Below are 167,984 nucleotides of genomic sequence, written 5' to 3' on the forward strand. Positions count from 1 at the left end.
ACCTGCGCGGCAAGCGCGTCGGCATCGCGCACGGATCGTGGCAGACCACACTTTTGTTGTTCGCCTTGGATCAGGCGGGGCTGACCTGGTCCGACATCGTCCCCGTCGACACCGACGTACGCGGTGGTGGAGCGGACCTCGTCGACGGCACCATCGATGCCTGGGTTGGCGCGTACCCGGGGCTGACGGACATCGAAGCGAACCACGAACTGCGCACGCTGATCGCCACCGACGGACTCTTCAGCCACCCCTCACTGTGGTTCACCCGGCGCGATTTCGCGGATACCAACCCGGAGGCCCTCCAGGCGATCATCGAGGCCCTGCAGGAATCCGACGCCTGGATCGAAGCCAACCCCCGCGAAGCCGCCCAGGTCTTCGTCGACGACGTCGAGAAGCGTGGCGGGTCCGCGAGCCTCGATGCCTGGGAAGCTGCACTGCGCGGACGTCCTTTCGGTGTCAACCCTGTCACCGACGAGTTCCTGGACGAGCAGCAGCGCGCGGCCGATCTCCTGCTGAGCAACGGACTACTGCCGAAAGCGGTCACCGTCCGCGAAGCAGTCGTGCCGTGGATCAGCGAGTTCGTCGGTTCGGATCGTTCGTCGATCTGAGGACCCACTCCTGACAGATCCGCTTCACACGTGACAGATACCGAACGGTCTGCCATTGTGAAGGAATGCGGCGGCGCGTGGGTGAGAGTTGGTCCACGCGACCAGTCTCAGGGGTAACCCCTGGGTCGGCCAGAAGAATTGGATACTGCGTCCACCGGCGTTCGGCACGCTCCGCGTGCTTGCCGCCGCACCGGACAAAGGATTTGGTCACCCCGCCCCGTCGCATCCCGGAGTCGGATCATGCGTGACTTCGAGCTCGATCCCGAGTTGGCGCGTCGTCTGGCCGTTGCGGCCGCTGACGCTCCGTGGACCCTCAGCGGCCTCGAGGAGGCATTCGGAACCGTCTTCGGCGTTTCCCCGACGCTCCTGGCCGTGCGCGTTCTCGACCTCATGCCCGCCCCACCGTTCGAACCGCAGACTCTGTACCGATTGCTTCGCGAACTACCTCGCCTGCGGCCTGTTCCCCTCTCACTGGACACCAATGAAACCTCGGTGTGGCGGTTCGACGTTCCCCGCTACAACACCAGTGTGGACCTGGCTCGTTCACTGGATCTGACGATCTCCGAACTCGAGTGGTTCGCCGACCGAGGGGAATGGCTCCGCACGAAACCCCGACCGCTACGCCACTACCGGCCGATGCAGATCAGCAAGAAGGCCGGCGCTCGCCTCCTCGAGGTACCGAAACCCCGATTGCGCGAAATTCAGCGGAAGATCCTGCGCCGCATCCTCGACCTGGTGCCCCCGCACGACGCGGCACACGGATTTGTCCGTGGTCGAAGCCCTCTGACTTTTGCAGCGCCGCACGCACAGTCGGAAATCGTGATCGGCGCGGACCTCGCGCAGTTCTTCCCTTCGATCAGCGGCAGCCGCGTTCATGCCGTCTTCGCCGCCCTCGGCTATCCACCCGCAGTGGCAGGCGTTCTCACCGGATTGTGCACTGTTGCAACGCCTGCCGATACCCTGCGCGGCCTACCGTATGCACAGGCATCACAGCTACGCACCGCGCATCTTCCGCAAGGCGCACCCACTTCTCCTGCACTGGCGAATCTCGTCGCACGCAAACTCGACATCCGCTTGAGTGGACTCGCACAAGCGAACTGGCTCACCTACACCCGATACGCCGACGACCTCGCGTTCTCCGGAATCGAAGTAGCCGACGTCGGCACCCTCCTCTGGACGGTCGAGCAGATCGCCGGGGACGAAGGGTTTGCCATCCATCCACGAAAGACCAAGGTGATGCGCCCTCATCGACGCCAACACCTCACCGGGTTGGTGATCAACGACCAACCCTCGTATCCGCGCGACGACTACGATCGCTTGCGTGCCCTGCTGCACAATGCCGCCAGTACTTCTGCGCAGGAACAGAATCGGGATGGCGTGGAGAACTTCCGCGCCCACATCTACGGCCGGATCGCGCACATCGGCGAAACCAGCACTACACGCCGACGCACATTGCTGCGCCTGGCTGAACGTGTGGATTGGGACGGTTAGTGCCCGCGAGCAGTCAGACCCGCGGGGTGTAGGCCATGCATTCGACTTCCATGTGCGCACCCAGCGCCAGTCCGTCTGTTCCGAACGCACTGCGGGCCGGCAGTCTCGACGCCGGGAAGTACTCGAGGTAGACCTTGTTGAACTCCTGCCAACGTGACATGTCGTCAAGCATGACAGTGCATTTGAAGATCGCTTCGACACCGGAACCGTAGGCGATCAGCGAAGCCACGATATTCTCCATCGTCTGGCGAGCCTGCGCTTCGAAGCCGTCTGCCAAGGTCCCGTCGGGAAGCATGCCGATCTGACCCGACAGATACAGAACGTCTCCGACGCGCACTCCGGTGGAGAACGGCGTATCGAAAGCGGGTGGGATGAACTCGACGGTCTGAGATGAATCCATTAGATCTCCTCGGAGTTGGAATATGCGTGACGAGTTGGCGTTTCAGCGCACTGGGCGCGCACGAACATCGGCCAGGAAGTGCGCCACCAACTCGTTCCACGCGTGTGGGTCCTCGAAGTAGGGGGAGTGGCCGCGGTCGGCAAGCTCGACCACTTCGGCGTGAGGCAGGAACTCGGCGGCGCCGCGAATCCGCTCGGGTGTCATCAAATCGTCCAGCTCACCTGCGATCAGGAGAACCGGCGCAGCCACCGCCGCGAGTTCGGCCACCGAATAGTTGTGGGCCTTGAGAATTCGGAAGAACTCGGTGTCAGGTGGGCGATGGCCGAAGGTGCCGAGAGCTTGGTACAGGTATGCCCTCGCCATGTCCAAGCTCGGCAACCGTCCACCCACAGCGGGATGCTCCCCCAGGGGCCGCGCGGTGACGGGTGCTGCGGTGAGGGGAGGTGCGCTGTCCGGACCGAATCCGACGGGAATGCCGCCGGTCGTGCAGGCCAGGACTACCGACTCCACCCGGTCCGGAACAGCGATCGCGGTCCCCAATGCGGCCCAACCGCCCATCGACTGGCCGACCACGTGCGCTCGATCAACCGCCAACAGGTCCATGATTTCGATCAGATCAGAGACTGCCGCTACCGGGCCGTGGTTGCCGTTCTCGTTGGTAGAGCGGCCGAATCCTCGCTGATCCCAGCTGATCACCCGATAGTGCTGAGCGAAGTAGGGCACCTGCTGGTACCAGACGGCCGCATTTCCGCCGAGACCGTGCGTGAGAATCAGATCCGGGCCCTCGCCGGCAGTCTCGTACCAGACCCGTTCGCCGTCTGCGACGGTGATGAAGCCCTCGGTCCGTGAAATCATCCTTGTTCTCCTGTGTCGGACGGGCGCTTGCCCGAAGTGTGGTCAGTGAGGAGTTGCTGCACTTCATCGGTGGCCCGCAGCAGGTGTTCTTCGACCATTCGCGTCGTCTTCGCATCGAAGTCGGTATCGAAACCGATCACCGTCAACGCACAGAGCGGAGACCCCTTGCGGGAAGACACTGCACGCGAGACCGAACCGATGATGTCCTGAGATCGTTTGTGGACAACGGCGAATCCGGTTTTCTGCGTATCGGCGATGTCGGCGAGAAAGCCGGTGGGTCCTTCCAGCGGATAGCCGCTCTTCTCCACCATCGCCAGGTAGGGCGCCCGGGTGTTGTCCTCGAGTGCCGCCACCAACGCGAGCGGACCCGCGAACCGGTGCGGCGGAAGCAGATCCCCGAGCATCCGAGTGATCATCTTGAGTCTCTCGGGACGCAGCGCCGCGATGATCCGCGTCCCGCCGCTCTCGAGAACCTGCAGATTCACCATCATGTCCGTGCTCTCGGACAGCACCCGCATGGTCGGATCGCACAAGGCCGCCAACGAATGCGCTGCCGCTTCGTGGGAAACCTGCAGTGCAGCCGGGCCGGGGAGATAGCGACCGTCGTAGCGGAAGACCCAACCACGGTTCGCGAGTTCTCCGAGCACTCGGTGCGCAGTCGGGCGGAGCATCCCGACTTCTTCTGCCAGTTCGCTGAGCTTCATCGGCGTGGTCGAGCGCGCGATGGCCTCGAGTAGATCCAACGCTTTGTCGACGGCGGACGCAGAACCCTTCGTCATCCGATCCCCTCCCGGTGCCGTGGATGTACCCGGCGATCCGAAATCTCGTGTTCTTGGAAAACCCTTGGCATTCGTCTTGGAAATTACTATAGTCACAACAATCGTTCCGGCGTACGGAATTCTTTGAGCTTCTTCACCTTCCCACCGGATTACCGGCAAGGAAGTCATATCTTTCCCAGCGAGAGGTTTTCGGACATGACGGTTGGACTTACCCTTCGGTCGACACCACGGTTCAGAGTTGTTGCCCTAGCCGCGGTCGCGACCGCGGCATTGGCACTGACAGGCTGTTCGAGCGACGCCACGGCCTCCGACGACGGGGGCACCCAGACCACCACGATTCGAATCGCACCTCAGCCGATCGCGGACTTCGCACCGATTTGGCTCGGCATGGAGCAGGGGTACTTCACCGATGAGGGACTCGACATCCAACTCGTGGAGGGCGGCGCTAGTTCCTCGGCTCAAATTCCGTTGTTGCTCAGCGGAAATGCAGATATGGCAGCCACGACTGCCGCTGCCGCAATTCAGGCACGGAGCCAGAACATGCCCGTCACCATTGTCGGCGGGCTCACGAATTTTGCCGCAAATGACAGCGTCGACCAGTCCGGTCTCGTGGTCGCCAAGAACAGTTCCATCAGCGGCTTCCGTGACCTCGAAGGCAAGACCGTCGCGATCAGCGGTTTGAAGTCCGTCAGCGAAGCAGTCATCTCTGCCGCGGTGGAGAAATCCGGCGGAGCAGCGAACAAGGTCTCGTTCATTCAGGCGCCCATGCCCAACCTCGGCGACCTGGTTTCCACCGGCGGGGCCGACGCGGCGTTCCTCATCGATCCGTTCCTGAGTAAAGCAACCGACTCGGGGCTGAAGATCCTCGGCCACCCCTTCCCCTTGGCCGCGCCCGGTGTGCCAGGGACCTCGCTGGTCGCTTCGGAATCGTTTGTCAATGCGAACCCTGACTCACTCGCGAAATTCCGTACCGCGCTTGCCAAATCAGTTGACTACGCCAATCAGAATCCGGGCGCGGTCAAGGCTGCACTCTCGACACAAGCCAAGATTCCGCTAGAAATGCTGGCCAACAGCAAGAATCCTCAGTTCGTCGCAGTAGTGGAACCGGGTGCTCTCGGCACGGAGATCGAACTGCTGGTCAAGTACGGGGTACTGACGGATTCGGTCGAGGCCGAATCCCTGCTGACCCCGGCCAACTGAGTTGTCCGCCTTGACAACCCTGCAGACTCGCCGCAGGCAGGTTCTGCTCGGTCGGCTGCTGACGCTCTTCGCGTTGGCAGCCGCCTGGCAGATCTTCGGAATGCTCGGCGACGAGGACGTCAAAGGTATTCCGAAGTTCAGCGACGTGGCAGTGGCCTTTGTGAACGAACTCGCCACGTCCTCGTTGTGGACATCACTGGGACAAACGGTGACCACCACGGCGATCGGATTGGCGCTGTGCCTGGTGATCGGAATCCCGGCAGGGCTGCTGCTCGCCGCGCACCCGTTCCTGACGGTCTCCTCCCGCTTCGTCATCGACTTCTGCCGAACCGTTCCGCCGCTCGCAATCATTCCGCTCTTTCTGCTGATCATGGGCCCGACGCAACGGATGGCGGTGGCACTGATCGTGGCAGTAAGTGTGTGGCCGATTCTGCTCCAGACGATTCACGGTGTGCGCAACGTCGACCCGGAACTGCTGGCCACCGCACGATCCTTCCGACTTCCACTGTGGCGCAGGCTCGCTCTCGTCGTCGCACCGGCATCGATGCCCTACATCTTCACCGGGATTCGCATCTCGGCAACACTGAGCTTGCTGCTGACCATCGGTGCAGAATTGATCGCCGGCGTGCCGGGACTCGGTAAGGAGATCCTGCTGAGCCAATCCGTCCCCGATCGAATGTTCGCACTGATCATCGTCGCCGGACTACTCGGAATGCTGCTCGCCTTCGCCGTGATGGCGATCGAGAATCGTTTACTTGCCTGGCATTACATCCCGAGGAGGATGACGACGTGAAGATGATGTCAGGACTTCGACTCCTCGCGTGGGAGTTGTGGCTGCCGATCTTGATCGTCGTCGTATGGTACTTCGGTTCGGAGTCGAGCAAGTCGCCTTACTTCCCGCCGCTGTCGCGTATCTGGAAAGCGTTTGTGGACAACTGGTTCGGTCCGGGATTCGCCCACGATGTCGTACCGAGCTTGACCAACCTTGCCTTCGGTCTCGCCGTGGCACTGGTGGTCGGCGTCGGCGCCGGTCTCCTGCTGGCACTGTTCCCGCTGGCTGCCGACATTGCCGATCCGTTTCTCCAGTTCTTCCGCGCTATTCCGGCGCTGGCCGTATTACCCGCTCTTTTCATCGTTTTCGGAACCGGTTCGACGGGTAACGTTGCCGCCATCGCCTTCGGCGCGGTCTGGCCGATACTCCTCAACACCCTCGACGGCATTCGCTCCATCGACCCGAGTATCCGATTGGTGGCGCGCAGCTACCGGATCCGTACACCCCTCCTGGTGACGCAGGTACTCCTCCCCGGAGCGATGCCGCAGATAACAGTCGGTATCCGCACCAGTCTCGCGATCGGTGTCGTCATCATGGTCGGAAGCGAAATGTACGTCTCCACTGCAGGAATCGGTCACTTCGTGATCGTCGCGCAACAGACCTTCGCGATCGCCGACATGTGGTCCGGAATTCTCCTGCTGGGAATCATCGGATACGTGCTCAACCTCGGATACGGCGTGATCGAACGATGGTTGCTCAGATGGCAGCCGCGGACCCACGACGCTCTCGCAGTGAAAGGAAACTGATGTCATCCACAGAATCTGCGGCATCGATACCCGCAGTCGAACTGAGCGGCCTCGGGGTGACCTACGGCGGTCCCACCGGCCGCGAAGTGCTCCGCGGCATCGATCTGTCCGTTGCACCCGGAGAAATCGTCTGCATCGTCGGCCATTCCGGCATCGGCAAGAGCACGCTGATTCGTTGCATCGCCGGTCTGCAGAAGCCGACCACCGGTGAGGTCCGCATCGCCGGGATCGCGATCGATGCACCGCCGGCCACGCTGGCTCTCGTGTCACAGGACTACGGACGCACACTGATGCCGTGGCTTCGAGTGGGCGAGAACGTTCGCCTGCCGCTACGGGGCAACGGTCTGGCGCGGAAGGTTCAGAACGAGAGGGTTAGCGATGCACTTGCCGTTGTCGGTCTAGGCGGTGCTGCGCGTTCCTACCCCTGGCAGTTGTCCGGCGGAATGCAGCAGAGAGTGGCGATAGCTCGCGCTCTCGCCTATCGGCCGCAGGTACTCCTCATGGACGAACCCTTCGCGTCGGTCGATGCGCAGACCCGCGCGGAACTCGAAGACCTGCTGCTGACGCTTCAGCGTGATCTTGGCATCACCGTCCTCCTCGTCACCCACGACGTCGACGAATCGGTGTACCTGTCCGATCGAGTGGTCGTCCTCGGCGGAACTCCGGCATTGACGCAGGACATCGTCGACGTCCCGTTGACCGGAGCTCGAGATCAACTGACCACCAAGGCAGACCCACTGTTCATCGAGTGCCGTACCAGGGTCCTGTCCGCGATCCAGCAGTCGAAGGTGGTGGCGCCCGTGTCGTAAGCGCCTCGCCTAGGCTGGCTCCGTGATCCTTCTCCTCATCGGCCTCGCGCTGCTCGGATTCTGCGGCTACCGGTTCAGGCAGGATCGACGGAGGCTGAGCAACGGCGTCTACCTACTTCTCGGACTGATCTTCACCGGTCTGTGGATGTTGCAGTCGGGTGCGCCGGGAACCGAGGTCCCGTCGTTCGTCATCGCGACGATCGCTCTGCTCTCGCCGTTGCTGGTGCTCATGCTTGCAGGATTCCTGATCGTCAACGGAGTCACGATGCTGCGGCGCGAGGGATTCAGCGTCGCGAATCTGCTCTCACTCGTCGCCGGACTCGGCCTGCTCGTTCCCTACGTGTTGCTCGCATCAGCGCTGCTGACGCAGAGATATTGGCTCGCAGTCGTTCTCGGTTCGTTCAGCCTGGTCGCGTCGTACCTGGGGTTTCTGTTCACGAGCTTTCTGCTCTACTCCTACGTCTACGGACGCCAGAAGTATCAGCCCGGAATGGACGCGATAGTGGTTCACGGCGCCGGGCTTTCGGGCGCCGACGTGACGCCCCTGCTTGCCAGCCGTCTGGACAAGGCGGCCGACGTCTTTCGCGCCGAGGTCCGCGAAGGACGTTCACCACTGTTGGTCGTGAGCGGCGGGAAGGGTTCGGACGAGGTGGTCAGCGAGGCGGAGGCAATGTGCGTCTACCTCGTCGATCACGGGATACCGCGCGAGAGCGTGATTCTCGAGGACCGCTCGACCACCACGCTCGAGAACCTCGAGTACACCAGGGACCTTCTCCGTGCCAACACCACGAAGCCTCGAATGGTGCTGGTCACCAGCAACTTCCACATCCTCCGAACCGCGACGTTTGCCCGAAGCCTCGATCTGGATGCGGAAGTCATCGGTTCCCACACCGCCCGGTACTACCTGCCGAGCGCCATTCTGCGCGAGTTCGCCGCCGTCACGGTGGAGCACAAGTGGCTCAACGGAACGGTCTGCCTGATCCTGGCCGCCCTGCCCCCACTGGTGGTCTGGGCGGTCGGAGGCATTTCGTAGCCGGATTCAGCGAATCAGGCTCTCGACGCCCATCGGTCGGCGACCCAGAAGCAGTTCGACGGCCGCGCTGCCGGCAAGAAAATCATGGTGGTTGTAGAACTCGAACATCGCCGCCAGACGCGAGCTGGCGTTGACGTCAAGGCTGCTGCCGATCTGTTCGCGCCATTGATCCACGCTGATCTGATCTATCGCGACGGTCCGTGACGTCTGCTTTTCCACCATCTGTGCCACCTCCACGACGCTCAGAGCTTGCGGGCCGCCCACCTCGTACGTCGCTCCGTGATGTTCACCCGAGCCCTCGCTCAGTACGACCGCGGCAACAGCCGCCACGTCCGCCAGACTCACGAACGAGAACTTCGTTTCCGCGCTGTACGGCAGGACGATGGTGTCAGACCGACCAGTGAGTACCGCCTCGAAATTCTGCGCGTACGCACACGGTTGCAGCACAGTCCATTTCAAGGGTGAACGATGCAGTTCGTCCTCACACCTGGCTTTGTCCAGGTGATGCGGCATGGACGGGCTGAACGGCCACGCGACGGAGTGATAGACAAAGTGCTCCACTCCCGCCGAAGCCGCTGCCGTCAGCGCATTGCGAAGCAGTGCGGGCTCGTCGGGATGGACGTTCGGGCCAATGAAGTACACGCCTCGGCACCCGGCGAGCGCCTTGCGCAGTCCGCTTCCGGTTTCCAGTTCTACCTCGAAGTCCCCGTCGACACGCGCCTTTCGCACCAGTCGCCGAGCTGTCACGCTCGGCGGCAGTGCGGCGACGACGGCCTCACCGGTCTTACCCGCGGCGCCGATCACCGCGATGTCGGCGCCGCGAGCAATTCCGTTCTCCATGAGAGTTTTCCGTCCTAGACGTAGTCGTAGACCGCTGAGGTGGCGCCACCCGAAAGCTGCGCGTAGCCCGGACCCCGATCGAAGAAGGGCTCGTTCTCACCGCGTTCCGAGCGCAACTGATCCCGCAACTCCGTGGTAGCAGCCTCGTCGACGGTCGGCTCGTCACCCTCGATCACGACGACAACGCCGTAGTCGTCGCGTGCACCCTCTACGGAAACCTTGCGCCACTGAATGTCTCGCAAGACCTCTTCGGTCGGGCGCTCCAGGGGATCTCCCCAACCACCACCACCGGTGGTGCGAATCCGTACGACCTCGCCGGCCTTGATCGGCTCGGCATCGGTCAGCGCGTCGAACTCACGCTCGTTCGGTCCACCCGGATCCAGGACGACGGAGAACGGCCGACCGGCCTTGCCACCCTTGACTCCCCAGCAGGCGAGAATCGAACGGTCCGCGATGGACATGAAGTGAGCATCCTTGAGCATGCGGATGTGCTTCTCGTATCCCAAGCCGCCGCGGTAACGTCCGGCTCCGCCCGAATCCATGGCCAGACCGAGCTTTTCGACGATGAACGGGAAACGGCTCTCGGTGAACTCGGTCGGCAGGTTCCGTGAATCGGGAACGACGTGAATCGTGTCCTCGCCGTCGGCGTAGTAGCGTCCGCCGGAACCTCCGCCGAGCACCTCACGCATGAGATACGAGTGACCCTCGAAGTCCTCACCGTACACACCGGTGTACCTGATGGTCTCCTGATCGGCGGGCATGTTGCCGTCCACAGCCTTGGCCACGACGCCGGCCAGCACTCCGAGCAGACGGAGGATGACAAACGTGCGAGCGTTGGTGGGGGCAGGGAAGATCGGGGTGATCAATGTTCCCTTCTCGGGGAACTTCATCTCGATCAGCGGTACGACGCCCTCGTTGACATCCAGTTCGGCCATGCGCTCCGGGGTGTCCGCGAGGTTACGCAGAATCGGGGCCAACCACTTGATGAGGAAGTTTCCGTCCGCGTAGTCACCACAGTGGTTGATCGGGCCCTTTGCCTGCGGTCCAGTTCCGTTGAAGTCCAGGATGAGTCGCTCGCCGCCCTCGTCCTCCGGCCGCGTCTTCGTGAGCGTGATCCGCTGGATGTGGAGCATCGGCTCGTCGACGCCGTCGTGCTCGGCGTAGTCCTCCCACGTGTACTCACCGACCGGGATCTTGCTGAGGATCTCGCGACGGTACGTCTCGGTGGTCGCGTCCATCATCGCGTCGAAGCACGACTCGACGGTGTCGACGCCGTAGCGCTCGAACAATTCGGTGAGTCGACGCGCACCCATCAGGCACGCCGAGCACTCGGCGTCGAGGTCAGCTGCCAACGCATCCGGCATACGGGAGTTACGCGTCATGATGCGCAGTGCCGCCTCGTTGGGAACTCCCTGGTCCCACAGTTTGATCGGCGGAACCATCAGTCCCTCTTCGTACACCGTGGTGGCGCCGGACGGCATGGAGCCGGGGCAGCAACCGCCGATGTCGTCGTGGTGACCGAACGCCTGAACGAACGCAACAACCTTCGGCTCGGCATCGGGAGTGACGCGGGCGAAGACAGGCACCGTGACGCACAGGTCGGGGAGATGACCGATGCCACCTTCGGACAGGTAGACGTCGTTGTGGAAGTACACGTCTCCCGGCTTCATCGTCTCGAGTGGGAAGTCCCGGGCGATCGGATGAACCAGGGCGGAATACGAACGGCCCGTGAGCTTGCGGAGGTTCCGGTCGTGAATACCGGCGCGGAAGTCGTGAGCGTCACGGATCATCGGTGAGCGCGAGGTGCGCGAAATGGAGGTCTCCACCTCCATTTCCACGCTGGCGAGGTAACCGGCGACGATCTCGACCAGAATCGGGTCAGGTGACGCGCCGTCGGTAGCGGTGAGTCGGTACGGCTTGGCCGCGGTGGCAGCAGCAGCATCGAGAATGGCGGTCATCACTTCACTCCGTTCGAGTCGGAAGACTTCGAGATACGAATGTTCCCGAAGGTGTCGATACGTGCCGAGAATCCGGGGTGGATCGGGACAGTCGAGCTGAACTCCTCGATCACGGCCGGTCCTTCGATGACGTCACCCGCACCGAGCAGTGTGCGATCGTAGGTGGCCGTTTCGACCCAGCTGTCGAAATACGATTGACGCGAACCGGTTCGAGCGGTGTCGGCGCCGGTGCCGGCCGGGATCTCCTTGAGCGTCGGACGCTTGATCGGGCCGATGCCACTCACGCGCAGGTTGACCCACTCGACGTGCTGCGACGGGTCTCCCCGGAAGTCGTAGCCGTACAGTTCGCGGTGCGCCTGGTGGAACGCCTCGGCCGCGTCGTCCATGATCTGCGCCGTGACGGTACCTTCCGCCACCGGGACGCGCACCTCGAATGCCTGACCGAGGTAGCGCAGATCCGCAGTACGAGAGTACTTGCGCTGCGTCTCGTCGAAACCCTCTTCGGCGAGCGCGATCTCGGCTTCGCCGGCCAGCGCGTCGAACTGGCTCTGCAGGTCTTCAGCCTTCAACCGGTCGTGACGACTGACATGCGTCTGGACGTAGTCGTTGCGGACATCGACCGTCAGCAGACCGAACGCGGAGACGTTACCCGGATTGAGCGGGACGAGAACGTCTTTCAGACCCAGGATGTCGACGAGACGGCAGGCGAGCAGGGAGCCGGAGCCGCCGAACGTCACGAGGGTGAAGTCGCGAACGTCGAGGCCACGCTTGACGGTGATCTGACGCAAGGCGTTGGCCTGGTTCCATGCCGAGACCTCGAGGACGCCGACCGCGCACTCCTCGAAGCCCAGACTGAGCTGTGTTGCAAGCTCTTCGAGGCCCTTGCGTGCCAATTCCGTGTCGAGAGGAATCTCGCCACCGAGTAGGTGGGGTGGGATGCGACCGAGCAGGACGTGCGCGTCGGTGATGGTCGGTTCGCTGCCGCCCTTGCCGTAGCACAACGGTCCGGGATCGGCGCCGGCCGACTGAGGGCCGACTCGGAGGGTGTGTTCCGGCGTCATCCACGCGATCGACCCACCACCGGCGCCGACGGTCACGACGTCGATCATCGGGATCTTCGACGGGTAGTTGCCCACTCGCCCTTCGGTGGTCAGCGCGGGCTCGCCGCGAACCACGACGGTGACATCCGTCGACGTTCCGCCGCCGTCACAGGTCAACACCTGCTCGACGCCGGCGGCGTCGGCGATCAGCGCAGCACCGAGGGCTCCGGCGGCCGGTCCCGACAGGACTGTCGTAATAGGCTGGTGAACAACCTCTTTGGCCGACAGGACACCGCCGTTGGACTTCATGACGTAGAACGGGATGTCGCGGGGTTCACCGTCGGTGGTCGAGAACTCACGCAGACGATTCGCGATGTTGTTCACGTAGTTGCGGATGTTCGGCTTGACCGCGGCGTCCACGAGTGTGGTGATGGACCGCTCGTATTCGCGGTACTCACGCAGCACCTGGCTCGAGATGCTCACCGTCGCATCGGGGAAAACTTCGAAGAGGATGTCGCGTACGCGCTCCTCGTGCGTCGGATCGGCGTACGAGTGCATGAGGCAGACGCCGATGGTCCGGATCCCGCGGTCCTTGAAGAACTGCGCTGCGCTGCGGACACTCTCTTCGTCGAGCGGACGAATCTCGCTGCCGTCGAAGGAAAGGCGTCCACCGACGGTGCGTACACGATCGGCGGGGACGATGCGTTCGGGCTTGACCCAGAAGTACGAGTTGCCGTAACCGTCCGGCACCGACTGACGAGCGATCTCGAGAACGTGCTCGTAGCCCTCAGTGGTGATGAAGCCGAGGTTCTCGACCTTGCCTTCGAGCAGCTTGTTCGTCGCTACGGTCGTGCCGTGGCTGACCGCACCGATGGAGTCGCCACTCTCACCGAGCTTGGCGAGTACCTTCTCGATACCGGCGAGAAAGCCCTCGGCGGGGTCCGCCGGGGTGGACGGGGTCTTGGTGGTGACGATGGCGCCGGTTTCGTCGTCCACTGCCACGATGTCGGTGAACGTTCCGCCGGTATCGATACCGACCCGAATCTTCCTGGGTTCCACGCTTCCTCCTGAGATCTTTGGCTCGTCTCGTCTGGTACCGATCGACGGTTGCGGCCTAGCCGGTAAGTGGCTCGTACCTGACGTGTAGAGCTATTCCACAGGTTCGGAAGAGCGGATTCTTTGTCACAATTCGCCGAATCGGGGGACCAAGGTTCGGCGCACGATCACGAGCGGATCTTCGCCGGCGCCCCAATGGGTTACGCGGACGTGAAAAACGCCCCGAACCTGGTCGGTTCGGGGCGTTTCCCTCATCGTGAATCAGCTGTTGACACCTACGCGAACTACTCGCGACAACCAGAACGCGCCAGGAATCCGCCTATAGCAACACCTGACAAAGCAATGGCTGCGCCGACGACGGCGCTGACCATCACCGTGCGAGCATCTGTGCCGCCCGCTGTCGGTGCAGCGGCCGGAAGAACCGCCGGTGCCGCGACAGCTCCGGAAACTACCGGCGCGCCTTCGACCGCCACTGCCGGTACCGCCGCCGCCACGGCGGCAGTGACCTTCTCGGGAATGCCGTTGGCAATGACGCCGTCGATGCTCTTGAAGAACACCCCGGCCATCTTCTTGGCTACACCGGTGATCATGCGCTGCCCGACGCCGCCGACCATCCCGCCGACCACGGCGTCGGCGTCATACGAAAGCAGCGTGCCACCCTCGTTCTCCGTCAAGGTGACCGTGACGTCCGCCTTCACCGTGCCGGGAGCACCCGCCCCCGAAGCCGTCATGACAAACGAATTGGGCCGATTCTGTTGCGACAGAACAACCTCGCCGTCGTAGACGCCCTTGATCGACGCAACTCCCGCCATGATGGAGAGCTTGTAGTGATTGTCCGTGAGCTGCTCGAGCGACTGCACACCGGGAATGGTCGCGGCCAGTACACGACCGTCCTGGAGCTTGTCGTAGACCTCTTCGCGAGGTGCCGTCAGCTGCGCGGTGCCGGCGATTCTCATGCATTCTCCTCTGATGACGAACCCGCGTGTGCGAGTCGAAGTTCGAACAGTTCGGACGGTGAAATGGGCATGGACGTGATCGAGATTCCTTCGGCGTCCTCGATGGCAGCCGCGATGACGGCGCTGGTGGGGATCACACCCGCCTCACCGGCACCCTTCATTCCGAGTGGGTTGAGTCCCGACGGCGTGACGGTGTGATCCATCTCGAGCGAATCCGGCATCTCGGTGACGAACGGCATCAAGAAGTCCATGTACGACGCGTTGAGCATCTGCCCGTGCTCGTCGTAGACGATCCGCTCGTAGAGTGCGCCGCCGATACCTTGCGCGACGGCGCCCATGACCTGACCTTCGACGATGCGGGGGTTGATCACGTTTCCGCAGTCGTGGATGACAACGTAACGACGGACCGTGATCTCGGCTGTCACGGGATCGGTTTCGACGATCGCCGCGTGCACTCCCGAAGCGAAGGTGGAACTGGGCGGCGAGTAGTAGCCGGTTGCTTCCAGACCGGGCTGCTCACCCTCGGGAATCGGCGGCTTCGACATGTCCGTGTCGGTCTTGGCGAAACCGGTGGCCAGCTTCGACTCACGGTCGAACGCATATCGTAGCGGGTTCGACAGCACGGCAACAACACTCAGCGGTACGGACGTACCCTCCACTCCGGCTTCGGTGCCGATCTTGCACACGTGGCCTTCCCGGAGTTCCAGTTCGGTTTCCGGCAGATCCAGGATTCCGGACGCGATCTTCTTCGCCTTCTCCGCGACCATCTGCGCTGCGACGTGGAAGGCCGAACCTGACATGACCGCACCACGCGAGGCGAAAGTGCCGACGGCATAACCGAACCGGCGGGTATCACCCGTGACGATCTCGACGTCGGAGACCTTGACTCCGAGGTCGTCCGCAACGATCTGGGCGAACGCGGTCTGGTGGCCCTGACCCTGCGTCGTCAGGCCTGTTGCGGCCTTGACCTTTCCGGACGTCTCGACCACGACGTGCGCACCCTCGTAGGGTCCGGGTCCGGTTCCCTCGACGTACGCACCGATACCGATTCCGACCGACCGACCTTCGGCGCGAGCCTTCCTCTGGTACTCGGGAAATCCGTCCCAGTCGATGAGCTTCTTGAGCTTTTCGATGCCTGCCTGATAGTCGCCCGTGTCGTAGATCAACGGGCGTCCGTCCTGGAACATCAGGCCGAAGTCGTACGGCATGTCCTCGGGGCGAATGAAGTTCGCCTCCCGCACCGCGATCTTGTCCTTGTTCAGGTACTTGGCGATGGCGTCCATGGATCGCTCCATCGCGAACACGGCCTGCGGACGTCCGGCGCCGCGGTACGGGGTCACGATCACGGTGTTGGTGTACAGCGAATAGGCGTTGACCCGGAACGACTTCGGCTTGTACGGCCCGAGAACCTGCGTCGCGGTGTTGATCATGACGATGATCCCGTACGGCAGGTAGGCACCGTTGTCGTGCCAGAACGTGAAGTCGAACGCCAACAGACGACCCTCGTCGTCGAATCCGATGTCGACCTTCTGGATCTGCCCGCGCTCGTGTGCGCTCGAGATGAAGTGCTCACGGCGATCCTCGACCCACTTCACCTCGCAGGAGATACCGGCCTGGCCGAGGCGTCGAGCGGCCCACGTGATCATGACTTCTTCGGGCCACGGGTGAACGATCTTGACGCCGAATCCGCCGCCGACGTCAGGAGCGATGCAGTGAACCTTGTTCAGCGCCATCCCCAATCGCGCGGCGATTGCGGCGCGGGCGGACGTGGACGTCTGGGTGGAGGTCCAGAACGTGAGGGTGTTCTCGTCACCGTCCCAACGTGCGTAGACGCCCTTGCCCTCCATCGGCATGGAAGCCGAACGCTCGATTTCGAGATCCAGCGTCAGTCGGTGCGGCGCGGCGGCCAGTTCGGCATCCAGATCTCCGAACCCGTGCTGCAGGTGAGCGGCGACGTTGTCCGGAACGTCTGCGTGGACGGCGTTCGCGGCGGTGCGAGCGACGTCGATCCCCACTACAGGCTTCAGCGCCTCGTAGGTGACGTCGATCTTCGCGCAAGCGTCCTCGGCGATGTACCGGTTGTCGGCGACCACCATGGCGATGGCTTCTCCGACATGCTTCACCTCGTCCTTCGCGAGGGGATACCCGTTGCGCGGAGCGATGATTCCCGGATGAGGAATGAGCAGTGGCAGGTTCTCCGCCATTTCCGGCGTGTCCGCGAGGAGATCTTCGTAGGTGTAGATGGCATGTACGCCAGGCACTTCCAGCGCCTGGTCGATGTCGATGTCGATGATTCGCGCATGGGCGTGCGGCGACCTGACGAATGCCGCGATCAGCGCGTTGTGGCCCAGATCGTCGAGGTATCGCCCCTGCCCGCTGAGCAGACGCGTATCTTCCTCGCGCGGAATCGGTTTACCGAAGAACTTGCCGTCGTCGGCAACCGAATGATCGGCCGTCGAATGATCGGAAGCGGGGTGCTTCGCCCCGTTGCGCTTTGCTGGTTTGACCGGAGTACTCATGCCTTACCCGCCCGTCCTCCGACAGGATTCGTTGTTCCCCGCACCTTGCGATCCAACGCCTCCCGAGTGGACGCGTCGTCGATTCCGAGCGGGAACTGCCCGGCCCGTTCACGCTTGATCTCGGCTGCGCGCAGAACCGACGCCCTGATGTTCTGGTACCCCGTACAACGGCAGAGGTTTCCCGCTATCGCGTCGGTAGCTTCCTCCCGCGTGGGGTTGGGGTTCTCCTCGAGAAATGCCGCGATGGTCGTCACGAATCCCGGAGTGCAGAATCCGCACTGCAGACCGTGACAATCCTTGAACGCCTGCTGAACCGGATGCAAAGTGCCGTCCGGCTCGACGAGGCCTTCGACGGTGGTGATCGATCGACCTTCGAGGCTGGCCGCGAGGACAAGGCAGGATCGAACAGGCTTTCCGTCGAGCAGCACGGTGCACGCACCACACACGCCGTGTTCACAACCCACGTGCGTGCCCGTCTTACGGAGGTGGTGACGAATGGCATCCGAAGCCAGAGTGCGGGAGGGAAGAACGACGGTGTTCGTCACCTCGTTGAGCGTGAACGTGACAGCTACATGGTGCTCACCGGTATCTGCTGCCAGCTCGGCAAGTTGATCATCGATGGAGCGATCGTTTTTGGACATTGTCACCACTTTCCTGCCAGTACTGCGTTCTCACTGAGAGCATCCGTTGCCGCCGCGAAGCCGACCCGCGCCGTGAGCGCGGACACCAACTGCGAGCGGTACGCCGCCGTCCCGTGAATGTCTGCCTCGGTATCTATCTGCGCGCGGGCGCATTCCCCGAGGGTGCGCCACCGCGGGTCCCGCTGATCCGTCGCGGACGCCCCCGCCAGTACGTCCGTGTAGTCCACGACCTGCCCCAGCTCTCCGGCGGACACGTACGTCATGTGCGCTTCGGTCACCAGACCGTCGACCACGCGAATCCGGGCGACGACGCCGACCAGTGCATAGTCACCGTGACGACGCGCGATCTCGTCGATGGCGGTTCCCACGCCGGGTTCGGCGGCGGGCACCGACACCGACACCGCGATCTCGTCTGATTCCAGGCTCGACTCGAGAGGGCCGGCGAAGAGATCCGTCGACGCGATCTCGCGGGTGCCACGCACCGACTGGACGGTCACGCTGCCCCCGAGCAGCGTCAGGACTGCCGGCATCTCCGCCGACGGATCGGCATGGACGATGGAGCCGACGCTCGTCCCGCGGTTACGGATCGTGGGGTGCGCTACCAACTGCAGAGCACGGTTCAGCAGAGGCTGGACTCGACGAGCACCTTCGTCGGCCGCCAGCACCGAGTGCGTGGCCAGGGCCTGGAACCGCACTCCTTCGTCTTCGGACGAGGTCACCGAGGCGAGGTTCGGGATCGATCCGATGTCGACGATGTGGGCGGGCGCGGCGAGGCGCATGGACAGCAGCGGCACAAGCGATTGCCCACCGGCGAGCACCTTCCCCTCGTGAGAGACCTCGGAGAGGATTCGGCACGCGTCCTCGACCGAGGACGGTCGGTGATAAGTCAGCGGCGACGGTTTCATTACTCAATCCTGCCTCTATGAGTCACTTCACGTTTTGTGCAGATGTGACAACGGTCACGGGTCATACCTGGCATACATTCAACTTGGCATCACGTGAGCTGCGCCACGGGCTCTTCGCGTTCGTCATCTGACGCATTCGCCCCCGGCGTTGCGCCCGGCCGCCTGCCGGACTTCGGCCTGTTCAGTTCAGGGTTCCAGGACCCTACGAGCCGGCAGAGGTGGTACATCACGATCAAGACGATGGTGCCGAGCGCGATACCTCCGAGCGAGAACGTGTCACTGAACTTCAGCGCCGTGTCGCCGATACCGATGATCAGACCGGCGGCAATCGGCATCAGATTCAGCGGGTTCCCGAAGTCGACGCCGTTCTCTTTCCAGATCTTGGCGCCGAGCAGACCGATCATGCCGAACAGAACCACAAGAATTCCGCCCAGGACGCCGCCGGGCGTCGCCGCCATGACTGCTCCGAACTTGGGCGAGAAGCCGAGCAGGATCGCGATGAAACCCGCAATCACGTACGCGGCGGTCGAGTACACCCGCGTGGCAGCCATGACACCGATGTTCTCGGCATGCGTCGTAGTGGGGGAGCCGCCTACTGCGCTGGCGATGGCGGTGGCAAAACCGTCACCGGCAATGGCGCGTCCGATGTACGGGTCGAGATCGTCGCCCGTGATTTCGGCGACTGCCTTGACGTGTCCGGCGTTTTCCGCGACCAGTGCGATGACACCGGGAAGCACCAGAACGATGAATGTGAGGCTGAACGAGGGAGCATGAATACCGACGATCCCGTTGGCTTCGTCCGAGAACGGCGGCAACCCGAACCAGGACGCCGAGTGCACCGAATCCCAGTTGACACGAAAGTGCTCGGTGGGTGCGCCACTACCACTGGCGGACGTGATCGGACCGGAGAGCCGGTCGAGGACCCACGAGAAGATGTAGCCGAAAACCAGGGCGACGAGAATGGCGATACGTCCCAGGAAGCCGCGTAGCGCAACGCTCATCACGATCAGTGCAACCATCACGATCAGTGCCACCCACTGATCCTGCGGCCAGTACAACCCCGCGACCACAGGCGCCAGGTTGAAGCCGATCAACATCACCACAGCGCCGGTGACCACCGGCGGTAGCGCTTTACTGATGACGCCACCGCCGAGAAAGTGGATGGCGATGCCGACGAATCCCAGAACCAACCCCGACACCAGAATCGCACCGGTCACTTCGGCCGTCGTTCCACCTTGGGCACGAATGGCGGCAACGCCACCGACAAAAGCTGCGGATGTTCCGAGGTAGCTGGGGACGTGCCCCTTGACCACCAGCAGGAAGAAGAGCGTACAAAAGCCTGACATCATCACGGCAAGTTGAGGATTGAGGCCCATGATGATCGGGAAGACGAACGTCGCGCCGAACATCGACACGACATGCTGGCCGCCCAACCCGATGGTTCTCGCCCAACTGAGTCGCTCGCCGGGAGCGACCACTTCGCCGGCTCCGATGTTCTTTCCGTCTCCGTGCAACGTCCAGATCGGCATGACGAGACCTTTCGCAAAGGAGGAAGGTGTTCGAAATGCTTTGTGCCCCAGCTCACAAACACCGTGTCTGGAGTGAAACGCTAATGCAGGACCGAGATTTGGACGTGATGACAATCTGCCAGAACCCACTCACCGAGATTGGCAACAATGGTGGCAGATGATGCGGGCAGGGGTCATCGTCAGTGTTGGAGGCAGTTTCGACCGAAATGAGGACCACGCCACGAAGGGCCCAAACATTTTCTTCGGCTTAATGATTCCGTAACACGATGTCTGTCAACGGAAAACGACAGTCCTAGCCGAGGGCTGCGAGGATTCCCGCTGCCATCTCCGCGACCTGATCATCGGTCATCACAAACGTCGGCGAAATCTGCATCGCACCCTGACCCGCCGCGCGACCCGAAATACCGTGCTCGCGAAGCGTCTTCACGAACGGCAACGCCTCCGCCGGATCAGCCAACTGCACAGCAGCAACCGCACCGAGCCCACTACGAACCTCCGCCACCCGCGGATGCTCCGCCAACGGCTGCAGATGCGTATGCAACGACGCCTCCAAACGCTTCGACTCCGCGAGCAGATTCTCACGCTCGAGAATGTCGAGGTTCGCCATCGCCGCCGCAGCAGCACCGGCATGCCCGCCGTAGGTGTACCCATGACGCCACCACGAACCCGCATAGAACGGCTCCGCCACCCGCGGCGCGATGAACACCGCACCCATCGGAACATAACCCGACGTCAAACCCTTTGCCGTGGTCATCATGTCCGGCTGCAAATCGAAACGAGTAGACGCGAACCACTCACCACCGATCCGGCCGAAACCGGTCACCACCTCGTCGACGACAAACAGAATGTCGTGCTCGCGGCAGATGTCACGCACCTCCGCCAGATACCCCTCCGGCGGCAGATACACCCCACCCGCACCGATGATCGGCTCCGCGAAGAACGCCGCGATCTTGTTCGCACCGATCTTCTCGATCAACTCGAGCAGGCTCTTCGCATCGTCCCAGCCGACGGTCGCCGCATCCGCCATCAGCTCGCCGTACCCCTCACGGTTCACCGGAATACCAGCGAGAGCCGTTCCGGCAACGTGCATTCCGTGATACGCCTTCTGGCGTCCGACGATAATCGCCTTCTCCGGCTGCCCCACCTCGTGCCAGTACCGGCGAGCGAGCTTCGCCGCAGTGTCCACCGAATCCGAACCACCCGAGGTGAAGAAGATCTTGCTCCCGGCAACCGGCGCGATCGTCGCCAACCGCTCCGCCAACACCTGCGTGGTCTCGGGAACAAAATCACCGAAGTTGGAGAAATGAGCGATCTTCGACAACTGAGCCGCCACCGCATCCGCGATCTCCGTGCGCCCGTGCCCGACATTGGTGAACCACAGGCCCGCCGTCGCATCCAGATACCGAGTGCCCTCGCGGTCCCAGATGTACGCGCCCTCACCGCGAGAGACGACAAACGCGCCGTTCTTCTCCACAGCGCCCATGTCCGCGAACCCGTGCCACAATGCCGAAGCCATCGTCGTTCTCTCCCAACTGGATACGTTCGAAATAGATCGGTCAGTTCACGCGGAGTGCGGGCGGAAGAACCCGCTCGACCCACTGGGTTGCCTGCTCGAATGCGTAGGCGAGTTGGAGTACGTCCAAGTCGGCGCCGTGCCGACCGATGATCTGGATACCCATGGGAAGCGAACGATCATCGAAGCCGACCGGCATCCCCGCAACCGGAACCCCGGCCATCGTCCAGGGAACAACCGTCTCCATCCACCGGTGATACGTGTCCATCGACCGGCCGTCGACGGTCTCGGGCCAGTGAGTGTTCTTGTCGAAAGGAAACACCTGGGCACTGGGCGCAAGAATGTAATCGTAGGTTTCGAACATCTTGGTAATGGCCGACAGCCAGCCGTTGCGGGCCTCCGCGGCCTTGGTCACGTCGAGAGCCGACAGTGTGACCGCGTGCTCGAGTTCCCACAACAGTTCGGGCTTCATCAACTCGCGCAAGCTCGGATCGTTGTACTGATCGATCAAGCCGAGCTGTGCCCACCAACGCCACCGCAAGAACAGTTGCCAGATGTCCTCGGGTTTGAAGTCGGGAAGCGCCGCCTCGACGCGGCACCCCAACTGTTCGAAGACCTCGAACGAGGATTCGCACAACTCGAGAACTCCAGGTTCGGTTGCCAGGTAACCGTTCCAGTCACCGACCCATGCGATCCGAGAGCCCTTCAGATCACGTGCGAGGCTTTCGGTGAATACCGCGGGATTCTCACGAATCCCCAACGGTGCATAAGCATCCGGCCCCGCCATCGTGGAAAGCAGGTGAGCCACGTCGGTGACGGTTCGGCCCATCGGGCCCACAACAGCGCCCTGAGCGATGAATCCCGTCTCCGGTATCCGACCCCAGGATGGTCGAAACCCAACAACGTTGTTGAATGCCGACGGGTTTCGGAGCGAACCCATGTAATCGCTTCCGTCAGCCACCGGCAGCATGCGGAGCGCCAACGACGCAGCGGCGCCTCCGCTGCTACCGCCGGCAGTGCGCGAATTGTCGTACGGCGACACCGTCGTACCCCACACCGGGTTGTACGTCTGGGATCCGAGCCCGAACTCCGGTGTGTTCGTCTTGCCGATCACAATGGCACCGGCAGACCTGATCCGCTTGACGAACAGTTCGTCATCTTCGGCGATTCGGTCCGCGAACATCGGCGACCCGGACGTGAACGGCAGACCCTTGGCCGCCGAAAGATCCTTCACCGCATGCGGAAACCCGTGCATCCAACCGAGATACTCCCCACTCGCCAACTGCGAATCACGCTCGCGCGCCTCCGCCGTCAACGCTTCCCGATCCCGCAATGCGACAATCGCGTTCACCGCCGGGTTATGTAATTCGATCTGATCGAGGAAGCTGTCCATCACCTCGACACACGACACTTCACGCCTGCGTATCAGACCACTGAGCGTGACCGCATCGGCCATGACGAGTTCGCGATTCTCGGGCGCACCGGAAACGCTCTCGTCGACAGGGTCAGCAGCATGAACCATCGTGAATCCTTTCAAGCAGTGAAGTGGGGTACGCCGCGGCGGACTCGCCGCCACCGGCAACTGATTCGAGGACGAATTGCCGGTGGCGGCGCGACTGTCGAGGTTTCCAGCGAGGTTCTTGCCTACTACTGACCGAGATCGACGATGGCAGCGACTGGGCCGCCGCCCTCGGGACCCTGGTGCGCTGCCGATACCGAGACGAACACTGCCGGATCGCCGGTGACAGCTGCCGTGACTCCGCCGACACACGACTTGATCTGGCGGTGCCAGTGCACGTCGGAGTCGTCGAGCATCGCATTACGACGGCCACGGACCGTTCCGTCCTGACTGGCCTCGCACTTCAAGAACACGTTGACGAGTTGACCGTCCAGGTCGCTCGAGTGCGGCCGCTCCGGAAGTTCGAGTCCGGCGTCACGGATCGCCGCCCAGATGCCGTCCTGGTCGAGCGGATCCTTCATCACGCTGTGGCCGATCCGGTAGCGTCCGCCGACGCCACGTGCGTTACCGACGACGACGATCTGCGCGCGGTCCAACTCGACGCCGGACGAGCAGGATGCGACAGAGGAGAAGAGTTCGCGGCTGTGCATGACATCCTCGTCGGTCGGCATGTCGATTTCGCCGAGCGCAACCGCGATCCCCAGAGCCGTTCCGCCGTTGGACAGGTCCATCGACTCATGAGTCTGTTCGGTCCACACAGTCTTGCCGCGGCTCTTGGCGTCACGGATGGTGTGAATTGTCAGCAACGGAGTCTTGGTCTGTACGTAGTGCACGTCGGCGGGATCGGTGATGCCGGCATTGGCCATCGCGTCTTTCACTGCCGCAGCAACTTTGGTGATCATGGCCGTACGGCCGATGTCCTCGGGCAGCAGTTGCTCACTCATGGCGACACCCACGGTCAGTCGCGGCTCGTCGGTCTTGGTGACCTTGTCTGCCGGCACGGTCGCGAAGATCGTCGCGTGCGGGCTGATCACGCCGTCCGTGCCGCCGGACCAGACGATCGGCACCTCCGCCACTTCTTCGGGGCTGCGATTACCCTTGGCGGAGAGAACCTCTCGGAACGCTCGGTCCGCGATGATGCGCGTGTAGTCGTTGACGCCGCCGTTACCCTCGGTTTTGCCGATGACTGCAATGACGCGGTCGGCCTCGAGGACACCGTCGTCGATCAGCTTGGCGAGCTCACTGGCGTCGGAGACGCTGTGTAGCGGAACCTTACGGACCTCGATTGCTTCGGGCATTGGCATCTCCTTGTATAGGGAATCGTGGAGGCAAAATTGGGCCTTGACAGCTCCGGGCGCCCAGTCCAGCCGAGCGGTTCGGAACTGCCGTGTCGACCACGCTATGACGACTCGAACCCTTCGGCATCGTCAATACTTGCCCAAACGAAAACCGTGATTGGTTATTTCGACTCCGATTCACCGGTTGTGCGCCGCCCCATCGGTTCTCACTTACGATTCGACCATGGACACCACTGTTGTCGACCATCCGCTGGCGGCATCTCTGCTCACGACCATGCGCGACGCTCGCAGCGACAACGCAACGTTCCGGTCCGCCTTGCGCAGACTGACCCATATGTTGGTCTACGAGGCCATGCGCGGCGCAGAACTGGAACAGTTCGACATCGAGACGCCAGTTGCTCCGACGCTGGGGGTGCGGCTGGCGAATCCACCGCTCCTGGTCCCGGTCTTGCGAGCGGGCCTCGGCATGGTCGAACAGGCGAGTGCCCTTATTCCGCAGGCAGGCGTCGGTTTCGTGGGAATGGCACGAGACGAGAAGACACACCAGCCGGTTCCGTATCTCGAGTCCCTGCCTGCTGATCTGTCGAGCACCCCCGTCTACGTCCTCGATCCGATGTTGGCGACCGGTGGATCCATCGTCCGCACAATCGATCTGCTCATTGCACGCGGAGCCACCGATGTGACTGCAATATGTGTAGTCGTGGCTCCGGAAGGGATCGAAGCACTGAAGAACTCCGGACATCCGGTCCGGCTCCTCACAGCGAGCATCGACGACGGCCTGAACGAAAATGCTTTCCTGATACCTGGACTCGGAGACGCGGGCGATCGCCAATTCGGGCCGCGGTAGTTGGCAGACATACGGAGAACCGCTCATTCCGAGAGGCTATTTTCGTCAACTGTTGACAATGTTCGTCGCGTGATCGAGCGTAGTCTCGCGACATGGATAGATCTGCCAAATATTCGAGCGAAGAGCTTCAACATTTGCCAGAAGGTGGCGACTACAGACTCACAGTTCGGGATGTCCTCGAGCTGCCCAGTCTGCGTGGAGCCGAAGTCCTTGCCGGGCACGGGGGCTTGCGCCACCTCGTTCAATCGGTGAACGTGATGGAAGTACCGGACATCCTCGCTTGGGTGAAGCCGAACGAGTTGTTGGTGACAACCGGGTTCCCGCTGCGCTACGGGCGAACCGGCGAGCTTCTCGACGACACAGATCTCAGTGACCTCGTCGACGGTCTTGCACGTCGAGGAGTCGCGGCACTTGCCGTGAAAACGGGCCGTTATCTCGACGAGCTGCCCGAGGCGATGCTGCACATGGCAGAGCAGCGAGGGCTTCCGCTGTTGGTTCTTCCCGTCACCGCGGGATTCGACGAGGTGATCTCGGAGGTCTTCACCAAGTTGGTGGCGAAGCAGTCCGCGGCACTCGACATTGCCGATCGACTTCACCGCTCGTTGACGTCGATCGTCTTGGAAGGTGGCGATCTACCTCAGATTGCCGCAGAATTCGCCGCGCTTTTCGACGTCAGCGTTCTCATCTGCTCGCCGGACGGAAGAGTGTTGACGGAGGCCGGAGATTCAGCCGCGCTGAACGCGCTTCCGTTGTTCGAAAGCACCGGTCGGTTCCTGACCGAACGGGTCGCTGTCGGTTTACAGAACGCGCCCAAAGGATTTCCTGGTCAGTTGGCGCTCACCCGGGTGGTGGCCGGCGGCACCGACCACGGCCGAATGGTGGCGTACGCCGGCACCCACGAACTCGGCGCAGTTGTCGTTCAAGCGCTGGAGCGAGCGGCCACCGTTGCCGCGCTGGCCGTCACCAAACAGCTGGCAGTTGCGGCAGTGGAATCCAAGTTCCGCGGCGACTTCCTCCGCGACGCACTGATAGGCGAAGCCGGCTCGCCAGCGGAAGTGAGCGCGCACTTCACCCAGTTGGGGTGGGATGTCACTCGTCCACTTACCGTTGTGGTTGCAGAACTCGACGTCGATCACCCGGAATCCCAGCACGCGAATTCCACTCGCACGGACCAAGATCGACTCAGCGACGGCTGGCAACAAGTGGTACGAACACACGAGCGGACAGCGCCGTCCGTCGGGTTTCGACACGAGGTGGTCACGCTTTTCCCGACCAGCACCGACCGTGCGGTTCGGGACATCGAAGGGTTGGTGCGCAAGGTTGCCGGCGATCGCACCAGCGGCCGCCGATCCTTCAGCACGGGAGTGAGCCGGGTGATCTACTCCCTGGCCGATCTACCCGCGGCCTACGACCAAGCCTGTACAGCCGTGGTCGTCGGCCGACGTATCAACGGGCCGGGGCAGATCGCACACTTCGACGAACTCGGTGTACACCGACTCCTCTCGCTCCAGACGGACAAGAGCGAACTGCGTTCGTTCACCGATGACGTTCTGAAGTCCTTGTCGGCGGACAACGCCGAAGCCGCTGACCTGCGTCTGACACTCCAGACCCTGCTCGACTGCAATTGCAATGTCGCCGAGGCCTCCCGGGCGCTGCACATGCACTACAACACTTTGCGTTACAGAATCGGAAAGCTGGAGAGCGTCGTCGGATCGTTCACCGACGACCCCGTCCTTCGATTGAACGTCTCACTCGCCCTGCAGGTCATGAAGATGCACGAAATGTCATGACTTCGCACGATATGAGCTGACAGAACGTCCCGATAACGGTTCGATACAACCGCAATCGCGCCGCCCGGTGAGCGTTCGTCACTTCTTACCCACCACTGACACCCGTCGTCGGCAAGGTTACCCATGTGCCGTTCATCGGTGCCCGCTTACGGTTCGAAAGACGGGCCGCACATACCTCCTTCAGTGGCCCTGGCCGGTTTCTCGGTCCAGCGGACCGGAGTCGACCGAACTACGGAGGCCTCAACCACCAACTGGCTCAGCCAATTACACCAGAACACGGCGGTGCGACATGAACTCGACTTCGAAGCCTCACAACACAAGTGCTCGTAGTGGTCCGTTACACGACGTGATAGTCGTCGACCTCACGCGCGCACTCGCGGGTCCTCACGCGGCAATGATGCTCGGCGATCTGGGTGCCGACGTGATCAAGGTCGAATCACCTCACGGCGGCGACGACACCCGTGGGTGGGGGCCGCCTTTTGTGGAGCCCACGTTGGAACCACCGAACACACAACGGGAATCGACGTATTTTCTGTCCACGAACCGGAACAAGAAGTCGATCACGCTCGATCTGAAATCCGACAGTGGGCGCGCGACCCTCGAAGATCTCGTCTGCCGCGCCGATGTTCTCATGGAGAACTTCCGCACCGGAGTTCTCGATCGACTCGGATTCTCGACCGAGCGGCTGGCCGAACTCAATCCTCGACTGATCGTTCTGTCCATCAGCGGTTTCGGCCACGACGGCCCGGAAGGCGGTCGCGCCGGCTACGACCAGATCGCCCAGGGGGAAGCCGGACTCATGTCGCTGACCGGCTCGAGTCCGGACGACGTTCAACGAGTCGGAGTTCCGATCGCCGATCTTCTCGCCGGAATGTACGGGGCGTTCGGTGTCGTCGCGGCTTTGAAGGAACGCGAGCAGACGGGGAGAGGCCGCGTTGTCCGAACGTCGCTCTTGGCCAGCGTGGTCGGTGTTCACGCGTTTCAAGGAACGAAGTGGACCGTCGCCGGCGAGGTAGGCACGGCGCAGGGCAACCACCATCCCTCCATCGCACCGTACGGACTCTTTCGTACCGGCGATGGCGCAGTGCAGATCTCGGTCGGCAGCGAAAGCCTGTGGAGAAGATTCTGCGAAGGATTCGACCTCGACCCTGACGCCCCGGGTATGGCAACAAACGCCGAACGCGTCGAAAATCATTTCCAGGTCGTCGAATTGATCGAACGTACCTTCAAGCCGTACTCGCGTGACGAGCTTCTGACCGAACTCGACCGCATCGGAGTACCGGCAGGACGGGTTCGGACAATCTCCGAAGTGTACGAATGGGAGCAGACCCGATCACAGGGATTGCTCGTCGACGTCGACCACAGCACGCTCGGAAACATCACACTGCCCGGTCCACCGCTACGATTTTTCGATCCGGACGGAACCGAGGTGACGGAGACCCGCCACACTGCACCTCCGGTTCTCGGTGAAGACACTGACGAAATCATGTCGTGGCTACAAGGATTCACCCGATGAACCGCCTGACGGCTCGCGACTTGCTCGACCTGGTAATCGATGCCGGCACCTGGGAGTCGTGGGATACCCCTCCGATTCCCGTCGCGACCGACTCCGATTACGCCGAAGCACTTCTGCGGGCCCAGGAGAAGACCGGACTCGACGAGTCCGTCCTGACCGGAAGCGCCTCCGTCCGAGGCCGCCGTGTGGCAATCATCGTCTGCGAGTTCGGTTTTCTCGGTGGTTCGATCGGCGTGGCGGCGGGAGAACGCCTCGTCGTCGCCATCCGTCGAGCCACCCAAGAGCAGCTGCCCCTTCTTGCGCTTCCCACGTCCGGGGGAACGCGTATGCAGGAGGGGACGACGGCGTTTTTGCAGATGGTCAAGATCACCGCGGCGCTCATCAAGCACAAAGAAGCGCACCTGCCCTACATCGTCTATCTCCGAAACCCCACCACCGGAGGCGTATTCGCGTCCTGGGGATCACTCGGTCACGTGACGATCGCGGAACCGGGGGCCCTCGTCGGATTCCTCGGCCCTCGAGTGTTCGAGGCCTTGTACAACTCACCTTTCCCCGCCGGTGTCCAGACAGCGGAGAACCTTCACGAGCACGGACTCATCGATGCAGTGAGGCCGCCAGACCAGCTCGCCGAAATCGTCGAACGCGCATTGCGCATCATCACCGGGGCGCATCGTGGGTACTTATTGCCCAGTGACCCGTGCTCGTACGATTGCCCACCCGATACGTCGGCGTGGGAATCCGTCGTCGCATCCCGACGCGAAGACCGACCGGGGATACGGGAAGTGTTGCTCAATTCCGCCTCGGACATGCTCCCGCTCAACGGAACCGGCCAAGGCGAGAACGATCCCGGCATCATGCTCGCGCTGGTTCGCTTCGGCGACATGCCCTGCGTCCTTCTCGGACAGGACCGGCGCGGACAGACTGCTCACTCCCCACTCGGCCCCGGCGCTCTGCGGGAGGCTCGGCGAGGTATGCGGCTGGCCGCAGAACTCGACCTGCCGCTGGTGACGATCATCGACACAGCGGGCGCGGCACTGTCGAAGGAGGCCGAAGAAGGTGGACTGGCGGGCGAGATCGCTCGGTGCATAGCCGACATGATTTCACTCGAGGTCCCCACCATTTCCCTCCTGCTCGGGCAGGGCACGGGCGGCGGCGCCCTGGCACTGATTCCGGCCGATCGAGTGCTGGCGGCCCGCCACGGTTGGCTCTCGCCCTTACCTCCCGAAGGTGCGAGCGCGATCATGTTCCACGACGTCACGCACGCGCCGGACATGGCAGCCAGTCAAGGGATCAGGTCCTTCGATCTGCTCGCGGGCGGCATCGTCGATCGGGTCATCCCCGAATTTCCCGATGCCGCGGACGAATCCGCCGCCTTCTGCACTCGAGTCGGAGCGGTACTGCACTACGAGCTGAGCGTGCTCAGTGCTACCGATGCGACTGAACGGCTCAACACCCGCACCGAACGCATCGACCGTATCGGCCTGGTCGAAGCCAGTACCTCCGTCTGATCGATCAGTACCCAGAACACCGGAAAGGCCGGACATCCTCCGCGGAGGATGTCCGGCCTTCGTCGATCGAGCACACTCAGCCAAGCGTCACGTGAGTTGCTTGGCGGGTTCCTCCCGCTCGCCGCCGGGAGTCTTCGAATCCGGCTTGTTCGGTTCCGGATTCTTCGCATTCAGTTCCGGGTTCTTCGAACCGATGAACTGGCACAGGTGGTACATCCCGATCACGACGATGGTGCCGAGCGCGATGCCGCTGAGCGAGAACGTGTCACTGAACTTCAGGGCCGTGTCGCCGATACCGATGATGAGGCCGGCCGCGATCGGCATGAGGTTGAGCGGATTGCCGAAGTCGACGCCGTTCTCCTTCCAGATCTTGGCGCCGAGCAGGCCGATCATGCCGTAGAGCACCACGGTGATTCCGCCGAGAACACCGCCGGGCGTCGCCGAGATGACGGCACCGAACTTGGGGGAGAAGCCGAGCATCATGGCGACGATGCCGGCAACCGCGTAGGCGGCGGTGGAGTACACACGGGTCGCTGCCATGACACCGATGTTCTCGGCGTACGTAGTGGTGGGCGAACCGCCGACGCTGCTGGCGATAGCGGTGGCGAAACCGTCACCGGCGAGCGCACGTCCCATGTACGGGTCGAGGTCGTCCCCGGTCATCTCGGCCACGGCCTTGACGTGGCCCGCGTTCTCCGCGATCAACGCGATGACACCCGGAAGGACCAGGATGATGAACGTGAGGCTGAACGACGGAGCGTGGATGCCGACGATTCCGTTGGCCTCGTCCGAGAACGGGGGAAGGCCGAACCACGACGCCGACTGCACCGAATCCCAGTTGACGCGGAAGTGCTCGGTGATCTGACCGGTGCCTGCGTCGTAGGAGGTGATCGTCCCCGAGACCCGGTCGAGGATCCAGGAGAGGACGTAGCCGAAGATCAGCGCCAGGAAGATGGCGATGCGCGCCATGAAGCCTCGTAGCGCGATACTCATGACGATCAGGGCCACCATGACGATCAGAGCCACCCACTGGTCCTGTGGCCAGTACAGCCCCGCGACGACGGGTGCCAGGTTGAATCCGATCAGCATCACCACTGCGCCGGTCACCACCGGGGGAAGAACCTTGAATACGACCCGGCCACCGAGGAAGTGGATCGCGATACCGATGGCTGCCAGGACCAGTCCGGACACCAGGATCGCGCCGGTCACCTCTGCGGACGTTCCGCCTTGGGCACGAATGGCGGCGATACCGCCGACAAAGGCCGCCGACGTACCGAGGTAGCTAGGAATGCGTCCCTTGACCACCAGCAGGAAGAAGAGCGTACAAAAGCCCGACATCATCACGGCAAGTTGAGGATTGAGCCCCATGATGATGGGGAAGACGAACGTCGCGCCGAACATCGACACCACGTGCTGGCTGCCCAGCCCGATGGTTCTTCCCCAGCTGAGCCGCTCGCCGGGAGCGACCACTTCACCCGGTCTGATGTTCTTTCCATCTCCGTGCAACGTCCAAATCGGCATGATGGGACCTTTCGTGCAGAGGAAGGTGTCCGAACGCTGAGTGTGCTCCAGCTCACAAAACACCGTGACTGGAGTGAAACGCTATTACAGCGCAGGGGTATCGACGTGATGACAATCTGCCAGAACCCACGGACTCGGATTGGCAATATTAGTGATTGATGCCGCGCATCGCGGTTATCTTCAGTGCTAGAGACAGATCCAGCCGGAGCTCGGGTTGCGCCGTGAAGGGTCCAAGCATTTTCTCCAGCTTAACGACCCTGTAACGCAGTGTGTTGTAATGGAAGTGGAGCTTGCGCGCTGTCTCGGCGATGTTGATGTTGGTCGCGAGCAAGACTTCCAATGTCTTGCGCATGTCCTGCGCTTCGGCAGTTTCCTCCGTCAGTTCCCGCAGTGTCTCCCGCGCGAACGTCTCCAGCTCGTTTTCGTCCTCGACCAGACTGAGCAGTCTGTACACACCGAGATCGTCGAACTGAGTCACCGTCCACGGACCGGAGATCCGGCGTCCGACGGTCAGTGCGGTGCGCGCCTGACTGTAGAGCGCGGGGACGGCGTCGATCGCCGCTGTCGGCCGGGACACCCCGACACTGAACGGCCTTCTCCCGCCGCCACCTTCACCGCGAACGACCGTGACGAGGTCCCGCACCAATGCCATCGTGTCGGTGCCGACGCCCATCACGATCACCGTCTCGCCCGTCAGCGCGGTCACCGCCGCACCGGGATCGCGGTGGGCGATCGCCCCGGAGAACGCCATCGCCTGGCGATCGACAACAGGCAGCCGAGCGGGCGCCGCAGAGGCCGGTTCGTCGATCGGGTCAGGCTCGATCGAGACGATCACCAGCGGGCGGTCGAAGTCCCAACCGAATGTCTTGGCATGGGAGACAACGTGATCGTGGTCCCCGGCCCGGCCGAGGAGCAGGTCGTGAACGAAGTTGGCGCGATGGCGTTCTTCCACCGACGCCACGGCTTGTTCGCGGGTGATGACCAACGCACACACCGACGCGGCCCGCTCGACCAGGTACTGGTCGTAACTCGTCATGACGCGCTCACCGGTGAACAACGCGAGACGCCCGTGGTCGATGTGATTGGCGGAAATCGCGGACACCGCGATGAATTGACCGTCGAACTCGTGCAGACCCAATCCGCCCTCGACGGTGTCGGTCCGCAGACGACCGGTGGAATCGACGGCGGGACAGGCAGACAGATGCTTGCGCTCCGCGGCGTCCCCGGCGCGGCAGATCTCGCGTCCGTCCGAGGTGGTGATCAGGGCGGCGCCCTTCATCTCCCGTGCGATGACTTCGGTCAATTGCGGGAGGCCGCCGCCGCCCATCACGACGTCGACCAGCAGCCGTCGCAAGCGCTCGGCCCCGAACATGGCGTCGATCTGGGCCGACTCCGTCTGCTCACGGTCTCTCGCCGCAGGGTGATCACACGCACCGTGAAAAACCAGGAGCGGGAAGCCGGCGCTTTCGGCCGCGTCGACCAGCTCCGGCGCGAGAGTGTCCCCGTCTGCGCCGAATTGGACGGCAAGTGCCGCAACACCTCGCGTCGACAACCGTCCGACAAATGCTTTGAAGGTTTCGGTGACCCTGGCGAGGGTTTCCGGCGTGGTGATCAGCAACTGTCCGTGCCGCAGCCACGGTCCGATGTCCGGAACCGCCATGAATCCCACCCGGGCTACCGTCGGGTCTTCGCAGCCGCCGGCGACCTTTCGAACACCAGGAAGGAGCTGGGTTCGAAAAAGTTCGGAGAGAACAGCATTCACCTCGGATGCCGGTACGGCCGGGTTTGCCACTTGGCAGGCACCTCGATTTCATTCGGATCACGGAAGATGGTTCACGAAAGAAACGATCCTATCCCCACCGAACACAAGATGTCCGAATTCAGCGCAGTCGACTCAGGCCGTTCGATGCAGGGCGGTCGGATCCTCCTGAGGTGGCGGGTGGATCGGCCCCTGCAGATCCCGCAGTTCCAAACCGGAGGCATTGCGCAGGGTCTTGGTCATCTCGGCGAGGATCGACACTGCAGTCTCCTCCGGTGTCCTCGCGCCGAGATCCAACCCGATCGGTGAGTGCAGACGCCCCAACTCGACGTCGGTGACGCCTCGCTCCTTCAACAGCGCCACCCGACGCTCATGCGTCGCACGACTTCCCATCGCGCCGACGTACGCAGCCGGCGAACGCAGCGCGATCTCGAGCAACGGGATGTCGAACTTCTCGTCGTGAGTGAGCACGGCCAGGACGGTTTTGTTGTCGATCGGTGCGGTTTCGAGGAACTTGTGTGGCCACATGACGACCAGATCGTGGGCGTCGGGAAAGCGCGCCCGTGTCGCGAAGACCGGCCGTGCGTCCACGACGGTCACTCGGTAACCCGCAAAGGCGCCCAACGTACACATCGAGGCGGCGAAGTCGATGGCCCCGAACACGTACATCCTCGGTAGTGGCGCGAAGATCTCGACCAACAGGTCGTGCTGCGAATCGATGAGGGTTCCCGCCGGCGCGACAAAGGCTACGGACTCACCGGTGTCCATCGTGCGCAGCAGGATGGAGACCTCGTCCTCCGTGGCATCCAGATCCCCGCTGCGTCGGCCGTGCTCGACGACGAGGTGCCGCGCCGGCGCTCCCGGACGCACTTCGGTGACCACGACGACGGGCGTATCGGCCTCGATCCGTTCACAGACCTGACCGAACTCGGCGAAATCGGCTCCGACAGCCTGGACAAACACTTCGATGGTTCCGCCGCAGGTCAGCCCCACCCCGATGGCGTCGTCGTCGGAGACACTGAAGACCTCGACGCGACTGGTGCCGTCGGCGAGAACCTCCTGGGCGATCTCGTACAGTGCACTCTCGATGCACCCGCCCGAGACGCTGCCGACCACCTCGCCGGAGCGTGAGACGGCCATCGAAGCACCGGGCATGCGCGGTGAGGATCGCCAGGTACGGACAACCGTCGCCAGTGCAAAATCCTCGCCGCGGGCGTGCCACTGCGCCAGCTGAGTGGAAATGTCGCGCATCGCCTCGCCTCCCGCTTGCATCGCCGTCCGTAGAGAGTTCACGGTATCGGCCCACCGCAATCCTGCCTGTCACACAATGCGCCTAAATCCGGGCCCTGCAGTTGTGCAATGTCGCCGTCGCATCACCTTGCGCTCTCGACCAGTGTTGTCACCGAGCCCAGCCGAAAGCAGGCCTGACCTTCATTCTTCCCCTCTCCGACGATCACTGCAGCGGCAATTCACGCAGATGGTGCGACGGATCGAGTGGGCGACGTTGCACACCACAGAACCGAGGTTTCTCCCATGGACCAATTGCTCAGCGGTATCAAAGTTCTCGACCTCACCCGCGCTCTCGCGGGGCCTCTGTGCACGTCGCTGCTCTCGGACTTCGGCGCCGACGTGGTCAAGGTCGAAACCCGTGGCTCCGGCGACAGTTCGCGTCAGTGGCCGCCGTTCGACGGCGATCGAAGCCTCTACTTCGCTTCCGTGAACCGCGGCAAACGGTCGATCGCCATCGACATGCGCAGTGACCGCGGGCGGAAACTGCTTCGCAGCCTGGCCCTCGACGCAGATGTGCTGGTCGAGAACTTCCGTCCGGGAGTACTGGCCGACATGGGGCTCGATCCCGACTCGCTCGAGCAGGAGAATCCAGGGCTCGTCGTGATGAGCATCAGTGGTTTCGGCCCGGTGGGCCCGGACCAGTTCGCGCCCGGACTCGATCAGGTGGCCCAGGGCATGTCCGGGCTGATGTCGGTCACCGGTGCCGGGGAACAGACCCCGATGCGGGTCGGTATCCCCATCATCGACACGGTCTCGGGCATCTACGCGGCACTGGGAATCACGGCGGCACTGGCTTCGCGCGGACGCGACGGTCGTGGGCACCGCGTGCAGACCTCGTTGCTGGAATCCGCGATCTCGATCATGACCTTCCAGGCGCAGGACTACCTGAGCACCGGGCGGGTTTCGACGCCGAACGGCAATACGCACCCGACGATCACGCCGTACGGCGCTTTCGACACTGCCGACTTCCCGATCAACATTGCCACCGGCTCGGACAAGCACTGGATCGCACTGTGCTCGGTACTCGGTGACCCCGAGCTCGCCTTCCGTACCGAATATGCCACGGGTAAAGAACGTTTGGCGCACCGAGACCAACTGACCAAAGAACTCGAGGACCTACTGACCACGAAGGGCGCGGCGCAATGGATCTCCGAGATCCGCGGTGCCGGAATCCCCTGCGGCCCGATCCATTCGATCGATCAGGTGTTCTCCGACCCGCAGGTCGAGGCATTGCAGATGGTCGAGCAGACCCAGAGCGCCGACGGAACGTCGATTCCCGTTGTCCGCGGACCGTTCTGGGTGGACGGCAAGACTCTTCCCGTCAGGAATGCGCCACCCATGACTCTCGGCGGTGACGCCGACGACGTACTCACCGACTTCGGCCTGCGCCCGGAGGAGATCGAGGATCTTCGCGCCAATTCGGTGATCTGACCGCACACTAGTAACAGAGCAGACGCTCTGTTACTGTGCGTTCATGCCTCGGCCACGCGTCCACGACCTCGACACCCTGCTCGACGCTGCCGAAAAACTTGCCGCCACTGCCGGACCGAGCGCTGTCACGGTCCGGGCAGTCTCCGACGCCACCGGTGTATCCAACGGGGCGATCTATCACGCATTCGGCTCTCGCAGTGGACTGGTCGGTAGCGCGTGGCTGCGTGCTGCGCGACGATTTCTCGCGCTTCAACAATCGAGAGTGGACGACGCTCTCGCGGACCCGTCGCCGACTTCGGCGGTTTCCGCCGTCGTCGCAGCCGCCGAAGTTCCGGCCGTCTTCGCGCTCGACTACCCACAATCCGCGTTGCTGCTGTTGACGATCCAGCGCGACGAACTGCTCGGCACCGACGTCCCTGCCGACATCGCCGAGCAACTCACACAACTCGACCGGTCTCTGGTCGAGTTGTTCATCCGGTTGTCGACCGCGCTCTGGGGCCGCAAGGACGGCAGAGCCGTCGAGGCAATCGAGGCCTGTGTTGTCGGCCTGCCTACCGGACTGCTCATCCATCCCGCCAAACGCGCCGACGGTTGGCGAGTCCCCGACGCCGCAGCACGCGCGCGGTTGGATGCCGCCGTTCGAGCGGTTCTGCATCTCGACCCACCACTGCCCAAGCCACGCAACAGGAAAGGCCAATCATGACCGCAACTCTGCGCTTCGAAGACAAGATCGCCGTTCTCGATCTCGGCGAGGACGAGAATCGATTCTCGCCGGAGTGGCTCGATTCCGTCGACAAGCTACTCGACCAGGCTTTGAGCGAAAGCGCACATGCCCTGGTCACCACGGCGACGGGCAAGTTCTACTCCAACGGACTCGACCTCGACTGGCTGGGCGCTAACGGCGACAAGGCGAAGTGGTATGTGCAGCAGGTGCAGTCGCTGTTCGCCCGGATGCTGACGTTCCCGATGCCCACCGTCGCGGCGATCAACGGCCACGCCTTCGGAGCCGGCGCCATGCTCGGCATCGCGCACGATTACCGCGTCATGCGCGATGATCGCGGCTACTACTGCTTCCCGGAGGTGGACATCAACATCCCCTTCACCGAAGGAATGGCAGCTCTCATCCAGGCCAAACTCAGCCCGGCGTCGGCAATCGTCGCCATGACCACGGGGCGGCGATACGGCGGAAGCGACGCATTCGCAGCCGGTTTGGTGGACTTCACCGCATCCGTCGACGCTTTGACCGCCAAGGCCATCGAAATGGTTGCACCGATCGGCCCGAAGAATGCGGGCACACTGGGGGCAATCAAGTCGACGATGTTCGCTTCAGTGGTCACCGCTCTGAACACCGACGGCTAGAAGCGACGGACTGTGTTCTCGCAGAGCCGCTTCCAGATCGTCGGCAACACTTTCGGGATCGCGGCCTTCGGTGCTCAGAACCACGTCGACTCCACTGAGCGTCGGCATCGAACCGGCCAGCAGTTGTGACGCCTCCACCAACTCGTCCAACCCGGCCCAGCCGGCCGGTTCACGTTCGATGATTCTGGTACGCAACGTATCCGGATCGGTCTCGAGGCGCGCCAGCAGGTGCCCCTCGGCGCCGGTCGCGGCCAGCAGGGCGCGCCCGTAGTCGTCGTCTTCGACGGTCGCCGTGAGAAACAGGAGTCCGTACCCCGCGTCCCGGTACGACGCACACAGCATCCCGACGTGTGAGATTGCCCGTTCGGCCCCCAGCGGCGGATAGCACCGCTCGAGTTCGTCCACCTCGATCATCGCGTTGCTCACCCCGGCCTCGCCGAGTCGATCGTGAAGCGCGGTCAGCACGGAACTCTTCCCCGCGCCCGGCGGGCCTGTCAGCAGCAGTACGAACACGTCCTCCACTATTGCAGAGCCGTAAGCACGTCCAGAACCTTGTGCAGGCGCGGGGCGGCGAGAAGGCTGGAGAAGACAGCTCGACATGTACAACAGCCCTGATCGGAGCACAGCGATGACCACCACGATCACCGAAATCGCGCCGGACATCTACCGACTGTCGACCTTCGTGGACGAAGCGAACCTCACGATGAACCAGTTTCTCGTCGACGGCGAGGAACCCTTGCTCTTCCACACCGGGCAGCGAGCGTTGTTCACCTCGGCTTCCGACGCACTCTCCACGCTGATCGACATCGACCGTCTGAAATGGATCACGTTCGGTCACGTCGAGGCCGACGAATGCGGGTCCATGAACTCCTGGCTTGCGGCGGCCCCCGAAGCGCAAGTTGCACACGGTGCGATGGGGTGCTTCGTCCAGGTCAACGATCTGGCCGATCGGGCGCCACTTCCCTTGCAGGACGGCGACGTACTCGAAACCGGCAGCCGCCGAGTCCGGCACATCGACACCCCACACGTCCCACACGGTTGGGACGCGGGTCTGATGTTCGAGGAGACGACGTCGACGCTGTTCTGCGGAGATCTCTTCACTGCGTTCGGGCACCACCCCGCGACCACCGAGCACGAAATCGTCGGTCCCGCTTTGGAAGCCGAGGACTTGGGCCACGCCACCTGCCTCACCCCGGATCTCGAACCCACGATCCGCGCCCTGGCCGACCTCGAGCCGCGGATTCTGGCTACCATGCATGCACCGACGTACTACGGCGATTGCGTCACCACTCTTCACGACCTTGCCGACTCGTACGCAACACGTTTCGCAGCCGAAACCGAAAAATGGAAGTCAGACTAGAGCTTGCGCCTTCGACGTGATTCGCGCCGCCACGGACAGCGCAACGTGCTCGCGGAACGGTCTCGCCACCACCTGCACCCCGATCGGTAAACCGTTGCGGGAGAGTCCTACCGGAACCACGACCGACGGAAGGCCGAGCACACTGATCGCCCGGCAACTCGCGAGCGCATCCATCCATGTGAGTTTGCGACCGTCCACCTCGAAGCTCTCCACACCGAGCGGCGGAGCGAGCACCGACGCAACCGGCAGGATCAGTGCGTCTCCCATCTCGCCGAGGAATTCGCTGATCAACACCGCGCGATCCGCCCACAGCGCTTCCACCTCGGCGGAACTGCGATCACGGCCTGCCGCAAGCATGGCGGTGATGTCCGCGTCGAAAGCGTGCGCTGAACCTGCTGCGAGAGAGTAGATGTCCGCGTGGGTCTCGACCGATCGCAACGCACCGAAAAGCGCGTTGGCCCGCGACAGGGCCAGACCGTCGTACTCGCTCGCGTCCAGGCTGATCGCCACCGTCCGAACCGCTGACCGGATTTCTTCGTCGACGGGAATCGTTCCCTCGCCGGTGGCCCAGCGGATGTCGAGGTCGTCGACGTCGACCGAATCAGGCTCGGTCCACGAGAAATGCGGCTTCGACAGGACGCGCAACGCAAGCGCCGCATCACCGAGGTTGCGGGCCAGTGGGCCGATGGTCTGGATCGTGCCGTGCATCGTCGCAGGGTTGGCGAGTACCCGTCCATCCGAAAGCACGCCTGGATACTGACCTTCCGGATCGACACGTCCGAGCGTCGGGCGAACCGAAGTGAGGCCGGTGCAGTGGGCGGGCCAACGCACCGAGCCACCAAAATCCGTACCGAGTCCGAGCACGCTCATCCCGGCAGCAACCGACGCGGACTCGCCGCCACTCGACCCGCCGGGGGACCGGACGACGCCGTCCGGTCGCACCGGACTGGCCGTGGTTCCGAACAGTTCGTTTCGAGTCAGGCCGCACGCGCCGAATTCCGGGGTGTTGGTCTTGCCGATCAGAATCGCACCGGCAGCCTTGAATGCCGCGACGGCCGGGGCGTCGACGGCCGGGACGTTGTCCGCCAGAGTGCGAGAACCGGCAGTGGTGCGCACGCCGGCAGTGGCGATCAGGTCCTTGACCGTGAACGGAACCCCGGCAAGGGGGCCGAGTGTCTCACCGAGAAGGCGTCGCTCGTCCAGGGCATCCGCGGCCGTGCGAGCCTCCTCGGCGCACACGGTGACCAGTGCGTTGAGTTCGTCATTGCATTCGTCGACCCGTGCGAGGTGGTCTTCGACGATGGTCCGCGCCGACGCCTGACCCGACCGCACGGCTTCGGCGATGGATCGGGCATCACGGCCCACCCAACTCTCACGACTCATCGCACGCCTCTCCTTGCCAGTACCCTCTGCCGAGCCTAAGGACAGCGAGTGAACCGAGAAACGACCACAATGCACATACCGACGGCTCCGGCGATGTGAGGTTTTGCCACAACGTTGGCGGCTCCCGAGGGATCGGTCAGGTGCTGGTACCTACAAACCCTGCCTGATGAATGCTGCAAGCTTCTCGATCTGTTGCTCGTTTCGTTTGTAGTGCCTCCACTGGCCGATTCGTGTGGTGGTCACCAAATCCGCGGCCTGGAGTGCGGCCATGTACTGAGACGCAGTCGATTGCGACACCTTCGCCCTCGCTTGAATGTGCTTGAGGCACACTCCGACCTCCTCGGCAGGCTCGAGTTGAGGGGGAAAGCTCCCGGGGTCTTTCAACCACTGCAGGATTTGCACACGCATCGGGTTGGCCAGCGCCTTGAACGCCGTTTCCCACTCGGTTGTTGCGTCTTCCATGTTCGAGATCATACCGCTAGATCGCGAAATGCCGATATGTGTGGTTCACTCCCTATATCGCAACATCGCGATATACCAATGGGAGGCTGAAATGGTGCAGCACGACAAAGTGGCACTCGTGGTCGGAGCCCGAGGCGTGATCGGTGGGAACTTGATCGATCACCTCGAGTCGACCGGAGAATGGAAGATCATCGGACTCTCGCGGCGAGGCGGTACGGACACCGACCGGGTCGAACACATCGCAGTCGACCTGCTCGATCCTTACCGGACTGCAGCGGCACTGAGCGGACTGGGCGACGTCACTCACGTCTTCTACGCCGCCTATCAAGACCGCCCGACATGGGCCGAGCTGGTTCCGCCCAACTTGGCGATGCTGGTCAACACTCTCGACGCCATCGAGCCCGTTGCGGGCGGACTCGAGCACGTCAGCCTGATGCAGGGCTACAAGGTTTACGGGGCACACCTCGGACCGTTCAAAACTCCGGCCCGCGAGAGCGATCCACCGCACATGCCACCCGAGTTCAACGTCGACCAACAGCAGTTCCTCGAACGTCGGCAGCTCGGCAAGTCGTGGACATGGTCGGCGATCAGACCCTCGGTCGTCTCCGGATTCGCACTGGGTAACCCGATGAACCTCGCGATGGTCATCGCCGTCTACGCGACCATCTCGAAGAAACTGGGTGTCCCACTCCGATTCCCCGGCAAACCCGGCGCGTACACCAGCTTGATCGAGATGACCGACGCCGGACTCCTGGCCGAAGCGACGGTCTGGGCCGCGACCAACCCCGAGTGCGCAAATCAGGCGTTCAACATCAACAACGGCGACCTGTTCCGCTGGCAGGAGATGTGGCCGAAGATCGCAGCCTTCTTCGACATGGACGTCGCACCTCCGCTCCCGATGTCCCTCGATGTCGCAATGGCGGACAAGGAGTCGGTGTGGGATGAACTCGTCGGGGAACACCACCTTGCTCGGACCCCGTATTCCGATGTCTCGTCCTGGGGGTTCGGTGACTTCGTATTCGGATGGGACTACGACTTTTTCGCTGACGGATCGAAAGCTCGGCGGTTCGGATTTCACCGCCACGTCGACACCGAAGCGATGTTCCTCGACATCTTCGCCAATCTGCAGGCTCGGAAGATAATCCCCTGACTGAAACACGGTCACTCGGATCCTACGAACACTGTCACTGTCGGACCCCACGACTAACGTCGTAGGCGGGGTTTGAAAAGCAGGGGTTTCGGCGAGTCGTCGGTAGGGCCCCATGCGCCCCCGGACCAGAGGAGCGACGATGTCGGACAATACTTTCGATCTGGAAATCCTGAGTGCCTGGACTACTTTCGAGACTCATCTCGCTCGCTACATCTCCGTGATGGAGGACGACGACACCCTCGTGGTGGAGTCGCATTACGACAGCATGGACGAACTGGCCGACGCGCCCGCGTGCATCCAGTTCTTCGCATGGAACCAGACCTCCGTGCGCTGTGAAGTTCCTTCCAACAGGTTTCTGCATCCACTGCGCATGCTCGAACCGGAAGACCATTCAGCGCTGCTCGACATGGGGTTCAACGCTCCCGATCTGTGCGAGCACGAACCCGAGGGCAATGGGTCCATGTCCTTCTACATCGACGTCGACCGCGCTCGTCCCGAGGAACTGGTGACAAAGGTGTTGCGCGTATTCCGCGAAATGTGGAGCATTGCGCACCCGTCGTTCCTGCGTGCCAGCACCAGTGGGCGCGAGTCGACGCCGGCGTTCGCCACGACGCCGTCTCACGCTCCCTCGGGTTCGGGCGACATGCTGCGGATCCTGGTCGACGGGGCCGTCGAGCGCCTTCTCGGTCATCCGCCCAAGCGTGACGACGACGGCGATATCCCGCTGGTCCGCGGTGAGCAGGTCACCTATGTTCGTGTCCTCGAGGACGACGAGTACGTGGAGGTGTTCTCGCGGGTCGTGCATTCGGTGGAGAACCTCGAGAACGCTGCTGTAATTCTTGCTCAGCTCAATCGGCAATGGCCGACCATCAAGCTCATTCTCGTCGAGCAGAGTGTGCTGGGCGTGGTCCGCGTGGACGGCGCACCCTTCGTCGCCGAGCACCTGCTGCGGGCTCTGCGCTCGTTCGCCGAACTGGCCGAAGCATCCGACGAACTCGCCGAAGAACTGGGCGGGCAACCCATTCGCGCTACCGGAGACACCGCCTTCAACGACGGGATGGCCTCCGAGCACGAAGATCCCGGTGCCGAATACGAGTCACACGAGTGCCACGAATTTCCTCCGGCTCTCATGGCGCTCCTCGAACTCGACGCAGACGGAACGGGCGAGCTCAGCGCCGAAGAGGTTGCCGTGATCTGTGAGCACGACCGCGACACCATTCTCGACTACCTGCGGATCAGCCAGGAGCAGGAGACTGCCTGGCACGAGGCGTTGACCGAGTCCATCCGGCGCAAGGACGACGACACCGACCTGTGTGCGGGCGAGAAGCGCGCGTGGACGCACGCGATCCGCAACCTCAGGCGCGGACTGCGCGTCGTCGTACTGCCCGCCAAGGATGCAGCGCCCACCCAACTCGGTCTCTTCGACGATCAGGCCTGAGAACCGGAAATCGGGCGCTGTTTGTCAGCCTGGTAGTGGGATGACGATGCCCGGCAGGATCTCGATCTGACGCGGCAACTGGGGGAGCGGCGGTACTTCGATCGGCGGTAGGCCGGGCACCTCGATGGGCGCCGGGGGAGCGACCGCGCCCGTCGTGGGCGTGCCCGTCCCGTCCCCCGAGGTCACGCCGGAGTTCGCGGGAACGCCGGCCTGCCCGCCGATGGGGTCCGGCCACGGGAAGCTCTCCCAGTCGGATCCCTTCAGCGCGCCGTCCATCGTGCTCTTCCAGATGTCCGCAGGCACTCCGGAGCCGTAGATCAAACCACCGTAGGAGTTGGTGATGGCCTGAGCGTCGGAAGTTCCGATCCACACCGCGGTGGACAGCGACGGCGTGTAACCGACCATCCACGCATCCTTGTTCTGGCCCGTGTCACCCAACTGCGCGGTACCGGTCTTGGCTGCAGACGGGCGTCCACCGGCAAGCGCGTGACCGTTCGAGTACGACGCGATCGGCAGCATTGCCTGCGTGACGTTGTCGGCAACGGCAGCATCGAGACGACGCTCACCGGGAGAGACCGGGCGATCGAGCAGGACTTCACCTTCGGCCGTCACGACCTTCTGGATGAAGTGCGGCTGCTGGTACACACCGGAATTGGCGAGCGTCGCGTAAGCGGACGCCATGTCGATTACGCGAGACTGGTACTGGCCGAGCACGATTCCGTTCTCCGGCGGGCCACCCTCCTGTGTGAGCGTCGGGTAGTCGAGTCCGGGAATGTGCTCGGGGATGCCGGCCAGGTGGGCGGCGTCGGCGATCTTCTGGGGACCGTTCTCCATCGAGAGCATCAACCGGTAGAAGCTGGTGTTCAGCGAACGCTTGAGTGCCTCGGCGATGGTGCATCGACCACAGGATTCGCCGCCGACGTTTCCGATGGTCACGCCGTTGATCGTGAGCGGTGAACTGTCGAACCGTGCGGAGAGCGGAATGTCTTCCATCAATGCTGCGACCAGACCGAAGACCTTGAACGCGGAACCGGTCTGCAGCGGCGCCTGGGCGTAGTCGAAGCCGGCTCCGTCGTCACCGCCGTAATAGGCGTCGACGCCACCGGTCTTGGGGTCGATGGACACTACTGCGGTCCGCAGGTCTTCCGGCTCGCCCTCGAGATTCCGCCTGACGGCGTTCAGCGCAGCTTCCTGCGCAACCGGGTCGATGGTCGTCGTGATCTGCAGGCCAGCGGTGTTCAGCGTCTGATCGCTGATACCGGCCTCGGCCAGTTCCTTGAGTACCTGGGTCTTGATGTGGCCTTCGGGTCCTGGCGCCTGGTTCAGATCGGTCGGCCGATTGGCGGGGGCGACGGCCGGGAACTGCATCGCGTCGCGATCCGTCTTGGTCAGGCTGCCCAGTTCCACCATGCCGTTGAGAACGTAGTCCCAGCGCGCTTGCAGCGCGGACAGATTGGTCTCGGGGTCCAGGAACGACGGGCTCTGGATGACGGACGCGAGAACTGCGCCTTCCTCGACGCTCAGCTCACTGACCGGCTTGTCGAAGTACGCGTTCGACGCGGCGGCGATGCCGTACGCACCGCGACCGAAGTAGATGGTGTTGAGATACGCGGCAAGAATGTCGTCCTTGGACCATTCGCGCGCCATCTTGGCGGAGATGACGAGCTCACGCAGCTTCCTGTCGATACTGCGCTTGTCACCGACCAAGACGTTCTTCACGTATTGCTGAGTGATCGTCGAACCACCGCCGGCGCTTTCCTTGCCCATCACGTTGTCGCGGGCAGCGCGAGCAAATCCGGAGATCGAGAATCCGGGGTTGGTGTAGAAGTTACGATCCTCCGCCGAGAGCACCGAATCGCGGACGTGAATCGGGATGGCCGACAACGCGACCTCGGTGCGGTTTCCCTCCGCCGGCACTACCTTGCCGAGCACGGTCGTGCCGTCGGCCATGTAGATGGTGGACACCTGATTGGTCTGCATGTCAGAGGGGCGCGGGACGTCGGTCCGGCTGTACGCGACAGCAAAAACCGACGCGGGCACGATGACCATCAGGAGCACGAGCACGTAGATGGTCCGCCGGACGTACCGCCACTTCGAGCGCTGCTTTTTCGCGGGCTTGGCCGACTTGTTCGACCGGGGCGAATTAGCCGACTTGCCCGATCGAGCCGACGACTGATCGCCACCCGTCGCACTCGATCTGTTAGATGGACTCACTCAACACTCCCGGTCGTGGATCCGGACTTACCGGCACCATTCCACCAGGGTGATATCTCGATCAGATAACTCCCGGCAACTGCGATACCGAAATGTCACCCTACCGGGCTGGCTACTCGCGACGTTCTGCTCGGACCGCGTTCCGATATCCGCGGAACGCCAGCCCGAGAGCGACGACGCAACCGAGCAGCACCAAAGACGGCATCACGCCGGGGTCGCCCTTGACGATCGCGACCACAGCGCCGATCAACGCCATGAGGGCGAAGACCGAGATGAAGCCGGCAATCAGCTCCATGCGCTGGGCGCGCGAAGCCCGCCTCATCGAAACCGTGCGCAAGCCCGCATCACGACTTGACGCCGCCTGCGGTCAGACCGGCGATGATGCGTCGCTGGAAGATGAGAACCATGATGACCAGCGGGACCATCACGAGGGTTCCGCCGGCCATGATCGAGGTGTACGGCGTGACGAATGGGTCCGTTCCGGAGAACTTGGCCATCGCCACGGTGACGGGTGCGGTCTTGTCACTCGAGAGTTGGAGCGAGAGCAGGTACTCGTTGACCGTTGCGATGAAGGCGAGGATCGCGGTGGTGAACAGTGCCGGCGCGGCGAGCGGAAGCATGATCAGACGGAAGGCCTGGCCACGGGTGGCGCCGTCGATACGCGCCGCCTCCTCGAGCTCCCACGGAAGCTCGGAGAAGAACGACGTCAGCGTGTAGACCGTCAGCGGCAGCACGAACGAGATGTTCGGGATGATCAGCGCTTTGTAGCTGCCGATCCAGCCGATGTCGGTGAACAACTGGAACAGCGGGGTCACGAGGGCGACAACCGGAAACATGGACGCGCCGAGGATGATTCCGGTGACGAAGTATTTGCCACGGAAATCGAAACGCGAGAGCGCGTACGCCGTGAACACGCCGATGACCAAGGCGATCAGCGTGGTCGCGCCCGCGATGATGAGGCTGTTCATCAGTGCACGGGTGAAGTTCACCTTGGCGTCGGGATCGAGCGCCGCGGTGAAGTTGGACAGCGTGAGATTGGTGGGCCACAGCGACGTCGAGAACGTGTCCGCCGGGTCGCGCAGCGCCGTCACGATCATCCAATAGCAGGGAGCGAGTCCCCACACGATGATCAGTACGACGCCGATGTAGGTGCCGATCTTGCCGCGTAGTGCCTTGTTCATACCGGCTCCCCCTTCCGCTGCTTTTCCTGCGTGCTGACCGCATTTGCTCCGAGGAATCGGACCAGGATGAAGGCCACAGCGAAGATGATGAGGAACGTGATGGTGGACAGTGCCGACGCCGAATTGGCGCCGACGCGCATCTGATCGACCACCAGAACCGAGATGGTCGAGGTGGCCGGGTTGGATCCCATCATGATCGCGGGCAGGTCGTACATCCGCAGCGCGTCCATCGTGCGGAAGAGCACCGCCACCATGAGTGCGGGCTTGACCAGCGGAAGCGTGATCATGCGGAACCGCTGCCACGCCGTCGCACCGTCGACCTTGGCGGCCTCGTAGACGTCGGCGGGAATCATCTGAAGACCCGCGAGGATCAGCAACGCCATGAACGGCGCGGTCTTCCAGACGTCGGCGACGACGATCGCGAATCGCGCCGGCCAGGGGTCCGCCGTCCACAGGATGTTGGTGCCGAGGATCTTGTTGGCAATGCCGTCGTTGGCGAAGATGAAGAACCAGAGCTTCGCGGTGACGGCGGTGGGGATGGCCCAGGGAATCAGCACGGAAGCGCGGAGCAAACCGCGTCCGCGGAACGTCTTGGCCATGATCAACGCCATCGACAGACCGATCACCGTCTCGAGCAGGACGGTGACGACGGTGAAGCCGAACGTATTTCCGATCGACTGCCAGAACTGCGATCCGAGTGTGCCGGGCGGGCAGGGAATCGAGCCGTTGGCGGTGTTGCAGGACTGGGTGATCCAGTTCTTGTAGTTGTCGAACCACGTGAACTGACCGGTGACGAACATGCCGGTCTCGGGATCGAGCTTCTTGCCGTCGCTGTGCATCGACATCCAGATCGCTCGTCCGAGCGGATACAGAATGATGACGGCGAGAACGATCAGCGACGGTGCGACGAACGCCCACACCGGAACTCGTCGACGCTTCTTCGGCTTGTCCGCCGACGCAGGCGGGGGCGAGGTCGGCGGGGGTGGAGTAGCTGCAAGGTCAGGCAGAACCTTGGTCAGGGATGTCCCTGCTGCCTCGGATGCCGACGGCTCTTCTAGCGGTTCCGGTGCACGGTGTCTCCCACCAACGCCCGAACGGTCGGGACCGGTTGAACCGGCCCCGACCGTGGGGTTGGTAGGCACAGCCGCGGAAGGATCCTGCGGTTCTGCCATTGCTTATTGCTCCTGGTAGATCAGTTACCGGCGGTTTCGATGCCGGCCTTGGTGTCCGCCAAGGCCTGCTCGACGGTCTTCTCGCCGCGAATAGCAGCGTAGGTGTTGTCGGAGATCGACTTCGACACCTGCGTGTAGTACGGCGTGACGGGGCGCGGCTGAGCGGTGGCGAGTGCTTCCTTCAGGGTCGCGAAGTACGGGAACTGAGCGAGCACTGCCGGATCGTCGTAGACAGCCGAGAGGACGGGTGCGCCGCCGACCTCGGTGAAGTACGTCTGCGACTTCTTGGTCTGCATGAACTCGAGGAAGTCACGAGCCGTGGCGGGTGCGTCCGAGTACGCGCTGATGCCGACGTTGTAGCCGCCGACGGTCGAAGCGCCCGGTCCGTCGACACCCGGAAGAACGGTGTAGCCGTACTTGCCGGCAACCGAGGTCTTCTCACCGTCGACCGAGAAGCCGGACCACGTGCGCATGAAGAGTGCCTTGCCGTCGCCGAACGCGGTCTGCGACTCGCCCTCGGAGTAGGTCAGCGCTTCCTGCGGGATCGTGTTGTCGGCGAAGTTGTCGACGATCGACTGAACGCCTGCCTTTGTCTTGTCGTCGATGGCAGGGGTGAGCCCGTCCGGGCCGACCCACGGTCCGTCGAAGGCGTTGGTGATCTCGGTGGTGTTGACCGTCAGGCCCTCGTAGTTCTTGAACTGACCGATGTAGCAGGAGATGCCGGCTTCGACAGCCTTCGGGCAGTTTTCCTTGAGCTCGGCCCACGTGGTGGGGGCCTTCTCGACGAGGTCCTTGCGGTAGTACAGGAACGCTGCGTTGGTGTTCTTCGGCGCTGCGTAGAGCTTGCCGTTGTAGGTGCCCGAAGCGACGGTCGACGGCAGGAGGCCGGACTCGTCGATCGCGAGGTCACCCTCGAGCGGCAGCAGCCAACCGTTTGCGGCGAACTGAGCGGTGTTGACGACGTCGACGCCAATGAGGTCGTACTCGTCGCTCTTGGCCTGCATGCGCTGGGTGATGTCGTCGACCTGCGCGTTGGCTTCCTTCGCCAGCGGCTTGAGCGTGACCTTCTCGTCCGGATGCTCGGCATTCCAGTCGGAGATGATGTTTTCGAGCGCCTCGTTCAGGGCATCCTGCCCCTCGACGATCGTGATGGGTCCGCGGCCTTCGCTCGAGGACGATCCCCCGGATGCGGCCGTGGTGCTGGTTCCGCTGTCCTTGTCCGAATCGGACGAACAGCCTGCCAGTACCAGCATGGACGCTGCCGTGGCTGCAATTGCAGCGCGGCGCATCGCCTTCGAGTTCAGAACCATGGATTCGCTCCCCGTATGTGTATGACAAATAGACGGTCACCGAGAGCCTGCTCACGGCATGCGCCATGAGTGCCGGCTCCCGGCATCGGCCCCTACTGTGGCACGAGACACCCGTACTTGTGGGTATTACGCCGAACCTGAATCGGTCATGTGTCGTTTGACAGGTCGACCTAACCCAGGCGACGCCCGTCGGTGGTGGCAAAAATGTGCACCTTCTCGGGGTCGACGCGCAGGTTGACGCGCTCGCCCTTCTGCGGCGGATTGCGCCAGTCACCACGCGAGACGATCTGCTGCAACCGTCCGCCGATCGTGGTCCGGCCGTAGACGTAGGCGTCCGAGCCCAGTTCCTCGACGACGTCGACCTCCATCGGCAGGCCTTCGGCGGCGATCTCGAGGTGCTCGGGGCGAATACCCAGAACAACCTCGGTTTCGACGACGCCGTTCATCGTCTCGCGCGGAACCGGAACGATCCCGTCACCGAATGCGACGCCGCCGTCGACGACGGGGAGGGTGAAGAGGTTCATCGCGGGTGAACCCATGAAGCCGGCGACGAAGACGTTCTTCGGCTTGTTGTACAGCTCGCGCGGCGAGGCGCACTGCTGCAGGATTCCCTTTTCGAGGACGGCGACGCGGTCACCCATCGTCATGGCCTCGACCTGGTCGTGGGTCACGTAAACCATCGTCGTCGCGAGGCGTCGTTGCAGCTGAGCGATCTGCGTACGTGTCTGCACACGGAGTTTCGCGTCGAGGTTCGAGAGCGGCTCGTCCATCAGGAAGACCTGCGGCTGGCGGACGATGGCGCGGCCCATCGCCACTCGCTGACGCTGGCCACCGGACAGCGCTTTGGGCTTGCGATCGAGGTACGGCTCGAGATCGAGCATCTTCGCGACCTCTTCGACGCGGGCGCGGATCTCCGTCTTGTTGGTTCCGGCGAGCTTGAGCGCAAAACCCATGTTCTCGGCCACCGACATGTGCGGGTACAGCGCGTAGTTCTGGAAGACCATCGCGATGTCGCGCTCTTTCGGCTCCTGACCGGTGACGTCGCGGTCGCCGATGAGGATGCGTCCACTGTGGACGTCTTCGAGCCCGGCGAGCATGCGCAGGGTGGTCGACTTTCCGCAGCCGGAGGGTCCGACGAGGACGAGGAACTCGCCGTCCTCGATCTCGAGGTCGAGCTTGTCCACTGCCGGAGTGTTCGATCCGGGGAACAGGCAGGTGGTGCTCTCGAAAGTCACTGAAGCCATGACGGGGTTGATCCCTTCTACCGGCAGGAACGTGCCGGACGATCCAAGTCGAGGGTGAGCGTGTGCGCTAGCAGCATAAACGTCCGTGTCGGCGCGCGAGCGTAGTCTTTCACGGTGAGTTCGGAGAAGATGCTGACCCGCATCGGTGCGCTGCTTCGCCAAGCGGAGTCCACCGACAATCCACACGAAGGTGAAGCCTTCATGGCTGCCGCTCAGCGGTTGGCCACCAGTTCCGCGATCGACCTGGCGGTCGCGCGTGCGCATACCGCGTCTTCGGAAAAGCGTGCGACGCCCACTCAACGGCTCATCACCATCGGCGAACCGGGCAAGCGCGGACTGCGAACGTACGCCCAGTTGTTCATCGCGATCGCCGCTGCCAACGACGTGCAATGCGACATCGCGCAGACGTCGGCCGTAATTTATGCCTACGGCTTCGCCGGCGACATCGACGTGTGCGAGGCCCTGTATTCGAGCCTGCTCTTCCAGATGGTGCGTGACTCCGATGCGTACGTGCGTTCCGGGGCGTACCGCGGCGAAACGTCCGTGCGGACCGTCGTCGAAACTCGTGGACGACGACGCGTCAGCACGCAGGTCCGCAAGCCGGTGGCCGGAGTGACGGCGCGCTTGAACTTCCAGATGGCGTACGCGTCCCGCATCGGCGCTCGGTTGGCCGAGACGAAGCAGGAGACGGAGAAGACCGCGATCGCAGAATCTGCCACGTCGTCTTCCGAAACCGCACTCGTGCTGCGTAACAAGGAAATCGAGCTGAAGGACTACTACTCGTCCAACTCCAAAGCGCGTGGGACGTGGCGGGGCGGCGGCCGCGCAAGCGCCGGGCATTCCTCGCATGCTCGACGAGCGGGTGATCGGGCTGCGCGCTCCGCACGTCTGGGGAACCTTCCGGAGATCGGCGGGGTGCGCGGGCAGCTGGACTCGTGAGGGATACGCAGCGGAGCGCCGTCTACGAGGCAGAGATGTTGGTGCGCACCATGTTCGATCGCGCCGACCAGCGTGGACTTCGGAGCGTCGAAGCCATGGGTTCCACCATCACCTTGCCGGTCGAGCGCAAATTCGGTTCCGTGGAGTCGATCCAGGCGTACTGCGATCAGCTACTCGGGCTGAATTGGGTACGGGAGACCTGGACTCGCGCAACCATTCCGGTGTCCGTACGGTCCCGCGGCGGCAATGCCGCCGCTCACTACTCGAACGACGTCATCGCCGTCCCGGACGACCGTGACGGCCGGTGGGCGCTACGCGAATTCGTTGTCTTGCACGAACTTGCGCACCACCTCGGCGACCCCGCCTCCGACGAGGCTTCCCACGGGCCCGAGTTCGTCGACCGCTACACGAGCCTTGTCGGCGAGATCATCGGACCCGAGGCGGCCTTCGTTCTTCGAGCGATGTTTCTTGCCGGTGGTGTTCGAACGGACTAGATGTCAGCCCTCGGCGAACCCGGTGGTGTCCGTACCGGTCGGCTGGAATACTCGGCCTATGGATGCGCCGCGCAGACTGGTCCTGGTCAAGGGTGAGTCGGAACTCCCCGATCCGGCTGTTGCCGTGCGCAAACCCCCACTGATTCGTGAAGCCTACGGACGAGTGCTGCGGGAGGTTCGACGCGATCAGGACCGAACTCTCGACGACGTAGCCGCAAAGGTCGGGATGTCGAAGCAATACCTCTCCGAGATCGAACGGGGCAAGAAGGAACCGTCGTCGGAAATTCTGCGCGCAATCTGCGAAGCGCTCGGGATGCCGCTCGAGCATCTGCTGTTCCGAGCGGGCAACCGGATCGTTGCGCTCAACTCCCTCACCTTCGGGCACTCTGCCGCACCGATCTCGGGTCCCGTCCTGATGGCGGCCTAGTCAGTTCCCTTCGATGAGGGTGTCGGCCAGCCCGTAGGAAATTGCGTCGTCGGCGGTGAAGATCCTGTCGCGATCGGTGTCCTTACGCAATCGCTCGACGCTCTGACCGGTGTGCTTACTCAGAATCGCCTCGGTCTGCTCCCGGATTCGCAGGATCTCGGCTGCTTGAAGCGCGAGGTCCGAGATGGTGCCACTACCTTGCGTCGACGGTTGGTGCAGCAGCACCCGCGAATGGGCAAGAACATGCCGATGGCCTGGAGTGCCGGCGGCCAGAAGCACTGCAGCAGCCGAAGCCGCTTGACCCATGCAGTACGTGGAAATCGTCGGTTTCAAGAACTGCATGGTGTCGTAGATCGCGAGCATCGCCGTGGTGGAACCGCCGGGAGAGTTGATGTACAAACCGATTTCACGATCCGGGTTGTCGGCTTGCAGATGCAGCATCTGAGCCATCACGACGTTGGCGACGCCGTCGTCGATCTCTGTGCCGAGAAAGACGATGCGTTCGTTGAGCAGCCTGCTGAAGATGTCGAAAGATCGCTCACCCGTTGGTGTTCGCTCGATGACGCTGGGAATCGTGTACTGGGACATGACGTCACAATCCGATCTTGGGGAAGGTGGCTTGCGGTGCTATCTCGGCGAAGGACGTCACGACGCGGTCGACGATTCCGTACTCGCGCGCCTGCTCGGCGGTGAACCAGCGATCCCGATCGCTGTCGGTCTCGATCTCTTCGACGGTCCGGCCCGTTTCGGCGGCGAGGATTTCCTGCGATTGACGCTTCATCAGCTCGAGACTCTCGGCCTGGATCGCAATGTCCACCGCAGTGCCACCGATACCTGCCGAAGGTTGGTGCATCATGATGCGGCTGTGCGCCAGGCTGATTCGCTTGCCGTGGGTGCCGGAGCAGAGGAGCACCTGGCCCATGCTGGCCGCGAAGCCCATCGCGACCGTCACGACGTCATTGGGGATGAGCTTCATAGTGTCGTAGATGGCCAGACCGGCAAACACCGATCCGCCAGGTGAATTGATGTAGAGCACGACGTCGCGCTTGGGGTCGGTGGTGGCGAGGAGCACAAGTTCCGAACACACACGTTCGGCCATGGCGTCGTTGACCTCGCCGGTGAGCAGAATGGTTCGCTGTCGGAAGAGCCTGTCTGTCAACAGGTCACGGTAGCCGGTATCGGTGGGCGCTTCAGTAGTCATGAATCCATTCCTACCGGCGCGGCAGTGCCGCGGCCCCGCTTGTCTGCTGTGGGCAGACCACCCCTATTGTTACCCGCCCCCCTGTTTTTACCCGCCCCCTTTGACTGCCACCCTGTTTGAGCGAACGGCACGTTCAGTCGATCTAAGGCGCCGAAAGTACCGTTCGCTCGAAAAGCGGTGGGTACAAGAGCGGGCAAACCCGTCACCGACGGCGGCGGTAGCGGTACCGCGCACACCCGGCCATGATGGGAGAAGACAACCATTCCTCTCGTCAGGAGCGTGGCATGACTCGTCCGGTACGCATCGGTGTTCAACTCCAACCCCAGCACGCACCCGATTACGGGTTGATACGCGACGCCGTCTTGCGGTCCGAGGACGCCGGGGTGGACATCGTCTTCAACTGGGACCACTTCTACCCGTTGACCGGCGATCCCGACGGCGCACACTTCGAATGCTGGACCATGCTCGGCGCCTGGGCCGAGCAGACCGAACGCGTCGAGATCGGCGCCCTGGTCACCGGTGGTGGCTACCGCAATCCGGATCTGCTGGCCGACATGGCGCGAACCGTCGACCACATCAGCGGTGGGCGCCTGATCCTCGGTATCGGTGCCGGCTGGTTCGAGAAGGACTACGACCAGTTCGGATACGACTTCGGCACTCCCGGTTCACGGCTGAAACTGCTTGGCGAATACCTCCCCCGCATCACGGGCCGCCTGGCGAAGGGCAACCCGCCGCCGACGCGCAACATCCCGGTCCTCATCGGCGGTGGCGGCGAGAAGAAGACCCTGCGCTTGGTCGCCGAGTACGCCGACGTCTGGCACAGCTTCGGCGACCGTGAGACACACCTGCGCAAGTCAGACATCCTCTCCGACCACTGCGCCGACGTGGGCCGGAACCCGCTGGAAGTAGAGCACTCGGTTCCGTGGCCTGGGCTCGAAAATGCAGCCGACCTGGTCGCCGACGGTGTCTCACTCTTCACCGTCGGCGTCAGCGGACCGGACTACGACCTCACGACGCTTGCCGAGGCCATCGGTTGGCGCGACGACAACACGCCGCCTGCGTTGAGCGGGCTGGCCTGAGCGGTACCAAGGACTTCGTCGTTGTCGGCGCCGAGAACGGGCGGCGCCGACGTCAGACGTGGCCTCTGGCCGGAGAAGTTGACCGGAAAGGCCACTTGCTTCAACGGTCCGAGCGTCGGATGGTCGACGGTTCCGACCATGCCGAGCGCGGCGGTGTGGGGATCGGAGTAGATCTCGTCGAGATGCCGGATCGGTGAGACCGGTACGGCGCGTTCGGCGAGAAGAGCGCACCAGTGTTCGACGGTCTCCGATGCGAAGGCGCTGGTGAGTTCTCGTTCCAGACTCTCGCGGTTCTCCACCCTGTCGCGGTTGTGGGCAAAACGCGGATCGGTGACCAGTTCACTCCTTCCGATGGCCTCGCACAGCGACGCCCACATCGCGTCGTTGCCGACAGCGACGACGAAGTACCCGTCGCTGGCAGGAAATGCTTGATACGGAGCAAGATTCGGATGACCGGAGCCCAACGCAGTCGGGCGCTCACCGGTGGCGAAGTAACTGGTCGCCCAGTTCACGTGCATCGCGAGTTGGCACTCGTACAGCGACGTGGTCACGTACTGTCCGCGCCCGGTCCGGCCTCGCTCGACCAATGCAGCCAGGACACCGACCAGTCCGAAAAGCGCTGCGCCCAAGTCTCCCAACGCAAACCCGGATTTCATCGGAGCACCACCCGGTTCACCGGTGAGCGACATGAGCCCACCCGCGGCCTGCGCGATCATGTCGTACCCCGGTTCGTCGCGCAGCGGTCCTTCTTCACCGAAGGCAGAGATGTGCAGGGTGATCAGATGCGGGTATCGCTCGGACAGTGCCTGGTAGTCGAAGATCTTCTGTAATCCGCTGCCCGGCTTGAAGTTCTCCACGACCACATCGGTCTCTTCGAGCATGCGGTGGATGATCTCCTGTCCTTCGGTGGACTTGAGGTCGATCGTGACCGACTTCTTGCCGCGGTTGATCGCGAGGTAGTAGGCGGCATCTACGCCGACGAAGGGAGGCCCCCACGAACGCGTGGGGTCGCCGCCTTCAGGGTGTTCGATCTTGGTGACGTCGGCTCCGAGATCGGCAAGCGACATGGTTGCGTACGGCCCGGCAAGGATCTTCGACAGATCGAGCACGCGGACACCAGCCAAGGGTGTGGGGCCTGTTGGAGAATTCACTGGTGAACCCTTGCTACGGAGAGGAACTCGGCTACGACGTCACGTGCGTCATCCAGTTCGACGTCACCGCCGTCGGTGATCACGTCGAGATTGCCGAGTGCAGCCGACGGCACCTTCCCCACAAGACCGGCCAGGTAGGAATTCGCCACCAGCAGTGACCGGTACCCATTACCGTGTCGGATGCCGTGGTCCGCAAGGTCGAAGAGCAGGGTCGCCATGACGGTACGAGCCAACTCGTCGGAGTACCTTGCACTCGCAGCCTGCGCGGCATCGTCAGATCCGGAGATCAGACGATCTCCTTCATCGACCAGTTCCTCCCAGCGCCGCAACAGAACTCCGGACCCGGCTTCGCAATCCGGTCCGACGGTGGACAGGATGTCCGTCATCGCTCCCGCGACGGTGCGGTGCGAGTTGAACTTACGTAGGCACCGAAGTACGTCCAGCGCAATGACATTGCTCGACCCTTCCCAGATCGATCCGAGGTGAGCGTCCCGGACGAGTCGCGCGTTGGCCCATTCCTCGATGTAGCCGTTTCCTCCGCGCACCTCCATGGCCTCGCCGGTGACCACCCGCGCGCGTTTGCAGACAAAGTGTTTGGCGATCGGTGTCAGTACTCTGATCAGTGCGCGCGCCTGTTCGTCGCCGCCGTCTGCTGCCTGAAGACACTGTGCGCTGTACGCGACCAGGGCCAGCGAAGCCTCGGCATCGAGTGCAAGGGGAAGAAGTGTCGCCCGCATCAGCGGCTGGTCGAAGAGCCTCTTACCGAACACGACTCGGCTCTTCGAATGTTCGACGGCTTCACGAACTGCTCGGCGCATGAGAGCGCTCGAACGCATCGCATTGGAGAGGCGAGACGTGTTGACCATTTCAGCCATCTGGCGGAACCCTCGATCGAGTTCACCGACCTGGAGTGCGTGCGCCCGGTTCAGCGTCACCTCGCCGCTCGGCATGGAACGCGTACCCAGCTTGTCCTTGAGACGATCGATCGTGAGGTTGTTGCGCTCGCCGGATCCCAAGGTCTTGGGCACCATGAACATTCCGACTCCACGCGTCGAACCATCCTGTCCGCCCGGGAATCTTGCGAGGGTGATGATCACATCGGCATCCGGGTTGGAGGCGAACCACTTCTTGCCCGTCAGAACCCATCCGTCGCCGTCGCGCTCGGCGCGTGTTTCGGTGCAGGCGATGTCGGTTCCTGCCTGAATCTCGGTCATGAACATCGCACCCGTCTTCGCCTGATCGGGGTCCGTCGACGTCAACGCTTCGATCCAGGGCGAGAACACGGCCGGATCACCGAACATACGCAGGGTCCGCGCAGCAGCATCTGTCATCGACACCGGGCAGGCCAGCCCGAACTCGGCCTGCACGAAGATGTACGACGCGAGGTACTTCGCGAGTGGCGGATGCACGGAGTCCCATCCGTGCAACCCTTTTCGGTGCGACATGGCGGACAGGCAGTACTCGTTGTACGCCGCCCGGCACAGTTCCAGGTAGGCCGGGTGATAGGAAATCCGGTCGACGCGGTCACCGGCCTTGTCGAATTGCTGCAGCACCGGCGGGTTCTTGTCTGCGATGTCGGCAAGCTCGGACAAACGGCCGGCGGCATCTCGGCCCAGTCGGTCGAGCAATCCGTTCAACGTCTCTCGGTCCGCCCCGGCGGTCCATCTGTCCACTACCGCTGTCAGAGCGGGGTCGGTGTGTGCAAAGTTCATCAGTGGTCAACGCCTTTCAGGGTGGAAGCATCAGTCATGTTCGAGGAGCTCGTCGACTCCAGCCCTTGCCCGTGCAGCGCACTCCTGCGCAACAAAGCAGTCATACAGACAAGGGAGAGAACGACATACACGAGTCCTAGAGCTACGACCGGCCAGATCGAGTTGGTTCGCGTCAGCAGATACTGGCTGACCATCGGGGCCGTTCCGGCAAATACGGCGGTCGACAATTGGTACGACAGAGAGATGCCGGTATACCGAACATTGGTGGGGAAAACCTGCGCCAGGATGCCGGCCAACGCGGCGTAATACATTGCGTGAGGCGCCGTCGCGAGGACCATCCCCAGAATCGCCAAGGGCACGGAGCCCGTCTGAACCAGCACGAACATCAGTGGTAGGAGCACGATCTCCGGAAGCAGCATCCAACGGACCGCTTTCGACGGATCGATCCGCGTGGCCAGCACAGCACCGAAAGGCTGTACGAGCGCCTGGGCTACCAGTGCCACGGTGATCACGAGGAGGAAGTCACTACGCTCGAAGCCGAGATCCGTTGTCGCCCAGGAGAGCGCAAAGGTTGTCTTGACGTACGTGATGGCAACACCGGCAACCACAGCGCCGACGCCGAGAGCAAGTTCGACGGGATGCGACCACAACACTTCGACCAGCGGCATCCGTGTACGCTCCTGTGCCGCAACAGCCTTCTTCATCTCGGGTGTCTCGGAGATGTGCAGACGGATGTAGAGAGCGACGATCACCAAAGCTGCGGATCCGAGGAACGGCAGACGCCAACCCCACGACTCGAACACGGAATCCGACATCAACGTCAGGCCGAGGAAGGCCAGCGTCGCGAGCAGGTTGCCGACCGGTGAACCCTGCTGCGCAAACGCGCCGTAGAGCACCTTCTTCTTCGGGGGAGCGAATTCGGTGGCGATCAACACGGCACCGCCCCATTCGCCGCCCATGGCAATGCCCTGGAGAACACGCAGTGCCACAAGCAGTATCGGTGCCCAGATCCCGATCTGGGAGTACGTAGGGAGGAGGCCGACACCGACAGTTCCCAACCCCATGAGCGCGAGGGTGATGATCACGGCGTTCTTGCGACCGAACTTGTCTCCGAAATGACCGAACACCACTCCGCCGACCGGACGAGCCACGAATCCCACGGCAAAAGTCGCGAAGGCTGCGAGTGTCCCCACCGCCGGCGACGCATCCGGGAAGAACAGCGGGCCGAGCACCAAGGCGGATGCGGTTCCGTAGATGTAGAAGTCGAACCATTCGATGGTCGTTCCGACGAACGCCGTGATTCCGGCCTTGCGTGCCTGTTTGGTGTTGTATTCAGGCGGATTGGTGTCTTGACCTGGGTTTTGATCCACGGTTCTCCCTGATTCTCGCGTCGGGCATCACCAAGGGATGCAATGTGAGGCGTGAATCACTATCGTCCGAAATCCATGTAGAGTCCAAGACTTAGTTCGACTCATTTATGTGGGAGAACCACATAAATGAAGACTGGGAGGAGCGACATGGAATTGCGTCAGCTGCGCGCGTTTCTCGCAGTAGCCGACGAACTTCATTTCGGCCGGGCCGCCGAGCGACTCCACATCGGGCAGTCCCCGCTCAGCCAGACCATTCGGGCGCTCGAGCGCGAACTCGGCACCGACCTGTTCGTCCGGACCACCAGATCAGTGCAACTGACCGCAGCCGGCGAAGCCTTGGTCACGCCCGCACGAATCATCGAAGCGCAGATCGCCGTGGTACGAGAAATCGCATCGGCCGCGTCGACTGGCGAGACGGGCCGTGTCACAGTGGGTTTCGGCGGAACAGGCGGCTACACCGTCCTGTCGGCCCTCACACGGTCCTTGGCCGACTCCCATCCGGGAATCGAACTGGAACTACGGCCGCAGATGTACTCGGGTGAGGTGCTCGACGCTCTCCGACGCGGCGCACTGGACATGGGCATAGTCGGCCTGCCCATTCCGCGCGGATTCGAGACTCACACTGTGCGGGAGGAAACCTTGATGGTCGCGGTTCCGGCCAGGCATCACCTCGGTACGCATGACTCGGTGTCACCGGAAGACCTGGCAACCGAGCGATTCGTGATGTATCCCGCCGAGCACGGCTCGGTGGTGCGCGATGCAACGTTGTCCGTTTGCGCCACAGCAGGTTTCACGCCCACCGTCGCACACGAAGCCCCCGATCCGTACAGCCTGTTGGCCATGGTCGGAGCGGGGGTCGGGATCGCCGTCGTCGTGGAGTCGACGGCGCATCTGTCCATGGACGGGGTCGTGTACCTGCCGATCGCCGGGGCCACGCCCACGCTGAAAATCGCGATGGCATGGCGACCCAACAATCCGACGCCGGCAGTACACACCGTCACCAGGGTACTGAGGGAGCAGCCTTAGGCTCTCGCGAGAATTCCGGCGAAATCTGTTCCCACAGGCAGAGTTCCGTACTCGTGACCACGGTCGGCGCCGAGGCGAGCGGCAATGAACGCATCGGACGAGGCGGCCGGGGAGTGGCGCACCATGAGCGAAGCCTGCAGTGCCAACGCCATAGCCTCGACGACGGTCCGAGCGCGGAGTTGAGCGTCGGCAGGTGCCATCGTGGCGAGCTCACCGAGTTGGCGTCGCACCCGATCGAGGTGCTGATCGAGGACCGGGTTGTTGCCGCGGGCGAGGTTGATCTCGTGGTCGAAGGCGGCAACGGAGTCGGGTTCACGGGTCATCGCGCGCAGGACGTCGAGCGCGATGACGTTGCCCGACCCCTCCCACACGGCCATGACGGGCTGCTCACGGTAGCGACGGGCAAGCGGGAAGTCCTCGGTGTAACCGTTGCCGCCCAGGCACTCGAGGGCTTCGTAGGAGTGGTGCGGGCCGCGCTTGCAGATCCAGTACTTCGCAACAGCCGTCGCGAGTCGGCGGAACGCCTTTTCCTGCTCATTCGCGTCCTCGTCCTGCGCACGAGCCAATCGCAGTGCGGTGATGGTCGCGGCTTCGGATTCGAGAGCCAGATCGGCAAGCACCGAGGTCATCGCCGGCTGATCTGCCAGGACGGCACCGAAAGCGCTGCGGTGCCGTGCGTGCCACACCGCTTCGGCGACCGACTGACGCATACCTGCCGTGCTGCCGAGGATGCAGTCGAGTCGCGTCTGGGACACCATTTCGATGATGGTCCGCACGCCACGTCCCGGTTCGCCGATCATGGTGCCGACGGTGCCGTCGAGCTCGATCTCGGACGACGCGTTGGACTTGTTGCCCAGCTTGTTCTTCAGACGCTGGATGCGGAAGACGTTGCGTGTGCCGTCGGGCAGGATGCGGGGGAGAAGGAAGCAGGAAAGTCCCTCGCCGGCAGCACCTTCGGCCTGAGCGAGAACCAGGAAGGCGTCGGACATCGGCGCGGAGCAGAACCACTTGTGTCCGGTGAGGAGGTAGTCCGCACCCGGGCCGCCACGTCCGGCCGGCTTGGCGATGGTCGTGTTGGCTCGCACGTCGGAGCCACCCTGCTTTTCCGTCATCGACATTCCGAAGATCGCGGATGCCTTTCCGGGAGCATCCAACTCGGGGGTGTAACTCCGAGAAAGGGCACGCGGCGTCCAGAGAGCGGCCACGTCCGGTTGCAGCTCGAGCGAGGGGATCACAGCGTGCGTCATGGAGATCGGGCACGCGTGGCCCGGTTCGACCTGGGAGAAGAGCATGAATGCCGCGGCCCGAGCCACGTTGGCACCCGGCTTGGGGTCAGCCCAGGCAGAGGTGTGAGCACCGTGCGCAACGGCAGCAGAGATGATCCGGTGATACGACGGATGGTATTCGACCTCGTCGATGCGGTTTCCCCAGCGATCGAAGGTCTTCAATTCGGGGATCACCGTGTTGGCCAGCTCGGCGTCGTGCTGGAACCCGGCACTGCCGACCAGTTCACCGATATCGGTGAGTTCACTGGTGGCCCAATCGGCGTCGTGACGCGCGACGCCTTCGGCCAGGACCGTATCGAGCAGGAACTCGTTGACGTCCGTGCGCGGTACCGACTGGTTGAGCACTGCATGGGTGCGATGCGGAGCCGGGTGGGTGACGGTCTTCTCGGAAATATCAGTCATGACAGGCCTTTCAGCTCGCTGCGCGGATGAGGTGCTTCTGGATCTTGCCGGTCGGTGTACGCGGAATAATCGTCGCGAACACCACTTCACGCGGAATCTTGTAGCGCGCCAACTTGTCCGAGAGGTAGTCCTTGATGTCGTCGGCGCTGATGACATCCGGTTCACGCCAGACGACGTGCGCGACGACGGTCTCGCCCCATTCTTCGTTGGGTTTTCCGACAACGGCGACGTCGACGACGTCCGGGTGGCCGGAGATCACGTCCTCGACCTCCTTGGAGTAGACGTTCTCACCGCCCGTGATGATCATGTCCTTCGCGCGGTCGACGATGAAGAGGTAGCCGTCCGCATCCTTGCGCGCCAGATCGCCGGTGCGATACCAACCGCCGTCGGCAAATGCAGCCTTCGTGGCAGCGGGGTCGTCGAGGTACCCCTGCATGACGGTGTCGGCGCGCAGCCAGATCTCACCGATCTGATCGGGCTCCGCGTCGGTGCCGTCATCGGCAACCAGGCGCAGGTCGACGCCGGCCAGCGCGACGCGGCCGATCGAGCCCGCCTTGCTCAACTGCTCTTCGGGGTACAGCACGGTGCCCACTGGCCCGGTCTCGGTCATGCCGTAGACCTGTCGGAATTCGGTGGTGCCGTACGACTCCACCAGTCGCCGAGCGACATCCGCGCCGATCGGTCCCCCGCCGTACAACCACGCACGAACGCTTCCGAGGTTGTAGTCGGCAAAGTTCGGCACGAGGTTGAGTGCAGTGGTGTAGATGACCGGCGGGCCGAAGCAGAGGGTAATGCGTTGTTCCTGAACTGTTTCCAGAAATTTGACGGGATGGTACTCGCGCAGCAGCACGACGGTTCCGCCCATGTAGAGCGTGGACATGAACCAGTTGTTGAGCGGGGAAGCGTGCCAGATCGGGACGGCCATGAGCAGTCGCTCGTCCCGAGTCGTCGACACGGCGAGGGCCGCGGTGACGGCAACACCGACGACGTTGCGGTGGCTGTGGACGCAGCCCTTGGGCGAGCCGGTAGTCCCCGAGGTGTAGAGGATTTCAGCCGGATCGTTCTCGTCGATGTCGATACCGTCAACGCCGTCCTGGCGGGTGATGGCGTCGTCGAAGAAGTCGAAACCGTCTGCGACAGAGTCCGTGCTGATCAGCTTGGCCGTTGTCTCCAGTCGACCGACAACCGGCGCCAACTCACCGTCGAAGACGCACACCGACACCTTCGCGTGTCCCAGCACGTAGGCAACTTCCGGAGTCTGCATCTTGTGGTTGATGGGGACCACGACGGCGCCCAAGCGCCAGGCACCGAGCATCGCGTACACGAATCCCGGAGTGTTGTAACACATCAGCGCGACGCGGTCGCCCGGCTGCACGCCCAGCGACTGCAAATAGCCTGCGGCGCGTCGACTTCCGTCCTGAACCTGGGAGTACGTGTGATCGTGACCGTCGAATATCAGGAAGGGTTTGTCCGGGGTCTTGGTGACGTTGCTGTCGAATACGCGAACGATATTCATCGAAGTCCTTGTCGGAGAATCACGCTCGAAGAGAGTTCATTCCATCGAGCTGTTGAGTACGGCGTCGGGTATCTGGAGGGTGGCGAAGATGACGGCAACCGCCTCCTCGAGGGAGTAGCCGAAGCTCTCGCCGGTGGCAGTCTTCTGGATGACGAGGCCGAAGATCGCAGACCAGAAGGCCTTGGACTCGACGTCGATGCCCGCGCGCAGCTGCCAGCCGGTGCGGATCAAGGTACGGAGGAGGGCGGTTTCGCCCGAGGAGTGCAGAGTGCGAAGCGTTTCGGAGATCAGGTCGCGGAGTTCACCACGACGACCCGTCATCATCATCGCTTCCACGAAGAGTTCGACGCTGGGAGCGCCCGAGCCCAGGAGGGATCCGACCAGCTTCTCGGTGTAATCGCCGACCGTGTCGGCGTCGGCGGCATCGACCTCGGCACGCTTGCCTGCGCGCAGAACGGCCGCGCACGCCACCTCGACGAAGAGCTTTTCTTTGGAGCCGTAGTAGTAGGTCACCTGGTTGGGATGGGCGCCGGCGGCCGTGCAGATCTGCGCGATGGAGACGCTGTCGCCGTGCTCGAGGAACAGCTCGGTTGCGGCGTTGAACAGCGCCATGCGCGTCTGCTTGCCCGACTCACGCGTCGCGCGCGCTGCGGGAACTGCCTCGGTGGCCATCACGAACTCCTACTTGTTTGTACGACAAACAATAACTCGGCGTTGTTTGTATGGCAAACAATTTCTTCCCGACGCTATGACATGTCGACTTCTATCGACATGTCTGATGTGCGGGATTACTCTCTGAACATCGAGCACCCGAGAACTTCGGCTTTTCTGCGAGGAGGCGCCCTGCAATGCTCGCGCGATCCGGCTTCTCCCTGCCCACACGCACGACTCTCACGGGCGACTGGGCAGATTTGTTGCGCGAGCATTTTGTCGCGCTCGACGTATCCGATATCGGAGACGGCGATCGATTCAGCGGGGCCGTCCACTCGGCCCAACTCGCACACGTTCGGGTATCCGCAGTTCAATCGATGGAACAACGAATAGTCCGTAGCAACAGCCTCATCAAAAGCGACGGCGCGGACTATCTGCAGATCGGGATGATCCGCCGCGGTAGCGCGGTCGTGCGCCAAGACGACCGCGAATGCGTCCTGCGACGTGGCGACTACGTCCTGTACGACACCACGCGCCCCTTCGATTGGCAGATCGAGGGACACGCACACGACGGCATCTGGGGACTCGAGGTGTTCACCTGGCCACGGTCGTACCTGTCGCTCAGCGACGCGGAGGTCACGAGCCTGACCGCCATCGCCTTCGACGGACACGCGGGCCTGAGTGGCCTGCTCGGTCGCTTTCTTCACGATCTTGCCTCCGTCCGCATGACGTCCGACGCAAGCGGAGACGAAGAGGAAGTCGTCAACGAGATCGGCAACCTGGTCAAGTCCGTTCTTCACACAACTGCGCGACCGATCACCTCGCGGCGAACCAGCCTCTACGAATCCGCCCTGTCGGTCATAGACGCCCGCATCGCAGACCCGGCCCTGTCTCCGGTGGACATCGCGGGATCGGTCAAAGTCTCCATTCGGCAGTTGCACCGAGCCTTCGCCGAACACGGCACGACGGTGTCACGGTCGATTCGCAGCCGTCGACTCGACGGTTGCCGTCGTGAGATCGTGCAACGACACGGAGTAGAGCGGTCGCTGACCCAGATTTCTCACCGCTGGGGATTCACCGACCTGGCCGCCTTCAGTCGAGCCTTCAAGGCGGAATTCGGGATCAGCCCGCGGCGGTACCGGTCGCAAGCAGCGGCCCCCACAAGTACTACCCGCTGATCTGTAACATCTTCGGACACTTACCCATTGAACATGGTGTTCAAAATTTTCTGTCGCCGAAGCGTATCCACAATTCTTGGCACGGTAGGCCAAGCATCGGGCGCTGACGGCCAAGTTTGCTCGGCTGAGCGGGCGTAGATTTTCGGCACGGCGTTGCCAAGTGCCAGGCACCCGATTCGACCACCTACATCACAGGGAGCACTCATGGAATCTGCAATCGGCGAACACCTTCAATGCCCGCGCACTCTGACCAGGCGGGTTCCGGATACCTATACGCCACCGTTTCCCATGTGGGTCGGGCGCGCAGACGACACATTGCACCAAGTCGTGATGGGCTATCTCGGCGTGCAGTTCCGCGGCGAGGATCAGCGCCCGGCAGCACTGCAGGCGATGCGGGATATCGTCGCCGGCTTCGACTTGCCGGACGGACCGGCACACCACGATCTCACCCATCACATCGACAACCAGGGCTACGAGAACCTGATCGTGGTCGGTTACTGGAAAGATGTTTCTTCCCAACATCGTTGGAGCACATCACCTCCAGTGTCCTCCTGGTGGGAGTCCGAAGACCGCCTGTCGGACGGATTGGGGTTCTTCCGCGAGATCGTGGCACCGAGAGCCGAACAATTCGAAACGCTCTACGCGTTCCAAGACGACCTCCCCGGGGTGGGAGCTGTCATGGACGGTGTCAGCGGCGAAATCAACGAGCACGGCTACTGGGGTTCGATGCGCGAGCGGTTTCCGATCTCCCAAACCGACTGGATGCAGGCCTCGGGCGAACTGCGGGTCGTCGCCGGTGACCCCGCCGTAGGTGGACGCGTAGTAGTGCGGGGACACGACAACATCGCACTGATCAGGTCCGGGCAGGACTGGGCCGACGCGGAAGCAGACGAGCGCAGCCTCTACCTGGACGAAATCCTGCCCACTCTTCAATCGGGCATGGACTTCCTCCGCGACAACGGCCCGGCCGTCGGGTGCTACAGCAACCGATTCGTACGCAATATCGACATCGACGGAAACTTCCTCGACTTGAGCTACAACATCGGCCACTGGGCCTCCCTCGACCAACTCGAACGGTGGTCGGAATCCCACCCGACCCATCTACGGATCTTCACGACGTTCTTCCGGGTGGCCGAGGGCCTGTCGAAATTGCGTCTCTACCATGAGGTCTCGGTATTCGATGCCGCCGATCAGCTCTACGAGTACATCAATTGCCATCCCGGGACCGGAATGCTGCGCGACGCGGTGATCACCGCCGAGCACTGACCGAAGTCACCGGCAATCTTCGGCCACATTCTTTCCCTCGGAGGCAACTCGAGATATGTTGACGGGTGTCGACATATCTCAGTAGAGACCATCGAGGAAGCGCGGACAGCAGACAGTGACTACTCAACGAAACGAAGAGTTGGCGTTTGCTGTGCTGGCCGACCAAGTGCGTCGACAGATTCTCGACACGCTGGCTACCCACGGCGAGTGCAACGCGGGCTTCATCAGCGATCAAATTTCGACGGTCGGTCGCACCACGGTATCCACACATCTCAAGGCGCTGCGGTTGTCCGGCGTGATCGTCGAACGGCGTCAAGGACGTCATCGCCTGTTCTCGATAGATCCATCGGGGCCCGCCAACGATGCACTCCAGTTCCTGCGCGACGTCCTCGGGCGAGCGCTGGAAGCAGGTTCGAACGCCTCAGAGTTGCCGACCACTGCGACTGAGGATTCAGACGTCGCATCGGTGCGTCGCCGAGCGTGATGCCCTGTTGAGCCCCAGCACCTATTTCAGGCAGGAAGTAGAACGTGCCAGGTCTCTCCGTAACGGCACAGATCGTGACGACCGACCCACCAGGGTCAGCCTTCGAGCGCCTCGAAACGGGGCAACTGCTCGAACTCGAATGTGAGCAACTGACGGTCGGGGCCGCTGCCGCCATCTCCCTTCCCGTCGGCGACGGCGCACGCGCAGATCCAGTCGGAATGCCGATCACGCTGTTGGGATACGTCGCCGGCGTGAAGCGGGGCCGATCGGTCGTGATCGTGCACCACCAACCGTGGCGCGGCCGCCTGACGATCCGGTTCTTTCCCGACGGCGCCGGGACCCGGATCGTTCTCGAGTCCAGCCTCGATCAGGACGGCATTTCCTGGCTTGCCAACAAGCGCGGATTCGCTCCACCCGAACCTCCGCGTTCCGACCGACATCGGATCGGGCTGCTGGTCAGCAAATCCGGCCCGGCAGCTGTATTCGCCCAGGCGACAGAAACACTCGCATCCCTGGCCGTGGAAGAAATCAATGCCGACGGCGGCATCGGCGGCGTTCTCGTCGACTTGGTGATCGGCGATGACGCTTCCGACCCGGCGGCCGGAGCGGCGACCGCACTGCGATTGGTGAAAAGCGGATGTCGCGCCGTTTTCGCGTGCGTGACATCGTCGACCTTCAATGCCGCTGCATCTGCATTGCAGAACACCGGTGTGCTGTTGGTGCACACAGTTCTCAACGAGGGAGGTCGATCGCGTCCGGGAGTCCTTCGATTGGGTGAGCGCCCACTCGACCAGACGCGAGCGGGTATACCCGCAATGATGTCCGAGACCGGTTCTCGCACTTGGTTCCTGGTCGGCCAGCAGTATTCGTGGTCGTTCGGAGCGCATTGGGCGGCCCGGCGTGTGATCGCCGAATCCACAGGTTCGGTGGCCGGCGAAGTCTACGTACCGTTGGGGACAACCGACTTCTCACGCATCATCGAGTCGATAGCCGACTCCGGGGCCGAACTGATTCTTTCCACCCTGGTGGGCCATGACGAGGTCTTCTTCGAACGACAATGCGCCCAGCACGGACTGCGGGCCACCACGCGGACGTTTGCATTGGTCCTCGACGAGGCCACTCAGCAGCTCATCGGCAATTCCGATGCCGACGGAGTCTGGGCGGCATTCGGCTACTTTCAATCCGCAGCCGGCGATCACGACCTCGAAAAGCGATACAGCGCGAGCTCGAACGAACTCCTGCCTCCGCTCAGTTCCCTGTCGGAGACAACGTACGAAGCGATCGTCGCTTACGCACGCGCCGTCGAACGAACGTCGGCAGGCGATCCGGAAACAGTACTTCGGCAGCTTGTCACGACATCGAAAAGCTCTACGAACAACGGTGTTCCACTGCATCGACCGATTCTGCTCGCTGAATCACGCCGTGGGCGCCTGTACCCCCGCTCTCTCTGAGCGCGCGTAACCCGAACTTAACGAGTCAATATGTCGATACCTATTGACGCAATTATGGATCCGGCCCTAGTCTGAAAGACAAGTGAAGCCGATCACATCAGGAGCACACTTCTCATGGCGACAATCCGACCTGACGACAATGCAATAGACACCGCCGCAAGGCATTACGGCATCACTCTCGACCAATCAGCCCGGCTCGAGTGGCCGGCACTGATCGACGGAGCACTGGGCTCCTACGACGTCGTCGACCAGTTGTACGCCGACGAGGCAACCCCGCCGACCACGTCACGTGAGCACACGGTGCCAACAGCGAGCGAAAATCCTTTGAGCGCTTGGTATGTGACCACAAGCATCCCGCCGACGTCGGACGGCGTCCTGACCGGCCGACGCGTGGCGATCAAGGACAACGTGACCGTGGCCGGAGTTCCGATGATGAACGGGTCTCGGACAGTAGAGGGGTTCACTCCGTCTCGCGACGCGACTGTGGTCACTCGACTACTGGCGGCCGGTGCAACCGTCGCGGGCAAAGCTGTGTGTGAGGACCTGTGTTTCTCCGGTTCGAGCTTCACACCGGCAAGCGGACCGGTCCGCAATCCATGGGACCCACAGCGTGAAGCAGGTGGATCATCCGGTGGCAGTGCGGCTCTCGTCGCAAACGGTGACGTCGATTTTGCCATCGGCGGGGATCAGGGCGGATCGATCCGGATCCCGGCGGCATTCTGCGGCGTCGTCGGACACAAGCCGACGTTCGGGCTCGTCCCGTATACCGGGGCATTTCCCATCGAGCGAACAATCGACCATCTCGGCCCGATCACACGCACGGTCCACGATGCCGCACTGATGCTCTCGGTCATCGCCGGTCGCGACGGTAACGACCCACGCCAAGCCGACAGCGTCGAAGCAGGTGACTATCTGTCCACCCTCGACTCCGATGTGGATGGTCTGCGAATCGGGATCGTTCGAGAAGGTTTCGGGCACGCGGTCTCACAGCCCGAGGTCGACGACGCAGTCCGCGCAGCGGCACACAGTCTGTCCGAAATCGGTTGCACGGTAGAGGAAGTAAACATCCCGTGGCACCTACATGCTTTCCACATCTGGAACGTGATCGCCACGGACGGTGGTGCCTACCAGATGTTGGACGGCAACGGATACGGCATGAACGCCGAAGGTTTGTACGATCCGGAACTGATGGCACACTTTGCTTCTCGACGCCTTCAGCACGCCGACGCTCTGTCCGAAACCGTCAAACTGGTGGCTCTGACCGGCCACCACGGCATCACCACCCTCGGCGGCGCGAGCTACGGCAAAGCCCGGAACCTCGTACCGCTCGCCCGCGCCGCCTACGACACTGCCTTGAGACAATTCGACGTCCTGGTGATGCCCACACTGCCCTACGTCGCATCCGAGTTGCCGGCAAAGGACGTGGACCGCGCCACCTTCATCACGAAGGCTCTCGGGATGATCGCCAACACAGCACCATTCGACGTGACCGGACATCCGTCCCTGTCCGTTCCGGCCGGCCTGGTAGACGGGCTTCCGGTCGGAATGATGATCACCGGCAAGACCTTCGACGATGCGACGGTCCTCCGGGTCGGGCGCGCATTCGAAAAGCTTCGCGGCGCGTTTCCGACGCCTGCCGACCACATCTCCGACTCTGCACCACAACTCAGCCTCACCTAGTTCTGTATCCGCACTTGCACAACAAATTCCACCGATTCACACATGATCAGCCCGCATAGAAAAGGTGAACCAGATGTCAGTAACGATCGACCACACAACGGAGAACGCCGCACCGGCCCAGGCGCCGGTCTCCGATCGCGCGTGGGCCCTGTTCCGCGCACTCGACGGTAAGGGATTGGTACCCGACGGTTACGTCGAGGGATGGAAGAAGACCTTCGAGGAGGACTTCAGTCCAAGGCGCGGAGCGGAATTGGTCGCGCGGGCGTGGACCGACCCCGAGTTCCGGCAGTTGCTTCTCACCGACGGTACCGCCGCGGTTGCCCAGTACGGATATCTGGGCCCCCAGGGCGAGTACATCGTGGCAGTCGAAGACACCCCGACCCTCAAGAACGTGATCGTGTGCTCGTTGTGTTCATGCACCGCGTGGCCCATTCTCGGCCTGCCCCCTACCTGGTACAAGAGTTTCGAATACCGTGCGCGAGTGGTGCGTGAGCCACGGAAGGTTCTCTCCGAGATGGGAACCGAGATCGCGTCGGACGTCGAGATCCGCGTCTACGACACCACCGCCGAAACTCGCTACATGGTTCTCCCGCAACGTCCCGCAGGCACCGAAGGCTGGAGCCAGGAACAGCTTCAAGAGATCGTCACCAAGGACTGCCTGATCGGCGTCGCAGTCCCGCAGGTCCCCACCGTCTGATCACCCCGACAAGAAAGAAGCACACCATGGATGGAGTACACGATCTTGCCGGAGTTCAAGGCTTCGGCAAAGTCCCGCATACCGTCAACGCCGACATCGGCCCCACCTTCCACGCCGAGTGGGAACACCTGCCGTACAGCCTGATGTTCGCCGGTGTCGCCGAACTCGGGGCATTCAGCGTCGACGAAGTTCGATACGTCGTCGAGCGGATGGAACCACGCCACTACATGATGACCCCGTACTACGAGAGGTACGTCATCGGCGTCGCGACACTGATGGTCGAAAAGGGAATCCTGACGCAGGAAGAACTCGAAAGCCTTGCAGGGGGACCGTTCCCACTGTCGCGGCCCAGCGAATCCGAAGGGCGGCCGGCACCCGTCGAGACGACCACCTTCGAGGTCGGTCAGCGAGTACGCGTGCGCGACGAGTACGTTCCGGGGCATATTCGAATGCCTGCGTACTGCCGCGGACGAGTGGGAACCATCTCTCATCGGACTACCGAGAAGTGGCCGTTTCCCGACGCAATCGGCCACGGGCGCAACGACGCCGGCGAAGAACCGACGTACCACGTGAAGTTCGCCGCCGAGGAATTGTTCGGTAGCGACACCGACGGCGGCAGCGTCGTAGTCGACCTTTTCGAGGGTTACCTCGAGCCTGCGGCCTGATCGTCCAACATTCCGGGCGGCGGTCACGCGATCACAGCGTTTCGCGTGACCGCCGCCTGATCACAGCAATTCTCTCATTCGGAAGGACACTGGAAATCATGGTCGACACACGACTTCCGGTCACGGTGCTGTCAGGTTTCCTGGGCGCCGGGAAGACGACACTACTCAACGAGATCCTGCGAAATCGAGAGGGTCGGCGGGTCGCGGTGATCGTCAACGACATGAGCGAAATCAACATCGACAGTGCAGAAGTCGAGCGTGAGATCTCGCTCAGTCGCTCCGAAGAGAAACTGGTCGAGATGACCAACGGCTGCATCTGCTGCACCCTGCGAGAGGATCTTCTCTCCGAGATCAGTGCCTTGGCCGCCGATGGCCGATTCGACTACCTACTCATCGAATCTTCGGGCATCTCCGAACCGCTTCCCGTCGCAGAGACGTTCACATTCATCGATACCGACGGCCACGCCCTCGCCGACGTCGCCCGACTCGACACCATGGTCACCGTCGTCGACGGCCACAGTTTTCTGCGCGACTACACGGCTGGGGGCCGCGTCGAAGCCGATGCCCCGGAAGACGAACGAGACATCGCGGATCTGCTTGTCGATCAGATCGAATTTGCCGACGTCATCCTGGTGAGCAAGGCCGATCTCGTCTCGCACCAGCACCTGGTCGAATTGACCGCAGTCCTGCGCTCTTTGAACGCATCCGCTGCGATAGTTCCGATGACGCTCGGTCGCATCCCACTCGACACGATTCTCGACACCGGTTTGTTCTCGCTCGAAAAGGCTGCACAGGCCCCCGGATGGTTACAAGAACTCCAAGGTGAACACATCCCCGAAACCGAAGAGTACGGAATCAGTTCGGTGGTGTACCGCGAGCGCGCACCCTTCCACCCCCAACGGCTGCATGATTTCCTCAGCAGCGAGTGGACCAACGGAAAGTTACTTCGGGCCAAGGGCTACTACTGGAATGCCGGCCGGTTCACCGAGATCGGGAGTATTTCTCAGGCCGGTCATCTCATTCGCCACGGATACGTCGGCCGTTGGTGGAAGTTTCTACCCCGTGACGAGTGGCCGGCCGACGATTACCGTCGTGACGGAATCCTCGACAAGTGGGAAGAACCCGTCGGAGACTGCCGACAAGAACTCGTCTTCATCGGCCAAGCCATCGACCCGTCTCGACTGCACCGAGAACTCGACGCGTGTCTACTCACCACAGCCGAGATCGAACTCGGGCCAGACGTGTGGACCACCTGGAGCGACCCCCTGGGCGTCGGCTATACCGACCAGACCGTTTGATATTGGTCCGGTTTGCCGTAAGTTGTGCGCAATGGGGGTATCACGCAACCGAACTCGGGCGTTGTTGATCGTCGCGGCGATCGCAGCCGGGACCGTGGCCGCAGCTACGCCGGCGGGGGCCACCTGGACAGTCGCGCCGATGTGCGGCGAGTGGCGGGTCGAAACCGTAGCGCAAGGGTTGGAACAGCTCGAAAACCTCGAGCCCGATGACAACGGCGGGTTCTACCTCTCCGGCGAGTCGAAGATCTATCACGTCGACGCCGCAGGACAGGTACGAACTGTCCTCGACGACATGGCTGCCCCTGGCGGTTTGCAACTCGACGGTTCGAGGCTGTCCTTCCTCACCAGACAGGACGGCAAGCTGTGGCACCTGGACACCTCGACGGATCAGCTGTCCGCACCCGTCGACTTCGCGGGCAACGGCCTGCTCCGGCTTCCCGACGGCGATCTGCTGACCACGTGGGTCGGAACAGAAGGAGGTCCGCCAAAGGGCGTCTCGCGCTATCTGCACGACTCCGGAGCCGTCGTTCCCAATTGGTCGACAGTGCCGCGTTCGGAGGGACTCGCGCTCAGTCCGGATCATCGAGCCGTGTACACCGATGACCTGTTCACCGGTCAGATCATTCGAGTGCCCTTGGATACCCCTGACGCGTGGACAGTTGTAGCGACGGTCCCGAGCCTGATACCCGGACTCGACGATCTGACCATGTCGCAGGATGGAATGCTCTACGCCGCTGCTCACGTCGAAGGCTCGATCTATCGCGTACACCCTGAAACCGGCACTTCCTGCGTCGTCGCTTCGGGTCTGTCGAATGGGTGGAACGGGCCGAGTTCAGTGCGTATAGGACAGGACGGCGACGGCTGGGCGCTCTACGTCACCGGCTTCGACGGAACGCTGCGTCGCCTGGTACCTCCGTCGGGCGTCGAACTCGCACCCGTCCGCTGACGCCGATCTCTTCGGCACGAGATTCCCCGACCTGGCGATACTTAAAATCACGCTGATTTGAAGGCATGCCCGCAGCGCAACGGCCCCTTGTCCGAAAACTGTCAACAGTTCTACACGGAGAAATGGCTACCCTTAGGTTTACGCTGCACGCATGTTTTCTTCCGTCGCAGCGAAGATCCGCCTGGTGGTGGCACTGCTCCTCACTGCCCTCCTGGCGCTGACTCTGTCATCGTGCTCGAGTGGCTCGGATTCGTCGGCAGCCCCCACAGACCTGTGTGCACCTCCAGGAGTGGGAGCTGCAACCGCGGCGCCCACCAATCTGGACGCGGCAGCGGGTGCGGGCGCCGAAGACCGCTACACCACGGCCACCGTCACCCCGGTCGATCAGATCGACACCTCGAAGCTGAATCTGATCAAACCCGGGGTCATCACGGTCGGCACGCTCGGTGACGCGCCCCCGAGCATCTGCGTCAACTCCGAGAATCAGTACACCGGATACGACAACGAGCTGTTGAAGGCCGTCGCGGACAAGCTGGGCCTGAAGGTCGAGTTCGTCGGCACCGAGTTCGCCGGGCTTCTCGCCCAGGTTGCCGGTCGACGCTTCGACGTCGGCTCGTCGTCCATCACCACCACGGACGACCGTCGCAACACCGTCGGCTTCACCAACGGTTACGACTTCGGATACTTCTCCCTCGTCGTGCCTAACGGCAGCCCGATCACCGGCTTCGGAGACCTGGACGCATCAAAGCGCATCGGCGTCGTACAGGGAACCGTGCAGGACGACTACGTCGTGAACACGCTCAAGCTCGATCCCGTGAAGTTTCCCGACTACGCCACGGCGTACGCGAACCTCAAGTCCGGACAGATCGACGCCTGGGTAGCTCCGTCTCAGCAGGCCGAAGGTGCAATCGCTCCCGGTGATCCGACCTCGATCATCCAGAACACCTTCTCGGTCAACAACTTCGTCGGCTGGGCGGTGAACAAGGAAAACCAGCCGCTGATCGACGCCCTCAACTCCGGCCTCGACGCAGTCATCGACGACGGAACCTGGTCTCAGCTGTACGCCGACTGGGTACCGCGCCAACTCCCTGAAGGCTGGAAGCCCGGATCCAAGGCCGCGGCCACTCCGGAACTGCCCGACTTCGCAGCCATTGCCGCGGAAAACGCAGCAAACGGCGACGGTGGCGATACCGCGTCGTACCAACCGAAGTCGACGCTCGAACAGCTCAAGGACACGTTCTTCGACTGGGATCTGTACAAGAAGGCATTCCCCGATCTCCTCAAGACCGGTCTTCCCAACACCCTGATCCTTGCGCTCGCGTCCGGCATCATCGGCACGATCCTCGGCATGCTGCTCGCTGTCGCCGGTATCTCGCGCACCCGTTGGCTGCGCTGGCCGGCCCGCGTCTACACCGACATCTTCCGTGGCCTGCCCGCAGTCGTCATCATCTTGATCATCGGGCTCGGCGTCGGACCGATCGTCAAGGGAATCACCGGTAGCAATCCGTACTGGCTCGGTGTCGCAGCGCTGTCACTGCTCGCGTCGGCATACATCGGTGAGATCTTCAGATCCGGAATCCAGAGCGTCGAGTCCGGGCAGCTCGAGGCTTCACGTGCCCTCGGTTTCAGCTACCGAAAGTCCATGTCGCTGGTCGTCATCCCGCAGGGTGTACGACGCGTTCTGCCGGCGTTGATGAACCAGTTCATCTCACTGATCAAGGACTCGTCGCTGATCTACTTCCTCGGTCTCCTCGTCACCCAGCGGGAACTCTTTGCCGTCGGACGTGATCTCAACGCCCAGACCGGCAGCCTGTCCCCGCTCGTTGCGGCAGGCTTGTTCTACCTTGCTCTGACCATCCCGCTGACGCACCTCGTCAACTACATCGACAACCGACTCCGGACCGGACGCGCCGACACTTCAGGCACGTTGGATCCGCTCGAGCAGGCCATCGTCGTGGAAAGGGGCTGAGGACATGACCACCAGCTCTGAACTGAAGTCCGTATCGCTCACCGGCAAGGACCTGCATCTGTCCTTCGGCACCAACAAGGTGCTTCGCGGCGTCAACCTGCACGTCGACGCCGGAAACACCGTCACCGTCATCGGGCCCTCCGGTTCGGGCAAGTCGACGCTCCTGCGCGTGCTGAACCGTCTGCACGAGCCCGAGCAGGGTGACGTGCTGCTCGACGGGAAGTCCGTCCTGAAGGACAACCCCGACGAGCTACGCCAGCGGATCGGCATGGTGTTCCAGCACTTCAACCTGTTCCCACACAAGACCGTCGCCGAGAACATCGCACTCGGGCCGAACAAGCTCAAGGGTTTGTCGAAGGAGCAAGCTCGGGCGCTCGCGCTCGAGCAGCTGGATCTGGTGGGGCTCAGGGAGAAGGCCGACTCGCGGCCCGGCAACCTTTCGGGTGGTCAGCAGCAGCGCGTCGCCATTGCCCGCGCCCTGGCGATGAAGCCCGAGGTCATGTTCTTCGACGAGGCGACGTCAGCTCTCGACCCCGAACTGGTCAAGGGTGTTCTGGCATTGATGGCCGATCTCGCGAAGTCCGGCATGACCATGGTCGTCGTGACGCACGAAATGGGTTTCGCGCGTTCCGTTTCCGACAAGGTGCTGTTCATGGATCGCGGCGCCGTAGTCGAAACCGGTACTCCGGAACAGCTTTTCGACGATCCCGAAACAGATCGACTGCAGGCGTTCCTCTCACAGGTTCTCTGACTCAGGGGCGCTTGCAGGGGATCGACGGGCGTTGATCCTCGACGCCTGAAGCATCAGATGGTCACGTTCGGCGAGGTTGGATGCCTTGTGCGCTGCATCGGCATACAACCTCGCCGCCGTCTCCAGGTCTCCGTCGCGTTCACGGAGATAGGCCTCGACTGCGGCATGGCGTGGAAGTGAATCGTCGAGCGCTGCAAGAGCTGCCAAGCCGGCGCGTGGCCCGTCTGCCTCGCCGACGGCCACCGCTCGGTTGAGCCGGACGATCGGGCTGTCGGTCAGGGCTGCGAGTTCGTCGTACCACTCCACGATCTGCACCCAATCGGTCTCGTCTGCTGTGAAAGCGTCGGCATGGAGTGCGGCAATGGCGGCCTGGGCCTGGAACTCACCGAGCCGGTCGCGGGCGAGAGCTGACTGGAGGATTGCGACTCCTTCGGCAATCGAATCGGTGTCCCACCGGCTGCGATCCTGCTCGGCTAGCGGAACCAGACTGCCGTCCGCGGCAGTTCGCGCGGCTCGACGAGCGTGATGGAGCAGCATCAGTGCGAGCAACCCTGCGACTTCGGGGTGATCGATCGCGGCCGCCAACTGCCGGGTGAGCCGGATGGCCTCGGCAGCGAGGTCGACGTCGCCGGAGTACCCCTCGTTGAAGACCAGGTAGAGGACACGCAGGACGGTGGCGACATCGCCGGGTTGCTCGAACCGGACGCCGGAGACCGTGCGCTTGGCTCGGCTGATGCGCTGAGCCATAGTCGCCTCGGGCACCAGGTAGGCCTGCGCAATCTGGCGGGTGGTCAGCCCGCCGACAGCGCGCAGCGTGAGTGCGACGGCGGACGACGGCGTCAACGACGGGTGCGCGCACAGAAAGTAGAGCTGGAGTGTGTCGTCCACGCCCGGCACCGACCCGCTGACCGGCCGCTCGCCTGGCTGCTCGTCCGCCAGAAACTCCCGCTTGCGACGAGCCGCATCCGAACGGATCCCGTCGAGGAACCGCCGCCAGGCCACCGTGACCAGCCAGCCCTTCGGGTCCCGCGGCGGGTTGTCCGGCCAGACCCTGACCGCCTCGAGCAGAGCGTCTTGCACGGCGTCAGACTCCGAAGCAGGGCGTCGTCCATGACAGGTTTCAGTCCGTGATGGTCGGCGGCTCGGTCAGGAACGGGCGCAGTTCGAGCCATTCGTGAATCGGCTTCCCGCCTGCGCCGGGCGCGGCCGAGAGCTCGCCGGCCAATTGGACGGCACGGTCGTAGTTGTCGACGTCGATCACCATCCAGCCGGCGATGAGGTCCTTGGTTTCCGCGAACGGACCGTCGGTGACCGGCGGGCGACCCTCACCGTCGTACCGGACAAAGGTGCCCTCAGGAGCGAGAGCCTGACCGTCGACGAACTCGCCCGCCTTCTCCAGCCGATCCGCGAAGTCCTGCATGTACTTCACGTGGGCAGTGATCTCGTCCGGCGTCCACTGGTCCATCGGCACGTCGTTGACTGCAGCCGGAGCGCCGCGGTAGTGCTTGAGCAGCAAGTACTTGGCCATCGTGAATCTCCTCTGTGTCGGTGCCACCCATTCTGGTCGCACTTCACTACAGGGACGAAGCAAGTCGGGGATTCTCGACATCGCGGGGCCTTCGGCCCTGTGCGCCTTTTTGGTAGTGCCCGCAACCAGAAAGGCGCACGGGGGCCGGAGGCCCTAAATCCACCCCTGCCGGCGGGCGATCACCGCAGCTTCGTGCCGGTTGGCAGCACCGAGTTTGGTGACAGCTGACGACAGATAGTTCCGGGTGGTTCCTGCCGAGAGGTGTGCCCGGGAAGCGATCTGCTCGATGGATGCTCCGTCGGCCGCGTACTCGAGTACGTCCGCTTCGCGCGGAGTAAGCGGTGAGTCGCCGGCGCCGATTGCCTCGGCAGCCAACGACGGGTCGACGTACCTCCCGCCGGCATGGACGCTGCGGACCACCTCGGCGAGCGTCGCCGCAGGCGTCGTCTTCGGCAGAAATCCTCGGACGCCTGCTGACAGTGCCTTCTTCAGATACCCGGGACGCCCGTGGCTCGTCACGATGATCGAGACGCACCCCGAGACCGTCTGCGCAATCTGTTGCGCCGTCTCGATGCCGTCGATACCTGCCATTTGAAGGTCGAGCACGGCTACGTCAGGTTGATGTTTTGCAGCAGCGACCACGGCATCCTCGCCGGATTCGGCTTCCGCGACGACAACGATGTCGTCCTCGAGCGACAACATCATGGCCAGAGCCGAGCGGATCAGGTTCTCGTCGTCGGCCAGCAGTACCTTGATCGGCTCGGTCACCGAGACTCCTTCGTTCGGGACGGAAAGTGGGCGGTGAGGGTGAAGCGATCTTCGTCCTGCACGGTTTCGACAATTCCTCCGACGGCGCCGACGCGCTCGCGCAATCCGTTCAGGCCGGTTCCGTTGTTCGGCTCTGCGATCCGTGCGCCGTCGTTGGCGATCACGACGCCGTCCGCGAACACTTCGATGCTGCAATTCTCGGCACTGGAGTGCCGGAGAATGTTGGTGACGCCTTCACGGACGACCCAGGCGGCAGCTTCGGCCAGTTCCACCGGCAGCTGATCTGCCGATCCACGTATCGCAGTGGAGATTCCGGCGGCCTCGAGCAGAGACTGCGCACCGGCCAGCTCGGACGCCAAGGCGATGGACCGGTATCCCCGAACCAACTCGCGCGCTTCGTCGAGTGAATCTTGCGCAAGTTCGCGTACTTCGTCCATCTGCGCGGCGGCACGATCGTCGCCGCGTCGTGAAAGAGTAGCTGCAAGTTCACTTTTCACCGCAATTACAGACAGTGCCCGCCCGACGACGTCATGGAGGTCGCGTGAAAATCGCAACCGTTCCTCGGCGACGGACAGAGCGGCAGCGGCTCCGCGTGCCTCGTCCAATTCGGTGACCATCCGCAGCAGCCACACCGACATGTAGACGGTCAGCCCCATGAAGGCGGCGACGATTCCGACGGACACGCCGCTTTCCGGACCCGCAAGCAGTCCCAGTACAACCCCGGCGGCCACCGAGCCCACGATCAGCCAGCGCAACGACGTCAACCCCGCAAGGGGCACGACAAGGATTGCCGCCAGCCAGAAGTACGGGCCGTTCTCGCCATTGCTTCCCAAGGCAATTCCCGCCGAGCAGAACGCCGACAACGTCATCACGGCAAAAGGAATCTGGACGGGCTTGGCCACGACTCCGCCCAGATCAGGCATCCGAGACACGGCGATGACGCACGCAACGGCACTGATTCCGAGGAAGACACCCGACAGGTACCGATCCGCAACTATCTCGGTGACCGCACCGAAGCCACCGAAAACCACTGCGACCATGATGAACGATTGCCGCGTGTAGAGGCGAACCTTGTCGACGTTCGACGCGGTTCGCCACGTCCGTCTCGGATTCCAGCGTCCGAAGTTCTGCGCGATCATGCCCACTACCTTCTCAGAGTTCTACGAACGCGGTTCCCAGCGGAAGTGGACGTTCGCGATCAGAACCGAACCGACGATCCACGCCAGCATGACCAACAGCGGTTGCGCAGCCGAACCGAAGGTGTCGACAAATCCCGCTGCCGCACCGGGCGCATCGCCCAGATCAGCCAGTTCGCCAGTGGTCCGCCCCAGCCATCCGAGATTGAGAAGGTCCACTACTGCGGCCAGCGGAGTGAAATCGAGAATGCGAGCAATGTTGTCCGGCACGACATTCCTGATCGAGGACATACCTGCCGTCGCCAGAATCAGAATCGGCATGCAGGTGATCTGCGCCGCCTCTGCATTTCGCGTGACAGCCGAAGTGATCAACGCCAGCGCCGTGAAGAGCGCGGCGCCGCCGATCACCGCGACCAGCACCAGGACCGGATTGACCGGAGCACTACCGCCCAGAACCATCACGGCGATTCCGATCACCACCGTCAACAGGCCGGTGAGAACCCACGACGGCACTGCCGGGCCCGCGAGGATCTCGGCGTCGCTGCATTCCCCTGTCCGTAGTCGCTTGAGAACCAACTCGTCACGACGCGTCGCGTACACCGACAGGAGGTTGTAGAAGACCACGAACACGAGCAGGAAGAGTGCAAACACCTCGAGGCCTGCCGACACCGACTTGTCGGACAACCCGCCATCGCGCGACAGGTACAGCATCCCCACGGGAAAGATCAACGGGAGGACGATTGCGTTGAAGAGCAACAGTCGATTTCGTCCCAGGAGCGTGAACTCCGAACGAGACAGGGTTGCTATGCGGTTCATGCCGACGCTCCTTCGAGAGTTGCGTGATGATCGAATTGGTCTGCAATGGAGAGGAATACGGTCTCCAGGGATGCCGCGCGGGCATCCAGGCCGGTCAGCAGGATGTTGTTGTGCTGTGCCCACAGCAGCAGTTCCGTCAGCGTCTCCTGCACTGTGCGAGTGGTGATCACCACCAGATCGTTTTCGACGCGTACCTCGGCGCCGGCCAGGGCCGGGAGCGGAAGACCGGGACGGTGCAGTTTGATCTGGGCAGGATGATCCGCGACGACGTCCGCCACGGTTCCGCTGCGCACCACCGATCCTCGGTGCATGATCGCCAACTGGTCGCACAGAGACTCGGCTTCGTCCAGGTAATGCGTCGTCAACATGATGGTGACGCCCGACGCTTTCAAGTCAGCGATCAATTGCCAAGTGTTACGTCGACTTTCGGGATCCAAACCAGTAGTCGGCTCGTCGAGAAACAGGACGAGTGGCCGGCCGATGATCGCGCACGCCAGATCCAGTCGCCGCGCCTCACCTCCCGAGAGGAACTTCACGCGGGTATCACCACGGTCACGCATGTCCACGCGCTCGAGCACCTCGTCCACGGGCAGCGGATTCGAGCAGGTTCCGGCCCACATCGCCAAACTCTCACGAGCAGTCAGGTCTTGGGGCAAGCCACCCTTCTGGAGCATGATGCCAAGCGACGGGCGAATCTGCTTGCGGTTGCGCACCGGATCCATGCCCAGAACGCGCACCGTTCCGGCACTGGCTCGTGAAAGACCCTGAATCACTTCGAGGGTGGATGTCTTGCCGGCACCATTGGTTCCGAGGAGGCCGAACAGCTCGCCTTCCTGAACACTCAGATCCAGATTGCGAACAGCATCGAACGCCTCCTTACCGGAGCCGTAACGCCGCGACATTCCGACTACGTCGATCACGGGATCGCCCTTCATCGCTGCGCCTCCGCTCGGTTCCAGCCGCGCAGTCCGATCGCGAATCGAATACCCGCATAGACAGCGAGAGCGGCAACAAGGATCCAGAACACCGGATTGGAGCCGATGATCGCGAACACCACTCCGACGATCGCGATGTTCACCACGATCACTACAAGTTCGCGGCCCATCGTGGGTGCGGGTCCGATGTCCATCAGGTCCGTCAGGAGGCTTCCCTCATGTGGTTCTCTCATGCATCCAAGCTTCGCGGGAAGTCAGAGCCGAAAACAGTGCACAGCATCATCACCTGCGGTGACACCGTCACGGATCGGCGATGACAAATGTCATGCGACGTCCCCGCGGGGACGCGTCGTAAACCGCGGGTAAGGGTCACCTCGTTGTTTTGCCGTTCATTTTTACGTTCCTTTACCCTTGCTTCGAGCTTCTACGGTTCCCGAAGTCCGTACATCGAATCTCGGGAGTTCACGGTGGCTATCAAGCCTTTGGCCTTGTTCGTCAAACACGACGGCGTGTCTGCGCGCGCGTCGATCACCTGCCAGTACAAGTGCGGAAACGCGTGCTCTCACGAGGTCCCCAACACCTCGGGCGGCGAGTACTTCCGCGACATCGCACGCACAGCGCTGAGTCGTCGCGGCTTGCTCCGGGGCAGCGGCATGGCAGTGCTCGCGGTGGGAGCGGGCAGCGCCCTCGTCGCGTGTTCGGACGAATCCGCAAGTGCGGAACCGGGAACCGGTTCGACGAGCGGCAGCAGCAGCGGATCGACACCAGCGGGGACGAACTTCGGCGCCGTCGCGCCCAACAAGGAAGACAAGGTCACCGTCCCTGACGGATACGATCAAGCCGTCGTGATTCGCTGGGGTGACGCCGTTCTCGCCGGCGCCCCGGCTTTCGACTTCGACAAGCAGACTGCGGCAGCGCAGGAACTGCAGTTCGGATTCAACAACGACTTCGCCGGATTGCTCCCGGTCGACGGGCAGCCCAACACCTACCTACTCGTGGTCAATCACGAATACTCCACCGAGCCGGCGATGTTCCGCGGCTACGATGCGGAGAACCCGACCGAGGAGCAGTTCAAGATCGGCCTCGCCAGCCACGGACTGTCGGTCGTCCAGGTCAAGGGCGAATCCGACAACGGCAAGCTCGTACCGGAGATCGGATCGAACAACCGCCGCATCACCGGAACCACGGAATTTGTCGTGACCGGCCCCGCTGCAGGTAGCGACTTCCTCAAGACGAGTGCCGATCCCACGGGAACCAAAGTGCTCGGCACCCTCAACAATTGCGCCGGCGGCGTCACCCCCTGGGGCACAGTGCTTTCCGGCGAAGAGAACTTCAACCAGTACTTCGCGAACGCCGAGGGTGTCACCGATCCCACGGTCGCAGCGCGACTGAAGCGCTACGGCCTTGCCGGCGCCGCTTCCGAGCGCAAGTGGGAACGATTCGACAAGCGGTTCGATCTGGTCGCAGAACCCAACGAGGTCAACCGATTCGGATACGTCGTCGAGATCGATCCCTGGGATCCGTCGTCGACTCCGATCAAGCACACAGCGCTCGGACGTTTCAAGCACGAAGCCGCCACCATTTACATCACGGCGGACGGCACCGTCGTCGCCTACAGCGGCGACGACGAGCGCTTCGACTACATGTACAAGTTCGTCTCCAGCCGAAAGATGCAGGACGGCAAGAGTCAAGCAGCCATGCGCCACAACATGACTCTGCTCGACGCCGGAACACTGTACGTCGCAAAGCTCAGCGGAAACTCCGCCGGCGAGATCGACGGCAGCGGCAAACTTCCGTCGGACGGCACGTTCGACGGAACCGGCGAGTGGGTAGCCATCCTGCGCACCGGCGAAGACGGCAAGGGCGAATCGCTGGTAGACGGTATGAGCGCCGAAGAGGTCGCCGTCTTCACCCGCCAGGCCGGTGACAAGGTCGGGGCAACGAAGATGGATCGCCCCGAGGACTTCGAGGCAAACCCGAAGAGCGGCAAGGTTTACGTCGCACTGACCAACAACACCAAGCGCGGAGTCGACGGTGGCGCCGCGGCCGACGAGGCGAACCCGAGGAACAACAACAAGAACGGCCAGGTCCTCGAAATCACCGACGACCACGCCGGCACCACCTTCGGCTGGAATCTTCTTCTCGTCTGCGGAGATCCGGCCACAGCCGATACTTACTTCGGCGGGTTCGACAAGAGCAAGGTCAGCCCCATCTCATGCCCGGACAACCTTGCCTTCGACCCGCACGGCAATCTGTGGATCTCCACCGACGGCAACGCACTCAAGTCCAACGACGGGCTGTTCAGCGTTGTCCTCGAAGGCGAAAACCGCGGTGAGACAAAGCAGTTCCTCACCGTTCCCGTCGGCGCCGAAACCTGCGGCCCCATCGTGGACGAGAAGCGCGTCATCGTCTGCGTCCAGCACCCCGGCGAGACCGACGACGCCAGCATCGAAAGCCCCGCATCCCATTGGCCCGACGGTGGTTCTTCCCAGCCTCGCCCGTCGGTAGTTGCAGCCTGGAAGAAGGACGGATCTCGGCTCGGCTCGTAACACACACGAAAACGACTGTGGGGCAGATCGCATGCTCTGCGATCTGCCCCACGTCGTTTACCTCAGATTCTCAAGAGAATCAGTTGTCACCGTCCTCGCGACGCTTACGCGTCAGGAGAACAACACCCGTTCCCAGCGCCAGCAGCAGAACCAATCCACCTGCTGCGAGCAACGTGGTATTCACGCCACTCTCACCAGCGCCACCACCCGAGTTGATCGTCCCGCCCTGAGGAGCAGACGGCTTCGGCTGACCCGGCTGACCCGGGTTTGCTGTCGGCGGCTTCGGCTGTCCCGGAACCGTGCTCGGAACCGGCTGACCCGGGACCGTCGGCGGTACGACGATCGGAGGCACAACGACGATCGGGGGAATGATGATCGTCGGTGTAACCGGCACCGTCGTGTTCGGAACCGTCGTGGTCGGCGGAACTGTCGTGACCGGCGGCGTTGTCGTCGGCGGCGTCGTTGTCGTCACGCCACACGGATCCACAATCTCTTCCGCGACAACTTCTTCTGTCGTGGTCTCCGCTGTGGTGGTCTCCTCCGTTGTGGTGGATTCTTCCGTACCGGTCACATCAGCGTCACCGGCAGTGATCGCGCTAGCCGTCGTCGTCGCAGCTGTTGTCGTCGGAACCATCCGCGTGGTCGTCGTCGGAGGAACACAGGGCTCCGTCGTGACCGGCGGCGTCGTGGTGGTCGTCGGCGGCACCGTAGTGGTGGTCTCCGGCGGGTCCACCGGGTGTTCGGTGCAGAGAGCATCGCCCGGGACACAGTCCACCGGCGGGTTCTCGCCACCAACCACCAGGTAGTTGTTCAGGACACCCGGAGTGAATCCGGGACCTGACAACGTTCCGATCTCAGGATTGACCTTGACGGTGTACGTCACTGTCGCGGTCTCGCCCTTGGCCAGCTTTCCGGTGACCGTGAAGACGTTGTCGACGACACCCGAAACAACCAGCGTGGAAGTGGTAGCCGGATCCTTCGTCATTACTGCATCGTCGAGAACGTCGGTGAGATCGTCGTAGAAGCTGACCTCACCATCCGCGGTGCCCACGTTCTTGAACGTGAGCGTGTACGTGATCTCCTGGCCGCCAACCACACGGTTCGTGGTGGACGGAACAGAGGACTTCAGTACCTCGATCGCGGGTGTGCCATCCACCGGATGCTCGGTCGTCACCGGCGGAGGAGTGATCTCCGGACCGGTCGGCGGCTTCGCAGTACCGGTGACCTTGTTGTTGATCAACGTGCCACCGGCGACACCGGCATTGATCTTCACCTGGTAGGTCAGGACAACCGACTTACCGGCTTCCAATGCACCGGTCCAGGTGAGCGTGGTGCCCGACAGGGTCGGAGCAGCACCGTCGACACCGTCGACCGTTGCCTTCAGCGAACCGTCCACCAACGTCGCGTTGTCGAGAACCTTCGACAGATCATCGGTCAACACCACCGGATCAAGAGTCGTGTTACCCGTATTCGCACCCGTCACCGTGTACGTGATCGTCTGACCAGCAGCAACATTGGTACCCGATGCCGGATCCGCAGTCTTCGCGACCGTGAACCCCGGAACCTTCACCGGGTGTTCGGTCGTCACCGGCGGAGGAGTGATCTCCGGACCGGTCGGCGGCTTCGCAGTACCGGTGACCTTGTTGTTGATCAGAACCCCGCCGGCAACACCGGCATTGATCTTCACCTGATAGGTCAGGACAACCGACTTACCGGCTTCCAATGCACCGGTCCAGGTGAGCGTGGTGCCCGAGAGTGTCGGAGCAGTCCCGTCGACACCGTCGACCGTTGCTTTCAGCGAACCGTCCACCAACACCGCGTTGTCGAGAACCTTCGACAGATCATCGGTCAACACCACCGGATCAAGAGTCGTGTTACCCGTGTTGGAACCGGTCACCGTATACGTGATCGTCTGACCCGCAGCAACATTGGTACCCGACACCGGATCCGCAGCCTTCGCGACCGTGAACCCCGGAACCTTCACCGGATGCTCGGTCGTCACCGGCGGAGGAGTGATCTCCGGACCCGTCGGCGGCTTCGCAGTACCGGTGACCTTGTTGTTGATCAGAACCCCGCCGGCAACACCGGCATTGATCTTCACCTGATAGGTCAGGACAACCGACTTACCGGCTTCCAATGCACCGGTCCAGGTGAGCGTCGTCCCCGACAGGGTCGGAGCAGTCCCGTCGACACCGTCGACAGTTGCCTTGAGCGAACCGTCCACCAACGTCGCGTTGTCGAGAACCTTCGACAGATCATCGGTCAACACCACCGGATCAAGAGTCGTGTTACCCGTGTTCGCACCCGTCACCGTGTACGTGATCGTCTGACCCGCAGCAACATTGGTACCCGACGCAGGATCGGCAGCCTTCGCGACCGTGAACCCCGGAACCTTCACCGGATGCGTCGTGCACAGCTGCGTCGCCGGATCACACACCTCCGGAGGATCAACCGGCGGAGTCGTCCCCGGAACAACGAAGTTGAGCACCATGTTGTCGGCATTCGCCGCAACGCGATCGGCATCAGCCTTGACCGTGACGGTGTACGTCACCGTCTTGCTCTCACCGGCCGCAAGGGATCCCGTCACCGAGAAACCATCCGTGCCGACCATCGCAGCAGTCAACGGAGCATCAGCACTCAAGCTGCCCGCAACCAGATCAGCATCATCGAGCAGACCACGCAGATCATCGAAGTACGCCACCTCACCCGCACCGTTACCGGTGTTCGAGAACGTGAGCGTGTACTTGATGTCCTGACCGGCAACAACATTCGAACCCGACACCGGATCAGAAGACTTCACCACAGCAATCTTCGGAGACACCACCGGATGCGTCGTGCACAGCTGCGTCACCGGATCACACACCTCCGGAGGATCAACCGGCGGAGTCGTACCCGGAACAACGAAGTTGTTCACGAACACCCCACCGACCACATCGGCATTGACCTTCACCGAATACGTCACCGACTTGCTCTCGCCGGCCGCCAAGGTTCCCGTCACCGAGAAACCATCGCCGCCGACCATCGTCGCAACCAACGGAGCATCAGCAGTCAAACCACTCAATGCACCCTTGTCCACAACCTGACGCAAATCATCGAAGTACGCCACCTCACCCGCACCGTTACCGGTGTTCGAGAACGAAAGCGTGTACTTGATGTCCTGACCGGCAACAACATTCGAACCCGACACCGGATCAGAAGACTTCACCACAGCAATCTTCGGAGAGACCACCGGATGCGTCGTGCACAGCTGCGTCGCCGGATCACACACCTCCGGAGGATCAACCGGCGGAGTCGTCCCCGGAACAACGAAGTTGTTCACGAACACCCCACCGACCACATCGGCATTGACCTTCACCGAATACGTCACCGACTTGCTCTCGCCGGCCGCCAAGGTTCCCGTCACCGAGAAACCATCGCCGCCGACCATCGTCGCAACCAACGGAGCATCAGCAGTCAAACCACTCAATGCACCCTTGTCCACAACCTGACGCAAATCATCGAAGTACGCCACCTCACCCGCACCGTTACCGGTGTTCGAGAACGTAAGCGTGTACTTGATGTCCTGACCGGCAACAACATTCGAACCCGACACCGGATCAGAAGACTTCACCACAGCAATCTTCGGAGACAGAACCGGATGCTCCGTCGTCACCGGCGGAGGAGTGATCTCCGGACCCGTCGGCGGCTTCGCAGTACCGGTGACCTTGTTGTTGATCAACGTGCCACCGGCAACACCGGCATTGATCTTCACCTGATAGGTCAGAACAACAGACTTACCCGGCTCCAGAACACCAGTCCACGAGAGCGCCGTCCCCGAGAGCGTCGGAGCAGCGGCAGCAGCACCGTCGACTGTCGCCTTCAGCGAACCGTCCACCAACGTCGCGTTGTCGAGAACCTTCGATAAATCATCAGTCAACACAACAGGATTGAGCGTCGTCTTACCGGTGTTCGTACCGGTCACCGTATACGTGATCGTCTGACCAGCATTGACGCCGGTACCCGACGCAGGATCCGCAGTCTTCGCGACAGTGAAACCGGGAACCGAGTGATTCGTCTCAACCGGCGGCGGAGTGATATCCGGACCGGTCGGCGGCTTCGCAGTACCCGTGACCTTGTTGTTCAAGACCGTACCCGCAGCGACACCGTCGTTGACCTTCACCTCGTAGGTCAGGACAACCGACTTGCCGGCTTCGAGAACGCCAGTCCACGAGAGCGTCGTACCCGACAAAGTCGGAACAGCCACGGAAGCTCCGTCAATGGTCGCCTTCAGCGAACCAGGAACGACAGCAGCATTATTGAGGACCGCACCCAGATCGTCATTGATCTGTACCGGATCAAGCTTCGTCTTGCCGGTGTTGGTGCCGGTGACGGTGTACTTGATCGACTCGCCGGCCTGAACCGTCGAACCGGAGATCGGATCGGCAGTCTTCGCCAGCGTAAAACCTGGAACCGAGTGATTCGTTTCCACCGGAGGAGGAGTGATGTCCGGACCGGTCGGCGGCTTCGCTGTACCGGTGACTTTGTTGTTCAGAACCGTTCCCGCGACAACGCCGGCATTGACCTTCACCTGGTATGTCAGAACAACAGACTTACCGGCCGGGAGATTCGCGGACCACGACAAAGTGCTGCCCGACAGAGTCGGAGCAGCAACAGGAGCACCGTCGATGGTCGCCTTCAGCGAGCCCGGTACGACAGCAGCATTGTTGAGAACCGCACTCAGATCGTCTTTGATCGTCGCGGGAGTCAGGGCCGTCCTGCCGGTGTTGGCACCGGTGACGGTGTACGTAATGGTGTCGCCGGCCTGAACCGTCGAACCGGAAACCGGATCAGCCGTCTTGGTCAGCGTGAAACCAGGCATGGGATGCGTCGTGCAGAGATTGGTTGCAGGATCACATGTTGTGGGGGGAGTTGTAGTCCCCGGAACCAGATAGTTGTTCAGAACTTTGTTGCCGCCGTCTTTGACAGTGACGGTGTATGTGACTGTCCCCTTGCCGCCGGCCGGCAACGTGCCGCCGACCTTGATCTTGTCGGCGCCGTTCAATGCGGCGGTGAGTCCGCCGGTTGCAGCACCGACCGCAACTGTTCCGTCATCAATGACGTCGGCGAGGTAGTCCGTGTAGTCGATCGTTGCCGGCGCAGTGCCCGGATTCTCGAAATTCAGAGTGTAGGTGATTGATTGGCCGATATTGACCGTCTCACCGGTAGGTGGTGACGACGACTTCTTCACGAGAACCGGGGTGTTCTTGACCTTGCAATACACGTTGTCACCCGGTGTAAGTGCTGCCTGCGCAACGTCACCGACCCTGAGGGCCTGGGTCACGCCGTTTACCTGGCAATCCCACGATGTCGCATAGTTCGCGGTCTTGGTCGCCGAGGTAGTTGGCTTCTCCCAGAACGTGACAGGGGTGGGCGTGGTATCTGCGAGGAGCGTCCGCCAGCCAGTCGATGCCGTCGTATCAGTCGCACCGGTCGTGGTGCTCTTGATCTCGGTTGCTGCAGCGGCGCCTGCATCAGCGTGGTGTCCGGTGCTCATGCCGATAGTGAAATCGTCACCGGGGGTGACGCGCGTGAGGTCCTTGTCGATCTTGACCTTCGACAGCAGCACACCGAACGCCAGGCCCTGACGCGAGGTCGCCTGAACGGTATTTCCGAAAGTGGCTGCGAAACTTGTCGGAGCAGTCGATGCAACGACCAGCGTTCCGGGCGTGCGCCCCTGGCCATTGACGTTGTTCCACGAATCGCATCGGACGGTATTGGCTGGCATACCCGTCAGCCCACCGTCACAGGCCCGAATTCCGGGGTAGGCAGGATCACTGTCGTCACCGACGGTACGTGCGATCTGCCGTAGAGGCTTGTCCGAATTGAAAGTGAGGAATTCACGGTCGTTCGTAGTATTGATATTCGCGTCTGTCGACTCAGCGTCGGCTGCTACGAGCCCGTAGTTGTTGACGGCGCCATTCGGCCCCGTCATCACGATGTTCTTCAGCGAGACTGTTCCACCGGACTGACCAGCGGTGGCTGAGGTTTGGTAGATCGCCGGCTTGATCGTCGTCGGCACACCCGTGTACGCGGAAGTTCCCAACGCTGCATAGTGCAACGTGGGAAATGCCTTCGTTTCGATCCCCTGGTGATTCTTTCCTGCAACCGAGTCAGTGAGGAAGGCCTTGAAGTTGATCTTGTAACCGTCGGTGAGCTGGATTTCCATCGACTGCCCTGCCGCAGAAGCAGCCGTTGCCGCATCGAGCGTCGACATATCGATCCAGCAGATGTTCTGCGAGAACGGACCGGCGCCGGGGGCGCTGAATGCGCAGCCTTTTGCAGGCTGTTCATCCGGAAGAACAGCGGCGCGAGCCGGCGCCTGAGCCTGAACGGGGCCGCCGAGCGTCGCGGCCGGCTGCGCTGACGCAACCACTGCCGTCGCGCCGGAGATACCGAGAATCATCGCGATGGCGGTCCATACCACCGTCCACGCTCGCACCCAGGGCGGGAGCCCTGCGGTGAATATGGCCGACCTTGTCGGCGGTATGTCGTTAGGCATTTCTTACTCCCCAGGATGTGCCTGATCGATGTTCGATGGACGGAGATGCGAGAGCGCTGGCGCGAACTCCCGGTTGATCGGTTGGTTCGGGTCGATGCGCCTGTTTTCGGCTGATCGACCTCACACCGGACGCTGTTGCCGGTCCTGTCATTCGAGCTCCTCTTCGGAAACACCTGCGTGTTGGAAGAGCCGCCCTGAACAGGACCTTGGCCCTCGAAATCCGCGCAAATCGAGAGCAACCTTCCAGTTATCAGGAACAAGATAACAGATAACCGGGAGCTTGCCCATCGAAAGTCGGACAAAGCAGACCGATCGACGTTTTTGTTCGTAGATCGGACAAGCTTCGAGGAGCAGTGTTGTCCGAGCGGACAATTCAGCCCTCGGAGTGCGGCACCGCGGCGAACGCGATGACATTCAACGTTTCCGCTGACCAGATCGGGTGACGACCAACCTCAAGGAAGGTACGGAATCTGGACAAATGCCCAATATGGATAAGGCCTGTTGGATGCGCCACAGACCCTCGAACGACGGTCGGAAACCCCGTCCTGAATAGAGTCCGATCACCCGTGCGAGCACGTCGAAATTGATCGAATTGATCCAGACCACACTCAGCGACGGCTGCCGGTAACGAAGCATCCCGAGGCTCCGATAATTGGATTGCGAGGCACCAACTTCGCCCGAAACCGGGCGGCCGCCTTCGATTCAAACCCAACTTCAAGTCCGTTTTGTAGCTTTTCAGGCAGAGCAGTTCTGCTCATTTTCTGCCATAGCTATTTTCTGATCCTGCTCAGCTAGTCGAAAGTTCAGCGACCGTGGCTACCGCCCGGCAGAATTCTCGTAACTGACGAGCAACAACCGGACTAACCAGCCAAGCGTCACAAGAGTGCCAAAAAGGGCCCTTCCGCGTGCCTCGAGGCAAATGCATCGAAGGCGAAAGGGCCCGAACCGGGCACCACGGAGCCAAGGGCCCCGCCGCAAACTAGCTGCTGCCGAACCCCACACTGTTGGCGTAGCGATCGAAATCGCCCTGGGCTCCGCTGTAGACGTTGATATCTGTGTTTCCGGTGATTCCGGGGATGCGTCCGGTGCTGGTGTACTGCCAGAAAGTCCAGTTGGACCAACCGCCGGGTAGCGGCCCCGGTGCGTTCTGCCCGTTGTAATCGGCGATCCACAGCGGGTAGTGGTTGAACTCGGTGGTGTTGGCCATCTGAGTACGCCAGAAGTTGGGATACGTGTAAATGATGGGCTGCCGCCCGGTAAGTGCCTGGACTGTATTCAAGTAGCGATGAGTCCAGTCGATGACCTGCCCGGCGGGCAGTCCCTTCGCGTCCTCGAGATCCAGAACGGGCGGGAGGTCACCAGGTCCGTTGATACCCAGGACGATCGCCGAATAGAAGGCGGCCTGGGCTTCGGGGGACTGGCGAACGTCTGCGTAGTGGTAGGCCCCGCGCGAGACGCCGGCAGCACGCATGACCAGGCAATCCTGGATGAAGTAAGGATTGACGTAGTTGAGCGACTCGGTGGCCTTGACCATCGCGAACTCGTGCCCTGACGCCTTGACCTGGAACCAGTCGATTCCGGTTCCGTCCACGTGTTGCCACGAAGAGACGTCCGGGCCACGGGGAGCGTCGGCAGCGGCGAGGCCAGGTGCCGTGATCGCGATGGCAGCTGCCATCGCGATCGGGGTGAGCTTGCCCAGTGTCCTGACGATCCGTCGCTCGACCATTTCCCGAGACTAAGGTCGACTAGTCCGTTTTGTCCCCTAATTCAAGGAATGTTCACTCAACCGAGCCAATCGAGAACAGCCGCAGCGGTCCACGACTGTTGCATACTGCCCAGCGGCTCACCGGTGAAAGGCTCGTAGTATTCGGCAAAACTGCCATCGCTGGCCTGCCGCAAACCCTCCGAACGCAACACGTGCGATCTCTCGGCCCACCCCCGACGCGCGAACGCCCACGAGAACAACCACGTGATCACCGGCCACACCGGGCCACGCCAATACTCCCGCGGGCGGAAATCGCCGGAAACCGGAGACGTCGACGGTGGGACAGCAAACCGCATGTCCGGGTGACCACAGAATTTGGGCCCCTCGAAAGTGCGCAACAGAGCGCGCTCGGCATCGCGGCTCAGGCCGCCGCACAGCAACGGCGCAAACATCGCGATGGTTTCGGTATGAACCCATCGCCCGGTGCGAAGATCGAAATCCTTTGCTGCACCTGATCGTTCATCGGTGGTGGCAATCACGCCCTGCCGGAATCGATCTGCCCAACCGCGCAGATCACGGACGTCGGAGTTCGGCCGCGAATGCTCCTCACCGATAGTTGCCAAGACGTCGCATGCCATCGAGAAAACCGCACCGACAAACACGTCCTCGACGGCAAAACTCATGGCAGTGGCGAGTTGAGAATCCTCGTACCGCACGGCCTTCATCTCTTCGAGAAGCCAAAGGTAGCGGTCGTATTCGTTATCCGTGGGCCGCTGAGACAGGTCCGTCACCACAGCGAGATCAGCACGCTGATACGCAGGAACTTGTCCCGCAACAACATTCGCGTACGCCAGATCCCACCGCGGAGAGTTGTCCATCCCAGATTCCCACCCGTGATAGAGCGCGATACGGCCGTTGCCGTCGAGATCGCGGGCCTCCGCCAACCACCGGTGCCACCGAACCAGATCGCTCCAGCGCCGGTCGAGGAACTCTTCCGCGACCGCACGCGTCGTACGTCCGTGCCGACGCGAATGATCGAGAATCCGCTGCACCGCGATCGCGTGAACGGGGGGTTGGGTGATTCCCGATGTAGCGGTACCCAAAGGAGCATGCGCTGCCAACGCATTGACATCCCACCGCGTCGGGCCGGGGAAGTAGCCGTCGACACCGTTCGCGAACACGATGTGCGGAATCATTCCGTTCTTCCACTGAGCCGAGAGCAAGGTATCGAGCTCTACTACCGCCCGTTCGACGCTGAGCGGCGCCAGACCTACCGCCACGAACGCGGCGTCCCAGCTCCACATGTGGGGATACAGCTTCGGGGCAGCGCTGGTCATCGTGCCCAGGTCGTTTCCGCGCAGCAAGTAGGCAGCTCGGGCGGCGAGCTGAGTCGGGGTAAATCCGCGGTCGGCCATAGATGTCTATTTTGCGACGCGTCGAGCCTTTGCGCTCACCGAGCACGAATCCGGCGCTGCAGCCGCAATAATGAAGGAAGTCCGTCAGGTGATCTCGGAGTGGAGGCCTAGTGCGCGAGAAGATCAAAGCACTGCTGTTCGACGTCCAGGGCACAGCGACCGATTTTCACAGCACACTGTGCCGAGAGGCCCGTCGAATCACCGACGCCGACGTGGACTGGCCAAGATTCGTCAATCTCTGGCGCGCTGAGTACTTCGCGAACACCTCCGAGGCCGACGACTCCACAGGCGAATGGGTGACAGTACATTCGGTGTACCGCGAGGCTCTGCGCAAGCTGTTGGCCCGCGAGAGCATCGAACTTTCCGATGCCGAACAGGAAGAACTCACCACCGCCTGGAAATTCCTGGACCCGTGGCCCGACACTGTCGCCGGCCTGACAACCCTGCGCCAGCAGTACACAATCGCTGCCTTGTCCAACGCCGACGTGAATGCCGCAGTCAGCATCTCCCGGCACGGAAATCTGCCATGGCATGCCGTCTTCACTGCCGAAATGGCCGGCGTCTTCAAACCAGATCCGAAGATCTACCACCTGGCCGCTCGATATCTCGGGTACGACCCGGCCGAGATCATGATGGTTGCCAGTCACAAATATGACATCCGGGCGGCCAAAGCTCTCGGATTCCGCACAGCCTTCATAGCTCGACCACTCGAATTCGGAGCCAGGGGCAATCCCGATGTGTCCTTCTCCGACGAGTTCGACATCAACGCCGAGGACTTTCTCGATCTGGCAGCGCAATTGGTCCACTGATCCCGTGCCTGCGCGTCGTTGCTGGTATTCCTACGTGAAGGAATATCGAAACGGACAGGCGGTTTGGAATTCATGGGCACCAAGGAAGACAGCGCTACCCGCGAACGCAAGGCCCTGCGGTACTCGCTCGTTGTCGCAACGGCGTTGGCTGTGCTCGCCGCATTCTGGGGCTGGATCTCGCAGTCCCAGGTGATCCTGCTCGACGGTGTGTACGCCCTCATCGGAATGGTGTTGACGGCGATCTCACTGCGGGTCTCGCGGATAGCCGACTCGGGCCCCACCGCACGCTTCCCGTTCGGAAAGGAGGCATTGATCCCGGTCGTCATCGCTGTCCAGGGCATGGCACTACTGGCGACGCTCGCCTACGCCGCAGTCGAGGCAGTTCGTGTCATCCTCGCGGGCGGAGCCGACGTCACCGCGGGGTCTCTGGTGGCATACGGCGCTGTCAGCGCAGTGGTGTCGATCATCATCTGGCGCTACGTCGGACAAGTCGACCGCACATCTGATCTGCTCGTCGCCGAAGCCAGGCAATGGGGAGCGTCGGCTGCCTTCAGCGCGCTGGTCGCAGTCGGTGCTGTCGTCGCAATGATCCTGGGCCGCACCGATTTCTCCGACGCCGACCGATATGTCGACTCCGTCTTGGTCCTCCTCGGCTGCGCGATGCTGGTCCCGCAACCGTACGCACTTCTGCGAACCGCACTGATCGAACTCCTCGAAGGTGCTCCCGGCGAAAACGTTCAGGCCCGCGTGCACGATGCCATCGCCGTCGTCCGCGACGAATTCGGTTTGGACGAACCGACTCTCACCATGAGCAAGGTGGGTCGCAAGCTGTATGTCGAAGCGACGTTCATGGTCGCGCCACACAGCTGGGACATCGACGGTGAAGACGCAGTACGACGCTCGTTCGCCACCAGCCTCGCCGATCTCCCCTACGAACCGTGGCTGAACATCGAACTGACTACAGATCCGGCGCTGATGCTCTAGCGACGGAATCTGCTCTCGAACAACAGAATCACGACGGCCGGGCCCACCTCACCTTCTCGAAAAAGCCCTTGACTCGAAAGTATGTTCGAGTATGATGGGAGGTGGAACGGGGGGTTCTCATGACGATCAACATCACCGACGATACTGTCACCGACGTGGTCAACAACTCCGCCGTGGGTGTGCGCGGACGATTGTGGCGGCTTCACCCCAGCGACGTCCGCGAGATCGCCATCACCGCGTCAGCGGAAATCCTTCGCCTGGAAGCCATTCGAGTGGCCGCCGTCGACACCCTGACGTTGAACCCGGACGAACAAGTACTCTGCTACCGCGGCACCGGACAATGGCTCGCGAACCACACCATGCTGCAGATCTCCACCGGCAGAAGAATCGCAGCCCTGGGCAAAGCGCTACGGTCGTTTCCCGAGATCGAAGACCAATTCGATGCCGGTGACCTCACTTTCGAGCACGCAGCACTGATCGTGGCGTTCTGCGAATCCCCACCCAAGGCAATGCCCGACGCCGCACTACCGTACTGCCGCGACACACTCCTCGCCGCAGCATCGGGAACCGAAGCAACCACCGTCAAACTGCGCTACGCCATCAGCGTCCTCGAGCACATGTTCGAATCCGACGACCCACCACCAAGCGAAGACACCGACCGCAACGAACTGCGCATCTCCCCCACCCTCAACGGAAGAGTCGCCGTCCGAGGCGATTTCGACGGAGTGACCGGCGAAATGCTTCTCTCCGCCCTCTCCAACCTCTCCATGCCCACCCCCGCCGAAGACGGCACACCCGACAAACGACCCGCCGCCACACGCAACGCAGACGCCATGGCAGAACTCATCCGACGCTACCTCGACAACGCTGCCACCGGCATCGACGGCGGCCAACGCCCACACCTGAACGTGCACATCAACGCCAAAGACCTGGCCTACCACCGTGAATGCGCCACAACGGGCGATGGCTCAACACCTGTCCCTTCCGAGGACGACGATCCCGGCATGCTCGATCTCGACTTTCACGATCTCGACAAACAAGATCTCGATGTCGGCCACATGCCCTGGATGGGACCACTGAGCGTCGGCCGCACCCGCATGATCGCCTGCGACTGCATGCTCTCCAGCGTCCTCCTCGACGGAAACGGTGCCCCACTCGACGTCACCCCACTCAAAAGGCTTGTCACCGCGGCACAACGCACCGCCCTGATCGCCCGAGACAAAGGGTGCGCCTTCCCCGGCTGCGACTGCGTCCCCGCCTGGACCGACGCCCACCACATCAAACACTGGGCCAAAGGAGGACCAACCGTCATGGACAACCTGGTCCTGCTCTGCCGAACCCACCACACCCTGATGCACCGAAAACCCGGATTCACCGGACAATGGGAAATCCGAATGGGCACCGATCACCTGCCCTGGTTCATCCCACCACCGGGCATCGACCCCGACCGGAAACCCCGCCGCTCCACCACACGACTCTGAACCCGGAGGTCACCGAGCACACGCCTCGGTGACCCATTCCGGCATGCTCTCAATTGCCCGCCCACTCCAGAAGGTTGTCGGCGGTCCAGGTATTGATCACCCGATCGGCTTCGACACCGCACTTTTCGGCCCGGTCACAGCCGTAGCCCTGCCAAGCCAGCTGACCGGGGGCATGGGCGTCAGTGTCGATGGAGAAAAGACAATCGAGATCGCGGGCCAACTCGATCAAACGCGAAGGCGGGTCACGACGCTCCGGTCGGGAATTGATCTCAACGGCTGTGCCTGATTCGCGGCAGGCCTCGAACACTTTCTCCGCGTCGAACTGCGACTCGGGCCGGGTTCCGCGAGCACCCTCGACAAGACGCCCGGTGCAGTGTCCGAGAATATCGACACGCGGGTTTCGCACTGCAGCAAGCATTCTGCGGGTCATCGCCTCACGCTCGGACCGCAGCTTGGAGTGGACGCTCGCCACCACGATGTCGAGTTCGTCGAGCAGATCGGGATCCTGGTCGAGTGAACCGTCCTCGAGGATGTCCACCTCGATTCCCGTGAGAATGCGGAAGGGAGCCAGTTCGGCATTCAACCCGGCTATCACGTCGAGTTGAGACCGTAGGCGCTCCGCGGACAACCCGTTGGCAACTGTGAGGCGAGGCGAATGGTCGGTGAGGGCGCAGTAGTCATGGCCGAGTGCTGCTGCGCGTCGCATCATTTCTTCGATGGGGCTTCCACCATCGGACCAGTCGGAGTGGGTGTGGAGGTCGCCGCGCAGCGCTTGTCGCAATGGGCTGTCGCCGATGGGCTCAGCCTGCCCCCGCAGTTCCTCGAGATACTCGGGGATGCCGTCGTACGACTGAGCGATAATCGTGGCAGTCTTCGGCCCGATGCCGGTGAGGGCCTTCCAACTGTCGGCTTTCCGGCGAGACTCCTTCTGCTCGTCGGACAATCCTGAAAAGACCTCCGCAGCTCGGCGATAGGCCTTGACGCGGTGCGTTTCAGCGCGTGATCGTTCGAGCCAGTAGGCGATCTCCCGAAGCGCTTCATCCGGTTCCATGAGACCACTGTTCCGTCAGCAGCGGCTCGCGGCAACCCTTGATCCCCTTACGCTGTGAATATGGACGACCCGAGAGCACGATTTGAAGCCGCGCGGGTGGCTCACCTGGCAACGGCAGATGCGGCCGGCGTTCCGCACATCGTGCCGCTGGTATTCGTCTTGGTCGGCGGCACCGTCTATTCCTGTGTCGACCACAAACCGAAAACCACGACCGCTCTTCGCAGGCTCCGGAACATCACCGAGACGGGGCGCGCAAGCCTGCTGGTCGATCATTACGATGACGACTGGTCCGCGCTCTGGTGGGTCCGCGTCGACGGACATGCGGAGGTTCTCGACCCCGGCACCAAGGAGTCCGAGAGCGCGATCGATGCTTTGGCCGCAAAGTATCCGCAGTACGTAGATCACCGACCGCACGGACAGGTGATAGCTGTCCGCGATGTGGAGTGGTCGTCGTGGTCCGCAGCAGCCTAAGGTTCTGTCCTAGTGTTCAAGGAGCGAAAGTGATTGCAACACTCTCAATTCGGACAAATTGGTGGGGGATCGATGAAACGACGGCAGTTACTTCAGCGCGCAGCCACAGGTCTGGCGCTGGTAGCGGGACCTCAGGTGATCGACATGGGTAGCAGTTCCGGAAGCAGTCAAGACGCAACAAGTCCGTTGAACGAACAGTTGTCGGTTGTTTCGCTCTCACACGTGAACGACCCGGCGACGACGCCGGTTTTTCCAGGCGACCCCGAGTTCACTCTCGACACAGCGGCCACCATCGCAGACGACGGCTACTACCTCCAGTACGTCAAGGAAGGTGAGCACACGGGCACGCATTGGGGCGCACCCGCACACTTCCAGGAAGGCGGCCTCACAGCCGACCAACTCGATCCGGCGGACCTCTTCCTCCCCGCAGTGAAGATCGACATCCGGGACAAGGCTGCCGCCGATTCGGACTATGCGCTCACGGTCGCGGACCTGCAGGAATGGGAAACGCGCAACGGCAAGATCCCCGATGGAGCGGCCGTAGTTCTCTGGACCGGGTGGGAATCGCGCTGGGGTAGCGAAGAATATGCCAACTCCGATGCCGAGGGCGTCACCCACCAGCCCGGCTTCTCGGTGGACGCGGCGCGGTGGCTGATAGACACCGGCCGTTTGGGCACCCGCGGAGCCTTGGGAACCGACACGTTCGGTCCCGACCTCGGAAACGACGAAACCTACCCCGTCTCGACAATCCTGTACGACAAGCATCGAATCAGCCTGGAGAACTTGAACAATCTTGCCGCCCTGCCAACCACCGGGGCTAGCATCCTTGTCGGTGGTGCGATCAACAAGGCCGGATCGGGTTCACCGGCAACGATTTTCGCACTACTACGGCGATAACCATTTGCGACGGTCGCCGTAGACAACGACCGCGCCCTTCCCACTTCTCTTCGCCTCGTACATCGCCGCATCGGCCTGGCGAAGAAGAGTGTGCGCGCTGAGCGGTTCGTCCCCAAACTCGAACTGCGCGGACTCGAAATGCGCGACACCAACGCTCGCACCCACCGACACCGATGTGTCTGCAGTCTGATCGGACCTGAGCGCGTCGACGATCCGGCGAGCCACGACGACGGCGTCGTCGATCGTGCCCTGCAGGAGCACTGTGAACTCGTCGCCACCGAATCGGGCGACAAACGCACCCTCGGGAACCGCTTCGCGCAGACGTGCTGTGAGAGCAACCAGTAACCGGTCGCCGGCCGGGTGCCCGTATCGATCGTTGATCTGTTTGAAGTCGTCCAGATCGACAAGCATCAGCACCCAATCGGAGTTCGTCTGGCGATAGTTTTCGATGGCGCTCGCAAAGTGTTCGTCGAACGCGGCCCGGTTTGCAAGCTCGGTGAGTGGGTCGTGATGTGCTCGGTACCTCAGCTCGTCCTGGGCAGCGGAGATCTGTTGGAGGAGCGCGTCGTTCTCGAGGAGCGTGAGTATTTGGCGCACCAGCGCGAGAACCAACACGCCGACGCCGAGTATCACGACCACGGCATCGAGGTTGCCGACGATCAGCGCCTGAACAGTCACGATCGTCGCGATCACCGCGATCAACAGATACGGCAGCAGCAACTGAGTCCGATCGCTTCGCCACTGCTGCGGCGCGTTGCGGTTCCGAGGCTCGGTTCGCTTCGTCAGCGCCGCCAAGGCGATCAACGGCGGCCCCGCGATGAACCCGGCATCGGCGATCGTCGGCATACTCTCGGCGCCGATCGCCACCAAGTACGCGTACAGGCTGTCCGATAGGGAGAGCATCACCAACCCGCACCCGAGGAACGTCAGCGGTTCACGGATCTCTGCTACGGCCTTCGGTCCGATGACCATCAGCAAGACCATGGCGATCAGAACGAAGTCGGTGATCGGATACATCACCGCGACAAGAAACCCGAGAGATCCCGTCGGACCGGTATGAACGACGGCGCCCAGGGCCGTCGTCCACGTGAGGATGAACAATCCACCGACAACGACAAGACCGTCGAGCGTCAGCACGAGCCAGAGATGGATCGGACCGATCGCCTCACGCCGGGGCGACTGACGCACCAACGACAGAAGCGCCGGCACGGCGAACACCGGGAACATGAAGAAACCGATATCCGCGATCGACGGCGACGGAAGTGGAACGTGGAGAACCGAGCGGTAGAACGCCCAGAAGAACATCCCGAGAGTCCAGCCGGCCATACCCAGAGCCATCAGAGTTCGCCAACGACGCTCGACGCCGTGATAGCGCCGCGATGTCCACCAACAGACCGCAGTTGCGGTGGCTCCGCCGACGAGCTGGGCGATATCGTCCACCAGAACCGAAGTTCGTGGGCTGAGCAGCCCGGATCCGGCGAGAGCGATGACCGCGACAACGACGCCGAGAACCAGCCACGTGCGTCGCGCTCGGAACTGCGTCATCGAAGAACCCATCGGTGTTCAAGGCGTCACCACCGATCGTCTTGCAGCCGGCATCGTTGCGGCCGGAATGTTCGTGGTGACGAATGCCCGTACGAACCTACTCGATTTGGTAGCGGATTGTTAACTGGACGAACGATCAGGAAGGCTCGTACGCCGCGGCGCTGTACTCCGCTCGGGTCCTACGCCGCTGCGAAGTCCATTTCGCGATCACCCCTTGCGACGGGCTGAACAGGTACACCAGAGCGAACACGATGCCCTGAGTCATGACGACCATGCCACCGGAAGCCGTGTCGAGGTAGTAGCTGACGTAGATACCGGCAATCGCGCAGACTGCGGAAACGACGGGAGCTATCACCAGCATCCGCGAAAACTTGTCGGTGAGGAGGTAGGCCGTCGCGCCGGGGATGATCAGCATCGCCACTACCAGCACGACGCCGACGGCTTGCAACGCCACAACGGACGTGAGCGCGAGGACGCCGAGTAGCAGCGCACCCAGGCGCTTGGGCGAAAGACCTATCGCGTTCGCATGGATCGGGTCGAAGGCGAACAACGTCAGATCACGACGCTTGATCAACAGAATGCTCAACGCCAACGCGCCGAGTATCGCGACCTGCAGAAGATCAGACGAGCTCACCCCCAGCAGGTTGCCGAAAATGATGTGGTTGAGATCGGTCTGGCTGGGGGTCACCGAGATGAGAACCAAACCGAACGCAAAGAGAGTCGTGAAGACGATACCGATCGCGGCGTCTTCCTTGACGCGGCTGGTGTTACGGATCAGTCCGATCAGGGCTACGGCGATCAACCCGAAGATCAAGGCCCCGATCGCAAATGGAGCGCCGACGACGTAAGCGAGGACAACACCCGGCAGCACGGCGTGCGAGACGGCGTCGCCCATCAACGACCACCCGATGAGCACCAACCAACAACTGAGCACCGCGCAGACAACCGCTGCCACAACCGCAACGGCCAACGCGCGCACCATGAATCCGTACTGGAGAGGATCAAGTAGGAGTTCTACGAGGTTCATCGATCAGGTCCTGTCCATCACGTCGAGACCGAAAGCCAGGGCGAGGTTTTCCGGTTGCAGCACGGTGTCCGGGTCGGAATGCACCAGGACCTTGCGCATGAGCAGTACCGCCTCGTCGCAGAGTTTCGGCACAGCGTGGAGATCGTGGGTCGAGACCAAGATCGACCGGCCGTCGGAAGCCAACTCTCGTAGCAGCATCGAAATCGTTGCCTCGGAACGCTTGTCGACGCCCGCAAACGGCTCGTCCAGCAACAGTATCGACGCGTCCTGAGCGATGCCGCGTGCGACGAACGCGCGCTTCTTCTGACCACCCGAGAGCTGACCGATCTGACGATCCGCAAATTCGGTGAGTTCCACCCGCTCGAGGGCCTCTGCCACCGCCTCGCGATCTGCACGCCGCGGACGTCGCAAGAATCCGAGGTGACCGTACCTGCCCATCATCACGACGTCACGGACGCTGATCGGGAAGGTCCAGTCGACGTCTTCACTCTGCGGCACGTATCCGACGCGGCCGCTCTTGCGCGCAGTGGTTGCGTCGAGACCGGCGATTCTGACAGAACCGTTGTCCGGCTTGATCATCCCCATGATCACTTTGAACAGAGTCGACTTTCCTGAACCGTTCATGCCGATCAGTCCGCAGACGCTACCCGAGTTCAACGTCAGATCGACGTGGTCCAGTGCGTGGACCTCGCCGTAGTGAACGCTGACGTTTTCGACGCGAATGGCTTCGTTCATGATTTACCGCCGGTCAGACCGCCGAGGATGACGTCGGTGTCGTGGCGAATCATGTCCAGGTAGGTGGGCACGGGACCGTCGGCTTCGGACAGCGAATCGACGTACAGCGTTCCGCCGAACTTCGCGCCGGTCGCCCCGACAACCTGCTGCATGGGGGCATCCGAGACCGTCGACTCGCAGAAGACGGCGGGAACGGAATTGGCTCGGACGAAGTCGATCGCGGCGATGATCTGCTGCGGCGTCGCCTGCTGCTCGGCATTGACCGGCCAGATGTACGCCTCGCTGAGTCCCGCGTCCCTGGCCAGATAGGAGAACGCACCCTCGCAACTGACAAGTGCGCGCTGACCTGCGGGCAATGCCGCCAGGCCGCTGACCAGGCCGTCCTGCACTGCTTGCAGTTCCGCCTTGTACTTCGCGCCGTTCTCCGCAAATGCCGAGGCGTTGTCCGGGTTGAGGTCGCTGAAAGCAGTCACCATGTTGTCGACGTAGATCTGCGTATTCAACGGAGACATCCATGCATGCGGATTGGGCTTGCCCGCATACGCGTCGCCGGCGATCGGAATGCCTTCGACGCCGTCGCTGACCACGACGTGTGGCACGTCCAGTCCGTTGACGAATTTCGCGAACCACGCCTCGAGGTTCATGCCGTTGTCGAGGATCAGATCGGCTTCGCTCGCCCGCCGAATGTCTCCGGGCGTCGGCTCGTAGCCGTGAATTTCGGCCCCCGCCTTGGTGATCGACTCGACGCGAAGATGATCGCCGGCAACGTTCTGGGCGATGTCCGACAGCACGGTGAACGTGGTGAGCACCACCGGGCGGTCGTCGTCGGAGCCAGAACTCACCGCAGAACAGCTGGACAGAAGCAGGGCGGCGAGGGCGGCAATTCCCAGGCGGCGGAAGTTCTTCGCGTCGCGTGTCGTCATGGTCGAACTCTAATATGTGGGTAAACAAATACACAAGTTCGTCTCGCCGAACAATCTCCACTCGATAGGCTCGGGCCATGCGTCCTACTGCCTTGATCACCGGTTCCAGTCGCGGCCTCGGAGCTGCCATCGCACGCGAACTGGCGCCGACACACGACCTGCTGCTCGGTGCACGATCCGCACAGGCCCTCGAGCCGATCTGCGCCGAACTGCCCGGATCGACGCCCCTACCCCTCGACCTCACGGACTACGACGCCGTCGCCGCCGCCGCCTCGTCCATCACGACGCTCGACGTGCTGGTACACAACGCCGGCGTGGCCGACATCGGAACCATCGAGGAATCCTCGGTCGATCAGTGGCGACGCACCCTCGAGGCAAACGTCATCGCCGTCGCCGAACTCACGCGGGTTCTCCTGCCCGCGCTTCGTGCGGCTGGAGGTCACGTCGTGCTGATCAATTCGGGTGCCGGACTGCGCGCCAACGCCGGTTGGGGCTCGTATGCGGCCAGCAAGTTCGCCCTGCGCGCTTTCGGAGATGCGTTGCGCCTGGAAGAGCCGGCACTTCGGGTCACCTCCATTCACCCCGGACGGATCGACACCGACATGCAGCGCGACATCGTCGCGGGTGAGGGCGACGAGTACGACCCGGAGCGCTTCCTGAAAGCCTCCACTGTGGCGCGTGCCGTACTCACTGCCGTCGAAACACCGTCCGACGCACACCCCACGGAGATCGTGCTTCGACCTACCGGCCGGTAAATCCCCAGTTCGGCGGTAACGGAATGGTGACGATGGCAATCCGGATATCGCTTTTCCGGGCACTGGCCCGATACTGACATCAGTTGTCGGACAAAGAGACTGGACTTGTCTCAGGAGTTCATCGAGAGGTGGTGTGCGATGCATGATCATACGGATACATGGGGGATCCCCAGCCAGACTTTCCTTCAGTGGTACCTGGTGGCGGCTGCCGTCGCGATCGGACTCTCGCTGTACAGCCGAATGACTGCGCGCCGGTCACCGGTGGTCGTCGACGCTGTCCGTCGGCCGCTCACTCCTCCCGAGATCGGTGCCTTGACCAGTGACTACCAAGCGGTGCTGGCGTCGATGGCTATTCTGCGTAGCGCCGAGCTGATCAGCACCGAAGGCAAGACCAAGCTGGCACTCACTGCGGAGGACAAGAATCGTCTCGACTGGTTCACCCGTACGGTGCACAAGCGGCTCGGCAACGGAAAGGTCCCGCTGCGGCAGGTGCGTCTGATGGGACGGCTGAACGTCGCACTCGCACAACTACGTACGACGTTGATCGACGAGGGATATTTGCAACGCCAGCAGGACGGTCTGACCGCTGCCCTTCGGACCGTTCCGATCGTGGCGGTCATTGCTCTCGGCGTAGTCCGTCTCGTCGCCGGAATCGCCGGCGGTAAGCCGGTCGGGTTCCTGCTCCTCACCATCATCGTTCTCGCTCTGATGATTCCACTTCTTCGCATCAAGCGTCGTCGGACAGCTTTGGGAGACAGCGAGCTTCGACGCCTCAAGCACGAAAACTCTTACCTCTCACCGAAACTGCGGCCCGCGTACACGAGCTACGGTCCCTCGCTCGCCGGGCTGTCGGCGGCGCTCTTCGGTGCGGGCGCTCTGGTTCTGATCGATCCGGCGCTGGCGGGAGCGGTAGCTGCGGGCGCCGCGTACAGCCCGGGTGGCGGAAGTTCGAGCTACTACAGTTGTGGCTCCTCATCCGGATCATCCGGTTCGGACGGCGGTGGCGGCAGTGGGAGCAGTTGCGGTGGCGGGGGGTGTGGGGGATGAGCACGCATGCAGTCGACACTTGGGGGATCCCCAGCGAGGATTTCCTCAACGGCTACATAGCCGTTTCGGCCACGCTCATGGTTCTCACTCTGGGGTGGCGTCTGATGATCCGGGCACGCCGGCACGGGTACTCAACCGAGCACGGGTATTCCGCCGAGCAACTGACGCCTCCGGAAGTCGGAATGCTCACCGGCGAGTCACGCGCCATCGCAGCATCATTGGCAATCCTGCGTAGCGCTGACCTGATCACCACCGACGGCGCTGTCCTGCGCCCGTTGGGCCCTGGCGACGAGACCCTGGACTGGTACACCCTCACCGTGTACCAGCGCCTGGCCCAGCAGGCTCTACCCCATCGTCGGCGCCAACTCGCCGAGCGTATGACGGTGGAAACAGCTCGCCTACGAAACTCTTTGGCGGACCGGGGATACCTGACCTCCGACAGCGCCAGGCGTTCAATCTTTCTCTCCACAGTTCCGCTGAAGATCCTGGTGGCCGTGGGTATCGTCCGCATTGCTTTCGGACTGCACAACGACAAGCCCGTCGAGTTTCTGATTCTCGCCGTACTCGTCACCGGGTTCAGCATCCCGCTGCTCGGGCTCAACTTCGATCGAACCACCTCTGGCAAGGCGGCACGTTCGGAACTGACCACGGCACACGCCTACCTGTCCCCGCGCAACAAGCCTGCCTTCTCCGCCTACGGACCACGTTTGGCGGGAATGTCCGCCGCTCTCTTCGCCGGTTCGGCGATGCTGATGATCAATCCCGCCTTGGCCTCCGCCGCCGGAATCGGTGCCGACGGCAGCGGAAGTAGCGGGGGTTCGGACGGTGGCGGTTCAGGCGGGGGAGGCAGCAGCTGCAGCGGGGGCGGCGGATGTGGCGGCGGCGGCGGTGGATGTGGGGGATAGCCGCGCCCGGGCGAGCATAAGCGCTGCAGCCTCGGTAGTGATGCCACGTTCCTCGCTCAACGAGTACACCTCGTCCAAGGTTCGACCGATCCCGCGGGTTCGTTCGACGACGTCGTCTTCGTTCCACCCCAGGACTTCTCGCCCCACGAGGTGAAAGGCTCCGCCTGCGTTCGCGACGAAATCAGGGGCACAGAGAACACCGCGGTCTCGCAGAACCTCACCGGCAGCGGCATCGGTCAAGATGTTGTTTGCTGCGCCCGCCACGGCCAGAGTCGGAATCGACGCAGCCGCAGCGAAATCGATGATGCCTCCCATCGCGCAGGGGGCAAAGAGGTCACACGGTGTTCGGAGGACCTCGCCGGCAGGAACGACCGTGTGCCCCGCGAGAGAAGCCGCCTCGAGGCGCTGCGGCTCCGTATCGGCAACCAGCAGACGTGCGCCGGCCTGCGCTGCGAGACGGACGACGTCGCCGCCGACGGCGCCGAGCCCCTGTACCAGTACCGTTCGGCCGTCGAGTGTTCCGAGTCCTCGGCGACGCGCCGTGGCCTTCATCGCTTCGAACACACCCAGAGCGGTGGCGTGCGCGCTGGAACCGGCGCCACCGTTGTCAACCGAACGCCCGAAGACGTATCTGGTGGTGCGGCTGAGCTGATCCATGTCGGAAGAGTTGGTGTTGACGTCGGGACCGGTCCAGTAGTTTCCTTCGAGCTTGTCGATGTTCTCGGCGTGGATGTCGAGGATACGGGTCCAGGTTGCGGCGTCGATCTGATTGCGCGGTGCAGGTAGCGCTATTACCGACTTCCCGCCACCCATCGGCAGATCGGAGACCGCCATCTTCAAAGTCATTGCGCCGGCCAGCTTCCCGGCGTCCGCCAATGCGTGACCGATGGAGGGATAGTGAGCGGCCCGCGTGCCACCCGACGCCGGTCCCAGACGGGTGGAGTCGATTCGAATCACGAAAGTCGTGCCGGTCTCCCGATCATGGCGTGTGACGGTCAGTTCACCGTCCCAGCGCAGTTCGTCGTCGATACTCATTGAATCTCCTTTTCTGTCTCCGGGTCAGTTGTGGGCGTGCAGTGGTGTTCCCGCGAGTGCGAGCATGGCCTCGCCCAACGCTTCGTTCTGACTGGGGTGCGCGTGGATGAAACGCCCCACTTCATCGGGAAGTGCTTCCCAGGCAACGGCCAACTGCGCCTCACCGATCAGTTCGCCGACGCGGTCTCCCACCAGGTGAACTCCGACAACAGGGCCTTTCGTTCCGCTTCGAATCACTTTGATTCCGCCGGTAGTTCGCAGGATCTGACTCTTGCCGTTACCTGCCAGGTCGTAGATGACGGTGGAGACGTCGGCGTACTGCGTGCGCGCCGCCTCTTCGTCGAGTCCGATCGATGCAACTTCGGGATGTGAGTACGTCACGCGAGGAATCAGGTGTTCGGCGACCGGTATCGGATCCTTGCCGGCAATCTGTTCGGCCACAAAGATTCCCTGCTGGAAGCCTCGGTGCGCCAATGCAAGACCGGGCACGATGTCGCCGACCGCGTACAGACCGTCCACGGACGTACGGAGGCGTTCGTCGGTGACGACAAATCCCTTGTCGAGGTTGATTCCGTTTTCTTCGAAACCGCTACCGTCCGTGCGGGGGCCGCGGCCGACGGCGACCAACAGTAGGTCGGTGTCGAGTTTCGTTCCGTCGCTTAGTTCGATGCGGACGGAATCGGCTGCTTCTTTCGCGGAATCGACCTTTGTGTCTGTCTTACAGACGATTCCACGTTTCCGGTATGCCCGCTCCAGCTGCTTCGACGACCACGGATCCTCGGCGGCGATCAGTCGGGGGAGTGCCTCGACGATCGTTACTTCGGCGCCGAACGAGCGCCAGAGGCTTGCGAACTCGACGCCGATGACACCGCCACCGAGTACCGTTGCGCTGGTGGGCACCCGGTCGAGTTCGAGTGCCTGGTCGCTGGTGACGATCCGTCGGCCGAGTTCGATGCCGGGGAGTTCCCGCGGATACGAGCCGGTGGCCAGAACGAGTGATGTTCCGGTGTAGCGGGTTCCGTCGACGTCGATGCTTCGCCCACCGACATACGTCCCGTATCCGTTGACGATGGTGATCTTGTGTTGCGCCAACAAGCCTTGCAGACCGCTGTACAGCCGCTCGACTGTCCCGTTCTTGTAGTCGTGCACCTGCGCGACGTCGATGCCGGCAAAAGATGCCCGGACACCGAATTGCTCACTGGTGCGTGCCGAATCGGCCACCTCGGCGGAATGCAGCAGTGCCTTGGTCGGGATGCATCCGCGGTGCAGGCACGTTCCGCCGACCTTGTCCGCTTCGATCAGCGTGACCGACAATCCGAGTTGAGCGGCGCGGATGGCGCAGGCATAGCCGCCCGATCCTCCACCGAGGATCACGACGTCGCTGTGGGGTTCTGCAGTTGTCATCAGAGCCTTCCCAGGACGCGGATCGGGTTCTCGATGTAGTCACCGAACAGCCTGAGGAATCCGCCGGCCTCGCCCCCGTCACAGACGCGGTGGTCGAAGCTCAACGAGATCTGAGTGACCTTACGAACGGTCAACTCGCCGTTCACGACCCACGGCTTGTCGATGATGCGTCCGATCCCCAGAATTGCCGCCTCGGGGTGATTGATGATCGGAGTCGATCCGTCGACCCCGAATACCCCGTAGTTGTTGAGTGTGAACGTGCCGCCGGTCAGGCGGGCGGGTTCGAGCTTGCCGTCGCGGGCAAGGTCGGTGGTCACCCGAAGTGCTTGTGCGAGTTCGACGGTGCTCAGGGCGTCCGCATTTCGAATGACCGGTACCATCAATCCCTTCGGTGTCTGCGCGGCGATCCCCAGGTGGGTGCGGGCGTGTCGAACGATCTCGCCTCGAGCAGTATCGACCGACGAGTTCAGTTCGGGGTACTGCGCCAACGCCGCGATGGTCAGCCGAGCCAGGAGCGCCATCAGGCGGATCTTGTCGGAATCGGGCAGTGACTTGTTGATCTCGGCTCGCGCCGCCAGCAGTTCGGTGGCGTCGACGTCGACCCAGGTTGTCGCGTCCGGGATCTCACGGCGGCTGGTGGACAGCTTGTCGGCCACTACCTTGCGTAGCCCCTTGATCGGAATTCTTTGGTCGGTCGCGTGTGACGTTTCCGTTTCCGGTCCGAAGTTTGCCCCGGCCTCGACGTCGGCGCGCGTGATGACTCCGCCAGCGCCCGATCCGGAAATCGTGGCTAGGTCGATACTGTTGTCAGAGGCCAATTTACGAACGATCGGCGAGATCACACGTACCGACGGAGCAGCTCTGCGTCGGCGTCTCGGTGCATCCTCGCTGGTGCCGTAGCCGATCAGGACGTTGCCCGAACCGGCGCGTTCCTCTTCGCGGTAGCGCTCGTGGTTGGCCGAAACGACCGCGTCGACACTCTCGCCACCACTCACAGTGATCAACGGAGTGCCCACCTTCAGGGTGTCTCCGTCTTTGCCGTGTAGTTCGATCACGGTCCCGGCGAACGGGATGGGCACATCCACAGCAGCTTTCGCAGTTTCCACCTCGACGACGATCTGATCGATGGTGACCACGTCGCCGACCTTGACGTGCCACTCCGCGATGTCGGCCTCCGCCAGACCTTCACCCAGATCGGGGAGCATGAATACCTGATTGCTCATGCCGTCACCGCCCAACGGGTGTCGGGAGTGTCGTTCCACTGCAGACGGTCGACGGCGTCCAGGACACGGTCGACGCTGGGCAGGTGGTGACGCTCGAGCTTGGGAGCGGGGTAGGGGATGTCGAAGCCGCTGACCCGGAGCACCGGGGCATGGAGATGGTGGAAACACCTTTCCTGCACGCGGGCAGCAATTTCTGCACCCACACCGGCAAAACCCTGCGCTTCCTGGATGACGATGCAGCGTCCGGTCTTTCGCACCGATGCGGTGACCGTCTCGTCGTCGAACGGCACTATCGAGCGGATGTCGATCACCTCGATGTCCCGGCCCTCGGCTGCAGCGGCCTCGGCGGACCTCAGTGCAACATCCACGGACGGACCGTAGGCGATGAGCGTCGCGTCACGACCGGGGCGACGGACGACGGCGCGACCGATCGGCTCGCGTGCGGTCAGTTCGACATCTGCTCGCGCGAAGTACAGCTTCTTGGGCTCGAGGAAGATCACGGGGTCGGGGTCCTCGATTGCCGAACGTAGCAGCGAGTACGCATCTTCCACCGTGGACGGCGCTACAACCTTCAGTCCGGGTGTGTGCGCGTAGTAGCCCTCACTGGAATCACAGTGATGCTCCACCCCGCCGATACCGCCGGCAAAAGGAACACGAATGACTATCGGAATCGACAGCGCGCCCTTGGTGCGGTTGCGGATCTTCGCGACATGGGAGGCGATCTGCTCGAATGCCGGATAGGCAAACGCGTCGAACTGCATTTCCACGACCGGACGAAAACCGGTCATGGCCATGCCGATTGCGAATCCGATGATGCCGGACTCGGCGAGGGGAGTGTCGAAGCATCGGTCGTCGCCGAAGTCGCGGGTGAGGCCGTCGGTGACGCGGAAAACGCCGCCCAGGGTGCCGACGTCCTCACCGAAGACGACAACGTTGTCGTCCGCGGCCAGAGAGTCGCGTAGCGCGGTGTTGAGGGCCTGAGCCATCGTGAGCATGGGCATGGTCAGTGTCCCCTTGTGTCAGCGGCTTCGGCGGCAAGTTCGGTTTCGAGTTGGGCTTGTTGCTCTCGCAATTGCGGTGTCTGCTCGGCGAAGACGTACCGGAACAGATCGAGCGGATCGTGCGGGCGGTCGACGTTCATGCCGGCGCGTAGTGTGGCGGCCTCTGCCTCGGCCTCCGCGGTCAGTGATTCGACGAACGCGTCGTCGATCAGATCGTGTGCGCGCAGATACTTTTCGAGACGCGGCAACGGATCTCGCCCGAGCCAGGCTTCCACCTCGGCGCTGTCGCGGTAGCGGGTGGCGTCGTCGGCATTGGTATGTGCGTCGATGCGATAAGTGTGTGCCTCGACGATCACCGGTCCGTTTCCGCTGCGAACGAAGCGCGCTGCCTCGTCCATGACGGCCATCATCGCGACGGGATCGTTGCCGTCTACCTGCTCGCTGCCGATCCCGTAGCCGACGCCCTTGTGCGCCAACGTCGGTGCTGCGCTTTGGCGCGACAGTGGCACGCTGATCGCAAATCCGTTGTTCTGCACCAGAAAGATCACCGGCGCTTTGAAGACGGCGGCGAAGTTCAGCGCCTCGTGGAAATCGCCCTCACTGGTGGCGCCGTCACCACAGAGCGCCAAGGCGACGGTGTTCAAGCCCCGTCGAGACTCCCCGTATGCCACTCCGGCTGCATGCAGCAATTGCGTTGCCAGCGGGGTGCACTGCGGCGCACTGCGCAGTGCGACCGGGTCGTATCCGCAGTGCCAGTCGCCGGCGAGCATGCTCAGAATCTGCACCGGATCGACACCCCTGGCGGCCAACGCCATCGAATCCCGGTAGGTGGGGAAGAGCCAGTCACTCGGCTCCAGACTCATCGCTGCCGCGATCTGACATGCCTCCTGCCCTCGCGAGGACGGATACACGGCCAGGCGCCCCTGTTTGGTCAGCGCCGTAGCCTGCTGGTCGAAACGCCTGCCCAGGAACATCTTTCGATACATCGCGATCAGGCAATCGTCGCTCGGTTTTGCGTAGCGGGCCTCGCTGCGCGTCAGTTCTCCGGCAGGGTCGAGGTACTGCACCGCAGAATCGGCCGGCAGGAACTTCTGATACCGCAGTTCCCCCAAGGGCTCGACAAGTGTCACTTCTACCTCCAGAAGACGTTGTGTCCATCAGTATTCGCACTTCGGCGACGTAATGGCAGCAAGCGTCGAGGATTCAAGACAAACGGCCTATGATGAGGATTCGGGCAGCAATATGTCCATCAACCGACTCGACTACCGAACCAGGAATGGACAGATGGCCACCGAACCGCACGCTCTCGATGCGATCGACCGCCGCATCATCGCCGAACTGGTCGCAGACAGTCGCATCTCCATGCGTGCACTGGCCGAGAAGGCGCACATATCCCGCGCTCACGCCTACGTCCGCATCGAAAGGCTCGAGGACGCCGGAATCATCACCGGATTCACGACGCGGATCGCCCACGAGAAGGCCGGACTCGGCTCCTCGGCATACGTGGCACTCTCGATCAGGCAGCACTCGTGGCGAGGTCTGGCGGCGTCCTTGAAGGCCCTGCCGTTTGTCGAGCACTTCTCCCTCCTCGGCGGCGACTTCGACGTTCTGGTGCTGGTTCGAGCCCCGGACAACCAGGAACTACGCCACACCGTTCTCGAAGAACTCCAGGGACTCGACGGGGTTCTCTCGACCAAAACGTGGCTGATCTTCGAAGAAGGCAACGGTCCGGGACCCAACTGGTTGCCCGGCTGATCCGTCTATAGTCGCCGTTAGCAGTTGCACACGGGAGGTGACTCGAATGACCCTGCACGGCCTGGGAATCGGTTGGCGCCCCGAGGTCTCCGGAATCATCGCGCAACTCGACGGCCTGGCATTCTGCGAAGTCATTGCCGAATCCGTCGGAAACGAGATACCGCCGCACCTCGGCTCGCTCGGAGTTCCGGTGATCCCGCACGGAATCTCGCTCTCACTTGGCGGGGCCGAGGCGGTAGATCAGGCACGGATCGATCACCTTGCGCGTGCATCCCAGCTACTGGGCGCTCCCTTGGCGAGCGAGCACATCGCATTCGTGCGTGCAGGCGGCATCGAGGCCGGCCACCTGCTCCCACTTCCGCGCACCTACGAAGCCGTCGACGCCCTGGTACGCAACATCACCCGGACTCAGGACGGTCTACCGGTGCCGTTCGCCGTCGAAAACGTTGCCGCCCTGTTCGACTGGCCGGACGACGAGTTGACCGAAGGGGAGTTTCTCGCGGAAATCGTCGAGCGCACCGGAGCCCTGCTGGTTCTCGACATCGCGAACGTCTATGCCAATGCCCTCAACCGAGGGCGTGATCCCTGGGCCGAGCTGAGCCGGCTACCACTCGAGCGAATCGCATACTGCCACATCGCCGGTGGCAGCATCAGCGACGGCAAATACCACGACACGCACACCGATCCGGTACCCGAAGCCGTGCTGGAACTCCTTGCGCAGTTCACCGCCGCCGGTCACCATCCCGCCATCATGCTCGAGCGCGACGGAAACTATCCGCCGGCACTGGAATTGCTCGACGAGCTCGATGCCATCGCCGACGCAGCTGGTCTGGATCGCATCACCGCGGGCACCGATTGGTCACGCACATGAGCACGCTCGGTGAGCGTCAAGAGGCGCTGATTCGCGCACTGGTGGCGGGTGGCGAACTGCCCGAAGGCTTCGACAAAGACGAAGCCGCCGTTGTCTCGGCGGCACTGCTCCGAAAGCGCGCAGGAGAAGTGGCGCACCACCTTCCGGTCGTGCGCCACACTCTCGGCGATCGTTATCTTCAGTTGTTCACAGCGTGGGCGGACGGACGGCCGAAGACGTCTTCGCATGCGGATGCCCAGGCCTTTGTCGCCCATCTCCAGGACATCGGCGAACTGCCTCGCCCACCCTGGTATCAGAGGTTTCGAAAGGTCTCACGCAAGTGAGACAACAGCTTCGCTGGTGTACATGAGGAACGTCATCGATTCCTGGAAGTACAGCTCGACGGAGTTCGCATCGTGCGAGAGATAGCCGATGGACAGGTCCTGGCCGAGGTGCAATTCGTAGTCACCGCCACGCGTCGACAGCAGGAAAGCGCCGTCGATGGCCGGGGCCCAGATGATCTCGCCGTCGAGGACGCGTCGCAGGTGCTCGCGGATGGGGTAGCCGTGATCGGAGGTCTCGTTGATCGCGGTGAACGCATCTGCATTCAGGAGCAGTGAGTACGGTCCGTTGACACCGGCCAAGCGCAGCGACGTGATCGCCTGGCTGATGGCTTCCGGGTAGTCCTTGGCGTCGATGGGGAGCTTCAGTTCCGGGTTGGAACCGCTGGCCCGCACGCCGGTGATGCTGGCTGCGGGGTATCCCTCGAAGATGGCGCGGTCCTCGGCGAACGCGATCTGCTTGGCCGCGTCCTTGACGGGCTGCCAGTCGGAGTCCTTGGCGCCGCGTTCGACGTCGTCGATGGCCTGACGGCTGACGGTGAACGGGACCCGCAGTTCGATGATCGGCTGGGACTGACGAGCATGTGCGATGACGCCGTCGGCCAAGGGATTGATCGGCACCTGATGCCCGAGTGGGATGGCCGCGAGATCGTCACCCGACGGTCCCTCCACATCCACGACACGACGACCGGCGACGTGACGCTTGAAGGTACGGCTCGCCTCTTCTTCGATCTCGGCCCAGGCTGCTGCCGAAATGGGTGCTAGGTCGCGGTGCAGGTTTGTCATTGCTGGGCACTCCTTTTGAGGCTGCCGATTCCGAGAGAACCGTCAGAGATGGGCGCTGTGAACGTCGCTTCGGGAACGAGCCTGGTCGGCAAGTCCGGGGGATCGTCGAGAAAGTCCGCCGTCGGAACGAAGAAATTGATTCCGGTGACGGCGGTGGAGAAATCGAGAATGCGGTCGTAATTGCCGACGGGATTCCCGATGAACATGTTGGTGAGCATCTGCTCGGTGACCGTCGGCGACGCCGAGTAACCGATGAAATAGGTACCCATCTCAGCGGAGCCGACGTGGCCGAACGGCATGTTGTCCCGCAGAATCTGGATCTGCTCACCGGATTCGTCCTCGATGACGGTGAGCGCGGTGTGGGAGTTGGCCGGCTTGGTGTCGTCGTCCATCTCGAGATCTTCGAGCTTGGAGCGTCCGATGACGTTCTCCTGCTCCTCGACGGGCAGGGAGTTCCACTCCGACATGTCGTGGAGGTACTTCTGGACGATGACGTAACTGCTGCCTGCGAAATCCGGATCTTCGTCACCGACGGTGACCGCGACGTAAGCGGCCTGCCCGGACGGGTTCTCGGTACCGTCGACAAAACCCATGAGGTCGCGTTGCTCGAAATACTTGAACCCGTGGACCTCGTCGATCACCGACGCGGCCCCGGCCAACCTGTTGGTCACGACCGTGGCGAACTCGAAGCACAGGTCCATCTGACGGGCCCGGATGTGAAACAACAGATCGCCCGGCGTGCGCGGGGCGTGGTGTTTGTCACCGGTCAACTCGACGAACGGATGCAATTCCGCCGGCCGTGGACCGTCGAAAAGTCGGTCCCACGCATCCGAACCGATGCCGACGACGGCAGCCAAGCCACCGGCGGGAACCCGGAATCCGATCGAGCGTTGCAGCCCGGAAATATCCGCCAGAACATCGTGAACTGCCTGCTCACCACCCTCGTCGATGGTGAAAACCAGGAAGATCGCAGCTTCCGTGAGCGGGGTCAGCAACGGCTGCGGTATCGCGGGAAGGGCCACTTCGGCCTCGTCGATCTCACTCGTTTCCGCCATGCAGACCAGTATGGACGATTCCGGCAGTCCCGGCATCAGTAGTGGGTAAGTCGCGTCAGGGTGTCGCGTCAGGGGGTTGCGGCCTGGGCGCCCGCGTCGAAGCCGGCCGGAATCTCGAAGATCTTTCCGTCGAACCCGGCGCGGTAGAGATGCCCGGCCGCGAAACCGGAATTGCCACGCCCGTAGGTCAACACACTCGACGCTTGCAGTCCGCTGGTGAGCGAGCAGTACTGGCCGGGTCCGTCGATCCGCCACACCTCACCACTGATGTCCGTGGGAACAATTGCGCGATCTCGCGAGTCCAAGGTCAAACCATCTGGGGCAGAAAAGGTTTCGAAACCACCGAGATCGACCAACGACTCCGAATATCCCGGATTGTCCACGGAGATGCGGCTGACACCCGGGTTTGCGAACGTGCGCGAAACGTAGAGCCAGCGATTATCGGCGCTCAGGGCAGCGCCGTTTGCACTCGGGAAGGTTGCCCACGCCGGGTCGACGGAACCATTCGGGCTGACCTTTCCGATCAGCGAACCGAAATCGTTGGTGGCGTAGATTGTCCCGTCGTGCGCGACGGCAAGGCCGTTTGCAGCGCTCAGACCACCGGCTATCGGCGTCACGGCGCCCGAGTTCACGTCCACCCGCGCGACCGACGCAGCACGCGTCAGATCGCCGATCAGCACGCCGGCGTTTGCTCCGGTACCCACCAGCAGTGAACCGTCCGTGCTCCACGCGAGTGCGCCCGCACCGCCGGGAACCGTCGCGATCGGAACTGCGGCCTGACCAGGCCCGTCGACGCGGAAGATCCGCCCACTCACCAGGTCGGTCGTATACAGGCGCCCTTGCCCGTCCACCGTGACACCCTCGAGGGCCGCACCCGGAATCTGGGCGCTGAGTATGGCGGGTGACGATCCAGGGCAAGGCGGAGCGGCGGCGGCACCGGACACGCCCAGAGCCAGAAGCGAACCGGCAACAAGAGCACCGGTGATACCTACCCGAATACCGCGATCGAAGATCCTGGTGCGCATCTGCGCAACGCTAGACCTTCGGCCCGATTTCGCCTAGAGCGACCGAAGGAAAGAGATCAAAAGTTCATTGACCTCGGCAGCGTGTTCTTGTTGTACGAAGTGCCCCGCACCGCCGAGGAGATGTACACCCCGCAGGTCGGGGACGGTGTCCTTCATTCGGTCCAATGCCTTGGGACCGCTCATCGCGATGACCGGGTCTTCCGCGCCCGCAACGAAGAGCGTCGGGACCTCGATGTGCGCTCCGTCCAGATCCGCGCTGCGTTCCCAATTGGCGTCATACGCTCGGTACCAGTTCAAGCCACCGGTGAAACCTGTTGCAGTAAAGGCCTTTACATAGGCATCCAAATCATCCTCGGTGAACCACGACCACGGCAACGCCGGCGCCTCGGGAAGTACGTCGAGATAGCCGTTTCCTTCGGAGGGGTTCTTCCACACATCGAGGTACCGGTAAGCCCCGGACAAGGCGTGGAAGAGCCGCTGAAGGAATTCACGTGGACGGGCGTCGAGTTCGCGCTCCGCAACACCCGGTTCCTGAAAATAGTGAATGTGCAGAAAGTGCTTTCGCGCCAAGGCGGCGTAGATCGTCGAGGGCTTGGCCGGGAATCTGTCCGGCGCATAGGGAACCGCCAAGGAGACCAGTCCCGCAACGCGATCGGGGTGACGAAGCGCTGTCGTCCACGCGACCGGAGCGCCGAAATCGTGTCCGACGAACACCGCTTTGTCGATTCCGAGAGCGTCGAGTAGGTCGATCAGCCGGTTAGCGACGGCGTCGTTGGTGTAATCCTCGATCGCGTCGGGGCGGGTAGTGCCGCCGTAACCGGGCATGTCGAGTGCAATCGACCGAAAACCCGCTTCCGCCAACGCTGCCGACTGATGGCGATAGCTGTATCCGAGGCCGGGAAAGCCGTGGCACATGACCACAGCTGTCCCCGAACCGGAATCGTCGATCTGCCAACAGAATCCGTCGACGTCGATCGTCTTGACCGTCATGTCAGGCGGTGATCATGTCTTCCTGGTTCCAGAATGCGCGCATCGACAGGATCCTTCCGTCGTCGTCGAAGGTCATGACGTCGATGGGTGCGATGGTCAGGGTCTGCTCGCCGAGCTTGGTGATCAGCGAGAAGTGGAATGCCGCTTCGTTTCCGGCGATGCGGAGGGTCTGAAGGTGAGCTTCCTGGTCGAAATTCTCGATCACTGAATAGAACTCGAGAATGGACTCGCGGGTGGTGCGCACGTCGGTACCAACCGGGTCTTCAACCGTCGCACCCTCTGCGTACAGGGCCACAACCTGGGCAGCAGTGCCCGTCGCAACGGTCTCGATGTAGGCGTCGACGGTCTTGCGGATTACCTCTGCGGACGGTGCCATGGTCTACCCCTCGTAGTTAGAACAGGTTCTAATTCTGAGGATAACCTACGACTCTGTTCCACGGGTCAGCTTTCGAGCACCTTGCGCAGGCGAGCCTTCTTCCGGTTCTCCCGCACGATCCAGACGACATCGGTGTCGTCCGACGCCCCCAGGGAGACGAATGCCGGCAGGGCATTCTCCGGATCCGCCGCAACCGCGACACTCCAGCAGTATCCGAGCGCCTGCCGGAGAGTCCGTGTGTCGGCCTCGCGACGAGAAGCAGCTGGTTGCGAGACGATCCACTCGGTAGCGTCTCGGCACACCTGAACGGCCAGCGCAGCGTTGGTCTTGTCCTTCAGCAACCGTGGCTCGCAGATCCCCGCAGCCGCTGCGCGCAGCGTCAATGGATGAGCGGAGCGTGACCACTGCTCGATGATCGCCCGCAATAATTGCGGATCCGTGTCGCCTATCGCCTGAACGGCCATCGCGGCAGCTTCACGTGCACGCCACGACGCACTGGTGGTCGCCTCCGTGAGACTGTTCAGAACAGCCTTGTCGCGTGAACGAACAAGGATGAATCCGAGCCCGACGATCCCACAGCAGCGGATGTATTCGTCCTCGGACTCCGCCGCCAGCAGGATGTCGTCGTCATCGGCGCCGCGCGCGAACTCGAGCATCAGCCCAAGGTTCGCGCGCGGGCCGGGCAGTCCTGAACGCTCCGTCAGGTAACTCCACAGTTCGTCACCGTCCAGATCCGCGAACGTCATGGGAGTCCTGCTTTCTCGAGTGCGGGTGCACCCATCATTTCACCGAAAGCCCTCTCACGACGGAAGTTCGAAGCTCACTTGCTTCCGTCGTCGCGCATAGAGGAATCCACCGACAAACGCGAGCACCAGCACCCCGGTCATCACCACGGCCAGAATGTTGCCGCCCAGTAGGAGCGGAAGGTTTCCGGCAATGGCGATCGCGAATCCGATCAGCCCGACAAGGCCCAAGCTCGGGGCAAGTTTGGTGTGCCAGAATCGCTGATCGACCTTCGTACGATGAAAGAAGACGAGCACCGCAAGGCACGTGAGCAACATGAGAGCCACAATCCCCACCGTTGCAACGCCGGCGAACCACGCGAAGATCTGTGTCACCGGATCCAGACCGATGACGATGCAAGCTCCGAGAAGTACCAGAGCACAGCAGGATTGCACCACTGACGCGATGTGCGGCGAACCATGCACGCGGTGCGTCCGCCCACCTGCGCCCGGCAGAACGCCGGTGTTCGACAGAACGAAGATGTATCTGGCCAAGACATTGTGGAGAGACAGAACTGCGGCAAAGAGACTGGACACCAACAGAATTTGAATCAGGTGGGCTGTCACCGTTCCGGCAAAGTCGGTGGCAGTGGTGATCAGCATGCCGTCGGGGTCAGTACCCGCAATGTCCACTGCACCCTTGTCGCCCCAGGCTGTCACAACCGCCCAACTGGAGAGAGCGTAGAAGCCGCCGATGAGGATCAAGGCGGCGTATGTCGCTCGCGGGATAGTCCGCGCGGGATCCTTCGCTTCGTCACGGAAGATCGCCGTCGACTCGAACCCGATGTAACCGGCAAGCGCGAATACCAATGCGACGCCGGGGGATCCGGAGAATATTTCCGACGGAGAGAACATTGCTGTCGACGGGCCTTCCGGACCACCGTCGGCGACGATGAAAGCGTCGAGTACGACTACGATCCCGACCTCTGCGATCAACAGGATGCCGAGCACCTTGCCCGACAATTCGATATGACGAAATCCGAGGACGGCTACCAGAGCCAACGAGGCGAGCGAGAAGATCCACCACGGCACCTCCGGACCACCGTAGGAGGTGATCAACGAACTCATTGCCGGGCCGAGGTAGCCGTATACGGCCAATTGCACTGTGCTGTAACTGACGAGGGCCAACATCGCACTGCCGACGCCGGCACCACGGCCGAGACCATGTCCGATGTAGAGATAGAACGCTCCGGTTCCCGGGATGTAACGCGACATCGCGGTGAACCCGACGGCGAAGAGCAGAAGTACACCGGTTGTCACGGCGAAGGTCATGGGGAAGCCCGCACCGTTGCCACCGGAAATACCCAGCGGCACAAGACCACTGATCACAGTCAGGGGAGCAGCTGCGGCAACGACCATGAGGACTATCGAGCCGGTACCCAGCGAGCCTCGAAGAGTTCGGTCATCGCCGGATGCATCACGTGAAGCATTGACGGAAGTATGGGTCATACGAGCGATGTTAGAACCATTGAAGTCGATTCGGGACCCAATTCACAAAACTTTTACTTGCGAAAAACGGGACGAACCGTCTGTTCGTCGCGCTCCCGTCAGCCTTCTTCCTGCAGCGCCAAGCGTTTGAGCTCGTCTTTTGCGTGCAGAATGTGACGTTCCATTGCCTCCGCCGCGCGAGCGCTGTCGCCCCGCTTGATCGCCTCGAAGATTTCCTTGTGCTCCACCCTCGAAGCCTCGACCTGGTCTTCGAACACGAGATGATCGACGGGGACGAACATTTCGCCGCGAGCCTCGACCACAGCGGCCTCCAACCTGCTGTTTCCCGCCGCTCTGGCGATACCGCCGTGGAACCTGGCGTCACAAGCCCGGAACGATCCCCGACTTCCGGAAACCCCCAATTGCTCAATGGATTCGAGCAACTCGAGAAGATGACGATCGGTTCGCCGGACCGCCGCGAGGCTTGCCGTGCGCATTTCCAACCCGATACGGAGGTCGACGATCTCGTCGATGTCTGCTTCTCGCGCTTTCAACTGGCCAACCCAGTCTTCATAAGGCCTGGTCAACTCCGAAACGAACGATCCGCCCGTGGCTCCTCGCCGCACCTCGATGTATCCCATCGCCTGAAGGATTCGGACCGCTTCTCGCACACTGACTCGACCGACTTCGAGTTGCTGAGACAGTTCACGCTCGGACGGCAGGCGATCACCGGGGCTGAGCGCGCCGCTGTGAATGAGCAGTCGCAAGCGTCGAGCGATATCCTCCCCCAACGTCGGTGCACTGACCATGAATTCGATGGCCGGCAGCTTGTCGATCTGCACGTCTCGTACCCCCTACTCGGTGCCTGGACCGACTCTTCAGCTTCGTCCTCGTACGCTTCGTCACGGGCTGCAAAATCGAACGCGCCATTCGCAACTGTCCTTGAATAGATACAGCAGCGCGCGGCACTTCGAACCCGTTACTCCAACTTTACAAGCCAAACCCTAGCGAAAAGCCATTCAATGGTTCTATGCTCGCCCCTATGACCCAATTCACGATGACGGCGGAGGCACTCCCCGCCATGCCCCTGATCGGAGTCACCGGCCGCGTCGACCGAGGCGGGCCGTCACTACCGAACGTCGTCGGCGACGCATTGATGGAAATGTTCTTCACCGATTTTCCGTCGAAGATCCGCGCCGCCGGTGGTCAACCGATCCTGCTGAGCATCCACAGTGATCCGCGCCGAATCGTCGAGCATCTCGACGCCCTCGTCCTCAGCGGTGGTTCCGACGTGGACCCCAGGCGATACGGCCGCACCCCCGGACCAAACTCCTCGATGATCGACCCCGCTCGGGACGAATTCGAGTTCGCCCTGGTCGATGCAGCCTGGGAAATCGGACTGCCGATCCTGGGTGTATGTCGAGGACACCAGGTCGTCAACGTCGCCCGCGGGGGCACTCTGATTGCCGACCTTCCGACCGACGCCGGTGAGGCGCACAGCTTCTTCGGCTATCCGCGTTCCTACCGACCACAACAGGTCGCCCTTGAATCCGGCTCCATCCCATACAGTCTGTACGGCAACAGCATTCACGTGAACAGCCTTCACCACCAAGCAGTGGATGCCCCGGGGAACGGACTCCGGATCGTCGGACGCGCGCTCGACGGCGTCGCCGAAGCCATCCAGGCCGACGATCGCCCCGTGGTGGGCGTGCAGTGGCACCCCGAATTCTTCGTCGAAATCGACCCGCTCTTCTCGTGGCTCGTCGACGCTGCAACCTCCCGTCGGACCAATTCTTCTCACCAGATCGATCATCACAGAATGGAAGACAACAATGTCACGTACGCATGAGAACAAGGTTGCCCTGATCACCGGTGCAGGCTCCGGAATCGGCCGCGGCATCGCGCTGCGCCTCGCCTCCGACGGTGCCCGCGTCGCGGTCGTGGACCTTCACATCGAAAGTGCAAAGGAGACCGTCGCACTTATCGAATCGCAGTACGGCACACCCGCGCTCGCCCTTGAGGCCGATGTGCGCGACCGCGCCGCCGTGAGCGCCGCTTTCGAAGCCACCGTCGCCGAATGGGGACGCTTCGACTACCTCGTCAACAACGCCGGCCTGATCACGATGAGTTCTCTCGAGAACCTCACCGACGAAGAGTGGGACCTCGTCCTCGACGTCAATCTCAAGGGCATGTTCATCGTCACGCAGATCGCCACCCCGTACTTCCGCGACGGCAACAGCGGCGCTGTGGTGAACTTGTCGACGGTGGAAGCGGACGTGGTCGTGTCCTCCCAGGGCTTCGCACAGGTCCACTACAACGCGTCGAAGGGTGGAGTGAAGATGCTGACGAAGGCTCTGGCCGTCGAACTCTCGCGGTACAACGTACGAGTCAACGCGATCGCCCCCGGGCCGGTCCCCACCGCCTTCCTGCCTGGCATCGACGTCTCCTCCGGCGAAGTTCTCGACTTCATGAAGTCCAGGCTCCTGGTGCCGCGCGTCGGCCGCCCCGAGGACATGGGTGCTGCAGTCTCCTTCCTGCTCTCCGACGACGCCTCCTACATCAGTGGAGTCCAGCTGCCCGTCGACGGCGGATGGCTTGCCCGATGAAAGGCCGGCTCACCACGGCCGAGCTCGCCGAGTCCGACATCGACACCGTCCTCATCGCCGGTATCGACCTCTACGGACGGTTGATCGGCAAACGAGTCCCGACGCGAATTTTCCTCGCGAACATCGACGAGGGTCTGCATGTGTGCACCTGTGTGTATGCCTGGGATGCCAGCCAACGCATGGACAAACTCGTTGTCGACTACGCCGGCGGACACACCGGCTGGCATGACTTCCGCCTGCAACCTGACCTGGGAACACTGCGACGCGCGTCGTGGCTCGAGTCCACTGCCATCGTCATCGCTGACTCGGTCGACGAACATACCGGCGAGATGGTCCCGATCGCACCGCGCACGATCCTGCGCAAACAGATCGACAAGCTCGAAGCTGACGGCCACACCGTCTACGCGGCAACGGAACTCGAGTTCCACCTCTACCGAGGTACCCCCGACGCATTGCGGCGCAGCGGCTATCGGGATCTCGAACCCACCACCCTGGTGCCCTCGGATTACACCATCACCGCCGGCAACGCGATGGAACCTTTCTTCCGCAAGGTACGAACCGCGTTGGAGGAGAGCGCGATTCCCGTGGAGGTCTCTCAGGTCGAATACGGCCTGGGCCAGTGGGAGATCAACCTCGAATACGGAACCGCCCTCGAGATGGCCGACCGCCATGTGCTATTCAAGCAGGTCGTCCACGACGTCGCTGCGGCAGAAGGGCTCACTGCTACCTTCATGGCACGTCCGAGCACCGACGGCATGGGCTCGTCGTGTCATATTCACGCGTCCATGCGGAGCGACGACACCTTCCCATTCCACGACGAAAGCGCAGAAAACACCGCGAGCGCCGAACTGCTGCACGCCGTCGGCGGAGTTCTCGAGCACTGCCCGGAACTCATGCTGTTCTACACGCCGACCATCAACTCGATGCGCCGCACCAGAGCCAGCCACGATTTCTCGGGGAACGGCTTGACCTGGGGTTTCGACAACAGGACTACCACCTGCCGACTCATCACCGGTGCACCGTCCGCCAACCGTCTCGAAATGAGACTGCCAGGGGCGGACGCAAATCCGTATCTCGCACTCGCCGCCGTTCTGGCGTCGATGAACGACGGTCTGACACGAAAGCTCGATCCCGGCGCACCGGTACGACGCGACGGGTACAGCGACACAGACACACTCGAGAAGGTGAAGCAACAACCGCTGCCCGGCACACTGGACGAAGCGGCGCGTGCGCTCGAGGCCAGTGAGTTCGCACTCGCGGCGTTCGGCGCCGAGGTCGTATCGCACTATGCGGCGGTCGCCAAGGACGAATGGGATTCCTTCATGTCCGCGGTCACCGACTGGGAACGCGAACGCTACCTCGACAACATCTGACCTACAAACGATTTCGCCACGAAGGACAGTCATGACCACTTCATGCTCACTCGTGCCCCAGAACAACACGATCGACGGAAACGTCGAAACACCGGCTATCGACCTCGGCGAATTTCTCACCGATCCCGACACCGGAGAGAAACTGCAAGCCCAACTCTCGTCCTCCACCGAACAGGTGGAGAGGGCGATCACCGCCGCGACAGAACTTCACCGATCGGGTGTCTGGACCCGTCGATCGGTCGCCGACCGGGTGCGCCTACTCGAGAGAACGGCTGAACTTGTCGAAGAACGGACTGCGGCGATCGCTCGTGAGGACTCCAAGAACAACGGCCTTCCGCTTTCGATCAGCACACTTTTCGCCGGCGGACTTCCCGATCTGTTCCGCAGTGCTGCAACGCATCTGAAGAACTCCTCCGGGTTCGAGCAGCTGGCGTCAGGTGCACAATTACATCGGCTGGCGTGGGGCCCGACCGCTGTGATCGCACCGTGGAACGCACCGAGCTTCATCACCGCCAAGAAGACCGCATTCGCTTTGGCCGCAGGTGCTCCGGTCATCGCCAAGCCCTCCAACTGGGCTCCGTCAGGACCCAACGTGCTTGCCGAGGCGATCTCACGTGCCATCGCCGAAGTCGACGCGCCGAAAGCTCTGTTTCAACTCGTTCACGGAGGCGGGGACGTCGGGCATCTACTGGCCTCCGATCGACGAATCCGAGCACTGGCGTTCACCGGCGGCCGAGCGGCCGGTAGTTCCATCGCCACTGCAGCTTCTACCGATTTCAAGGCTCTTCAACTCGAGCTCGGCAGCAACAACCCCGTGATCATCCGCGCCGACGCCGACATCGATCTGACTGCCACCGCACTCGTCGACGGGTTCACCAAACTTAACGGGCAATGGTGTGAGAGTCCGGGAAGCGTCTTCGTGCCGCCGCACCTTCACGACCGGCTTGTCGACGCAATACTCGACCGCACGGCCGAAATCGCACTCGGCCGAACCGATGACGCCAACACCACGATGGGTCCGCAGGCGAACGAGCCTCAACTCCAACGGATGCGGGATACCGTCGAGTTCCTCCGTGGCGTGGGCGGCACGGCCGTCTCGAGCACCCCCGTGCCTGACGATTCCGGATGGTTCTTCCCACCGACAGTGGTGCACGGAATCTCGTCGGAGCAGACCAAATCGGAGACCTTCGGGCCGATCCTGACGGTGCACCGAGCATCAACCGACGAGGAAGCTCTGCTCGAGGCCAACGCTCTCGATACCGGCCTGGCCGGATACGTGTTCGGCGCCGACGTCGACGCCGCTCGTGAACTTGCGACCCGAATCGATTGCGGTGAGAACAAGATCAACAGCACCAGCCTCCTGGACCTAGACGACCACTCGACCCAGAGTTTCTGGGGCGGAAGCGGTATCGGCGCACACGGCGACGCAGAGCTTCTCGACTTCTTCCGGGGATCGAGAATCATCGGGGTCGATGCGCCCGGACTTCCTCTCTAGGCGGAGGAGGTCGAGGAAATGGGTGAAGCGGCTCGGGTGGGCACCGATACGAGTCGGGTGGGCACCATGGTGGTCGAATGCCACGATACCGCGGCGGTTCTCGCACGTATTTCGTCGCTGGGGTGGAAGCTCGGCGTCGAGGTCGTCAGCCTGTCTACGTGGGTGTCCGTGACATCGCCGGGAGTCACCGGAATGTCGATCGCGTACCGTTGCCCGGCAACGATCTCCGACGCCATGTTGATCAAGCGTCTCAACAAGATCATCGGGATAGTTCGCATCAAGACGGACCACGGCCCGTTCGTTCCGGTGACACCGCAGGTCGGCCTACACGTCACCGCGACTTTCCAACGCGTCGATCCGGTGGCGCTGGTGGCGTACCGGCACGGCGCAACTGTGTGCAGTCAGGCGAACAATGTTCTGTCGGTACAACTCACCACCACCCGATCGATCGCGGACACATTCGTATCTGATCTGGCACAGGTCGCAGAGCGTCCGCTGCGGGGTGAGATCTCGCTGCAGGAGATTCATCTTGCATGACGTCGAAGTGCCACCACGGCGATGTGCGGCTACGGACGTTGGCCAGTAGCCGCACATCATCGTGTGATCAGTGAGCAGGGAGAAGGGACGTCTCCTGCTGCACACCGTCTTCTGCGCCGATCTGGACGATGTTTCGCGGCAGGAACACGGCTGCGATCGCGCCGAGAACTGCTGCAGCAGCACCGATCAGGAACGCGATACGCATGCCCTCGTCGGTGTAGAAGACAGCGCCCTCCATCGCCATCGCGATGTGCGAGTTCAAGACCGTGAAGGCGATGACGGGAAGCACTGCGGGGAAGATGCTCTGGAAGACCGCAACCATGCTCGCCGTGGTTGCCTGCAACTGCGGCGGCACTGCCTCGATGAGCAGGTTCGGGATGGAGGCGTAGCCCATACCCATACCGACACCGAAGATTCCGGCAAAGATGATGAGCAGAGGCTTGTTGTCGTGAATGGTTGCCGTCAACGTGAATCCGACTGCCATGAGGATCATTCCGATGATCATCAGCAGACGGGGCCGGATGTTGCGCCCCACGAGGAAGCCCACGATCAAACCACCGACCACCACCATGCCGCCAAGGGGCGCCTGGAAGATCGCGAATCCCTCTGCCGTCACGCCGAATCCGTATCCCAGGCCGAGAACTGCGGGGGTCATCACCATCATCGGCAGCAAAATCGTGAAGACTCCCGATGCGCCGTAGCAGAAACCGGCACCGACGGCGGTGAGCATCACCGAACGCTTGCCGAAGTAGCGCAGGTCGATCAAGGGCTCGCGGATGGCTCGGGCAGAGGCAACCCAAGCCACCAACAGTGCGACGCCGCCGATCAGGTAGGCCAGTGTCGAACCGTTCTTCCAGCCCCAGGTCGGGCCGAAGCTGACGCCGATCAGAATTCCGGCGATGCCCGATCCGAGCAGTACCGCGCCGATCAGGTCCAGCGAAGAGCGAAGTCGGACAGTCGATTCCGCCGTCGAAGCGAAGATCATGCCGCCGAGGAGAACCAGCCCGACGACAAAGAACCAGAAGATGCTCCGGAACCCGTGGTTGTCGATCAACCAACCGGAGACGAACGGCGCCGGAATCGCGATCAGACCCATACCGGAAGTCGCGATACTGACTGCCAGCGCAACAGTTTTCGGCGGGAAGACATCTCGAATGAGGGAGTAGCTCAGGAAGAGGCAGGGAACGAGAAGACCCGTCAATGACCGGCCCAGAATCAGGACGGCATAGCTCGGCGCAACCGCCGAAATGAAGGATCCGACCGCTGCGCCGGCGACCGCCAAGAGCAGGACTTTTCGCTTGCCGTACATGTCGGCGAGCTTTCCGAGCAGAGGAGACGCGACCGCCCCCAGCAGCAAGAACGACGTGAGCAGCCAAGCTCCCTGCGTCGTTTGATAATGCGCCGAGATGGCCGGCAGCGCAGTGGAAATCATCATGTAGCTCACCGCGAGCATCTCGAGAAGTAGAACGATCGACGCCAGAGAGAACACCAGTCGCGGAGTCCAACGCTCCGGTATCGATGTCGGTTCGGGCGCACTAGGAGACGAACCGGAGCTGTGGACGTGAGACGCCATGGCTGGAAGATCCTTTCGGGACACCTACAAATTCGATTGACCCCCTGTCGAATACCGCCGACGGGGGCCTTGCGGGGAAGTGCAGTGGAACGACAGCTACCGCTCTCGGCAACGTGTTACGTGCATCACAGCCCTCACATCGAACACGCGCTACCAAATGTTCCGTGGAGCGGGACATTCAGGACAACGACTGATTGGCGTCACAAACTCGAACCTGGCTTTGGATTATGAGCAACGGCAACGATTTTCGGTTCGAACTTGAACGTGGAGCCATTCCCATCTTCGAAATACCGACCACCCCGTACTTGACGATCCCGCCTTTGAGGTTCCCCCCTCGGTGTCAACGTCGGGAATCATCCCCCAGAAACGACTGTGCGAAGGCCCTACAGAACTATGTTCACCATCTTGCCCGGCACAACGATCACCTTGCGGGGTGCGTTGCCCTCGAGCAGAGCGACGATCTTCTCATCGGCCAGCGCGATCTCTTCGACAGCCTTGCGATCGGCATCCGCCGGGACGCTGATGCGGCTACGAACCTTGCCGTTGACCTGGATCGGGTACTCGACGGTATCCTCGACGAGCCACTTCTCCTCGACAGCGGGGAAGGGTCCGTGCGCAAGGGATTCCGTGTGACCCAGACGCGACCACAGCTCTTCCGCGAGGTGCGGCGCCAGGGGAGCGAGCATCAGCACCAGCGGCTCGACAGCAGCACGCGGCGCACCGCCCGGGAACGCCTTGGTGAGGTGGTTGTTGTACTCGATCAGCTTCGCGGCGGCCGTGTTGTCGCGCAGCGCCGTGTAATCCTCGATGACACCGGAAATCGCCTTGTTGAGCGCACGCATAGTCTCTTCACCAGGAGCTTCGTCGGTGACACGGGGCTTGCCGGTCTCCTCGTCGATGACGACGCGCCACACTCGCTGCAGGAATCGCGCAGCACCGACGACGTCCTTGGTTGCCCACGGACGCGAGGTGTCCAGCGGACCCATCGACATCTCGTACACACGCAGAGTGTCTGCACCGAACTCGGCGCAGATCTCGTCCGGCGCAACGGCATTCTTCAGGCTCTTGCCCATCTTGCCGTACTCGCGGTTGACCTCGGCGCCTTCGTAGAAGAACTTGCCGTCACGCTCGACGACCTCCTCTGCCGGCACGTAGACGCCGCGGGCGTCGGTGTACGCGAATGCCTGGATGTAGCCCTGGTTGTACAGGCGGCGGTACGGCTCGCTCGAGGACACGTAGCCCAGGTCGAACAGAACCTTGTGCCAGAAGCGCGAGTACAGCAGGTGCAGCACTGCGTGCTCGACGCCGCCGACGTACAGGTCGACTCCACCGGGATCGTTGGGGCCGTGCAGTTCCGGACGCGGGCCCGTCCAGTACGCCTCGTTCTGCGGGTCGCAGAAGGCGTCCTGGTTGGTGGGGTCGATGTAGCGCAGCTGGTACCACGAGCTACCTGCCCACTGCGGCATGACGTTGGTGTCGCGGTGGTAGGTCTGCAGACCGTCACCGAGATCGAGCTCGACGTTGACCCAGTCGGTCGCCTTGTTCAGCGGGGGAGAGGGCTCGGAGTTGGCGTCGTCCGGATCGAAGGACACGGGTGCGTAGTCCTCGACCTCCGGAAGCACCACGGGCAGAGCCGAATCCGGCAGAGCGTGTGCGTTGCCGTCCGCGTCGTAGACGATCGGGAAAGGCTCGCCCCAGTAACGCTGACGCGCGAAAAGCCAGTCGCGCAGCTTGTACTGGATGGTGCCCTTGCCCTGGCCGCTCTCCTCGAGGCGACTGATGACGGTCGCCTTGGCCTCGGCAACGTCCAGCCCGTCGAGGTAGTCGGAGTTCACCAGCGGGCCGTCACCGGAGTACGCAGCCTCCGAAACATTGCCACCGGCAATAACTTCGAGAATATCCAGACCGAACGCGTTCGCGAACTCCCAGTCACGGTGATCGTGTCCCGGAACTGCCATGATCGCACCGGTGCCGTAACCCGTCAGAACGTAGTCGGCGATGAAGATCGGAACCTTGTGTCCGTTGACCGGATTGACGGCGTAGGAACCGAGGAAGACGCCAGTCTTCTCCTTGTTTTCCTGGCGCTCCAGGTCGGTCTTGGCGGCAATCGACTTACGGTATGCAGCAACAGCTTCCGCCGGAGTCGTGGCACCGCCAGTCCAGCGCGCGTCGACACCTTCGGGCCACTCGTCCGCGACGAGCTTGTCCACCAAGTCGTGCTCAGGAGCCAGCGTCACGTAGGTGGCGCCGAACAGCGTGTCCGGACGGGTAGTGAACACATCGACGCCGTACTCGCCTGCAGCAAAGGTAACTTCGGCACCGTACGAGCGTCCGATCCAGTTGCGCTGCATGGCCTTGACCTTGTCCGGCCAATCCAGGTACTCGAGGTCGTCGACCAGGCGATCGGAGTACGCGGTGATGCGCATCATCCACTGCTGGAGATGCTTACGGAAGACTGGGAAGTTTCCGCGGTCACTACGACCGTCGGCGGTGACTTCCTCGTTGGCCAGGACGGTACCCAAACCGGGGCACCAGTTGACCATCGAATCCGACTGGTAGACAAGGCGGTACGAGTCCAGAACCTTGGCCTTCGCGGCCACGTCCAACGAAGCCCACTCGCGTCCGTCTTCCAGAGCGCGCTCACCGGAATCGAACTCGGCTTCCAACTCGGAGATACGACGCGCCTTGCCGGCTTCCTTGTCGTACCAGGCGCCATGGATCTGCAGGAAGATCCACTGCGTCCAGTGGTAGAAGTCGACATCCGTCGTCGCGAGACTACGACGCTCGTCGTGGCCCAGACCCAGGCGTCGCAGCTGGCGCTTCATGTTGGCGATGTTGGACTCGGTGGTGGTCCGTGGGTGGGTACCCGTCTGCACGGCGTACTGCTCGGCCGGGAGACCGAAGGCGTCGTAACCGAGGGTGTGCAGGACATTGCGGCCCTGCATGCGATGGAAGCGCGCGAAGACGTCCGTAGCGATGTATCCGAGCGGGTGACCGACATGCAGGCCCGAACTCGAGGGGTACGGGAACATGTCCTGCACGAAGAGCTTGTCGGCGGGAACACCGTCGGGCGAGGAGAGCGGACCGACCGGATTGGGCGCGTTGAACGTGCCTTCCTCACTCCAGCGGTCCTGCCAGTGCTGCTCGATCTGGCCGGCGAGCTCCGCGGTGTAGCGGTGCTGCGGAGTTGCGTCGGCTGGTGAATCGGGGGACTGCGGAGACTCGGTCACTGTGGTCGCTATCTACTTGGCTGACGGAAATACCGATAACCAGGGTAGAGCCTGCACGACCCGGGCATACCATCAACTCCACTCGCGCCTATCCTGTATGGGTGATCGTTGTCGCTGTGGTGCTATTCGTGCTCGCTGTCGCCGTCGGTGGAGTTGCTGTCGCCGGACTGATCGGCAAACTCCCGCGCAACCGCTGGGCCGGTGTCCGCACCGAGGATTCCCTGCGGAGCGAGGAGTCGTTCGCCCTCGCCAACAAGGTGGCCGGTCCGACCATGCTCGCGGCCGCCGGAATGTTGGTCATCGGCGGAGTCGCAGCACTGACCATCGGCGGAGTCTTCGGCGTCGCAGTCGCGATCATCGCCGTCGTCGTCGCCGTCCTCACCGCCGGTTTCGGTGGAGGCATCGGTGCCCGTGCTGCCGCCGCACTCCCGCAGCAGAGCGGATGCGGTAACGACTGCAACTGCGGCGGACACTCCGAGCCTGCCGCAGACGAGGCGGTGGCGGAGACCTCCGAGGCCAAGGCGAACGCTGCCGCTTGCGGTACCGCTTCCTGCGGTGCCTGCGCGCTCAAGGATGCTTGCCAGCCGGCTCATTGATTCACGTGAAACATCGCGTGGTCGACCCGGCCGGGGTCGTATTCGGGCTAGTCGTTCCGCTGTTGTGTGCGGTCTTCGGCTTCGTCCTGACAAAAATTTGGGAGCCCCGCCTCCCGGAACAGATCGCGACTCACTGGACCACCACCTCGCCGGACGGATTCTCCACCCCGTCGGCCAACGCCTGGACCATTGCACTTCTGACGCTGCTCTTCGGTGGCGGCCTGAGTGCGATTGCTGCTCTTGCTCCCGCGATGCTGATGATGCGCCGATTCATGTTGGTTGTCGGGCTGAGCGTGGTCGGGCTCATCACGACAGTGAACTTCGCTTTGCTCTACACCCAACTCGATGTCACCGATCCATCCACGACGTCACTCCCGCTGTGGTCTATCGGTGTCGGCTTTGTCATCGGCGGGGTGCTGGGGTGGATCGGCGCCTCGTTCCTGCGTGACTACCGCGTCCGCACTCTTGCCACGATCGAACCCTCGGCCGGGTTGCCGCGAAGCCGCTGCGCTCTCCCCATCTCCGACGACGTCGGATTCAGCACCAAGGGGTCGGTGATCCTCACTGCGATCACTCTGGCGCCCGGAGTCATCATGGCGTTGGCGATGCGGTCACTCTGGCCGCTGTTCATCTTCGGGGCACTCGGACTGCTCGTCGTCAGCCTGGTTCGCTTCCGGGTGATCGTCGACGAACGGGAAATCCGGGTGATCAACATGGGGATGGCTGCGATGACCTACGGCATCGAGGAAGTTGTCGGAGCCGACGTCGCGGAGATCAAACCGTTCGCGGACTTCGGCGGCTGGGGACTCAAGACCAAGGGTCGTCGTAACTACGGCGTCGTCACCCGCACCGGGCCAGCGGTGGTCATCACGTTCGCTTGTGGCGACCGACTCACGATCACGACACCCGGAGCCGAAGACATCGCCGGGTCACTCAATCGATTGGCCGACGCCCGGACTCGGTAACCGCCGAGCCTGAACCGATCGCTTCCTGAGTCTTCTCGAGATACCCACACGCCGCAGCCCTGGCTTTGGTGACATCGCGTTCGGCGATGGCTTCGGCAACTCCCTGATGATGCGAAGACGTCAGCGACGGCGGATGCACCCCTTCGGTCACCTCGTAGGTGGCTCGAACTGTTTCGAGGATTCCGGCAAACAGATCTTTCAGCACGGGATTGTGGGCGGCATCGACAACGGCAATGTGAAACGCGAGATCGACGTCGACGAAGTTCTCGGCCGGGACGTCACGCTTGGTGGCCAGCTCACGAAGTATCCGGACGTCGTCGTCGCTGCGACGCTCACACGCCAACCGGACCGCTTCCATCTCGAGCGCACGACGCACTTCGAAGACGTATTTCATCTCGTCGACGGACGCGTGTCTGCCGAGCAGTCCGCCGATGTCGGTCCGAGCGCGCACGAAGGTCCCTGATCCGCGACGGATCTCCAGGACTCCCGTCGAGGTCAATGTCTTGATCGCTTCGCGCACGGTGTTCCGGCCGACGCCGAGAACACTCATCAGCTCCGGCTCGGTCGGAACACGATTGCCCACTGTCCAGACGCCGTCGGAGATCTGCGCGCGCATCCAGTCGAGGGATTGCTCGTACGCGGACTCTTTGCGAACAACGGTCATCAGCTCATCCTCACAGCATTAGCGGCGATCATTCCACTCACCTACGATACGTAGGACGACCCATGTATTTTCGCACTCTGTCTTCAGGAGGGGCTTCCCACGTCCGCCACAGCTGTCGCCACCGAAGAACGCACACGCCGCACCAATCGACACTTCTACGGCGTGGGCTACGTCCTCACCGTGATCCTCTTGGGCGCGAACATGCCCACCTCCGTCTACGGGCTCTACCGGACCGAGTTCGGATTCACGCCCACCATCCAGACGCTGATCTACGGCGTCTACGTCGCCGGCCTCGTTCCGGCATTGCTGTTCTTCGGACCGCTGTCCGACGCCCTCGGCCGACGCACCGTGCTCCTTACTGCACTCGCTCTGAGCGTCGTCGGCACGCTCGTTCTGGCATTTGCCGACGCGACGGTGTGGTTGTTCGTCGGCCGGATTGCCCAGGGAATCGCGGTGGGCGCGGCCAGTGCGGCGGGCAGCGCCGCATTGGTGGAGCAGGAACCGAAGTTCGATCACCGACGAGCAGCGCTCGTATCGACGGTGACGGGCGCGTTGGGCGGTGCGCTCGGACCACTCGTGTCCGGTGCAATCGCCCAGTACCTTCCACAACCGCTGCGGTTGCCGTATCTGATCTTCCTCGTCGCGTTCATCCCGGCACTGATCGTGTTGCTGCTACTTCCGCGGATCGGGGACGTCACACGCCCGAAGCGGTTCTTCCAGATGCCACATGTTCCCGCCGCCATTCGCGAGACTTTCTGGCTCAGCTCGCTCGCCGTCGCGCTGTCGTGGGGCGCGGTCGGGCTCTTCCAGTCGGTGGTCCCGTCGTGGATGACCAGCCTGCTGAACATCGACAACCTTCTACTCGGCGGCGGGGCGGCCGCACTGGTGATGATCTGCTCGGTGGTCGCGCAACTCGGCGGAAGCCGCATGGACCCGCGCACGTCCGTCACCGCCGGCCTGGGAATCCTCGCTCTGGGAATGATCGGCCTCCTCGTGGTCGACCTCGTCCCGAGCCTGGCACTGCTGGGCGTCATCACCGTCGTGGTCGGCGCCGGGCACGGTCTGGCGTTTGCCGGCGGCATGAAGCGCGTCAACGCCGCCGCCCGGACCCACGCCCGCGAGAGCCACGGCGGAGTTCTGGCCGCGTTCTTCACCGTCAGCTACGCGGGACTGGCGATCCCGTCGATCATCGCGGGTATCGCCATCACCCTCCAGGGAATGCAGACGGCCATCATCGAGCTGTCGATCATCGGGACGCTGCTGTGCCTGGCGGTGATGGGCTTCAACCTTCGTGGGGCTCGAGAGCCCGCTGAAGCTCGCCGTTATCCTTAGCCAGGTGAAGTTTCTCAGTAGGTTCTACATCGACGGGTTCATCCTCGGCATCATCATCGCCGGCGTGCTCGGAAGTGTGTTCCCGGTATCGGGTACCGCGGAGAGCATTCTGAACTGGGCCACCAAGATCGCCATCGGCTTCTTGTTCCTGCTCTACGGCGCACGGCTCTCGCCGCAGGAAGCCTGGAAGGGCGTCAAGCACTGGCGACTGCACACCGTCGTCCTCGCCGCGACGTTCGTGCTGTTCCCACTGATCGGCCTAGCACTGCGATTCCTGTCGCCGACGCTGATCAGCGACGAGCTCTACACCGGCATCCTCTACATGTGCCTGGTTCCGTCGACGGTTCAGTCTTCGATCGCGTTCACCTCGATCGCCAAGGGGAACGTCGCGGGCGCGATCGTCAGTGCGTCGTTCTCCAACCTGATCGGCGTCTTCGTCACACCGCTGCTGGTGGTTCTGCTGATGAACACCACCGGCCAGGCGACGGTCGACTTCTCGTCGATCCTCGACATCGTCGTGCAGTTGCTGATCCCGTTCATCGTCGGTCAGCTGATCCGCCCGCTGGTGATCGGATGGCTGCAGAAGTACGCCGAACCCACCAAGTACGTCGATCGCGGATCGATCCTCCTCGTTGTCTTCGCCGCCTTCAGCGAAAGCATGAAAGAGGGGATCTGGAGCACCATCACGATCTGGCAGATCGTGATCCTCACAATCGTGTGCTGCCTGATTCTCGCGCTGGTTCTCGGCGTGACCACTCTCGCGGGGCGCAAGCTCGGGTTCGATCTTCCCGATCAGATCGTCATCATCTTCTGCGGGTCGAAGAAGTCCTTGGCAACGGGCCTACCGATGGCGGCTGTACTGTTCGCGGGCCAGCCCGTCGGCCTGATCGTGTTGCCGCTGATGATCTTCCATCAGATCCAACTGATCGTGTGTGCTGCGATGGCGCAACGCTTCGCGAATCGGGATCCGGTCAGCGTCAGCTAGCGAGCAACTCGCCTCGGGTCGCGTCGACGCAGCCACAACCGCCCTGCAGTTCAGCACAATCGATGGACAGCGCATGGCGGACCGATGCCAGGTCGACGCAGTTCGCGCCGGTGCATTCGAGTGATCCGTCGGCATGCCGCAGCAAAGAATCGTGGCAGTGATCGACATCCGAAACACAATCCGCGCACTGGATCTGACGCTCAGCGATCATTGCTGCCACCTCTCTCGAAAACGATGACACAGGAATATCATCGACCTCCGACAAGTCAGTTTCGTTCCACCTCGATGGGGTGGCTGGCCAGCATCGCCACGGGTAGCGGCTGACGTCGTAGCACCCGTGCCCAGACATCGACTCGGGGCGGCGTCAGCACATCCGACGGCAGCGAGCTGATCACCATCCAGTCTTCACGCTCGAGCTCCGAATCCAGCTGGCCCAGAGTCCAACCCGAGTACCCGGCAAAAATGCGGATCCCTTCGACCAGAGGAGCAATGACCTCCGGGTCCGAGTCCAGATCCACCATGACTACCTTGCCGTCCACCCGCCGCAGGCCGGCGACGCCGTCGATCCGCGCACCGTTGCGAGCGATGCCCAGGCAAAGCGCCGAGTCACGCTTGACTGGTCCACCGATGTACAGGGCCGAAGGATGCGCGGTCAGCGGTGACCACTGCGGCAACACGTTCTGCACGGCCGTCTCACTCGGCCGATTGACGATGACGCCCAGGCTCCCGGCGTCGTTGTGCTCGATCATGTAGATGACGGTGCGGCGAAATGCGGGTTCCGTGAGATCGGTCGACGACACCAACAAACTGCCCGGACGAACCTCCGGTTCTATCCAGGCCATTCGATCCTCGGGTTCTTCTGCGTGCGCCACAAGGACATCATCTCACCGACAACTGCGCGCGGAGGAACGAGACACAAGCGTGTTCAGGTCAGACCCGCCACATCGGCAAGTAGTGCCAAATGCCGCTCGAAAATCTCGCTCGCGTCGGTGAACGTATCGCTTCCGTACTGCCCGAACACCTCGAAGTTCACCGAACCGAACAGCGATACCCAGACGAGAGTTGCGCGCACCGCGGCATCCGGCGGCAGGTCGGTACCCAGTTCATTCCGCACTCCCTCGAGGTCCGCTGCCAACGTGTCACTCAGGCCCGGACCCTCTCGCACCGTCAGTGAACCCGCGCGATGGGCGGCGTCGATGATCCCGATCAGCCGGGTCACGACGAGGGTGCCGGGGCCGGTGGTCTGCTCGCCCGGAGCGTCGTAGCCGGGGACGGGGCTGCCGAACAACAGACCGTAGCGGGCCGGCTCCCGGATCGCCCAGCTCCGAACGGCGCGCCCGAGAGCAATGAACTGTCCGCGAAAATCTTCTGCTGCAACCGCATTCACGGCGGCGTCCACTTCCGCGCCCAGTTCCGTGTACCCGTCGACCACCAGCAAGGTCAGCAGTTCGTCCCGACTGGCGACATAGCGGTATACCGCTGAGGACACGACTCCCAGGTCACGCGCGACGGCACGCAGGGACAAAGCGGCAGCGCCGACGGCAGCGAGATGCTCGCGTCCGATACGGGTGATGTCCTGCAGCGTCTGTTCGCGCGCCCGCTCACGGGGAGTTCCAACCATGAGTCCATCTTGCCCCATTCCCGAGAGCAGCATCAACAAAAGAGAGCACTGCTCTTGACAGCGCTCGGGTGCAGGTGCATTCTTGAAAACGAGAGCAGTGCTCTCAGTTCACTCGAAACAAGAAGGAGCACACCATGTCGAACCTCGAAATCGTCACCGGAGCAGGACCCGTCGGATCCGCCGTCGCACTACAGCTCGCCGAGCAGGGAATCAACGTCCGGCTCCTGACCAGGTCCGGCAGCGGGCCCGAGCACCCGCTGATCGACCGCCGACGCGTCGACGTCTCGGATGCCGAGGCCCTGCGCTCGGTCAGCGAGGGCGCCACGGCCATCTACCACTGCATCCACGCTGCTTACAACGCAGCCGATTGGGAGCGGGAACTCCCGGCGGCCGAGAAGGTTGTGCTCGACGCGGCCGCATCCATCGGTGCCGTCGTGCTCTTCCCCGAAAGCCTCTACGCCTACAACTCCGACACCCTGATGACCGAATCCGATCCACGCAACGCCACCGGCGGCAAGCGCGGAGTGCGCACCGCGCTGCTGCGTGCTCGCGAGGCCTCTGCAACACCCACCGTCAGCGTCGTCGCCTCGGACTTCTTCGGTCCCCGCGTCCGCACTGCCCACGCCGGCGAGCGCGTGGTTCCGAAAGTCATGGCAGGTAAGAAGATTCGTGTCATCGGTTCCGCAGATCAGCCGCACTCCTTCACCTACATCCCCGATCTCGCAGCAGCGATGATCGCGGCGGCACACAACCCCGAACTTTGGAACTCCGTCCTCCACGCACCCACCGGCCCCGCGCTCACTCAGCGCAAGATCGCCGAGGCCTTCGCCCGCGCCGCCGGGGCATCCCCCGCCAAGGTGGGTGTCCTGCCCGCCTGGGTGCTCGACGCCGTCGGCAAGATCAACACCGACAGCCGCGAACTCGCGGAGATGAACTACCAGTTCACCAAGCCGTTCGTCATGGACTCGAGTGCCAGCGAAGTGCTGCTCGGACTCTCGCCGACGCCGCTCGATCAGGCCGCCGAAGAGACCGTCGCGTGGTGGCGCGCGGAACAGGCTCGCGCCGCTGCTGCCTGAACCTGCAGGTGGGCCGGGCATCACTCAGATCTGCGTGAGATAGCGTCGACTGAGAGCGGCGATGGCCACGAAACACGCTGCAACGAAGATCATCCCGATGCGTACCCCACCAACGGAGTTCGACGCACTCAGAGCGATGCCCAGGGCCGCGACGCCGATCGCCATGCCCGTTTGACGGGAGGTATTCAGTACCCCCGAGGCAAGTCCGGCGAACGATTTGTCGATCACTGCCATGGCCGTTCCATTGCAGCTGGGGCCGAACACACCACACCCGAGACCGACGAGGGCGGTCCCCGCCATCACCACAGGCCAGGTATCGCTGTCCCCGATCGCGGTGCACAGGAGCGCGCCGATCGCAGCAGTGGAAGCACCGACAGTCAGGAGCCAGCACATACCGCGACCTGCCCACACGCGATTGAGGACCAGCGTTCCGAACGTCCACAACACTGCAAACGGCAGAAAGAACAGTCCTGTCCGCAGCGCTGAAGAGCCCCAGTAGGACTGGATGAATATCGCGAGCATGAATTGCATGCCGTAGGCCCCGAATTGGAAGGCGAATCCGTTCGCTATGGATGCAGAGAACGCCGGCTTACGGAAGATCGACAGCGGCAGAACCGGATGCCGGGTCCGGCCCTCGACGACGAAGAACCCGACGAGCGTTGGCACACATCCGAGTAGCAACGCCAGCGCCAACGGATCACCCCACCCGCGGGAGCCGCCTTCGATCAAACCGGCTACCAGAAGGGCAAGTCCGGCGATGCCGAGGACCTGCCCGGGAACGTCATAGGATTCCGCATCGCGCGTCGCGGTTTCACGGACATGCCGCCAGCACAGCCAGAGGGCTAGAACGCCGATGGGGACATTGACGAAGAAGATCGAGCGCCAACCGATGAACTCGGTGAGCAGGCCTCCTCCGATCGGCCCTGCTACCAATGCGATTCCGCCCGTTGCACCCCACATCGTGATTGCCTTGGCACGCGCGATCGGATCCGGATAGGTGCGTGCAATGATCGCCAGTGTCGTTGGAAGAAGCCCGGCAGCAGCAATACCTTGCAGGCAACGAAATGCCATCAGCAACCCCAGGTTCGGGCTTATTGCGCACAACAGAGAAGCCGCCGTGAAGCCGCCCAACGACCACAGGAAGACACTGCGGGAACCGACTCGGTCCGCCAGAACTCCCGCTGTGAGCAACAGGCTGGCCAGAGGAACCGTGTAGATGTTCACCAACCATTGCAAAGCGGCAATGGAGCCACCGATGTCGCGTTCGATTGCCGGTAACGCGATGTTGAGAGCGCTCCCGTCCAACAGGATCATGAAGAATCCAAGACAAACCGCAGTCAGCGCCAGTGCCTGAACCCTTGAAGCACTCACTGGTGCAGTATGTTTCGTGCCGCCGGAGACTGCGTCACCGACCGAGCTGTCAGCAGAGATGTTGCTCGTGCCCATAGGAGGCCCCCGTCTCCGGAATTTCTGTACCTGCAAGTACAACAGCTTTCACAGAGACTGTACATACCCATAGGTACAATGTCTGTATGGGTAGCGCGGAACGGCTGATCGCAAGCATGCAAGAACTGTTGTGGGAGCGTGGCTACTCCGGAACAAGCCCACGTGCCGTGCAGAAAATGGCTGACGTCGGGCAAGGCAGCATGTACCACCACTTCCAGGGGAAAGCGGACCTGGCGGTGGCCGCAGAGCATCTCATGGGGCGCGAACTACAAGCGCAAATCACCGAACGACTCAGCTCCGGCGAGACGACCGTCGACAAGATCGCTGCCTTCCTCACGATCGACGAACACGTCCTCCGCGGGTGTCGGCTCGGGAGATTGGTCCAAGACTCCGAGGTCGCATCCAACGACGAGTTGCGAGCACCGATCCAGACCATGTTCGTGTGGATTCAACAGAACATCGCATCCACACTCGAAGACGGGCGCAGCAACGGTGAAATCCGTCCCGATGCGAACATCGAAGCTCTCGCCACCACCATTCTCGCAGTGCGGCAAGGTGCTTACGTCCTCGCTCGTGCTGCCCAATCCGAAGAACCGTTTCGAAAGGCGGCCGACGGGCTGATCGAAATGCTCACCCACGGGGTTTGCGTGTAAAAGTTCAACGATGCTCCAGTAGGCCATGTCGCCGTTCTGCTCCAGTCAACTCTTGACGCAAGAACGGAACGGGTGTTCACTTCTTCACATGGCCTATCGCCGCACTCCGGCAGTACAGGAAAGATTGGACGCACAACGCGCCCGGCTGCTCGAGGCCGCCACGACGGCAGTGGCAACCCACGGCTATGCGGGATGTTCCATCGCCGCGGTGGCCAAGAACGCCGGCGTCGGCACCGGGACGCTGTATCGACATTTCGACGGCAAGGGCGAATTGTTCGCCGAAGTGTTCCAATCAGTCTGCAGCCGTGAGGTATCCGCAGCTCGGGACGCCGGAGACAATGCCCGAAGTCTGGAAGGCAACCACCGCTCCGCGGTATCAGCGTCTGTTCGGACCTTCGCCGAACGTGCCATGCGCGCACCGGTTCTCGCCTATGCCCTGCTGGTGGAACCGGTGGACCCACTCGTCGACGAACAGCGTCTCATGTTTCGCGAATCGTTCCGCGATTGCCTGGCCACCGCAATTCGTTCGGCAGTCGACACCGGTGAGATACCGCCACAGGACGCCACTCTGACGGCAGCGTGCATCGTCGGGGCAATCGGCGAGGCCCTGATCCTTCCACTGCGCGGAGGCACCACCGATCCCGCTGCGATCGACGCCATTCTCGCCCTCACCCTTCGATCGTTAGGGAGCTTCGATGACACCCACGCATGAAGTCACCAATCAGGTTCCGCCCCTGATCGATTACGACGCAGCCGAATACGCGCCGATCCTCGAGGCACTCCACCGTGAAGGCGCATCGGATGCACTCGAAGAGGTTCATCGCGTCGGGATCCGCGCCGGCAGTGCTCAGGCCCAGGAGTGGGGCGATCTGGCCGAGGAGCACCCACCTGTTCTGAGAACCCACGACCGCTACGGCAACCGCATCGACGAGGTCCGTTACGACCCCGCCTATCACCAACTCATGAGCACCGCAGTGGAATTGGGACTGCACGGCGCTCCGTGGGTTGACCCGAATCGACACGCACACCTCGTCCGCGCCGCGAAGATGGCCGTGTGGGGTCAAACCGATGCCGGCCACGGCTGTCCCATCTCCATGACGTACGCCGTGATCCCCGCGCTGCGGCACAACGCGGATCTGGCCGCGCAGTACGAACCCCTCCTGACCACGCGGCACTACGATTCGGCGCTGAAAGCTCCCCTCACCAAACCCGGATTGATCGCCGGTATGTCGATGACGGAAAAACAGGGCGGTTCGGATGTTCGTGCCGGAACCACAAGGGCAGTGCCACAATCCGACGGCAGCTACCTGCTGACGGGCCACAAGTGGTTCACCTCCGCGCCGATGTCGGACGTGTTCCTCGTCCTCGCCCAGGCGCCGGGCGGTCTGTCGTGCTTCTTCCTGCCTCGGGTCCTGCCGGACGGCTCGCTCAACAACATGTTCCTGCAGCGTCTGAAGGACAAGTTGGGCAATCATTCCAACGCGAGTAGTGAGGTCGAGTACCGCGACGCTCTCGCATGGATGGTCGGCGAGGAAGGCCGGGGCGTGCGCACCATCATCGAGATGGTCAACATGACCCGGTTGGACTGCACGATCGGCACGGCCACCGGCATGCGCGTCGGCACCATGCAGGCAGTTCACCACGCGACGCATCGAAGTGCTTTCGGCGCCAACCTGATCGACCAACCCTTGATGCGAAACGTTCTGGCAGATCTGGCGGTGGAATCGGAAGCGTCGACCACGGTCGCGATGTGGCTGGCCGCTCTGACCGACCGCGCAACCGCAGGCGATGCCCACGCCAGCGCACTACGACGCATTTCGTTGGCCGTGAGTAAGTACTTCGTCTGCAAGCGCGGACCGATCCACGCTGCCGAGGCACTCGAGTGTCTGGGCGGAAACGGATACGTGGAGGAATCCCGGATGCCGCGCCTCTATCGCGAGGCTCCGCTCCTTTCGGTGTGGGAGGGTTCCGGCAACGTCGCGGCGCTCGACACACTGCGGGCGATGGCCAAGCAACCCGAAACACTGCAGGTGTTCTTCGACGAGCTGAAACGAGCCAGTGGAGTGGACGGCCACTTCGATCAGGCCGTGCGGGATCTCCAGGCGGCTTTCGGCGATTTCGACGACATCGAATACCGGGCACGAAAGATCGTCGGCGACATGGCGCTCGCACTGCAGGCCTCGCTGTTGCTCCGCTACGGGCACCCCGCGGTGGCCGACGCGTTCTGCGCGAGTCGGCTCGGAAACAGCTGGGGGAGTGTGTTCGGAACGCTGCCGAGGGGCGTCGACGTCGCGCCGATCCTCGAGCGGGCCACCGTCAAGATCGGCGCCTGACCCACCCACTACAGTTTCCGCTTATGAACCGAGCCTCGAACCGCCGCGAGGCCTGGCAGCGCGTACTGCACACCCTGCGTGAATCACCCGGCCTCGGAAGGCTGGCGCTCGTCCGCTTTTCCAGCCAGTTCGGCGACGGAATGTTCCAGGCCGCGCTCGGCGGCGCAATCCTCTTCAACCCGGAACGCGAAACCGATCCGGTGGCGATAGCGGCCGGCTTTGCCGTACTGCTCCTTCCTTATTCGGTGATCGGCCCCTTTGCCGGCGCTCTGCTGGATCGTTGGGACCGCCGCCTGGTGCTCCTGTGGGCGAGCGTGCTCCGCGGGCTCTTCATCCTGACCACTGCGGTGCTGCTGGTCGCCGGCGGCGGTGACACTCTGTTGTTGACCTGTGCGCTTGCTGCAATCGGAGTCAGTCGCTTCGTCGGGGCAGGCGTATCCGCAGCCCTGCCGAAGGTCGTCCGACAATCGTGGCTGGTGGCAACCAATTCCGTTCTCACAACGGCTGGTTCGGTGGTAGCCGCTCTTGGTGCTTCGGCAGCGGTGGCGATCATCGGCATGATCGGCGCGGGGGATCGAGCGTCAGGCGCCGCCGTGGCCATCGCAGCACTGGGATCGGTGATCGCGGCCCTCGCCGCGGCCAGGTTCACGGCCCGCTCACTTGGTCCGGTCGCCGACGAAGTGGTCCGCGCCAGTGCCGTCCGTTCGGTGACGGCCGGACTGCGCACCGGGGCAACCGCTGTCTGGGAGGCGCCCGGCGTCACCACGGCGATGATCGGAATCGGAGCGCACCGCATCTGCTTCGGCATCAACACCCTCATCATGGTGCTGGTCCTACGCGACACCTCGAACGGCTCCCAATTACCCGGAGGGATGGCCGGATTCGGCGTCGCCGTCGGCGCCACGGCAATCGGAATGCTGATCGCGGCATTGATCACACCGTTCCTCATCCCGCGGATCGGTCGCTCACGGACGATCACCTACGCCCTGGTGTGCGCGGTTCTCGTCCAGCTCGTCTTCGTGACCACGCTGACTCAGGGGTCGCTGCTGATCGCCGCTTTCCTGCTCGGCATCGCCGGCCAGTCCGTGAAACTCAGCGGCGACGCGGCCATGCAGATCGACATCGACGACGACCGTCGAGGTCAGGTATTCGCCCTGCAGGACACCGTGTTCAACGTCGCGTTCATCGGTGCGATCGCGGCAGCGTCGACGGTGATCGCACCCGACGGCAAGAGCGTCGGCCTGGCCGTTGCCGGTGCGGGTGTCTATGCCGCCGGATTGTCAGCGGTGCTGATCAACCGCAAGAAACGAGAAACTAGCCCTGCTGGGTAGCCCACCACTTCAGCAGTTCGGCCTCGGCCTCGTCACGCTCGAGCGGGCCGCGATCCAGACGTAGTTCCTTGAGGAACGTCCATGCCTTGCCCACCTGCGGGCCGGCCGGGATGTTGAGCAGCTCCATGATGGCGTTGCCGTCGAGGTCCGGACGCACCCGAGCAAGGTCTTCCTGCTCGGCGATGCGCGCGATCCGCTCTTCGATGTCGTCGTACGTGGCCTGCAGCTGCGCGGCGCGACGCTTGTTGCGTGTGGTGCAGTCGGCCCGCACGAGCTTGTGCAAGCGGGGGAGCAGCTCGCCCGCGTCGGTAACGTACCGCCGCACCGCCGAGTCGGTCCACTGTCCCTTGCCGTAGCCGTGAAAACGCAAGTGCAGGAACACGAGCTGTGAGACGTCGTCGACCATCTGCTTCGAGAACTTCAGTGCCCGCATGCGCTTGCGCACCAGCTTGGCGCCGACCACCTCGTGGTGGTGGAAGCTGACACCGCCGCCCGGCTCGTTACGCTTGGTATCCGGCTTTCCGATGTCGTGAAGCAGTGCTGCCCAACGCAATACGAGGTCCGGATCGCCTTCTTCGAGATCGATCGCCTGCTGGAGCACCGTGAGGGAGTGCTGGTAGACGTCCTTGTGCTGGTGATGCTCGTCGATCTCGAGCTTCATCTGCGGAACCTCGGGCAGCACGTATGCAGCCAGTCCGGAGTCGACCATCATGTTGATGCCGTCCACCGGGTACATGCCCAGCATCAGTTTGTTCAGCTCCACCTGCACACGCTCGGCGGTGATTCGCTCGATCTGCGACGCCATCTCCTTGATGGCCTCGAAAACACGATTGTTCAACGTGAAACCAAGCTGCGAGACGAACCGGGCTGCGCGCAGCATCCGCAGCGGATCGTCGTTGAACGAGTTTTCCGGCGCCGACGGCGTATCTAGCTCTCCGGCCAACAGGGCGTCCATGCCGTTCAGCGGATCGACAAACGTGTAGGAACCGTCCGCGCCGATCTTCATCGCCATCGCGTTGACGGTGAAATCGCGGCGCACCAGATCGTCGGCCAACGTCGTGCCGTACTCGACTATCGGATTACGAGAGACGCGATCGTAAGCGTCGGCCCGGAAGGTCGTGATCTCGATCTCCTGGCCGTGCTTGATGGCGCTGATGGTCCCGAACTCGATGCCGGTGTCCCACTGCTTGTCCACCCAGCCCTTGAGCAGAGCCTGAACCTTCTCCGGCCTGGCGTCCGTCGTGAAGTCCAGATCGCCACTGAAGCGGCCGAGGATCGCGTCGCGAACACTGCCACCCACCAGGAACAGCTCGTGACCGGCCGCAGCAAAACGCTCACCGAGCGGGTTCAACACGTCGGACAACGTGCCGAGCGTTGCAGTGGCGTCGGCAAGCAGTCGTAGGCGGCGATCAGCATCGGAGGTAGGGACAGTCACGTGAAAGGAGCTTACTTAAGGTGCGCAAATAGCAGAACGCGCATACGAACGCGATAGACCGCTTTGCGCGGGTTACCGGGCAACGCTGCAACGCCAACTAGTATCGATGAGGTGTCTGGTGCCGAACGAACAAACAGGAGTCGCCGCAACCCGCGGCGTCGACCTGCCGTCGGCAACCCCGATAAACCTTTGATGCGAACCGTCCGTGAAACTTCTGCGGGCGGCTTGGTCGTCGACGGCTGGGGAGGACCCCCGGAACGCCTCTGCGCTGCACTGATCGGCCGAACCGACCGCCGCGGACGCCTGCTCTGGTCGCTACCGAAGGGCCATATCGAACAAGGTGAGACCGCTGAGCAGACCGCGATGCGTGAGGTCGAAGAAGAAACCGGTATCCAGGGAACCGTCCTGGCACCGCTGGGCAGCATCGACTACTGGTTCGTGACCGAAGGTCGACGCGTCCACAAGACCGTGCACCACTATCTCCTCCGCTTTCTCGGCGGTGAACTCTCCGACGAGGACATCGAGGTCACCGAAGTCGCTTGGGTGCCGCTGACGGAATTGCACTCGCGCCTCGCATACGCCGACGAGCGCAAACTCGCAGAACTCGCGTCCCAGATGATCGCCGAGATGCCGCGAACGGAAATACGGCAAGAACAGCGCCCGAAGGAACCGGACGCCGGATGAGAATGGCACTGCGGCGGGCCGGTGTGGCCGCTCTGGTGATGGCCGCTGTCGGTTTCGGGCCTGCAACGACGGCCGTCGCATGGGCAGCGCCGTCCAGCCAGCCCAGTGAGCGCGCCCCGGCGCGAAACACCAACGATGCCAAATTTCTGCAGCTGACCATCGACTCCACCGCACCGACCACGGTGACGACCACCAGCGACCGCAACGTCGTGGTCAAGGGGACGGTGAAGAACGTCGGTGACCGTCCCGTCGAGGACGTCGGAGTGAGGCTGCAACGCGCTCCCGCGATCGACTCCAGTTCGGACGTGCGCGCAGCACTCGACTTCGACCAGGCCGTTTTCGACACGGTCGGCGAATTCGACACCGTTGCCACCACCCTCGACACCGGCCAGTCCAAGCAGTTCACGCTCACCTTGCCGTTGCGGAGCACTACCGGGTTGTCTCTCGACATCACCGAACCGGGCGTCTACCCGATGCTCGTCAACGTGAACGGCACCCCGGAGTACGGCGGTGCCGCCCGACTCGACGACGCACGCTTCTTGCTCCCCGTCCTCGGTGTGCCGGCCGCAGCCGAATCGAACGCCACAGCCGGAACCCCCAGTTCGTCCGCCACGGCCGTCGTTCCCCCCGACACGTCCGCCCCGATCGGCGTCACGCTCATGTGGCCGCTGGCCGACGCGCCACGACTCGTCGGCGGAATCCCCGGCGCGGTCAACGAGCCCGTACGCCTGATCGACGACGAACTTGCCACCGAACTTTCCGACGGCGGCCGTCTGGACGCGTTGGTCGATGCGGTGGAGAACGCCACCAAGCCCGAGAGCGATACCGATCGCCGCGTCACGGATGCGCTCTGCCTGGCAATCGACCCCGACCTTCTGATCACCGTCGAGAACATGACTCGCGGATACCTCGTGGCCGACAACTCGTCCGACCCCACCGGGCCGTCGCACGAAGGCCGCGGCAGCGACGCCGCCAACCAGTGGTTCGGCCGGGTGAAGACGCTCGCGTCCTCGATGTGCACGACGGCGGTTCCGTTCGCGCAGTCCGATCTCGCCGCGGTCACCTCGGTGGCCAATCCGGAGTTGACGGCTACCGCGCTCACACGGCCGGCGGACATCGTCGACAACATCCTCGGCGTGACCTCACTGCGAGATTTCGTCTGGCCGGATTCGGGTGTCCTCGACTCGGCCACCGCAGAGGTGCTGAGCGTGAATCCCACCACAGCGATGGTGGCTGACACTTCCGTCGACTCGGCAGCTCCGCAGCTGTCGTCGCGGATAACCGGCTCACTCGACGCGCTTGCCTTCGACACCTCGGCGGCAGCGGCGCTGGCCGCCACCGGCTCGGAGCCGCAGGTCCCGTCGTACATCCCCGACGACACCGCGCCGACCATCGACATCGAATCGCGCAGCGCCCGACGTCAGGACGCGCTGGGGGCGATGGCCTGGGCCGCGCTGACGCCGACGTCGCTGCCGCGCAATCAGATCTTCGCGCCGCCGCAACTGTGGACCGCCGACAGCAACGACGCCACGGCGGTGCTCTCGATGCTCGCGACCCTCATCCGGTCCGGGCTCGCCTCACCTCAGGCCCTGCCGGCACTGCTCGGCAGGCAACCGGGCGCGACGGACGCCGCCACGCTCGACTACCCGGACCGGGCTACCCAGGACGGTCCGCAAACGTCCGTCGTCGAGACCGCAACCACCCAACTTCCGCGTATCGACGGGCTCGAAGCTTCGCTCGTGGACGATCCGGCGGCTTCGCTCACCCCCCGGGGATTCACGGCGCCGCTCCGCGAAGATCTGCTCCGCTCGATGACCTTGGCCGATCGCCGCAACGTCGACTCCGCGTCGGTCAATCGGGCGGAGCGCGCTGCGACCATCCGCGCCGACAACGTCACCGAAGCCGTCGACGGGATGTACCGGGCCGTCAGTGTGGTGTCTCCGGGCGGCGTCTACACCCTCGCGTCGGGGCAGAGTCCGCTCCTGCTGGTGGCGCGCAACGAGCTGCCCATCGCCATCAACGTCGACCTGCGTGTGGAAGCCCCACCCGAGATGCAGATCAGTGACATCGGTCCCAAACAGCTTCCGCCGCGAGGTAGCCGACAGTTGACTGTGCCCGCGGAAATGAACGATTCTCGCAAGCTGGAAGTCAACTTCTCGCTGACCACGACAGATGGCCGCCAATTGGGTACGCCGACCAGCGTGACCGTACGGTCGAATGCGTACGGTCGTCCCCTGGCCGCCGTGACGGCGACAGCGGGAGGGTTGCTGCTGTTCCTGGCAGGGCGACGGCTGTGGCATCGATTCAAGGGTCAGCCGGACCCAGCAGATGAAGGGTACGAACGCTCATGACCGGGAATCCACCCGAGGAGGGTCGCCGCTCGGCGATCACCCGCAAGAGTGCCACGACCCGCTCGCATCCTCGGATGCCACCGTGGGAGCGCGGTTACCCGATCCAGCCGGTCAACCCGGACGCACGTTTCGACGACGCACCCACCATGACCATCCCGGTGATCCGCGACTACCCCCGGTACCGCGAAGCCGAGATGGAATTCGCCGACCGGCAGACGACCACGTCGGACGAGTTCGACACCGACGCCCATGTCCAGGTCGGGGAACGCAAGGAGACGAACTCTCGACTCCTCGCGGCAACGGGTTCCATCGCGATCGCGACGCTGACGAGCCGCATCACGGGATTCGCCAAGCAGTTGATGATCCTGATGGTCCTCGGCCCCGCCATCGCCAGCTCGTTCACCGTCGCCAGCCAGATTCCGAACATGATCGCGGAACTGGTTCTGGGCGCCGTGCTGACCGCCATCGTCGTCCCCGTGCTGGTTCGCGCCGAGCGGGAGGACGCCGATCACGGCGAAGCGTTTGTCCGACGCCTCTTCACGGCGTCGCTCGTTCTACTCGGCATGGCCGCGCTGCTCGCGACCCTGGCAGCACCCGTACTCACCAAATACGTCTTCCTGTCCGAAGACGGCAAGGTCAGCACCGACCTGACCACGGCGCTGTCGTATCTGCTTCTGCCGGCAATCCTGTTCTACGGGCTGTCGGCGCTGTTCACAGCGTTTCTGAACACCAGACAGATCTTCAAGCCCGGAGCCTGGGCTCCCGTACTCAACAATGTCGTCGTCCTCGTGGTGCTCGTGGTCTATCGCCTGACTCCGGGTGAGATCTCGCTTGATCCGGTCTCGATGGGCGATGCAAAGCTGCTTACCCTCGGCATCGGCATCACCATCGGCGTCATCGTGCAGGCAGCCAGCCTGATCCCCGCGCTACGCCGCGAGAAGATCTCGCTCAAGCCGCTGTGGGGTCTCGACGACCGCCTGCGCCAGTTCGGCGGCATGGCCGTCGCCATCGTCTTGTACGTCCTGATCAGCCAGATGGGCATGATCTTCGCGACCAAGATCTCCTCCCACGCCGACGAAGCCGGCCCTGCCATCTACAGCCAGGCCTGGTTGCTCCTGCAGCTCCCGTACGGCGTGCTCGGAGTGACGGTTCTGACGGCGATCATGCCGCGCCTGAGCCGCAACGCTGCTGCCGACGACACCCCGGCCGTCGTGGACGATCTGTCGGTCGCAACGCGTCTGACCATGATCACGCTGGTTCCGATCATCATGTTCCTGACCTTCATGGGCCCGCAGGTCGGTGAAGCGCTCTACGGTTACGGCCGCTTCGGACCCGAACAGGCCGAACGACTCGGCACCGCTGTGAGCTGGTCGGCATTCACGTTGATTCCGTACGCACTGGTCCTGATCCAACTTCGAGTGTTCTACGCCCGCGAACAGGCCTGGACGCCGACGTGGATCGTTCTCGGCATCACTGCAGTGAAGATCGCTTTCTCGGCGCTGGCTCCGGTCTTCGCGTCCAACAGCGATCAGGTCGTGATCCTGCTCGGTGCGGCCAACGGTCTCGGCTACATCACCGGCGCCGTCATCGGCGGATACCTCCTGCACCGCAGCCTCGGAAACCTGCAGATGGCCAACGTGGGCAAGACAGTCTGGTCCGTCGTACTCGCCTCGCTGGCCGGTTCGCTGACCATGCTCGCGGTCGACCGCGTCCTCGGATTCGATCAACTCACCGAGCGTTTCGGCGGACCTGGCTCGATGGTTCGCGTCGCCGTCGGCGGCATCCTGATGCTCGCGATCACCTTCACGATTCTCTACTTCAAGAAGGTTCCGGAAGTCCTGTCGGTAACGGTTGCGGTCTCCCGCAAGATTCGTTCACTGACAGGTCGCGCCGAACCGGACACACGTAACAACACCGACGACGACGTCACCGAGCTGATTCCTGCAATCAGAACGGAATCAAACGAGCAAGAACGACCGGGTGCGCTCCCGTACCCTGGTCATGGGCGTACAGGATCGCAACCCGCGCGTATTCGGGGACGGGCTATCGATGGAGAAGGAGCGAGGGTGAGCGACGACAACGTTTCCGGCAACAAGAGTGCCGGGACTTCTGCCGTGAAAGCGTCCGAACAGAAGTCAACGGCATCGTCGGGCACACCTGCATCCACGAGTTCCTCCGCATCTGCCGGCCAGAAGCCACAGCAGGGTCAGAAGCCACAGCAGGGTCAGAAGTCACAGCAGCCCGCACAGCGACCGCAGCAGGGCCAAAGCCCGCAGGGTCAGAAGCCGCAGCCGCCGGTGCAGAAGGCCGCTCCGCCGGTACCTCCGGTCAGTGTGTCCAAGACACCTTCGGCGCCCGTGTCGAAGACACCTTCAGCACCTGTCTCGAAGACACCCGCGCCGAAGACGCCTGCTCCGGACAAGAAGGCACCCGAATCTCAGAAGACGGCTGCCGCTCAGACACCGCCCACTGCACCTCGCACACCTGCCGCCGGATCCGCATCACGACCGGCCCAGCGACCGATGCCCCGTGGACCGAAGCTCATCCCGGGCGCATCTGTCGCCGGCGGACGCTACCGTCTGCTCGCGCCGCACGGCGGAACCCGCGGACTGCAGTTCTGGGAAGCTCTCGACGTCAAGCTCGACCGTGAAGTAGCCCTGACGTTCGTCGACGCCGATCAGCGCGGTGACGACGACAGCCAGTCCGGACCGCAGGCAGTTCTCTCACGCACTCTGCGCCTGGGACGAATCAACTCGCCCGGTCTGGCTCGCGTCCTCGACGTCGTCCGCGGAAGCTCGGGCGGCATCGTCGTCGCCGAATGGACTCCCGGCCGTTCGCTGCGTGAGATGGCCGAGACGACGCCGTCGCCGATCGGTGCGGCCCGCGCCATTCGCGCCCTCGCGGCGGCTGCCGAAGCTGCTCACCGCACCGGCGGTGCGCTGTCCATCGACCACCCGGACCGCGTTCGCATCAGCATCAACGGTGACGCCGTACTGGCGTTCCCGGCGACGCTTGCCGACGCCGATTCCACCAGCGACGTCCGCGGTCTCGGCGCCATGCTGTACTCGCTCATCACGGCGCGCTGGCCGCTGGCCGAACCGTCCGCCGGTCCCGTCGGTGGTTTGCTTCCCGCCGGCCGCGGCGCCGACGGGAACATCGTCGAGCCTCGGGTCGTCCGTCCGGAGGTTCCGTTCGACATCTCGGCCGTTGCGGTTCGAGCGTTGCAGTCGGAGAGTGGAATCCGCACTGCTGCCACCGTGCAGCACATCCTCGATCAGGCGTCCGTCGTCAACGACAAGACGGAAATGATTCCGGCACTTCGTCTCGGCCACCGCGAACAGGGTGCGTCGGGTCATGCACTGAACGACCCCGAAGCCATCGAGGCCGAGAAGAAGAAGTCGACGCGGATGCTCGCGGCACTGACGGCGCTCGGTGTCTTCACCGTGATCGTCCTGATTCTCCTTGTGGTGTGGGTAGCGAGCTTCCTCTCGGGTGGCAGTAACGACACCCCGCTCAGCGAGCAGAGTTTCGGACTGACCACCGAAGCCACTGCGCCCGAGAACAATTCACCGGCGCCCGCACCGGCGGCAGCAACCGTTCCGGTAGCTTCCTCGGCCGTAACGGTGTTCTCACCCCAGGGGACGCCGGATCAGCCGGCAACAGCGAAGAACGCCATCGACGGCAATCCGGCCACCGCATGGTCGTCGGATTCGTACTTCCAGCCGTTCCCGTCGCTGAAGAACGGTGTCGGCCTGATGGTGACGCTTGCCGATGCCGCCAACCTGAAGAACGTTGCGATCACGTCTGATTCGCCGGGAACCGTCGTTGAAATCCGTTCTGCCCCTTCTGCGAATACTTCGCTGGATCAGACCAAGGAAATCGGATCGGGTGTCCTGAAGAACGGCGTGACCGACATTCCAGTCACGTCGGACGGCTCGGGTCAGTATGTCCTGGTTTGGATTACGCAGCTCAGCACCGAATCCGGACAAAACCAGACATCCATCTCGGAGATTGCATTCACTGCTGCAAAGTGATCGCCCTTGGCCCTTCTGAAACCTACCGACTGGGCTAATATCCGCCCGTGCACAGTTATCGGGGGGGCACCGGGGGCGGAGCCGGAAAATTCGAATCCAGAAGTTTCGAGAACAAGAATCTCGAGGCGACGGATTTCGAATTGTTGACTGCTCATGTCGAGGGCGATCGGCATGCGTTCCGTGAACTACTGATCAGGCATCAGGATCATCTATGGCACGTTGCCCGGCGTACGAGCTACTCGGACGAGGACGCGGCCGACGCACTCCAGGAGGGTCTGCTCTCCGCGCACCGCAAGGCAGCGAAGTTCCGCGGCGACGCGGCGGTGCGTAGTTGGCTCCACACCATCGTGGTCAATGCCTGCCTCGACCGGATCCGACGCAACAAATCACGGGCGGCGTTCTCTTTGTCTTCGGAGAACGCGGAGGAACCCCGCGATCACCGCGACTATGCGGCGACAGTGGACATGAGCCTGACCGTCGAACAGGCACTGGCATCGCTGCCGCCTGAGCAGCGTGCTGCCGTCGTCGCCGTCGATGTCGAGGGGTATCCGGTAGCCGAGGCCGCCGAGAGGTTGGGAGTGCCCGTAGGGACCGTGAAGAGTCGCTGCGCCCGCGCGCGCAAGCGTCTCGCCGCCCAGTTGGAGGACTTTCGCGAAGGCGGGAACCATTCGTGAACCGGCCGCGTCCTATCTTGTAAGGGTCCGCACCGACTGCCGAGGGAGGGTTCATGACAGATCCGTCTGTTCGCGTTCCGTCGCCTCCGTTTTCGGAAGACCTACTCGCAGATCTTCACGCCGGGGTTCTCGATCCCGAAACCAGTGCAGCCCTGTGGCCGGTGGTACACGCAGATCCTGACGCCCATGCATTTGTCACCGCCCTTGACGGCGTCACGGCATCACTCGCGACACTGAACTCGAGCAAGGCCACTCACGAACGGATTCCGAATTCGCTTGCCGAGCGAATCAATTCGGCACTGGATCTACAGTCAGAACAGCTGGAGCCGCCAGCTGAGGCAGCTGTCGTGCCGTTCCGGCGGCGCCCACAAGCGTGGGTTCTCGGTGCCGCAGCAGCCGTGTTGGTAGCCTTCGTGATCGTTGTTGTCGGAACCCGAGATTCCGAACCTGCCGAAAGTGTTGTTGCTCAACCGAGCACACCGGCGACGTCTGCTGTCAACGATCCGGATTCGGCGTCTCTGCTCTCACTCGTCGGATCCAAAAACCTTGGACCACTGGATGATCCATCCAAACTTGCCGGATGCCTACGCGCCAACGGCATCGACGAGCGCCGGCCTTTGCTCGGTTCCGGCGAGATTCGCATCGACGGGGCGCCGGCGATAGTCCTACTCTTCACGGGATCGCAGCCGCGTCAGATCACTGCACTGACTGTCGGCATCAACTGCAGCGACGGGAATCCGAATACGTTGTCGGTCAAGAACATCGGCTGACGTCGACGGTCAGCGCGGCGATGCCGCCGGGAGTAAGAGCTCGAGGATTCTTTCGCGTAGCGCATCTGTATCGTCCTCGACCGCTATCAGACTCGAAAACATCGCTGCCCCGGCCGCCAATACCAGCACGGCCTTGGCATCGAGCAGTGCCGATTCAGGATCTTCGGCGTTCTGAAGGAACAGTTGCGTACTCGGTCCACTGAACCCGCGCCACAATTCGTTGCGCAGGTCGTCGTGGTCGCGCAGGGCCGCCAGCAATCCTGGCGACGCGGCGCGAACCTCGGGACGGGAGAAGAGCTGAGCACTTCCCTCCACCACCCAACGGATCCAGCCGTCGCGATCGGTGCCCTCGAACGGTGTCAGGTCCGGTGTCGCCCCCAGGATCGACCCGAGAACAAGATGTGCCTTCGACGGCCATCGCCGCGACATCGAGGCTCGGCTGACCCCTGCCCGTGCCGCGATCGCCCGGAGACTGAGTTGATCCCAACCGACCTCGAGGAGCATCGCTCGGGTGACCTCGAGGACTGTGTCGTCGATGCGTGGGTCTCGTGGGCGACCTGATCCTGTGGCATTCATCGTGTCGAATTGTCGGACAGATTAGGAGTAGGCGCTATATCGTCGTAGTTACGAGTCCACTGGCATCGTAAAGATCAGGCCGCCGCAGGAAGTTGAAAATGACCACAGCGCCCACACCGTCGATATTCGAACCCGCACGTCTCGGCCCTCTGACCTTGCGCAACCGCATCGTCAAAGCTGCAACGTTCGAGGGCGTCATGCCCCGGGGAGCGGTCTCGGACGATCTGATCAACTTCCACGCCGAGGTGGCCCGCGGCGGGGCCGCGATGACCACTGTCGCCTACTGCGCCGTCTCACCAGGTGGACGAGTCCACCGCGACACCCTTGTCATGGACGAGCGCGCGCTGCCGGGACTGCGCAGGCTGACCGACGCCGTCCACGCCGAAGGCGCACTTGCCGCGGCGCAGATCGGCCACGCGGGACTGGTCGCCAACACTTTTTCCAACAAGACGAAAACTCTGGCGCCGTCGACCCGGCTGAGTCCGCCCGCGATGGGCCTCGTCAAGGGCGCGACACTCGCCGAACTCGACGGTGTCGTCTCCGACTTCGAACGGACCGCTCGCGTCGCCGTGGACGCAGGATTCGACGCCATCGAGGTCCATCTCGGCCACAACTACCTCCTCAGTTCGTTCATGAGCCCCAATCTGAACAAGCGCCACGATCGATACGGTGGCAGCGTCGCCAAGCGCGCCGAGTATCCGCGTCGAGTCGTCGAAGCGGTGCGACGGGCCGCTGGATCCAGCGTGGCGGTCACCGCGAAATTCAACATGTCCGATGGGGTGCCGAAAGGTCTGTGGCTCGACCAGAGCCTGCCGATCGCCCAGATCCTCGAAGCCGACGGCCACCTCGACGCGATGCAATTGACCGGTGGCAGTTCACTTCTCAACGGAATGTACTTCTTCCGCGGCGAGGTCCCACTGGCTGAGTTTGTCGCCTCCCAACCCAAACTCGTCGGGTACGGGCTGAAGTTCTACGGTCCCAAACTCTTTCCGACGTACCCGTTCGAGGAGGGCTTCTTCCTGCCCTTCGCCCGTCAGTTCCGACAGGCGCTGAGGATGCCACTGATCCTGCTCGGCGGCATCAACCGCGTCGACACCATCGAGCACGCACTGGATGAAGGATTCGAATTCGTCGCCATGGCGCGTGCGCTCCTCAGGGACCCACAACTGGTCAACAAATTCCAAGCCGAGAGCGTCGACGAGGGGTTGTGTATCCACTGCAACAAGTGCATGCCCACCATCTACACCGGCACGCGCTGTGTGGTTCGGGACGTGCTTGTGGTTCGGGAGGCACCGCGCCCCGCCCCGTGAGTCCCGCGCTGTGAGCTGCCGGCTGTGAGCCACTTTCCAGCGGAGTGCGGGAACAACACCCCTTATCCTGGTGTTGATCGGTACGGCTCTCCAAGAAGCGGAGGGTCTGCACTCACTATTGGAAGGCTCGCATGACCACCCAGCTGGAAAACACGCCCGCGGTCCATGACGTCATCATTGTCGGTTCCGGACCGGCCGGATACACCGCTGGTGTCTACACCGCGCGCGCTGAGCTCCAGCCCCTGCTCTTCGAGGGAACCCAGTTCGGTGGCGCCCTCATGACCACCACCGAGGTCGAGAACTTCCCCGGATTCCGCGAAGGAATCATGGGCCCCGACCTGATGGAACAGATGCGTGAGCAGGCACTTCGCTTCGATACCGACATCCGCACCGAGGACGTCGAAGAGATCGATCTCAGCGGCCCGATCAAGACGGTCGTCGCGAACGGCGAAACGTACGCCGCGCACGCGATCATCCTCGCCATGGGTGCGGCAGCCCGTTACCTCGGCATTCCCGGTGAAGAACGCCTCCTCGGCCGCGGCGTCAGCGCCTGCGCCACCTGCGACGGCTTCTTCTTCCGTGACCAGGACATCGTCGTGGTCGGCGGCGGCGACTCCGCGATGGAAGAGGCAACCTTCCTGACCCGCTTCGCTCGCTCGGTCACCCTGGTGCACCGCCGCGAGGAATTCCGCGCCTCACGGATCATGCTCGAGCGCGCCAAGGCCAACGAGAAGATCCGCTTCCTGACCAACGCGGAGCCCGTCGAGGTCCTCGGCGAGAACAGCGTCACCGGGCTCGTCGTTCGTGACACCGTCACGGGTGAGACCTCCACACTCGAGATCACCGGCATGTTCGTCGCCATCGGCCACGACCCGCGCAGTGAGCTCGTCAAGGGCCAGGTCGATCTCGACGACGCCGGATACGTGCGCGTCGCTCCCGGTTCCACCGCGACCTCCGTCGACGGCGTCTTCGCTGCCGGTGACCTGGTCGATCACACGTACCGTCAGGCGATCACCGCTGCCGGCACCGGATGCTCCGCAGCAATCGACGCCGAACGCTGGCTGGCCGACCGCGGCGACATCACCGCCAACACGCTCGACGCAGCCGGCCACACGGTCGACGTCGTCGGCGCTCCCTGATTCACCAAGCTGTCGAACCCAACCCTCGAGGAGTAACAGTGTCGAATACCGTCACCATCACCGACGATTCCTTCAAGCAGGACGTCCTGGGCAGCGACAAGCCCGTTCTGGTCGATTTCTGGGCAACCTGGTGCGGCCCGTGCAAGATGGTCGCCCCGGTCCTCGAGGAGATCGCCGGTGAGAACAGCGAGAAGCTGACCGTCGCGAAGCTCGACATCGACGCCAACCCGGCGGCCGCCCGCGATTTCCAGGTCATGTCGATCCCGACGATGATCCTGTTCAAGGACGGCAAGCCGATCAAGACGATCGTCGGCGCCAAGGGCAAGGCCGCGCTGCTCAAGGACCTCGCAGACGTTCTCTGACGGCTGGATGAGCATCGTGGATTCTCGCAATCCACAGAATTTCTGAGATAATCGATCGATGTGCCTGATCGGGTCTACGACCAGGCACATCGATCGAATTCGTTAACCGATCCGAGAGGCTTTCACGCATGCACAGACTCCGACACGGCGATCACGGCCCGGCCGTCGCCGAGATTCGGGGCACATTGACGAAGCTGGGATACCTCCATCACGGAACTTCCGGTATTCGACGTGAAAGCGCCGACGGTGCCCACTGGGTTGCACCCGACGCCATCTTCGATCATCAACTCGACAGCGCCGTTCGCGCCTTCCAGCAGCAGCGTGGGCTCCTTGTCGACGGCATCGTGGGCCCGGCCACCTATCGGTCACTTCGCGAGGCCTCGTACCGCCTGGGCGCCCGTACGTTGATTTACCAGCTTTCTGCGCCGCTGTACGGCGACGACGTCGCAGCTCTGCAGGCCAAATTGCAGGACCTGGGCTTCTACGCAGGTCGGGTCGACGGTTTCTTCGGCCCGCAGACCCACGAATCTCTCTCGTCTTTCCAGCGTGAAATCGGGATTGCCGCCGACGGTATCTGCGGACCGCAGACACTGCGTTCGCTGGAACTGCTGGGAACTCGCGTCACCGGCGGATCGCCGCACGCGATCAGCGAAGAGGAGCTGGTGAGGCGCAAGGGCCCACAGCTGGGCGGCAAGCGCATCGTCATCGATCCAGGCCTCGGTGGTCCGTCCACCGGCACCATCGTCAACGGCATCTCCGAAGCCGACATCCTGTGGGATCTGGCTATGCGCCTCGAGGGGCGGATGGCAGCAACCGGGATGGAAACCTTCCTCTCCCGCCCGCACAACGCCGATCCGAGCGAGGCCGAGCGCGCGCTGACGTCCAACGCATTCGACGCCGATCTGATGATCTCCCTGCGCTGCGACAGCAACTCGAGCCCGTCGGCGAACGGCGTCGCGAGCTTCCACTTCGGAAATTCGCACGGTTCGGTCTCGATGATCGGGCAGGTGTTGACCGGTTTCGTTCAGCGCGAGATCGTTGCGCGAACTCCGTTGCGGGACTGCAGAACTCACGGTCGAACGTGGGAGTTGTTGCGCCTGACCAACATGCCGACGGTACAGATCGATCTCGGCTACCTGTCCAACGCGTCCGACGTTGCGGTACTGACGAATCCGCGGATGCGTGACACCATCGCCGAAGCCATCTTGATCTCGGTCAAGCGGCTGTACCTACTGGGTCAAGACGATCAGCCGACCGGCACCTTCACCTTCGCCGAGCTTCTCGCAGAAGAACTTTCGGTAGCCGACCGCATTTCGTAGGTCCTGCGGTCGGCACCTGCTCACACTCTGGCGAGTTCGCTGATCTCCACCATTTCGAGAGCTGCGGCCTTCAGTAGACGGTCGAGGGCTTCTTCGACGTCGACTTTCCATTCGTGATCTCGATTGAGTTCGAGACGAAGGCGCGGATAACGATGGTGCGGTGCCACGACCTCGAAACCGTAGTCCTCGAGGAACTCGGCACTGATCATGCATTCTGCGGGTGAACATTCCAGAGCTGCCGTTGCACTGGCCACGTCGGAAGCTGGCCCCAAGTCGCCGCTACGGATACCGAATGCCTCGAGCGCACGAACTCCTCGTCGGACCAGATCTGTCACGACAGCGGCCAGCAGGCTCGGCCCTAGTTCTTCCTCTATGCCCGAGGGCTCGAGGCGAAGGCTTGTGAGAAGCACTGCGTCCGAGCTGACCGGGCTGGTGGGAAACAGTTGCGCGCGCGGGATCATGCGGGGAGGGGCGTACAACGCACTGCCGAGCGGCTTTCCGTCGCGGACGGCGACCTGTCCGCACGAACCCCACTCGAGCATGACCATCGACAGCCAGGCTTCCTTCTCGAATTCCTGATCACAGAATCCTCGGGCGTCGTGAAGCGCGCCCGGGTCCATCTCCCAGAACACGCATCGGCGCGCATGGGCGGAAAGCTGATCGAGGCTGTCGAGTGTGAGAGAGGTGATGACGTGAGTCGACACTGACTAACTCACTCTCCGTAGGTCCCCGAAGCGGTTTTGATGCTCGCCCGCTGCTTTTCTCTTCTCCAGGATAGGCCAGCTACGACAAGTCGGCAGTGGCACGAGAGTTGATCGCCCTAATATATTGCTGTTCAACATCTTTCGTCCCGGTTCAAGATTTCGAGAAGCTCGGACCACCTAGATTTGTCACAGTGACGAAAATAGGTGGTGTGCCCGGTCATCATGATTACGTCACCAAACGGGCATCCGAGTTCTCTACTTGGATTTCTGTGCTTCCATCATTCCGACGATGCGTTGTAGGTCGTCGACCGAGCCGAATTCGACCACAATCTTTCCCTTCCGCTTGCCCAGACTGACAGTCACCCGAGTGTCGAACGAGTCCGACAACCGCTCGGCCACATCCTGCAGACCCGGCATCACGATGGGCTTGCGCTTCTGTGGGGGAGCGATCTCATTATCCGCCCGGTTGGCCAGAGTGACTGCTTCCTCCGTCGCGCGAACAGACATTCCTTCCGCGACGATGCGCGCCGCCATGACCTCCTGAGCGTCGGCACCCGCCTCGAGGGACAGCAGTGCGCGAGCATGGCCGGCCGAAAGTACACCGGCCGCAACGCGACGCTGAACCGCCACCGGCAGCTTCAGCAGACGAATCATGTTGGTCACGACGGGACGCGAACGTCCGATCCGATTGGCCAATTCTTCGTGGGTGACTTCGAACTCCTCGAGCAGCTGCTGATACGCCGCTGCCTCCTCGAGGGGGTTCAACTGCACTCGATGGATGTTCTCGAGGAGCGCGTCGCGCAGCATCGAGTCGTCATCTGTTTCACGAATGATCGCCGGAATCTTCTCCAGCCCGGCTTCCTGGCTCGCGCGCCAGCGACGCTCACCCATGACAAGTTGGTACTTGTCACCGTGACGACGGACCACGATCGGCTGCATCAAGCCGAACTCGCGGATCGAGTGAACCAACTCCGCGAGTGCTTCCTCGTCGAAAACGCTGCGAGGCTGCTTCGGGTTCGTCTCGATCAGGCTCGGATCGATCTCGAGATAGACCGCGCCGGTCGGCTCGAGTTCGGTCTCCGGCTCAGCTTCCACCGGAGCCTTCGCAGCCGACGCCTTGGTGGCTTTCTGCGTTTTCGGGGCCGCCTTGGTCGGTGGGGGAGGGGAGGGGTTGCGCTTGTCGACGCCGATTACGACGTCCGCTGCAGCCGATCCCAGACCCGGCGCCGTGGCCGGCCCAGTGGGGATGAGAGCAGCCAAGCCGCGGCCCAATCCACCTTTGCGTGCTTGACTCATCTCACTGCTCCTGGGTCGTCGTGGTGGCAGAGCGGGCGGCAAGTTCACGGCCGGCGTCGAGGTAACTCATGGCGCCACGTGAACCCGGGTCGTAGTCGAGAACTGTCATCCCGTATCCGGGAGCCTCGGACACCTTCACGCTGCGCGGAATCACAGCGCGCAGAACGGCCTCACCGAAGTGCTTGCGTACTTCTTCGGCGACCTGGTCGGCCAGCTTGGTGCGCCCGTCGTACATCGTCAGAAGGACGGTGGAGACATGCAGATCCGGGTTGAGATGAGCCTGGACGAGTTCGATGTTGCGGAGCAACTGACCGACCCCCTCGAGGGCGTAGTACTCGCACTGGATCGGGATCAGAACTTCCTTGGCAGCGACCATCGCGTTGACGGTCAGCAGTCCCAGCGAGGGCGGGCAGTCGATGAGGACGAAGTCGACGTCAAGCTCTGCGAGCACCTTGTCGTTGAGCGCGCCTTTGAGTCGATTCTCGCGGGCAACCATGGAGACCAATTCGATCTCGGCGCCCGCCAGATCGATCGTTGCCGGGATGCAGAGAAGGCGCTCACTGTGCGGGCTGGTCTGGATCGCCTCCGGGGCCTTCACTTCGCCTATGAGCAGCTCGTAGCTCGACGGGGTGCCCGAGGTATGGACGACGCCCAGAGCGGTGCTGGCGTTGCCCTGAGGGTCCAAATCGACCACAAGGACAGTGAGCCCTTGAAGAGCGAGCGCCGACGCAAGGTTCACCGTGGTCGTCGTCTTGCCGACGCCACCCTTCTGGTTCGCGATGGTGATCACGCGGCGGAACGCCGGCTTCGGCAGCGTCACCGAATGGGGATGAAGCACTTGGCTCGCTCGATGCGCGGCCGCCCCGATGGGGGTCTCCTCCGAGGAGATCGCCGCGTAGGGGGCGGTGAAATTGTCGTCGTCGTTGACGATCTGATCCGCACCCGCACTCGTATGCTGCTTCGGTGTTTCACGTGAAACGGCGGATTCAGATCGACCCGACATTGACTGCTCCTTCGATTGGGAATCGATCACTAGGTGCTCTCATCATCTGTACATTGCTCTCGATTGCATGCGTGTAAATCATCAACGCTGGCGGCGCTTCGGGAGACGTTCGGCCTTCACCACAACAGTGGGGGTGCGGAGAATCTTGGCTCCGCATTCGAGTATTTCCAACTTACCTGCGCCCAACTTGGTGAGCGCCGTACGGTCTCGCTCGATCTCCTCGGAGGCGCTCGAACCCTTGAGTGCCAACATCCGGCCGTGCTCGTGAATGAGTGGGAGGGACCAACGTGCGAGCTTCTCGAGAGGCGCCACAGCTCGCGAGGTGACTACATCCGCGCCGCCCGCTTCCTTCACAACACCCGATTCCTCGGCTCGCCCTCGGACAACCAATACGTCCAATCCGTTGGACTCGATGAACTCCGCGAGGTACACCGAGCGTCGAAGCAACGGTTCGACCAGAGTCACCTTCAAGTCCGGGCGGGCGATTGCGAGAGGGATACCGGGTAGGCCGGCGCCGCTTCCAACGTCCACAACCGACTCGCCTTCGGCAATCAACTCACCGATGACGGCGCAATTGAGAAGGTGACGCTCCCACAGTCGAGGGACTTCACGGGGACCAATGAGCCCGCGCTCGACACCATCCGTCGCCAGGGATTGGTAATACCGTTCCGCGATCTCATATCTGTCACCGAACACTGCGCGCGCAGTCTCTTGTTCGTCCCAGTCAACCGACGCCGCACCATTCTGTTCCACGTGAAACATCCTCCCGCGTAAACCGCGAAATCAACAATCAAGACCGAAATCATTATCCGCTCTGGAGCCGACATGTGTTCGCTTCTGCACACCGACTCGCTGTGAGTCTGCCGACTCGTTCATTCTTTGGGAAGTATTCGGCCCAAAATTCAAGCGGGGGAGGGGAGGGGTTCACGTTCCACGTGAAACATTGCGCTGAAAAATCTTCCAATTCTGACGCGTTTCACGTGAAACATAGCCGGGCAATCGAATGCAGATAGGAGCGCAATTCTTAGTATCATCACAGTGACGAAACTGCCATGGGTAGTTACATGGATGGAATTCTGACCCAAAAAGACCAATTTTCGATGAAAAAGTCGTTGCAAAAGATAGCCGACGTCGGACTGCAGAACGGACTCGGTCAGTCAGATCCTCTCTGTAGGTCGACTCGGAAAACAGACTTCGATTCCAGATCTCGGACAGCTTCGGTATCTCATCGCCGGTTGTTGCGAGCCATACATCCGTCGGCTTGACACACCTGTTGCGGGACGCCGGAGGCTTGGCATCACAAACCGCGAATCCAAGGAGCTTCGCATCACAGGATGCGCATGGCGAGTTCGCCTTCGATGTGGATACCGGTGTCGGCGGGAAGATCAAAGTCGAGCAGGGGACCTGCCCGATGCGCGGGGCGAATTCCCGTGCTCTGCCTGATTACGGTCCGGGCACCGCGAAGCCCTTCCACCTCAAACAGCCCGGGTCCTCCCTCGTGCCGACACCAGCAGCATGTCTAGGCGCGACGCCGATCGCGCACACCCCGCGAGTCAACCGAACTCAGGGCGGTCCCGTGATTACCCCGACGCGGTCCGCAGTCTATGGACCGGAGCCCGTGTAGGCGATGTCGATTCCGGTTTGCTTGGCAAAGTAGTCGCCGCCGATCTCACCCCGAAGCCCGCAACAGCATCATCGACTTTGCGTGGCGACGAAGCCCATTCGATGTGATTGGTCCGATTCGTGTGAGGAGCGCACAAACCTGTTTCCGCACCGGGTGCGATCTCGCCGACCTCGATCGCTAGTCCTAGTCCTCGTACTCCGGTTCGGGCTCATCCACCCATGCCTGATACTTCGGACTCGTCAGTTGCAGGTGGATCGCGCGGGGGCTCATCCCGAGTTCGACGACCACTTTAGGCAGGTCCCACCGGATAGTTGCCTCAGGTCCGGGCTCGGAGTACGTGGGTATCGGAAGGACGGAAGTCAGTGCCGCAGTGAGATTCGCGAACCCTGCGTTCCGCAGCGGGCGCACCACTGTCATGGGCGTAGCATCATCTGCCACGTCCGTGACGAAGATCGAGATCCAATCCATTCTGTGTTGCCGCCCGAACATGTTCGCCTTCGGCCGGCAGACATGAAGGTTCGTTCGTATCGAGCCGCCACCTTGCCTGAGTTCGACGAGCTCCCATCCGGCTTGTGCGCAGAAGGGTTCCAGGTCGTCGACGGCCCAGGTCCAGTCGAATTCTGCGGCGAGGCGGGCAATCCGGGTGGCGCCCTCGATGTCGACGTGCATGTGCGGATGCTACTTCCTTCGTGATCGTTGTTGATGACGCCCCAATCCGGGGGCCGTCGAAGTGAGGGCTCGCGGGTTGTCGGTCATCGGATGCCAGCACCGAAGGTGACGACCTTGCCAGCAGGCCTGACGACATCAGGTCGGTGATCCATTGTGGCGGCAATCTGGGGCGGAGTTCGAGGGCTCGGGGCAACAACCATCGATCCGGTTTCACGTGAAACGAAGGCCGACTATTCCTCCTGGGGGAGGGGAGGGGCTCACATGTAGTACGGCATGTTGTCGATCGAATATCCGAACATGCACAGTGCACCCCCGACGAACAAGAAGGCAATCGCGAAGCTGAGCATGACCGGTCTCCCGGATCGCCATGCCAGTGCAAGTGGAATGAATACGACGGCGACTACTCCCAGCGGCAACAACCAGCAGAGCCAATACTTCAGACCGCCCGGCGGAAAGGACTGGACTTCCATTTTCTGCTGTAGTTCGAAGACCACGGGCCAATAGCTCAGGCCGCACACGAGCATCCCTATCAAGGCCCCAAGGGTCATCAATCCGAGAGGGAATCCGGAGCGCTCGTTGGACATGTCGACAACGATAGGCAGACCTTCACCGTGGCGCCGGATTCGGTTTCACGTGAAACACTCTCGGACACAAAAGCGGGCCCCGGAAAATCCGGGGCCCGCATTCGATCAGGGGGGGAGTGTCAGTCCTTGAGGACAACCACTCGACGAGACGGCTCAGCGCCTTCGCTCTCGCTGGAAACACCGGCGACCTTGGCGACGGCGTCGTGCACGATCTTGCGTTCGAACGGCGTCATCGGAGCAAGCTCTTCGCGTTCGCCGGTCTCGAGAACACGCTGTGCAGCTTCCGCACCGAGAGCACTGAGTGCCTCGCGGCGGCCCGCCCGCCATCCGGCGATGTCGAGCATCAAGCGGCTGCGCTCGCCGGTCGACTGTTGAACAGCCAGACGAGTCAGCTCTTGGAGAGCATCCAGAACCTCACCCTTACGTCCCACAAGCTTGGTCAGGTCGTCGCCGCCGTCGATGCTGACGATCGCCCGATCGCCCTCGACGTCAAGGTCGATGTCTCCGTCGAAATCGAGAACGTCGAGCAACTGCTCGAGGTAGTCGCCGGCGATCTCGCCCTCTTCGATCAAATCGTCATCGGAATCGTCGATGTCTACATCCACATCGGTAACCGGCGCAGTGGTCTCGGTGCTCACGTCTGCGTTCTCTCCATCCACAACGATGTCAGCTTCACTGGACATTGGTCGTTCTCTTTCCTGGATCAGCGCCGTTTATTGCGCTTGGGGGAGTTGCCGCGGTTGCTCTGTGGCCGGTTCTGTTTGGGTTTCGACGTGGAACCACCACCGGAACCCGAGGGCTTCGGCTGTGGCTTCTTGAGCGAAACTTCCGGGGCGTCACCGTCGTCGTCGGCTGAATCCGCGGTCTTCAGCGCAGCCGGAGATCCCTTCTTCTTGCTGGGATCAGGACGGGCACCGGGCTTGGGCGCATTGTCGTTGCGGCGAGTGATCGCTTCCTGCTTCTTGGCTTCTTCTTCCGCGTCGATCTTGCGGAAGACGAGGTGCTGCTGACCGTAGGTCCAGATGTTGTTCGACACCCAGTACAGGAGGATCGCGATCGGAAGGAACGGTCCACCGACCAGAACACCGAGCGGGAAGACGTACAGGGCGAGCTTGTTCATGATCGCGGACTGCGGGTTCGCGGCAGCTGCTTCGCTCTGACGGGCAACAGAAGCGCGTGAGTTGAAGTGCGTCGCGATGCTGGCGATGATCATCAGCGGAGCGGCCACGAGAATGATGTTCAGCCGTGACGGAAGCTCGGGAACGTTCTCGGTGACGTAGGCCTGAAGCTGCGCAACCGGCGTCGTGATCGCGGCCGAGATGGGCGCGCCGAACAGACGAGCATCCAGGAACGACTGGACGTCAGTGGCCGAGAAGACGTAGTTCGGGGTGTTGAGGTTGTCCTCGGCGCTCATGCCCAGCTGGCCCATGCCGGTGCCGGTGCGGTTGAACGAGCGCAGGACGTGGAACAGACCGATGAACACCGGAGCCTGAGCCAAGACCGGGAGACAGCCCATGATCGGGTTGAATCCGTGCTCCTTCTGGAGCTTCTGCATCTCGACGGCCTGGCGCTGACGGTCGCCCGAATACTTCTTCTGCAATGCCTTGATCTGTGGCTGCAGTTCCTGCATCTGACGCGTCGTGCGGACCTGCTTCACGAACGGCTTATACAGAACCGCACGCAAGGTGAACACCAGGAACACCACGGAAAGCGCCCAGGCTATTCCGTTGTCCGGGCCGAGAATGAACCCGAAGACCTTGTGCCAGACCCACAGAATCGCGGATACCGGATAGTAGATGAAATTGAGCACGGCTCTAAGTACTCCTCTGTTCGTCCGTCGGACTGTGACACGCTGCGCGTGCTTCCGGACAGCTATGGCGGCTACCCGCATCACGGTCACGACGGGCAGGGACAGGGTCCCACCCTCCAGAATGCCAGGGGGCACACTTCGCCAACCGCACCACAGTCAAGAAAAGGCCTTTGATCGCCCCGTGAGTGCGCAGCGCTTCGACTGCGTATTCACTGCAGGTGGGGGTGAACCGGCAGGTCGGCATCCTCAAGGGCGACACATACGTCCGGTACAACTCGATACAGAAGATGAGAACAGTGGCGGGAGCGCGACGCACAGCCTTCAACACCGTGATGACACGGGAGGCTCTGGGAGTCTCGATCTGCTCAGAGAGCGGAGTACTCATGGCTCTTCACTTACCGACACCAATAGGTTCATTTTGGTCAGGCCCCCGCGCAACTGCTTGGCCAGTTCGGCTGAACTGGCGGTAGCTGCACCCGGAAGTGCGCGGATAACCACGTCTGTCTCCGGTGAAACCTGTCCGACGAAATCTGCACAGATATGACGAAGCCGGCGTGCGACTCGATGTCGAATCACCGCCGGCCCGACAGCCTTGCTCACGATCAGCCCGAACCGGGGACCGTGATTTGTTACTACCAGCGCCTCTACTTGCTCGCGATCGAACGCGTGCACGACAAGGTCGCGTCTTCCCATACGACGTCCACGTCGCACCGCCACGGAGAAATCCGCGTGGCGACGCAACCGGAACGGCTCAGGCAACACCCCGAGCTCCTGAACTCGAAATCAGATCAGGCGGTGAGGGAATCGCGGCCCTTACGGCGACGCGCCGAAACGATTGCACGACCCGCACGGGTACGCATACGAAGACGGAAGCCGTGAACACGCGCGCGGCGGCGATTATTCGGCTGGAACGTCCGCTTGCCCTTGGCCACGGTCAACACTCCTCGAAGTTCATTGACGCCTCCCGGCGTCATTCAGTGATCGACGCCTTACGGCGCCTTTGGATACAACAGGTACAGAACAATCAGCTTCACTCGTTGTGGCTTGGAAGACCGTTCCGACCTGACATATGTAGCCAGCACGAAGCGATCACCACCAGCGGGTGACCGTTAGAGGTTACTTACCACCGTTGCCAAGGTCAAACCAGCCCGATTCGGAGCCCTCCCGCGGCAACCACGGCGACACGCCGATACTTACATCATTCCGCAGATTCCATTCACAGTGTGCATACGGCCGTGACCTCGAGCGAGGCGGCAAGTGTGACCTTGGCAACAGTTCCGCTACGGACTGCAGGTGACCCGAAGGCAACCCGGACAGTTCCACCGGCGCATGCTCTCGACAAGGCCTCATCAGCACATACGGGCACGAGCGCCGGACGCGACCCCGAATCCCGAGTTTCCACATTCATCCACAGGGCTGTGAGTGTTGACGCATCCCCGACACCAAGTGGCGAACGCCTCGAGTTCCGACAAAGTTGCAGGTAGATCAATTTCTCGATCACTTTGACGAATTTGGTTGACGAAAAAACCGACTCAGTGCAGGTTTGTCCACATCTGTGGATAATTGTGTGGAAACACAGCCCAGGTGGCATATTCGTAGCCTGTTACGGGGTTCTCACCCCGGGTGGTAATCCACCGAATCATTCGACGCCGCAGCCATACGCTCGGCAGCTGCAGCACACCCACTGTCGGCGAAACACGGGAAGGAACCAC

The 167,984-nt window shown here is 62.6% G+C and carries 150 protein-coding genes and 1 pseudogene (1 of these 151 cut by a window edge); 69 read left to right on the forward strand and 82 right to left on the reverse strand.

Features of this window, described 5'->3' with window-relative positions; translation table 11 throughout:
• Positions 1 to 608 carry the 3' portion of an ABC transporter substrate-binding protein gene (locus RHP72_RS28625; protein WP_003946000.1) on the forward strand. Its footprint begins 334 nt before the window's first position, so the window shows 608 of its 942 coding nt (coding positions 335–942); its start codon lies beyond the left edge, outside the window; its stop codon occupies positions 606 to 608.
• Positions 609 to 848: 240 nt separating this feature from the next.
• Positions 849 to 2,099: a reverse transcriptase family protein gene (locus tag RHP72_RS28630; RefSeq protein ID WP_081377614.1), complete on the forward strand. Its 1,251-nt coding sequence runs from the start codon at positions 849 to 851 to the stop codon at positions 2,097 to 2,099.
• 13 nt (positions 2,100 to 2,112) lie between these two features.
• Here the strand turns inward: RHP72_RS28630 and RHP72_RS28635 are convergent, their stop codons facing one another.
• The 3 genes from RHP72_RS28635 to RHP72_RS28645 are packed head-to-tail and all read right to left on the reverse strand — an operon-like array spanning position 2,113 to position 4,133.
• Positions 2,113 to 2,499, reverse strand: coding sequence for a RidA family protein (locus RHP72_RS28635; protein ID WP_003946047.1), 387 nt, complete (start codon positions 2,497 to 2,499; stop codon positions 2,113 to 2,115).
• Between the two features lie 42 nt (positions 2,500 to 2,541).
• Positions 2,542 to 3,354: an alpha/beta fold hydrolase gene (locus RHP72_RS28640; protein WP_064113581.1), complete on the reverse strand. Its 813-nt coding sequence runs from the start codon at positions 3,352 to 3,354 to the stop codon at positions 2,542 to 2,544.
• Positions 3,351 to 4,133, reverse strand: coding sequence for an IclR family transcriptional regulator (locus RHP72_RS28645; protein WP_234552205.1), 783 nt, complete (start codon positions 4,131 to 4,133; stop codon positions 3,351 to 3,353). The genes RHP72_RS28640 and RHP72_RS28645 overlap by 4 nt, the downstream gene beginning before the upstream one ends.
• A 195-nt stretch (positions 4,134 to 4,328) precedes the next feature.
• Here RHP72_RS28645 and RHP72_RS28650 point away from each other — a divergent pair, with 195 nt between their 5' ends.
• The 5 genes from RHP72_RS28650 to RHP72_RS28670 are packed head-to-tail and all read left to right on the forward strand — an operon-like array spanning position 4,329 to position 8,753.
• The gene (locus tag RHP72_RS28650; protein WP_234552203.1) at positions 4,329 to 5,333 is read left to right on the forward strand and encodes an ABC transporter substrate-binding protein; all 1,005 of its coding nucleotides are present in this window, start codon (positions 4,329 to 4,331) and stop codon (positions 5,331 to 5,333) included.
• Between the two features lie 10 nt (positions 5,334 to 5,343).
• Positions 5,344 to 6,126 (forward strand): ABC transporter permease, encoded by a 783-nt coding sequence (locus tag RHP72_RS28655; RefSeq protein WP_234552201.1) that lies wholly within the window; start codon positions 5,344 to 5,346, stop codon positions 6,124 to 6,126.
• Positions 6,127 to 6,128: 2 nt separating this feature from the next.
• Positions 6,129 to 6,911, forward strand: coding sequence for an ABC transporter permease (locus tag RHP72_RS28660; protein WP_218959922.1), 783 nt, complete (start codon positions 6,129 to 6,131; stop codon positions 6,909 to 6,911).
• Positions 6,911 to 7,720, forward strand: coding sequence for an ABC transporter ATP-binding protein (locus RHP72_RS28665; protein WP_054831935.1), 810 nt, complete (start codon positions 6,911 to 6,913; stop codon positions 7,718 to 7,720). The genes RHP72_RS28660 and RHP72_RS28665 overlap by 1 nt, the downstream gene beginning before the upstream one ends.
• Before the next feature lie 22 nt (positions 7,721 to 7,742).
• A complete protein-coding gene (locus RHP72_RS28670; RefSeq protein WP_047271863.1) occupies positions 7,743 to 8,753 on the forward strand; it encodes a YdcF family protein in 1,011 nt (336 codons plus the stop codon).
• 6 nt (positions 8,754 to 8,759) lie between these two features.
• On the opposite strand, the gene RHP72_RS28675 is transcribed toward RHP72_RS28670, so the two are convergent.
• From RHP72_RS28675 to RHP72_RS28720, 10 genes are all read right to left on the reverse strand, one after another.
• Entirely contained in the window at positions 8,760 to 9,593 is an 834-nt protein-coding gene (locus RHP72_RS28675; RefSeq protein WP_234552200.1) for an NmrA family NAD(P)-binding protein, read from the reverse strand.
• 14 nt (positions 9,594 to 9,607) lie between these two features.
• On the reverse strand, positions 9,608 to 11,551 hold the full coding sequence (locus tag RHP72_RS28680) for a hydantoinase B/oxoprolinase family protein (RefSeq protein ID WP_007735492.1): 1,944 nt from the start codon (positions 11,549 to 11,551) through the stop codon (positions 9,608 to 9,610).
• Positions 11,551 to 13,650, reverse strand: a complete 2,100-nt coding sequence (locus RHP72_RS28685) for a hydantoinase/oxoprolinase family protein (RefSeq protein ID WP_003946077.1) — start codon at positions 13,648 to 13,650, stop codon at positions 11,551 to 11,553. The genes RHP72_RS28680 and RHP72_RS28685 overlap by 1 nt, the downstream gene beginning before the upstream one ends.
• A gap of 281 nt (positions 13,651 to 13,931) precedes the next feature.
• Positions 13,932 to 14,603, reverse strand: a complete 672-nt coding sequence (locus tag RHP72_RS28690; RefSeq protein ID WP_007735490.1) for a carbon monoxide dehydrogenase subunit G — start codon at positions 14,601 to 14,603, stop codon at positions 13,932 to 13,934.
• The gene (gene cutA, locus RHP72_RS28695; RefSeq protein WP_030537954.1) at positions 14,600 to 17,122 is read right to left on the reverse strand and encodes an aerobic carbon-monoxide dehydrogenase large subunit; all 2,523 of its coding nucleotides are present in this window, start codon (positions 17,120 to 17,122) and stop codon (positions 14,600 to 14,602) included. The genes RHP72_RS28690 and cutA overlap by 4 nt, the downstream gene beginning before the upstream one ends.
• The gene (locus tag RHP72_RS28700; protein WP_003946048.1) at positions 17,119 to 17,763 is read right to left on the reverse strand and encodes a (2Fe-2S)-binding protein; all 645 of its coding nucleotides are present in this window, start codon (positions 17,761 to 17,763) and stop codon (positions 17,119 to 17,121) included. The genes cutA and RHP72_RS28700 overlap by 4 nt, the downstream gene beginning before the upstream one ends.
• A gap of 2 nt (positions 17,764 to 17,765) precedes the next feature.
• Positions 17,766 to 18,668: a xanthine dehydrogenase family protein subunit M gene (locus RHP72_RS28705; RefSeq protein WP_030537955.1), complete on the reverse strand. Its 903-nt coding sequence runs from the start codon at positions 18,666 to 18,668 to the stop codon at positions 17,766 to 17,768.
• A gap of 89 nt (positions 18,669 to 18,757) precedes the next feature.
• Complete coding sequence (locus RHP72_RS28710) at positions 18,758 to 20,197, reverse strand: uracil-xanthine permease family protein (RefSeq protein ID WP_003945984.1); 1,440 nt, start codon at positions 20,195 to 20,197, stop codon at positions 18,758 to 18,760.
• Between the two features lie 292 nt (positions 20,198 to 20,489).
• Positions 20,490 to 21,713: an aspartate aminotransferase family protein gene (locus RHP72_RS28715; protein ID WP_172827079.1), complete on the reverse strand. Its 1,224-nt coding sequence runs from the start codon at positions 21,711 to 21,713 to the stop codon at positions 20,490 to 20,492.
• Between the two features lie 40 nt (positions 21,714 to 21,753).
• Positions 21,754 to 23,232, reverse strand: a complete 1,479-nt coding sequence (locus tag RHP72_RS28720) for an amidase (protein WP_047270153.1) — start codon at positions 23,230 to 23,232, stop codon at positions 21,754 to 21,756.
• Between RHP72_RS28720 and RHP72_RS28725 the strand changes: the two genes are divergently transcribed.
• Positions 23,224 to 23,364, forward strand: coding sequence for a hypothetical protein (locus RHP72_RS28725; protein WP_155277953.1), 141 nt, complete (start codon positions 23,224 to 23,226; stop codon positions 23,362 to 23,364). The genes RHP72_RS28720 and RHP72_RS28725 overlap by 9 nt on opposite strands.
• Here the strand turns inward: RHP72_RS28725 and RHP72_RS28730 are convergent.
• Positions 23,358 to 24,467 carry a ring-opening amidohydrolase gene (locus RHP72_RS28730; RefSeq protein WP_007735206.1) on the reverse strand — a complete coding sequence of 370 codons (1,110 nt, stop codon included), beginning with the start codon at positions 24,465 to 24,467 and terminating at the stop codon, positions 23,358 to 23,360. The genes RHP72_RS28725 and RHP72_RS28730 overlap by 7 nt on opposite strands.
• Before the next feature lie 223 nt (positions 24,468 to 24,690).
• Here RHP72_RS28730 and upp point away from each other — a divergent pair, with 223 nt between their 5' ends.
• The 4 genes from upp (at position 24,691) to RHP72_RS28750 (ending at position 30,128) form a co-directional block, all read left to right on the forward strand.
• The gene (upp, locus tag RHP72_RS28735; RefSeq protein ID WP_007735207.1) at positions 24,691 to 25,314 is read left to right on the forward strand and encodes a uracil phosphoribosyltransferase; all 624 of its coding nucleotides are present in this window, start codon (positions 24,691 to 24,693) and stop codon (positions 25,312 to 25,314) included.
• A gap of 92 nt (positions 25,315 to 25,406) precedes the next feature.
• Positions 25,407 to 27,104: a PucR family transcriptional regulator gene (locus RHP72_RS28740; protein ID WP_039973473.1), complete on the forward strand. Its 1,698-nt coding sequence runs from the start codon at positions 25,407 to 25,409 to the stop codon at positions 27,102 to 27,104.
• Between the two features lie 289 nt (positions 27,105 to 27,393).
• Positions 27,394 to 28,620 carry a CaiB/BaiF CoA-transferase family protein gene (locus tag RHP72_RS28745; protein ID WP_030537716.1) on the forward strand — a complete coding sequence of 409 codons (1,227 nt, stop codon included), beginning with the start codon at positions 27,394 to 27,396 and terminating at the stop codon, positions 28,618 to 28,620.
• Positions 28,617 to 30,128 (forward strand): carboxyl transferase domain-containing protein, encoded by a 1,512-nt coding sequence (locus RHP72_RS28750; RefSeq protein ID WP_007735211.1) that lies wholly within the window; start codon positions 28,617 to 28,619, stop codon positions 30,126 to 30,128. The genes RHP72_RS28745 and RHP72_RS28750 overlap by 4 nt, the downstream gene beginning before the upstream one ends.
• Positions 30,129 to 30,215: 87 nt before the next feature.
• Here the strand turns inward: RHP72_RS28750 and RHP72_RS28755 are convergent, their stop codons facing one another.
• The 3 genes from RHP72_RS28755 to RHP72_RS28765 all read right to left on the reverse strand — a co-directional run bounded on the left by RHP72_RS28755 (position 30,216) and on the right by RHP72_RS28765 (position 34,659).
• Positions 30,216 to 31,649: a uracil-xanthine permease family protein gene (locus RHP72_RS28755; protein WP_058039338.1), complete on the reverse strand. Its 1,434-nt coding sequence runs from the start codon at positions 31,647 to 31,649 to the stop codon at positions 30,216 to 30,218.
• A 148-nt stretch (positions 31,650 to 31,797) separates the two neighbouring features.
• A complete protein-coding gene (locus RHP72_RS28760; protein ID WP_042926160.1) occupies positions 31,798 to 33,441 on the reverse strand; it encodes a PucR family transcriptional regulator in 1,644 nt (547 codons plus the stop codon).
• Positions 33,442 to 33,543: 102 nt separating this feature from the next.
• A complete protein-coding gene (locus RHP72_RS28765; RefSeq protein ID WP_311094133.1) occupies positions 33,544 to 34,659 on the reverse strand; it encodes an XdhC family protein in 1,116 nt (371 codons plus the stop codon).
• Between the two features lie 282 nt (positions 34,660 to 34,941).
• Between RHP72_RS28765 and RHP72_RS28770 the strand changes: the two genes are divergently transcribed.
• The 3 genes from RHP72_RS28770 to RHP72_RS28780 are packed head-to-tail and all read left to right on the forward strand — an operon-like array spanning position 34,942 to position 37,488.
• The gene (locus RHP72_RS28770) at positions 34,942 to 36,129 is read left to right on the forward strand and encodes a CaiB/BaiF CoA-transferase family protein (RefSeq protein ID WP_003946016.1); all 1,188 of its coding nucleotides are present in this window, start codon (positions 34,942 to 34,944) and stop codon (positions 36,127 to 36,129) included.
• A gap of 43 nt (positions 36,130 to 36,172) precedes the next feature.
• Positions 36,173 to 36,832 carry a TetR/AcrR family transcriptional regulator gene (locus RHP72_RS28775; protein WP_003946066.1) on the forward strand — a complete coding sequence of 220 codons (660 nt, stop codon included), beginning with the start codon at positions 36,173 to 36,175 and terminating at the stop codon, positions 36,830 to 36,832.
• Complete coding sequence (locus tag RHP72_RS28780) at positions 36,829 to 37,488, forward strand: enoyl-CoA hydratase-related protein (RefSeq protein ID WP_007735215.1); 660 nt, start codon at positions 36,829 to 36,831, stop codon at positions 37,486 to 37,488. The genes RHP72_RS28775 and RHP72_RS28780 overlap by 4 nt, the downstream gene beginning before the upstream one ends.
• Here the strand turns inward: RHP72_RS28780 and RHP72_RS28785 are convergent.
• Complete coding sequence (locus RHP72_RS28785) at positions 37,456 to 38,001, reverse strand: hypothetical protein (RefSeq protein ID WP_311094134.1); 546 nt, start codon at positions 37,999 to 38,001, stop codon at positions 37,456 to 37,458. The genes RHP72_RS28780 and RHP72_RS28785 overlap by 33 nt on opposite strands.
• Positions 38,002 to 38,116: 115 nt before the next feature.
• Between RHP72_RS28785 and RHP72_RS28790 the strand changes: the two genes are divergently transcribed.
• The gene (locus tag RHP72_RS28790) at positions 38,117 to 38,848 is read left to right on the forward strand and encodes an MBL fold metallo-hydrolase (protein WP_030537720.1); all 732 of its coding nucleotides are present in this window, start codon (positions 38,117 to 38,119) and stop codon (positions 38,846 to 38,848) included.
• On the opposite strand, the gene RHP72_RS28795 is transcribed toward RHP72_RS28790, so the two are convergent.
• The gene (locus tag RHP72_RS28795; protein ID WP_311094135.1) at positions 38,840 to 40,231 is read right to left on the reverse strand and encodes an amidase; all 1,392 of its coding nucleotides are present in this window, start codon (positions 40,229 to 40,231) and stop codon (positions 38,840 to 38,842) included. The two genes, RHP72_RS28790 and RHP72_RS28795, sit on opposite strands and share 9 nt — an antisense overlap.
• A 150-nt stretch (positions 40,232 to 40,381) precedes the next feature.
• On the reverse strand, positions 40,382 to 40,693 hold the full coding sequence (locus RHP72_RS28800; protein WP_007735219.1) for a helix-turn-helix transcriptional regulator: 312 nt from the start codon (positions 40,691 to 40,693) through the stop codon (positions 40,382 to 40,384).
• A gap of 91 nt (positions 40,694 to 40,784) precedes the next feature.
• Here RHP72_RS28800 and RHP72_RS28805 point away from each other — a divergent pair, with 91 nt between their 5' ends.
• Together RHP72_RS28805 and RHP72_RS28810 are read left to right on the forward strand one after the other, a co-directional pair.
• Complete coding sequence (locus tag RHP72_RS28805) at positions 40,785 to 41,843, forward strand: SDR family oxidoreductase (protein WP_311094136.1); 1,059 nt, start codon at positions 40,785 to 40,787, stop codon at positions 41,841 to 41,843.
• Between the two features lie 139 nt (positions 41,844 to 41,982).
• On the forward strand, positions 41,983 to 43,281 hold the full coding sequence (locus tag RHP72_RS28810) for a T3SS (YopN, CesT) and YbjN peptide-binding chaperone 1 (RefSeq protein ID WP_003946055.1): 1,299 nt from the start codon (positions 41,983 to 41,985) through the stop codon (positions 43,279 to 43,281).
• 24 nt (positions 43,282 to 43,305) lie between these two features.
• Here RHP72_RS28810 and RHP72_RS28815 read toward each other — a convergent pair whose 3' ends face one another.
• From RHP72_RS28815 to RHP72_RS28840, 6 genes are all read right to left on the reverse strand, one after another.
• On the reverse strand, positions 43,306 to 45,495 hold the full coding sequence (locus RHP72_RS28815; RefSeq protein ID WP_075835009.1) for a transglycosylase domain-containing protein: 2,190 nt from the start codon (positions 45,493 to 45,495) through the stop codon (positions 43,306 to 43,308).
• A gap of 112 nt (positions 45,496 to 45,607) precedes the next feature.
• The gene (locus tag RHP72_RS28820) at positions 45,608 to 45,817 is read right to left on the reverse strand and encodes a hypothetical protein (RefSeq protein ID WP_019746112.1); all 210 of its coding nucleotides are present in this window, start codon (positions 45,815 to 45,817) and stop codon (positions 45,608 to 45,610) included.
• 22 nt (positions 45,818 to 45,839) lie between these two features.
• Entirely contained in the window at positions 45,840 to 46,676 is an 837-nt protein-coding gene (locus RHP72_RS28825) for a carbohydrate ABC transporter permease (RefSeq protein WP_003946046.1), read from the reverse strand.
• Positions 46,673 to 47,848 (reverse strand): carbohydrate ABC transporter permease, encoded by a 1,176-nt coding sequence (locus RHP72_RS28830; RefSeq protein WP_007735224.1) that lies wholly within the window; start codon positions 47,846 to 47,848, stop codon positions 46,673 to 46,675. Before RHP72_RS28830 ends, RHP72_RS28825 begins: the two co-directional genes overlap by 4 nt.
• 20 nt (positions 47,849 to 47,868) lie before the next feature.
• Positions 47,869 to 49,158, reverse strand: a complete 1,290-nt coding sequence (locus RHP72_RS28835) for an ABC transporter substrate-binding protein (RefSeq protein ID WP_007735225.1) — start codon at positions 49,156 to 49,158, stop codon at positions 47,869 to 47,871.
• 170 nt (positions 49,159 to 49,328) lie between these two features.
• Positions 49,329 to 50,402 (reverse strand): ABC transporter ATP-binding protein, encoded by a 1,074-nt coding sequence (locus tag RHP72_RS28840; protein ID WP_003946073.1) that lies wholly within the window; start codon positions 50,400 to 50,402, stop codon positions 49,329 to 49,331.
• A 114-nt stretch (positions 50,403 to 50,516) separates the two neighbouring features.
• Between RHP72_RS28840 and RHP72_RS28845 the strand changes: the two genes are divergently transcribed.
• From RHP72_RS28845 to RHP72_RS28855, 3 genes are read left to right on the forward strand one after another with little or no spacing between them, the layout of a single operon-like run.
• On the forward strand, positions 50,517 to 51,341 hold the full coding sequence (locus tag RHP72_RS28845) for a DUF2786 domain-containing protein (protein WP_030537724.1): 825 nt from the start codon (positions 50,517 to 50,519) through the stop codon (positions 51,339 to 51,341).
• Positions 51,338 to 51,835, forward strand: a complete 498-nt coding sequence (locus RHP72_RS28850; RefSeq protein WP_311094137.1) for a TIGR04338 family metallohydrolase — start codon at positions 51,338 to 51,340, stop codon at positions 51,833 to 51,835. The genes RHP72_RS28845 and RHP72_RS28850 overlap by 4 nt, the downstream gene beginning before the upstream one ends.
• 58 nt (positions 51,836 to 51,893) lie before the next feature.
• Positions 51,894 to 52,262 carry a helix-turn-helix domain-containing protein gene (locus RHP72_RS28855; protein WP_283568823.1) on the forward strand — a complete coding sequence of 123 codons (369 nt, stop codon included), beginning with the start codon at positions 51,894 to 51,896 and terminating at the stop codon, positions 52,260 to 52,262.
• Here RHP72_RS28855 and RHP72_RS28860 read toward each other — a convergent pair whose 3' ends face one another.
• Both RHP72_RS28860 and RHP72_RS28865 read right to left on the reverse strand, forming a co-directional pair.
• Positions 52,263 to 52,850, reverse strand: coding sequence for an ATP-dependent Clp protease proteolytic subunit (locus RHP72_RS28860; protein WP_003945993.1), 588 nt, complete (start codon positions 52,848 to 52,850; stop codon positions 52,263 to 52,265).
• 4 nt (positions 52,851 to 52,854) lie between these two features.
• Positions 52,855 to 53,463: a ClpP family protease gene (locus tag RHP72_RS28865; protein WP_007735229.1), complete on the reverse strand. Its 609-nt coding sequence runs from the start codon at positions 53,461 to 53,463 to the stop codon at positions 52,855 to 52,857.
• A 284-nt stretch (positions 53,464 to 53,747) separates the two neighbouring features.
• Here RHP72_RS28865 and RHP72_RS28870 point away from each other — a divergent pair, with 284 nt between their 5' ends.
• The gene (locus RHP72_RS28870) at positions 53,748 to 54,542 is read left to right on the forward strand and encodes an LLM class F420-dependent oxidoreductase (RefSeq protein WP_030537640.1); all 795 of its coding nucleotides are present in this window, start codon (positions 53,748 to 53,750) and stop codon (positions 54,540 to 54,542) included.
• Here the strand turns inward: RHP72_RS28870 and RHP72_RS28875 are convergent.
• The 3 genes from RHP72_RS28875 to RHP72_RS28885 are packed head-to-tail and all read right to left on the reverse strand — an operon-like array spanning position 54,464 to position 58,775.
• Positions 54,464 to 55,693, reverse strand: coding sequence for a CaiB/BaiF CoA-transferase family protein (locus tag RHP72_RS28875; protein ID WP_081558695.1), 1,230 nt, complete (start codon positions 55,691 to 55,693; stop codon positions 54,464 to 54,466). The genes RHP72_RS28870 and RHP72_RS28875 overlap by 79 nt on opposite strands.
• Positions 55,690 to 57,405 carry an acyl-CoA dehydrogenase family protein gene (locus RHP72_RS28880; RefSeq protein ID WP_311094138.1) on the reverse strand — a complete coding sequence of 572 codons (1,716 nt, stop codon included), beginning with the start codon at positions 57,403 to 57,405 and terminating at the stop codon, positions 55,690 to 55,692. Before RHP72_RS28880 ends, RHP72_RS28875 begins: the two co-directional genes overlap by 4 nt.
• Positions 57,405 to 58,775, reverse strand: coding sequence for an MFS transporter (locus RHP72_RS28885; RefSeq protein WP_311094139.1), 1,371 nt, complete (start codon positions 58,773 to 58,775; stop codon positions 57,405 to 57,407). The genes RHP72_RS28880 and RHP72_RS28885 overlap by 1 nt, the downstream gene beginning before the upstream one ends.
• 147 nt (positions 58,776 to 58,922) lie before the next feature.
• On the opposite strand from RHP72_RS28885, the gene RHP72_RS28890 reads away from it, so the two are divergent.
• Positions 58,923 to 59,801, forward strand: coding sequence for a LysR family transcriptional regulator (locus RHP72_RS28890; RefSeq protein WP_064689118.1), 879 nt, complete (start codon positions 58,923 to 58,925; stop codon positions 59,799 to 59,801).
• Here the strand turns inward: RHP72_RS28890 and RHP72_RS28895 are convergent.
• The 3 genes from RHP72_RS28895 to RHP72_RS28905 are packed head-to-tail and all read right to left on the reverse strand — an operon-like array spanning position 59,798 to position 63,677.
• Positions 59,798 to 61,489 carry an acyl-CoA dehydrogenase family protein gene (locus tag RHP72_RS28895; RefSeq protein ID WP_219468312.1) on the reverse strand — a complete coding sequence of 564 codons (1,692 nt, stop codon included), beginning with the start codon at positions 61,487 to 61,489 and terminating at the stop codon, positions 59,798 to 59,800. The genes RHP72_RS28890 and RHP72_RS28895 overlap by 4 nt on opposite strands.
• 10 nt (positions 61,490 to 61,499) lie before the next feature.
• Entirely contained in the window at positions 61,500 to 63,005 is a 1,506-nt protein-coding gene (locus RHP72_RS28900) for a long-chain-fatty-acid--CoA ligase (RefSeq protein WP_311094140.1), read from the reverse strand.
• Positions 63,006 to 63,041: 36 nt separating this feature from the next.
• Positions 63,042 to 63,677, reverse strand: a complete 636-nt coding sequence (locus RHP72_RS28905) for a TetR/AcrR family transcriptional regulator C-terminal domain-containing protein (protein ID WP_030537647.1) — start codon at positions 63,675 to 63,677, stop codon at positions 63,042 to 63,044.
• 176 nt (positions 63,678 to 63,853) lie between these two features.
• Here RHP72_RS28905 and RHP72_RS28910 point away from each other — a divergent pair, with 176 nt between their 5' ends.
• The 11 genes from RHP72_RS28910 to RHP72_RS28960 all read left to right on the forward strand — a co-directional run bounded on the left by RHP72_RS28910 (position 63,854) and on the right by RHP72_RS28960 (position 76,041).
• Positions 63,854 to 64,834 carry a helix-turn-helix domain-containing protein gene (locus tag RHP72_RS28910; RefSeq protein WP_047270147.1) on the forward strand — a complete coding sequence of 327 codons (981 nt, stop codon included), beginning with the start codon at positions 63,854 to 63,856 and terminating at the stop codon, positions 64,832 to 64,834.
• A 204-nt stretch (positions 64,835 to 65,038) separates the two neighbouring features.
• Positions 65,039 to 66,100 carry a phenylacetaldoxime dehydratase family protein gene (locus RHP72_RS28915; protein WP_054825622.1) on the forward strand — a complete coding sequence of 354 codons (1,062 nt, stop codon included), beginning with the start codon at positions 65,039 to 65,041 and terminating at the stop codon, positions 66,098 to 66,100.
• A 115-nt stretch (positions 66,101 to 66,215) separates the two neighbouring features.
• Complete coding sequence (locus RHP72_RS28920; protein WP_003946030.1) at positions 66,216 to 66,584, forward strand: helix-turn-helix transcriptional regulator; 369 nt, start codon at positions 66,216 to 66,218, stop codon at positions 66,582 to 66,584.
• Between the two features lie 44 nt (positions 66,585 to 66,628).
• The gene (locus tag RHP72_RS28925; RefSeq protein ID WP_204855174.1) at positions 66,629 to 68,035 is read left to right on the forward strand and encodes a substrate-binding protein; all 1,407 of its coding nucleotides are present in this window, start codon (positions 66,629 to 66,631) and stop codon (positions 68,033 to 68,035) included.
• A 114-nt stretch (positions 68,036 to 68,149) separates the two neighbouring features.
• The gene (locus tag RHP72_RS28930) at positions 68,150 to 69,715 is read left to right on the forward strand and encodes an amidase (protein ID WP_311094141.1); all 1,566 of its coding nucleotides are present in this window, start codon (positions 68,150 to 68,152) and stop codon (positions 69,713 to 69,715) included.
• 73 nt (positions 69,716 to 69,788) lie between these two features.
• On the forward strand, positions 69,789 to 70,412 hold the full coding sequence (gene nthA / locus RHP72_RS28935) for a nitrile hydratase subunit alpha (RefSeq protein ID WP_042450854.1): 624 nt from the start codon (positions 69,789 to 69,791) through the stop codon (positions 70,410 to 70,412).
• 26 nt (positions 70,413 to 70,438) lie between these two features.
• Entirely contained in the window at positions 70,439 to 71,077 is a 639-nt protein-coding gene (gene nthB, locus RHP72_RS28940) for a nitrile hydratase subunit beta (protein WP_192712612.1), read from the forward strand.
• Positions 71,078 to 71,175: 98 nt separating this feature from the next.
• Positions 71,176 to 72,375, forward strand: a complete 1,200-nt coding sequence (gene zigA, locus RHP72_RS28945; protein ID WP_050655935.1) for a zinc metallochaperone GTPase ZigA — start codon at positions 71,176 to 71,178, stop codon at positions 72,373 to 72,375.
• A 31-nt stretch (positions 72,376 to 72,406) separates the two neighbouring features.
• On the forward strand, positions 72,407 to 73,321 hold the full coding sequence (locus tag RHP72_RS28950) for an SMP-30/gluconolactonase/LRE family protein (RefSeq protein WP_054828106.1): 915 nt from the start codon (positions 72,407 to 72,409) through the stop codon (positions 73,319 to 73,321).
• A 151-nt stretch (positions 73,322 to 73,472) separates the two neighbouring features.
• The gene (locus RHP72_RS28955; protein WP_003946057.1) at positions 73,473 to 75,290 is read left to right on the forward strand and encodes an ABC transporter substrate-binding protein/permease; all 1,818 of its coding nucleotides are present in this window, start codon (positions 73,473 to 73,475) and stop codon (positions 75,288 to 75,290) included.
• Between the two features lie 4 nt (positions 75,291 to 75,294).
• On the forward strand, positions 75,295 to 76,041 hold the full coding sequence (locus tag RHP72_RS28960) for an amino acid ABC transporter ATP-binding protein (protein WP_003946070.1): 747 nt from the start codon (positions 75,295 to 75,297) through the stop codon (positions 76,039 to 76,041).
• Here the strand turns inward: RHP72_RS28960 and RHP72_RS28965 are convergent.
• From RHP72_RS28965 to RHP72_RS28995, 7 genes and pseudogenes are all read right to left on the reverse strand, one after another.
• A pseudogene (locus tag RHP72_RS28965) lies at positions 76,027 to 77,139 on the reverse strand (RNA polymerase sigma factor); the annotation flags it as partial. The gene RHP72_RS28960 and the pseudogene RHP72_RS28965 overlap by 15 nt on opposite strands.
• 22 nt (positions 77,140 to 77,161) lie before the next feature.
• A complete protein-coding gene (locus RHP72_RS28970; protein ID WP_003945999.1) occupies positions 77,162 to 77,569 on the reverse strand; it encodes a YciI family protein in 408 nt (135 codons plus the stop codon).
• Positions 77,570 to 77,722: 153 nt separating this feature from the next.
• Positions 77,723 to 78,337, reverse strand: coding sequence for a response regulator transcription factor (locus tag RHP72_RS28975; RefSeq protein WP_003946002.1), 615 nt, complete (start codon positions 78,335 to 78,337; stop codon positions 77,723 to 77,725).
• Positions 78,334 to 79,476, reverse strand: coding sequence for a histidine kinase (locus RHP72_RS28980; protein WP_311094142.1), 1,143 nt, complete (start codon positions 79,474 to 79,476; stop codon positions 78,334 to 78,336). Before RHP72_RS28980 ends, RHP72_RS28975 begins: the two co-directional genes overlap by 4 nt.
• A 21-nt stretch (positions 79,477 to 79,497) precedes the next feature.
• A complete protein-coding gene (locus RHP72_RS28985; RefSeq protein WP_064442867.1) occupies positions 79,498 to 80,289 on the reverse strand; it encodes an ABC transporter permease in 792 nt (263 codons plus the stop codon).
• Positions 80,286 to 81,224, reverse strand: a complete 939-nt coding sequence (locus RHP72_RS28990; RefSeq protein WP_003945975.1) for an ABC transporter ATP-binding protein — start codon at positions 81,222 to 81,224, stop codon at positions 80,286 to 80,288. The genes RHP72_RS28985 and RHP72_RS28990 overlap by 4 nt, the downstream gene beginning before the upstream one ends.
• Positions 81,221 to 81,457, reverse strand: coding sequence for a hypothetical protein (locus tag RHP72_RS28995; RefSeq protein ID WP_223304396.1), 237 nt, complete (start codon positions 81,455 to 81,457; stop codon positions 81,221 to 81,223). The genes RHP72_RS28990 and RHP72_RS28995 overlap by 4 nt, the downstream gene beginning before the upstream one ends.
• A 234-nt stretch (positions 81,458 to 81,691) precedes the next feature.
• On the opposite strand from RHP72_RS28995, the gene RHP72_RS29000 reads away from it, so the two are divergent.
• Entirely contained in the window at positions 81,692 to 83,773 is a 2,082-nt protein-coding gene (locus RHP72_RS29000; protein ID WP_311094143.1) for a PhoX family phosphatase, read from the forward strand.
• A 79-nt stretch (positions 83,774 to 83,852) separates the two neighbouring features.
• Here the strand turns inward: RHP72_RS29000 and RHP72_RS29005 are convergent, their stop codons facing one another.
• From RHP72_RS29005 to RHP72_RS29015, 3 genes are all read right to left on the reverse strand, one after another.
• Positions 83,853 to 90,311: an isopeptide-forming domain-containing fimbrial protein gene (locus RHP72_RS29005; protein WP_311094144.1), complete on the reverse strand. Its 6,459-nt coding sequence runs from the start codon at positions 90,309 to 90,311 to the stop codon at positions 83,853 to 83,855.
• Positions 90,312 to 91,290: 979 nt separating this feature from the next.
• Positions 91,291 to 91,986, reverse strand: coding sequence for a glycoside hydrolase family 25 protein (locus RHP72_RS29010; protein ID WP_370334015.1), 696 nt, complete (start codon positions 91,984 to 91,986; stop codon positions 91,291 to 91,293).
• A gap of 107 nt (positions 91,987 to 92,093) precedes the next feature.
• Entirely contained in the window at positions 92,094 to 93,431 is a 1,338-nt protein-coding gene (locus RHP72_RS29015; protein ID WP_311094145.1) for an MGH1-like glycoside hydrolase domain-containing protein, read from the reverse strand.
• Positions 93,432 to 93,541: 110 nt separating this feature from the next.
• On the opposite strand from RHP72_RS29015, the gene RHP72_RS29020 reads away from it, so the two are divergent.
• From RHP72_RS29020 to RHP72_RS29030, 3 genes are all read left to right on the forward strand, one after another.
• Positions 93,542 to 94,240 (forward strand): haloacid dehalogenase type II, encoded by a 699-nt coding sequence (locus tag RHP72_RS29020; protein ID WP_007735269.1) that lies wholly within the window; start codon positions 93,542 to 93,544, stop codon positions 94,238 to 94,240.
• 72 nt (positions 94,241 to 94,312) lie between these two features.
• A complete protein-coding gene (locus tag RHP72_RS29025) occupies positions 94,313 to 95,224 on the forward strand; it encodes a cation efflux family transporter (RefSeq protein ID WP_007735270.1) in 912 nt (303 codons plus the stop codon).
• A 119-nt stretch (positions 95,225 to 95,343) separates the two neighbouring features.
• The gene (locus RHP72_RS29030; protein WP_311094146.1) at positions 95,344 to 96,705 is read left to right on the forward strand and encodes a DUF222 domain-containing protein; all 1,362 of its coding nucleotides are present in this window, start codon (positions 95,344 to 95,346) and stop codon (positions 96,703 to 96,705) included.
• A 49-nt stretch (positions 96,706 to 96,754) separates the two neighbouring features.
• Here the strand turns inward: RHP72_RS29030 and RHP72_RS29035 are convergent, their stop codons facing one another.
• Positions 96,755 to 97,756, reverse strand: a complete 1,002-nt coding sequence (locus tag RHP72_RS29035) for a PHP domain-containing protein (protein ID WP_047272636.1) — start codon at positions 97,754 to 97,756, stop codon at positions 96,755 to 96,757.
• Between the two features lie 60 nt (positions 97,757 to 97,816).
• On the opposite strand from RHP72_RS29035, the gene RHP72_RS29040 reads away from it, so the two are divergent.
• Both RHP72_RS29040 and RHP72_RS29045 read left to right on the forward strand, forming a co-directional pair.
• A complete protein-coding gene (locus RHP72_RS29040) occupies positions 97,817 to 98,227 on the forward strand; it encodes a TIGR03668 family PPOX class F420-dependent oxidoreductase (protein WP_030537452.1) in 411 nt (136 codons plus the stop codon).
• A gap of 144 nt (positions 98,228 to 98,371) precedes the next feature.
• Positions 98,372 to 99,124 (forward strand): cyclase family protein, encoded by a 753-nt coding sequence (locus tag RHP72_RS29045; protein WP_007729041.1) that lies wholly within the window; start codon positions 98,372 to 98,374, stop codon positions 99,122 to 99,124.
• Here the strand turns inward: RHP72_RS29045 and RHP72_RS29050 are convergent.
• The 4 genes from RHP72_RS29050 to RHP72_RS29065 form a co-directional block, all read right to left on the reverse strand.
• On the reverse strand, positions 99,113 to 100,669 hold the full coding sequence (locus tag RHP72_RS29050; protein ID WP_007729043.1) for a GGDEF domain-containing protein: 1,557 nt from the start codon (positions 100,667 to 100,669) through the stop codon (positions 99,113 to 99,115). The two genes, RHP72_RS29045 and RHP72_RS29050, sit on opposite strands and share 12 nt — an antisense overlap.
• A 136-nt stretch (positions 100,670 to 100,805) precedes the next feature.
• Positions 100,806 to 101,696, reverse strand: coding sequence for a metal ABC transporter permease (locus tag RHP72_RS29055; protein WP_003942568.1), 891 nt, complete (start codon positions 101,694 to 101,696; stop codon positions 100,806 to 100,808).
• 3 nt (positions 101,697 to 101,699) lie between these two features.
• A complete protein-coding gene (locus RHP72_RS29060; RefSeq protein WP_311094147.1) occupies positions 101,700 to 102,431 on the reverse strand; it encodes a metal ABC transporter ATP-binding protein in 732 nt (243 codons plus the stop codon).
• The gene (locus tag RHP72_RS29065) at positions 102,428 to 103,354 is read right to left on the reverse strand and encodes a metal ABC transporter substrate-binding protein (RefSeq protein WP_064442879.1); all 927 of its coding nucleotides are present in this window, start codon (positions 103,352 to 103,354) and stop codon (positions 102,428 to 102,430) included. The genes RHP72_RS29060 and RHP72_RS29065 overlap by 4 nt, the downstream gene beginning before the upstream one ends.
• Positions 103,355 to 103,431: 77 nt before the next feature.
• Here RHP72_RS29065 and RHP72_RS29070 point away from each other — a divergent pair, with 77 nt between their 5' ends.
• The 3 genes from RHP72_RS29070 (at position 103,432) to RHP72_RS29080 (ending at position 106,061) form a co-directional block, all read left to right on the forward strand.
• Positions 103,432 to 104,109 (forward strand): SDR family oxidoreductase, encoded by a 678-nt coding sequence (locus RHP72_RS29070; protein ID WP_007729052.1) that lies wholly within the window; start codon positions 103,432 to 103,434, stop codon positions 104,107 to 104,109.
• 138 nt (positions 104,110 to 104,247) lie between these two features.
• The gene (locus tag RHP72_RS29075) at positions 104,248 to 105,156 is read left to right on the forward strand and encodes a TIGR04222 domain-containing membrane protein (RefSeq protein WP_064113141.1); all 909 of its coding nucleotides are present in this window, start codon (positions 104,248 to 104,250) and stop codon (positions 105,154 to 105,156) included.
• Positions 105,153 to 106,061 (forward strand): TIGR04222 domain-containing membrane protein, encoded by a 909-nt coding sequence (locus tag RHP72_RS29080; RefSeq protein ID WP_311094148.1) that lies wholly within the window; start codon positions 105,153 to 105,155, stop codon positions 106,059 to 106,061. Before RHP72_RS29075 ends, RHP72_RS29080 begins: the two co-directional genes overlap by 4 nt.
• Here RHP72_RS29080 and RHP72_RS29085 read toward each other — a convergent pair.
• From RHP72_RS29085 to pdhA, 5 genes are read right to left on the reverse strand one after another with little or no spacing between them, the layout of a single operon-like run.
• Entirely contained in the window at positions 105,990 to 107,096 is a 1,107-nt protein-coding gene (locus RHP72_RS29085) for a Glu/Leu/Phe/Val dehydrogenase dimerization domain-containing protein (RefSeq protein WP_311094149.1), read from the reverse strand. The genes RHP72_RS29080 and RHP72_RS29085 overlap by 72 nt on opposite strands.
• A 24-nt stretch (positions 107,097 to 107,120) precedes the next feature.
• A complete protein-coding gene (lpdA, locus tag RHP72_RS29090; protein ID WP_311094150.1) occupies positions 107,121 to 108,500 on the reverse strand; it encodes a dihydrolipoyl dehydrogenase in 1,380 nt (459 codons plus the stop codon).
• Entirely contained in the window at positions 108,500 to 109,723 is a 1,224-nt protein-coding gene (locus tag RHP72_RS29095) for a dihydrolipoamide acetyltransferase family protein (protein WP_311094151.1), read from the reverse strand. The genes lpdA and RHP72_RS29095 overlap by 1 nt, the downstream gene beginning before the upstream one ends.
• On the reverse strand, positions 109,720 to 110,724 hold the full coding sequence (locus RHP72_RS29100; RefSeq protein WP_311094152.1) for an alpha-ketoacid dehydrogenase subunit beta: 1,005 nt from the start codon (positions 110,722 to 110,724) through the stop codon (positions 109,720 to 109,722). The genes RHP72_RS29095 and RHP72_RS29100 overlap by 4 nt, the downstream gene beginning before the upstream one ends.
• A 2-nt stretch (positions 110,725 to 110,726) precedes the next feature.
• Positions 110,727 to 111,854: a pyruvate dehydrogenase (acetyl-transferring) E1 component subunit alpha gene (gene pdhA / locus RHP72_RS29105; RefSeq protein WP_311094153.1), complete on the reverse strand. Its 1,128-nt coding sequence runs from the start codon at positions 111,852 to 111,854 to the stop codon at positions 110,727 to 110,729.
• A 154-nt stretch (positions 111,855 to 112,008) separates the two neighbouring features.
• Here pdhA and RHP72_RS29110 point away from each other — a divergent pair, with 154 nt between their 5' ends.
• Genes RHP72_RS29110 through RHP72_RS29120 form a run of 3 tightly spaced genes read left to right on the forward strand, consistent with a single transcriptional unit; the run spans position 112,009 to position 113,673 of the window.
• A complete protein-coding gene (locus RHP72_RS29110; protein ID WP_020971454.1) occupies positions 112,009 to 112,479 on the forward strand; it encodes an Lrp/AsnC family transcriptional regulator in 471 nt (156 codons plus the stop codon).
• A gap of 46 nt (positions 112,480 to 112,525) precedes the next feature.
• Complete coding sequence (locus RHP72_RS29115; protein WP_007729070.1) at positions 112,526 to 113,350, forward strand: DUF692 domain-containing protein; 825 nt, start codon at positions 112,526 to 112,528, stop codon at positions 113,348 to 113,350.
• Complete coding sequence (locus RHP72_RS29120; RefSeq protein WP_054801527.1) at positions 113,347 to 113,673, forward strand: hypothetical protein; 327 nt, start codon at positions 113,347 to 113,349, stop codon at positions 113,671 to 113,673. Before RHP72_RS29115 ends, RHP72_RS29120 begins: the two co-directional genes overlap by 4 nt.
• Here the strand turns inward: RHP72_RS29120 and RHP72_RS29125 are convergent.
• From RHP72_RS29125 to RHP72_RS29160, 8 genes are all read right to left on the reverse strand, one after another.
• Positions 113,662 to 114,456 carry a family 1 encapsulin nanocompartment shell protein gene (locus RHP72_RS29125; protein WP_003942478.1) on the reverse strand — a complete coding sequence of 265 codons (795 nt, stop codon included), beginning with the start codon at positions 114,454 to 114,456 and terminating at the stop codon, positions 113,662 to 113,664. The genes RHP72_RS29120 and RHP72_RS29125 overlap by 12 nt on opposite strands.
• The gene (locus RHP72_RS29130; RefSeq protein WP_042447536.1) at positions 114,453 to 115,511 is read right to left on the reverse strand and encodes a Dyp-type peroxidase; all 1,059 of its coding nucleotides are present in this window, start codon (positions 115,509 to 115,511) and stop codon (positions 114,453 to 114,455) included. The genes RHP72_RS29125 and RHP72_RS29130 overlap by 4 nt, the downstream gene beginning before the upstream one ends.
• 68 nt (positions 115,512 to 115,579) lie before the next feature.
• Positions 115,580 to 116,536, reverse strand: a complete 957-nt coding sequence (locus RHP72_RS29135; RefSeq protein ID WP_064688073.1) for an SMP-30/gluconolactonase/LRE family protein — start codon at positions 116,534 to 116,536, stop codon at positions 115,580 to 115,582.
• A gap of 33 nt (positions 116,537 to 116,569) precedes the next feature.
• Positions 116,570 to 117,526, reverse strand: a complete 957-nt coding sequence (locus RHP72_RS29140) for an alpha/beta hydrolase (protein ID WP_311094154.1) — start codon at positions 117,524 to 117,526, stop codon at positions 116,570 to 116,572.
• Position 117,527: 1 nt separating this feature from the next.
• On the reverse strand, positions 117,528 to 117,902 hold the full coding sequence (locus tag RHP72_RS29145; protein WP_311094155.1) for a nuclear transport factor 2 family protein: 375 nt from the start codon (positions 117,900 to 117,902) through the stop codon (positions 117,528 to 117,530).
• A gap of 65 nt (positions 117,903 to 117,967) precedes the next feature.
• Positions 117,968 to 118,648, reverse strand: a complete 681-nt coding sequence (locus RHP72_RS29150; RefSeq protein WP_311094156.1) for a hypothetical protein — start codon at positions 118,646 to 118,648, stop codon at positions 117,968 to 117,970.
• A gap of 54 nt (positions 118,649 to 118,702) precedes the next feature.
• Entirely contained in the window at positions 118,703 to 120,133 is a 1,431-nt protein-coding gene (locus tag RHP72_RS29155; RefSeq protein WP_051720950.1) for an APC family permease, read from the reverse strand.
• A 98-nt stretch (positions 120,134 to 120,231) separates the two neighbouring features.
• On the reverse strand, positions 120,232 to 120,954 hold the full coding sequence (locus tag RHP72_RS29160; RefSeq protein WP_021332595.1) for a FadR/GntR family transcriptional regulator: 723 nt from the start codon (positions 120,952 to 120,954) through the stop codon (positions 120,232 to 120,234).
• 200 nt (positions 120,955 to 121,154) lie between these two features.
• Here RHP72_RS29160 and RHP72_RS29165 point away from each other — a divergent pair, with 200 nt between their 5' ends.
• From RHP72_RS29165 to RHP72_RS29185, 5 genes are read left to right on the forward strand one after another with little or no spacing between them, the layout of a single operon-like run.
• On the forward strand, positions 121,155 to 121,961 hold the full coding sequence (locus RHP72_RS29165; protein WP_158656627.1) for a gamma-glutamyl-gamma-aminobutyrate hydrolase family protein: 807 nt from the start codon (positions 121,155 to 121,157) through the stop codon (positions 121,959 to 121,961).
• Positions 121,945 to 122,718, forward strand: a complete 774-nt coding sequence (locus RHP72_RS29170) for an SDR family NAD(P)-dependent oxidoreductase (RefSeq protein WP_021332597.1) — start codon at positions 121,945 to 121,947, stop codon at positions 122,716 to 122,718. The genes RHP72_RS29165 and RHP72_RS29170 overlap by 17 nt, the downstream gene beginning before the upstream one ends.
• Positions 122,715 to 124,091, forward strand: a complete 1,377-nt coding sequence (locus RHP72_RS29175; RefSeq protein WP_054781549.1) for a glutamine synthetase family protein — start codon at positions 122,715 to 122,717, stop codon at positions 124,089 to 124,091. The genes RHP72_RS29170 and RHP72_RS29175 overlap by 4 nt, the downstream gene beginning before the upstream one ends.
• A gap of 31 nt (positions 124,092 to 124,122) precedes the next feature.
• Positions 124,123 to 125,586, forward strand: coding sequence for an aldehyde dehydrogenase (locus RHP72_RS29180; protein ID WP_058227435.1), 1,464 nt, complete (start codon positions 124,123 to 124,125; stop codon positions 125,584 to 125,586).
• An 18-nt stretch (positions 125,587 to 125,604) separates the two neighbouring features.
• Positions 125,605 to 126,123 carry a hypothetical protein gene (locus RHP72_RS29185; protein WP_007729094.1) on the forward strand — a complete coding sequence of 173 codons (519 nt, stop codon included), beginning with the start codon at positions 125,605 to 125,607 and terminating at the stop codon, positions 126,121 to 126,123.
• A 67-nt stretch (positions 126,124 to 126,190) separates the two neighbouring features.
• Here the strand turns inward: RHP72_RS29185 and RHP72_RS29190 are convergent, their stop codons facing one another.
• Both RHP72_RS29190 and leuS read right to left on the reverse strand, forming a co-directional pair.
• A complete protein-coding gene (locus RHP72_RS29190) occupies positions 126,191 to 127,696 on the reverse strand; it encodes an MFS transporter (protein WP_030537475.1) in 1,506 nt (501 codons plus the stop codon).
• Between the two features lie 383 nt (positions 127,697 to 128,079).
• Positions 128,080 to 130,926 (reverse strand): leucine--tRNA ligase, encoded by a 2,847-nt coding sequence (gene leuS / locus RHP72_RS29195; protein WP_311094157.1) that lies wholly within the window; start codon positions 130,924 to 130,926, stop codon positions 128,080 to 128,082.
• Between the two features lie 101 nt (positions 130,927 to 131,027).
• Between leuS and RHP72_RS29200 the strand changes: the two genes are divergently transcribed.
• Positions 131,028 to 131,522 carry an SdpI family protein gene (locus RHP72_RS29200; protein ID WP_311094158.1) on the forward strand — a complete coding sequence of 165 codons (495 nt, stop codon included), beginning with the start codon at positions 131,028 to 131,030 and terminating at the stop codon, positions 131,520 to 131,522.
• A 5-nt stretch (positions 131,523 to 131,527) separates the two neighbouring features.
• Entirely contained in the window at positions 131,528 to 132,487 is a 960-nt protein-coding gene (locus RHP72_RS29205) for a DUF1648 domain-containing protein (RefSeq protein ID WP_235808464.1), read from the forward strand.
• Here the strand turns inward: RHP72_RS29205 and RHP72_RS29210 are convergent.
• Positions 132,456 to 133,151 carry a FadR/GntR family transcriptional regulator gene (locus tag RHP72_RS29210; protein ID WP_047272655.1) on the reverse strand — a complete coding sequence of 232 codons (696 nt, stop codon included), beginning with the start codon at positions 133,149 to 133,151 and terminating at the stop codon, positions 132,456 to 132,458. The genes RHP72_RS29205 and RHP72_RS29210 overlap by 32 nt on opposite strands.
• A 162-nt stretch (positions 133,152 to 133,313) precedes the next feature.
• Here RHP72_RS29210 and RHP72_RS29215 point away from each other — a divergent pair, with 162 nt between their 5' ends.
• Positions 133,314 to 134,483 carry an MFS transporter gene (locus RHP72_RS29215; protein ID WP_003942549.1) on the forward strand — a complete coding sequence of 390 codons (1,170 nt, stop codon included), beginning with the start codon at positions 133,314 to 133,316 and terminating at the stop codon, positions 134,481 to 134,483.
• 4 nt (positions 134,484 to 134,487) lie between these two features.
• Entirely contained in the window at positions 134,488 to 135,468 is a 981-nt protein-coding gene (locus RHP72_RS29220) for a bile acid:sodium symporter family protein (protein WP_003942582.1), read from the forward strand.
• Here the strand turns inward: RHP72_RS29220 and RHP72_RS29225 are convergent.
• From RHP72_RS29225 to RHP72_RS29235, 3 genes are read right to left on the reverse strand one after another with little or no spacing between them, the layout of a single operon-like run.
• On the reverse strand, positions 135,461 to 135,679 hold the full coding sequence (locus RHP72_RS29225) for a hypothetical protein (protein WP_058227431.1): 219 nt from the start codon (positions 135,677 to 135,679) through the stop codon (positions 135,461 to 135,463). The two genes, RHP72_RS29220 and RHP72_RS29225, sit on opposite strands and share 8 nt — an antisense overlap.
• Before the next feature lie 55 nt (positions 135,680 to 135,734).
• Positions 135,735 to 136,340: a YqgE/AlgH family protein gene (locus RHP72_RS29230; protein WP_020909845.1), complete on the reverse strand. Its 606-nt coding sequence runs from the start codon at positions 136,338 to 136,340 to the stop codon at positions 135,735 to 135,737.
• Between the two features lie 53 nt (positions 136,341 to 136,393).
• A complete protein-coding gene (locus tag RHP72_RS29235; RefSeq protein WP_003942494.1) occupies positions 136,394 to 137,089 on the reverse strand; it encodes a TetR/AcrR family transcriptional regulator in 696 nt (231 codons plus the stop codon).
• Positions 137,090 to 137,223: 134 nt separating this feature from the next.
• Between RHP72_RS29235 and RHP72_RS29240 the strand changes: the two genes are divergently transcribed.
• A complete protein-coding gene (locus tag RHP72_RS29240) occupies positions 137,224 to 138,165 on the forward strand; it encodes an NAD-dependent epimerase/dehydratase family protein (protein ID WP_283377607.1) in 942 nt (313 codons plus the stop codon).
• A gap of 24 nt (positions 138,166 to 138,189) precedes the next feature.
• Here the strand turns inward: RHP72_RS29240 and RHP72_RS29245 are convergent, their stop codons facing one another.
• The gene (locus RHP72_RS29245; RefSeq protein WP_256670284.1) at positions 138,190 to 139,536 is read right to left on the reverse strand and encodes an MFS transporter; all 1,347 of its coding nucleotides are present in this window, start codon (positions 139,534 to 139,536) and stop codon (positions 138,190 to 138,192) included.
• A gap of 161 nt (positions 139,537 to 139,697) precedes the next feature.
• Between RHP72_RS29245 and RHP72_RS29250 the strand changes: the two genes are divergently transcribed.
• The 4 genes from RHP72_RS29250 (at position 139,698) to RHP72_RS29265 (ending at position 143,928) form a co-directional block, all read left to right on the forward strand.
• The gene (locus RHP72_RS29250) at positions 139,698 to 140,264 is read left to right on the forward strand and encodes a TetR/AcrR family transcriptional regulator (RefSeq protein ID WP_030537483.1); all 567 of its coding nucleotides are present in this window, start codon (positions 139,698 to 139,700) and stop codon (positions 140,262 to 140,264) included.
• 88 nt (positions 140,265 to 140,352) lie between these two features.
• Positions 140,353 to 140,976 (forward strand): TetR/AcrR family transcriptional regulator, encoded by a 624-nt coding sequence (locus RHP72_RS29255; RefSeq protein ID WP_283377608.1) that lies wholly within the window; start codon positions 140,353 to 140,355, stop codon positions 140,974 to 140,976.
• Positions 140,960 to 142,597 carry an acyl-CoA dehydrogenase family protein gene (locus RHP72_RS29260; RefSeq protein ID WP_311094159.1) on the forward strand — a complete coding sequence of 546 codons (1,638 nt, stop codon included), beginning with the start codon at positions 140,960 to 140,962 and terminating at the stop codon, positions 142,595 to 142,597. Before RHP72_RS29255 ends, RHP72_RS29260 begins: the two co-directional genes overlap by 17 nt.
• A gap of 23 nt (positions 142,598 to 142,620) precedes the next feature.
• A complete protein-coding gene (locus tag RHP72_RS29265; protein ID WP_007729119.1) occupies positions 142,621 to 143,928 on the forward strand; it encodes an MFS transporter in 1,308 nt (435 codons plus the stop codon).
• On the opposite strand, the gene RHP72_RS29270 is transcribed toward RHP72_RS29265, so the two are convergent.
• On the reverse strand, positions 143,912 to 145,363 hold the full coding sequence (locus RHP72_RS29270; protein ID WP_003942535.1) for a CCA tRNA nucleotidyltransferase: 1,452 nt from the start codon (positions 145,361 to 145,363) through the stop codon (positions 143,912 to 143,914). The two genes, RHP72_RS29265 and RHP72_RS29270, sit on opposite strands and share 17 nt — an antisense overlap.
• A 111-nt stretch (positions 145,364 to 145,474) precedes the next feature.
• Here RHP72_RS29270 and RHP72_RS29275 point away from each other — a divergent pair, with 111 nt between their 5' ends.
• From RHP72_RS29275 to RHP72_RS29295, 5 genes are read left to right on the forward strand one after another with little or no spacing between them, the layout of a single operon-like run.
• Positions 145,475 to 146,047 carry an NUDIX hydrolase gene (locus RHP72_RS29275; protein WP_030537486.1) on the forward strand — a complete coding sequence of 191 codons (573 nt, stop codon included), beginning with the start codon at positions 145,475 to 145,477 and terminating at the stop codon, positions 146,045 to 146,047.
• Positions 146,044 to 148,398, forward strand: a complete 2,355-nt coding sequence (locus tag RHP72_RS29280; RefSeq protein ID WP_311094160.1) for a DUF6049 family protein — start codon at positions 146,044 to 146,046, stop codon at positions 148,396 to 148,398. Before RHP72_RS29275 ends, RHP72_RS29280 begins: the two co-directional genes overlap by 4 nt.
• A complete protein-coding gene (locus RHP72_RS29285) occupies positions 148,395 to 152,432 on the forward strand; it encodes a lipid II flippase MurJ (RefSeq protein ID WP_311094161.1) in 4,038 nt (1,345 codons plus the stop codon). Before RHP72_RS29280 ends, RHP72_RS29285 begins: the two co-directional genes overlap by 4 nt.
• Before the next feature lie 47 nt (positions 152,433 to 152,479).
• Complete coding sequence (sigM, locus tag RHP72_RS29290) at positions 152,480 to 153,106, forward strand: RNA polymerase sigma factor SigM (protein ID WP_118605253.1); 627 nt, start codon at positions 152,480 to 152,482, stop codon at positions 153,104 to 153,106.
• A 53-nt stretch (positions 153,107 to 153,159) separates the two neighbouring features.
• Positions 153,160 to 153,876, forward strand: coding sequence for a hypothetical protein (locus RHP72_RS29295; RefSeq protein ID WP_311094162.1), 717 nt, complete (start codon positions 153,160 to 153,162; stop codon positions 153,874 to 153,876).
• A gap of 9 nt (positions 153,877 to 153,885) precedes the next feature.
• Here the strand turns inward: RHP72_RS29295 and RHP72_RS29300 are convergent, their stop codons facing one another.
• The gene (locus RHP72_RS29300; RefSeq protein ID WP_003942539.1) at positions 153,886 to 154,452 is read right to left on the reverse strand and encodes a helix-turn-helix domain-containing protein; all 567 of its coding nucleotides are present in this window, start codon (positions 154,450 to 154,452) and stop codon (positions 153,886 to 153,888) included.
• Positions 154,453 to 154,550: 98 nt separating this feature from the next.
• On the opposite strand from RHP72_RS29300, the gene nox reads away from it, so the two are divergent.
• The 4 genes from nox (at position 154,551) to RHP72_RS29320 (ending at position 158,582) form a co-directional block, all read left to right on the forward strand.
• A complete protein-coding gene (gene nox / locus RHP72_RS29305) occupies positions 154,551 to 155,762 on the forward strand; it encodes a 4,4'-dithiodibutanoate disulfide reductase (RefSeq protein ID WP_311094163.1) in 1,212 nt (403 codons plus the stop codon).
• 131 nt (positions 155,763 to 155,893) lie between these two features.
• Positions 155,894 to 156,901 carry a thioredoxin-disulfide reductase gene (trxB, locus tag RHP72_RS29310; RefSeq protein WP_003942521.1) on the forward strand — a complete coding sequence of 336 codons (1,008 nt, stop codon included), beginning with the start codon at positions 155,894 to 155,896 and terminating at the stop codon, positions 156,899 to 156,901.
• A 38-nt stretch (positions 156,902 to 156,939) separates the two neighbouring features.
• A complete protein-coding gene (trxA, locus tag RHP72_RS29315; protein ID WP_003942530.1) occupies positions 156,940 to 157,263 on the forward strand; it encodes a thioredoxin in 324 nt (107 codons plus the stop codon).
• 128 nt (positions 157,264 to 157,391) lie between these two features.
• The gene (locus RHP72_RS29320) at positions 157,392 to 158,582 is read left to right on the forward strand and encodes an N-acetylmuramoyl-L-alanine amidase (RefSeq protein WP_003942558.1); all 1,191 of its coding nucleotides are present in this window, start codon (positions 157,392 to 157,394) and stop codon (positions 158,580 to 158,582) included.
• Between the two features lie 20 nt (positions 158,583 to 158,602).
• Here the strand turns inward: RHP72_RS29320 and RHP72_RS29325 are convergent, their stop codons facing one another.
• The 11 genes from RHP72_RS29325 to rpmH form a co-directional block, all read right to left on the reverse strand.
• Positions 158,603 to 159,286 (reverse strand): hypothetical protein, encoded by a 684-nt coding sequence (locus RHP72_RS29325; protein WP_003942495.1) that lies wholly within the window; start codon positions 159,284 to 159,286, stop codon positions 158,603 to 158,605.
• Between the two features lie 255 nt (positions 159,287 to 159,541).
• A complete protein-coding gene (locus RHP72_RS29330; RefSeq protein ID WP_217018165.1) occupies positions 159,542 to 160,582 on the reverse strand; it encodes a ParB/RepB/Spo0J family partition protein in 1,041 nt (346 codons plus the stop codon).
• Position 160,583: 1 nt separating this feature from the next.
• Positions 160,584 to 161,585: a ParA family protein gene (locus RHP72_RS29335; protein ID WP_003942510.1), complete on the reverse strand. Its 1,002-nt coding sequence runs from the start codon at positions 161,583 to 161,585 to the stop codon at positions 160,584 to 160,586.
• A gap of 81 nt (positions 161,586 to 161,666) precedes the next feature.
• Positions 161,667 to 162,347 (reverse strand): 16S rRNA (guanine(527)-N(7))-methyltransferase RsmG, encoded by a 681-nt coding sequence (rsmG, locus tag RHP72_RS29340; protein WP_039973059.1) that lies wholly within the window; start codon positions 162,345 to 162,347, stop codon positions 161,667 to 161,669.
• Positions 162,348 to 163,392: 1,045 nt separating this feature from the next.
• Positions 163,393 to 163,878, reverse strand: a complete 486-nt coding sequence (locus RHP72_RS29345) for a DUF6301 family protein (RefSeq protein ID WP_296553887.1) — start codon at positions 163,876 to 163,878, stop codon at positions 163,393 to 163,395.
• 257 nt (positions 163,879 to 164,135) lie between these two features.
• Complete coding sequence (locus RHP72_RS29350) at positions 164,136 to 164,462, reverse strand: hypothetical protein (RefSeq protein WP_020971491.1); 327 nt, start codon at positions 164,460 to 164,462, stop codon at positions 164,136 to 164,138.
• 119 nt (positions 164,463 to 164,581) lie between these two features.
• Complete coding sequence (locus RHP72_RS29355; protein WP_003942504.1) at positions 164,582 to 165,145, reverse strand: protein jag; 564 nt, start codon at positions 165,143 to 165,145, stop codon at positions 164,582 to 164,584.
• A 20-nt stretch (positions 165,146 to 165,165) separates the two neighbouring features.
• Positions 165,166 to 166,272 carry a membrane protein insertase YidC gene (yidC, locus tag RHP72_RS29360; protein WP_047272669.1) on the reverse strand — a complete coding sequence of 369 codons (1,107 nt, stop codon included), beginning with the start codon at positions 166,270 to 166,272 and terminating at the stop codon, positions 165,166 to 165,168.
• A gap of 4 nt (positions 166,273 to 166,276) precedes the next feature.
• Positions 166,277 to 166,657, reverse strand: a complete 381-nt coding sequence (yidD, locus tag RHP72_RS29365) for a membrane protein insertion efficiency factor YidD (protein ID WP_007729147.1) — start codon at positions 166,655 to 166,657, stop codon at positions 166,277 to 166,279.
• On the reverse strand, positions 166,654 to 167,034 hold the full coding sequence (gene rnpA, locus RHP72_RS29370; protein WP_003942450.1) for a ribonuclease P protein component: 381 nt from the start codon (positions 167,032 to 167,034) through the stop codon (positions 166,654 to 166,656). The genes yidD and rnpA overlap by 4 nt, the downstream gene beginning before the upstream one ends.
• Before the next feature lie 26 nt (positions 167,035 to 167,060).
• Complete coding sequence (rpmH, locus tag RHP72_RS29375; protein ID WP_003942540.1) at positions 167,061 to 167,204, reverse strand: 50S ribosomal protein L34; 144 nt, start codon at positions 167,202 to 167,204, stop codon at positions 167,061 to 167,063.
• Between the last annotated feature and the right edge of the window lie 780 nt (positions 167,205 to 167,984).

This window comes from Rhodococcus sp. SG20037 (assembly GCF_031763325.1).
Lineage (GTDB): Bacteria > Actinomycetota > Actinomycetes > Mycobacteriales > Mycobacteriaceae > Rhodococcus_F > Rhodococcus_F qingshengii.

Bases quoted from the DNA above. Each gene is read 5' to 3' on its own strand.
- RHP72_RS29235 (WP_003942494.1), bottom strand. From the start codon at position 137,089: ATGGTTGGAACTCCCCGTGAGCGGGCGCGCGAACAGACGCTGCAGGAC.
- RHP72_RS28980 (WP_311094142.1), bottom strand. From the start codon at position 79,476: ATGATCGCGCAGAACTTCGGACGCTGGAATCCGAGACGGACGTGGCGA.
- RHP72_RS28880 (WP_311094138.1), bottom strand. From the start codon at position 57,405: ATGAACTTTGCACACACCGACCCCGCTCTGACAGCGGTAGTGGACAGA.
- RHP72_RS29050 (WP_007729043.1), bottom strand. From the start codon at position 100,669: ATGACGCAGTTCCGAGCGCGACGCACGTGGCTGGTTCTCGGCGTCGTT.
- RHP72_RS28730 (WP_007735206.1), bottom strand. From the start codon at position 24,467: ATGCCCGAAGCAATCGAGGTCCGTAAGGTTCCGCTACACAGCGTCTCC.
- RHP72_RS29110 (WP_020971454.1), top strand. From the start codon at position 112,009: ATGGCCACCGAACCGCACGCTCTCGATGCGATCGACCGCCGCATCATC.
- RHP72_RS28840 (WP_003946073.1), bottom strand. From the start codon at position 50,402: ATGGCTTCAGTGACTTTCGAGAGCACCACCTGCCTGTTCCCCGGATCG.
- RHP72_RS28830 (WP_007735224.1), bottom strand. From the start codon at position 47,848: ATGGCAGAACCGCAGGATCCTTCCGCGGCTGTGCCTACCAACCCCACG.
- RHP72_RS29145 (WP_311094155.1), bottom strand. From the start codon at position 117,902: ATGGCACCGTCCGCAGAGGTAATCCGCAAGACCGTCGACGCCTACATC.
- RHP72_RS28740 (WP_039973473.1), top strand. From the start codon at position 25,407: ATGGATAGATCTGCCAAATATTCGAGCGAAGAGCTTCAACATTTGCCA.
- RHP72_RS28950 (WP_054828106.1), top strand. From the start codon at position 72,407: ATGGGGGTATCACGCAACCGAACTCGGGCGTTGTTGATCGTCGCGGCG.
- RHP72_RS28915 (WP_054825622.1), top strand. From the start codon at position 65,039: ATGGAATCTGCAATCGGCGAACACCTTCAATGCCCGCGCACTCTGACC.
- RHP72_RS29025 (WP_007735270.1), top strand. From the start codon at position 94,313: ATGGGCACCAAGGAAGACAGCGCTACCCGCGAACGCAAGGCCCTGCGG.
- RHP72_RS29265 (WP_007729119.1), top strand. From the start codon at position 142,621: ATGAACCGAGCCTCGAACCGCCGCGAGGCCTGGCAGCGCGTACTGCAC.
- RHP72_RS29080 (WP_311094148.1), top strand. From the start codon at position 105,153: ATGAGCACGCATGCAGTCGACACTTGGGGGATCCCCAGCGAGGATTTC.
- RHP72_RS29355 (WP_003942504.1), bottom strand. From the start codon at position 165,145: ATGTCCAGTGAAGCTGACATCGTTGTGGATGGAGAGAACGCAGACGTG.
- RHP72_RS28810 (WP_003946055.1), top strand. From the start codon at position 41,983: ATGTCGGACAATACTTTCGATCTGGAAATCCTGAGTGCCTGGACTACT.
- RHP72_RS28665 (WP_054831935.1), top strand. From the start codon at position 6,911: ATGTCATCCACAGAATCTGCGGCATCGATACCCGCAGTCGAACTGAGC.
- RHP72_RS28750 (WP_007735211.1), top strand. From the start codon at position 28,617: ATGAACCGCCTGACGGCTCGCGACTTGCTCGACCTGGTAATCGATGCC.
- RHP72_RS29125 (WP_003942478.1), bottom strand. From the start codon at position 114,456: ATGACAAACCTGCACCGCGACCTAGCACCCATTTCGGCAGCAGCCTGG.
- RHP72_RS29005 (WP_311094144.1), bottom strand. From the start codon at position 90,311: ATGCCTAACGACATACCGCCGACAAGGTCGGCCATATTCACCGCAGGG.
- RHP72_RS29085 (WP_311094149.1), bottom strand. From the start codon at position 107,096: ATGAGTATCGACGACGAACTGCGCTGGGACGGTGAACTGACCGTCACA.
- RHP72_RS28635 (WP_003946047.1), bottom strand. From the start codon at position 2,499: ATGGATTCATCTCAGACCGTCGAGTTCATCCCACCCGCTTTCGATACG.
- RHP72_RS28640 (WP_064113581.1), bottom strand. From the start codon at position 3,354: ATGATTTCACGGACCGAGGGCTTCATCACCGTCGCAGACGGCGAACGG.
- RHP72_RS29240 (WP_283377607.1), top strand. From the start codon at position 137,224: ATGTCGAACCTCGAAATCGTCACCGGAGCAGGACCCGTCGGATCCGCC.
- RHP72_RS28835 (WP_007735225.1), bottom strand. From the start codon at position 49,158: ATGGTTCTGAACTCGAAGGCGATGCGCCGCGCTGCAATTGCAGCCACG.
- RHP72_RS29150 (WP_311094156.1), bottom strand. From the start codon at position 118,648: ATGACGTTCGCGGATCTGGACGGTGACGAACTGTGGAGTTACCTGACG.
- RHP72_RS29055 (WP_003942568.1), bottom strand. From the start codon at position 101,696: ATGAACCTCGTAGAACTCCTACTTGATCCTCTCCAGTACGGATTCATG.
- RHP72_RS28645 (WP_234552205.1), bottom strand. From the start codon at position 4,133: ATGACGAAGGGTTCTGCGTCCGCCGTCGACAAAGCGTTGGATCTACTC.
- RHP72_RS29280 (WP_311094160.1), top strand. From the start codon at position 146,044: ATGAGAATGGCACTGCGGCGGGCCGGTGTGGCCGCTCTGGTGATGGCC.
- RHP72_RS28905 (WP_030537647.1), bottom strand. From the start codon at position 63,677: ATGGCCACCGAGGCAGTTCCCGCAGCGCGCGCGACGCGTGAGTCGGGC.
- RHP72_RS29285 (WP_311094161.1), top strand. From the start codon at position 148,395: ATGACCGGGAATCCACCCGAGGAGGGTCGCCGCTCGGCGATCACCCGC.
- RHP72_RS29345 (WP_296553887.1), bottom strand. From the start codon at position 163,878: ATGCACGTCGACATCGAGGGCGCCACCCGGATTGCCCGCCTCGCCGCA.
- RHP72_RS29225 (WP_058227431.1), bottom strand. From the start codon at position 135,679: ATGATCGCTGAGCGTCAGATCCAGTGCGCGGATTGTGTTTCGGATGTC.
- RHP72_RS28820 (WP_019746112.1), bottom strand. From the start codon at position 45,817: ATGAGGCGGGCTTCGCGCGCCCAGCGCATGGAGCTGATTGCCGGCTTC.
- RHP72_RS28860 (WP_003945993.1), bottom strand. From the start codon at position 52,850: ATGTCCCAGTACACGATTCCCAGCGTCATCGAGCGAACACCAACGGGT.
- RHP72_RS29250 (WP_030537483.1), top strand. From the start codon at position 139,698: ATGGGTAGCGCGGAACGGCTGATCGCAAGCATGCAAGAACTGTTGTGG.
- RHP72_RS28790 (WP_030537720.1), top strand. From the start codon at position 38,117: ATGACCACCACGATCACCGAAATCGCGCCGGACATCTACCGACTGTCG.
- RHP72_RS29075 (WP_064113141.1), top strand. From the start codon at position 104,248: ATGCATGATCATACGGATACATGGGGGATCCCCAGCCAGACTTTCCTT.
- RHP72_RS28930 (WP_311094141.1), top strand. From the start codon at position 68,150: ATGGCGACAATCCGACCTGACGACAATGCAATAGACACCGCCGCAAGG.
- RHP72_RS29135 (WP_064688073.1), bottom strand. From the start codon at position 116,536: ATGCGCACCAGGATCTTCGATCGCGGTATTCGGGTAGGTATCACCGGT.
- RHP72_RS28985 (WP_064442867.1), bottom strand. From the start codon at position 80,289: ATGAACCGCATAGCAACCCTGTCTCGTTCGGAGTTCACGCTCCTGGGA.
- RHP72_RS28995 (WP_223304396.1), bottom strand. From the start codon at position 81,457: ATGAGAGAACCACATGAGGGAAGCCTCCTGACGGACCTGATGGACATC.
- RHP72_RS28805 (WP_311094136.1), top strand. From the start codon at position 40,785: ATGGTGCAGCACGACAAAGTGGCACTCGTGGTCGGAGCCCGAGGCGTG.
- RHP72_RS28770 (WP_003946016.1), top strand. From the start codon at position 34,942: ATGGACCAATTGCTCAGCGGTATCAAAGTTCTCGACCTCACCCGCGCT.
- RHP72_RS28775 (WP_003946066.1), top strand. From the start codon at position 36,173: ATGCCTCGGCCACGCGTCCACGACCTCGACACCCTGCTCGACGCTGCC.
- RHP72_RS29175 (WP_054781549.1), top strand. From the start codon at position 122,715: ATGAAAGGCCGGCTCACCACGGCCGAGCTCGCCGAGTCCGACATCGAC.
- RHP72_RS29115 (WP_007729070.1), top strand. From the start codon at position 112,526: ATGACCCTGCACGGCCTGGGAATCGGTTGGCGCCCCGAGGTCTCCGGA.
- RHP72_RS29260 (WP_311094159.1), top strand. From the start codon at position 140,960: ATGACACCCACGCATGAAGTCACCAATCAGGTTCCGCCCCTGATCGAT.
- RHP72_RS28825 (WP_003946046.1), bottom strand. From the start codon at position 46,676: ATGAACAAGGCACTACGCGGCAAGATCGGCACCTACATCGGCGTCGTA.
- RHP72_RS29010 (WP_370334015.1), bottom strand. From the start codon at position 91,986: ATGGCAGCTGCCATCGCGATCACGGCACCTGGCCTCGCCGCTGCCGAC.
- RHP72_RS29130 (WP_042447536.1), bottom strand. From the start codon at position 115,511: ATGGCGGAAACGAGTGAGATCGACGAGGCCGAAGTGGCCCTTCCCGCG.
- RHP72_RS28895 (WP_219468312.1), bottom strand. From the start codon at position 61,489: ATGACTGATATTTCCGAGAAGACCGTCACCCACCCGGCTCCGCATCGC.
- RHP72_RS28795 (WP_311094135.1), bottom strand. From the start codon at position 40,231: ATGAGTCGTGAGAGTTGGGTGGGCCGTGATGCCCGATCCATCGCCGAA.
- RHP72_RS28710 (WP_003945984.1), bottom strand. From the start codon at position 20,197: ATGCCGATCTGGACGTTGCACGGAGACGGAAAGAACATCGGAGCCGGC.
- RHP72_RS28650 (WP_234552203.1), top strand. From the start codon at position 4,329: ATGACGGTTGGACTTACCCTTCGGTCGACACCACGGTTCAGAGTTGTT.
- RHP72_RS28865 (WP_007735229.1), bottom strand. From the start codon at position 53,463: ATGACTACTGAAGCGCCCACCGATACCGGCTACCGTGACCTGTTGACA.
- RHP72_RS29155 (WP_051720950.1), bottom strand. From the start codon at position 120,133: ATGACCCATACTTCCGTCAATGCTTCACGTGATGCATCCGGCGATGAC.
- RHP72_RS29330 (WP_217018165.1), bottom strand. From the start codon at position 160,582: ATGAGTCAAGCACGCAAAGGTGGATTGGGCCGCGGCTTGGCTGCTCTC.
- RHP72_RS28765 (WP_311094133.1), bottom strand. From the start codon at position 34,659: ATGCGCGACATTTCCACTCAGCTGGCGCAGTGGCACGCCCGCGGCGAG.
- RHP72_RS29170 (WP_021332597.1), top strand. From the start codon at position 121,945: ATGTCACGTACGCATGAGAACAAGGTTGCCCTGATCACCGGTGCAGGC.
- RHP72_RS28870 (WP_030537640.1), top strand. From the start codon at position 53,748: ATGACTCGTCCGGTACGCATCGGTGTTCAACTCCAACCCCAGCACGCA.
- RHP72_RS29165 (WP_158656627.1), top strand. From the start codon at position 121,155: ATGACCCAATTCACGATGACGGCGGAGGCACTCCCCGCCATGCCCCTG.
- RHP72_RS28660 (WP_218959922.1), top strand. From the start codon at position 6,129: ATGATGTCAGGACTTCGACTCCTCGCGTGGGAGTTGTGGCTGCCGATC.
- RHP72_RS29320 (WP_003942558.1), top strand. From the start codon at position 157,392: ATGCACAGACTCCGACACGGCGATCACGGCCCGGCCGTCGCCGAGATT.
- RHP72_RS28755 (WP_058039338.1), bottom strand. From the start codon at position 31,649: ATGCCGATTTGGACGTTGCACGGAGATGGAAAGAACATCAGACCGGGT.
- lpdA (WP_311094150.1), bottom strand. From the start codon at position 108,500: ATGACAACTGCAGAACCCCACAGCGACGTCGTGATCCTCGGTGGAGGA.
- RHP72_RS28745 (WP_030537716.1), top strand. From the start codon at position 27,394: ATGAACTCGACTTCGAAGCCTCACAACACAAGTGCTCGTAGTGGTCCG.
- RHP72_RS28715 (WP_172827079.1), bottom strand. From the start codon at position 21,713: ATGGCTTCGGCATTGTGGCACGGGTTCGCGGACATGGGCGCTGTGGAG.
- RHP72_RS29035 (WP_047272636.1), bottom strand. From the start codon at position 97,756: ATGGAACCGGATGAAGCGCTTCGGGAGATCGCCTACTGGCTCGAACGA.
- RHP72_RS29335 (WP_003942510.1), bottom strand. From the start codon at position 161,585: ATGTCGGGTCGATCTGAATCCGCCGTTTCACGTGAAACACCGAAGCAG.
- cutA (WP_030537954.1), bottom strand. From the start codon at position 17,122: ATGAGTACTCCGGTCAAACCAGCAAAGCGCAACGGGGCGAAGCACCCC.
- RHP72_RS28680 (WP_007735492.1), bottom strand. From the start codon at position 11,551: ATGACCGCCATTCTCGATGCTGCTGCTGCCACCGCGGCCAAGCCGTAC.
- RHP72_RS29185 (WP_007729094.1), top strand. From the start codon at position 125,605: ATGGGTGAAGCGGCTCGGGTGGGCACCGATACGAGTCGGGTGGGCACC.
- RHP72_RS28675 (WP_234552200.1), bottom strand. From the start codon at position 9,593: ATGGAGAACGGAATTGCTCGCGGCGCCGACATCGCGGTGATCGGCGCC.
- RHP72_RS29140 (WP_311094154.1), bottom strand. From the start codon at position 117,526: ATGACGGTCAAGACGATCGACGTCGACGGATTCTGTTGGCAGATCGAC.
- RHP72_RS28705 (WP_030537955.1), bottom strand. From the start codon at position 18,668: ATGAAACCGTCGCCGCTGACTTATCACCGACCGTCCTCGGTCGAGGAC.
- RHP72_RS28890 (WP_064689118.1), top strand. From the start codon at position 58,923: ATGGAATTGCGTCAGCTGCGCGCGTTTCTCGCAGTAGCCGACGAACTT.
- RHP72_RS28990 (WP_003945975.1), bottom strand. From the start codon at position 81,224: ATGAAGGGCGATCCCGTGATCGACGTAGTCGGAATGTCGCGGCGTTAC.
- yidD (WP_007729147.1), bottom strand. From the start codon at position 166,657: ATGAGTACTCCGCTCTCTGAGCAGATCGAGACTCCCAGAGCCTCCCGT.
- RHP72_RS29015 (WP_311094145.1), bottom strand. From the start codon at position 93,431: ATGGCCGACCGCGGATTTACCCCGACTCAGCTCGCCGCCCGAGCTGCC.
- RHP72_RS29095 (WP_311094151.1), bottom strand. From the start codon at position 109,723: ATGAGCAATCAGGTATTCATGCTCCCCGATCTGGGTGAAGGTCTGGCG.
- RHP72_RS29065 (WP_064442879.1), bottom strand. From the start codon at position 103,354: ATGACGACACGCGACGCGAAGAACTTCCGCCGCCTGGGAATTGCCGCC.
- RHP72_RS28780 (WP_007735215.1), top strand. From the start codon at position 36,829: ATGACCGCAACTCTGCGCTTCGAAGACAAGATCGCCGTTCTCGATCTC.
- nthB (WP_192712612.1), top strand. From the start codon at position 70,439: ATGGATGGAGTACACGATCTTGCCGGAGTTCAAGGCTTCGGCAAAGTC.
- trxB (WP_003942521.1), top strand. From the start codon at position 155,894: ATGACCACCCAGCTGGAAAACACGCCCGCGGTCCATGACGTCATCATT.
- nthA (WP_042450854.1), top strand. From the start codon at position 69,789: ATGTCAGTAACGATCGACCACACAACGGAGAACGCCGCACCGGCCCAG.
- RHP72_RS28630 (WP_081377614.1), top strand. From the start codon at position 849: ATGCGTGACTTCGAGCTCGATCCCGAGTTGGCGCGTCGTCTGGCCGTT.
- RHP72_RS29030 (WP_311094146.1), top strand. From the start codon at position 95,344: ATGACGATCAACATCACCGACGATACTGTCACCGACGTGGTCAACAAC.
- RHP72_RS28960 (WP_003946070.1), top strand. From the start codon at position 75,295: ATGACCACCAGCTCTGAACTGAAGTCCGTATCGCTCACCGGCAAGGAC.
- RHP72_RS28720 (WP_047270153.1), bottom strand. From the start codon at position 23,232: ATGGTTCATGCTGCTGACCCTGTCGACGAGAGCGTTTCCGGTGCGCCC.
- RHP72_RS28855 (WP_283568823.1), top strand. From the start codon at position 51,894: ATGGATGCGCCGCGCAGACTGGTCCTGGTCAAGGGTGAGTCGGAACTC.
- RHP72_RS29070 (WP_007729052.1), top strand. From the start codon at position 103,432: ATGCGTCCTACTGCCTTGATCACCGGTTCCAGTCGCGGCCTCGGAGCT.
- RHP72_RS29300 (WP_003942539.1), bottom strand. From the start codon at position 154,452: ATGAATGCCACAGGATCAGGTCGCCCACGAGACCCACGCATCGACGAC.
- RHP72_RS29350 (WP_020971491.1), bottom strand. From the start codon at position 164,462: ATGTCCAACGAGCGCTCCGGATTCCCTCTCGGATTGATGACCCTTGGG.
- upp (WP_007735207.1), top strand. From the start codon at position 24,691: ATGGACACCACTGTTGTCGACCATCCGCTGGCGGCATCTCTGCTCACG.
- RHP72_RS29255 (WP_283377608.1), top strand. From the start codon at position 140,353: ATGGCCTATCGCCGCACTCCGGCAGTACAGGAAAGATTGGACGCACAA.
- RHP72_RS28955 (WP_003946057.1), top strand. From the start codon at position 73,473: ATGTTTTCTTCCGTCGCAGCGAAGATCCGCCTGGTGGTGGCACTGCTC.
- zigA (WP_050655935.1), top strand. From the start codon at position 71,176: ATGGTCGACACACGACTTCCGGTCACGGTGCTGTCAGGTTTCCTGGGC.
- RHP72_RS28910 (WP_047270147.1), top strand. From the start codon at position 63,854: ATGCTCGCGCGATCCGGCTTCTCCCTGCCCACACGCACGACTCTCACG.
- RHP72_RS29120 (WP_054801527.1), top strand. From the start codon at position 113,347: ATGAGCACGCTCGGTGAGCGTCAAGAGGCGCTGATTCGCGCACTGGTG.
- RHP72_RS28900 (WP_311094140.1), bottom strand. From the start codon at position 63,005: ATGAATATCGTTCGCGTATTCGACAGCAACGTCACCAAGACCCCGGAC.
- RHP72_RS29295 (WP_311094162.1), top strand. From the start codon at position 153,160: ATGACAGATCCGTCTGTTCGCGTTCCGTCGCCTCCGTTTTCGGAAGAC.
- RHP72_RS29100 (WP_311094152.1), bottom strand. From the start codon at position 110,724: ATGCCCATGCTCACGATGGCTCAGGCCCTCAACACCGCGCTACGCGAC.
- rsmG (WP_039973059.1), bottom strand. From the start codon at position 162,347: ATGTTTCACGTGGAACAGAATGGTGCGGCGTCGGTTGACTGGGACGAA.
- nox (WP_311094163.1), top strand. From the start codon at position 154,551: ATGACCACAGCGCCCACACCGTCGATATTCGAACCCGCACGTCTCGGC.
- RHP72_RS29060 (WP_311094147.1), bottom strand. From the start codon at position 102,431: ATGAACGAAGCCATTCGCGTCGAAAACGTCAGCGTTCACTACGGCGAG.
- RHP72_RS28800 (WP_007735219.1), bottom strand. From the start codon at position 40,693: ATGGAAGACGCAACAACCGAGTGGGAAACGGCGTTCAAGGCGCTGGCC.
- RHP72_RS29180 (WP_058227435.1), top strand. From the start codon at position 124,123: ATGACCACTTCATGCTCACTCGTGCCCCAGAACAACACGATCGACGGA.
- RHP72_RS28970 (WP_003945999.1), bottom strand. From the start codon at position 77,569: ATGGCCAAGTACTTGCTGCTCAAGCACTACCGCGGCGCTCCGGCTGCA.
- RHP72_RS29190 (WP_030537475.1), bottom strand. From the start codon at position 127,696: ATGGCGTCTCACGTCCACAGCTCCGGTTCGTCTCCTAGTGCGCCCGAA.
- RHP72_RS28725 (WP_155277953.1), top strand. From the start codon at position 23,224: ATGAACCATCGTGAATCCTTTCAAGCAGTGAAGTGGGGTACGCCGCGG.
- RHP72_RS29040 (WP_030537452.1), top strand. From the start codon at position 97,817: ATGGACGACCCGAGAGCACGATTTGAAGCCGCGCGGGTGGCTCACCTG.
- RHP72_RS29210 (WP_047272655.1), bottom strand. From the start codon at position 133,151: ATGACCGTTGTTCGCAAAGAGTCCGCGTACGAGCAATCCCTCGACTGG.
- RHP72_RS28690 (WP_007735490.1), bottom strand. From the start codon at position 14,603: ATGAGAATCGCCGGCACCGCGCAGCTGACGGCACCTCGCGAAGAGGTC.
- RHP72_RS29045 (WP_007729041.1), top strand. From the start codon at position 98,372: ATGGGTAGCAGTTCCGGAAGCAGTCAAGACGCAACAAGTCCGTTGAAC.
- RHP72_RS28700 (WP_003946048.1), bottom strand. From the start codon at position 17,763: ATGTCCAAAAACGATCGCTCCATCGATGATCAACTTGCCGAGCTGGCA.